At 57.4% G+C, this 227540-nt stretch carries 213 protein-coding genes, 4 tRNA genes, 1 pseudogene and 1 riboswitch (2 of these 219 cut by a window edge); of the genes and pseudogenes, 131 read left to right on the top strand and 87 right to left on the bottom strand.

The window, feature by feature from the left end; genetic code table 11:
- From CFBP5473_RS09220 to dnaE, 20 genes and pseudogenes are all read left to right on the top strand, one after another.
- Window positions 1-286, top strand: the 3' portion of a protein-coding gene (locus tag CFBP5473_RS09220) for an NADH-quinone oxidoreductase subunit D (RefSeq protein WP_027672976.1). 905 nt of this gene lie to the left of the window's left edge; 286 of the gene's 1191 nt are visible here — the last part of the coding sequence; its start codon lies beyond the left edge, outside the window; the stop codon is at window positions 284-286.
- Complete coding sequence (locus tag CFBP5473_RS09215; RefSeq protein ID WP_027672977.1) at window positions 286-540, top strand: hypothetical protein; 255 nt, start codon at window positions 286-288, stop codon at window positions 538-540. Before CFBP5473_RS09220 ends, CFBP5473_RS09215 begins: the two co-directional genes overlap by 1 nt.
- Window positions 541-556: 16 nt before the next feature.
- Window positions 557-1354: pseudogene (gene nuoE / locus CFBP5473_RS09210) on the top strand (NADH-quinone oxidoreductase subunit NuoE); the annotation flags it as partial.
- Between the two features lie 26 nt (window positions 1355-1380).
- A complete protein-coding gene (gene nuoF / locus CFBP5473_RS09205) occupies window positions 1381-2685 on the top strand; it encodes an NADH-quinone oxidoreductase subunit NuoF (RefSeq protein ID WP_027672979.1) in 1305 nt (434 codons plus the stop codon).
- 156 nt (window positions 2686-2841) lie between these two features.
- Entirely contained in the window at window positions 2842-4923 is a 2082-nt protein-coding gene (gene nuoG, locus CFBP5473_RS09200) for an NADH-quinone oxidoreductase subunit NuoG (protein ID WP_027672980.1), read from the top strand.
- 12 nt (window positions 4924-4935) lie between these two features.
- Window positions 4936-5979 carry an NADH-quinone oxidoreductase subunit NuoH gene (nuoH, locus tag CFBP5473_RS09195; protein ID WP_027672981.1) on the top strand — a complete coding sequence of 348 codons (1044 nt, stop codon included), beginning with the start codon at window positions 4936-4938 and terminating at the stop codon, window positions 5977-5979.
- 36 nt (window positions 5980-6015) lie between these two features.
- Window positions 6016-6507 carry an NADH-quinone oxidoreductase subunit NuoI gene (gene nuoI, locus CFBP5473_RS09190; RefSeq protein WP_003502385.1) on the top strand — a complete coding sequence of 164 codons (492 nt, stop codon included), beginning with the start codon at window positions 6016-6018 and terminating at the stop codon, window positions 6505-6507.
- A gap of 137 nt (window positions 6508-6644) precedes the next feature.
- Window positions 6645-7259: an NADH-quinone oxidoreductase subunit J gene (locus tag CFBP5473_RS09185; protein WP_027672982.1), complete on the top strand. Its 615-nt coding sequence runs from the start codon at window positions 6645-6647 to the stop codon at window positions 7257-7259.
- 29 nt (window positions 7260-7288) lie between these two features.
- Window positions 7289-7597: an NADH-quinone oxidoreductase subunit NuoK gene (nuoK, locus tag CFBP5473_RS09180; RefSeq protein WP_027672983.1), complete on the top strand. Its 309-nt coding sequence runs from the start codon at window positions 7289-7291 to the stop codon at window positions 7595-7597.
- A gap of 7 nt (window positions 7598-7604) precedes the next feature.
- The gene (nuoL, locus tag CFBP5473_RS09175; RefSeq protein ID WP_027672984.1) at window positions 7605-9602 is read left to right on the top strand and encodes an NADH-quinone oxidoreductase subunit L; all 1998 of its coding nucleotides are present in this window, start codon (window positions 7605-7607) and stop codon (window positions 9600-9602) included.
- Window positions 9602-11113, top strand: coding sequence for an NADH-quinone oxidoreductase subunit M (locus CFBP5473_RS09170; protein ID WP_027672985.1), 1512 nt, complete (start codon window positions 9602-9604; stop codon window positions 11111-11113). The genes nuoL and CFBP5473_RS09170 overlap by 1 nt, the downstream gene beginning before the upstream one ends.
- Before the next feature lie 18 nt (window positions 11114-11131).
- Entirely contained in the window at window positions 11132-12574 is a 1443-nt protein-coding gene (gene nuoN, locus CFBP5473_RS09165; RefSeq protein WP_027672986.1) for an NADH-quinone oxidoreductase subunit NuoN, read from the top strand.
- An 11-nt stretch (window positions 12575-12585) separates the two neighbouring features.
- The gene (locus CFBP5473_RS09160; protein ID WP_037170603.1) at window positions 12586-13341 is read left to right on the top strand and encodes a biotin--[acetyl-CoA-carboxylase] ligase; all 756 of its coding nucleotides are present in this window, start codon (window positions 12586-12588) and stop codon (window positions 13339-13341) included.
- A gap of 199 nt (window positions 13342-13540) precedes the next feature.
- Window positions 13541-15208: a ribonuclease J gene (locus tag CFBP5473_RS09155; RefSeq protein ID WP_027672988.1), complete on the top strand. Its 1668-nt coding sequence runs from the start codon at window positions 13541-13543 to the stop codon at window positions 15206-15208.
- Window positions 15209-15322: 114 nt separating this feature from the next.
- A complete protein-coding gene (gene mce / locus CFBP5473_RS09150; RefSeq protein WP_027672989.1) occupies window positions 15323-15727 on the top strand; it encodes a methylmalonyl-CoA epimerase in 405 nt (134 codons plus the stop codon).
- Window positions 15728-15842: 115 nt separating this feature from the next.
- Window positions 15843-16112: a DUF1467 family protein gene (locus CFBP5473_RS09145; protein WP_027672990.1), complete on the top strand. Its 270-nt coding sequence runs from the start codon at window positions 15843-15845 to the stop codon at window positions 16110-16112.
- Between the two features lie 599 nt (window positions 16113-16711).
- Complete coding sequence (gene proS, locus CFBP5473_RS09140; RefSeq protein WP_027672991.1) at window positions 16712-18034, top strand: proline--tRNA ligase; 1323 nt, start codon at window positions 16712-16714, stop codon at window positions 18032-18034.
- Between the two features lie 20 nt (window positions 18035-18054).
- Complete coding sequence (locus tag CFBP5473_RS09135) at window positions 18055-19374, top strand: lipoprotein-releasing ABC transporter permease subunit (protein ID WP_027672992.1); 1320 nt, start codon at window positions 18055-18057, stop codon at window positions 19372-19374.
- 15 nt (window positions 19375-19389) lie between these two features.
- Window positions 19390-20073 (top strand): ABC transporter ATP-binding protein, encoded by a 684-nt coding sequence (locus CFBP5473_RS09130; RefSeq protein WP_027672993.1) that lies wholly within the window; start codon window positions 19390-19392, stop codon window positions 20071-20073.
- A 526-nt stretch (window positions 20074-20599) separates the two neighbouring features.
- Window positions 20600-24097 (top strand): DNA polymerase III subunit alpha, encoded by a 3498-nt coding sequence (dnaE, locus tag CFBP5473_RS09125; RefSeq protein WP_027672994.1) that lies wholly within the window; start codon window positions 20600-20602, stop codon window positions 24095-24097.
- A 12-nt stretch (window positions 24098-24109) separates the two neighbouring features.
- Here the strand turns inward: dnaE and CFBP5473_RS09120 are convergent, their stop codons facing one another.
- From CFBP5473_RS09120 to CFBP5473_RS09110, 3 genes are all read right to left on the bottom strand, one after another.
- Window positions 24110-24400, bottom strand: coding sequence for a hypothetical protein (locus CFBP5473_RS09120; protein WP_027672995.1), 291 nt, complete (start codon window positions 24398-24400; stop codon window positions 24110-24112).
- Between the two features lie 86 nt (window positions 24401-24486).
- On the bottom strand, window positions 24487-25716 hold the full coding sequence (locus tag CFBP5473_RS09115) for a L,D-transpeptidase family protein (RefSeq protein ID WP_027672996.1): 1230 nt from the start codon (window positions 25714-25716) through the stop codon (window positions 24487-24489).
- A gap of 151 nt (window positions 25717-25867) precedes the next feature.
- A complete protein-coding gene (locus CFBP5473_RS09110; protein ID WP_027672997.1) occupies window positions 25868-27151 on the bottom strand; it encodes a DNA polymerase IV in 1284 nt (427 codons plus the stop codon).
- Window positions 27152-27310: 159 nt separating this feature from the next.
- Here CFBP5473_RS09110 and CFBP5473_RS09105 point away from each other — a divergent pair, with 159 nt between their 5' ends.
- Entirely contained in the window at window positions 27311-27586 is a 276-nt protein-coding gene (locus tag CFBP5473_RS09105) for a BrnA antitoxin family protein (RefSeq protein WP_027672998.1), read from the top strand.
- 4 nt (window positions 27587-27590) lie between these two features.
- Here CFBP5473_RS09105 and CFBP5473_RS09100 read toward each other — a convergent pair whose 3' ends face one another.
- On the bottom strand, window positions 27591-27899 hold the full coding sequence (locus tag CFBP5473_RS09100) for a DUF3572 domain-containing protein (RefSeq protein ID WP_027672999.1): 309 nt from the start codon (window positions 27897-27899) through the stop codon (window positions 27591-27593).
- Between the two features lie 128 nt (window positions 27900-28027).
- Here CFBP5473_RS09100 and CFBP5473_RS09095 point away from each other — a divergent pair, with 128 nt between their 5' ends.
- On the top strand, window positions 28028-28399 hold the full coding sequence (locus tag CFBP5473_RS09095; RefSeq protein ID WP_003547430.1) for a response regulator: 372 nt from the start codon (window positions 28028-28030) through the stop codon (window positions 28397-28399).
- Between the two features lie 18 nt (window positions 28400-28417).
- Window positions 28418-29785, top strand: a complete 1368-nt coding sequence (locus CFBP5473_RS09090) for a PleD family two-component system response regulator (protein WP_027673000.1) — start codon at window positions 28418-28420, stop codon at window positions 29783-29785.
- Window positions 29786-30522: 737 nt separating this feature from the next.
- Here the strand turns inward: CFBP5473_RS09090 and rpmG are convergent.
- The 6 genes from rpmG to topA form a co-directional block, all read right to left on the bottom strand.
- Window positions 30523-30690, bottom strand: coding sequence for a 50S ribosomal protein L33 (rpmG, locus tag CFBP5473_RS09080; protein ID WP_003496403.1), 168 nt, complete (start codon window positions 30688-30690; stop codon window positions 30523-30525).
- 89 nt (window positions 30691-30779) lie between these two features.
- Entirely contained in the window at window positions 30780-31952 is a 1173-nt protein-coding gene (locus CFBP5473_RS09075; RefSeq protein WP_027673001.1) for an MFS transporter, read from the bottom strand.
- A gap of 9 nt (window positions 31953-31961) precedes the next feature.
- A complete protein-coding gene (locus tag CFBP5473_RS09070; RefSeq protein WP_413228969.1) occupies window positions 31962-32642 on the bottom strand; it encodes an NUDIX hydrolase in 681 nt (226 codons plus the stop codon).
- A 7-nt stretch (window positions 32643-32649) separates the two neighbouring features.
- A complete protein-coding gene (locus tag CFBP5473_RS09065; protein ID WP_027673003.1) occupies window positions 32650-33084 on the bottom strand; it encodes a DUF983 domain-containing protein in 435 nt (144 codons plus the stop codon).
- 26 nt (window positions 33085-33110) lie between these two features.
- Window positions 33111-35465, bottom strand: a complete 2355-nt coding sequence (gene rnr, locus CFBP5473_RS09060; RefSeq protein ID WP_027673004.1) for a ribonuclease R — start codon at window positions 35463-35465, stop codon at window positions 33111-33113.
- Window positions 35462-38143 carry a type I DNA topoisomerase gene (topA, locus tag CFBP5473_RS09055; RefSeq protein ID WP_027673005.1) on the bottom strand — a complete coding sequence of 894 codons (2682 nt, stop codon included), beginning with the start codon at window positions 38141-38143 and terminating at the stop codon, window positions 35462-35464. The genes rnr and topA overlap by 4 nt, the downstream gene beginning before the upstream one ends.
- A 258-nt stretch (window positions 38144-38401) precedes the next feature.
- Here topA and CFBP5473_RS09050 point away from each other — a divergent pair, with 258 nt between their 5' ends.
- Complete coding sequence (locus tag CFBP5473_RS09050) at window positions 38402-38638, top strand: hypothetical protein (protein ID WP_037170584.1); 237 nt, start codon at window positions 38402-38404, stop codon at window positions 38636-38638.
- On the opposite strand, the gene dprA is transcribed toward CFBP5473_RS09050, so the two are convergent.
- From dprA to CFBP5473_RS09030, 4 genes are read right to left on the bottom strand one after another with little or no spacing between them, the layout of a single operon-like run.
- Window positions 38591-39733 carry a DNA-processing protein DprA gene (gene dprA / locus CFBP5473_RS09045; RefSeq protein ID WP_027673007.1) on the bottom strand — a complete coding sequence of 381 codons (1143 nt, stop codon included), beginning with the start codon at window positions 39731-39733 and terminating at the stop codon, window positions 38591-38593. The two genes, CFBP5473_RS09050 and dprA, sit on opposite strands and share 48 nt — an antisense overlap.
- A gap of 34 nt (window positions 39734-39767) precedes the next feature.
- On the bottom strand, window positions 39768-40385 hold the full coding sequence (gene plsY, locus CFBP5473_RS09040; RefSeq protein WP_027673008.1) for a glycerol-3-phosphate 1-O-acyltransferase PlsY: 618 nt from the start codon (window positions 40383-40385) through the stop codon (window positions 39768-39770).
- A gap of 44 nt (window positions 40386-40429) precedes the next feature.
- Window positions 40430-41722 carry a dihydroorotase gene (locus CFBP5473_RS09035; RefSeq protein ID WP_027673009.1) on the bottom strand — a complete coding sequence of 431 codons (1293 nt, stop codon included), beginning with the start codon at window positions 41720-41722 and terminating at the stop codon, window positions 40430-40432.
- A complete protein-coding gene (locus CFBP5473_RS09030; RefSeq protein ID WP_027673010.1) occupies window positions 41719-42660 on the bottom strand; it encodes an aspartate carbamoyltransferase catalytic subunit in 942 nt (313 codons plus the stop codon). The genes CFBP5473_RS09035 and CFBP5473_RS09030 overlap by 4 nt, the downstream gene beginning before the upstream one ends.
- A 129-nt stretch (window positions 42661-42789) precedes the next feature.
- Between CFBP5473_RS09030 and CFBP5473_RS09025 the strand changes: the two genes are divergently transcribed.
- Window positions 42790-44442 carry an acyl-CoA dehydrogenase family protein gene (locus tag CFBP5473_RS09025; RefSeq protein WP_027673011.1) on the top strand — a complete coding sequence of 551 codons (1653 nt, stop codon included), beginning with the start codon at window positions 42790-42792 and terminating at the stop codon, window positions 44440-44442.
- A gap of 8 nt (window positions 44443-44450) precedes the next feature.
- Here CFBP5473_RS09025 and CFBP5473_RS09020 read toward each other — a convergent pair whose 3' ends face one another.
- Window positions 44451-44861, bottom strand: a complete 411-nt coding sequence (locus CFBP5473_RS09020; protein ID WP_027673012.1) for a hypothetical protein — start codon at window positions 44859-44861, stop codon at window positions 44451-44453.
- A complete protein-coding gene (locus tag CFBP5473_RS09015) occupies window positions 44854-45117 on the bottom strand; it encodes a type II toxin-antitoxin system prevent-host-death family antitoxin (protein WP_051441090.1) in 264 nt (87 codons plus the stop codon). Before CFBP5473_RS09015 ends, CFBP5473_RS09020 begins: the two co-directional genes overlap by 8 nt.
- A gap of 181 nt (window positions 45118-45298) precedes the next feature.
- Here CFBP5473_RS09015 and CFBP5473_RS09010 point away from each other — a divergent pair, with 181 nt between their 5' ends.
- From CFBP5473_RS09010 to CFBP5473_RS09005, 3 genes are all read left to right on the top strand, one after another.
- Window positions 45299-45949, top strand: a complete 651-nt coding sequence (locus tag CFBP5473_RS09010; protein ID WP_037170585.1) for a TetR/AcrR family transcriptional regulator — start codon at window positions 45299-45301, stop codon at window positions 45947-45949.
- A 200-nt stretch (window positions 45950-46149) separates the two neighbouring features.
- A complete protein-coding gene (locus CFBP5473_RS25235) occupies window positions 46150-46311 on the top strand; it encodes a hypothetical protein (RefSeq protein WP_210239299.1) in 162 nt (53 codons plus the stop codon).
- Entirely contained in the window at window positions 46308-46634 is a 327-nt protein-coding gene (locus tag CFBP5473_RS09005) for a DUF6105 family protein (protein ID WP_027673015.1), read from the top strand. The genes CFBP5473_RS25235 and CFBP5473_RS09005 overlap by 4 nt, the downstream gene beginning before the upstream one ends.
- Here the strand turns inward: CFBP5473_RS09005 and ruvX are convergent.
- Together ruvX and CFBP5473_RS08995 are read right to left on the bottom strand one after the other, a co-directional pair.
- The gene (gene ruvX, locus CFBP5473_RS09000; protein ID WP_027673016.1) at window positions 46577-47065 is read right to left on the bottom strand and encodes a Holliday junction resolvase RuvX; all 489 of its coding nucleotides are present in this window, start codon (window positions 47063-47065) and stop codon (window positions 46577-46579) included. The genes CFBP5473_RS09005 and ruvX overlap by 58 nt on opposite strands.
- Window positions 47066-47072: 7 nt before the next feature.
- Window positions 47073-47375, bottom strand: coding sequence for an alkylphosphonate utilization protein (locus CFBP5473_RS08995; protein WP_027673017.1), 303 nt, complete (start codon window positions 47373-47375; stop codon window positions 47073-47075).
- Window positions 47376-47458: 83 nt separating this feature from the next.
- On the opposite strand from CFBP5473_RS08995, the gene CFBP5473_RS08990 reads away from it, so the two are divergent.
- The gene (locus tag CFBP5473_RS08990) at window positions 47459-48163 is read left to right on the top strand and encodes a metal-dependent hydrolase (protein WP_027673018.1); all 705 of its coding nucleotides are present in this window, start codon (window positions 47459-47461) and stop codon (window positions 48161-48163) included.
- Between the two features lie 58 nt (window positions 48164-48221).
- Here the strand turns inward: CFBP5473_RS08990 and CFBP5473_RS08985 are convergent, their stop codons facing one another.
- Complete coding sequence (locus CFBP5473_RS08985; protein ID WP_051441091.1) at window positions 48222-49079, bottom strand: M48 family metallopeptidase; 858 nt, start codon at window positions 49077-49079, stop codon at window positions 48222-48224.
- Between the two features lie 251 nt (window positions 49080-49330).
- Here CFBP5473_RS08985 and gatC point away from each other — a divergent pair, with 251 nt between their 5' ends.
- The 5 genes from gatC (at window position 49331) to CFBP5473_RS08960 (ending at window position 52775) form a co-directional block, all read left to right on the top strand.
- Window positions 49331-49618: an Asp-tRNA(Asn)/Glu-tRNA(Gln) amidotransferase subunit GatC gene (gene gatC, locus CFBP5473_RS08980; RefSeq protein ID WP_027673019.1), complete on the top strand. Its 288-nt coding sequence runs from the start codon at window positions 49331-49333 to the stop codon at window positions 49616-49618.
- Between the two features lie 57 nt (window positions 49619-49675).
- On the top strand, window positions 49676-51157 hold the full coding sequence (gene gatA, locus CFBP5473_RS08975; protein WP_027673020.1) for an Asp-tRNA(Asn)/Glu-tRNA(Gln) amidotransferase subunit GatA: 1482 nt from the start codon (window positions 49676-49678) through the stop codon (window positions 51155-51157).
- Window positions 51158-51177: 20 nt separating this feature from the next.
- Entirely contained in the window at window positions 51178-51639 is a 462-nt protein-coding gene (locus CFBP5473_RS08970) for a GNAT family N-acetyltransferase (protein ID WP_027673021.1), read from the top strand.
- Window positions 51640-51707: 68 nt separating this feature from the next.
- Window positions 51708-52178 carry an SRPBCC family protein gene (locus tag CFBP5473_RS08965; protein ID WP_027673022.1) on the top strand — a complete coding sequence of 157 codons (471 nt, stop codon included), beginning with the start codon at window positions 51708-51710 and terminating at the stop codon, window positions 52176-52178.
- A gap of 87 nt (window positions 52179-52265) precedes the next feature.
- Entirely contained in the window at window positions 52266-52775 is a 510-nt protein-coding gene (locus tag CFBP5473_RS08960; protein ID WP_027673023.1) for a GNAT family N-acetyltransferase, read from the top strand.
- On the opposite strand, the gene CFBP5473_RS08955 is transcribed toward CFBP5473_RS08960, so the two are convergent.
- Window positions 52772-53089 (bottom strand): DUF1294 domain-containing protein, encoded by a 318-nt coding sequence (locus tag CFBP5473_RS08955; RefSeq protein WP_027673024.1) that lies wholly within the window; start codon window positions 53087-53089, stop codon window positions 52772-52774. The genes CFBP5473_RS08960 and CFBP5473_RS08955 overlap by 4 nt on opposite strands.
- 152 nt (window positions 53090-53241) lie before the next feature.
- Here CFBP5473_RS08955 and gatB point away from each other — a divergent pair, with 152 nt between their 5' ends.
- From gatB to CFBP5473_RS08930, 5 genes are all read left to right on the top strand, one after another.
- Entirely contained in the window at window positions 53242-54744 is a 1503-nt protein-coding gene (gatB, locus tag CFBP5473_RS08950; RefSeq protein WP_027673025.1) for an Asp-tRNA(Asn)/Glu-tRNA(Gln) amidotransferase subunit GatB, read from the top strand.
- Window positions 54745-54953: 209 nt separating this feature from the next.
- The gene (locus CFBP5473_RS08945) at window positions 54954-55451 is read left to right on the top strand and encodes a GNAT family N-acetyltransferase (RefSeq protein ID WP_027673026.1); all 498 of its coding nucleotides are present in this window, start codon (window positions 54954-54956) and stop codon (window positions 55449-55451) included.
- A complete protein-coding gene (locus CFBP5473_RS08940; RefSeq protein WP_027673027.1) occupies window positions 55448-55921 on the top strand; it encodes a GNAT family N-acetyltransferase in 474 nt (157 codons plus the stop codon). Before CFBP5473_RS08945 ends, CFBP5473_RS08940 begins: the two co-directional genes overlap by 4 nt.
- A 104-nt stretch (window positions 55922-56025) precedes the next feature.
- The gene (locus CFBP5473_RS08935) at window positions 56026-56424 is read left to right on the top strand and encodes an NADH:ubiquinone oxidoreductase subunit NDUFA12 (RefSeq protein WP_027673028.1); all 399 of its coding nucleotides are present in this window, start codon (window positions 56026-56028) and stop codon (window positions 56422-56424) included.
- Window positions 56425-56567: 143 nt separating this feature from the next.
- The gene (locus CFBP5473_RS08930; RefSeq protein ID WP_027673029.1) at window positions 56568-57005 is read left to right on the top strand and encodes a DUF2155 domain-containing protein; all 438 of its coding nucleotides are present in this window, start codon (window positions 56568-56570) and stop codon (window positions 57003-57005) included.
- A 167-nt stretch (window positions 57006-57172) separates the two neighbouring features.
- On the opposite strand, the gene aat is transcribed toward CFBP5473_RS08930, so the two are convergent.
- From aat to CFBP5473_RS08900, 5 genes are all read right to left on the bottom strand, one after another.
- Window positions 57173-57784, bottom strand: a complete 612-nt coding sequence (gene aat / locus CFBP5473_RS08920) for a leucyl/phenylalanyl-tRNA--protein transferase (RefSeq protein WP_027673030.1) — start codon at window positions 57782-57784, stop codon at window positions 57173-57175.
- A 3-nt stretch (window positions 57785-57787) separates the two neighbouring features.
- Entirely contained in the window at window positions 57788-59131 is a 1344-nt protein-coding gene (gene accC / locus CFBP5473_RS08915) for an acetyl-CoA carboxylase biotin carboxylase subunit (protein WP_027673031.1), read from the bottom strand.
- A 10-nt stretch (window positions 59132-59141) separates the two neighbouring features.
- Window positions 59142-59630, bottom strand: a complete 489-nt coding sequence (accB, locus tag CFBP5473_RS08910) for an acetyl-CoA carboxylase biotin carboxyl carrier protein (RefSeq protein WP_027673032.1) — start codon at window positions 59628-59630, stop codon at window positions 59142-59144.
- Window positions 59631-59658: 28 nt separating this feature from the next.
- Complete coding sequence (gene aroQ, locus CFBP5473_RS08905; protein ID WP_027673033.1) at window positions 59659-60096, bottom strand: type II 3-dehydroquinate dehydratase; 438 nt, start codon at window positions 60094-60096, stop codon at window positions 59659-59661.
- A 125-nt stretch (window positions 60097-60221) separates the two neighbouring features.
- Window positions 60222-60989: a DsbA family protein gene (locus tag CFBP5473_RS08900; RefSeq protein ID WP_027673034.1), complete on the bottom strand. Its 768-nt coding sequence runs from the start codon at window positions 60987-60989 to the stop codon at window positions 60222-60224.
- Window positions 60990-61152: 163 nt separating this feature from the next.
- Here CFBP5473_RS08900 and CFBP5473_RS08895 point away from each other — a divergent pair, with 163 nt between their 5' ends.
- From CFBP5473_RS08895 to CFBP5473_RS08875, 5 genes are all read left to right on the top strand, one after another.
- On the top strand, window positions 61153-62310 hold the full coding sequence (locus CFBP5473_RS08895) for a pyridoxal phosphate-dependent aminotransferase (protein ID WP_027673035.1): 1158 nt from the start codon (window positions 61153-61155) through the stop codon (window positions 62308-62310).
- 96 nt (window positions 62311-62406) lie between these two features.
- Entirely contained in the window at window positions 62407-63111 is a 705-nt protein-coding gene (locus CFBP5473_RS08890) for an SDR family oxidoreductase (protein ID WP_027673036.1), read from the top strand.
- Between the two features lie 143 nt (window positions 63112-63254).
- Window positions 63255-65282, top strand: a complete 2028-nt coding sequence (locus CFBP5473_RS08885; RefSeq protein WP_051441092.1) for a GAF domain-containing protein — start codon at window positions 63255-63257, stop codon at window positions 65280-65282.
- A gap of 3 nt (window positions 65283-65285) precedes the next feature.
- A complete protein-coding gene (locus CFBP5473_RS08880; protein WP_027673037.1) occupies window positions 65286-65663 on the top strand; it encodes a response regulator in 378 nt (125 codons plus the stop codon).
- A 119-nt stretch (window positions 65664-65782) separates the two neighbouring features.
- A complete protein-coding gene (locus CFBP5473_RS08875) occupies window positions 65783-66619 on the top strand; it encodes a response regulator (protein ID WP_027673038.1) in 837 nt (278 codons plus the stop codon).
- Window positions 66620-66649: 30 nt separating this feature from the next.
- Here the strand turns inward: CFBP5473_RS08875 and CFBP5473_RS08870 are convergent, their stop codons facing one another.
- The 3 genes from CFBP5473_RS08870 to CFBP5473_RS08860 form a co-directional block, all read right to left on the bottom strand.
- Window positions 66650-67243 (bottom strand): carboxymuconolactone decarboxylase family protein, encoded by a 594-nt coding sequence (locus CFBP5473_RS08870; protein WP_027673039.1) that lies wholly within the window; start codon window positions 67241-67243, stop codon window positions 66650-66652.
- 22 nt (window positions 67244-67265) lie between these two features.
- Window positions 67266-68786, bottom strand: a complete 1521-nt coding sequence (locus CFBP5473_RS08865) for a phospholipase D family protein (RefSeq protein WP_051441118.1) — start codon at window positions 68784-68786, stop codon at window positions 67266-67268.
- Between the two features lie 141 nt (window positions 68787-68927).
- The gene (locus CFBP5473_RS08860; protein WP_027673041.1) at window positions 68928-69164 is read right to left on the bottom strand and encodes a hypothetical protein; all 237 of its coding nucleotides are present in this window, start codon (window positions 69162-69164) and stop codon (window positions 68928-68930) included.
- Between the two features lie 170 nt (window positions 69165-69334).
- Between CFBP5473_RS08860 and CFBP5473_RS08855 the strand changes: the two genes are divergently transcribed.
- From CFBP5473_RS08855 to recJ, 4 genes are all read left to right on the top strand, one after another.
- Window positions 69335-70636 (top strand): glycerate kinase type-2 family protein, encoded by a 1302-nt coding sequence (locus CFBP5473_RS08855; RefSeq protein WP_051441093.1) that lies wholly within the window; start codon window positions 69335-69337, stop codon window positions 70634-70636.
- Window positions 70637-70681: 45 nt separating this feature from the next.
- On the top strand, window positions 70682-71122 hold the full coding sequence (locus CFBP5473_RS08850; protein WP_037170587.1) for a YqaA family protein: 441 nt from the start codon (window positions 70682-70684) through the stop codon (window positions 71120-71122).
- 97 nt (window positions 71123-71219) lie between these two features.
- Window positions 71220-71435 carry a hypothetical protein gene (locus CFBP5473_RS08845; RefSeq protein WP_136954336.1) on the top strand — a complete coding sequence of 72 codons (216 nt, stop codon included), beginning with the start codon at window positions 71220-71222 and terminating at the stop codon, window positions 71433-71435.
- A 91-nt stretch (window positions 71436-71526) separates the two neighbouring features.
- The gene (gene recJ / locus CFBP5473_RS08840; RefSeq protein ID WP_027673045.1) at window positions 71527-73329 is read left to right on the top strand and encodes a single-stranded-DNA-specific exonuclease RecJ; all 1803 of its coding nucleotides are present in this window, start codon (window positions 71527-71529) and stop codon (window positions 73327-73329) included.
- Between the two features lie 93 nt (window positions 73330-73422).
- Here the strand turns inward: recJ and CFBP5473_RS08835 are convergent.
- The 5 genes from CFBP5473_RS08835 to CFBP5473_RS08815 all read right to left on the bottom strand — a co-directional run bounded on the left by CFBP5473_RS08835 (window position 73423) and on the right by CFBP5473_RS08815 (window position 76804).
- A tRNA-Glu gene (locus tag CFBP5473_RS08835) sits at window positions 73423-73497 on the bottom strand.
- A gap of 299 nt (window positions 73498-73796) precedes the next feature.
- On the bottom strand, window positions 73797-74555 hold the full coding sequence (locus tag CFBP5473_RS08830) for an NUDIX hydrolase (protein ID WP_027673046.1): 759 nt from the start codon (window positions 74553-74555) through the stop codon (window positions 73797-73799).
- Window positions 74556-74686: 131 nt separating this feature from the next.
- Complete coding sequence (locus CFBP5473_RS08825; RefSeq protein WP_027673047.1) at window positions 74687-74890, bottom strand: DUF3126 family protein; 204 nt, start codon at window positions 74888-74890, stop codon at window positions 74687-74689.
- Window positions 74891-75055: 165 nt separating this feature from the next.
- Window positions 75056-75880: a serine O-acetyltransferase gene (cysE, locus tag CFBP5473_RS08820; protein ID WP_027673048.1), complete on the bottom strand. Its 825-nt coding sequence runs from the start codon at window positions 75878-75880 to the stop codon at window positions 75056-75058.
- A 141-nt stretch (window positions 75881-76021) separates the two neighbouring features.
- On the bottom strand, window positions 76022-76804 hold the full coding sequence (locus CFBP5473_RS08815) for an alpha/beta fold hydrolase (protein ID WP_027673049.1): 783 nt from the start codon (window positions 76802-76804) through the stop codon (window positions 76022-76024).
- A gap of 153 nt (window positions 76805-76957) precedes the next feature.
- Here CFBP5473_RS08815 and CFBP5473_RS08810 point away from each other — a divergent pair, with 153 nt between their 5' ends.
- The gene (locus tag CFBP5473_RS08810) at window positions 76958-77203 is read left to right on the top strand and encodes a zinc-finger domain-containing protein (RefSeq protein ID WP_027673050.1); all 246 of its coding nucleotides are present in this window, start codon (window positions 76958-76960) and stop codon (window positions 77201-77203) included.
- Between the two features lie 22 nt (window positions 77204-77225).
- Entirely contained in the window at window positions 77226-78395 is a 1170-nt protein-coding gene (locus tag CFBP5473_RS08805) for an FAD-dependent monooxygenase (protein ID WP_027673051.1), read from the top strand.
- Here CFBP5473_RS08805 and CFBP5473_RS08800 read toward each other — a convergent pair.
- On the bottom strand, window positions 78392-79579 hold the full coding sequence (locus CFBP5473_RS08800) for a cystathionine beta-lyase (protein WP_027673052.1): 1188 nt from the start codon (window positions 79577-79579) through the stop codon (window positions 78392-78394). The genes CFBP5473_RS08805 and CFBP5473_RS08800 overlap by 4 nt on opposite strands.
- 342 nt (window positions 79580-79921) lie before the next feature.
- Here CFBP5473_RS08800 and CFBP5473_RS08795 point away from each other — a divergent pair, with 342 nt between their 5' ends.
- From CFBP5473_RS08795 to CFBP5473_RS08780, 4 genes are all read left to right on the top strand, one after another.
- Window positions 79922-80944 carry an amino acid ABC transporter substrate-binding protein gene (locus CFBP5473_RS08795; protein WP_027673053.1) on the top strand — a complete coding sequence of 341 codons (1023 nt, stop codon included), beginning with the start codon at window positions 79922-79924 and terminating at the stop codon, window positions 80942-80944.
- A 106-nt stretch (window positions 80945-81050) separates the two neighbouring features.
- Window positions 81051-82247, top strand: coding sequence for an amino acid ABC transporter permease (locus CFBP5473_RS08790; protein ID WP_027673054.1), 1197 nt, complete (start codon window positions 81051-81053; stop codon window positions 82245-82247).
- A gap of 3 nt (window positions 82248-82250) precedes the next feature.
- Window positions 82251-83408, top strand: a complete 1158-nt coding sequence (locus CFBP5473_RS08785) for an amino acid ABC transporter permease (protein WP_027673055.1) — start codon at window positions 82251-82253, stop codon at window positions 83406-83408.
- An 11-nt stretch (window positions 83409-83419) separates the two neighbouring features.
- Window positions 83420-84193: an amino acid ABC transporter ATP-binding protein gene (locus CFBP5473_RS08780; RefSeq protein ID WP_027673056.1), complete on the top strand. Its 774-nt coding sequence runs from the start codon at window positions 83420-83422 to the stop codon at window positions 84191-84193.
- A 74-nt stretch (window positions 84194-84267) separates the two neighbouring features.
- On the opposite strand, the gene CFBP5473_RS08775 is transcribed toward CFBP5473_RS08780, so the two are convergent.
- The gene (locus CFBP5473_RS08775) at window positions 84268-85113 is read right to left on the bottom strand and encodes a universal stress protein (protein WP_027673057.1); all 846 of its coding nucleotides are present in this window, start codon (window positions 85111-85113) and stop codon (window positions 84268-84270) included.
- A gap of 121 nt (window positions 85114-85234) precedes the next feature.
- A complete protein-coding gene (locus CFBP5473_RS08770; RefSeq protein WP_027673058.1) occupies window positions 85235-86011 on the bottom strand; it encodes a competence/damage-inducible protein A in 777 nt (258 codons plus the stop codon).
- 215 nt (window positions 86012-86226) lie between these two features.
- Here CFBP5473_RS08770 and wrbA point away from each other — a divergent pair, with 215 nt between their 5' ends.
- Window positions 86227-86826: an NAD(P)H:quinone oxidoreductase type IV gene (wrbA, locus tag CFBP5473_RS08765; protein WP_027673059.1), complete on the top strand. Its 600-nt coding sequence runs from the start codon at window positions 86227-86229 to the stop codon at window positions 86824-86826.
- Between the two features lie 482 nt (window positions 86827-87308).
- Here wrbA and CFBP5473_RS08760 read toward each other — a convergent pair whose 3' ends face one another.
- From CFBP5473_RS08760 to CFBP5473_RS08745, 4 genes are all read right to left on the bottom strand, one after another.
- Window positions 87309-87554: a DUF982 domain-containing protein gene (locus CFBP5473_RS08760; protein WP_027673060.1), complete on the bottom strand. Its 246-nt coding sequence runs from the start codon at window positions 87552-87554 to the stop codon at window positions 87309-87311.
- Between the two features lie 76 nt (window positions 87555-87630).
- A complete protein-coding gene (locus tag CFBP5473_RS08755; protein WP_027673061.1) occupies window positions 87631-87927 on the bottom strand; it encodes a hypothetical protein in 297 nt (98 codons plus the stop codon).
- Between the two features lie 195 nt (window positions 87928-88122).
- Window positions 88123-88196 (bottom strand) — tRNA-Cys (locus CFBP5473_RS08750).
- 160 nt (window positions 88197-88356) lie between these two features.
- Complete coding sequence (locus CFBP5473_RS08745; RefSeq protein ID WP_084631335.1) at window positions 88357-88509, bottom strand: DUF3309 family protein; 153 nt, start codon at window positions 88507-88509, stop codon at window positions 88357-88359.
- Between the two features lie 247 nt (window positions 88510-88756).
- Between CFBP5473_RS08745 and CFBP5473_RS08740 the strand changes: the two genes are divergently transcribed.
- On the top strand, window positions 88757-89428 hold the full coding sequence (locus CFBP5473_RS08740) for a protein-L-isoaspartate O-methyltransferase family protein (protein ID WP_027673062.1): 672 nt from the start codon (window positions 88757-88759) through the stop codon (window positions 89426-89428).
- A gap of 200 nt (window positions 89429-89628) precedes the next feature.
- A complete protein-coding gene (locus CFBP5473_RS08735) occupies window positions 89629-90570 on the top strand; it encodes a DUF2497 domain-containing protein (RefSeq protein WP_027673063.1) in 942 nt (313 codons plus the stop codon).
- 800 nt (window positions 90571-91370) lie between these two features.
- On the opposite strand, the gene CFBP5473_RS08730 is transcribed toward CFBP5473_RS08735, so the two are convergent.
- The gene (locus tag CFBP5473_RS08730) at window positions 91371-98126 is read right to left on the bottom strand and encodes an apolipoprotein A-IV repeat region-like domain-containing protein (protein WP_027673064.1); all 6756 of its coding nucleotides are present in this window, start codon (window positions 98124-98126) and stop codon (window positions 91371-91373) included.
- A 469-nt stretch (window positions 98127-98595) separates the two neighbouring features.
- Between CFBP5473_RS08730 and CFBP5473_RS08725 the strand changes: the two genes are divergently transcribed.
- Together CFBP5473_RS08725 and CFBP5473_RS08720 are read left to right on the top strand one after the other, a co-directional pair.
- Window positions 98596-98964 (top strand): Hpt domain-containing protein, encoded by a 369-nt coding sequence (locus CFBP5473_RS08725; RefSeq protein WP_027673065.1) that lies wholly within the window; start codon window positions 98596-98598, stop codon window positions 98962-98964.
- Window positions 98965-99109: 145 nt separating this feature from the next.
- Complete coding sequence (locus CFBP5473_RS08720) at window positions 99110-99430, top strand: 2Fe-2S iron-sulfur cluster-binding protein (protein WP_027673066.1); 321 nt, start codon at window positions 99110-99112, stop codon at window positions 99428-99430.
- Window positions 99431-99721: 291 nt separating this feature from the next.
- On the opposite strand, the gene CFBP5473_RS08715 is transcribed toward CFBP5473_RS08720, so the two are convergent.
- A complete protein-coding gene (locus tag CFBP5473_RS08715; protein WP_027673067.1) occupies window positions 99722-100348 on the bottom strand; it encodes a DUF922 domain-containing Zn-dependent protease in 627 nt (208 codons plus the stop codon).
- A gap of 244 nt (window positions 100349-100592) precedes the next feature.
- On the opposite strand from CFBP5473_RS08715, the gene folP reads away from it, so the two are divergent.
- From folP to folK, 3 genes are read left to right on the top strand one after another with little or no spacing between them, the layout of a single operon-like run.
- On the top strand, window positions 100593-101381 hold the full coding sequence (gene folP, locus CFBP5473_RS08710) for a dihydropteroate synthase (protein ID WP_084631338.1): 789 nt from the start codon (window positions 100593-100595) through the stop codon (window positions 101379-101381).
- Window positions 101378-101743 carry a dihydroneopterin aldolase gene (gene folB, locus CFBP5473_RS08705; protein WP_027673069.1) on the top strand — a complete coding sequence of 122 codons (366 nt, stop codon included), beginning with the start codon at window positions 101378-101380 and terminating at the stop codon, window positions 101741-101743. Before folP ends, folB begins: the two co-directional genes overlap by 4 nt.
- A gap of 4 nt (window positions 101744-101747) precedes the next feature.
- Window positions 101748-102263 carry a 2-amino-4-hydroxy-6-hydroxymethyldihydropteridine diphosphokinase gene (folK, locus tag CFBP5473_RS08700; RefSeq protein ID WP_037170610.1) on the top strand — a complete coding sequence of 172 codons (516 nt, stop codon included), beginning with the start codon at window positions 101748-101750 and terminating at the stop codon, window positions 102261-102263.
- A 522-nt stretch (window positions 102264-102785) separates the two neighbouring features.
- Here folK and CFBP5473_RS08695 read toward each other — a convergent pair.
- The 4 genes from CFBP5473_RS08695 to CFBP5473_RS08680 all read right to left on the bottom strand — a co-directional run bounded on the left by CFBP5473_RS08695 (window position 102786) and on the right by CFBP5473_RS08680 (window position 106635).
- Complete coding sequence (locus CFBP5473_RS08695) at window positions 102786-103340, bottom strand: hypothetical protein (protein WP_027673070.1); 555 nt, start codon at window positions 103338-103340, stop codon at window positions 102786-102788.
- A gap of 114 nt (window positions 103341-103454) precedes the next feature.
- Window positions 103455-104546: a YcjF family protein gene (locus CFBP5473_RS08690; protein ID WP_027673071.1), complete on the bottom strand. Its 1092-nt coding sequence runs from the start codon at window positions 104544-104546 to the stop codon at window positions 103455-103457.
- On the bottom strand, window positions 104543-106018 hold the full coding sequence (locus CFBP5473_RS08685) for a YcjX family GTP-binding protein (RefSeq protein ID WP_027673072.1): 1476 nt from the start codon (window positions 106016-106018) through the stop codon (window positions 104543-104545). Before CFBP5473_RS08685 ends, CFBP5473_RS08690 begins: the two co-directional genes overlap by 4 nt.
- Before the next feature lie 107 nt (window positions 106019-106125).
- A complete protein-coding gene (locus CFBP5473_RS08680; protein ID WP_027673073.1) occupies window positions 106126-106635 on the bottom strand; it encodes a SixA phosphatase family protein in 510 nt (169 codons plus the stop codon).
- A 269-nt stretch (window positions 106636-106904) separates the two neighbouring features.
- On the opposite strand from CFBP5473_RS08680, the gene dksA reads away from it, so the two are divergent.
- Window positions 106905-107324: an RNA polymerase-binding protein DksA gene (gene dksA / locus CFBP5473_RS08675; protein WP_027673074.1), complete on the top strand. Its 420-nt coding sequence runs from the start codon at window positions 106905-106907 to the stop codon at window positions 107322-107324.
- Window positions 107325-107541: 217 nt separating this feature from the next.
- On the opposite strand, the gene CFBP5473_RS08670 is transcribed toward dksA, so the two are convergent.
- Both CFBP5473_RS08670 and CFBP5473_RS08665 read right to left on the bottom strand, forming a co-directional pair.
- The gene (locus CFBP5473_RS08670) at window positions 107542-108441 is read right to left on the bottom strand and encodes a BAR domain-containing protein (RefSeq protein ID WP_051441094.1); all 900 of its coding nucleotides are present in this window, start codon (window positions 108439-108441) and stop codon (window positions 107542-107544) included.
- 179 nt (window positions 108442-108620) lie between these two features.
- On the bottom strand, window positions 108621-109493 hold the full coding sequence (locus tag CFBP5473_RS08665; protein ID WP_027673075.1) for an ATP-binding protein: 873 nt from the start codon (window positions 109491-109493) through the stop codon (window positions 108621-108623).
- 233 nt (window positions 109494-109726) lie between these two features.
- Here CFBP5473_RS08665 and yajC point away from each other — a divergent pair, with 233 nt between their 5' ends.
- The 4 genes from yajC (at window position 109727) to CFBP5473_RS08645 (ending at window position 113987) form a co-directional block, all read left to right on the top strand.
- Complete coding sequence (yajC, locus tag CFBP5473_RS08660) at window positions 109727-110083, top strand: preprotein translocase subunit YajC (RefSeq protein WP_027673076.1); 357 nt, start codon at window positions 109727-109729, stop codon at window positions 110081-110083.
- A 63-nt stretch (window positions 110084-110146) separates the two neighbouring features.
- A complete protein-coding gene (secDF, locus tag CFBP5473_RS08655; RefSeq protein ID WP_027673077.1) occupies window positions 110147-112708 on the top strand; it encodes a protein translocase subunit SecDF in 2562 nt (853 codons plus the stop codon).
- Complete coding sequence (locus CFBP5473_RS08650) at window positions 112708-113100, top strand: Mth938-like domain-containing protein (RefSeq protein WP_027673078.1); 393 nt, start codon at window positions 112708-112710, stop codon at window positions 113098-113100. Before secDF ends, CFBP5473_RS08650 begins: the two co-directional genes overlap by 1 nt.
- Before the next feature lie 14 nt (window positions 113101-113114).
- Window positions 113115-113987 carry a phytoene/squalene synthase family protein gene (locus CFBP5473_RS08645; protein WP_084631342.1) on the top strand — a complete coding sequence of 291 codons (873 nt, stop codon included), beginning with the start codon at window positions 113115-113117 and terminating at the stop codon, window positions 113985-113987.
- Between the two features lie 165 nt (window positions 113988-114152).
- Here CFBP5473_RS08645 and CFBP5473_RS08640 read toward each other — a convergent pair whose 3' ends face one another.
- Both CFBP5473_RS08640 and CFBP5473_RS08635 read right to left on the bottom strand, forming a co-directional pair.
- Window positions 114153-115004 (bottom strand): hypothetical protein, encoded by an 852-nt coding sequence (locus CFBP5473_RS08640; RefSeq protein WP_027673080.1) that lies wholly within the window; start codon window positions 115002-115004, stop codon window positions 114153-114155.
- Between the two features lie 91 nt (window positions 115005-115095).
- Entirely contained in the window at window positions 115096-116001 is a 906-nt protein-coding gene (locus CFBP5473_RS08635; RefSeq protein ID WP_136954335.1) for a hypothetical protein, read from the bottom strand.
- Between the two features lie 400 nt (window positions 116002-116401).
- On the opposite strand from CFBP5473_RS08635, the gene CFBP5473_RS08630 reads away from it, so the two are divergent.
- The gene (locus CFBP5473_RS08630; protein ID WP_234881741.1) at window positions 116402-116896 is read left to right on the top strand and encodes a hypothetical protein; all 495 of its coding nucleotides are present in this window, start codon (window positions 116402-116404) and stop codon (window positions 116894-116896) included.
- Here CFBP5473_RS08630 and trmFO read toward each other — a convergent pair.
- The 3 genes from trmFO to CFBP5473_RS08615 all read right to left on the bottom strand — a co-directional run bounded on the left by trmFO (window position 116842) and on the right by CFBP5473_RS08615 (window position 119201).
- Window positions 116842-118317 (bottom strand): methylenetetrahydrofolate--tRNA-(uracil(54)-C(5))-methyltransferase (FADH(2)-oxidizing) TrmFO, encoded by a 1476-nt coding sequence (trmFO, locus tag CFBP5473_RS08625; RefSeq protein ID WP_027673082.1) that lies wholly within the window; start codon window positions 118315-118317, stop codon window positions 116842-116844. The genes CFBP5473_RS08630 and trmFO overlap by 55 nt on opposite strands.
- Before the next feature lie 276 nt (window positions 118318-118593).
- Entirely contained in the window at window positions 118594-118737 is a 144-nt protein-coding gene (locus CFBP5473_RS08620; protein WP_084631345.1) for a DUF1127 domain-containing protein, read from the bottom strand.
- A 317-nt stretch (window positions 118738-119054) separates the two neighbouring features.
- On the bottom strand, window positions 119055-119201 hold the full coding sequence (locus CFBP5473_RS08615) for a DUF1127 domain-containing protein (RefSeq protein ID WP_084631348.1): 147 nt from the start codon (window positions 119199-119201) through the stop codon (window positions 119055-119057).
- A 554-nt stretch (window positions 119202-119755) separates the two neighbouring features.
- Here CFBP5473_RS08615 and CFBP5473_RS08610 point away from each other — a divergent pair.
- The 4 genes from CFBP5473_RS08610 (at window position 119756) to CFBP5473_RS08595 (ending at window position 123598) form a co-directional block, all read left to right on the top strand.
- A tRNA-Leu gene (locus CFBP5473_RS08610) sits at window positions 119756-119840 on the top strand.
- 187 nt (window positions 119841-120027) lie between these two features.
- Window positions 120028-121503 (top strand): trigger factor, encoded by a 1476-nt coding sequence (tig, locus tag CFBP5473_RS08605; RefSeq protein WP_027673083.1) that lies wholly within the window; start codon window positions 120028-120030, stop codon window positions 121501-121503.
- 1175 nt (window positions 121504-122678) lie between these two features.
- Window positions 122679-122843: a hypothetical protein gene (locus tag CFBP5473_RS25035; protein WP_157835776.1), complete on the top strand. Its 165-nt coding sequence runs from the start codon at window positions 122679-122681 to the stop codon at window positions 122841-122843.
- A 101-nt stretch (window positions 122844-122944) separates the two neighbouring features.
- A complete protein-coding gene (locus CFBP5473_RS08595) occupies window positions 122945-123598 on the top strand; it encodes a hypothetical protein (RefSeq protein ID WP_027673085.1) in 654 nt (217 codons plus the stop codon).
- Window positions 123599-123604: 6 nt separating this feature from the next.
- Here CFBP5473_RS08595 and sthA read toward each other — a convergent pair whose 3' ends face one another.
- The 3 genes from sthA to CFBP5473_RS08580 form a co-directional block, all read right to left on the bottom strand.
- Window positions 123605-125023: a Si-specific NAD(P)(+) transhydrogenase gene (gene sthA / locus CFBP5473_RS08590; RefSeq protein ID WP_027673086.1), complete on the bottom strand. Its 1419-nt coding sequence runs from the start codon at window positions 125021-125023 to the stop codon at window positions 123605-123607.
- Window positions 125024-125281: 258 nt separating this feature from the next.
- A complete protein-coding gene (locus CFBP5473_RS08585; RefSeq protein WP_027673087.1) occupies window positions 125282-125803 on the bottom strand; it encodes a DUF1003 domain-containing protein in 522 nt (173 codons plus the stop codon).
- 81 nt (window positions 125804-125884) lie between these two features.
- Window positions 125885-127780 (bottom strand): LTA synthase family protein, encoded by a 1896-nt coding sequence (locus tag CFBP5473_RS08580; protein ID WP_051441120.1) that lies wholly within the window; start codon window positions 127778-127780, stop codon window positions 125885-125887.
- A gap of 284 nt (window positions 127781-128064) precedes the next feature.
- On the opposite strand from CFBP5473_RS08580, the gene CFBP5473_RS08575 reads away from it, so the two are divergent.
- From CFBP5473_RS08575 to bluB, 3 genes are all read left to right on the top strand, one after another.
- Window positions 128065-129744, top strand: coding sequence for an NAD+ synthase (locus CFBP5473_RS08575; protein ID WP_027673089.1), 1680 nt, complete (start codon window positions 128065-128067; stop codon window positions 129742-129744).
- A gap of 36 nt (window positions 129745-129780) precedes the next feature.
- On the top strand, window positions 129781-130611 hold the full coding sequence (locus CFBP5473_RS08570) for a TolB family protein (RefSeq protein ID WP_027673090.1): 831 nt from the start codon (window positions 129781-129783) through the stop codon (window positions 130609-130611).
- A 32-nt stretch (window positions 130612-130643) separates the two neighbouring features.
- A riboswitch (cobalamin riboswitch) is annotated at window positions 130644-130823 on the top strand.
- Between the two features lie 110 nt (window positions 130824-130933).
- Entirely contained in the window at window positions 130934-131614 is a 681-nt protein-coding gene (bluB, locus tag CFBP5473_RS08565) for a 5,6-dimethylbenzimidazole synthase (protein WP_027673091.1), read from the top strand.
- 1 nt (window position 131615) lies between these two features.
- Here bluB and CFBP5473_RS08560 read toward each other — a convergent pair whose 3' ends face one another.
- Together CFBP5473_RS08560 and CFBP5473_RS08555 are read right to left on the bottom strand one after the other, a co-directional pair.
- Window positions 131616-132740 (bottom strand): DUF2865 domain-containing protein, encoded by a 1125-nt coding sequence (locus CFBP5473_RS08560; RefSeq protein WP_027673092.1) that lies wholly within the window; start codon window positions 132738-132740, stop codon window positions 131616-131618.
- Between the two features lie 181 nt (window positions 132741-132921).
- A complete protein-coding gene (locus CFBP5473_RS08555) occupies window positions 132922-135237 on the bottom strand; it encodes an NADP-dependent malic enzyme (protein WP_027673093.1) in 2316 nt (771 codons plus the stop codon).
- 231 nt (window positions 135238-135468) lie between these two features.
- On the opposite strand from CFBP5473_RS08555, the gene CFBP5473_RS08550 reads away from it, so the two are divergent.
- The gene (locus CFBP5473_RS08550) at window positions 135469-136299 is read left to right on the top strand and encodes a UDP-2,3-diacylglucosamine diphosphatase (protein ID WP_027673094.1); all 831 of its coding nucleotides are present in this window, start codon (window positions 135469-135471) and stop codon (window positions 136297-136299) included.
- 178 nt (window positions 136300-136477) lie between these two features.
- Here the strand turns inward: CFBP5473_RS08550 and dgcA are convergent, their stop codons facing one another.
- Window positions 136478-137461, bottom strand: a complete 984-nt coding sequence (gene dgcA / locus CFBP5473_RS08545) for an N-acetyl-D-Glu racemase DgcA (RefSeq protein ID WP_027673095.1) — start codon at window positions 137459-137461, stop codon at window positions 136478-136480.
- Between the two features lie 145 nt (window positions 137462-137606).
- On the opposite strand from dgcA, the gene CFBP5473_RS08540 reads away from it, so the two are divergent.
- The 4 genes from CFBP5473_RS08540 to CFBP5473_RS08525 are packed head-to-tail and all read left to right on the top strand — an operon-like array spanning window position 137607 to window position 141628.
- Window positions 137607-138767 (top strand): ABC transporter permease, encoded by a 1161-nt coding sequence (locus CFBP5473_RS08540; RefSeq protein ID WP_027673096.1) that lies wholly within the window; start codon window positions 137607-137609, stop codon window positions 138765-138767.
- 10 nt (window positions 138768-138777) lie between these two features.
- Window positions 138778-139617 carry an ABC transporter ATP-binding protein gene (locus CFBP5473_RS08535; protein ID WP_027673097.1) on the top strand — a complete coding sequence of 280 codons (840 nt, stop codon included), beginning with the start codon at window positions 138778-138780 and terminating at the stop codon, window positions 139615-139617.
- 2 nt (window positions 139618-139619) lie between these two features.
- Complete coding sequence (locus tag CFBP5473_RS08530; RefSeq protein ID WP_027673098.1) at window positions 139620-140990, top strand: MCE family protein; 1371 nt, start codon at window positions 139620-139622, stop codon at window positions 140988-140990.
- Between the two features lie 17 nt (window positions 140991-141007).
- Window positions 141008-141628 carry an ABC-type transport auxiliary lipoprotein family protein gene (locus CFBP5473_RS08525; RefSeq protein ID WP_413228954.1) on the top strand — a complete coding sequence of 207 codons (621 nt, stop codon included), beginning with the start codon at window positions 141008-141010 and terminating at the stop codon, window positions 141626-141628.
- A gap of 304 nt (window positions 141629-141932) precedes the next feature.
- On the opposite strand, the gene CFBP5473_RS08520 is transcribed toward CFBP5473_RS08525, so the two are convergent.
- Both CFBP5473_RS08520 and gltA read right to left on the bottom strand, forming a co-directional pair.
- On the bottom strand, window positions 141933-142370 hold the full coding sequence (locus tag CFBP5473_RS08520) for a PACE efflux transporter (RefSeq protein WP_027673100.1): 438 nt from the start codon (window positions 142368-142370) through the stop codon (window positions 141933-141935).
- Window positions 142371-142544: 174 nt separating this feature from the next.
- A complete protein-coding gene (gltA, locus tag CFBP5473_RS08515; protein ID WP_027673101.1) occupies window positions 142545-143834 on the bottom strand; it encodes a citrate synthase in 1290 nt (429 codons plus the stop codon).
- A 258-nt stretch (window positions 143835-144092) separates the two neighbouring features.
- On the opposite strand from gltA, the gene CFBP5473_RS08510 reads away from it, so the two are divergent.
- Window positions 144093-146564 (top strand): ComEC/Rec2 family competence protein, encoded by a 2472-nt coding sequence (locus CFBP5473_RS08510; RefSeq protein ID WP_413228955.1) that lies wholly within the window; start codon window positions 144093-144095, stop codon window positions 146562-146564.
- Here CFBP5473_RS08510 and CFBP5473_RS08505 read toward each other — a convergent pair whose 3' ends face one another.
- The gene (locus CFBP5473_RS08505) at window positions 146565-147251 is read right to left on the bottom strand and encodes a glutathione S-transferase family protein (protein WP_027673102.1); all 687 of its coding nucleotides are present in this window, start codon (window positions 147249-147251) and stop codon (window positions 146565-146567) included. It abuts the gene before it with no gap.
- Window positions 147252-147477: 226 nt separating this feature from the next.
- On the opposite strand from CFBP5473_RS08505, the gene CFBP5473_RS08500 reads away from it, so the two are divergent.
- Window positions 147478-147876, top strand: a complete 399-nt coding sequence (locus CFBP5473_RS08500; protein ID WP_027673103.1) for a GFA family protein — start codon at window positions 147478-147480, stop codon at window positions 147874-147876.
- Between the two features lie 451 nt (window positions 147877-148327).
- Here the strand turns inward: CFBP5473_RS08500 and lexA are convergent, their stop codons facing one another.
- Window positions 148328-149053: a transcriptional repressor LexA gene (gene lexA / locus CFBP5473_RS08495; RefSeq protein WP_027673104.1), complete on the bottom strand. Its 726-nt coding sequence runs from the start codon at window positions 149051-149053 to the stop codon at window positions 148328-148330.
- Window positions 149054-149306: 253 nt separating this feature from the next.
- On the opposite strand from lexA, the gene kdsA reads away from it, so the two are divergent.
- Both kdsA and eno read left to right on the top strand, forming a co-directional pair.
- Window positions 149307-150155: a 3-deoxy-8-phosphooctulonate synthase gene (gene kdsA, locus CFBP5473_RS08490; protein ID WP_027673105.1), complete on the top strand. Its 849-nt coding sequence runs from the start codon at window positions 149307-149309 to the stop codon at window positions 150153-150155.
- 219 nt (window positions 150156-150374) lie between these two features.
- Window positions 150375-151649 (top strand): phosphopyruvate hydratase, encoded by a 1275-nt coding sequence (gene eno, locus CFBP5473_RS08485; protein WP_027673106.1) that lies wholly within the window; start codon window positions 150375-150377, stop codon window positions 151647-151649.
- A 91-nt stretch (window positions 151650-151740) separates the two neighbouring features.
- Here the strand turns inward: eno and CFBP5473_RS08480 are convergent, their stop codons facing one another.
- Window positions 151741-151992 (bottom strand): dynamin, encoded by a 252-nt coding sequence (locus CFBP5473_RS08480; protein WP_106389288.1) that lies wholly within the window; start codon window positions 151990-151992, stop codon window positions 151741-151743.
- Between the two features lie 283 nt (window positions 151993-152275).
- Window positions 152276-152351, bottom strand: a tRNA-Lys gene (locus tag CFBP5473_RS08475).
- 186 nt (window positions 152352-152537) lie between these two features.
- On the opposite strand from CFBP5473_RS08475, the gene CFBP5473_RS08470 reads away from it, so the two are divergent.
- Both CFBP5473_RS08470 and CFBP5473_RS08465 read left to right on the top strand, forming a co-directional pair.
- The gene (locus CFBP5473_RS08470; protein ID WP_027673107.1) at window positions 152538-153284 is read left to right on the top strand and encodes a cytochrome c biogenesis CcdA family protein; all 747 of its coding nucleotides are present in this window, start codon (window positions 152538-152540) and stop codon (window positions 153282-153284) included.
- 33 nt (window positions 153285-153317) lie between these two features.
- The gene (locus CFBP5473_RS08465; protein WP_027673108.1) at window positions 153318-154262 is read left to right on the top strand and encodes an AEC family transporter; all 945 of its coding nucleotides are present in this window, start codon (window positions 153318-153320) and stop codon (window positions 154260-154262) included.
- Here CFBP5473_RS08465 and CFBP5473_RS08460 read toward each other — a convergent pair.
- Window positions 154240-155454 carry a UbiH/UbiF family hydroxylase gene (locus CFBP5473_RS08460; protein WP_027673109.1) on the bottom strand — a complete coding sequence of 405 codons (1215 nt, stop codon included), beginning with the start codon at window positions 155452-155454 and terminating at the stop codon, window positions 154240-154242. The two genes, CFBP5473_RS08465 and CFBP5473_RS08460, sit on opposite strands and share 23 nt — an antisense overlap.
- Before the next feature lie 208 nt (window positions 155455-155662).
- Here CFBP5473_RS08460 and pcsA point away from each other — a divergent pair, with 208 nt between their 5' ends.
- The 5 genes from pcsA to CFBP5473_RS08435 all read left to right on the top strand — a co-directional run bounded on the left by pcsA (window position 155663) and on the right by CFBP5473_RS08435 (window position 161264).
- On the top strand, window positions 155663-156394 hold the full coding sequence (gene pcsA, locus CFBP5473_RS08455) for a phosphatidylcholine synthase (RefSeq protein WP_027673110.1): 732 nt from the start codon (window positions 155663-155665) through the stop codon (window positions 156392-156394).
- Window positions 156395-156582: 188 nt separating this feature from the next.
- A complete protein-coding gene (locus CFBP5473_RS08450; protein ID WP_037170619.1) occupies window positions 156583-158154 on the top strand; it encodes an ABC transporter ATP-binding protein in 1572 nt (523 codons plus the stop codon).
- Window positions 158144-159232, top strand: a complete 1089-nt coding sequence (locus CFBP5473_RS08445; RefSeq protein ID WP_027673112.1) for an ABC transporter permease — start codon at window positions 158144-158146, stop codon at window positions 159230-159232. Before CFBP5473_RS08450 ends, CFBP5473_RS08445 begins: the two co-directional genes overlap by 11 nt.
- Window positions 159229-160152, top strand: a complete 924-nt coding sequence (locus CFBP5473_RS08440) for an ABC transporter permease (RefSeq protein WP_106389289.1) — start codon at window positions 159229-159231, stop codon at window positions 160150-160152. The genes CFBP5473_RS08445 and CFBP5473_RS08440 overlap by 4 nt, the downstream gene beginning before the upstream one ends.
- Before the next feature lie 38 nt (window positions 160153-160190).
- Window positions 160191-161264: a BMP family ABC transporter substrate-binding protein gene (locus CFBP5473_RS08435; protein ID WP_027673114.1), complete on the top strand. Its 1074-nt coding sequence runs from the start codon at window positions 160191-160193 to the stop codon at window positions 161262-161264.
- Between the two features lie 154 nt (window positions 161265-161418).
- Here CFBP5473_RS08435 and CFBP5473_RS08430 read toward each other — a convergent pair whose 3' ends face one another.
- On the bottom strand, window positions 161419-161586 hold the full coding sequence (locus CFBP5473_RS08430; RefSeq protein WP_103088505.1) for a Thivi_2564 family membrane protein: 168 nt from the start codon (window positions 161584-161586) through the stop codon (window positions 161419-161421).
- Window positions 161587-161716: 130 nt separating this feature from the next.
- On the opposite strand from CFBP5473_RS08430, the gene CFBP5473_RS08425 reads away from it, so the two are divergent.
- Window positions 161717-162139: an OsmC family protein gene (locus tag CFBP5473_RS08425; RefSeq protein WP_027673115.1), complete on the top strand. Its 423-nt coding sequence runs from the start codon at window positions 161717-161719 to the stop codon at window positions 162137-162139.
- 11 nt (window positions 162140-162150) lie between these two features.
- On the opposite strand, the gene CFBP5473_RS08420 is transcribed toward CFBP5473_RS08425, so the two are convergent.
- The 3 genes from CFBP5473_RS08420 to CFBP5473_RS08410 are packed head-to-tail and all read right to left on the bottom strand — an operon-like array spanning window position 162151 to window position 165291.
- Window positions 162151-162642 carry a peptide deformylase gene (locus tag CFBP5473_RS08420; protein WP_027673116.1) on the bottom strand — a complete coding sequence of 164 codons (492 nt, stop codon included), beginning with the start codon at window positions 162640-162642 and terminating at the stop codon, window positions 162151-162153.
- Window positions 162643-162655: 13 nt separating this feature from the next.
- Window positions 162656-162985 carry a hypothetical protein gene (locus CFBP5473_RS08415; protein ID WP_027673117.1) on the bottom strand — a complete coding sequence of 110 codons (330 nt, stop codon included), beginning with the start codon at window positions 162983-162985 and terminating at the stop codon, window positions 162656-162658.
- Window positions 162985-165291, bottom strand: a complete 2307-nt coding sequence (locus CFBP5473_RS08410; protein WP_027673118.1) for an FdhF/YdeP family oxidoreductase — start codon at window positions 165289-165291, stop codon at window positions 162985-162987. The genes CFBP5473_RS08415 and CFBP5473_RS08410 overlap by 1 nt, the downstream gene beginning before the upstream one ends.
- A 369-nt stretch (window positions 165292-165660) precedes the next feature.
- On the opposite strand from CFBP5473_RS08410, the gene mgtE reads away from it, so the two are divergent.
- The 4 genes from mgtE to CFBP5473_RS08390 all read left to right on the top strand — a co-directional run bounded on the left by mgtE (window position 165661) and on the right by CFBP5473_RS08390 (window position 170621).
- Window positions 165661-167031, top strand: a complete 1371-nt coding sequence (gene mgtE, locus CFBP5473_RS08405; protein ID WP_106389300.1) for a magnesium transporter — start codon at window positions 165661-165663, stop codon at window positions 167029-167031.
- Window positions 167032-167103: 72 nt separating this feature from the next.
- On the top strand, window positions 167104-167490 hold the full coding sequence (locus tag CFBP5473_RS08400; protein ID WP_027673120.1) for a MerR family transcriptional regulator: 387 nt from the start codon (window positions 167104-167106) through the stop codon (window positions 167488-167490).
- Window positions 167491-167842: 352 nt separating this feature from the next.
- The gene (locus CFBP5473_RS08395; protein ID WP_027673121.1) at window positions 167843-169621 is read left to right on the top strand and encodes a sensor domain-containing phosphodiesterase; all 1779 of its coding nucleotides are present in this window, start codon (window positions 167843-167845) and stop codon (window positions 169619-169621) included.
- Window positions 169622-169655: 34 nt separating this feature from the next.
- The gene (locus tag CFBP5473_RS08390) at window positions 169656-170621 is read left to right on the top strand and encodes a sensor domain-containing diguanylate cyclase (protein WP_051441098.1); all 966 of its coding nucleotides are present in this window, start codon (window positions 169656-169658) and stop codon (window positions 170619-170621) included.
- A gap of 21 nt (window positions 170622-170642) precedes the next feature.
- Here CFBP5473_RS08390 and CFBP5473_RS08385 read toward each other — a convergent pair whose 3' ends face one another.
- Both CFBP5473_RS08385 and CFBP5473_RS08380 read right to left on the bottom strand, forming a co-directional pair.
- Entirely contained in the window at window positions 170643-171611 is a 969-nt protein-coding gene (locus CFBP5473_RS08385; RefSeq protein ID WP_027673122.1) for an acetyltransferase domain-containing protein, read from the bottom strand.
- A 77-nt stretch (window positions 171612-171688) separates the two neighbouring features.
- Window positions 171689-172375 carry a DUF599 domain-containing protein gene (locus CFBP5473_RS08380; protein ID WP_027673123.1) on the bottom strand — a complete coding sequence of 229 codons (687 nt, stop codon included), beginning with the start codon at window positions 172373-172375 and terminating at the stop codon, window positions 171689-171691.
- A gap of 525 nt (window positions 172376-172900) precedes the next feature.
- On the opposite strand from CFBP5473_RS08380, the gene cobU reads away from it, so the two are divergent.
- The 6 genes from cobU (at window position 172901) to ccoP (ending at window position 177796) form a co-directional block, all read left to right on the top strand.
- The gene (gene cobU, locus CFBP5473_RS08375; RefSeq protein WP_027673124.1) at window positions 172901-173425 is read left to right on the top strand and encodes a bifunctional adenosylcobinamide kinase/adenosylcobinamide-phosphate guanylyltransferase; all 525 of its coding nucleotides are present in this window, start codon (window positions 172901-172903) and stop codon (window positions 173423-173425) included.
- A 126-nt stretch (window positions 173426-173551) separates the two neighbouring features.
- Window positions 173552-174229, top strand: coding sequence for a hypothetical protein (locus CFBP5473_RS08370; protein WP_027673125.1), 678 nt, complete (start codon window positions 173552-173554; stop codon window positions 174227-174229).
- A gap of 167 nt (window positions 174230-174396) precedes the next feature.
- A complete protein-coding gene (gene ccoN, locus CFBP5473_RS08365; RefSeq protein WP_027673126.1) occupies window positions 174397-176019 on the top strand; it encodes a cytochrome-c oxidase, cbb3-type subunit I in 1623 nt (540 codons plus the stop codon).
- Window positions 176020-176030: 11 nt separating this feature from the next.
- A complete protein-coding gene (gene ccoO, locus CFBP5473_RS08360; RefSeq protein WP_027673127.1) occupies window positions 176031-176762 on the top strand; it encodes a cytochrome-c oxidase, cbb3-type subunit II in 732 nt (243 codons plus the stop codon).
- Window positions 176763-176775: 13 nt separating this feature from the next.
- Window positions 176776-176928 (top strand): CcoQ/FixQ family Cbb3-type cytochrome c oxidase assembly chaperone, encoded by a 153-nt coding sequence (locus CFBP5473_RS08355; protein WP_027673128.1) that lies wholly within the window; start codon window positions 176776-176778, stop codon window positions 176926-176928.
- A gap of 4 nt (window positions 176929-176932) precedes the next feature.
- Window positions 176933-177796 (top strand): cytochrome-c oxidase, cbb3-type subunit III, encoded by an 864-nt coding sequence (gene ccoP, locus CFBP5473_RS08350; RefSeq protein WP_027673129.1) that lies wholly within the window; start codon window positions 176933-176935, stop codon window positions 177794-177796.
- A gap of 47 nt (window positions 177797-177843) precedes the next feature.
- Here ccoP and CFBP5473_RS08345 read toward each other — a convergent pair whose 3' ends face one another.
- Together CFBP5473_RS08345 and CFBP5473_RS08340 are read right to left on the bottom strand one after the other, a co-directional pair.
- The gene (locus CFBP5473_RS08345) at window positions 177844-178194 is read right to left on the bottom strand and encodes a VOC family protein (protein WP_027673130.1); all 351 of its coding nucleotides are present in this window, start codon (window positions 178192-178194) and stop codon (window positions 177844-177846) included.
- A 10-nt stretch (window positions 178195-178204) separates the two neighbouring features.
- Window positions 178205-178603 carry an SRPBCC family protein gene (locus CFBP5473_RS08340; RefSeq protein ID WP_027673131.1) on the bottom strand — a complete coding sequence of 133 codons (399 nt, stop codon included), beginning with the start codon at window positions 178601-178603 and terminating at the stop codon, window positions 178205-178207.
- Window positions 178604-178716: 113 nt separating this feature from the next.
- On the opposite strand from CFBP5473_RS08340, the gene ccoG reads away from it, so the two are divergent.
- The 5 genes from ccoG (at window position 178717) to gndA (ending at window position 184820) form a co-directional block, all read left to right on the top strand.
- Window positions 178717-180303 carry a cytochrome c oxidase accessory protein CcoG gene (gene ccoG / locus CFBP5473_RS08335; protein WP_027673132.1) on the top strand — a complete coding sequence of 529 codons (1587 nt, stop codon included), beginning with the start codon at window positions 178717-178719 and terminating at the stop codon, window positions 180301-180303.
- On the top strand, window positions 180300-180800 hold the full coding sequence (locus CFBP5473_RS08330) for a FixH family protein (protein ID WP_027673133.1): 501 nt from the start codon (window positions 180300-180302) through the stop codon (window positions 180798-180800). The genes ccoG and CFBP5473_RS08330 overlap by 4 nt, the downstream gene beginning before the upstream one ends.
- The gene (locus CFBP5473_RS08325) at window positions 180797-183097 is read left to right on the top strand and encodes a cation-translocating P-type ATPase (RefSeq protein ID WP_169696882.1); all 2301 of its coding nucleotides are present in this window, start codon (window positions 180797-180799) and stop codon (window positions 183095-183097) included. The genes CFBP5473_RS08330 and CFBP5473_RS08325 overlap by 4 nt, the downstream gene beginning before the upstream one ends.
- Entirely contained in the window at window positions 183094-183249 is a 156-nt protein-coding gene (ccoS, locus tag CFBP5473_RS08320) for a cbb3-type cytochrome oxidase assembly protein CcoS (protein WP_084631351.1), read from the top strand. The genes CFBP5473_RS08325 and ccoS overlap by 4 nt, the downstream gene beginning before the upstream one ends.
- A gap of 134 nt (window positions 183250-183383) precedes the next feature.
- Entirely contained in the window at window positions 183384-184820 is a 1437-nt protein-coding gene (gndA, locus tag CFBP5473_RS08315; protein WP_027673134.1) for an NADP-dependent phosphogluconate dehydrogenase, read from the top strand.
- 39 nt (window positions 184821-184859) lie between these two features.
- Here the strand turns inward: gndA and CFBP5473_RS08310 are convergent, their stop codons facing one another.
- A complete protein-coding gene (locus tag CFBP5473_RS08310; RefSeq protein WP_027673135.1) occupies window positions 184860-185912 on the bottom strand; it encodes a LacI family transcriptional regulator in 1053 nt (350 codons plus the stop codon).
- Between the two features lie 556 nt (window positions 185913-186468).
- On the opposite strand from CFBP5473_RS08310, the gene CFBP5473_RS08305 reads away from it, so the two are divergent.
- From CFBP5473_RS08305 to CFBP5473_RS08295, 3 genes are all read left to right on the top strand, one after another.
- Window positions 186469-188925 (top strand): beta-mannosidase, encoded by a 2457-nt coding sequence (locus CFBP5473_RS08305; protein WP_413228956.1) that lies wholly within the window; start codon window positions 186469-186471, stop codon window positions 188923-188925.
- An 88-nt stretch (window positions 188926-189013) separates the two neighbouring features.
- Window positions 189014-190048: an L-glyceraldehyde 3-phosphate reductase gene (gene mgrA, locus CFBP5473_RS08300; protein WP_027673137.1), complete on the top strand. Its 1035-nt coding sequence runs from the start codon at window positions 189014-189016 to the stop codon at window positions 190046-190048.
- A gap of 201 nt (window positions 190049-190249) precedes the next feature.
- A complete protein-coding gene (locus CFBP5473_RS08295) occupies window positions 190250-190579 on the top strand; it encodes an RcnB family protein (RefSeq protein WP_027673138.1) in 330 nt (109 codons plus the stop codon).
- Between the two features lie 219 nt (window positions 190580-190798).
- Here CFBP5473_RS08295 and pdxY read toward each other — a convergent pair whose 3' ends face one another.
- Together pdxY and parE are read right to left on the bottom strand one after the other, a co-directional pair.
- A complete protein-coding gene (pdxY, locus tag CFBP5473_RS08290; protein WP_027673139.1) occupies window positions 190799-191647 on the bottom strand; it encodes a pyridoxal kinase PdxY in 849 nt (282 codons plus the stop codon).
- 64 nt (window positions 191648-191711) lie between these two features.
- Window positions 191712-193796: a DNA topoisomerase IV subunit B gene (gene parE, locus CFBP5473_RS08285; protein ID WP_027673140.1), complete on the bottom strand. Its 2085-nt coding sequence runs from the start codon at window positions 193794-193796 to the stop codon at window positions 191712-191714.
- Between the two features lie 182 nt (window positions 193797-193978).
- Between parE and CFBP5473_RS08280 the strand changes: the two genes are divergently transcribed.
- The 5 genes from CFBP5473_RS08280 to CFBP5473_RS08260 all read left to right on the top strand — a co-directional run bounded on the left by CFBP5473_RS08280 (window position 193979) and on the right by CFBP5473_RS08260 (window position 198887).
- Window positions 193979-194860: a phospholipase gene (locus CFBP5473_RS08280; RefSeq protein WP_027673141.1), complete on the top strand. Its 882-nt coding sequence runs from the start codon at window positions 193979-193981 to the stop codon at window positions 194858-194860.
- 169 nt (window positions 194861-195029) lie between these two features.
- A complete protein-coding gene (tpiA, locus tag CFBP5473_RS08275; RefSeq protein ID WP_027673142.1) occupies window positions 195030-195800 on the top strand; it encodes a triose-phosphate isomerase in 771 nt (256 codons plus the stop codon).
- 102 nt (window positions 195801-195902) lie between these two features.
- Window positions 195903-196388 carry a preprotein translocase subunit SecG gene (gene secG / locus CFBP5473_RS08270; protein ID WP_027673143.1) on the top strand — a complete coding sequence of 162 codons (486 nt, stop codon included), beginning with the start codon at window positions 195903-195905 and terminating at the stop codon, window positions 196386-196388.
- 159 nt (window positions 196389-196547) lie between these two features.
- Window positions 196548-198176: a CTP synthase gene (locus CFBP5473_RS08265; protein ID WP_027673144.1), complete on the top strand. Its 1629-nt coding sequence runs from the start codon at window positions 196548-196550 to the stop codon at window positions 198174-198176.
- A gap of 72 nt (window positions 198177-198248) precedes the next feature.
- Window positions 198249-198887, top strand: coding sequence for a VOC family protein (locus CFBP5473_RS08260; RefSeq protein WP_027673145.1), 639 nt, complete (start codon window positions 198249-198251; stop codon window positions 198885-198887).
- 61 nt (window positions 198888-198948) lie between these two features.
- Here the strand turns inward: CFBP5473_RS08260 and CFBP5473_RS08255 are convergent, their stop codons facing one another.
- Window positions 198949-200172, bottom strand: a complete 1224-nt coding sequence (locus CFBP5473_RS08255) for a flagellar biosynthetic protein FliO (protein WP_037170590.1) — start codon at window positions 200170-200172, stop codon at window positions 198949-198951.
- A 358-nt stretch (window positions 200173-200530) separates the two neighbouring features.
- On the opposite strand from CFBP5473_RS08255, the gene cckA reads away from it, so the two are divergent.
- From cckA to CFBP5473_RS08220, 7 genes are all read left to right on the top strand, one after another.
- Window positions 200531-203134 carry a cell cycle histidine kinase CckA gene (gene cckA / locus CFBP5473_RS08250; protein ID WP_027673148.1) on the top strand — a complete coding sequence of 868 codons (2604 nt, stop codon included), beginning with the start codon at window positions 200531-200533 and terminating at the stop codon, window positions 203132-203134.
- 216 nt (window positions 203135-203350) lie between these two features.
- Window positions 203351-203938, top strand: coding sequence for a helix-turn-helix transcriptional regulator (locus tag CFBP5473_RS08245; protein ID WP_027673149.1), 588 nt, complete (start codon window positions 203351-203353; stop codon window positions 203936-203938).
- 217 nt (window positions 203939-204155) lie between these two features.
- Window positions 204156-204509, top strand: a complete 354-nt coding sequence (gene clpS / locus CFBP5473_RS08240) for an ATP-dependent Clp protease adapter ClpS (RefSeq protein WP_027673150.1) — start codon at window positions 204156-204158, stop codon at window positions 204507-204509.
- 10 nt (window positions 204510-204519) lie between these two features.
- On the top strand, window positions 204520-207024 hold the full coding sequence (clpA, locus tag CFBP5473_RS08235) for an ATP-dependent Clp protease ATP-binding subunit ClpA (RefSeq protein ID WP_027673151.1): 2505 nt from the start codon (window positions 204520-204522) through the stop codon (window positions 207022-207024).
- A 232-nt stretch (window positions 207025-207256) separates the two neighbouring features.
- A complete protein-coding gene (locus CFBP5473_RS08230) occupies window positions 207257-208012 on the top strand; it encodes an AzlC family ABC transporter permease (RefSeq protein WP_106389292.1) in 756 nt (251 codons plus the stop codon).
- Window positions 208009-208350, top strand: a complete 342-nt coding sequence (locus CFBP5473_RS08225) for an AzlD domain-containing protein (protein WP_027673153.1) — start codon at window positions 208009-208011, stop codon at window positions 208348-208350. The genes CFBP5473_RS08230 and CFBP5473_RS08225 overlap by 4 nt, the downstream gene beginning before the upstream one ends.
- 28 nt (window positions 208351-208378) lie before the next feature.
- On the top strand, window positions 208379-209317 hold the full coding sequence (locus tag CFBP5473_RS08220) for a phosphatase PAP2 family protein (protein ID WP_027673154.1): 939 nt from the start codon (window positions 208379-208381) through the stop codon (window positions 209315-209317).
- An 86-nt stretch (window positions 209318-209403) separates the two neighbouring features.
- On the opposite strand, the gene CFBP5473_RS08215 is transcribed toward CFBP5473_RS08220, so the two are convergent.
- Window positions 209404-209673 carry a DUF982 domain-containing protein gene (locus tag CFBP5473_RS08215; RefSeq protein ID WP_027673155.1) on the bottom strand — a complete coding sequence of 90 codons (270 nt, stop codon included), beginning with the start codon at window positions 209671-209673 and terminating at the stop codon, window positions 209404-209406.
- Window positions 209674-209864: 191 nt separating this feature from the next.
- Between CFBP5473_RS08215 and CFBP5473_RS08210 the strand changes: the two genes are divergently transcribed.
- Window positions 209865-210113 carry a BON domain-containing protein gene (locus tag CFBP5473_RS08210; protein WP_027673156.1) on the top strand — a complete coding sequence of 83 codons (249 nt, stop codon included), beginning with the start codon at window positions 209865-209867 and terminating at the stop codon, window positions 210111-210113.
- Between the two features lie 39 nt (window positions 210114-210152).
- On the opposite strand, the gene CFBP5473_RS08205 is transcribed toward CFBP5473_RS08210, so the two are convergent.
- Window positions 210153-210635 carry a DUF192 domain-containing protein gene (locus CFBP5473_RS08205; RefSeq protein ID WP_027673157.1) on the bottom strand — a complete coding sequence of 161 codons (483 nt, stop codon included), beginning with the start codon at window positions 210633-210635 and terminating at the stop codon, window positions 210153-210155.
- On the bottom strand, window positions 210635-211213 hold the full coding sequence (locus CFBP5473_RS08200) for a cold-shock protein (RefSeq protein WP_027673158.1): 579 nt from the start codon (window positions 211211-211213) through the stop codon (window positions 210635-210637). The genes CFBP5473_RS08205 and CFBP5473_RS08200 overlap by 1 nt, the downstream gene beginning before the upstream one ends.
- 188 nt (window positions 211214-211401) lie before the next feature.
- Between CFBP5473_RS08200 and gloA the strand changes: the two genes are divergently transcribed.
- Together gloA and CFBP5473_RS08190 are read left to right on the top strand one after the other, a co-directional pair.
- Window positions 211402-211842 (top strand): lactoylglutathione lyase, encoded by a 441-nt coding sequence (gloA, locus tag CFBP5473_RS08195; RefSeq protein WP_027673159.1) that lies wholly within the window; start codon window positions 211402-211404, stop codon window positions 211840-211842.
- Between the two features lie 149 nt (window positions 211843-211991).
- The gene (locus CFBP5473_RS08190; RefSeq protein ID WP_051441099.1) at window positions 211992-213212 is read left to right on the top strand and encodes a YcbK family protein; all 1221 of its coding nucleotides are present in this window, start codon (window positions 211992-211994) and stop codon (window positions 213210-213212) included.
- A gap of 58 nt (window positions 213213-213270) precedes the next feature.
- On the opposite strand, the gene CFBP5473_RS08185 is transcribed toward CFBP5473_RS08190, so the two are convergent.
- A complete protein-coding gene (locus CFBP5473_RS08185) occupies window positions 213271-214419 on the bottom strand; it encodes an HPP family protein (RefSeq protein WP_027673161.1) in 1149 nt (382 codons plus the stop codon).
- 78 nt (window positions 214420-214497) lie between these two features.
- Window positions 214498-215127, bottom strand: a complete 630-nt coding sequence (locus CFBP5473_RS08180; RefSeq protein ID WP_027673162.1) for a MarC family protein — start codon at window positions 215125-215127, stop codon at window positions 214498-214500.
- A gap of 253 nt (window positions 215128-215380) precedes the next feature.
- Here CFBP5473_RS08180 and gyrA point away from each other — a divergent pair, with 253 nt between their 5' ends.
- Complete coding sequence (gene gyrA / locus CFBP5473_RS08175; protein WP_027673163.1) at window positions 215381-218203, top strand: DNA gyrase subunit A; 2823 nt, start codon at window positions 215381-215383, stop codon at window positions 218201-218203.
- A gap of 122 nt (window positions 218204-218325) precedes the next feature.
- Here gyrA and CFBP5473_RS08170 read toward each other — a convergent pair whose 3' ends face one another.
- Window positions 218326-218589: a hypothetical protein gene (locus tag CFBP5473_RS08170; protein ID WP_027673164.1), complete on the bottom strand. Its 264-nt coding sequence runs from the start codon at window positions 218587-218589 to the stop codon at window positions 218326-218328.
- 92 nt (window positions 218590-218681) lie between these two features.
- A complete protein-coding gene (locus tag CFBP5473_RS08165) occupies window positions 218682-220136 on the bottom strand; it encodes a D-alanyl-D-alanine carboxypeptidase family protein (RefSeq protein WP_027673165.1) in 1455 nt (484 codons plus the stop codon).
- Between the two features lie 299 nt (window positions 220137-220435).
- Here CFBP5473_RS08165 and CFBP5473_RS08160 point away from each other — a divergent pair, with 299 nt between their 5' ends.
- The 5 genes from CFBP5473_RS08160 (at window position 220436) to CFBP5473_RS08140 (ending at window position 223447) form a co-directional block, all read left to right on the top strand.
- Window positions 220436-220699 carry a hypothetical protein gene (locus tag CFBP5473_RS08160; RefSeq protein ID WP_027673166.1) on the top strand — a complete coding sequence of 88 codons (264 nt, stop codon included), beginning with the start codon at window positions 220436-220438 and terminating at the stop codon, window positions 220697-220699.
- Between the two features lie 24 nt (window positions 220700-220723).
- Entirely contained in the window at window positions 220724-220975 is a 252-nt protein-coding gene (locus tag CFBP5473_RS08155; RefSeq protein ID WP_027673167.1) for a hypothetical protein, read from the top strand.
- 602 nt (window positions 220976-221577) lie between these two features.
- The gene (locus CFBP5473_RS08150) at window positions 221578-221946 is read left to right on the top strand and encodes a hypothetical protein (protein WP_027673168.1); all 369 of its coding nucleotides are present in this window, start codon (window positions 221578-221580) and stop codon (window positions 221944-221946) included.
- A gap of 143 nt (window positions 221947-222089) precedes the next feature.
- Window positions 222090-223070 carry a zinc-binding dehydrogenase gene (locus CFBP5473_RS08145; RefSeq protein WP_027673169.1) on the top strand — a complete coding sequence of 327 codons (981 nt, stop codon included), beginning with the start codon at window positions 222090-222092 and terminating at the stop codon, window positions 223068-223070.
- A gap of 23 nt (window positions 223071-223093) precedes the next feature.
- Entirely contained in the window at window positions 223094-223447 is a 354-nt protein-coding gene (locus tag CFBP5473_RS08140) for a DUF1304 domain-containing protein (RefSeq protein WP_027673170.1), read from the top strand.
- A gap of 338 nt (window positions 223448-223785) precedes the next feature.
- On the opposite strand, the gene CFBP5473_RS08135 is transcribed toward CFBP5473_RS08140, so the two are convergent.
- On the bottom strand, window positions 223786-224151 hold the full coding sequence (locus CFBP5473_RS08135; RefSeq protein WP_027673172.1) for a response regulator: 366 nt from the start codon (window positions 224149-224151) through the stop codon (window positions 223786-223788).
- Window positions 224123-227540 carry the 3' portion of a chemotaxis protein CheB gene (locus CFBP5473_RS08130; protein ID WP_027673173.1) on the bottom strand. Its footprint extends 11 nt past the window's final position, so the window shows 3418 of its 3429 coding nt (coding positions 12-3429); the start codon falls outside the window, past its right edge; the stop codon is at window positions 224123-224125. Before CFBP5473_RS08130 ends, CFBP5473_RS08135 begins: the two co-directional genes overlap by 29 nt.

The following is a 227540-nucleotide window of genomic DNA, read 5'->3' as shown; positions in this document are numbered from 1 at the left end:
CGAGATGAAGCGGTCGATGGAAGCGCTGATCCACCACTTCAAACTCTACACTGAAGGATACCACGTTCCGGCTGGCGAAGTTTATGCTGCCGTCGAAGCGCCCAAGGGTGAGTTTGGCGTCTATGTTGTGGCGGATGGCACCAACAAGCCATATCGCTGCAAGATCCGCGCTCCTGGTTTCGCGCATTTGGCTGCCATGGACTTTCTCTGCAAAGGCCATCAGCTTGCCGACGTTACCGCTGTTCTCGGCTCTCTCGACATCGTGTTCGGGGAGGTCGATCGCTGATGCGTCTGCCGCTGGCCATATCGGCACTTCTTGCCACGAGCGCACCGCTCTTCGCCCAGACGGCGACGAGCGACGTGCCTTCGGGTGCAAGCGGCGGCAGTTCCACCATCAAGCAGCTGCTTGATCTGGGATACGAGATCAAATCCTCGCTCCCAAATGGCAGCAAATTCATTGTGTTCATGCAAAAAGACAAAGCGGCTTATGCTTGCGAATTCGTCACGGTGGCGAGATCGCGGTGTGAATCGTTAAATTGATGAGGCGTGAGGAAGTATGTCCGTTCGTCGACTAGCCGAAGATCAGTTCCAGCCCGCGGATTTCGCGTTTAACGCGGAGAATACTGCGTGGGCGGAAAAAACGATCAAGAAATATCCCGAAGGTCGCCAGCAGTCCGCGGTCATTCCGCTGCTGATGCGCGCTCAGGAGCAGGACGGCTGGGTGACCCGCGCCGCCATCGAGAAGATCGCAAACATGCTGGACATGGCTTACATCCGTGTTCTTGAAGTGGCGACCTTCTATACGCAGTTCCAGATCAAGCCGGTTGGTACCAAGGCGCATATTCAGGTGTGCGGCACCACGCCGTGCATGCTGCGTGGTTCCGAAGCGCTGATGGATGTCTGCCGTCACAAGATTCACCATGACCCGCTTCATACCAACGAAAGCGGCACGCTTTCCTGGGAAGAAGTGGAATGTCAGGGTGCCTGCGTGAACGCGCCGATGGTCATCATCTTCAAGGATGCCTATGAGGATCTGACGCCAGAGCGTCTGGAAGAGATCATCGATGCTTTCGAAGCAGGCAAGGGCGACACCGTGAAGACGGGCCCGCAGATCGACCGCCATCAGTCGGTTCCGGTTGGCGGCTTGACCACGCTGACGGAAGAAACCAAGCCGGATCGCTCCAATCTCGACAAAAAGGAAGAGCCTGCCGCAGATGCTGCGCAGACGCCGCCTTCCAATGCTGCAAAGCCGAAGACGGATACGCCAGAGACCGATCCGAAGCTGAAGACGCCTGCAACGGAGCCGAAGGCTGCCGCTGAAAACGTCAAGGTTTCCGAGAAGGAAAACTCCGGCAAGAAGCCAGAGTGAGAGGTTGAACCATGTTAAAAGATCAAGATCGCATCTTTACCAATCTCTACGGCCTCAAGGATCAGTCCCTGAAGGGCAATCTCGCGCGCGGCCACTGGGACGGCACCAAGCAGATCATCGAAAAGGGCCGTGACTGGATCATCAACGAGATGAAGGCCTCCGGCCTTCGCGGGCGTGGCGGCGCTGGCTTCCCGACGGGTCTCAAGTGGTCCTTCATGCCGAAGGAAAGCGATGGTCGTCCGCATTACCTCGTGGTCAATGCCGATGAATCCGAGCCCGGCACCTGCAAGGACCGCGAAATCCTGCGCAACGATCCGCATACGCTGATCGAAGGCTGCGTGATTGCCGGTTTCGCCATGGGCGCCCACACGGCTTACATCTATGTTCGTGGCGAATATATGCGTGAGCGCGAAGCGCTTCAGGCGGCCATCGACGAGTGCTACGATGCAGGTCTGCTCGGCGTAAACAACAAGAACGGTTGGGATTTCGATATCTACGTTCACCACGGCGCAGGTGCTTATATCTGTGGCGAGGAAACGGCACTTCTCGAAAGCCTTGAAGGCAAGAAGGGCCAGCCGCGCCTTAAGCCTCCATTCCCGGCAAACATGGGCCTTTATGGCTGCCCGACCACGGTCAACAACGTCGAATCCATCGCCGTTGCTCCGACCATTCTGCGTCGCGGTGCCTCCTGGTTCTCTGCCATCGGTCGTCCGAACAATGTCGGCACCAAGCTGTTCATGGTCTCCGGCCATGTCGAGCGTCCGTGCACCTTCGAAGACGCACTCGGCCTGTCCTTCAAGGAACTGATCGAGCGTCATTGCGGCGGCATTCGTGGCGGCTGGGATAATCTTCTCGGCGTCATTCCCGGCGGCGCATCCTGCCCCATCGTACGCGGTGAGGACATGAAGGACGCCATCATGGACTTCGACGGCATGCGCGAAGTGAAGTCTTCCTTCGGCACCGGCGGCATGATCGTCATGGACAAGTCCACCGACGTCATCAAGGCAATTGCCCGTATCGCGGCCTTCTTCAAGCACGAGAGCTGCGGCCAGTGCACGCCTTGCCGTGAAGGCACGGGCTGGATGTGGCGCGTTCTGGAGCGCATGGTCAAGGGCAACGCGCAGAAGCGCGAAATCGATATGCTGTTCGAAGTGACGAAGCAGATCGAAGGCCACACCATCTGCGCGCTTGGCGATGCTGCTGCATGGCCGGTTCAAGCGCTGATCCGCAATTTCCGTCCGGAAATCGAAAAGCGGATCGATCAATATACCTACAGGGCCATGGATGATGGCGCTGTGCTGGAAGCTGCCGAGTAACACACCTCAGGTGTTGCGAGGCGCTGGGAACGGGTGTAACCGTCCCCGCAATCGTTTAAGCATCTGGCATATGAGTCTTTGCCGGATGTGATCAGGATTTGTCAGGAACCGCGTGATAAGAGCGGTTCGGACAGGCAACAGGACGTAAGCAGAACCATGACAAAGCTCAAGGTTGACGGTAAAGAGATCGAAGTTCCGGATCATTTCACGCTGTTGCAGGCGTGCGAGGAGGCTGGTGCCGAAGTTCCGCGCTTTTGTTTTCATGAGCGTTTGTCGGTCGCAGGTAACTGCCGTATGTGTCTCATCGAGGTAAAGGGCGGACCACCGAAGCCTGCTGCCTCCTGCGCCATGGGCGTGCGCGATATTCGCGGCGGTCCGAATGGCGAACTGCCGGAAGTTTTCACCAACACGCCGATGGTCAAGAAGGCCCGCGAAGGCGTGATGGAATTCCTGCTCATCAACCACCCGCTCGATTGTCCCATCTGCGACCAGGGCGGCGAATGCGACCTGCAGGACCAGGCCATGGCCTTCGGTATTGCCGGTTCTCGCTACTCCGAAAACAAGCGCGCGGTTGAAGACAAGTATATCGGCCCGCTCGTCAAGACGGTGATGAACCGCTGCATTCACTGCACGCGCTGCGTCCGCTTCACGACGGAAGTCGCGGGCATTTCCGAGCTAGGCCTGATCGGTCGCGGCGAAGATGCCGAAATCACAACCTATCTCGAGCAGGCCATGACCTCCGAGTTGCAGGGCAACGTCGTTGACCTCTGCCCGGTCGGCGCGCTCACCTCCAAGCCTTTCGCCTTTACGGCGCGTCCATGGGAACTCGGCAAGACCGAAACCATCGACGTGATGGATGCTCTTGGCTCGGCAATCCGTGTCGATACGCGTGGCCGCGAAGTTATGCGCGTCATGCCGCGCGTCAATGAAGCCATCAATGAAGAGTGGATTTCCGACAAGAGCCGCTTCATCTGGGATGGCCTCAAGACCCAGCGTCTCGACAAACCATACGTCCGCAAGGATGGCCGCCTTCAGCCCGCAACATGGGGTGAAGCATTCGGTGCTATCAAGGCCGCCGTTTCCGCGACTTCGGGCGAGAAGATCGGCGCAATCGCTGGCGATCTCGCTTCCGTTGAAGAAATGTTCGCGCTGAAGTCGCTGCTCGCATCGCTCGGCTCGACCAATGTCGATTGCCGTCAGGATGGCGCAGCGCTCGATCCGTCGCTCGGTCGTGCAAGCTACATCTTCAACACGACGATCGAAGGCATCGAACATGCCGACGCGCTGCTGATCATCGGCTCCAACCCACGCTTCGAAGCGGCTGTTCTCAACGCCCGCATCCGCAAGCGCTGGCGCCGTGGCGGCTTCCCGATCGGTGTGATCGGTGAGGCAGGCGAGCTGCGTTACGACTACGAATATCTCGGTGCCGGCACCGACACGCTGACCGACCTGGTCAACGGCTCCGGCAGCTTCCTCGACAAGCTGAAGTCCGCCAAGAACCCGATGATTATCGTAGGGCAGGGGGCTCTGGCCCGCGAAGACGGCGCAGCCGTACTCGCCGCTGCTGCGAAGCTCGCTGGTGTTGTCGGTGCTACCTCCGAAGAGTGGAACGGCTTCTCCGTTCTGCACACGGCAGCATCGCGCGTCGGCGGTCTCGATCTCGGCTTCGTCCCTGCGGACAAGTCGGCAAATGCTGCGTCCATCGTCGCTTCTTCCGAGGTGCTCTTCCTTCTCGGTGCGGATGAGATCGATCTGTCGGCCAAGGCTGCGCAGCTTACCGTCTATATCGGTTCGCATGGCGACAATGGCGCAATGAATGCCGATGTCATCCTGCCGGGTGCGGCCTATACCGAAAAATCCGGTATCTGGGTCAACACCGAAGGCCGCGTTCAGTTCGGTAACCGCGCAGGCTTTGCTCCGGGCGAAGCGCGCGAAGACTGGGCAATCCTGCGTGCGCTTTCCGATGTTCTCGGCAAGAAGCTGCCATTCGACAGCCTGTCCGGCCTGCGTGCACAGCTCTACCTCGCCCACCCGCATTTCGCGGATGCCGATGAGATTGCCGTTGGCAACGCCCGGGATATCGAAACACTCGCTGGCAAGACCGGCACTCTTAACAAGGCAGGTTTCGCTTCGCCGGTTAAGGATTTCTATTTGACGAACCCGATTGCGAGAGCGTCCGCCGTGATGGCCGAATGCTCCGCATTGGCCCGCAACAACTTCAAAGCTGCGGCAGAGTAAGGGTAGGGGATTATGGACTCGTTTTTCTGGAGCTATGTCTGGCCAGCGCTGATTATGGTCGGCCAGTCTCTGCTGCTTCTCGTTATACTTCTGGTCGCGATTGCGTTCCTACTTCTGGCAGACCGCAAGATTTGGGCTGCCGTTCAGCTGCGCCGCGGCCCGAACGTCGTCGGTCCTTTCGGCTTGTTCCAGTCCTTCGCCGATCTTCTGAAGTTCATCCTCAAGGAACCCGTCATTCCGTCGGGTGCGAACAAGGCCGTCTTCCTCCTGGCGCCGCTGGTTGCCGTAACGCTGGCGCTCGCCACCTACGCCGTCATCCCCTTCAACCAGGGCTGGGTCGTTGCCAACATCAATGTCGGCATTCTCTATATCTTCGCGATTTCTTCGCTCGAAGTATACGGCATCATCATGGGTGGCTGGGCTTCCAACTCGAAGTACCCGTTCCTCGGCGCGCTTCGTTCTGCTGCGCAGATGGTGTCCTATGAAGTGTCCATCGGTCTCGTCATCGTCACCGTTCTGCTCTGCGTCGGTTCGCTGAACCTGACCGATATCGTCAATGCCCAGCATTCCGGCATCGGCACGTCGCTCGGCCTGCCTGCGTCGTTCCTCGACTGGCACTGGCTGCCGCTCTTCCCGATGTTCATCGTGTTCTTCATTTCGGCGCTTGCCGAAACGAACCGTCCACCCTTCGATCTGCCTGAAGCGGAATCGGAACTTGTGGCCGGTCACATGGTGGAGTATGGCTCCACCCCGTACATGATGTTCATGCTGGGCGAATATGCCGCCATCGTTCTGATGTGCTGCCTGACGACCATTCTCTTCCTTGGCGGCTGGCTGCCAATCGTGGATGTATGGTTCCTGAACTGGGTTCCGGGCATCGTCTGGTTCGCACTGAAGGGCGTCATGGTGTTCTTCATGTTCGGTCTGGTGAAGGCATTCGTCCCGCGTTACCGCTATGACCAGCTGATGCGTCTCGGCTGGAAGGTCTTCCTTCCCCTGTCGCTCGCCATGGTCGTGATTGTTGCATTCGTACTCAAGCTGACGGCAGGCGCATGATGTCTATAGTCCTCGCTTGCAGATTTGGAGGTTGAGATGGCCAGTCTTTCCCAAGCCGTCAATTCGCTGTTCCTCAAGGAATTCGTTGGCGCCATCTTCTTGACGATGCGCCACTTCTTCAAACAGAAGGCAACGGTGAACTATCCCTTCGAAAAGGGTCCGGTTTCCCCGCGATTCCGTGGTGAGCACGCGCTGCGTCGCTACCCGAACGGCGAAGAACGCTGCATTGCCTGCAAGCTGTGCGAAGCGATCTGTCCTGCTCAGGCCATCACCATCGAAGCTGGCCCGCGCCGCAACGATGGTACGCGCCGCACGGTTCGTTACGATATCGACATGGTCAAGTGCATCTATTGCGGCTTCTGCCAGGAAGCCTGCCCGGTGGATGCAATCGTCGAAGGCCCGAATTTCGAATTTGCGACGGAAACCCGCGAAGAACTCTATTTCGACAAGCAGAAGCTTCTCGACAATGGCGACCGCTGGGAGCGTGAAATCGCTCGCAACCTCGCTCTGGATGCGCCTTACCGCTAAGGCCGCGTCAGTGTCTTCGGAGCATCGTTCCGGAGAGGATATTGAGTAAAATGCCCGTCGGCGTTCGCTGGCGGGAACGAAACGGGCAGGGCGGTCCAAGGGCCGCTTTTGTCCGGTGAGGACAAAAAGGCACCAACATGGGTCTGCACGCTGTATTCTTTTACATTTTCGCTTTCGTCGCCGTGGCGTCTGCGTTTCTGGTCATCGCATCGAAGAACCCGGTTCACTCGGTTCTTTTCCTGATCCTGACCTTCTTCAACGCGGCGGCACTCTTCCTCCTGACGGGTGCTGAATTCCTCGGCATGATCCTGCTGGTCGTTTATGTCGGCGCTGTGGCGGTGTTGTTCCTCTTCGTCGTGATGATGCTCGACGTCGATTTCGCCGAGTTGCGCTCCGGCGTGCTGCAATATGCACCCATGGGCGCATTGATCGGCGTGATCCTGGCTGCGGAACTCATCGTCGTCATCGGTGGCAGCGTGCTGAACCCGCAAGCGGCAAAGTCCATCACCATGCCGATCCCGAACCCGGCAGAGCGCACCAATACCGCGGCGCTGGGTGACGTTCTCTATACGAATTACGTCTACTTCTTCCAGCTGGCCGGTCTCGTGCTGCTGGTGGCCATGATCGGCGCCATCGTGCTGACGCTTCGTCACCGCACGGACATCAAGCGTCAGGATATTTCAACGCAGGTTGCTCGCGATCCGAAGACTGCCGTCACGACGGTTAAGGTCAAGCCGGGTCAGGGCATCTGAGGCGCGAACGGATCCAAGGAATTTAGAATATGGAAATCGGTCTTTCCCATTACCTGACGGTCAGCGCGATCCTCTTCACGATCGGCATCTTCGGTATCTTCCTCAACCGGAAGAACGTCATCGTCATCCTTATGTCGATCGAACTCATCCTTCTGGCGGTCAACCTCAACATGGTTGCGTTCTCGTCCTACCTGAACGACATCGTGGGCCAGGTCTTCGCCCTGTTCATTTTGACTGTCGCTGCTGCCGAAGCCGCTATCGGTCTTGCAATACTCGTAGTCTTCTATCGCAACCGCGGATCGATCGCCGTGGAAGACGTCAATATGATGAAGGGCTGATAAGGCTATGATCTATAAAGCTATCGTCTTTCTTCCGCTGATCGGCTTCCTGATCGCAGGCCTTTTTGGCCGCTCGATTGGCGCCAAGGCCTCGGAATACGTCACCACCGGTCTGATGATCGTCGTCGCGATCCTGTCATGGATCGTCTTCTTCGACGTCGCGCTCTTCACCCATGAAGCAGGCGAAGTCATCAAGGTGACCGTGCTGCGCTGGATCCAGTCCGGCGGCATCGACGTCGAATGGGCGTTCCGCATCGACACGCTGACGGCTGTCATGTTCGTGGTGGTCAACACGGTGTCGTGCCTCGTGCACCTGTACTCCATCGGGTACATGCATCACGATCCGCATCGTCCGCGTTTCTTTGCCTATCTCTCGCTCTTTACCTTCGCCATGCTCATGCTGGTGACCTCCGACAACCTGCTGCAGATGTTCTTCGGCTGGGAAGGCGTTGGTCTTGCGTCCTATCTGCTGATCGGCTTCTGGTTCAAGAAGCCATCCGCTTCGGCTGCCGCCATGAAGGCCTTCATCGTCAACCGCGTCGGTGACTTCGGCTTCATCCTCGGCATTTCCGGCCTCTTCGTGCTGTTCGGCTCGATCAATTTCGAAACCATCTTCGCAGCCGCTGGCACCTACCTGCCTGCCGATGGCTCGGCGTCGGCTGATGTCGTCATCAACCTGTTCGGCATGCAGCTGGACAAGGCCCACGCCATCACCGGCGTCTGCCTGCTGCTGTTCATGGGCTCCATGGGTAAGTCGGCGCAGTTCCTGCTGCACACATGGTTGCCGGACGCGATGGAAGGCCCGACACCTGTGTCGGCGCTCATTCACGCCGCGACCATGGTCACGGCTGGCGTCTTCCTCGTTGCCCGCATGTCGCCGATTTTCGAATTGTCGCAGGATGCCTTGACTTTCGTCATGCTCATCGGCGCGATCACCGCCTTCTTCGCGGCAACGGTCGGCCTTGTGCAGAACGATATCAAGCGCGTCATCGCCTATTCCACCTGTTCGCAGCTCGGCTACATGTTCGTGGCTCTGGGTGCAGGCGCTTACGGTGCTGCGGTATTCCACCTCTTCACGCACGCCTTCTTCAAGGCTCTCCTGTTCTTGTGCGCCGGTTCGGTCATCCACGCTGTGGATGGTGAGCAGGACATGCGCTACATGGGTGGCCTGCGCAAGCACATCCCCATCACCTTCTGGACGATGACGGTTGGTACGCTGGCGCTGACCGGCGTTGGTATCCCTGGCACGATGATCGGCTTTGCCGGCTTCTTCTCCAAGGACGTCATCATCGAATCCGCTTATGCATCTCACAATGCAGTCGCCGGTTTCGCCTTCGTTCTTCTCGTGGTTGCCGCGCTCTTCACCAGCTTCTATTCCTGGCGTCTGGCGTTCATGACCTTCTTCGGCAAGCCGCGCGCTTCCGCAGATGTCATGCACCACGTCCATGAATCGCCGATGGTGATGCTGATCCCGCTCTTCGTCTTGACGGTTGGCGCTGTTTTCGCTGGCGTTGTCTTCGAAGGCTATTTCTTCGGCCATGAATATGCGGAATTCTGGAAGGGTGCGCTCTTTACGCTTCCATCCAACGAGATCCTCGAAGAGTTCCACCACGTTCCTCTGTGGGTCAAGTGGAGCCCCTTCGTCGCCATGGCTCTCGGTTTCATCACCGCGTGGGTGTTCTACATCAAGTCGCCGGAAACGCCGAAGCGTCTGGCAGAGACCCATCGCGGCCTCTACCAGTTCCTCTTGAACAAGTGGTACTTCGACGAACTCTACGACTTCCTCTTCGTTCGTTCCGCAAAGGCGCTTGGCCGCTTCCTGTGGAAGAAGGGCGACGTGGCCGTCATCGACGCCTATGGACCCAATGGCATTGCAGCGCGCGTGGTTGATGTGACCAATCGCGTAGTCCGCCTGCAATCCGGTTACCTTTATCACTATGCTTTCGCGATGCTGATCGGCATCGCAGCACTTGTCACCTGGATGATGCTCGGGAGTGCCCTCTGATGACCGATTGGCCCATTCTTTCAACGGTCACCTTCCTGCCGCTCGTCGGCGTGGTGCTCCTGCTTTTGACGAATGAGAGCGGCCCCTATGGACGCCGCAACATTCTTAATGTCTCGCTGCTGACGACGGTATTCACCTTCATCGTCTCGCTGTTCATCTGGATCGGTTTCGACAATTCGAACCCGGGCTTCCAGATGGTCGAGAAGCACAACTGGTTCGGCAACATCGCAGCCTACCATCTCGGCGTCGATGGCATTTCCATGCTCTTCGTCATCCTCACGACGTTCCTCATGCCGTTTTGCGTTCTCGCAAGCTGGGATTCCATCGAGAAGCGCCTGAAGGAATACATGATCGCCTTCCTTCTTCTGGAAGTCGTCATGATCGGCGTTTTCGTCGCGCTGGATACGGTTCTCTTCTACGTCTTCTTCGAAGCAACGCTGATCCCGATGTTCATCATCATCGGCGTGTGGGGCGGCAAGGATCGCGTTTATGCATCCTACAAGTTCTTCCTTTACACGCTGCTCGGCTCGGTTCTGACCATGCTCGCCATCATGGCGATGTACTGGCAGGCTGGCACGACGGATATGACGGAACTGCTGAAGCACGGCTTCCCGGCTGGCATGCAGACATGGCTCTGGCTCGCATGCTTTGCAGCCTTTGCCGTCAAGATGCCGATGTGGCCGGTTCACACATGGTTGCCGGATGCCCACGTTCAGGCGCCCACCGCAGGCTCGGTCATTCTGGCTGGCGTCATGCTGAAGCTTGGCGGTTACGGTTTCATCCGTTTCTCGCTCTCCATGTTCCCGCTGGCGTCCGAGCATTTCGCGCCCTTCGTCTTCACGCTGTCGGTCCTCGCCATCATCTACACCTCGCTGGTGGCCATGATGCAGGATGACATCAAGAAGCTCATCGCCTATTCGTCCGTCGCTCACATGGGCTACGTTACCATGGGTATCTTCGCCGCCAACGTTCAGGGTGTGCAGGGTGCAATCTTCCAGATGCTGTCGCACGGCATCGTCTCCGGCGCGCTCTTCCTCTGCGTCGGCGTGATCTATGATCGCCTCCATACCCGCGAGATTTCGGCCTATGGCGGTCTCGTCAACAACATGCCGAAATATGCCGTCGCCTTCATGGTCTTCACCATGGCGAATGTCGGTCTGCCCGGCACCTCCGGTTTCGTCGGTGAATTCCTGACGATCGTCGGTGTCTTCCGCGCCAACACCTGGGTTGCGCTGTTTGCTGCAACGGGCGTCATCCTCTCTGCTTCCTACGCGCTGTGGCTCTATCGCCGCGTTATTTTCGGTGCGCTGGAAAAGGAAAGCCTGAAAGGCCTGCTGGACCTCAACACCCGCGAAAAGGTCATCCTTTATCCGCTGGTGGTGCTGACGATCTTCTTCGGTGTCTACCCGGCACCGGTCTTCGATGCGACGGCCGCATCTGTCGACCTTCTGATCAATAATTATACCGCCGCATTGCAGGCAGCGCAGAATGTTGCGCTTACTCTGAACTGACGACAGGACCCGTTGGACATGACCGCTGAAATTCTTCTTGCCAGTCTGCGCATCGCGACGCCCGAACTGATCCTTGCGGTCGGTGCGCTGGCACTGCTCATGATTGGCGTCTTCTCCGGCGACAAGTCGACCAACACGGTGACGGGCCTTTCCGTCGCTCTTCTGGTCGTCGTCGGCCTGTGGATCATCTTCGCTCCTGCAAGCGGACTAGCCTTCGGCGGCGTTTACGTCGCCGATGCCTTCGGTAACTTCATGAAGATACTGGCGCTGATCGGCTCCATCGTCGCCATGATCCTGTCGGTCGGCCACAGCCGCGTCGAGCCGATTGGCCGTTTCGAATATCCGGTGCTTCTGGTTCTGGCGACCCTCGGCATCCTGCTGATGATCTCCGCCAACAACCTGATCTCGCTCTACATGGCGCTGGAACTCCAGTCGCTGGCGCTCTACGTCATCTGCGCCATCAACCGCGAAAGCCTGCGTTCGACGGAAGCCGGTCTGAAGTACTTCGTTCTCGGTGCGCTCTCCTCCGGTATGCTGCTCTACGGCATGTCGCTGGTTTACGGCTTTACCGGCAACACCGGCTTTCAGGAAATTGCAGCCGTTCTTTCGGCTGAAACCCGCTCGCTCGGTCTGGTTTTCGGTCTGGTCTTCGTGCTGGCCGGTCTCGCATTCAAGATTTCCGCCGTTCCGTTCCACATGTGGACGCCGGATGTTTATGAAGGCGCGCCGACCCCGGTCACGGCCTTCCTCGCAGCCGCTCCGAAGATCGGCGCCATGGCAATCTTCGTTCGCATCGTGGTAGATGCCTTCCAGCCCGTCTTCACCGACTGGCAGCAGATCGTCGTCTTCGTGTCGATTGCCTCCATGCTGCTTGGCTCCTTTGCTGCCATCGGCCAGAAGAACATCAAGCGCCTGATGGCCTATTCCTCCATCGGTCACATGGGTTACGCGCTGGTCGGTCTTGCCGCCGGTTCGGAAGCGGGTGTCGCTGGCGTTCTGATTTACATGGCAGTCTATATGGGCATGACGCTCGGCACCTTCGCCTGCATTCTCGCAATGCGTCGCAAGGATGTCGGCAATGTCGAGAATGTCGACGATCTCTCGGGCATCGCGTCCAGCAATCCGTTCATGGCGCTCGTTCTGACAGCGCTGATGTTCTCGCTGGCAGGCATTCCGCCACTCGCAGGCTTCTTCGGCAAGTACTACGTCTTCCTTGCTGCCATCGAAGCGAAGCTTTATGCGCTGGCCGTTATCGGTGTGATCGCATCCGTTATCGGTGCCTACTACTACCTGCGCATCGTCAAGGTCATGTGGTTCGATGAAGCCAAGGGTGGCTTTGAAAAGGCTGCGGGCGAACTGCGTATCGTCTACGCGCTCTCCGGTCTCTTTGTCATTGCCTTCATCTTCTTCGGCGGCATGCTGGGCAACGCGGTGACTGCCGCTGCGAAGACCTTCTTTTGATCGATAGCGTCATGAAAATGGGCCGGGTGTCGCTTGACGACTTCCGGCACGAAGCTCTGGGGGAGACAGCCTCCACCAACCTGGAATGTTTCGCCCGTGCACGCGCGGGTAATAGTGGCAATCTCTGGGTTACCGCAACCCGCCAGACCGGCGGCAAGGGCCGCCGCGGCAGGCCATGGGTTTCCGAACCTGGCAATCTTTATGCATCCCTGCTTTTGATCGACCCGGCCCCGGTGGAGCGCATTGGCTCCCTGCCGCTTGCCTTTGCGCTGGCCGTTTACCGGGCCGTCGGTGCGGTGCTGCCATTCGGCGGTGCATCGCTCGAGATCAAGTGGCCCAACGATATTCTGATTGGCCGGATGAAGACCTGCGGCATTCTGATGGAAGCCGAGATGCTGGCTGACGGTCGTCGCGCCATCGTCATCGGCATCGGCATCAATATTGCGCATAAGCCTGAAAACCCGCTCTATCCCGTCACCATGCTGTCTGAGCACGGCGCGTCCTGCTCGCCGGATGAGCTATTTGCCCATCTCTATCGTGAAACGGCGGAGGTTCTCTCTGTCTGGAACGAGGGCAGGGGCGTGGCGGAGGTCATGCGCGACTGGCGCACAGCGGCCTGCGGGATCGGCGAACATATCACCGTCAATTTCCCGGATCGCTCCATCGGCGGGCGCTTTGCGGGGATCGATGATCATGGTTTCCTGTTGCTGGATGAGGATGATGGCCCAAGACGCGCCATCGCCGCTGGCGACGTTTTCTTCGGCTGAAGGGTCTTGGCGCGACAATGTTGCACAGCCTTCGCCACTTGAGTTTGGAGCATCCCTGCTGCTCGTAAAAGCAGGGCGTCAATGCGGTCCGCGTCGGCCCGGCATCCCGATGTTTCGATAAGTCCGACGTGTTTAGGTGAAAAGCGATGGCTGGCCGGAAGGGCTTAAGCCATCGGGCTTTCGCAGATTGGATTATGACATGTCTCAACAAGACGAACTGGTTTTCCTGCCGCTTGGCGGCGTTGGTGAAATCGGTATGAATTTGGCGCTTTATGGTTATGGCCCCAAGGCCAAGCGGCAGTGGATAATGGTGGATTGCGGCGTCACCTTCGCCGGGCTCGATCTGCCGGGCGTCGATCTCGTGCTGCCCGATATCCGCTTCATCGAAGAGCAGCGGCAGAACCTGAAGGGCATCATCATCACTCACGCCCATGAGGATCATTACGGCGCGCTGAACGATTTGTGGCCGGGCCTCAACGTGCCGGTCTACGCCTCCGGCTTCACCGCAGGCATGCTGGAAGCCAAGCGCGATTATGAGGGCACGCGCGCCGAAATTCCGATCACGCCGTTCAAGGCAGGCGACCGTATCAATGTCGGCCCGTTCGAAATCGAGGCCATCGGCGTCAACCACTCCATTCCGGAACCCATGTCGCTGGTCATCCGCACGCCGCTCGGCAATGTTGTCCACACGGGCGACTGGAAGATCGATGATGCGCCATCGCTCGGTCCCATCACCGATGAGGCACGCTTCCGCGCCATTGGCGAAGAGGGCGTTCTGGCGCTGCTTTGCGACAGCACCAATGCCGTGCGCGACGGCGTTTCTCCTTCGGAGGAACAGGTGTCCGAAGGTCTGCGCCAGATCATCGAAAATGCCGAGGGCCGTGTGGCCATCACCACCTTCTCCTCTAATGTGGGCCGTATCAGGTCCATCGCGCAAGCCGCAGATCGTGCCGGTCGTGAAGTCCTGCTGCTCGGTTCCTCGCTGAAGCGCGTCGTCAACGTGTCGCATGATCTCGGCATCATGGAAGGTATCAAGCCGTTTCTGGCCGAAGATGAGTATGGTTATATCCCGCGCGATAAGGTCGTGGTCATCCTCACCGGTTCGCAGGGCGAGCCGCGCGCAGCACTGGCGAAACTCTCGCGGGACGAGATGCGCAACGTCGCGCTGGCAAAGGGCGATACGGTCGTCTTCTCCTCACGCGCCATTCCCGGCAATGAAAAGGCCATTCTCGATATCAAGAACGGCCTGATCGAGCAGGGTATCAACATCATCACCGATAATGAGGCGCTCGTTCACGTTTCTGGCCACCCGCGTCGTAACGAGCTGCTCAGAATGTATGAGTGGACCAAGCCACAGATCGTCGTTCCGGTTCACGGTGAAGCGGCGCATCTGGTGGCGCAGAAGGAGCTGGCCGAACAGGCTGGCATCAAGCAGGTGCCGAAGGTTCGTAACGGTAACATCCTGCGGCTTGCTCCTGGCCCCGCCGAAGTCATCGATGATGCGCCGCATGGCCGCGTCTTCAAGGATGGCCGTCTGGTCGGTGATTTCGAGGAAATGGGCATTGGCGACCGCCGCAAGCTGTCCTTCGCCGGTCACGTCTCGGTCAACGTCGTTCTGGACAGCCGCTACGATTTCGTCGGCGATCCAGATGTCGTGCCGTTCGGCCTGCCGGAATTCGATGACGAAGGCGAGGACATGGAAGACACGCTTTATGACGCCGTTCTCGGCGCTGTCGAAAGCATTCCGCGCGCCCGCCGCAAGGATCTCGGCGTCGTCAAGGAATCCGTGCGCCGCTCCGTGCGTGCCGCCGCCAACCAGAGTTGGGGCAAAAAGCCCATCGTGACGGTATTCGTCACCAAGGTTTGAGGTTAAGCTTGGAAAGCATTGCGCGTCTTGCTCGCGCGGTGCCTTCCAAGCGCAGCAACTGCGTTTTCCGAAGATCGCGCGTGATTTTCGCAAGGCGTCTCGGGAGGAGACATTATGCTGGGCCGCATCAACCACATTGCCATCGCCGTGCCTGATCTGGCTGCGGCAAGCGCCACCTACCGCGATATGCTGGGCGCCGCCGTTTCCCAGCCACAGGCCTTGCCCGATCACGGGGTGCGGGTGGTTTTCGTCTCGCTTCCGAACAGCAAGGTTGAATTGCTGGAGCCGATGGGCGAAGCGTCACCGGTTGCGTCCTTCCTCGAAAAGAACCCGTCAGGCGGCATGCACCACATCTGCTATGAGGTGGAAGACATCATCGCCGCGCGGGAGCGGCTGAAGGCTGGCGGCGCGCGGGTGCTGGGGGATGGCGAGCCGAAGATCGGCGCGCACGGAAAACCTGTTCTTTTCCTCCACCCCAAGGACTTTTTCGGCACATTGATTGAGCTGGAAGAGATTTGATCGGACGCGGCTTTCGCGGCTCGCCATCGTATAAACGGGTTAGAATGTGTCGAGCGAAAATGCTAAGCGTTTTTGGAAACGCTCTAAGAGCAGGCATGGGAATGGGAGGTTTTAGATGCAATGGCTTTCGGTCGCCGCCGTATTTTTCATCGTTTGGTGGACGGTTCTGTTCATCGTGCTGCCAATCGGCCTGCGCACGCAGCTGGATGATGGCGATGTGGCTCTAGGAACGGTGGCCAGCGCGCCAACCCGCTTCCGGGGGGCGATGATCGTGCTGATGACGACGGTGATTTCCATATTGCTCTGCGCCACATGGTATGCCGCAACGTGGTATTTTGGCTTCAGCCTGGATGATCTGCCACGCATCATTCCCGTCTACGACTGAGTCTGTCATACAGGTGTCATTGAAAGCGTCCAAACAGGCCTAAGTGTTGAAAGTAGGTCGGAAGCGCGCTTTCGCACTGGATTTGGCAAAAGCGGCTCCGTTGACGATCACAGATTTGACCAAATTTGCGGGACGATGGCGTCTGCGTCGCGAAAAAGCAAAAAAAAACAAGGCTTTTCAGCCTTGTTTCTTAGTTTCGCGTGATCTGTAACCGTTGCCGGGGCAGCGAACTAGCGCGCCTAAGATCTAATCCTCCCAAGACTGACCGCGAAAACGACAAGAATTTAAACTTCCTGCCTCTTTTGTAAGCTGAAGCTAGCCCAAAGATTCCACCTTGTCACCACGTTTTTTGCATTTTTGTTACAGTCGGGAAAAAATTCCCCCTGACGCAATTTGTCGCAGGTTGCTCGCAAAATTATTTCTCCTGAAACCGTTCAGCGGCGAATGTCCTCTCCTCAAAATGCTGTTTATCGACAGTTTAGTAGGGTTTACGGGCGGGTTTCCTTCCGTTGCAGAAACAGCTATGTACGGCGCCAATATCCCTTAATTCTGGCGATTCCCATGAGATCGGCGAGTCGTCTTAAGTCATGGAAATAGTCATGCGTCTCAGCCGTTACTTTTTGCCCATCCTGAAGGAAAATCCCAAGGAAGCGGAAATCGTGTCTCACCGCCTCATGCTGCGCGCAGGCATGATCCGCCAGCAGAGCCAGGGCATCTATTCTTGGCTGCCGCTGGGCAAGCGCGTGATGGACAAAGTCAACAAGATCATTCGCGAAGAGCAGGATCGCTCCGGCGCAATCGAGCTTCTGATGCCGACTTTGCAGTCTGCCGAACTCTGGCAGGAAAGCGGTCGTTACGATGACTACGGCAAGGAAATGCTGCGCATCAAGGACCGTCAGGACCGTAACATGCTGTATGGCCCGACCAATGAGGAGATGATCACCGACATCTTCCGGTCCTATGTGAAGTCCTATAAGGGCCTGCCGCTGAACCTTTATCACATCCAGCTGAAGTTCCGTGACGAGGTTCGCCCGCGCTTCGGCACGATGCGTTCGCGCGAATTCCTGATGAAGGATGCCTATTCCTTCGACCTTACGAAGGAAGGCGCGATCCACTCCTATAACAAGATGTTTACCGCTTACCTGCGCACCTTCTCGCGCCTTGGTCTGCGCGCTATTCCAATGCGCGCCGATACGGGCCCGATCGGTGGCAATCACAGCCATGAATTCATCATTCTGGCGGATACGGGTGAGTCCGAAGTCTTCTGCCACAAGAGCTTCCTTGAAAAGGATATTCCGTCCGACGACACCAATTTCGATGATGTTGCCGGTCTTCAGGGTGTTTTCGACGAGTGGACGGCCGATTACGCCGCGACATCCGAAATGCATGACGAAGCTGCTTTCGATGCGATTCCCGAAGGCGAGCGCGTTTCCGCACGCGGTATCGAAGTTGGCCACATCTTCTATTTCGGTACGAAATATTCCGAGCCGATGGGTGCGAAGGTTCAGGGGCCGGATGGCAAGGAACACCTTGTCCACATGGGATCCTATGGTATCGGGCCGACACGCCTTGTTCCCGCCATCATTGAAGCATCGCATGATGAGAACGGAATCATCTGGCCTGCTTCGGTCGCTCCTTTCGATGTCGTCATCATCAACATGAAGGCGGGTGATGCGGCCTGCGACGCGGCCTGCGAGAAGCTCTATTACTCGCTCTCCAACGCGGGCAAGGATGTTCTGTACGACGACACGGATGACCGTGCTGGCCAGAAGTTCGCAACAGCCGATCTCATCGGCGTTCCGTTGCAGATCATCGTCGGCCCGCGCGGCATTGCCGGCGGTGAGGTCGAGGTCAAGGATCGCAAGACCGGCGCCCGCGAGAGCGTGACCGTCGAAGCTGCAATGAACAGGGTTCTCGGCTGAAAAGCCGACAAGGAGAAGACATGGTAAAAGCCGGCGCAAAGGCCGAGGCTGACAACGGTGCGGTTGCATCCGTCAAGGATGGGGCGGCACGGCCGTTTTCGGCTTTCGAGCGCATGGTGGCCTGGCGCTACCTGCGCTCGCGCCGCAAGGAAGCGTTCATCTCCGTCATTGCCGGTTTCTCTTTCGTCGGCATCATGCTGGGCGTGGCAACGCTCATCATCGTCATGGCGGTGATGAATGGTTTCCGCACGGAGCTGATCTCGCGCATTCTCGGCATCAACGGTCACATGATCGTCCAGCCGATCGATGAGCCCTTCAACAATTACGACGACCTTGCCAAGAAGTTCGCAGGCGTGCCGGGCGTCAACATGGCCCTGCCGCTGGTGGAGGGCCAGACGCTGGCATCCGGTCGCGGTGGTGCTGGCAGCGGTGCGCTGGTGCGCGGCGTTCGCCCGGAGGACATCGAAAAGATCAAGGAAGTCTCGGGCAATGTGAAGACCGGCGATCTCGTCGGCTTCATGTCGGGGCAGGGCGTGCTCGTCGGCTCACGGCTTGCAGCACAGCTGGGCGTGAGCGCGGGGGACCAGATCACGCTGATATCACCGGAGGGTGACGTGACGCCGATGGGCGTCAATCCGCGCGTCAAATCCTACACGATTTCCGGTATCTTCGAGATCGGCATGTCGGAATATGATGCGTCGATGATCTATATGCCGCTTTCGGAAGCGCAGCTTTATTTCAATTCGGAAGGCATCGTTCAGTCCATCGAACTCTTCGTCAGCCACCCTGATAATGTCGACGGAATAAGGCCTCTGGTGGAGGCCGCGGCAGGGCGTCAAGTCTATATCACCGACTGGCGACAGCGTAACCAGACCTTCTTCTCCGCCCTTCAGGTGGAGCGAAACGTCATGTTCATGATCCTGACGCTGATCGTGCTCGTGGCCGCGCTCAATATCATTTCCGGCCTCATAATGCTGGTGAAGGACAAGGGTAGCGATATCGCCATTCTGCGCACCATGGGTGCGAGTTCCGGCGCAGTCATGCGTATCTTCTTCATGACGGGTGCCGCCATCGGCATCGTTGGCACCTTTGCCGGTGTTGCGCTCGGCGTGCTCGTCTGTCTGAACGTGGAGTCCATCCGTCAGTTCTTCTCGTGGATAACCGGAACGGTTCTGTTCGATCCGCAGCTTTATTTCCTCAGCCAGCTTCCTGCGGAAATGGACGTTAGCGAAACGATCACCGTCGTCATCATGGCACTGACCCTGTCCTTTCTGGCAACGATCTTCCCAGCCTGGCGTGCTTCGAAGCTCGATCCTGTCCAGGCCCTGCGATACGAATAAGGACTGCTTCACACCATGGCAAAGAAAATGGCTTTACAGCTTTCCGGCGTGGAACGGACCTATGGGCAGGGCGAGACCAGCCTTTCCATTCTGAAACAGGCGAATTTCGAGCTTAGAAGCGGCGAAATCGTCGCGCTCGTTGCACCTTCCGGCACGGGCAAATCGACCCTGCTGCATCTGGCCGGTTTGCTGGAGCATCCGGATGCGGGCGAAGTCTTCATCAACGGCAAGCCTTGCGGAACGCTGTCGGATGAAGAGCGCACGGCCATTCGCCGCAGCGATATCGGTTTCGTCTACCAGTTCCACCATCTGCTGCCCGAGTTTTCCGCACTGGAAAACATCATGATGCCGCAGCTTATTGCGGGCCTTCCACACAAGGAAGCGCAGCAACGCGCCAAGGCGCTTCTCGATTATATGCGCATCGGCCATCGCGGCGAACATCGCCCGGCAGAGCTTTCCGGCGGTGAGCAGCAGCGCGTGGCGATTGCCAGAGCGGTGGCCAACGCGCCCTTCCTGCTTCTGGCCGATGAACCGACGGGCAACCTCGATCCCGAAACCGCATCCTATGTGTTCGACGCACTGGAAGCCCTCGTGCGCCAATCCGGCCTTGCAGCGCTGATCGCCACGCACAACCACGATCTTGCCGCCCGCATGGATCGCCGGGTTACGCTAAGCGAAGGCAAGATCGTCGAATTCTAGGCGCCTGCGACGGCCCTTGGGCAGTCGGGAGGCTCCTTGGATAGAGAGATCCAGCAGCGTGACCGTGCTTATCTGGCATGCATGGCTTCCTGTTCTGATGAGGCTGTTCCTCTAACTCTACAATCAAAAAAGTCTTCTGAAACCCGCATGAGCTTTCATGCGGGTTTTTCGTTTTGAGTCAAACACTTGCAGAAACATGTCGCAGATGCGCGGGTGCAGGTCAGGTGGCGCTTCAAAAGAACAGACTAAAAAAGCTGTTGACACGGAAACAAAATGAGAACAAATTTAGAACATAACGAGTAAGGAGAGACAAATGACCGACATCTTCCGTGACATTGCCGCCTTCGCTTCCATAGCTGTCTTTGTTGCCAGCTTCTCGGTGATCCTCACCTCCATGTGACTATTCTGGCGGAAATCACGTCGCCGCCGCAAGGATTGATAGACGTGCATAGCCTCCTTTGGCGGTGGACTTTGCCGCCGGAAAGCCCCAAAATCAGCCCGATTCAGAATGACGGGAATGCGGGAAATGAGTGACACTTTGGCGGGACAGGACGTTTCGGGCACCATCATGAAATCGCCCGGCTTCGTCCATCTGCGGGTTCACTCCGCTTATTCCCTGCTCGAGGGCGCGCTGCCCTTGAAGAAGATCATGGCCAAGGCTGTCAGCGATGCACAGCCCGCCATAGCGATTACCGATACGAATAATCTTTTCGTCGCGCTGGAATTTTCCGAAAAGGCGCGGGATGAAGGCTTGCAGCCCATCATCGGCTGCCAGGTCTCCATCGACATGCAGGATGCCACCGACGATAAGCGGGGGCATAACAACCTGTCCAAGTTGCCTGCCATCGTGCTTCTGGCTGCGGATGCTGCCGGGTATGAGCGGCTGGTCGATCTTATAAGCCGTGCTTATCTCGACGGAGAAGGCAGCGGCCATTCGGTCAATATTTCCAAATCCTGGCTTGAAGAGGCTAGCAATGAAGGACTGATCGCACTCACCGGCGCATCCGGTGGCCCTGTCGATATGGCCATCAGGGAAGGCCATGCGGCGCAGGCAACCGCACGGCTGCTCGCCCTCAGGAACCTTTTCGGCGACAGGCTTTACATAGAGCTACAGCGGCAGGGCAATTATGACCGCGCGCATGAGCGCCGGATGATTGCGCTTGCCTACGAGCACGACATTCCGCTTGTCGCCACCAACGAAGCCTTCTTTCCCTCGAAGGCGGATTATGAGGCACATGACGCCCTGATGGCCGTGGCGCATAATGCCATCGTGTCCGATGACAGCCGGTTCCGCTTGACGCCCGACCACTATCTGAAAAGCCGCGATGAGATGATATCGCTGTTCAAGGATATTCCCGAGGCCATCGAAAATACGATCGAGATTGCGCAGCGCTGCTCCTATGTGCTGAAGAAGCGCGGGCCGATCCTGCCGCGCTTCACCGGCGCCAGCGATGATCCGGAGGAAGCGGAACGCGCCGAGTCGCTGGAGCTTCGGCGACAGGCCGTGGAAGGTCTCGATCAACGCCTTGCCGCACTCGGCATGGCACCGGGCTATACGGAACAGGAATATCGCGAGCGGCTGGATTTCGAACTCAGCGTTATCGAGCGCATGAAGTTTCCGGGCTACTTCCTCATCGTTGCCGACTTCATCAAATGGGCCAAGCAGCACGATATTCCGGTCGGCCCCGGTCGTGGTTCCGGTGCAGGCTCGCTGGTTGCCTATGCCCTGACGATTACCGACGTCGATCCGCTGCGCTTCTCGCTTCTCTTCGAACGCTTCCTCAACCCGGAACGCGTTTCGATGCCGGATTTCGATATCGATTTCTGTCAGGACCGCCGCGAAGAGGTCATTCGCTACGTGCAGCGGAAATACGGGCGCGAGCAGGTGGCGCAGATCATCACCTTCGGTTCGCTGCAGGCGCGTGCGGCTCTTCGTGACGTGGGTCGCGTGCTGGAAATGCCCTACGGGCAGGTGGACCGCATCTGTAAGCTCGTCCCGAATAATCCGGCCAACCCGACGCCGCTTTCGAAAGCCATCGAAGAAGAGCCGCGTTTTCAGGAAGAGATAGACAAGGAGCCGGTCGTTGCCCGGCTTCTGGATATCGCCCAGAAGATCGAGGGGCTCTACCGTCACGCCTCCACGCACGCCGCCGGTATCGTCATCGGCGACCGACCGCTATCGAAGCTCGTGCCGATGTATCGCGATCCGCGTTCGGACATGCCGGTTACGCAGTTCAACATGAAATGGGTGGAAAGCGCCGGTCTCGTAAAGTTCGACTTTCTCGGTCTGAAGACGCTGACGGTGCTTAAGGTCGCCGTCGATTTCGTTGCCAAGCGCAACATCCATGTCGATCTCGCCTCCATCCCGCTGGACGATCCGAAGACCTACGAGATGCTCTCGCGCGGTGAAACCATCGGCGTGTTCCAGGTGGAAAGTGCGGGCATGCGCAAGGCGCTGATCGGCATGCGCCCGGACTGTATCGAGGACATCATCGCGCTTGTTGCGCTTTATCGTCCGGGCCCGATGGAGAACATCCCGGTCTATAATGCCCGCAAGCATGGCGACGAAGAAATCGAATCCATTCATCCGACGATCGACTACCTGCTGAAGGAGACGCAGGGCGTTATCGTTTATCAGGAACAGGTGATGCAGATCGCCCAGGTCCTGTCCGGTTATTCGCTTGGTGAAGCCGATCTTCTGCGCCGCGCCATGGGTAAGAAGATCAAGGAGGAGATGGACCAGCAGCGTGAACGTTTCGTTGACGGTGCGATGAAGAACGGCGTGTCCAAGGCCCAGTCGGACATGATTTTCGATCTGCTGGCCAAGTTCGCTAATTACGGCTTCAACAAGTCGCATGCCGCCGCCTACGCTATTGTGTCCTACCAGACCGCCTATATGAAGGCGCATTATCCGGTCGAATTCCTCGCCGCGTCCATGACGCTGGATATGGCGAATACGGAAAAGGTGAACGACTTCCGGCAGGATGCGGCGCGCCTCGGCATCGAGATCGTGGCACCTTCGGTGCAGACGTCCTTCCGCCGCTTCGAGACGGGCGAGAACCGCATCTATTATTCGCTCGCCGCTTTAAAGGGCGTTGGCGAAGGGGCGGTGGACCACATCGTGGACGTGCGCGGCGATAAGCCGTTTTCGAGCCTTGAAGATTTCTGCCTGCGGATCGATCCCAAGCAGATCAACCGCCGTGTTCTGGAAAGCCTTATCAATGCCGGAGCCTTCGATTGCTTCTGCAAGGATCGCGCGGAACTGATCGGTGGTCTGGACCGGATCATCGGCTATTCGCAACGCGCGCAGGAAAGCCGCGTTACCGGGCAGCATGATATGTTCGGTTCCGGTGCCGCAACCGGCCCGGAAAAGCTGGTGCTGCCTGCCTACCAGCCGTGGCTCGCCTCGGAAAAGCTGTTGCGGGAATATCAGGTGCTCGGCTTCTATCTAACGGCCCACCCGCTCGACACTTATCGCAACGTGCTCGACAAGCTGCGCGTCCAGAATATCTCGGATTTCTCAGCGGCAGTGAAACAGGGCGCCACTGCCGGTCGTCTGGCGGGGACCGTAACGGGTAAACAGGAGCGCAAGACCCGCACCGGCAACAAGATGGGCATCGTCACCTTCTCGGACGCATCCGGTCAGTATGAAGCCGTGCTGTTTTCGGAAGGTCTGGGGCAGTATCGTGATCTGCTGGAAGTCGGCAAATCGCTCGTCATTACCGTTCAGGCGGAAGAGCGACCGGAGGGTATCGGACTTCGCATCCAGACAGCGCAATCTCTGGAGGAGAAGTCGGTGCAGATGCAGAAGGCTCTGCGGGTTTATGTTCGCGATTCCGGGCCTCTCAAAACCGTTGCCCGGCATCTCAACACCAGAGGTGATGGCTCGGTTTACTTCGTTGTCATAAAGGATGAGGGGCAACGCGAAATCGAGGTCGAACTGACGGAGAAATACAGGATTTCGCCGGAAATAGCAGCGGCGCTGCGCTCTGCTCCCGGCGTTATCGATGTCGAACTGGTCTGATACTGGCGACCGTTAAAACAGGCTGTTCGTCGGATAGGCAAATGCGCCGTTATCGATGAAGCCGTGACGGGACAGACAGGCGCGTAGCGCGGCATTATAGTAGTAAGAACCGGTGAACTCGGTGCCGCGTGGCGGCGTGCTGGCTTCTGCCGTGCATTTTGCCAGGGCGTTGTCATAAACGTTCAGGATGATGGGATCGCTGACCACGGCGGGTCCGCCATAGACGCTGTAATTCTCTGGTGCTTCGGCGGCGGAAACGCAGGCCAGGCCAAGAACAGCTGCTGCGACATATTTCACGTTCATTGCAGGCTCCCCAACGCGAGTGGATGAGCCTTTAAACGTCATGGCTGCGCAGTTGTTCCGTTAGAGCGTGTCTCCCGGTGAAGCGGTCAGATCGGCCTTTCGCGGGTGACGGTCACGAAATCCGTGCCCTGACCCGTCTCCAGCCCGTGGCTCAAGTCGGAAACGGTGATGGAGCTGCCGACAGAAAGCTGCTCTTCGAGCTTTTCGCGGACATCTGCCGGAATTTCGATGCGATCCAGCACTGCGCTCAACTGGTCATAGCCGCCCGGCGCATCGGCCACGTCGATGCCGAGGCGTTTGCGTGCGGCGAGCGGAATGTGGTTTTCCAGCGTCAGGCCATTCCATTCGGCCCTGTCGCCATCAATGTCGATGACTTCGAAGAAATGGGTGCCGAGAGCGATATTCGGCTGCTTGATATGGATCGGGGCTTCGAACAGAGGTTTGAAGTTCTGGCGCACCATCAACTGGCCATTCGGTGCTGCATCTTCTCCGGCGGAGGCGTAGAGGGCGTCGACGAATTCGTCCGTCAATAATGGGCCGGTTGTCTTCAGGTTCTTCCAGCGCTTGTAGCCGTTGGCGGCATTGACGGTCATTTCGCCCGCATAACCATCCGCAACACCGGCATCGAAACCGAGACTGGTGAGAAGGCGCTGAACGTCCATGATTTTTTCACGGTCGCCCCGCCGTGTGATGAGAATGCGCAACGGGGCGCCCGTTGCGCGCGGTGAGGCCTTGGTGGGAACGGAACTCGTCTTCTCGTTCACGGCCACTTCCACCAGCTTCAGCGACGCATCGAATGTTGCCGGGCGCATTTCCACATCGGAAAGCAGCCGCCCCTCATCGGCATCTTTCGGCTGAAGCAGGGCAGGGTGATCGATCCGTTGCAACGAGACATCCGCGCCCGAAACGATGACGTGGACGCCGCGCGCGGTTATGCCATAGAGCGATTTGGCGAACTTGCTGGGCAGACGGATACAGCCGTGAGAGGCCGGATAGTTCGGCACATTGCCTTCATGCAGCGCGATGCCGGACCATGTCAGCCGCTGCATGAATGGCATGGGAGCGGCGGAATAGATGTTGGATTCGTGATATTTGCGCTTGTCCAGAATGGAGAAGATGCCGCTCGGCGTATCATGCCCCGCCTTGCCGGTGGACACTCTGGAAGTGGCGACGATCTCTCCATCTTCATAGAGGGAAAGCGTCTGCTCGTTCTTCGAGACGACGACCTGCAGGCTGCGCGCATCCCTGGCGGTGGCCGCTTGCACAAAAACGGAAGTGGATAGGAGGCAGGCTCCTACAAAGGCACGCAACATCATGTCTGCTCCAACGCGGTACAAAGCATGCCGCCAAAAATCGAGGCGGCAAGGGAGGCTCATGGCGCGAAAAACTGCGCCGCTTCAACGGTGGAGCATATGCGTGCTCATTTAATGAAGTTTTTAAATACCCTTCACGAAGGCGTGTTTATCGTTACTTTTTAGCGCCGAACGTATAGCCGGTTTCGACGGTGCCCTTGCCGAATTTTTCCCGCAGCTTGTCCATGGCTGCCTCCGCCGCGGCGCGTCGGCCTGCGGATTTATCGACCAGATCGGGAGGGTCGGCGAGAGCGGGATCGCACAGGTCGGTCACGCCGATGCCGATCAGGCGGAACTTGGTGCCATCAGTCTCTTTTTCCAAAAGCGAAAGGCCGGTGCGGAATATTCTATCGGCAAGCTGGGTCGGGTCCTCCAGCCTGCGGTTGCGCGTGCGGGATTTGAAGTCGGATGTCTTCATCTTGAGGACGACAGTGTGCCCGGCCGTCGCATTCTTCTTCAACCGCCAGGCGACCTTTTCCGAAAGCGAACGCAGGATCGGCACAAGATCGTCATGGCGCGAAATGTCATTGAAGAATGTGGTTTCGGAAGAAACGCTCTTGGCCGGATCATTGGTATGGACCTCGCGGTCATCAATGCCGCGTGCAAGGCGGAACAGGCGCTGGCCCATGGAGCCATATTTGCGCATCAGTTCCGTCTCTTCCATCTCCTGCAACTGCGAGATCATGCGAATGCCATCCGCCTCGAGCGTTGCGGCAAAAGCTTTGCCGACACCCCAAATCGTGGTGACCGGACGCGTGGCCAAAAAGGCCGTCGCCTCCTTTTCGCCAATCACCGAAAAACCGCGCGGCTTCTGAAGATCGGAGGCCACCTTTGCCAGAAACTTGCAGTAGGACAGGCCGACGGAAACGCTGATCCCGATTTCCTTTTCCACCCGCCGGGCAAAATTGGCAAGAACGCGGGCAGGGGGATCGTGGTGCAAACGCTCGGTGCCGGAGAGATCGAGAAACGCTTCATCGATCGACAGCGGCTGCACGAGCGGCGTCAAATCCTGCATCATCGCGCGGATCTGCCTTCCGACGAGGCTGTATTTCTCCATGTTCGGCTTTATCACCACCGCATCCGGGCAGGCTTCGAGCGCCTTGAACATCGGCATGGCGGAACGCACGCCGTGGATGCGGGCGATGTAACAGGCAGTCGAAACCACACCCCGCTTGCCGCCGCCGATGATCAAGGGCTTGTCGGCGAGGTCCGGGTTGTCGCGCTTCTCGACGGAAGCATAAAAGGCATCGCAGTCGATATGCGCGATGGTGAGATCATAAAGCTCGGCGTGATAGAGCAGGCGCGGACTGCCACATTTCCGACAACGCCTAAACGCCTCCGGCTGGCCAGCCAGACAATCACGACAGAAACCGGGATCGTAGTTCAAAATCGCGGGCATGGCCAAGAAACAAAAAGAGAACGGTCTTGACCATAATCCTTTGCCAATGCCACCTCAAGTGGATAAGCTTCTTGTACAATATTTGATGACGTTTTCAAAAAGCCTGACTGATAGGCATTATTTCGGCGCGTCCAGCGAACCGTCGGGAAAGGAAACGGTATGACGAAGAAATACGAAAAAGAGTTGAGTCTTGAAGCGCTTGCCGCAATGCCGGATGAGGAACTCGATTATTCAGACATCCCCGAACTGGATGAGAACTTCTGGGCGAACGCAAAGTATGTGGAGCCTGAGGGAACACAGCAGATCACGCTTCGGGTGAAGAAGTCGGTTGTCGAGGCTTACAAGTCGACGGGCAAGGGCTATCAAACGCGCATGAACAGTGTGCTCGAATCCTACGCAACAACCGTATTGAAGCAGCGTTCGCGCCAGTCTTGAAGCTTCAATAGACCCCGGAATCCAGCCCGGGTCCAGAATAACGATGCCATGCCGCCTGTACGTCTTCCGGCTTGCAGCCGGTGGCTTCGCAGAAAGCCAGGAGGTCCGGTTCGTGGCTCATGATGAAATCCGTCAGGCCCGCGAGAAAGCCGGGGTCGCTGAAAGCCTGGCGCAGCATGTTGGGTTGCAGGCCGCTCAGCGCGAGGAAACGGGCAAGCATATCCGGCTCGTTCGCAAGCCAGCCAAGTATGGCGGTTACCGTTTCCTCGGGGTCTCTGGTGGTCAACTTGCCGCTTTTTGTATCACGCAACATTTCTTTACCCGAGTTACCTATTTCTCAACCAAATCGCCCTAGCATACTGCGCGGGGGATAATGGAATCGGTTCTGCGACAACTTATATGTCCAGAGGAAGGTTTCAAAGCGGAACAAGGACTGCCACCATGCCCAAGCAGGTCATGATAGTTGAAGACAACGAGCTGAACATGAAGCTCTTTCGCGATCTGATCGAGGCATCCGGCTATACCACGATCCAGACCCGCAATGGCATGGAAGCGCTTGACCTTGCGCGCAAGCACCGGCCCGATCTTATTCTCATGGATATTCAGCTGCCTGAAGTCTCCGGCCTTGAAGTCACCAAATGGCTCAAGGAAGATGACGAACTGCATGTGATTCCAGTGATTGCGGTTACGGCTTTTGCGATGAAGGGGGATGAGGAGCGTATTCGCCAAGGCGGATGCGAGGCCTATGTTTCCAAGCCAATTTCCGTTCCGAAATTCATAGAGACGATAAAAACATATCTCGGCGATGCATAAGGCGACAGGGGCGAGCCAATGACTGCTAGAATTCTGGTCGTCGACGACATTCCAGCTAATGTGAAATTTCTGGAAGCGCGTCTGCTCGCTGAATATTTTGATGTCGTCTGCGCCGAAAATGGCCGCAGGGCATTGGAAATCTGTAACCGGGAGCAGGTGGATGTCATTCTGCTCGACATCATGATGCCGGATATGGATGGCTTCGAGGTGTGCGAGCGTCTCAAAGCCAATCCCAAGACAGCGCATATCCCGGTCGTGATGGTGACGGCGCTCGACCAGCCTTCGGACCGCGTGCGCGGCTTGAAAGCCGGTGCCGATGATTTTTTGACGAAGCCGGTCAATGACCTGCAACTCATATCCCGCGTGAAAAGCCTAGCGCGCCTGAAAACGATGAGCGACGAGATGCGTGGCCGCGCCGCAACCGCGAAGACCATCGGCCTCGAAGACGCCATTGGTGAAGATGGTCACATCGAAAAGCCCGGCAAGGTGTTGCTGGTCGATGGCCGCGCGAGTTCTCAGGAACGCATCATCAAGGCTTTGAAACCTGCGGCGGAAGTCGTGGCGATCACCGATCCCGGCAATGCCCTGTTCGAGGCAGCCGAGAACCCGTACGAGCTGGTGATCATCAACTCGAATTTCGATAATTTCGATCCGCTGCGCCTGTGTTCGCAGCTGCGCTCGCTGGACCGAACGCGTTTCCTGCCGCTACTGCTCGTAACGGAGCAGGGGGATGACAATATGGTCATCCGCTCGCTGGAACTCGGGGTCAATGATTACATCGTGCGCCCGGTCGATCCGAACGAGTTGGTGGCGCGCACGCTGACGCAGGTTAAGCGCAAGCGCTTCAACGACCGTCTGCGCGAGAGCCTGAACCACACGATGGAACTGGCGGTCATCGATGGCCTGACAGGCCTCAACAACCGCCGTTACCTCGATACCCATCTCAAGACGCTGTTCAACCGTGCTGCCACCCGTGGCCGCCCGCTTTCCGTCTGCATTACCGATATCGACCGCTTCAAGCAGGTGAACGATACCTATGGGCATGATGCCGGTGATGAAGTTCTGCGCGAATTCGCTGCCCGCCTTCGCTCCACCGTGCGTGGTGCGGATCTGGCCTGCCGCTATGGCGGCGAAGAGTTCGTGGTGGTCATGCCCGATACGCCTGTTGAGATGGCTGCGATGGTCGCGGAGCGCCTGCGCTCCATCATCGAAGACCGTGCTTTCGTGCTGCGTTCCGGTCGGGAACTGCACATCACGGCCTCTCTTGGTATCGCTTCCAACGCTGTTTCCGTTGAAACGCCCGAGCAGCTTCTGCGTCAGGCAGACCGCGCGCTGTATGAGGCGAAGAATGGCGGGCGTAACCGGGTCGTGGCGTCTGCCGCCTGATCTTTTTCGATGGCGAGACCCAGTAATATAGCTCCCCTCGCAGGTTTTTGAACAGCTTGTTTGCAGCAACTATTCCCAGTGTCCAGGCATGGTGCTGAACTGACGACTATAGAAAAGTCGGTTCTCGATTGCTTTTGCATAGACGCAAGCGAAAATGGACGCGAACAAGAGCGCGTAACGATTACTTCTTTATCTCTTGTGTCTCCATCAACGAAACGCAGATTATCCAAGTCAAACTTTAAAACTCCTTAGTTTTAAAGGCTGAAGCCTGTGCCATAACTTGCGTAGCAGGTAGACCAAAGCTGTGCCAAAGCGGGAGATTTAACCATATCCGCAAAGCAGGCTGCCGGCGGATTAATAATTTGTTGATTTTCTTGATTTCTTACGCGACTATTAGTTCAAGAACATAACCTTCGGCAAGCAGGCGAAAACAAAAATAGCGCCTGGGGAACTTGAAGGAATGATGTGACGGTCTCTCCCAGAGGAGGGGCTGTAGAGATACCCCTTGATGCTCAGGTCCGCCGCATCTCCTGGGTCTTGGGGTCGGTCGACCGGCGACGCTATTGAACGGTTCCTCGTGCTGTCTTTGCTGTCCCGGTCGACCCCACTTCTCCAAGCAGAACAATCCAGTCGAGCATGGCTCTTCAAACAGCGTTACTTTGCCGTGCGCAGCTTTGCGGGCAGAAACAAAAAACGCGCCTCAAGGGCGCGTTCTTTAGGACTAAGACCAAGTGGAATTACTTGATCTTGGTTTCCTTGAATTCAACGTGCTTGCGAACGACCGGGTCGTACTTGGTCTTCGTCATCTTGTCCGTGAAGGTACGGCTGTTCTTAGTGGTGACGTAGAAAGTACCGGTGTCGGCTGTCGACAGCAGCTTGATCTTGATTGTTGTAGCTTTCGCCATGGTCGTCCTGCCTTTAACAAGTAAGTGAGCCGCGGACCTGTTCGACCCCGGCTAAATCTGGCGCGAAACTACGGATCGCGCCTGAAAAGTCAAGTCCGTTTTGATCTGAAAACCGAACGGGCAATGGAAAGAACGACATAGAGCCCGAAAAACAGGGCAAGAGCCCATGCAAAGCCGTTGGTTCCGAAGATGTCCATGGCAATTCCCACCGTCTGTGGGCCTGCAATGGTGCCGGTCGCGTAGCAGAAAATGAAGGCGGCATTTGCGGCAGCAAGATCCGAGCCGCTGAGTCGCGAGCCGAGATGCGTCAGGCCGACCGTGTACATGCCGGAGACGCAGCCACCCCACAGCAGAAGCAGAACCGCGACCATAATCCAGTTGGACACGAGAAAGGGCAGGGCAAGGGTGCCGCACACGCCGATGAAGGCCATCAGCCCCAGCAGGTGGCGGCGGTCCCTCATTCTGTCGGAGAGGAGGCCGATGGGTATCTGGAACGTCATGTTTCCGATGGCCATGGCCGTGAGAAACAGCGCCGCCTGAGCGCCGTTGAAGCCCTCTCGTGTGGCATAGATGGGAAACAGCGCCAGTCCGCCAGCCTGAACGGCCCCGAAGACGAATGCGGCGGCAGAGGCCATGGGCACCAGCCAGATGTAGCGGGCGAAATGGTGGTTCGGCTTCTCATCCAGTGCCGGGCTTTCGCCGCGTGCAAGAAAGATGGGGATGGATGCAAGAAGAATGATGCTGCAGCCAACGAGGAAGGGCGTGATGCCTTCGCTTCCGACCGTGGAAAACAGAATTGGCCCGACGGCGAAGCCAACGGCAAGCCCCGTTCCGTAGAGACCGAGCACGAAGCCGCGTTTTCGCGGTGGCGCTGCGGCGTTGATCCAGAATTCCGAAAGAATGAAGAGCGTTGCGGTGGCACCGTGGAAGGCAATTCTCAGCGGAAACCACATCCAGAAATCGGGCGCGAAGTAAAATCCCATGGCGCTGATTGCGGAGATGACGACCGCCGTCAGCATGGTGCGCGCCACGCCGTAATCATGTGCCAGCTTGCTCGTCAGTGGCGCTGCGATCATGGCAGCGACACCGGCCATGGCCGTGTTCAGGCCGATCATAGAGGAGGAAATGCCGCGCCGCTCGAGGATCAGGCTTAGAAGCGGCAGCCCGAGGCCGATGGCGATACCAACGGCGCTGATGGCGGAAGTTGCGGCAATGAGCGATGGCCAGTGAATATTATCGGCGTCGCAATTGGGATGGGACATGGAGACCTTTTATAGAAAGCCACGAATGAATTTGCCGCGACGCTCGAAATATTGTCGCACCGGGCTTTCGAATTGCAATGTCTGATCACCTATCATGAACTTTGTGACATCTTCGAGAACCATGCGCGTTATCGGCGCCATGTTCAGACTGGAATTGTCCCTAATGTCAAGCCAATGAAGGCTTTCCAGCTCATGAGAGTCCTGAATTGTCTCCGGGTCGATACCCACTTCATCGGTAAAACAGCAGAAGAATCGGGTGTCGAATCGCCTTACTCTTCCCGGCGGCGTGATCGCACGGGCGACATAACGCAGCTTCGAAAGATCGGGATTATTCCGCTGTTCGGGAGTGCTGCCGAAGCTCAATCCGGTTTCCTCATGAAGTTCGCGGAGGGCGGCCAGCGCCAATGCGCGGGCACCGGAAATCGTCATCGGGCGCGAGGCGGAGCGCAGCAGGTTATGGGCGACTGCGGGGTGCAGATCGCCGCTGAAGGGCAGGGCGTGATCTCGTGGATCACGCCGACCGCCGGGAAACACATAGACGTCAGGCATGAAGACATGCCCGCTGCTGCGTTTGCCGACCAGAATGCGTGGATTGCCGGTCGAACGATCGACAAGGATGAGGGATGCGGCATCTTTGGGCCGCAGACAGGCTGGTTTTTCAGCGATGGTTTCGGGAGGCAAGGGGATCAGGCCTCGGTCAGTGCGAAGAGCCGTCTATCTGCTTCTTCTCCGGCTCACCGCCAAAGCCGTGCATCTTCAACGCCCATTGCAGGCCGATGACGCCGCCCTTGATCGGCTGGATCGTCAACAGCGCGACGAGAACGGTGATTGGAACCCAGATGGCGAGATGCACCCACATGGGGACGATGAAGATCGTGTCCGTCATCATGAAGCCGCCCACGGCAACGTGGCCGAGGATCATGATGGAGATGTAAGGGGGAAGGTCGTCTGAACGCTGGTGGTGCAGATCCTCACCGCAAGCGGCGCACTGATCCACCGGCTTCAGCCATGCCCGAAAAAGGCGACCACTGCCGCAGGCAGGGCACCTGCTCAAGATTCCCCGCATGATGGAACGCCCGAGTGGCCGTTCTTCCTTTGCGCCGCCATATTGCACTGTCTGTGAATCGCTCATGCTCTTTCCTCAAAAGAAATGCAGCGCTACCGTCTCTTGCGTGGAGGCCTTGTCCCCGGTTTCGCCGTGTTGCGCCCGCCCTTGCGCGTTGCCTTGTGGAACGACCTCGTGGCTGCCGGCATCTTGCGGCCTTCGCTCAATATCTCGAAGCGAAGTGCGCCTGCCAGCGGCACGGCTTCCGCCAAGCGAACCTGAACCGTGTCGCCGAGCTGATAACCGAGGCCGGTCTTTTCACCCGTCAAAGCCTGATGGGCCTCGTCATAGATGAAGTAATCCATTCCAAGCGTAGATATAGGAACGAAACCGTCCGCGCCAAACTGCGGAAGCGCGACAAATAGTCCCGCCTTGGTGACACCGCCGACTCGGCCTTCGAATTCCTCGCCCACACGCTCGGAGAGATGGTGGGCGATCAGGCGGTTGATCGTGTCACGCTCCGCCGCCATTGCGCGACGCTCGAAAGTCGAGATTTCAGCGGCGATATCGTCCAGCGTCGCTTCTTCCTGCGGCGTGATGCCGCCTTCGCCCAGACCCAGCGAACCAACGAGCGCACGGTGCACGATCAAATCGGCATAGCGACGGATCGGAGAGGTGAAGTGGGCGTATTTCAACAGGTTCAGGCCGAAATGGCCGATATTTTCCGGGCTGTAGATCGCCTGGCTTTGCGAGCGCAGCACCATCTCGTTGACCATGATCTGGTGCGGCGTATCGACGGCGCGGGCCAGAATACCATTGAAGGAGTTGGCGCGAACCTGCCCACCCTTGGCCATGGAAATGCTGAGCGTTGCCAGAAACTCGCGCAGCGTTTCTTGCTTGGCAAGCGTCGGCGCATCGTGGATGCGATAGATCAGCGGCTGCTTCTTCTTTTCCAGCGTTTCCGCCGCAGCAACGTTCGCCTGAATCATCATTTCTTCGATGAGCTTATGCGCATCGAGACGTTCGGGAATGATGACCTGATCCACCGTGCCATCGGAACGCAGTAGAATCTTTCGCTCCGGCATGTCGAGTTCAAGCGGCTGGCGACGATCCCGCCCGCGCTTCATGATCTCATAAGCATGCCACAGGGGCTTCAGGATCGGCTCCAGCAATGGTCCGGTCTTGTCATCCGGCTTGCCGTCGATGGCGGCCTGCGCCTGCTGGTAGGAGAGCTTTGCGGCGCTCTTCATCATGATGCGGTGGAAGGTGTGGGAGGCCTTGCGACCTTCCTTGGAAAACACCATGCGAACGGCAATGGCAGGGCGGTCCACGCCTTCTTTCAACGAGCAGAGATCGTTGGAGATGCGCTCGGGCAGCATGGGCACGACGCGATCCGGGAAATAGACCGAGTTGCCACGCTTCAGCGCTTCGCGATCCAGCGGCGAACCGGATCGGACATAATAAGACACATCGGCAATGGCGACGGTGACGATCACGCCATCCGGGTTATCCGGCGACGGGTCGGGTTCGGCATAAACCGCATCGTCATGGTCCTTGGCGTCCGCCGGATCGATGGTGATCAGCGGCAGGTCGCGCCAGTCTTCACGGTGCGACATGCTTGCAGGCTTTGCGTCATCCGCTTCCGCCAGAACATTCTGCGGGAAGATATGCGGAATGCCGTGCGCATAGATGGCGATCATCGAGATCGCCTTTTCCGAGGCCACGGAGCCGATGACGGAAAGCACGCTTGCGCGCTTCAGGCCGTAGCGTCCGCTGTTGCGCGATACGTCGACCTCGATCAGGTCTCCGTCCTTCGCATCATTGACGCCTTCCGGATCGATGACCAGTTCCTCGCCGCGCCGATCGATCGGCATCAGACGGCCACCGCCGCCGGGCGAAAGTCTGAACACGCCGAGAAGCGCGTTCTGGCGACGGTCGATGATCTTGATGACGCGGGCCGTATAGGCCGGTCCGACGCGGTCCTTGGACGGAAAGATCTTTGCCAGAATGCGGTCGTTGAGGCCGACGGCAGGCGCCTTCTTGCCGCGATCCTGCGAGGTCTGGCGGATGAGAACGGCGGGTGCGGCACCCTGATCATCCGGCCATTCCGCAGGCCGACCGATCAGTTCGCCATCCTTGTCACGGGTTGTGATATCGAGAACCGTGACAGGCGGCAGACCGCCCGGGCGCATCAGCGACTTGCGGTTCTTCTGCACCATGCCATCGGTTTCGAGTTCCTTCAGCAGTGCTTTAAGCACCACGCGATCATCGCCCTTGAGGCCGAAAGCCTTGGCAATTTCGCGCTTGGATGCCTGCTGCGGGTGTTCGGCAATGAACTTCAAAAGCACTTCGCGGGGAGGCACCTCGCCATGGATAATGCCTTCGCCCTCGTTCACACGCTTCGAGCGGGCGGTGCGTCCGAAACCGTCATTTGCGGAATTCTGTTTCTGACGCGGCGCTTTACTCACGATGCTGCTTTCTTGGTTTTTGCTGCTGTCTTCGGCTTGGCGGCTGCCTTGGTTTTGGTAGCGGCCTTTGCCTTGGTTGCCTTCGGCTTTGCTTCGCCGTCAGCCGTCGCCTTCTTGGCTGGAGCCTTTTTCGCCTTGGTGGGCTTGCCGCCGGTGCCGGTTTTGGCAATGCGCTCTGCGATCAGCACCAAAGCCTCATCCAGCGTTACCGTATCTGGGGCCTGAGCCTTGGGGATGGTGGCGTTGACCTTGCCCCAATTCACGTAAGGCCCGAAACGGCCATCGCGAACGGTGATCGCGCCGCCATCGGGGTGATCGCCAAGCGATTTCAGCGCCGCTGGTGTAGAGCCGCGACCGCGACCCGGTGCCGCTTTCTTTTCCGCAATGACGGTGACGGCGCGGTTGAGGCCGATGGAGAACACGTCCTCCACGCTCTCGAGATTGGCATAGCCGCCATCATGCATCAGGAACGGCCCATAGCGACCGATACCAGCAGAAATCATCTTGCCGCTTTCGGGATGCTTGCCGATATCGCGAGGCAGGTTGATGAGCGCCAGTGCCTTTTCGTGATCGATCTCTTCCGGCTTCCACCCCTTTGGCAGGGAAGAACGCTTGGCATCCTTGCCTTCGCCGCGCTGGATATAAGGCCCGAAACGGCCAGAGCGGAGCGTCAGCTCTTCGCCCGTCATCGGGTCCGCGCCAAGCGCCTTCGGCTCGTTGAGGGCGGCGGCTTCTGCCTCCGCACCATCCGAGGTCAGCTGGCGGGTGTAGTTGCACTCCGGGTAGTTGGAGCAGCCGACGAAAGCGCCGTATTTGCCGAGCTTCAGCGAGAGATTGCCCGTGCCGCAAACCTGGCAGATGCGCGGATCGGAACCGTCTTCGCGCTTGGGGAAGACCAGCGGTGCCAAAACTTCGTTCAGCGCGTCCAGAACGTTGGTGACGCGCAGTTCCTTGGTGTCTTCGATCTGGGCGAAGAAGTCCTTCCAGAAATCGCGGAGAACCTGCTTCCAGTCCAGTTCGCCTGCGGAAATACGGTCCAGCTTTTCTTCCAGATCGGCGGTGAAATCATACTCCACATATTTGGTGAAGAAGCTTTCGAGGAACGCCGTCACCAGCCTTCCGCGCGAATGCGGGATCAGCTTGCGCTTGTCGACTATGATATATTCGCGGTCGCTCAGCGTCTTCAGCGTCGCGGCATAGGTGGAAGGACGACCGATGCCGAGCTCTTCCATCTTCTTGATCAGCGATGCTTCCGAGTAACGCGGTGGCGGCTCGGTGAAGTGCTGGCTGGCGTTGATCTTCTGCTTGGCGACATTCTCGCGCGCATTGATCTGCGGCAGGCGGCCACCGTCTTCGCCATCGTCTTCCTGTTCGCCATCTTCCTTCTGGTCCGTATAGGCGGCAATGAAGCCATCGAAACGGATGACGGAGCCAACGGCGCGAAGGCCAGCCTTATCGCCCTTGTTTTCCGCAAGGATTTCGACCGTCGTGCGCTCGATTTCGGCAGACGCCATTTGGCTGGCAATGCCGCGCTTCCAGATCAGGTCGTAAAGACGGAACTGGTCCGGATCGAGGAAGCGCTTGATACTGTCTGGCGTGCGGGTGAAATCCGTGGGGCGGATCGCTTCGTGCGCTTCCTGGGCATTCTTCGCCTTGGTCGAATAGAAGCGTGCTTTTTCCGGCACGTAGCGCGCACCGAACTGATCGCCGATTGCACGACGGGCAGCGTCGATGGCTTCCGGCGCGATCTGCACACCGTCGGTACGCATATAGGTGATCAGACCGGCGGTTTCGCCACCGATTTCGATGCCTTCATAAAGCTTCTGCGCCACCTGCATGGTGCGTGAAGCGCCGAAGCCGAGGCGCGAGGATGCGGCCTGCTGAAGCGTGGACGTGGTGAAGGGAGGGCCGGGGTTGCGCTTGACGGGCTTTGCCTCGACCGTATCGACCACGTAAGTCGCGCCTTCCAGCAGCGTCTTCAGGCGAGTCGCATCGTCGCCGGTCTTGATGGACTTGCTCTGCAGGCGCTTGCCATCGGCCATGACCAGCTTGGCTTCGAAGTCGTCACCGCGCGGTGTCTTCAGAAGTGCGGAGATATTCCAGTATTCTTCCGAAACGAAACGCTCGATTTCGGATTCACGGTCGCAGACGAGGCGAAGTGCCACGGACTGTACGCGGCCAGCCGAACGGGCGCCCGGCAGCTTGCGCCACAGAACCGGAGAAAGATTGAAGCCGACGAGGTAATCCAGCGCGCGGCGGGCGAGATAAGCGTCCACCAGCGGCACGTCGATGCTGCGCGGCTGCGCCATCGCATCCAGCACGGCCTTCTTGGTGATGGCGTTGAACACCACACGCTCAACGGTCTTGTCGCCAAGCACCTTCTTCTTTTTCAGAATATCGAGCACGTGCCATGAAATGGCTTCGCCTTCGCGATCCGGGTCGGTTGCGAGAACGAGGCCATCGGCGCTTTTCACGGCGTCGGCAATATCCTTGATGCGTTTCTGCGAAGCGCTATCCACTTCCCAGGACATTTCGAAATCCTGATCCGGCAGCACGGAGCCGTCCTTGGCTGGCAGATCGCGGACGTGGCCGAACGATGCCATGACCTTATAGCCAGAGCCAAGATACTTGTTGATGCTCTTAATCTTGCCGGGGGATTCGACTACGACAACCTTCATATTTCTTCTCTCGGAACTTGCCCGTTAACCCGCCTTGCCGCTTTTAAACCCGCAACAACGCCACCCTTTTATTTCGACATGGACAGGTAATGCGTTCGGGTCAAGAGGGAGAGGCCGTTTTTCTGCCTTTGCAACGATATACAACCTGAAAGAGATATCGTTATTTCTTGCAATTTATAATAAACAAGCTATGGTTGCCTGGACGCATTGAGGTGCCCGCAGGCAAGCACAGCCTGTCTATGAGAATGAAGGATACATATGGCGGCCGAACTGAAAAAATCCAGTCCGACGGAAAAGACGGACACGAAAGAGAGCTTGGCTTACATTCGGCAAATGCTGGCGGAGCTGCGTGGCGTAGCACAGCGCGAGGGCGCGGAAATGCTCTGCTACCTCATCGAGATGGCCTATGTGGAGGCAGGCGATATCCAGAGTGGACGGCGCAAACTCTCAGTCGGCCATGATCAGCGAAACCCGACCACCGGAATGCCGGTTTAAACGACCGGCAATATCCAGCTCCAGAAGCACGAGATAAACCGTCGCTGCTGGAAGGCCGGTATGGCGGATGATATCGTCGGTTTCGACAGGCGAGGGGCCGAGTGCCTGAGCGATGATTGTGCGCTCATCATCTCCGGGTGGAGACATGTCTCCCTCCTCGATGCGTTCCTTGGCGACATGTTGTAGCGGAAGCCGCGGTTCGATGAGCGGCGAGAGCGCATCGAGAATATCGGCTGCTTCCGTAACCAGCATCGCGCCATCCTTGATCAGCCGGTTGGTGCCATGGCACCGGGAATCCAGCGGTGAGCCCGGCACGGCAAAGACCAGACGCCCGAACTCGCCCGCAAGCCGCGCGGTGATCAAGGAGCCGGAGCGTTCCGCTGCCTCCACGATCAGGACGCCCAGTGAGACACCTGCAATCAACCGGTTACGGCGTGGAAAATCCCGCGCGCGTGGCTCCCAGCCGAATGGCATCTCGCTGATGGTGGCGCCGCCATTGGCATAGATTTCATCCAGCAGCCGAAAGTTTTCAGGCGGGTAGGGCTTGTCCAGCCCGCCTGCCAGCATGGCAACCGTTCCGGTCGAGAGACTGGCGGAATGTGCTGCCGCATCTATGCCGCGCGCAAGGCCGGAGGCGATGGTATAACCCGCCTGTCCGCATTGGCGCGCCAGCATGGCGGCGAATTTCGCGCCGTTGATGGAGGCGTTGCGCGAGCCGACAATACCGAACGAGTGGCGAACGACCGTCTGCCCGGATCCCTTCATGGCAATCAGAGGAGGGGCGCCATCGATTTCTCGAAGGGCAGGCGGATAATCCGGCTCGCCTATACCGACAAAACGCGCGCCGAAACGATCCGCCGTTTCAAGCTCTCGTTCCACATCTGCTGCTGCCGCAATGCGCGGACTGCGCGCACCGCCGCCGCGCCGCGCCAGATCGGGCAAGGCTTCCAGCGCTTTTTCCGCGCTACCGAAATGATTGATGAGTTCCCGGAAGGTGACCGGGCCGATATTGTCGCTACGGATCAGCCGCAACCAGGCAAATTTCTGCCGTTCCGTCAGCGCGATGCCGCGCCTCGTCTCGCCGTCATGCGGCATGTCTCGCCCCTAACCGGGCGAGACGATCAATGCCTCAACCCTTCTTACCGATCTTGCTTTCCGTGCCCGCCAGCAGCCGCTTGATGTTTTCCCGGTGCATGAACCAGGAAATCACACTCAGCAGCGTCACCAGAAGCGCCGTTTTCTCCGGACCTAATATCCACAATGCAACCGGAATGACAAGCATTGCAACCAGCGCGGATAGAGAAGAATATTTCGTAACGAAAGCCGTGATCAGCCAGATGGCCGCGAATGCCAGCATCATCAGCGGTGCAGCACCCAGCAGAACGCCGATATAAACGGCCACGCCCTTGCCGCCTTTGAACCCCAGCCAGACTGGAAACAGATGGCCGAGAAAAGCAAAGAAGCCCGCAACCAGCGAAGCCTCAAAGCCCCAGAGCGAATGCGCAATCAGCACCGCCGCCGTACCCTTCAAGGCATCGCAAAGAAGCGTCGCTGCCGCCAGCTTCTTGTTGCCGGTACGCAAGACATTTGTCGCCCCAATGTTACCGGAACCGATCTTGCGAACATCCCCAAGCCCCGCCGCGCGCGTCAGCAGCAAGCCGAATGGGATGGAGCCGAGCAAATAACCAATGATGGCGGCAAGCGCCAAGAGTGCTGGCGCGGTCTGCCAGACGGTCAAAGCAGTCATCTACATGTCCCCTCTTTTCGTGCATCTTTGCGCACGAACATGAATTACTGCAATGAATGAACCAGCTTGCCAGCAACATATGTCGCAACTGCGCGGCCACTGAAGCGGGCGTCTTCGAACGGTGTGTTCTTGGACTTCGATACCAGATTCTTTTCCGAAACCAGCCATGGTTCGTCGAGATCGATCAGGGTGATGTCCGCTTTTGCGCCGGGCTTCAGGGTTCCGGCATCCAGGCCGAAGATTTGGGCGGGGCGGGTGGAGAGCGCGTCGATGAGGCGCATTAGCGGAACCTGTTCGCTGTGGTGCAGGCGAAGGGCCGCTGCGAGCATGGTTTCGAGGCCGATGGCGCCGCTTGCCGCATCCGAGAAGGGTAGGCGCTTGGTGTCGACATCCTGCGGATCGTGCGATGAGACGATGATGTCGATCGTGCCGTTCTTCAGCGCCTCCACCATGGCAACGCGGTCGTCTTCCGAGCGCAGCGGTGGGGAGAGCTTGAAGAAGGTGCGGTATTCGCCGATGTCGTTTTCGTTCAGTGTCAGATGGTTGATCGAGATGCCGCAGGTCGCTTTCGCCCCGCGCGACTTGGCCAGCTTGATGGCTTCTGCCGATTCCGGCACGGAAATCTTGGCGGCGTGGTAGTTGGCCCGCGTCAGTGCGGCAATGCGCAGATCACGTTCCAACGGAATGATTTCCGCCTCCTTGGGAATACCCGGAAGACCGAGCCAGCTTGCCAGCAGCCCCTCATTCATATCGCCATTGCCGATATATTTGTCGCGCGTTTCGAGCGAGATGACCGCGCCCAGTTCGCGTGCATAGGTCATGGCGCGGCGCAGGACGAGCGTGTCGGACAGGGCCTTGCGGCCATTGGTGAAAGCAACGGCACCAGCTTCCTTCAACATGCCGAATTCGGTCATCTCTTCGCCCAGAAGCCCCTTGGTGAGGGCCGCTGCCGGGTGGACGTTGACGATGGCCTTGTCGCGCGCCGTCTTCTTTACATATTCCACAAGCGCAATGTCATCGATCACCGGATCCGTATCCGGCATGACGATGATGCTGGTGACGCCACCGGCGGCGGCTGCGCGGGAGGCGGACTCGATGGTTTCGCGATGTTCGGCGCCGGGTTCGCCGACAAAAACGCGGGCATCCACGAGGCCGGGCGCGGCGATCAAACCCTTGCAATCGCGGACCGTCGCACCTTCCGGCGTGCCCTGGTTTTGGGCCTCCTTGCCGGACGCGATTATGTTGCCATCCGCTCCAATGATGATTGTACCTGTCTCATCCAGATTGCAGGAGGGATCGATGATGCGGACATTTTTGAGAACGGTGGCAGTGCTCATGCGCGCTCTCCGTTGTTTTGCGAAAGGAGAAGAGTTTCCATAACGGCCATGCGAACGGCGACACCCATTTCCACCTGACTTTCGATGACGCTCTGCGGGCCATCGGCCACTTCGGAGGCGATTTCCACGCCGCGGTTCATCGGGCCGGGATGCATGACGAGCGCATCTTCTTTTGCCGCCTTCAGCTTTTCCGCATCGAGACCATAGTAATGGAAATATTCGCGCACCGAAGGCACGAAGGAGCCCGCCATGCGCTCTCGCTGGAGACGAAGCATCATGACGACATCCGCGCCCTTCAGGCCTTCCTTCATGTCGTGAAAGACTTCGACGCTCATATCTCCAATGCCGGAAGGCAGAAGCGTGGGCGGGGATACTACACGAACGCGCGCGCCCATCTGGTTCAAAAGAATGATGTTGGAGCGCGCGACGCGCGAATGCAGCACATCGCCGCATATGGCGACGGTAATGCCGGAGAGCCTGCCCTTGGCACGGCGGATGGTCAGCGCATCGAGCAGGGCCTGTGTCGGGTGCTCATGCTGGCCATCACCGGCATTGACCACGGAGCAGGCGACCTTCTGCGCCAGAAGTGCTGCCGCACCTGCGGAAGAGTGGCGCACCACCAACACGTCCGGACGCATGGCGTTCAGCGTCATGGCCGTATCGATCAGCGTCTCGCCCTTTTTCACGGAAGAATTGCCGACGGACATATTCATAACGTCTGCGCCGAGGCGTTTCCCGGCCAGCTCGAAAGAAGATTGGGTGCGGGTGGAGGCTTCGAAAAACAGGTTTATCTGCGTCAGGCCACGCAGAGTCGATGTCTTCTTCTCTCGCTGGCGGCTGATCTTCACGGCCTCGTCGGCCTTGTCTAGAAGGGTGGTTATATCCTGATGGGAAAGCCCCTTTATGCCTAGAAGATGGCGGTGGGGAAAATAGACCATGGAACTGTCCTCCGGGCCGGAATAGTCAATCGCGGTCTATAAAGACAGGTGGCTTTGTCGGCAAGCATGGGATAAGCCGGGAATGAGCCTATATAGGCAATTAATTGCGAATCCCCATAAAAGCACACGATGACAGAGATGAACCGGACCGAAGAACAGCTCGCAGAACTGAACCAGCCTAGCCTCTGGTCCGGAATCAACGCCTATCGTTCCGATCCTTTGATCGTGGATCTGACCTCCAGTCTTTCGCGCCCCGTTCGGGATGAAATGGACCAGATCGGTCGCTACGTCACCTCTGCGGAAGCGCAGGAACTGGCGCGCATGGCCAACCGCAGCACGCCACAACTGCATACGCACGGACCGCGCGGCGAGCGTCTGGATCAGGTGGAGTTTCACCCGGCCTGGCACGCGCTGATGCGCCGCTCCATGTCATCCGGCCTTCACAGCGCTGCATGGGAAAACACTGCCGATACGCGCGGGAACGAGCATAAGGCCCGTGCAACCAAGTTCTATCTGACTGCGCAGCTGGAAGCCGGCCATCTTTGCCCGCTTACCATGACCCATGCCTCCGTTGCAGCCCTTATGGCGTCACCGCGCGTGCAGAAGGAGTGGGCGCCGAAAATCCTGTCGCGCAAATATGATTCCGCGCAAAAGCCCGCACTCCAGAAAACCGCCGTGACCATCGGCATGGGCATGACGGAAAAGCAGGGCGGCACGGATGTTCGGGCCAACCGCACGACGGCGGAGCGGGTGGGTGAGGGTATCTATCGGCTCTCCGGCCACAAATGGTTTCTTTCCGCGCCCATGAGCGATGGCTTCGTGATGCTGGCGCAGATGGGCGACGGCATGGGCTGCTTCCTTGTGCCGCGCTTTCTGGAAGACGGTTCGGCCAACGGTCTGCATTTCCAGCGCTTGAAAGATAAGCTCGGCAACCGCTCCAACGCGTCTGCCGAAGTCGAGTTTACCGATGCCTTCGGTTATCTGCTCGGGGAACCCGGTGCCGGTATCCGCACAATTCTCGACATGGTGACATTGACCCGGCTGGACTGCGCGCTGGCATCTTCCGGCATGATGCGCGCCTCGCTGGCGGAAGCGGTTCATTTCGCGCGTGGACGCAACGTGTTCGGCAAGCCTCTGGTCAGTCAGCCGATCATGACGCGCGTGCTTGCCGATATGGCGCTGGACGTCGCAGCATCGACGGCTCTTTCCTTCCGCCTTGCGACTGCTTTCGATAGCGCACGCAACAATCCAGCAGAAGCGGCCTATGCCCGCGTCATGACGCCAATCGTTAAATACTGGTGCTGCAAAATTGCGCCCGCGCTGATCTACGAGGCAATGGAAAGCCTCGGCGGCAACGGTTATGTCGAAGATCGTCCGATTGCCCGCCATTACCGGGAAGCACCGGTCAACGCCATCTGGGAAGGTTCCGGCAACGTCATGGCGCTGGACGTGCTGCGAGTGCTTCAGCGCGGCAAGGACCTGTTCGATCTCGTCTTCGAAACGCTTGAGCGCGATCTAGGTCACTCGGGCAAGAAGACGACGGATGTCCTGCGCGCAGCAATCGCGCTGTGCGAACGCGATGAGGGGGCAGCCCGCCTGCTGGTGGAACAATTCGCCCTCGCCGCCGCCGCCGCCGAACTCTGCCGCATCGGCGCAGGCCGCATAGCCGACGCCTTCCTGGAGACCCGCCTCGCTGGCGGCTGGCGCCATACATACGGCATGCTGGATAGCAGGTTCGACCCGACTTATATTATTGATCTGCTGTATCCGCCGGTGTCTTGAACAGGAATTCAGGTGCGGCTGATTCTTGCTGAACCTTTGGCCAGAAAAGGCTTGAAAGCCATACGGATTTCTTCGAGAAAAGCGTCGCTAAACCGGCCTACTGGCTCTTGGCGTGTGTCGAAATAATAAGATCGTTCGAGAATATCGTAATTACATTCGCTGACCGTAATCCAGCCTCGTTCGTATCGCGCAAGCTTAGCGCGCCGAAGTTCGAGTGGCGGAATTTCCAAAGCAGTCTGATCCGCATGTGGCGGTCGTGACGATATTGGCAGCAGCAGAGTATGTGTCAGTCCTTGTTTATCAATGATCGTGAGGATCATACAGACAGGCCTGTCTTTTTCACCATGCTCGCGATCATCCTGCCAGCGCCAGAGGTAAGGGTAAGTTACAATATCCCCTCGACGGAATTTTTCACTCATCCGGCGAGTCCCGATATTCTTTTGAATCCTTATCGAGTTGTTCGAGGAAGAGAGAATTAAGCTCTTCCGGCATTTCCCCGCGAGCGTAAGCCTTACGGGGGTCCTGATTGCCAGCCAGTTTCTCAAATAAATCTACAGGCAAAACGACTACCGAAGGACGTCCGTGTTTAGTCAGCGTTATCGGCTCTTTTTGTGCTTCATCGTGGTACTTTCCAAAATGACGCATGAACTCTGCTGTGGTTATCGACTTAGGCATGGCATTCTCCATTTTTCTGAATAATACAGAAAATACAGAATTCAGCAATCTGCCGCTCTAGTAGCCTATTTATATTCATCATCCACAGTTACTTCTTGAGCAGGAAGCTGGCCTCATTGCCCCCACCTTAACCCTTTGCTAACTCCATAATCGAAGTCACCACACGGAGATTCGTGGAGCCATGCTGGCAATCGACGGCGCTGCCGCCCTTAATTCGTCTGCGCCTGAAAAGCGTATCAAGGATCGCGCTGCGACGGAGAAGGCGATTTTTACTGCCGCCAAGGCATTGCTGGCGCAGGAGGGGTTTCAGGGCTTCGGTATCAACGCCGTCGCACGGCGTGCGGGCTGCGACAAGCAGTTGATCTATCGCTATTTCGGCGGGCTGGAAGGGCTGGTCGATGCCATCGGGCAGGACCTCGGCTCCTGGGTGCAGGATAGAATTCCGGAAGATACGGGCGGCATGTTTCTGCTGACCTATGGCGACCTGATGGAAAAACTGGCGCTTTATTATCTCGATGCGCTTCGCTCCGATCCGCTGGTCTGCAAGATCGTGGCTTGGGAGATTTCCGAGAGTACGCCGCAGGTAAAGCAACTTGCGGAAGCGCGTGCAAAGGCCTTGTCGAAATGGATCGAACGCATGCGCGGCTCGCTCGAGCCGCCGAAAGGTGTGGATCCGGCGGCGCTGAACGCCGTGCTTTTCGCTGCTATTCAGCACCTCGTGATTGCCGGTGCCACAAATGGTCAGTTTGCTGGTGTTTCCCTGAAAACCGCCAGGGATTGGGACAAGATCGGTTCTGCCGTAAAGCGTCTCGTTCGCGGCGTTTACGGCTGATTCATTAATATTATTATTTACTAATGTATTGCGGAGCCTCGCGCCCGGTTGCCCGTTGCTGCCTTCAGAGCAGAGACTTATCCACAAGCTAAACCCTGCGTTAACCATATTCGCAAGTTTTGTTTGCCCTGAGTTTCTGCTCGGATCATTGTGTTAATGATTTATTAACCATGCGTCTGTGGGCGCATAAAGGAAGCGCTGTGAGCCGCTGGATATCCTTGAGCGTCATGATGACGTTTTTTACTTTTCTGCCGTTGGACCTCGATGCTCCGACGCTTAATCTCTGCATCATGGCAGCGCTGCGCCGGGGCGTTCTTGCCGCAATTCCGGATGCGTATTTCGCGCGGGAGCAGATGGCATGAAGTGGTTTCTGATCCTGTGGGCCGGACCGGTGATGCTGCTCGGAAGCTGGTACAGCCTGTCCTATTACGACATGAGCTTCGGGGTTTTCATGCTGACCCGGCAGGCGCATGATCTGGTTTTCCAGATTTACGGAAATGTTCTCGGCATTCCGCCTGAGACGATCCCGCCGCTGGTCGCAAGGGCTATCGCCGTCGACAGCCTCATCGTTTTTGCCATCATTGCGTTTCGCAAGCGCGCAGCCATTGTTGCTTGGTGGCGAAAGCGTCAGTCGTCTGAGGCAGTTTCTCTGGCGAGTGCCGAGAGCCTGTCCAAAGCGCCCTGAAGGATGAAGCTCGCCGCAGCGGAATCGATGCGCTCGGCGCGCTTTGCGCGGGAAACATCCATTTCCAGCAAGGCGCGCTCGGCGGCAACTGTCGAAAGCCGCTCATCCCAGAAGACGAACGGAATTTCGGTCTTCTCGCTCATGGCGCGCACGAAGGCGCGGGTGGCCTGAACGCGGGGGCCTGCGGAGCCATCCATATTCATCGGCAGGCCGATGACGAAGGCGGCGACTTTTTCCTTTGCGGCAAAATCCAGCAGAACCTGTGCATCCTGCGTGAACTTGATGCGCTTCAAAACCGGGCGAGGGGTGGCGAAACGACGCGAAAGATCGGACATGGCAAGGCCGATTGTCTTGGTGCCGAGGTCCAGCCCGGCAATGGCCTGTCCGGTTTGAAGAAAGCCCGGAAGTTCCTCGATAGTCAGCGTCGCCATATGTCTCTCACCGTTTACGAACGAATTCCGTGCGCAGGACCAAGCCCTTCACGGTCTCATGCTTGCAATCGATTTCTTCCGGATTTCCGGTCAGGCGAATGGAGCGTATCACAGTGCCCTGCTTCAGCGTCGTGCTGGTGCCCTTGACCTTCAAATCCTTGATAAGCGTGACGGAATCTCCATCCGTCAGCAGATTTCCAGCCGCATCGCGAACTTCATTGGCCTTGGCTGCGGCAGCCGCCACTTCCGATGCCGGGCGCCATTCACCGCTCGCTTCGTCATACACATATTCGTCATCATCTGCGGCCATGGTCAAATTCCTAAAATTATCGGCGTCCCGTTGTCTGACCCGTCCTATGTCACAATATACCTGCAATACAAAGGAGAACTTCCATGAAACTCACCTGGCTTGGCCACTCCGCATTCCGCATCGAAACGGGACATGCCAAAATTCTCATCGACCCGTTCTTCACCGGCAATCCGGGCTTTGCCGGGCAGGACGCAAAGGATGCAGCGAGCGGCATCACCCATATCCTGCTGACCCACGGCCATGGAGACCATGTGGGCGATACCATCAGGCTGGCCGAAGAAACGGGAGCGACAGTGTTTGCCAACGCAGATCTGGCAAGCTGGATGGGACACCGCGGCGTCAAGAAACTGGAAATGGGCGGAACAGGCGGAACCGTGACATTTGACGGCTTCTCCGTGACACTCACCAACGCATTGCATTCCTCCGCGCAGATTACGGAAGACGGTGTCTCTCATTCTCTCGGAAGCGCAAACGGCCTGATGCTGCATTTCGAAGACGGCCCGACGGTGTACCACATGGGCGATACGGACATCTTCTCCGACATGGCCCTGATCAACGAGCTGCACGAACCCGAAGTCGGCCTCGTGCCGGTAGGGGATCGCTTCACGATGGGCGGCGCGGTCGCGGCACTTGCCTGCCAGCGCTTCTTCAAATTCCGCCACGCCATTCCCTGCCACTATGGCTCGTTCCCCATCATCGACCAGACCCCGGAAAAATTCGTGACTGGTATGGAAGGCTCGCAGACGCGTGTTGATGTGCCTAAGGTTGGGCAGACGCTGACGTTCTGACATCAAATAAGCCCGGCGCGATATTTCGCCCCGGGCTCACGCCTTGGGAGGCATTTTTTTAAGCGAGTTGCGGCTCCACGCGGCCCGGCTGTGGCTGTCTTGCTGGAGCCTCGGAAACGCCGCCTACGGCGTTTCTCCATTCGCTCAAAGCGGCCACGCGTCTCGTGTGGCGAGGGTAGAGCGAGAAGATGGTGAGGAAGAAGCCTGCAATCGAAGGCACCATCTTGTCTTGCGCTTCGAAAGCGGCGGGATTCATCTGGGCATTCAGCTTTGCACTGCCGCACGCCAGCATCTGAAGTGCGGTGTGCGATGCCTTCAAATTTCCCGACACCACGAGCCCGACGCGGTCACAGGTGAGTTCGCGGGCTCGCGAGTAGGCCTGACCAAGAAACGGCACGATCAAACCGGGAAGGCGCAGGAAGCTCCAAGGCTCATCCAGATGGCCTGCAACGTGGTGGCCGAGTTCATGTCCGATCACGAATTTGACCTGTTCCTCATCGTCCGCATCGATCAGGGTAGATGTCAGCCAGATATAACGCGTGCGTCCGACGAGCGTCAGCGCCATGGCGTTCATCACGCCATGAGAGTTGTAAACGAACGCCGTTGGAGCTTCCTTCAGGCCCAGAGCCCGGGCACCATCCACGACCATTTTGTGAAGATGTGGAAACTGCGTTTCGCTGACCATGACGTAATGGCCCATCATATAGGCGCGGACCAACGCCCTTGCCACATAAGAGAAGAACCATATGATGAGGATGTAGAACAGCGCGACAAAGAGGATTGCCAGGCTTTCGGATGTGGCAGCGTACAGAATTGAGGCGGCAACCGTCATCCAGACAAGCACCCCGATCAATGAGACAAGGAAGCCATACAGTTTCTCTTTCGAATGGCGCACTTTCGACATTTGGAAATTCATGGAAATCCCCCGGTTAAATGGCTGCAAGTATGCGAACGGTAAAGAATACGATCCTGCGCACTCACAACGGTTTCAAAAAGGCAATGCATCTATAAATTGAGCGGTGAAGCCCGCGCGAAAACTCGCGTGATGAATAAAAGTTCCCGCATAAGGAGAATATTGTTTTCGTGGTTGTTTATGGCTGTGATGAAGGTTGCGAACTGCGAGCGCGGTCATTATAGCGGGTAGGAAAATTCTACCGGAGTCACACCATGTCCGTCGATCTTGCCACCGTGAAGCGCGTTGCGCGTCTTTCCCGTATTGCCGTCAGCGAAGAAGAGGCCAATATCATGCTTGGCCAGCTGAATGGCATTCTCGGTTTCGTGGAGCAGTTGTCGGAAGTGAATGTGGATGGCGTCGAGCCGATGACCTCCGTTACGCCGGTGGCCATGAAGAAGCGGGTTGACGACGTGAATGACGGCGACAAGGCTGATGACATCGTCGCCAATGCGCCTGCCACAGACCGTAATTTCTTCATGGTTCCGAAGGTGGTCGAGTAAGCGATTTCGCTTGCTCCCGCTCCAAGATTTCAAAAGTTTTCGAAAGCCGTTGCCGATATGACCGAACTGACCAGCCTCACCATTGCCGAAGCACGTGATAAGCTGAAGGCCAAGGAATTCACCGCCGTTGAACTGACGGACGCCTATCTGAAGTCCATCGATGCTGCCAATGAGAAGCTGAACGCCTATGTCGTGACGACGCCGGAAAAGGCGCGCGAGATGGCCAGGGCTTCGGATGAGCGACTGGCGGCAGGCAAGGGCGGCGCGCTGGAAGGTATTCCGGTTGGCGTGAAGGACCTTTTCGCCACGCGCGATATCCATACGCAGGCATGCTCGCACGTTCTGGATGGCTTCAAGCCGAAATACGAATCGACCGTTACGCAGAACCTGTGGGACGACGGCGCCGTGCTTCTGGGCAAGCTTAACATGGACGAATTCGCAATGGGCTCGTCCAACGAAAGCTCCTATTACGGCCCGGCCATCAACCCCTGGCGCGCCAACGGTTCCGACAAGAACCTCGTTCCCGGCGGCTCCTCCGGTGGGTCCGCCGCAGCCGTTGCCGCGCATCTTTGCGCAGGCGCGACAGCCACCGATACCGGCGGCTCCATTCGCCAGCCTGCAGCCTTTACCGGCACGGTCGGCATCAAGCCGACCTATGGCCGCGTTTCGCGCTGGGGCGTGGTCGCCTATGCATCCTCGCTCGATCAGGCCGGTCCGATTGCCCGCGACGTGCGCGATGCCGCAATCCTTCTGAAATCCATGGCCAGCGTCGATGCGAAGGATACGACCTCCGTCGATCTGCCGGTGCCGGATTACGAAAAGGCCATCGGCCAGTCGCTGAAGGGGCTGAAGATTGGTATTCCGAAGGAGTATCGCGTCGATGGCATGCCGGAAGAGATTGAAAAGCTGTGGGCGCAGGGCGTTCAGTGGCTGAAGGATGCTGGCGCGGAAGTTGTCGATATTTCTCTGCCGCATACGAAATACGCGCTGCCAGCCTATTACATCGTGGCCCCTGCGGAAGCATCGTCCAACCTCGCGCGTTACGATGGCGTTCGCTACGGCCTGCGCGTCGATGGCAAGGACATTGCCGATATGTACGAGAAGAGCCGCGCTGCCGGTTTCGGCTCGGAAGTGAAGCGCCGTATCATGGTCGGTACCTATGTGCTTTCCGCTGGCTATTACGACGCCTATTACCTCAAGGCGCAGAAGGTTCGCACGCTGATCAAGCGCGACTTCGAAAACGTCTTCCATGAGGGTGTGGACGCCGTTCTGGCACCGATTACGCCATCCTCCGCCTTCGAAATCGGCGACAAGGAACTGGCAGCCGATCCGGTGAAGATGTACCTGCAGGACGTGTTCACCATCACTGTCAACATGGCCGGTCTGCCGGGTCTGTCCGTTCCTGCCGGTCTTGACGGCAAGGGCCTGCCGCTTGGTCTTCAGCTTATCGGCAAGCCATTCGAGGAAGAAACCCTGTTCAAGACGGCACACGCCATCGAGCAGGCCGCGGGCAAATTCACGCCCGCCAAATGGTGGTAAGCGGTCTTACAATTCGAGCCATGACAGAGGCCGATCGCGATGCGGTCGGCCTTGTTGGTATTCGCGCCTGGCAATCGAGCAGCGCATTTGAAGATAGCTATCTCGACCCTGCCGTGATCGAGCGCGTGGGCGGCGAATTCGCCAAGTTCGCTCAAGAGACCAGTTGCGACGTTGTGGTTGCCGAGATGGACGGCGCCACCGTTGGGTGGGGTGCGCGGGCCGGAGAGCCGGACTATATTTCGGACATATGGATCGATCCGGATTATCAGGGCAGGGGCATTGGCCGCGCTCTCGTTGATCATCTCCTTGAAAAGATGCGCAGTTCCGGCATTGCCATCGCAAAGATCGCCACGCATGCAAAGAACGTCAATGCCATCCGCGCTTATGAGCGCTGCGGCTTCAGCATCGTGTGGCAAGGCACGCAATGGTCGGAGAGTATGCAGGTCGATCTTGAAAAAGTAAGGCTGGAAAAGCTGCTCTGAAAATGCGCCCTTTTTAACCCTTCATCCTCTGCTATTCTGCCGCTCAATCAAGACAGCGGGAGGCGATCATGACGACTGATACGGCAAGGCATGAACTGGTTTTGATGCGCGAAATCGACGCGCCGCGTGAGAAAATCTTCCGCGCATGGACCGATCCTGAACTGATGAAGGAGTGGTTCTGTCCCAAGCCCTGGGCGGTTTCCCATGCCGAGCTTGATCTGCGCGCAGGTGGCTCTAGCTTCATCGTCATGAACGGGCCGAATGGCGAAGTGGTGGAGAATCGCGGCGTCTATCTGGAAGTCGTACCGAATGAAAAGCTGGTCTTTACCGACGCCTTTACCAGCGCTTGGGTGCCCTCCGAAAAGCCATTCATGACAGGCATCGTTCTGCTTGATGATATGGGTGGCGGGCGCACCAAATACACGGCCATTGCGCGCCACTGGAACGAAGAGGACAAGAAAACGCATGAGGCGATGGGTTTTCATGAAGGCTGGGGCGCTGCGGCGGATCAGCTAACGGCGCTGGTGGCGAAGATTTAACGCTTTGATTAGCTATCACTTGACGAGGACAGGCTTGCCGAATCACAACAGCGTCACGAGTTTCGAAATAGAACACGGGGACGTGGTTTGATAACCATTCGGCAAGCACGGCAGGATGACGCGGCGATACTTGCGGCAATTGGCTTCCGTGCCTGGGAAGATGCCACCCGATCCATCCAGACGAATGACGAGATTCGCGAGAATGCCCGCTCGGCCTTTGCCCATTTCACGCTAGGCGCATGGCATTGCATTCTTGTTGCGGAGAGTGACGGCACTCTTGCAGGTTGGGCCGCACGGGAAAATTCCGATGACATGATCTCCGATTTCTGGATCGATCCGTTCTATCAACGGCAGGGAATCGGAGAAATGCTGCTCGATGAACTCGAGGCGCAAGTTCTCGCGGCGGGGTTCCCCTCGGTCAAACTGGAGAGCCATGCCGATAATGAAAAGGCGCTCTCCTTCTTCCGCAAGCATGGATATGAGGTCAGCTGGCTATCGATGAAATATGCGCGAAAGCTGGATCGCGAGGTGCAATCCATCGGTCTGCGCAAGCAGTTGAAGGAATTCGAGATGGTAACCTACGGGCCGTCCTTTTAAGCCGGAAGATCGAAAAACTTCAAAGCCCGCAACGGCCAGTCGGGCATGATTGCCAGCGATAAAATAAGCCCTAAGTGAAGCACGACGATTGCCATAAGCAGGCTGCGGAAGGGCTCCTTGCGCGTCTTGTGACGAAGCAGGCGCTGCGCTGTCACCGCGCCGAGACTTCCGCCCAGAAAGGCGAGCCAGAGCAGGGTGCTCTCGGGGACGCGCCTTTCCCTGTTTTTTGCAGCTTCCTTGTCCCACCAATAGATGAGGAAAACGAAGAGATTGAAGGTGAGATAGGTCGCGGCTGCGATGAGAATGGTTGTCATATTGCTCGATGTAATCCTGAATTGTAGACAGGTAGCATCATGCCTGCCTAAAAATCCAGAGCTTTCGCGCTTCCTCCTCTTGAAGTCTTGCACCATCAAGCCATTTGCTCTACCTCACCACAGATAGAAATTCCGTATCTTAAGAGCTTGATATGACCCTTGTAGACGTGCGCACACCCGATCCGAAACGCTTCATTCCCGGCGCCACCGGCGACTGGGAAATCGTCATCGGCATGGAGGTTCACGCACAGGTTCTGTCCAACTCCAAGCTGTTCTCCGGCGCCTCCACCACATTCGGCAATGCGCCGAATACCAACGTCTCGCTGGTGGATGCCGCGATGCCCGGCATGCTGCCCGTCATCAACGAGGAATGCGTGGCGCAGGCCGTGCGCACCGGCCTTGGTTTGAAGGCGAAGATCAACAACCGTTCGATCTTCGACCGCAAGAACTATTTCTACCCGGACCTTCCGCAGGGCTACCAGATTTCGCAGTTCAAGGACCCTATCGTGGGTGAGGGCACCATCACAATTTCGCTGGGGCCGGATCGTCAGGGCAATTTCGAAGACATCGAAATCGGCATCGAGCGTCTGCATCTGGAGCAGGACGCGGGCAAGTTGATGCACGACCAGCACCCCACAATGTCCTTCGTGGACCTGAACCGCTCCGGTGTGGCGCTGATGGAAATCGTGTCCAAGCCGGATATGCGTTCTTCCGACGAGGCGAAGGCCTACATGACCAAGCTGCGCTCTATCGTGCGCTACCTCGGGACCTGCGATGGCAATATGGACGAAGGCTCCATGCGTGCGGACGTCAACGTTTCCGTTCGTCGTCCGGGTGAAGGTTTCGGCACGCGTTGCGAAATCAAGAACGTCAACTCGATCCGCTTTATCGGCCAGGCCATCGAATACGAAGCCCGTCGCCAGATCGCAATTCTGGAAGATGGCGGCGCCATCGATCAGGAAACCCGCCTGTTCGATCCCGGCAAGGGCGAGACGCGCTCCATGCGCTCCAAGGAAGATGCGCATGACTACCGCTATTTCCCCGACCCGGACCTGCTGCCGCTGGAATTCGACGATGCTTTCGTAGAAAGCCTCAAGGTCGATCTGCCGGAACTGCCGGATGACAAGAAAGCGCGTTTCGTTTCCGAGCTTGGCCTGTCGGTCTATGACGCTTCCATTCTCGTCTCGGAAAAAGCGATTGCGGATTATTACGAGGCGGTTGCCGCTGGCCGTGACCCGAAGTCTGCTGCCAACTGGGTGATCAATGACCTGCTCGGCGCGCTGAACAAGTCCAGCAAATCCATCGAGGAAACCCCGGTTTCGCCAGAGCAGCTCGGCGGCATCATCGACCTCATCAAGGCGAACACGATCTCCGGCAAGATTGCCAAGGACCTGTTCGAAATCGTCTGGAACGAGGGCGGTAACCCGGCGGACATCGTGGAAAGCCGCGGCATGAAGCAGGTGACGGATACGGGCGCCATCGAAAAGGCCGTGGACGACATCATCGCCGCCAACCCGGATCAGGTCGAGAAGGTAAAGGCCAAGCCCACACTCGCGGGCTGGTTCGTCGGCCAGGTCATGAAGGCCACCGGCGGCAAGGCAAACCCGCAGGCGGTACAGGAACTGGTGAAGGCCAAGTTGGGGATCGAGGAGTAGGCGCTCCTATTTCCCGTCATTCCGGCCTTGAGCCGGAATCCAGTGCCGCGCGTCTGCGCGGCGAGAGACTCTTCTGCCATCAAGGACTTGATGGCGCTGGACCCCGGATCAAGTCCGGGGTGACGAGGAGGAGGCTTCCTCACTCTCTACGGTGCGCCCTTACTTGCCGGGATTCTTCCCGGCTTTTCTATTTCGACGGAGGAAAAATGGTGTTCTTCATTCGCACCGCCAGTGAACGCGATATCGAGCCGGTCCGGTCTTTGCTGATGAAGACGTGGCACGCCACCTATGACGCGATCTATGGCACGGACAAGGTGAACGACATGATTGCGCTGTGGCACACACCGCAGGCACTGAAGGAGCGCGTCGAGAAAAAGGGTGGCGAGTTTCTGGTGGCCGATGATGGCAAGCGCATCGGCGGCATGGCCTATGCGGTCATGTCCACCCAGATGGCGAAGACGGCGCTGCTCTATCAGCTTTACGTCGATCCGCAGTTTCAGCGTCAGGGCGTGGGGCGCGATCTTTTTGCCGAGGTCGAGACCTGTTTCCTGGATGCGGAAATCATGCGGCTGGAAGTGGAGCCTAAAAATACTGTCGCAATCGCCTTCTATGAAGGCGTGGGTTTTACCGAGGTGGACCGAATCGAACGCATGGCGGGCGTAGAAGGAATGCCGGGTATCGTGATGGAAAAGAGCCTCAAGAGATGACTACCACGCTGGATAATCTGGTCATTCGTGAAGCGCGCGAAGAGGATGTTCCGGCACTGGCCGCGCTGTTTGCAGCCGATGAAATCGGCGGGCATGGCGACACGACGGACGAGGCGGCCCTGCCGGATTATCTCGCAGCGTTCCGCGCAATCGCCATGTCACCCAACGAGACGCTCTACGTGGCGGAGCTCGATGGAACGGTGGTCGGCACCTTCCAGACGGCAGTTCTGACGAAGCTTGTCGGGCGCGGTGCGGTCTCCATGGTCATCGAGGCGGTGCAGACGCGTGAAGACATGCGCGGGCGTGGCATTGGCGCGATCATGATCCGCTACTGCATCGAAGAGGCCCGGAAACGCGGACTTTCGACAGTTCAGCTCACCTCCAACGCGGCTCGAATCGATGCTCATCGTTTCTATGAGCGGCTTGGTTTCGAGAAGCGTCATTTCGGCTTTCGAGTGAAGCTGAAATAGTGTTTCCGCTCATGGAAATGCTGGACAATTCACGCCGGTAACGGCATAAGCTGTTGCTGTGCGGGTGCGAAAGCGCCGCACCTGAAAAGCCCGAGGAACGGATAATGAAGACTCTTCTGACGCAAATCTTCACCTGGTGGAACGGCCAGACGATCGGAACGCGCTTCCACACATGGCGCTTCGGCAAGAAGGTGGGCACGGACGAGTTGGGCAACACCTACTACGAGGGTGGCACCACCTCCTGGGGCATGCCGCGCCGTTGGGTCATCTATAATGGTTATGCTGAAGCCTCTGCCATTCCTCCGGGCTGGCACGGCTGGATGCACTACCGCACCGATACGCCGCCGAGCCAGGAAAACTATGTGGCTCGCGATTGGCAGAAGGCGCATCAGCCAAACCTGACCGGCTCTTCCAAGGCCTATCGCCCGCAGGGTTCTCTGGCGGTTTCCGGCGAGCGTCCTCGCGTAACCGGCGATTACGATGCGTGGACGCCCGGCGGCTGATATCGCGTGACGGACACTCTGTTCTGAACGGAGTGAAACTGGCGGACATTTGATCATGACCGCCACCCGCTTTTGCCACATTCGGCCCTTAGGCGTGGTCTGGCTCTTGGATGAGCGGGGCAGTTTTCTGGAGACGATTCGATATGAGAACATTCACGCGGGATATGTCTTTGCGTGCGCTGGTAATGTCGCTTTTGGCGCTGGTGCCAGCAGTCGGTCTCGTCTCCCCAGTCTCCGCAGCCCGCCTTGAAAACAAGGTCGCGGTTTTTTCCGGCATCGACAAGATCACCGGCCGCATCACCTCCTTCGATGTCTATATCGATGAAACCGTGCAGTTCGGCGCGCTTCAGGTGACACCGAAGGTCTGCTATTCGCGCGACGATACCGAGGCGCAGAAGATCGATTCCTTCGTGGAAGTCGATGAAATCACCCTGGACCGCAAAATCCGCCGCATCTTCACCGGCTGGATGTTCGCCGACAGCCCCGGCCTCAACGCCGTGGAACACCCGATTTATGACGTGTGGCTGACTGGCTGCAAACAGGAATCGGACGTTCCTGCGCCTTCGACGGCGAAGAACTAACATCGCACTCCCTCATTCCTGTGTTCGTCACAGGAATTCAGTCGACTCGCGTCTGCGTGGAGGGAGGGTCTTTCAGCCCAAAGACTTGGGCTGGCTGGATTCCTGTCACAAGGACAGGAATGAGGAGAGGTCTGTGATTGCCGCCAATTGGCAGAGCGACGAACTCACTAAAATTCCAAATCCGCCGAATTCACTGCCCGTTGCAGCATCTTCGCGTATTCTGCTTTAGGCACGTCGATAGCTCCAAACGTCTTGAGATGTTCCGTCGTGAACTGTGTGTCGAGCAGAGTGAAGCCGTTTTCACGCAGCCTCTCTACCAGATGCACGAGACAAATCTTCGAGGCGTTGGTGCGTCTGGAGAACATGCTTTCGCCGAAGAAGGCGGAGCCGAGGGAGACGCCGTAGAGGCCTCCGACGAGTTGGTCTTCTTCCCAGGCTTCGACGCTGTGGGCGTGGCCGATCTGGTGAAGTTCGACGTAAAGTTTGCGGATGGTCTCGTTGATCCAGGTGCTGGGGCGATCCGGCGCTTCTTCGGCGCACCCGGCCATCACGGCATCGAAGGCCGTGTCGAAGCGGATATCGAAAGGCGTCTTTCGAATGGTCTTGGTAAGGCTTTTCGAGACGTGGAAATCATTGAGCGGTATGATGCCCCGTAATTCCGGCTCGACCCAGAAAAGCTCGGGATCGTCAGCCGATTCGGCCATGGGAAACAGGCCGATAGAGTAGGCGCGCAGCAGCATATCGACGGTGATATCGCTATCTCTGCTGCGCCGCCCCATCTCTTAGTGAGCGTCGCCGGCCAGATATTTCTCCAGCCAGTGAATGTCGTAATTGCCCGCCAGAATGTCTTCGTTCTGAAGCAGGTCCTGGAACAGCGGAAGCGTCGTCTTGATGCCGTCAACGACGAACTCGTCCAGTGCGCGGCGCAGGCGACGAATGCATTCGTCACGGTCGCGACCATGTACGATCAGCTTGCCGATCATGCTGTCGTAGTAAGGCGGGATCTTGTAACCCTGATAAGCACCAGAATCCACGCGCACGCCGAGACCGCCGGGCGTGTGGAAATAGGTCAGCGTACCCGGAGACGGAACGAAAGTGCGCGGATCTTCCGCATTGATACGGCATTCGATGGCGTGACCATGGAATTCGATATCAGCCTGCGTAACCGAAAGGCCCTGGCCGGAAGCGACGCGAATCTGCTCCTGCACCAGGTCCATGCCGGTGATGGCTTCGGTGACCGGATGCTCCACCTGAAGACGGGTGTTCATTTCGATGAAATAGAACTCGCCGTTTTCGTAGAGGAACTCGATGGTGCCAGCACCGCGATACTTCAGCTTGCGCATGGCGCTCGCGCAAATCTCGCCGATTTCCATGCGCTGCTCGACGGTGAGAGCAGGGGAGTTGGCTTCTTCCAGAACCTTCTGGTGGCGGCGCTGCAGAGAGCAGTCGCGTTCACCCAGATGGACGGCATTGCCTTCGCCATCGCCGAAAACCTGCACCTCGATGTGGCGCGGCTTGCCGAGATATTTTTCCATGTAGACGGCGTCGTTGCCGAAAGCAGCCAGCGCTTCGGAACGGGCGGTCGAAACGGCTTCGTCCAGATCGGCTTCGGTCTTGGCGACCTTCATGCCGCGTCCGCCGCCGCCTGCCGTGGCCTTGATGAGTACGGGGAAGCCGATCTGCCTGGCGATTTCCATCGCGTTCTCAGGCTTCACTTCGCCGTCGGAGCCGGGAACGACGGGAATACCCAGTTCCTGAGCCGTCTGCTTGGCAGTGATCTTGTCACCCATGATGCGGATATGATCGGCGGTCGGCCCGATGAAGGTGATGCCGTGCGCGTCGAGAATATCTGCGAACTTGGCGTTTTCCGAAAGGAAACCATAGCCGGGGTGAACGGCGTCCGCACCGGTGATTTCGCAGGCCGCAACGATCTGGTGGATGTTGAGGTAGCTGTCACGCGAAGGGGGCGGGCCAATACACACGCTTTCGTCCGCCAGGCGCACATGCATGGCATCCGCGTCTGCCGTGGAGTGAACGGCGACCGTTGGGATGCCGAGTTCCTTGGCGGCGCGAAGAACGCGAAGAGCAATTTCGCCGCGATTGGCAATGAGGATCTTGGAAACCATGAGAGCCCCCTTATTCGATGACCACGAGGGCTTCACCATACTCCACGGGCTGAGCGTCGTTGACGATGATTTCCGTGACCTTGCCGGACTTCGGAGCCGGGATCTGGTTCATGGTCTTCATGGCTTCAACGATGAGAAGCGTCTGACCTTCCTTGACCGTCGCGCCGACTTCGACGAAGGGGCGGGCGCCTGGAGCGGAAGACAGGTAAACCGTGCCAACCATCGGTGAAGTCACGGTGTTTGCAGGGTTGCGTGCAGGGGCTGCGGATGCAGCCGGAGCGGCAGGGCCAGCAACGGCAGCGGGCGCTGCTGGAGCGGCAACCGGAGCAGGGGCATATTGCGGGGCTGCGGCATAAACCGTTGCAGGCGGAGCGGAACGCGAAACGCGAATGCGCAGATCGTCCTGTTCCACTTCGATCTCGGAAAGGTCGGTGTCGTTGAGGATGTTCGCGAGATCGCGGATCAGTTCCTTGTCGATACCGTTTTTCTTTTCAGACATGACAAACCCTATTTCTGATTGTTTCTTTTTATGCCGTGATATTTTTCAAGGCGTTGAGCGCCATGATGTAGCCGTAAGGCCCAAAGCCGCAGACCATACCTTTTGCAGCGGGCGCTATCATCGATTTGTGGCGGAATTCCTCGCGTGCGTGGATGTTGGAAATATGGACTTCCACGACAGGAACGGAGATGGAGCGAATGGCATCGTGCAGAGCAATCGACGTATGGCCATAGGCGCCGGGATTGATGACGACACCGGCGGCGCGGTCGCCTGCCTCGTGCAGCAGATCCACCAGAACGCCCTCGTGGTTGGACTGGTGGCACTCGACAGCAAAGCCAAGCTCTTCACCAGCCTTCACGCAGTCGTTCTCGATGTCCTTCAGCGTCTTGCCGCCGTAAATGCCCGGCTCGCGCTTTCCCAACATGTTGAGATTGGGGCCGTTCAGGACGAAGATCGTGTTGCTCATTCGCGGTTCCGTCAAAAAATCAGCGACACCTATAGACCGCGCAACCGCCAAGGAAAAGCCCCCGGGCACTCGAAAGCGCTCCGGGATGCGGCTAAGGTAAAGTTATTCAGTGGCTTTTTGGAATATTAAGAGCAGCTTGCCTTGCCGCAGTTGCGCATATTGGCAATCTTCTCCTTCAGCGGCCCGGCACCCACGGCGCCAAAAACGGCCTCGTCTCCCACGATGTAGGACGGTGTGCCGGAAATGCCGAGATTGGTTGCCAGCGTATAGGCTTCCTGAACCTGCTCGTCATTGGGGTTTTCAGCCATGGACTTGCGGATGTCCGCTTCCTTCAGGCCAAGCGACGTTGCGACTTCGATGGCGCTTGCCTCGTTGGCGCGACCGCGTCCGCCAAGCAGCGTGCGCTGGAACTCGGGATATTTTGCAGGCGCCAGAAGCTTCACGGCGTTGGAAACCTTGTGCGCTTCCACGGATTCCGGTCCAAGGATCGGGAATTCCTTCAGCACGACGCGCACGTTCTTGTCGGTCTTCAGAATGTTGTCCATATCGGCCATGGCGCGCTTGCAGTAACCGCAATTGTAATCGAAAAACTCGACCAGCGTCACATCGCCATTCGGGTTGCCCAGCGAGAGGTCGTATTTCGATTCGAAGATGGCCTTCCTGTTTTCGGAGACTGCATCTGCCGCCTTGGCGTTTCTCGCCGCATATTGCTTTTTCTCAAGCGCATCCTGAACCTCGAGCATGATTTCGGGGTTCTCGATCAGATATTCCTTGATGAACTCGCCCATTTCCTTCTTCTGCTGGGCATCCAGCGCATGAGCGGGCAGGGTGGCGGCAAGCGTGGAAAGGGCCGTAACACAGGCAAGTGCCGCTGATCTGATGGAAAGTGCCATTTCGGTCCTCATTGGTTATGGGCAGTGATTCATAGTCAGGCAATTACCCTAATTTAATTCAATTGCCATACCGCAAATAAATCTCGGTCGTTGCGATCTCGCCATTGTGAAGAGCGCAACAATGCGGCAAATCTCCGTCGCCTCACTAAGAAAGAACATGCCTTTGATCACACTGTCCAAGCGAAGCGCCGTCGAGCCCTTTCATGCCATGGATATTCTGGCGGAAGCCAATCGGCGCAGACAGCTGGGGCGTCCCGTCATTTCCATGGCCGTCGGGCAGCCTTCCCATCCGGCACCAAAGGCATCGCTGGAAGCCGCCGAAACGGCGCTGAAACATGGGCGCATTGGATATACGGACGCGCTTGGCCTTCGCGAGCTGCGTGAGGCGATTGCGGCGCATTACCGCCTTCGGCATCAGGCAATCATCGATCCGGCGCGTATCGCCGTCACGACAGGGTCTTCCGCAGCTTTCAACCTCGCCTTCCTCGCGCTTTTCGATGCGGGCGATGCGGTGGCAATCGCACGGCCCGGCTATCCCGCCTATCGCAACATTCTGAAGGCGCTTGGGCTTAACGTCGTGGAAGTGCCGGTTACGGCGGAGACGGGTTATACGCTGACCCCTGCAAGTCTGGAGCGGGCCGAAACGAAGGCTGGCTGCAAGCTGAAGGGCGTGCTTCTGGCAAGCCCGGCCAACCCCACGGGCACGGTGACGGGAAGGGACGCGCTGAAGCGCCTTTCGAGCTATTGCGACAGCCGCGACATCGCCTTCATATCCGACGAAATCTATCATGGGCTGACTTTCGTGGGCGAGGAGACGAGCGCGGTCGAAATCACCGACAATGCCGTCGTCATCAATTCTTTCTCCAAATATTATTGCATGACCGGCTGGCGCATCGGCTGGATGGTGCTGCCCGAGAACCTCATTCGACCGGTCGAATGTCTGGCGCAGAGCATGTACATCTCCGCGCCCGAACTATCCCAGCTGGCCGCAGCAGCGGCGTTTTCTGCCGAGGAAGAGCTGGACGTCTACAAGGAAAGCTACCGTACCAACCGCGATTTTCTTATGACGCGCCTGCCGGAGCTCGGCCTGCCGCTGGCATCGCCCATGGACGGCGCCTTCTACGCTTATGTGGATACGAGCCGCTATTCGAACGATAGCATGGAATTTGCCAAGCGCATGCTGGCGGAAATCGATGTTGCGGCAACGCCGGGTCTCGATTTCGATCCGCTGGAAGGCCACCGTGCCATGCGTTTCTCCTATGCCGGCTCCGTTTCGGATATTGCCGAAGCCGTGGGGCGCATCGCAGGCTGGTTGAAGTAAAGCTCCTTGCAGCTTTTCTGTACCGCTCATCAGTCCTTTTGGTTCGACTTGCTGCGGTAATCGGCTAAGTTCCTCCAAGCAAATTGGAGGAACGAGATGTCGGCAGAAAAAGTAGCGGTGGTAACGGCGGGTGGCAGCGGCATGGGTGCGGCTGTCGCGAAACGTTTCGCGGAAGACGGTTACAAGGTTGCCATCCTGTCCTCTTCCGGCAAGGGCGAGGCCTTGGCGAAGGAGCTCGGCGGCCTCGGTGTCACCGGCTCCAATCAGTCCAACGAAGACATCCAGAAACTTGCCGATCTGACGCTGGAAAAGTTCGGTCGCATCGACGTTCTGGTCAATAGCGCCGGTCATGGACCCCGCGCGCCGATCCTCGATATTACCGATGAGCAGTGGCATACGGGCCTTGATGTTTACCTCATGAACGTCATCCGCCCGACACGCATCATCGCGCCAACCATGGTGGCGCAGAAGAGCGGTGTCATCATCAACATTTCGACCGCCTGGGCGTTCGAACCAAGCGACATGTTCCCGACATCTGCCGTATTCCGCGCAGGTCTCGCCGCCTATACCAAGATTTTCGCGGATAAATATGCCGCCGATAATGTGCGGATGAACAATGTTCTGCCGGGCTGGATAGACAGTCTGCCAGCCACCGAACAGCGGCGCGAAATGGTGCCCATGCAGCGTTATGGCAAAAGCGAAGAGATTGCAGCGACCGTTGCGTTTCTCGCATCCGAAGGCGCCGGCTACATCACCGGACAAAATCTGCGGGTCGATGGAGGGCTCACGCGCTCGGTGTAGTATTTTTCTACCACACTGGAACCAGTATGGGCGTTATGCCGTTGCTAGGGCGCGGCGGAGCATCCATACTGGTAACAGATGTCAAGGGAAGGCCATCTTACCCCGGATCGTGACGTCTTCGATTTTGTTGAAGGGCATGCGATTTGGTTGATATTACTGGCGATCCCCAGCCTGAAGTTTCCGTATTATCCGCAGCGGATATCGAACGTCTGGAAGCCCTCGAAGAACTGCATATCATGGATACCGCGCCCGAACCGGTATTCGACGATATTGTTTCCATCGCCAGCACGGTTTGCAAAACGCCGGTGTCCCTCATAAGCCTGGTGGAGCAGGATCGGCAGTGGTTCAAGGCGCGAACCGGGTTCGAGCCTTGCGAGACCCCGATCGATCAATCGGTATGCCAGCACTCGCTTTATTCGACCGATATTCTCGTCATTCCCGATCTGACCAAGGATTCCCGCACCTATAAGAACACGCTGGTAACGAAGGACCCGTTTATCCGGTTTTATGCAGGTGCGCCGCTGGTCCTGTCCGATGGTGTGATTATCGGCACGCTCTGCGTTATCGATACGGTGCCGCGCCCCGAGGGGCTGACTTGCGATCAGCGCTCGGTTTTAAAGGCACTTGCAGGGCAGGTTGCCGCGCATCTAGAAGTTCGCCGTGCGTCCAGCCGCAAGGACGAACTGTTCCGGCGTCAGAAACAGATCAACGCCATGATCCGGGAAAGCGTGAAGACGGCGCTGACGGCGCAGGAGGCCGGGCGCATCGGCACGTTCGAGCTCGATATCGAAACCGGCAACATCAAGGTATCCGCCGAGTTTTGCCGCATCTTCGATGTGCCGCAAACAGGGCAATATCATGCTCGTCAGTTCGAACAGATGCTCCACCCGGAAGATCGCGGTATCCAATCTACGGAAGATACTCGCAAGAGCGGTACTTCCGTTGCCGTTGTGGAATATCGCATCATCACGCCTTCACGCGGCATCCGTTGGATTTGCCGCCATGCCACCTTCGAGCACAGCGCGGATGGCAAGCCGCGCAAGCTGCTGGGGACGGTGCAGGACATCACCGCTCAGAGACGTTCGACGGAACGGGTAAAAACGCTTCTCGAACTTGGCGACAGACTGCGGGATTTGACCGACGTGGAGGAAATTGCCTTCACCGCTGCCGAATTGATGGCGCGCGCGCTCGATGCGACACGCGCAGGTTTTGGCGTTGTCGATCCTGCACAGGAAACGGTTTTGATGCAGCCGGAATGGCGCGCGCCGGGCGTAAGTTCGGTGGCGGGCAAACATCATTTCCGCAACTACGGCTCCTACATTGATGACCTGAAGAGTGGCGGCAGCGTCGTGATTTCCGACTGCATGACCGATCCGCGAACCCGCGATAGCGCCGAAGCGCTTCTGGCGCTGGGCATCAGGCAGCTGGTCAACGTCCCCATCTTCGACCAAGGCAAATTCGCGCTGGTGGTCTTTGTCCATCACGATGGCGTTTTCGAGTGGACGGATGACGATCTTGCCTTCGTGCGCAGCTTCGGCGACCGCATTCAGAGCGCCATTGGAAGATTGCGGGCCGAGACCGAGCAGAACCTGTTGAACCGCGAGATCGGCCACCGCCTGAAGAATGCTTTCGCCATGGTGCAGGCTCTGGCAAAGCAGACCCTGCGCCCGGTGAAAGAGAGAGGTCCGGTTCTCAACTTCGAGCAGAGATTGCAGGCGCTGAGTTCCGCGCATGACATTCTCTTGGTTAACAACTGGGCAAGCGCCGATGTTCGCGCCGTGCTTCTCAGAGTGGTCGAAACCCTGGGCATGGTCGAGCGGATGGACATCCGTGGCGAAGATATTTCGGTCAATCCGAAAGGTGCGCTCTCGCTTTCGCTGCTGCTTCATGAACTGACCACCAACGCCGTCAAATATGGCAGTTTGTCTTCCACGCAGGGCAGGGTCGTCGTTTCCTGGAGCACGGAAAAACAAGGTGATGAAACGGTTTTCCGACTACTCTGGAGAGAAGTGGATGGTCCGCCTGTCCTGCAACCTGAAACCAAGGGTTTTGGATCGCGTCTTATTTCCATGGGATTGCTAGGAACCGGCGGTGTGGCAATGCGTTACTTAGACCAAGGGTTGGAGGTGGAAATGACTGCACCACTGACTCAATTGCAACAGGTAGCGTGAACGATGGGACAGAAGAAACCATTCGCCAAACAGGTCGTACTCGTAGTGGAAGATGATCCGCTGCTGCGCATGATGGCCGTTGACATGGTCGAGGATGCGGGTTTCGACGCCATCGAAGCAGGTGGCGCCGACGAAGCGTTGGAGATATTGGAGGCACGGACGGATGTGGACGTGCTTTTCACCGATATCGACATGCCCGGCAGCATGGACGGCGTAGAGTTGGCGAAGTGCGCCTGCCGCATCGACCGCCCGATCAGCATCGTCCTGACCTCTGGAAATCACGTTCTGGAAAGCGAAACGCTGCCACCCCGCAGTGTGTTTTTTCCCAAGCCCTACGACTTCAATCAGGTGACGGCAATCCTGAAGCGTTTCGCCGCGTAACAGTAGTCAGTCGCGATTTTACCTTTAGTAACCATAGTCTACAGGCGCATTTGCGCATTAATTTTTCAGAAAATAAAATTTTCTATTGTCTTACCAATACTTGATATTCGGGGGATTAAATGAATTTTCTTGGTATTACAGGCATGCAGTATTCCGGCCTGCCATTTGATGACACGCGTATTTTGCTGGCAGAAGATTCCAACGTTTTCACACAAATGATCGGCGCCAGGCTGAAAGAGTTGCTTGGCCTTACTGTCGAAGTTTGCCGCAATTTCGAAGAGCTTCAGGAATGCTATGAGCATTCGCAGGACAAGGTGACGCTCGCGATTTCCAACATCAACCTACCCGGTGCGGAAAATGGCGAAGCGCTGGAATATCTGATCGATCTTTCCATCCCGACCATCGTTTTCACCAGCACGTTCCATGAGGATACGCGCGAGAAGCTGATCACCAAGGACATTGTCGACTACATTTTGAAAGACAACGTCTTTGCCGTGGATATGCTGACGGAATCCGTCTGCCGCTTCCTCACCAACCATCGCCACCACGTTCTGATCGTGGACGACAGCCCCACCGCCCGCGCGCTGCTTTCCAGCCGCCTGAAGCGTTATAATTTCCGCGTCAGCCTTGCTGAAAGCGGTGCCAAGGCGCTTGATATTCTGCGCAACAACCCGGATATCGGCCTCGTCGTGACGGATTACAACATGCCGGATATTGACGGTTTCGAACTGACGCGCCGCATCCGCACCATGCGTGGCTCGCATGAGCTTCGCATCATCGGCGTCTCGTCGTCCACCAACCGGCTGCTCTCTGCGCGCTTCCTGAAGGCTGGCGGCAACGACTTCATGCTGCGCCCCTTCATCGAAGAAGAATTCTACTGCCGCGTGAACCAGAACCTGGATACGCTGGTACAGATCAAGTCCGCGCGCCAGGGCGGACGCAAGGCGGCGGCCTGACGATCAAATCTAGCGGCATCAAAGGTGCCGCTATTCCGCCTCTTCAATAGGACGGCCAAGAGCCAGTGCGTCCGCAAGCGGCGCACCCAGCTTCTCCACATAGACCTGATCCGGCTGAGTACCCATGGCATCCAGTGTCTTGGAGTAGAAGCACCGAGCTGCGGCTGCTGCCGCGATATCGAATATTTCCGCATCCGTCAGAGCAAAAGTTTTCAACGCGTCGATATCGTCCTGCGTGACGGAGGTCGCATCGCGCACCACTTTCGTTGCGAAGAACATGATGGCGCGCTCTTCCTCGTTCAAAGGCGCTTCGGGCGCATCCGCCACGATCTCGGTCAACTCCTCCTTCGACATTCCCTGTTGCAGAAGCACGGTGCCATGCGCCAGCATGCAGTAGGAAGATTTCAACGCTCGCGCCGCTGCAAGCGTCACCAGCTCATATCGGCGCGCTTCCATGTTTCCCCGCAGGCTGACCAGAAGCGCGCTCCAGCTTTCCATCACATCGGGCCGATGGCCGAACGTGCGATACATGTTGGGAAGATAGCCGTAACTCTCTTCCGCCTTGCGGTACATCTCCGCCGTCTTGCGGCTGACGGAAGGGGCGGGCGTTTCTATGAATGTCATTTTCTTGGTCCTCCTCTGCGCGTCAAAGCTGGGATTCCAGGGGCAGGATGCCCATGATGAGGGCGATCCCCCGTCTGCTCAGGCTTGCATATGGCTCCTTGCCGTAAAGGCGCGGCTTGCCTTTGACCAAACCTGTCCATCTAAGCCGTTTTTTCTCGTTCAGGGTCAGTTCGAAACTCATTTCGCGTGCGGTTTCCTGCCCGAAAATCTCATCCATCGCCGCGACCATGTCCGGCGAATTGAACAGCACGCCCATCTCCGTATTGAGCGACATGGAGCGCGGATCGAAATTGAGGGAGCCGATGAAGCCGAGCTGGCTATCGCGGGTGAAAGCCTTGGTGTGAAGGCTGGCTTGCCCGGAGCCTCGCAGCGAAAACGTTTTGTGCTGATCTGCCAGTGAACGAAGCTCGTGTATTCTGACGCCGTTCATCAATAGAGGCTTGCGATAGCGCGCATAGCCCGCGTGAACAGCGGCAACATCTGTCGCGGCCAGCGAGTTGGTCAGAACCGAGACGGAGACACCACCTGCGGAAAGGCGAGAGAAAATTTCGACACCCTTCTGCCCGGGAATGAAGTAAGGGGATGTAATTTTGAGCTTCTGCTTCGCCTCTTCCAAAACAGGCAGCAGATTCTCCATAAGATAATTATGCCCGCTGCGGCGCTTGCCTGCGGCCTTTTCGGGTGGATCGGCTAGAACGGTCGCTGTCTCCACCCAGTGAAGTTCATCGGACATCAGGAACTGCCCGTCATGGTGGAGGCTATCGACCTTTGCCAGATAGGGACCCGCGGCCTCTCTTGCGGCCAGAATATCGAGCTTGCGTCTCAGCCTCGTCAGCTTGCTCGGACGTCTGGCAAGCAGTGAGCGCACGGGAATGGCAACGGCGCTGTTCCAGTAATCATCGAAAATTTCCTCGGCATCGGCCACCGCCTTGCCAAGCGCCAGCACATCGAAATCGCGGAAGTTGGCAATCTCTGCCGCCCCGAAATACGCATCGCCAATATTGCGACCGCCGACGATCAGCGCGCGGCCATCGGCAATCCACGCCTTGTTATGCATGCGACGATTGACGCTTCGAAAGCGCAGCAGCACCTCGATGCCGCGCCGGAACATATTCTCGCGCGCCTTGGTGGGATTGAACAGGCGAAGCTCGATATTGGGGTGGCTGTCGATGGCGTGGAAAATCCTGTCGGACATGGTGACACCGAGATCATCCAGCAGCAGGCGAACGCGCACGCCGCGATCCGCCGCTGCAAGCACCTCCCGCATCATCAGGCGGCCCGTCAGATCGGCATTCCACATATAATACATAAGGTCGAGGCTGCGGCCCGCAGCTCTGGCCGAGGCGACACGCAGGGCAAAGGCATCAATGTTGGATTGCACCAGCGCGAGCGCCGTGCACTCATCTGCCCTGTCCCGACTGATATCGGCCCAATGGCGGTCCAGCGGTGTGGCGTCCGATGCGGTGGGCAGGGCGGTGGAGGCGATTTTCGTGATTGCGCGTTCCTGATGGCGCGAAAACAGCACGAGCGCAGCCACGACCATAAGGACGATGATGATTGCTGCAATGATGATGCCTGTCACGATGCGCCTTGTCCCCCATATCTGTGCACCTTACTAACGCCCGACGCCGAAAATCGTTCGGTTCCCGGATACCTGTCCACCCGAAAATACAGGTCGTTCGCCTCAGCGCGCCGCTTGCGTTTCGATGCCCGGGTTAGGCTCCGGCATGCCGGGATGCGATGTGACGAGATATGTCACCGCGATTACCCCAGCCGCGATAATCAGCGTACCGATCACCGCAAGCGTCAGACCCCACGGCTTCGATTTGCGGCGTGACCAGATGAACCGCCGTCCGCGCAGCCGGTTCTTATTGTCGTGATGGTGATATTCCGGTCCGAGGTTTTCCGTATTGGACATCATTGCTCTCCCAAAATCATATGGAGGTTCATGCGCAACGAACGCTTCAATCGGCGCATGGGTTTCATTGTTCACGCGATGATGTTTGAACCGGACTGCTTGTCGTGCAGCAGTCCCCCTTGCTCCTGTCCGCGTGGGTGTTACTTTCGATTCTTGCCCGTGCTTGACGCGGGATGGCGCGGAGGAGTGCCAACAATGTTTCCGGGGAGGAATATGTGACTGTTCAATCGCGCGCGTTTCTGGAGGAACTCTTTCACGCCGCCGTTAAAGCTGCATATCCGTTCGAGGCGATCCGGAGCCATCTTCCCGAAAAGCCCAAGGGGCGGACGCTGGTGATTGGTGCAGGCAAGGCCGCAAGCCAGATGGCGCAAGCATTCGAGCGCGCCTGGCCGCATCCTTTCGAAGGGTTGGTCGTGGCTCGCCACGGGCCGATTGCGGAATGCGAACGCATAAAGGTGTTACAGTCGGCACATCCTGTGCCGGATGGGGCAGGGCTTGCCGCTTCCGCCGCTCTGATGGGAGCCGTTCAGGGGCTGACGGCAGACGATCTGGTGATCGCGCTCATATCGGGCGGCGGCTCCGCACTGCTTCCCGCACCGCCCGAAGGCTTCTCGCTGGCCGATGAGATCGCGCTCAATCAGGCCCTGCTGGCCTCCGGCGCGCCGATTTCCGGCATGAATGTCGTGCGCAAGCATTTCTCGCTGATCAAAGGCGGCAGGCTGGCAGCACTTGCCCATCCGGCGCGGGTCATCAGCCTCATCGTTTCCGATGTGCCGGGCGATAACCCGGCTTTCGTCGCCTCCGGCCCGACTGTACCGGATGAGAGCGACGCGGAAGAAGCGCTGCGGATTATCCGCGACTATCGGATATCGCTTCCGCAAAATGTGGTCGATTTCATCGCCGGTGAAAAGGCTCCCGCGTCTTCTGATGCTGCCTTGGCCAATAACGAGGTCCATGTCATCGCCTCCGCCCGCGTCTCGCTGGAGGCTGTGGCAAAGCTTGCCCGAGAAAAAGGCGTCGAACCCTTAATTCTCTCCGACTGTATCGAGGGAGAGGCGAAGGATATCGGCAGAATGCATGCCGCTCTCGCGAAGGAGTTCACGGGCAGGGCGAGCGTGGCAAAGCCGATGGTCCTTCTTTCCGGTGGGGAAACGACGGTAACGATCGGGAGTGGAGCCTATGGCAAAGGTGGACGAAATTCGGAATTTCTGTTGTCCGCCGCGCTCGACTTGCAGGGCACACAGCGTATAACCGCGCTGGCGGCAGATACGGATGGCATCGATGGATCGGAAAACAATGCGGGCGCTTTTTGCGATGGGCAGACGGTGGCTCGCATTCGCGCTGCCGGTGGCGATGCGCGCTCCTATCTTGCCGGGCACGACGCATGGTCTGCTTTCGATCTGGCAGGAGATCTGTTCGTTCCCGGCCCGACCGGCACCAACGTCAATGACTTCCGTGCCTTTCTGCTTGAATAGTTCCGGGCACACGCGCGCTTTGACCGTTGCTCGCGAGGCTCGATAGTGAGCGGAGAGATCGGCGCCTATCTCGGGCTCTTCGCCTCGGCATTTCTTGCCGCAACACTTATCCCCGCCCAGTCGGAATCCGTGCTCGTCTACCTGACGGTCACGGGCAAATACTCCGTCGTCCTGCTCGTCGCCTTCGCAAGCCTTGGAAATATTCTGGGCTCCATCGTCAACTGGTATCTTGGCAGGGGCGTCGAGCATTACCGCAACCGGCGCTGGTTTCCGCTTACGCCGGAGAAGCTGGAGAAGGCGCAAGGGTGGTACGCGCGCTATGGCCGCTGGTCGCTTCTGGCAAGCTGGGTGCCGATCATCGGCGATCCGCTGACGGTTGTCGCAGGTGTGATGCGTGAGCCGCTTGCCTCTTTCATTGCCATCGTCGCCATCGCCAAGATCGGGCGATATGCGGTGCTTGCCCTGGCGACTATCGGACTTTTTTAGCGCTTAAATTTGCGTTCCGAAGCTTGCGAAATCTTTGCAAAAGCCGGGGCGCTGATGGTATCATCGTGACATTCACCATGCGAAGGGAGGCGCGGCCGTGAAATCAACGATCATGTTCAAGGATGACCATCCGAAAGGCCTTGTATCTGGCAGGCCGAATGCCAGAGCAGGCGCGCACAGGCCGGGCGCGAACGACAATTTCCGCAGCCTGGAATTTGAAACCGAAGGTCAGGAACGGGACTGGCGTCTGCTCTGTCTCGTCAGCGCAATCGTCTGCGGGCTGACCGCATTCATCTTTCTGCCTCTGTGGTGAAAGAGGTCAGCTTTCGTTTTTGCTTGAAAAAGCCCGGCTCCGCCTTTAGCCGATAATCATGACTGAGACGGAAGCAGGCTGACCTATGGCAATGATTGAAACGGTCGATGCTGTGCCGAGAGCATTCCTCGGCGTAGAACGATCGGCAACAGAACAGCGATGGATGTCACGGCTGGATCAGGCCGGGCAGAACCGTGCGCTTGCCATGTCTCAGGTCCACGGCATTCCAGAGCTCATTGCCCGTGTTCTGGCAGGCCGCAATGTCGGTGTAGATGATGCGCTGGCATTTCTGGATCCCACCATTCGCTCCCTTATGCCTGACCCGCATACCTTGACCGACTGCGAGAAGGCGGCTCTGCGCATTGCCGATGCTGTGGAAAAGCAGGAGAAGATCGCGATCTTCGGTGACTATGACGTCGATGGCGCGGCTTCCTCGGCGCTGATGTATCGCTTTCTCCACCACTTTGGCCTCCAGCCTGAAATCTACATTCCCGACCGCATTTTTGAAGGCTATGGCCCGAACCCCGCTGCCATGCAGCAGCTTGCCGCCAATGGCGCAACGCTGATTATTACCGTGGACTGCGGTTCCACCAGCCATGAATCGCTTGAAGCTGCGCGCGATGCCGGAACGGATGTCGTTGTCATCGACCATCACCAGGTGGGGACAGAGCTTCCGCCAGCGGTGGCGCTGGTCAATCCAAACCGGGAGGATGATCTTTCGGGGCAGGGACATCTCTGCGCGGCGGGCGTGGTGTTTCTGGTTCTGGTGGCGACGCTGCGCGTGCTGAAGGACCGCCGCAATCGACAGGCCTTCATGCTGGACCTGCTGACCTATCTCGACATCGTGGCGCTGGCGACGGTCTGCGACGTGGTGCCTCTGAAGGGTCTGAACCGCGCTTACGTGGTGAAGGGTCTCGTGGCCGCGCGCCACATGAACAATGCCGGACTTGCCGCACTCTTCAAGAAGGCGGGTCTCGGTGGTCCGGTCACGCCTTATCATTTCGGCTTCCTCATCGGCCCACGTATCAATGCGGGCGGGCGTATCGGAGATGCCGCGCTCGGCAGCCGCCTGCTGACGCTGGATGACACTACGCAGGCGGATGTCATTGCCGAGAAGCTGGACGAGTTGAACCGCGAGCGTCAGGCGATGGAAGCGGCCATGCTGGCAGAGGCTGAGGCGGAGGCGCTGTTCGAATATGGCGATGGTTCCGGTGCCGGTGTCATCGTGACGGCGCGGGAAAACTGGCATCCCGGCATCGTCGGTCTGCTTGCGTCCCGCCTGAAGGACCGTTTCCGGCGGCCCGCCTTCGCCATCGCCTTTGATTCTCAAGGCAAAGGCACCGGCTCCGGTCGCTCCATCAATGGCTTCGATATGGGCCGCATGGTGCGAAATGCCGTAGAGGAGGGTCTGCTGGTCAAGGGCGGCGGGCACGCCATGGCGGCTGGCCTGACGGTGGAGCGCGCCAATCTCGGCCGCCTTCGAGCCTTCTTTGAAGAGGCCGCACAGAAGACGGTATCCCAACTCGTTGAAAATAGCGTGTTGAAAATCGACGGCGCCATCGGTGCCTCCGGCGCCACGCTTGCGCTTATCGATCAACTTGAGCAGGCGGGCCCTTACGGCTCCGGCCACGCCCAGCCAATCTTTGCCGTGCCTGCTCACCGTCTGCGAGATGTGCGCGTTGTTGGCACATCGCACGTCAAGATTACGCTTGAAGCGCTGGATGGCTCCCGCCTTGACGGTATCGCCTTCCGCGCGGCAGACGCGCCGCTGGGGCAGATGCTGATGAACGCCCGAGGCCGCCAAATTCACGTCGCGGGTACGCTTGGCGCGGAACAATGGCAGGGCCAGAAGAGGGTGCAGCTACGCGTTCTGGACGCTGCTTTCGCGCCCTGACAACTCTGTCTGCAGGCCATTTTTCGGATGAGAAAACAACATCGCGAGTTAGTTTAACTAACTCGTGCACAATTATGAATTTATTGAGGAAAGTGGTACGCCCTAGGGGAGTCGAACCCCTCTTTTCAGAATGAAAATCTGACGTCCTAACCGATAGACGAAGGGCGCGTACGCGTTGTTGGGGGCCTTATAATCAGGCATCGGATTCTCCGCAAGCACCTATTCTGATTTTTTTTCATTTGGACGACATTTTTTCCAAAGCACCGTTGAGGATGTGGAAAAACGTGACGTTTAAGCAAAATCAGATGTGATGGAAGAAGGGGGGAAGCGTGAGGATGCGTGGGATCAGGGGCTTCCCGTTTATCGCATCCTCACGCTTCATCGGGGGGACAGGGAAGAAACGAGCGGATGAATATTTGGTTCCTCACGCTCATCGGGGAAGGGCATAAAAAATCGGAAGCTCTATTTTACGCAGGAATTCGAGCCATCTGTTCGAGATGGTTGGAAAGAAGTGGCGCGAGATAATCGACCATTCTTCCTGCGTGCTCGACGCAGACGGAATCGAGTTCTGGCTGCTTCAGCGCGACGAAGTGGAGTTGCGATAGTTCCGGCTCTTCACCCCGCTGCCGTGTTGCCTCCTGATGAAGGTCGAAGGCATTCTGTGCTTCGGTTGCCGTTAGCGAAATATGAGCGAGATAAAACAGGCCCACACTTTGAGAAGGGCCGCCTGTCTTTATGCAAAAGGGCACATTCATTTCGATTGCCGAGGCGAAGCTGTCTCCTACTTCTTCTGAGATTTCTCGAATACAGCATTCCCGAGCGTCGATTTCTCCACTCGGCGACAGTTCGACATTACCTCCAACGAGTTGAAGCTTTCCCGGCGCTGCCGTTCTGGAAGCCATCTGGCCGATGACGAGCCGGTTGTCTTTGGTGACGATCAAGGCCGCGCAATAGACGTTCTTGCATGGCGTGGACGAGCCTGGGTTCGAGGCCGCGTAGAGATAATGAGCATAGTCTGTCAGGCCGACTTCGAGTCGGGGTGAGGCGGGCGAAGTGTTGATATTTGTGGCCGCAAGAACCGGGCCGTTGAAAAAGCGTCCATCCAGATTGACCGAATTCCAGTGTGAATCGATGGCTGTGCGCTCTTCGGATGAAAGCAAAAATGGCGGGATGTTTTTGTTGAACGATGGATCATTGTCTACGAAGTGAAATTCGATTTCGGTCAAAGTCTTATCCAATCAAACCGGCTGAAATAACGGAATCATATTCCGACTTTTTGGCTATAAAATAATGACAAAAAAGCCGCCCGAAACTCTGGTCTCGGGCGGCTCGCGATTGTTCTGTCACCGGCTGGTGATTACAGATCGACGTCGAGGATCGCCATCGAGAAATTGTAGGAGCGGTCGCCGTCTTCGTCGTCGATGTAGACGACGCCGAGGAACTCTTCGCCCATGTAGACTTCAGCCGAGTCGTCCTTGCGCGGGCGGGCCTTTACAGCCATCTTCTCGTTGAAGGTGCGCTTGAAATAGGCTTCGAGCTTTTTGATTTCGTCGGCTTTCACCAGTCTTCTCCTGTGCGGTTCCCACGGCGACACGCGTCTTGCAAAGGCGCGTCGTGATGACACCGTGGCTCTGATAATGTGCGCCGCTTGTGCCATGGGTTAAAGGCGAAAGTAAAGTCAAAGAGGCAAATCGTCCGCGTGATCCACACGGACGATCAGGGTCGGTCAGATATCTGCACCGATGATCTGGTCCATGATGCGCGATGGCTCGCTGCACCCGGCCTCACCAACGATCTTGGCGGGAACGCCTGCGACTGTGGCCTTCGGCGGAACGGGTTTCAGCACGACGGAACCGGCTGCAATGCGCGAGCAGCTGCCGATTTCGATGTTGCCGAGAATTTTGGCGCCAGCGCCAATCAGCACGCCGCTGCGAATCTTCGGATGACGATCCGCGCCTTCCTTGCCCGTGCCACCCAGCGTGACGCCATGAAGGATAGAGACATTATCTCCGATGACCGCAGTTTCACCGACGACCAATCCCGTGGCGTGGTCAAGGAACACGCCCTTGCCGATACGGGCAGCAGGGTTGATATCCGTCTGGAACACGCTGGAGGAACGGCTCTGAAGATAAAGCGCAAAATCACGCCGTCCCTTCATCCACAGCCAGTGCGCAAGGCGATGAGTCTGGATGGCGTGGAAACCCTTGAAGTAGAGCAGCGGCTCCATGAAACGCGTGCAGGCGGGATCGCGGTCGTAAACCGCCTGAATGTCCACGCGCAGGATCGTGCCCCATTCCGGCCAGTCATCCAGCATGTCCGCGAAGGTCTGGCGCAGCAGAACCGCCTGCATATCCGGGTGATCGAGCAGCTCGCAGATGCGATAGATCACGCAGTCTTCCAGCGAATGATGATTGAGAATCGTGGAATAGAAGAAGGCGGAAAGCAGCGGGTCCTGAGCCGCCGCCGCGCGCGCTTCATTCAGCAGACTGCCCCAGATCGGATCAACGATGGAAAGCTGATCCTGCTGGCGGGCCTCGATGCGTGCGACCATGGAGGGTCTCCTTAAACCGGGTAGTACGTCAGTTATACAGAAAAACCTGTCGTATAGAAATGGGTATGCGCCAACTGGGTTAAAGATGAGAAACCATGAGTTTTTCTGACAGCTTTGTGGAACAGGATTTCTTCATGTCGCCTACTTGTCGAGATCGGCATAGAACTCCAGCACGGCTGCCTTGAAGACACGGTCGCCCACTGCAAGCATGTGATCCCGGTTCGGAATATCGATGGCCCTTGCGTTCGGCATCAGGTCTGCCAGTTCTTGTCCAAAGCCCGCAATATCGTCCTTCGTTCCAACCGCGATAAGCGTCGGAGCATCGATTTTCGCGGCTTCTTCTCTGGTCACGAGAACGCGGGAGGTCTCGATGCAGGCGGCAAGCGCCACGCGGTCGCTCTTCGTCTGTTCGGCAAAAGCGCGGAACATGCGCCCACGTTCATGTGTCACCACATCGAGAGACGGCGCGCGCAGGGCCTCCGCAATCGGATCCCAATCGCCGACGCCATCCACCATTCCGACGCCGAGACCGCCGAAAACCAGCGAGCGGACGCGCTCTGGATGCGCCATGGCAGCGAAGGCGGAAATGCGCGCACCCATTGAGTAACCCATGACATGCGCTTCCGAAATACCGAGATGGTTGAGCAGGCCAATCGCGTCCTCTGCCATCACGGCGGGATAATAAGCGTCCGGATCATGCGGCTTGTCGCTTGCGCCATGGCCGCGATTATCGAGTGCGATCACGCGGTAGCCCGCATCGCCCAGCGTCTTCAGCCAGCCAGGATGAATCCAGTTGACGGCGGCACTGGAGGCGAAGCCGTGGATCAACAGCACTGGCAGACCGGAGGGATTGCCCTCATCGAAATAGGCCAGTTGCACACCATCGCGGGTGAAGGACGAAAATTGCGGCATGTTGAGATTCATCAAAGACATCCTTTTTTGCCGACCATATGTCAGGAAATCGAAGCGTTGAAAATATTCGGCGTTATTTTCTGTGGAGGTCGGACCGATTTAAGGCTACATACTCGAAAAATACGAGCGTTGGCTCTCAAGACGAAGTGGCATTTGGAGACGAACATGGCCGGGCACACAATTCCTCATTTCCAGAACGACGGCGGACATCGCATGATCGAAATCGGCGTCAAGGAATTCATGTGCACGGGTGCATCCGTTCCTTTCGATCATCCGCATATCTTCATCGATATGGGCGAAGACAACGAAAAGGTCTGTTCCTACTGCTCGACCCTCTATCGCTATAACCCGTCGCTGAAGGCCACGCAGACCAATCCTCCCGGCTGCGTCTTCCATGTGAAGGCAGCGTAACTCCTTATTTTCGGGGCTTTCCATGCCCATAAAAACAGTGGCAATCGTCGGTGCCGGTATTGCCGGTCTCACCGCAGCCCTTTCTTTTGCCAGCCGCGGCATTGGCTGCGAGATCATCGAACAGGCGTCGGCACTCGCAGAGGTCGGCGCCGGTCTACAGATTTCTCCCAACGCCGCGCGCATTCTTGCTGCGCTGGATGTGCTGCCAGCCATCGAAAAACGCTGGCTGGAACCTGAAACGGTGGATCTTGCATCCGGCCTGTCGCTCAAGACGCTGGTCTCCCTGCCGATGAAAAGCGCTGCGAGAGAGCGCTGGAACGCACCTTACGGCGTGCTGCATCGCTCCACCTTACAGCATGCACTTCTGACGGCAGTGACGGAAAATCCGCTTTGCCGCCTCCACCTCGGCAAGAGGCTGGAAAATGCCAGCAAGCAGGAAATTGCCAGCACAATCTTTGTCGAGCCGGACCTGATCGTGGGGGCGGACGGTGTCTGGTCCAGCGCCCGTTATGCCGTGCCGGATAGCCCCGCGGCGACTTTTTCCGGCAATGTCGCATGGCGTTTTATGTTGGCCGCAGACGATGTGCCAAAATTTCTGGATAGCAACAGGGTCACGGCCTTTCTCGGCCCATCCGCCCATCTCGTGGCATATCCTCTGGCTGAAACAGGCGGCTTCAACATCGTTGCCATAGCGGCCGGAGCTAATCCGGGGGATACATGGAAAGCCGAAGCGCAAGGCCGCCAGAAGGAATTGCTGATGCAGCAGTTTCGCAAATGGAATTCCGCATTTTCCCAGATACTGGATTGCCCGACGGAGCCAACCTTCTGGCCACTATTTGAAGCAGGGCAGGGAAGATGGCATAACGGTAGAGACACCGTTCTCATTGGCGATGCGGCTCACGCCATGATGCCTTTCGCGGCGCAGGGGGCTGCGATGGCCATTGAGGATGCCTTCGAGCTGGCGAGCTTCGCGGCGGAAGAGAAAGACCTCCGCACTGCATTGGCCGCCTTCGAGGCACATCGTGTTCCGCGAATAGAGAAGGCGCGCAAGCGCGCCGCGCTCAACAAATTTGCCTATCACGCCCGCGGGCCCATGCGCGTCGGGCGTGATGTTCTCTTGTCGCTCCGTCCGTCAGAAAAATTCCTGACGGATTTCGATTGGCTGTACGGCTATCGCGCGAAAGGGCTTTAACCCTTCGCTGCCGCCGCAAAACCCGCTTCAAGATCGCGCTTGATGTCTGCCACGTCCTCAAGCCCGATCTGAAGGCGGATGATCGGACCTTCGGTCGGGCCTTTGGCAACGGTTCTGTCGCGAAGATTGACGAGAACGGCCAGCGATTCGTATCCGCCCCATGAAAAGCCGAGGCCGAAAATGGAGAGCGCGTCGAGGAAGGCGTGGGACTTTTCTTTGAACTTGCCTTCCTCCGCCTTCAGCACGAAGGAGAAAACGCCGCTCGATCCCTTGAAGTCACGCTTCCAAATCTCGTGCGTAGGAAAGCTTGGCAGGGCGGGGTGCAGAACCTGCAACACGTCATCACGCCCATCCAGCCATTCTGCGATTTCCAGCGCACTTTTGCGGTGATGTTCCAGACGGATACCCATGGTGCGCATTCCGCGCAGCACTTGGTAGGCATCGTCCGATGTGACGCACAGACCCAGATTGCGGTTGGCTTCCTCCAGCTTCTTCCAGTGTTTCTCATTGGCCGAGACGAAGCCCATCAACACGTCCGAATGGCCAGCCGGATATTTGGTTGCGGCGTGCATGGATATGTCCACGCCGTGGTCCAGTGGGCGGAAGTAGAGCGGCGTCGCCCATGTATTATCCATCGTCACCACGCAATCATATTTATGCGCGATGGAGGAAATCAGCGCTACATCCTGTATCTCGAAAGTATTGGAGCCCGGTGCTTCAAGATGAACGAGGCGGGTGTTGGGCCGGATCAAAGCTTCTATTCCCGCGCCGATGGCCGGATCGTAAAACTCGACTTCTACACCGAACTGCTTGAGCATCGTGTTGCAGAACCGGCGCGTCGGGTAATAGACCGAATCGACGATCAGGGCGTGGTCGCCTGACTTGAGGTAGGCAAGGAAAGGAATCGTCACGGCCGCAAGGCCGGAAGACAGGAGAATCGTTCCAGCAGCACCTTCCAGCTCGTTGATCATGTCGCACAGCGCATCCGTGGTGGGCGTGCCGTGGGTGCCGTAAGTGTAGCGCTGACGCTCGGTCACAAGTGTTTCAGCATCCGGGAACAGCACGGTGGAGCCGCGCACGATGGGTGGATTGACGAAGCCCATATAGCTGGCAGGATCGTTTCCAAGATGCGCCAGACGCGTGTTCGGACCGGCTTCGCTCATGATCCCGTTTTTATCTTTCATGCTGAAATTCTCTCTGTGATTGGATGTCGGAAGATGGTGGGGAAATGTATCGCCGGTCAAGAGTTCGTTATCTTAGCGCGTGGAAAACCAGTCTACCTGCCTGACAGGATGATCAGTTTTTGACCTAAATTAGCGTAATTATTAGCCAATTGCCCATTAAAAGGCCGGGTTTTTGAAAATTCCGTTTTTTAGACACAATTGCGTCGCGAAAGTCTTGACCGTGACGACAATTGCGATTGTGATAGGGACGCACACCGGGAGGTGAAGCGGGGAGACTATCGCAGACGCGGTGCGGGTGCCGAAGTCTCTCCAATCTACAAAAAGATACAAAGGTTGGGAAAAATGAAAAAGGCACTTCTGTCAGCCGCTATTGGCGCAGCAGTATTGGGAGCTGCAACGGCTGCATCTGCCGGTACTCTTCAGGACGTTAAGGCAAAGGGTTTCGTCACCTGCGGCGTGAGCTCGGGTATCCCCGGCTTCTCGAACCCGGACGACAAGGGCGAATGGTCCGGTATCGACGTTGATTACTGCCGCGGCATCGCTGCTGCCGTTTTCGGTGATCCTTCCAAGTCCAAGTTCGTCGCTCTCACATCCAAGGACCGTTTCCCGGCTCTCCAGTCTGGCGAAATCGACGTTCTGACGCGTAACACCACATGGACGATCAGCCGCGACACGTCGCTGGGCTTCAACTTCCGCACCGTCAACTATTACGATGGCCAGGGCTTCATCGTTAAGAACGCTCTTAACGTGAAATCCGCTCTTGAGCTTTCCGGCGCGTCTGTCTGCGTTCAGCAGGGCACGACGACGGAACTCAACCTCGCCGACTACTTCAAGACGAACAACCTGCAGTACAACCCGGTTGTCTTCGAAAAGGAATCCGACGCGACGGGCGCTTACGACTCCGGTCGTTGCGATGTGTACACCACGGACAAGTCCGGCCTGTATGCTATCCGCCTCAAGATGAAGAACCCGGACGAAAACGTCGTTCTGCCGGAAACCATTTCGAAGGAGCCGCTTGGACCGGCCGTTCGTCAGGGTGACGATCAGTGGTTCGACGTCGTCAGCTGGGTTCACTACGCGATGGTGAACGCTGAAGAATTCGGCATCACCTCCAAGAACGTCGATGAGCAGAAGGCTTCTGCCAACCCGGACATCAAGCGTCTGCTGGGCACCGAAGAAGGCACCAAGATCGGTACCGATCTCGGCCTGACCAACGAGTGGGCCTACAACATCATCAAGCAGGTCGGTAACTACGGCGAAGTCTTCGACCGTAACGTTGGTGCCGGTTCTCCGCTGAAGATCGAGCGTGGCCAGAACGCATTGTGGACGAAGGGCGGCCTGCAGTACGCTCCTCCGGTCCGCTAACAAGCTTTTCCATTTTAAAGCTGATGCGGGAGGCGGGGAGATCATCCCTGCCTCCTTCAAATTATTAGAATAAGCTCGCAAAGAGCATATAGAGGGAAAGGTGCCTATGGCAGGCAAGACGATCCAAACTGGACCGTCCAGCGCATCCGGCGCGACGTCCATAATCTATGACCCCAAAGCGCGGTCCATTTTCTATCAGGTTGTAACGGTCGTACTCTTGGGACTGTTCATCTGGATCATCGCAAGCAATACGATCCACAACCTTCAAAGAGCAAATATTTCAACGGGATTTGGCTTCCTTAACGGACGCGCAGGGTTCGATATCGGCCAGTCGCTGATCGCGTATAACAACGATAACACCTTTGCGCGCGCGCTTCTCGTCGGCTTCCTCAACACGCTTCAGGTCGCGGTGCTTGGTATCATCACGGCTTCGATCATCGGCTTCATCGTCGGTATCGCAAGGCTGTCGCGGAACTGGCTGATCTCGAAGCTGGCTCAGGCCTATGTGGAAATTTTCCGTAACCTGCCGCCGCTGCTCGTCATCTTCTTCTGGTACAAGGGCGTCATCACGATCCTGCCTCAGGCAAGAGAATCGCTCGAGATGCCGCTGGGCACCTATCTCAACAATCGCGGCTTCTTCTACCCGAAGTTCCTTTGGGGCGAGGGTATCTGGATGGTGCCGCTGGCGTTTCTCGTTGGCGTCATCATCACCGTCTTCGTCTATCGCTGGGCCAAGGCGCGGCAGATGCGCACCGGACAGCCTTTCCGCACCGGTATTGTCGGAACCGCGATCATCATCGGTCTGCCAGTCCTGACATTCCTCGCCATCGGTTCGCCGCTGACCTTTGATATGCCTGTTGCCGGCAAGTTCAACCTGACTGGCGGCGCCGTTATCGGCCCGGAATTCATGTCGATCTATCTGGCGCTGTCTTTCTACACCGCGTCCTTCATCGCCGAAATCGTTCGTGGCGGTATCAAGGCCGTGCCGAAGGGCCAGACCGAGGCTGCCGATGCTCTGGGCCTGCGCTCCAGCACGACCACACGTCTGGTCGTCGTTCCGCAGGCAATGCGCATCATCATCCCGCCGCTCACGAGCCAGTATCTCAACCTCACGAAGAACTCGTCGCTGGCTGTTGCCGTCGGCTTCTCGGAACTCGTCAGCGTTGGCAACACGGTTCTCAACCAGAGCGGACAGGCAATCGAGATCGTTGCGATCTGGCTTGTGGTCTACCTTTCATTGTCGCTCACCACTGCGTTGCTGATGAACTGGTTCAACGCGAAAATGGCGCTGGTGGAGAGATAAGCAATGACATCCAACACCCTCACTTACGTTCGCGGTGAAATGGTGCCTCAGGCACCTGCGCCATCCAGCCAGGTGGGCGTCGTCCACTGGCTGCGCACCAAGCTCTTCGCTACGGCGAAGGACACGGTGCTGACGATAGCGGCCATCGCGTTTCTCTACTACATCATTCCGCATCTGGTGGAGTGGCTGTTCGTTCATGCCACATGGACGGGTACCGACCGCACGGCGTGCCTGACAGTTGCTCAGGGCGGTGCGATACCGGATGGACAGGCAGGAGCCTGCTGGGCATTCGTCAATGCCAAGTTCGAACAGTTCATGTTCGGCCGCTATCCGCTCGAAGAACGCTGGCGTCCGCTTCTAGTCGCCGCGGCATTCGTCGTGCTTCTGATCCCGATGCTGATCCCGAAGGCGCCGCACAAGGGGCTGAACGCGCTATTGCTGTTCATAGTCCTGCCGTTCGTCTCCTTCTTCCTGCTCGTCGGCGGCTATTTCGGCCTGCCGCGCGTGGAAACCCAGCTCTGGGGCGGCCTGATGGTGACGCTGATCCTGTCTTTCTTCGGGATCACCGTGTCACTGCCATTCGGCATTCTGCTGGCGCTTGGCCGCCGGTCCAGCATGCCGGTGATTAAGACGCTATGCGTGACCTTCATCGAAGTCATTCGCGGTATTCCGCTGATTACGGTTCTGTTCTTCGCCTCGATCATGCTGCCGCTGTTTCTGCCGGATGGCTGGACCTTCGACAAGTTCCTGCGTGCGCTCGTCGGTGTCTCGCTGTTTGCCTCTGCCTATATGGCGGAAGTCATTCGCGGCGGTCTTCAGGCCATTCCGAAGGGACAGTATGAAGGTGCGGATTCGCTCGGCCTGAATTACTGGCAGAAAACACGCCTGATCGTGCTTCCGCAGGCGCTGAAGCTCGTCATTCCCGGTATCGTGAACACCTTCATCGGCCTTTTCAAGGATACGTCGCTTGTGTCGATCATCGGTATGTTCGACCTTCTGGGTATCGTAAACCTCAACCAGTCGGATGCGAATTGGGCGACACCGGTGACGCCAGTCACGGGTTATGTTTTCGCCGGGTTCATATTCTGGATATTCTGCTTCGGCATGTCGCGCTATTCATTGTTCATGGAGCGCCATCTCGATACCGGACATAAGAAATAAGGGGAAATCTCATGGCAGAAGCCCAAGCAAAAAAGCTGGAAGTCTCGAAGACGGACGTCGCAATCGAAATCACCGGCATGAACAAGTGGTACGGCGATTTTCACGTGCTGCGTGACATCAACCTCAAGGTCATGAAGGGCGAGCGCATCGTCATCGCCGGTCCTTCCGGTTCCGGCAAGTCCACCATGATCCGCTGCATCAACCGTCTGGAGGAACACCAGTCGGGCAGCATTCAGGTGGATGGCATCGAGCTGACCAACGACCTGAAGAAGATCGATGAAGTGCGCCGCGAAGTGGGTATGGTTTTCCAGCACTTCAACCTCTTCCCGCACCTGACGATCCTTGAGAACTGCACACTGGCGCCGATCTGGGTTCGCAAGATGCCCAAGAAGGATGCCGAAGAAATCGCGATGCACTACCTCAAGCGCGTCAAGATTCCAGAGCAGGCGCATAAGTATCCGGGCCAGCTTTCCGGCGGTCAGCAGCAGCGCGTGGCCATTGCCCGCTCGCTGTGCATGAAGCCCAAGATCATGCTGTTCGATGAGCCGACCTCGGCGCTCGACCCGGAAATGGTCAAGGAAGTTCTGGATACGATGGTAAGCCTTGCCGAAGACGGCATGACCATGCTGTGCGTGACCCACGAAATGGGCTTCGCCCGCCAGGTCGCCAACCGCGTGATCTTCATGGATCAGGGCCAGATAGTGGAGCAGAACGCCCCGCAGGAGTTCTTCGACAATCCGCAGCATGAGCGCACCAGGCTCTTCCTTAGCCAGATTCTTCATTAGGATTTGGTGATTCTTGAAACAAAAAACCCGCCGGGCGACCGGCGGGTTTTCTTTTGGTTCGATTGTGCGGGCTCTTAGCGAGACATCAGCGTCATCGCCTTCATCGAATCCAACAGCGTGCGTGTCACGCCGCCGAACAGCATTTCCCACCAACGCGAATGGCCGTAAGCGCCCATTACCAACAGGTCGATGCTGTTTTCGGCAAGATGGTTTTCAATAGCCTTGTGAGGCGCTACGCCTTCGATCTTCTCCTGCGATGTGACCGTAACGTTCACACCATGCCGGGCAAGAGTGGCGGCGATTTCCGAGCCAGCAAGTGCCGCCGTCCGGGAATCATTATCTTCCATATCCACCGAGAAGACTTCCACGCTTTCCGCTGCCTGCAGGAAGGGCAGGGCGTCGAATGTGGCGCGCGTCACCTCGCGTGAGCCGTTCCACGCGATCAGCACGCGGCGGATTGGTTTCGGCTCCGTCAGAATATGCGGAACCAGCAAAACGGGGCGACCGCTCTCGTAGAGGAAGTTATCAAGATCCGCGCGGCTGTCCGAAAGTGCCGAGGATTCATGCTGTCGCGCCACGATCAGATCGGCGCAGCGGGCGCTCTGGATCGAGGATTTGGAGGAGTAACCGACAGAGGAGGTGAAGCTGCGCCATTCGCTGGAAATGCCGTTTGCCGACATGCTATCGGCGAAAATCTTTCCGGCTTCGGTCGTTTCCTTGTGCGCCACATCCTGCACGGCCTGAACCGTGGCCGGGTCCGGCATCTCCATGGGTGCCACAAGCGGCACGGCGGCCAGTGTCTCCATGTGGAGACCGACGACATGAGAGGAGAACTGGTTGGCAAGCGCGACCACGAATTTATCCAGCCTGCGTGTGTTTTCAGCTGTGTCGATAACCGCGAGAATTGTTCTGTAGCCCATGGTCATTCTCCTTATGACGCATCATTGATACGGGCAGCATGGGGTTGCCTGCCACCCATTGCCTTGATCCTTATCAAGACAGGCATCTGCATCTGCTAAAACGTATTGCGCGCAAAGGAGTTCACGCAATCTTTGAAGAAGCCTTCTCCCGTGCGATATTTTCGATCATGGCAGTCACGTCCTTTGCCGCCGCGTTCAGCAATTCGCCATCGCGCGCCCGCACCACGATCTCGGTGGAAAAGCGCTGTCCGTCATATTTGGGGTAGGAGCCAATGCTCGTCTGCGGATGCGCTTTCTGGATCTCGCTGAGCGGCGTTCCGATGTCTCCCTCACCATAGGGCGAACGGACGGACTGGGACATCATTTTGGTGCCGGTGCGCAGGGTCGGGACAACATTATCCAGCATCGCCTGAAACACCTGCGGCACGCCTGCCATTACATAGACGTTCTCCACGATGAAGCCCGGCGCGACCGACACCGGATTGACGATGTGTTTCGCACCGCGGGGCATGCGTGCCATGCGCTTGCGGGCCTCGGTGAACTCCATTTCACGCGTGCGATACATGTCGCCCAGAATGCGCAGGGCATCCGCATCATGCTCGCAGGGCAAGCCGAAGGCGACAGAGACGGCATCCGCCGTGATATCGTCATGGGTAGGCCCAATACCACCGGAGGTGAAGACATAGTCGTAACGCGCGCGAAGAGCGTTCAAAGCCTCCACGATTGCCGGTTCGTCATCCGCAACGATCCGAACCTCCTTCAGGTCGATGCCCGACATGGTCATCACATCGGCCAGATGCCCGATGTTCTTATCCTTGGTGCGGCCAGACAAAAGCTCATCGCCGATGGCAAGCATGGCGGCGGTAACGGGAGCGGAGGAAAAGGAGGGCGTGGACATGGGCAAAACTCACTGTCGATTTGCCCCGACGTTAGAGCGTTTCAATATGAAAGGGAAGCGCTCTACCCGGCATCGTTCGCTAATCGAGAACGGAGCGTGCTGGGCCTATATGCTCGCATTTCCGCAACTCCTTTGTTAGGTTTTCGTTACATGGTGGGTGCATAGTCCCGCCCGCAACCTGCAACTCGAAAACAAACCATGAGGAAAAATCTAAAATGGCAAAAGTTCTGGTGCTCTATTACTCGTCTTACGGTCATGTAGAAACAATGGCTTACGCCGTTGCGGAAGGCGCCAAATCCGCAGGCGCGGATGTGGTGGTGAAGAGAGTTCCCGAACTCGTGCCGGAAGAGGTGGCGAAATCCTCGCACTTCAAGGTGGATCAGCCCGCGCCGATTGCGACCATTGACGAGCTTTCCGAATATGACGCGATCATCGTCGGTGCAGGCACGCGCTTCGGCACGATGGCATCGCAGATGCGCAATTTCTGGGATCAGACCGGCGGGCACTGGTTCAATGGCAAGCTGGTCGGCAAGGTGGGCTCTGCCTTCACCTCTACGGCCACGCAGCACGGCGGCCAGGAATCGACCATCCTAAGCTTCATCCCGACTTTCCTTCACCACGGCATGGTCGTTGCTGGCCTGCCTTACGCGTTTCAGGGTCAGATGGGTGTGGATGAAATCAAGGGCGGCTCGCCTTATGGCGCATCCACGATCACCGATGGCGATGGCTCGCGCCAGCCTTCTGCGGTCGAGCTTGAGGGTGCGAAATATCAGGGCGCTCATGTTGCCAAGCTCGCAGCAAAGCTGTCTGCTTAAAGTTGAGTGTTGCCAGAAACGCAAATGCGGCCCGAATAGGCCGCATTTTTGCATCCGCCAATCGAGAGCGGCGTTAATGTCAATTGATGCAGTAGCGCCTCAAACCGGCGGGTTGACCATCATAAGGCAGGTCACAACCACGAAGCCCAGAAGCGAAATTTCCAGCAAGCTGTTCAGGCCATCACGCATGTCTTTACCCTCCAAGTTTCCGTGCATTAGAAACGTGGATAGCCTAACGTGGTTCCGCGACATGCATATGAATCTTAATGCAAGGTAAAGCCGACGTTCGAGGCCTCCGGGCGAGCTCATCCGGTGATGACGAACGCAATCACCAGATGGCCGATGATGCCGATGCAAAGGCACGTCATCAAAAACAGGAGGAGGGGCTTTTTCATGGAGATTTCTAACTCTCTGCTCAGCATATAAGCGGTCGTCTTACACCCGCTTGCCCGCGTCGTTAAGCCATAATGTCCGCTGCGTCATTATGCCTTGAAATCGAGGCCCGCTTCCAGTGCCGCAGCGACAAAGGCTTTGCGCGCATCTTCCGGCTTCTTTTTGCCCGAACCGACAGCGGCACAGACCAGCAAAGCCTGGTCAAGCGCATCGCCATCTTCCACCGGCCAGTCTTCGATCATCGCCCAGGAGGCGGCCTGAGTCGTGTCGATGCTCGTGTAATTGCCGGGCTCCTCAAAGGCGACGAGTACCGGCTTGCTCCATTTCGTATGCATCAGGTCTTCCAACTGCTCAATTCGTTGAGCAGCCTCTAAACCGATTGGCTTCAGCATTCAACGACTGGATTTTCGATCAGTCGTCCCGACCGAAAAACATCCAGTCACGGATGATCCGGCGGTCGATGATCTTCACCGAACGATCCGGCTGGATCTGGTAAGTCTCGATCACCCGGTCGCCGTTCCATGTGCGGAAATTATGCGTGTAAGTGCTGCCGATCGGCGACTTGGTCAACTTCGTGCGCGGCTGCCCGTTATAGGTGATGCTCCCCGGAATGGGCTCGAGGCTGCGTGACGAAATTTCATTTCCGGTGGTGCAGCCCGCAAGCGCCAGCGCCAGAATGGAAGCGGTAACGGGTAGGGTGGCTTTCATGATACTCTCCAATAACCTCGGCATATCGCGCCGGGCAAGAGTTATTTTGAGTATTAACTGAAAGCGGAAGCGCAGGTTCCTGACAAGTAGAACCGTCCACAAAATTACACGTGTTAAATGAGAGACGTCGCAAATCTACCCATCGAAATGGGTCGATCAAGGCGCGTAACGCTGCATCCATGTGGTTGATTTATTTGGAGGCCTCGCCCGGAATTGAACCGGGGTACAAGGATTTGCAGTCCTCTGCGTCACCACTCCGCCACGAGGCCTCACACGCTCTTGAAACTAAGCGATGGCGGGCATTTAGAACGAATCCATTTTGGGCGCAATAGGCAGGGATCGAAAAATCCGTGATTAAATGTGCGTTGACGAAAACGTTCTTTGAAAAAGCCTCACCGGCCATCAGAGGCACGGTGAGGCTTTCAGGCGTTAAATTCGTCCAAGCAGGACGAGGACGAGTACGATCACGAGAACGAGGCCCAGGCCGCCCGATGGGCCGTAGCCGTAATTGTGGTAGCCCCAGCTCGGAAGGGCGCCAATAAGAAACAAAATCAGGAGAATTACGAGGATTGTGCCGAGCATGTTTGCCTCCAGCCGTTGATGATGATTTCTGTTTTGCTTCAATGATTAGGCGGGTAAAAAGGTTCCCGTTTCTGTAGAATATGAGGTACAGCAGAACCCCAGCGGGGCGGGCGCGCAACGCGGCCTCTTTTTCTTGGGCCAAGACGACGCTTGTGCTTGAAAGCGGGGACAGAGCCAATTAAGACGATTGGTAAAAAGCGGGCATATCCTGTTTCCGCTTGGGCTTTTAGTTGAAGGCGAAGACGACATGATGGATTTCGAAAACGCACGCGCGAAAATGGTGGATGGCCAGTTGCGCACGACCGATGTGACATCGCATTCGGTGCTCAAGGCATTTATCGCCGTGCCGCGTGAAGCTTTCGTTCCAGAAGGCGTCAAGCAGGTGGCCTATGTGGATGAAGATCTGCAGATCTGTCCCGCCAAGGATGGCCGCCCGGCGCGTTACCTTTTGAAGGCTTCTCCGATTGCCAAGATGCTGCAGCTGGTCGCCATCACCAAGGACGATCTCGTTCTCGAAGTGGGTGGCGCAACCGGTTACGTTTCGGCGGTCCTGTCACATCTCGCCGGTTCCGTCGTTTCACTCGAAAGCGATGAGGAGCTTTCCGCAAAGGCAAGCGAAACGCTTGCATCGCTTGGCTACGACAATATCGTGACCGTGGTGGGCGAACTCGACAAGGGCCATGCCGCACAGGCGCCTTACGACGTTATCTTCGTCAATGGCGCGGTTGAGGAAGTGCCTGCGGCTCTCCTCGACCAGCTTGTCGATGGCGGCCGCCTGATCGCCGTCGTTGGCTATGGCAACGCGGCGAAAGTTACGGTTTACCGTCGCGACGGTAAGGGCGTTTCTGCTGCCACTTCCTTCAATGCATCGCTGAAGCCGCTGCCCGGTTTTGCCAAGGCAAAAGAATTCGTTTTCTGATCAAGCGGTTATTTCGCATGATTTCAATGGCCCGGCTTCGACCGGGCCATTTGTCTTTTGGCTGAAATAAAGCTGTGTATCGCGCCAATGAGCCCGCCCTGAGGATTCATTTATCCTGACGGCTGCCCTACACTGAAGGTGATTCGGGGCATGCGTATTTTTGCTCCGTTCCGTCTTGAACGTGAAAATCGGGGAAAAAAATGGCTCAGCCGAGTGTAGCGCGTGAACCATCCATGGAAGAAATTCTGGCATCGATCCGCAGGATCATTGAAAGCAACGAACCTGCGACATCTGACGCCTTTTCCGGTCATTTGCCTCCGGTCTATGACGATGAGGACGCAATCGAAGACGCAGCTTACGCCGCCGAGGCCGCAAGCCCGCCAGCTCACGTTCCGCCTGCTGCAAATCAGGGATACGGCGCGCGCCAGCAAAATGAATTCGCGCCTTTCCCGGAAAGAAGCGAGCCTGCATCTGTAGATCGTGGCGCAGAAAAGAGCATGTCGCTTGCCGATGTCGCCGCCCGCGTTCGCGCAGCCGCAGACCGGAATGCATCGCTCGGCCCTCAGGGCTTTGCCGCACAGCGCCATGTCGAATCTGCCCCGGCACCCGCGCCAGTATCGTCTTTCCAGCCGGAGCGAGCCGCTCCGGTACAGCGTCCGACGGATGTTCGTCCTCTGATGACGGCAACCGCGCCACAGCCGCGCGAAATGCCGACCTTCAATCCTCCGGCTCAAGCCATCCAGCCCACCGCACCAGTGCCTGCCCCTCAGCCTATTCCCGTTTGGGAAAATCTGGAACTGCGTGGTTCTGTTGAGGAGGAGAGCCCCGCGCCTCGCACTGAAGACCTGAAGATCGAGCCGGTGCAGAGCGCGCCAGCACCTGTTGCCGTGGCTGAAAAGATCGAGCAGGAAAGCGCCCTGTCGCTGAACCTGATCTCCGCCGCAGCCGGTGCCCAGATCGCCCGATCCTTCGGAGAACTTGCAGACGTATTCGACGGCGTGAAGCGCCCCACCATCGAAGAAATGGCGCAGGACATGTTGCGCCCCATGCTTCAGGACTGGCTGGAAGACAATCTGCCGACACTGGTTGAGCGTCTGGTACGCGAAGAAATCGAGCGCGTCGCGCGCGGTCCCCGTCGCTGAGTAAACGGCGCTACATAAAAGCCGCCGCGGAGATGATCTCCCCGGCGGCTTTTGCTTTTCAGGTTGTTTGGGACTGGTGCTTTCACTCGCGGTCAACCCAATCCGCGACCGTCGTTTTCGGCCTGATCCCCCTGCTGTCCAGTTTGAGTTTTTAAGCATTCATGCAAAGCCTGAGACTTGAGAGGAAACGGCGAGTTCACTTTCGACCATTATCCTCGGCCTTGTTCGACTGCTGTCCGGTTTAAATGTGAGGATGCGAGGCAAGGCTTTGAATGCATTGCAGTTCCATCCTTAAGATCCGGTTGGAACACGCTTTGACCGCGTTCGCTGCAGGGTGGCGACGGGTGCAACCCCACCTCCGTCATACCGGGCTTGACCCGGTATCCAGCCAGACCAAGTCCTTGGTCTGAACGACTCTTTCGACGCGCAGACGCACGTCTGCTGGACCCCGCATCAAGTGCGGGGTGACGGGTGCGGGAGTTGTTCTCGCCTTAAACTACCCTCTCAGTTTAAACCGGACAGCAGTCGTCAAGCCCGAGGATGATGTCGAGGGAGTGAAGCCGTTGAGCTACCCCGACTTGAACGTTGCAGGAACGCTAGTCAATTTAACCGGGCAGCTGTTGCTCGGAGTATAATGATAAACATCGTGTACACGTTTGACTGAACGCGATACCTCCACCAGGGCTGTAGTAAGAGCATGTTGCAGAACGGCTTTCGGCTCTTCACGCTCGACCCTTAAACGAAAAACGCCCTCACATTTCTGCAAGGGCGTAATCCTAGTAACTCACGTTCAAGTCAAATCAGCTGAATCGTCCCGCGGCGTGGGCGAGCATGGTGTAGACCTTGCCTGTGTCCGAGGTGAGGTAGGACTGGGTTACCGTGCGGTCGCGGTCGGTGCGGGCAACGTCGGCCAGGAGCTTTTCGAAGTCCGCGATGTAGCGATCGACGGCGGTGCGGAATTCGGACTCGCGCTCGTATTTGCGCTTGATCTCATCGAATGTCTGCTGGCCCTTCAGCGTGTAGAGGCGGCGAGTGAAGACGTCGCGCTCGCCGCGCTGGTAGCGGCGCCACAGTTCCACGGAGGCATCGTGATCGATGGCGCGGGCGATATCGACAGAGAGCGAGTTCAGCGACTCGACCATGTGGCGCGGGTTGCGGGTGTCGCCAGCGCGGGTCTGCGGTTCGGCTGCCTGACGCGGAGCGGGGGCTGCCTGTGCAGGTGCTTCAGATGCACCGCGCAGCAGATCGCTGATCCAGCCACCGCCTTCTTCCCGGCGCTGGACAGGCGCGGACAAACCGGCCTGCGGCGGAACAGCACGGTTCTCAAACGACGGGTTGTTGCGAATGACCGGAGCTGTTGGTTGCTGCGAGGCAGCAGGCCGTGGAGCCGCGACGGAGGGCGGCGCGGATGCAGCCACGGCGGGCGGAACAGCGGCTGTCACCGGCTGTGCTCTCGTCTCGACACGCGGCTGCTGCGGGGCAACCGGAGGCTTGGTGGCCGCGATGGCGCGTGCTGCCGGTTCGGAAATTTCCAGCTGCTGCGTGGAGCGACCGACCAGCTGCGAGATGTCCTGCAAGGCCTTGATCTGTTCGGAAACGGCGCGGCGCATGGCTGCGGCACTTTCCTTGGCTTCTTCAGGCAGGTCGAAGGCGCCACGCTTCAGTTCGGCGCGGGTTGAATCCAGTTCCTTGCGGATATCGTGGCTGGAGCGGCGGATTTCGTCCGTGGCACCGGCAAAGCGGGCAACGGCCTCTTCCACGGCATCGCGAAGTGTCTCACGCATCACGGCTGCTGCCGCGTTCGACTTATCCGTCGCGGAGCCGATGAGGTTATCGACATCCGAGAGCGAGGAGGCGACGCCGCCGCGCAGGCGATTGACCAGCTCGTCGGAGTATTTCTGCGCATCCGCCATGGTGCCTTCAATGGCGCGTGTCGCATCCTGACCAGCGGAAAGCAGCGAGCCACGCATATTCTGGGCGGCAGACTTGGCGCGCTGCTCGGTTTCATCCAGCGAGCGACCGATATCTTCGAAGGAAGAGTTGAGGTTCTGGCGCAGATTGCCGGCGACCGCTGCGGAACGCTGTTCCGCTTCGCCAAGCGTCTGCTCCACGACGCTCATCACGCCGCGCATCGAACCTTCGATTTCTTCCGAACGCTTCAGCAGACCGACGGAGAGGGTACGGAGCGCTTCCTGGCGTTCTTCCAAAGTGCCGACCAGCGTGTTCTGGGCGGCGCTCAGAAGCTCGGATGCCTGAGACAGGACCGTGGAATGCTCGTCGAAGCGGCTGACGATACCAGCGACCTGAGACAGCGTCTGGCCGGAAATATTCGCAAGACGGTCGATCTTGTTTTCCAGCAGGCGGCTGGAGCTGGAAACCATGTCGGAAGCGCGCGACGCGGATTCGGAGAAGGTGGTAGCAGCCGTATTGAGGGATGCGTCCGCCTGCTTGAATTCCTGCGTGGCACGGGCAACGGCAACGTTGAGGTTGTCCGTGGCGCCGGTAACGACGTCAGCAATGTTGGCATGCGTCTGCGAGAGCATGTCGGTGCTCTGGCGTGTTGCGGCAACCAGCTTGTTGGCGGCATCGCTGCCTGCTCTGGCGTAATCGCCAATGGCCTGCTCCACCATTTCCACCATGCCGCTGTTGCTTTCGGCCAGCAGGCTTGCGCTCTGCTGCGCGGCGGTGACGATCTTTTCCGCAGCATTCTGGCCGATCGTCGCATATTCGTTGACGATTGGCTTGGCCTTCTCTTCGATGAGGCGGGACAGTTCCGCAGAGCGGCTTGCGAGCATCGAGTTGAGTTCGCGGGTGCGGGTGTCGAGGGTGGAGCGGATGGATTCGCCGCGTGCATCGAGCGCGCTTTCGACGCCCGTCAGCGTTTCCGAAATCACGCCGACCTGCGAGCGAACGACGGCTTCCGCCTCCGCCACCTTGTTGACGATGGCGTTTCCTGCTTCCGAGAAGGTCTGCGCCACGGCGGCAGCCTGGCCGGAGAGACGGTTCTGCGCATCGGAAATGCGACCAACGATCTCGTCCGAACGCTGCTCGATGGAGCGGGTGAACTCTTCGTTGCGGGATTTGACCTGCTCGGCAAAATCGGAACCGGTCTTGGCCAGAAGCTCGGTAGAGCGAAGCGCTTCGCTGTCCATGCTCTGTGTGGCGTTGACCACGGCATCGCGCAGGCTGAGAGCGAGGCCGGTGGCCTTGCCTTCGATCGTGCGGTTGACGTTTTCAAGGCCGATATTGAGGGCGCGGTCCATGGTGCCGAGACGCTCATCGATGCGCGCCGTGCCGCTGTCGAACACGCCTGCGATCTTCTGGGTCGCGTCATCGCTGGAGCGAACGAAATCGGCTGTCCGGCCATCCAGCGTATCGGCGATCTTGCGCGTCGCATCATCGATGGAAGCGTTGACATTGCCGAGGTCGGACTGGATGCGGCCATGCAGTGCGTCGATATTGGTTTCCAAACGTGCGCCGGTCTCGTCGAGACGCGTGGATACGGCGCTGACCGAAAGCTCGACGCGGGAGGAGAGGGCGTCTGCCGCGCCGCCGATTTCGCGAGCGGCATCGCCAATCTTGTTGGCAATTTCGCCAGCGCTGCTTCGCAGACGTTCCTCGAGCGTGGAACCGCTGGTGTCGATGGCGCGCTGCAACGCTTCCTGCTGGGTTTCCAGCGACATTTCCAGCATGCTGGCGCTGGACGCGATTGTCGTGCCGATGGACATTGCCTGTTCGGAAAGAAGATCGCCCAGACGCTCCTGCGCGGAGCCGAGAGTTTCCGAGAAAGCGCCGTGATGCTGATCCAGCGTGTTGCGCAGCGTCTCATGCGAGGAGACCAGATTGGTTTCGATGCGCGAAACGCCGCTTTCCATCGTTTCCGAGAAGCGACCTGCGCCACCTTCGATTGCTGTTTCGATGCGGTTGGCGGCCGTCGTTACCGTCTGCTCGATAAGGTCGCCGTTGCGCTCTACCGTGCGGGTGATGGCATCTGCCTGTACACCAAGCATCGTATCGAGACGCAGGTGGCCGACGGAAAGAGCTTCCTGAATGGTGTTTGCGGTGGAGGCCAGACGTTCTTCGGCACCGGCAACCGTCTGCGCGATGGTGGACGTGCGGCCATCCAGTGTTTCGACAAGACGCTCTTCCGCCGAGGAAATTGCCATGTCGATGGCCATGGTGCGGCTGTCGAGCGTATCGGCCAGGCGTTCTTCGACGCCCGAAACTGCGCCGGTGAGGGCGGTCGTGCGGCTGTCCAGCGTTTCCGCCAGACGCTCTTCGGCACTGGAGAAAGCAATGTTGATCGCCATGGTGCGGCTGTCCAACGCATCGGCAATGCGTTCTTCTACGCCGTTGACGGCATCGGTCAGCGCGTGCGCGCGGCTGTCGATGGTGTCTGCAATGCGGCTTTCGACGCCGGAAATGGCAGTGCTGAGCGCAGCGGTGCGGGCATCGAGGGTTTCTGCGATCCGCTCTTCTACGCCGGATACCACGCTGCTGAGAGCGCTGGTGCGGCTATCGAGCGTTTCGGCCAAGCGGTTCTCTACACCGGACACCGCATTGGTGATGGCGGAGGCACGGGTATCGAGCGTCTCGGCGATCCGCTCTTCAGCGGTGGACAGCGCCATATCAATGGCCATTGCGCGGCTGTCGAGTGTGTCCGCAATACGTTCTTCCACGCCGGAAACGGCGCTGGTAAGAGCAGACGTGCGGCTTTCCAGCGTCTCGGACAGACGCTCTTCAGCAGACGAAAACGCCATATCGATGGCCATGGTGCGGCTATCGAGCGTGTCGGCGATCCGTTCTTCCACGCCGGATACGACGTTCGACAGAGCAGCCGTGCGGCTCTCCAGCGTCTCGGCGATGCGGTCTTCGACGCCTGAAACAACCGTGCCCAGCGCAGCGGTGCGGGTATCCAGGGTTTCGGCAATACGCTCTTCCGCGCCGGAGAAGGCCATATCGATGGCCATGGTGCGGCTATCGAGCGTGTCTGCGATGCGTTCTTCAACGCCGGAAACGACACTGTTGAGTGCGGCGGTGCGGCTATCCAGCGTTTCTGCAATACGTTCTTCCGCACCGGAGAACGCCATATCGATGGCCATAGTGCGACTGTCGAGTGTGTCCGCGATGCGTTCTTCGACGCCGGAAACGACGCTGTTGAGTGCGGCTGTGCGGCTGTCCAACGTTTCTGCAATGCGCTCTTCTGCGCCGGAGAATGCCATGTCGATGGCCATGGTGCGGCTGTCGAGAGTATCTGCGATGCGTTCTTCGATACCTGAAACGGCGCCGGTCAACGCGCTTGTGCGGCTGTCCAGCGTTTCGGAAAGGCGCTCTTCGGCTGTCGAGAATGCCATGTCGATAGCCATGGTGCGGCTGTCGAGCGTATCCGCGATGCGCTCTTCGACACCGGAGACGACGCCTGCGAGAGCCGCAGTGCGGCTTTCCAGCGTATCGGCAATCCGGTCTTCAACGCCGGACACGACATTGCTGAGAGCAGCGGTACGGCTGTCCAGCGTGTCTGCAATCCGGTCTTCCACACCAGCAACGGCACCGGTAATCGCGGCTGCGCGGGTTTCGAGTGTTTCGGCCAGACGACGTTCTACATCGGCAACGACGCTGTTGATCGCTGCGGCGCGCTCGTCCAGCAGTTCCGCCAGACGCTCAGCCGTGCCGGAAACGGAGCCTGCAATGGCCTCGGAGCGGCTTGCAAGTGCTGTATCGAAACGTTCCTGGCTGTCGGAAAGCGCGCCGAACAGGGCAGCGCTACGTTCAGTCATAACAGCATCGATCTTCTCATGCGTATTGCTGATAGCGCTGGTGATTTCGTTCGTGCGGGCACCCAGCGCGTCGGTCAGTTCGCGTGTGCGTGTTTCGAGCGAGCTTTCCAGCATTTCCTGACCGGTACCGAGTGCCGTCGCAAGCGCGAAGGACTGGTCGGTGAGGGCGGTGCTGAGGCGGTCGATGTTGGAATTCAGAATGCCGTTCAGGGAATCCGTGCCGCCTGCAACGGTCTCGTTGATGCGGGCAAGGCTTTCCATGAGCTTGCTGTCGAGCGAACCGGCGCGCTGATCGAAGGCGCTGGCAAATTCCGCCACTCGCTCATCGAACGCCGTGTTGACGACGCCGACGGTTGCCTGGAGCTTCTCTTCGAACAGGCCGGAGCGCAGATCGAGATCCATGATCGCGTCATCTGCCGTGCTCTGCAGGCTCTGGCGGAAGGAAAGACCTTTTTCTTCCAGCGTGGCGGACAGCTGGTCGAGAACCGTATCCAGCGAGCCGCCGATGACTTCCTGACCGCGGTCGATATTCTGCGAAAGCTCAAGGGTACGCTTGGACAGCGTGTCGTTGAGAAGACGCGTGCGCTCGTCCATCGACTTATTGAGGTTTTCAGCGCCGCTGCTCAGCGTATCGGCGTGAACTGCGAACTGTTCAAGAAGCAGACGACCGCGCTCGCCGAATGTGTTGCTCAGATCATGCAGGCGAATATCGAATTCGTTATTAAGCGCAGCACCTGAACTATTGAGGGCGCTCAAGAGATTTTCGGTCTTGGCCGCAATCAGCGTGCCCATGGCTTCGGTCGAAGCACGGGACTTTTCGAGCAGAGCGGCAGAGCGCGTGTCGATCATCGAAGCGAAAGCTTCGCCGCTGGTCGCCAGACGCATGGAGATTTCTTCGCCGACGATGGAAAGCTCTTCCTTGAGCTGCTCCTGCGCGCCGAAGATGGAAGAACGAATGCGCTCCGCATGGCTGACGATCGCATCGCGCTCCGCACTCAGTTCCTGCACGAGGCTGCGGACGCGAAGTTCGTTGTCCGCATAGCTGCGCTCCAGCGCATTCACTTCGGAATGCACGAGCGTTTCCAGCTCGGTGGCACGCGCAATGGTGCGCTCGATGCCGTCATTCATTGCAGACACTTCGCGACGAACCGCCTGTCCAACGGACATGATGCGTTCGGAAGCAATCGTTTCCGGCTCTGCAAGACGCAGCGCGACTTCGGCCATGGAGCGGGCAGCGTTGCGCAGGTCCTTGGCGCGCGCCATCATGATTGCGAAGGCAAAGAAGAGCATGATCGGGACGATGACGCCGATCATGATGGCCATCAGGCCGGGAATGGCGAAGAGTTCTGCCAGCGAACCGACGTTCCAGATCTGGCTACCATAGATAACGTGTGCGAGGCCCGCACCGGCAACGGCCCAGAGAACCGAAACGATGGAGGCATTGCGAAGCGCGCCCGTCATCGAGCCAGCTTCCAGCGAACGCAAGATCATGGCCGGGCTGCGCTTGTTGCCGTCATTGGCGGCTTCCAGCGCTGCGGCTCTGGATTGCTGATCGGCCGTGGCACGGGGGGGCTGCTGCGCCGCAGGCTGAGATTGAGGCTGTGGCTGCTGTTCGCTCTGACGCGGTCTGTTCTTTTCTGGCACTCTTGCCTCCGAGGGCTTGGGAGTGGACCTTTTGCGAGGCTCCGGCTGATTTTCGTACGCGCCGAGCTGCAAGGCATCTTCAAGTGCCTGAAACGCAGTCTCGTCGATCGAGTCGCTAATCTTGTTGTTCGCCATGCGGTTACGCCTCGTTACATATACGCCCGGCCTCATGCCGTTCATCCGCCCGCCGCCTGCAACCGGATATCCGCCACCATGCCTACAAGGCACGATACCTTTCGGTATATAGTGCCCCGTTTCTTACTAAATCCTGAGAGCGGTCGCCCAGCTTTCAGGCAAAAATACATCTGCTTGCCGAAATCGCAAAACCGTACTTCAGTCTATGCGACACGGAAGTACCGTAGTGACACATCTGAGACTTTTAAACAATTAACGCCACTTTCGGCAGTGCTCCAAGTGGCGGTTTGTTAACAGTTTTTAAACCCCGGTTGCGGGCGGAAACCCTTGTTTCCTAGAAGTTTAACATAAATTAACCATAGCGAAAGATTTTCGCGTTTTCCCCGCCGCATTTTCAGCCGAATGCAGCAATAGCCTGCGTAGAAGTGAAACACATATGACACAAAACAAAACGTAGAGGATAACCATGATGGCCGCGCTCAGTATTGCGTTTGAAGCGCCAGACAACCACGGCAGCGCCGCACCAGCAGGCCGCAAGCCGATAGACTTTACACATCTTGCGCGCCAGACCATGGGTGACAAGGAGCTGGAGATCGAAGTTCTACAGCTTTTCTCGCGCAATGCACGCACGCTGCTGCATGAACTTTCCGCCGCCGACGACGCTGGAATGAAGGCCATTTCCCACCGCCTGAAAGGCTCCGCGGACGCCGTCGGCGCCTTCAATGTTTCGGCTGCCGCAGAAGCGGTCGAAAACGGAAGCCGCGACAGCGCAGCTCTGGCCAAGGTGGCTGCCTCCATTGTGGAAGCCGAGAATTTCATTCTGAAGCTCTGCCGTTAAGCCAATTCTTTCGCTTCCGAGAGGCGAATTGACTGTATTCCTGTCAGGCCGGTTTTGATTGCACCCGCAGTGAAGGGTTGCCAATCGGAACCGGCCTTTCTATTTGTTTAGAAAAATTCTCAAACACGTTCCTGGATCTTCCGAAATGACCAAACTGACCATCGTTGCTTTCGACGGCACGCAACACGAACTCGACGTGAGCAACGGCTCCACCGTAATGGAGAATGCCGTGCGCAATTCCATTCCCGGCATCGATGCCGAATGCGGCGGCGCCTGTGCCTGTGCCACCTGTCATGTCTATGTCGATGACCAGTGGACAGAACGCGTCGGCCCGCCCGAACCGATGGAAGAGGACATGCTGGATTTCGCCTTCGATGTGCGCCCCACATCGCGTCTTTCCTGTCAGATCAAAATGACGGATGCGCTCGACGGTCTCGTCGTGCATGTGCCGGAACGCCAAGGCTGAGTTAAAGCTGACTGCAGAAAAAGATTGAGCGGCAGTGGGTAATTATCCACCTGCCGCTCCAGTTGGGCACGTCACCAGCAGGCGGGGGAGGAAGGCACCTGCGGCTTGAGACGCACCGGGAGAACCCGTGCGAGAAAACTCAAACTCATCGACTAACTGGTGATCACTATTCACGGTAACTAATACGTGAGTCTCTCGCCGGAGGCCACGACAAGAAGTCAACGATCATTATCCGGCAAAGGCGCAAGCCTCGCGCAAGCTCTGGATGTTTAGGGCAGGGTGATTGCGCTCTTAGTCTGCGGACTTGCGTTGTTGAATGCGATTTTTCAGCAGCCGCGTCATTCTGGCGTCGAAGTTTTTGGATTCCACCACGTCGAACCGCATCTGGTCTTTGTCATGTGCATCCATCACGTCCTGCGTGACCTCCGCCACCATTTTCTGCATTTTCTCGCAGTTTGCCTGCGGACGTAAGGCGCGAAGGCGCCTGTCCAGTGTGCGGGCGTAGGTGCGGGCAATTTCGGCGTGGCGTTCTTCGTGCCGCTTGATGTCTGCCGACAACGTGTCCCAGATCAGGGCGAGATCGGCATTGGTGCGCCGACGGTTGGACCAGCGCGGAAGCAGGATTTTGGTGTTCAGCGTTACTTTCACCGTGCCGACACCACACTTGCCGCCCTGTTCCACATAGGTAAGTTCACCGCCGAATTTGATTTCGGTTGCGCCCGGATGCCGCGATCCGGTGGATTTGGTGATAGGGCCGTGCTGGGAAAGCTCCCGGTCCAGATCTTCCGCCGTCTTGCCGCCAATGGTGAAGTAGGCGAAGGTCTTGTTACTGATCGCTTCCGCCGCCGCGAAATGCGGTGCGGAAAGCAATAAAACACCAGCGATGAACGCTCTACGCAAAGGGGATAGCTGGCTCATTTCCCGGCCTTCCGGTTGAACTTGCCGGATGATTGCGGCATAGAGCGCGAAAGCTCCGCACTGTTGCGGAAACCGTTTTTCGGTCTTGATTTCGTTGCTGATAATGCATTCGGAGTGGGAACGATAATAATGGCAAGGCACTCCGTAATTTCGGAAAGGCGTGTGTTACTTGATAACAGCCAGTACCAATGTGTGGCAAGCGGCCCATGGGCGCTCCCTGAAACTTGATGGGGATGGCCTTATTATGGCCATCGTAAATGCGACGCCGGATTCCTTTTCCGATGGCGGCAGGTTTCTGGGCGTAGATCAGGCCGTTGTCCATGCGCTGAACTGTGTTCGCGATGGCGCTCACATCATCGATATCGGTGGCGAATCGACAAGACCGGGTGCCGCCAGCGTAACGGATGCCGAAGAGCAGGATCGTGTGCTTCCTGTCATCGAACGGCTGTCGAAGGAAACCGATGCGCTGATTTCAATCGATACCTATCGGGCATCCACCGCGAAGCTGGCAATCGAGGCAGGCGCGCACATCGTCAATGATGTCTTCGGTCTTCAGAAAGATTACGATATGGCGGGCACCGTGGCCCGCAGTGGTGCGGGCATCTGCATCATGCACACGGGTCGCGAGCGGGAGAAACTGGCGGATGTGATTGCCGACCAATATGCTTTTCTGAACCGCTCTCTGGAGATTGCAGGTTCCGAAGGTATCGCCAGAGACTGCATCGTGCTCGATCCCGGTTTTGGCTTTGCCAAGGATGTGGATGAAAATGTCGCGCTGATGTCGCGTTTCGATGAGCTTGGGGGCTTCGGCCTGCCTATTCTGGCTGGCACATCGCGCAAGCGGTTCATCGGTTCGCTGACGGGGCACGAGGCGGTGGAAGACCGCGATGTGGGCACAGCGGCGACAACAGCAATATTGCGGCTTGCGGGCGCGGTTGTTTTTCGTGTTCATAATGTTGCGATGACGAGAGATGCACTGGCCATTGCAGACGCCGTTCTGAAACAGAAAAAACAAGGGGAGGAACGTTCATGAGCCGCTACACTATCCTTTTGAAGAACTGCTCCTTCTTCGCCCGCCACGGGCTGCTGGAACAGGAGGAGGCACTCGGCCAGCGTTTCTTCGTCGATGCAGAAATGGAAGTCGAAGCCGGGGATGCGCTGGAGACAGACCAGATCGGCAACACTGTCGATTACGGCGTGGCCTTCGCCGTCATCGAAAAGATTGTGGTCGGGCAGCGGCGTTATCTGATCGAGGCGCTGGCGAACGATATCGCGACCGCTCTGCGCAAGCGTTACCCGCAAATCACATGGGTAAAGATCACCGTTCGCAAACCATCGGCGCCGGTTCCCGGCATTCTCGATTACGCACAGGTGAGTGTCGAACAGCATGGCTGATGAGATGATAGCGGCGACGCTGGGCCTCGGCGGCAACATCGGCGATCCACCGGCGGCTATGGCGCAGGCGTTGACTGCTCTGGATGCTCACGAAGCATGCCGCCTCGTTGCGGTCTCACACCTCTATAAGACGCCGCCTTGGGGAAAGACGGATCAGGCCGACTTTTTCAACTGCTGCACCATGATCGAAACATCGCTCTCCGCAGAAGCACTGCTCGATCTCTGTCTCGATATCGAACGCGGCATGAAGCGCGTGCGCATCGAACGCTGGGGACCGCGCACCATCGATATCGATGTGCTCACCTATGGCGACCAGACTATCACCACCACCCGCGTCGAAATTCCCCACCCACGAATGACGGAACGCGCCTTCGTGCTAATGCCACTTGCCGATATCGCACCGGATTTGGTGGTGAAGGGCAGGCGGGTTGGCGAGTGGCTGGCGGATGCTGATAAGGCGGGGATTGTTCGGGTAGATGCTTGGCCAGAGTCGCTTTCGGTGCAGTTACCCCGCAGTTGATGCGGGGCTGTCCGGCTTAGGATTCCGAGCACCTACCAGCGACAAAAGAGACTTGAGGAGAAGCGGCGAATCCAATCTCGACCGTCATCCTCGGCATCGAGCCACTGCTGTCCGGTTTAAACTGAGATGGTGGTTTGGGGCGAGAACAGCTCCCCCAGCCGTCACCCCGCACTTGATGCGGGGTCCAGCAGACGCGCGTCTGCGCGTCAAAAGGGTTTTTCAGACCAAGGACTTGGTCTGACTGGATGCCGGATCAAGTCCGGTATGACGGAAGTGGGTATTGGCGTTGCCACGTTCACAGCCAGCGTTGCACTGGCGAGTCCGAATTCGTACAGAGTACAAAAAACGAAATGCAATCAAAACCCTATATCAAGTCGATAAATCTCAACCGGACGGTAGCGGGCTTGGGTCGAGCATAACGCAAGTGGGCTTTGATATCCTCATCGGTCCCAGTACGACGGAAAGAGAACGTACTAGGACAGACCGCAAAGCTGCAGCCAACCTCTAAGCTCTTCAGAATACTTAAGGCTTGATAGATCCAACCGGCAGATTATCGATGCCGCGAGCGAGTGTCAGGCCGATGACCGGGATCATCTGGTCGGCCACCTTCACGGAGATGGTGATGTTCATGGAGTTGTCGTTGGCAACGCGGGCAACCATCACGCCATTCAGCTTGGCGCGGTTGATGCCCACGACAACCTTGTCGCCGCTGACCTGGCCGGAGACGATGTCCAGACCTTTGCCATCGGAGCCGTCGAGGAACTTGCCTTCGTAGCTGCTGCCCTTTTTGGATATGACTGCGGACATGGGCTGCTTGAACACGCCGACGCGGCAGGTGCCGCCGAGCTTGATGCCGGTTTCCTTGTCGCCCAGCGATTCGCCGGTCAGATCACAGGTGAATTTCGTGCCCTTGTATTTGCCCGCGACGATCTCGCCGGGGCCGGACCATGCGCCTGCAACGGAGCCGAAAAATACGTCGTCACGCGAAGCCGCCTGCACGTCGGAAACTGCAAGCCCGCCGCTAACGGACATAACGGCGGCAAGTCCGCCCAGAAGCGAAAAGAAGCGCGAATACATGATACTTTCCCTGGCGAATAAGCCGCTTTGTGTGGGAGCAATCTATGTCGCGAATGGTTAATGGATGGTTTATTTGAGCAAAATAAGGATAATGAATTGTAACCTTTTGGGGCCTCAGGCCCCTTGAATCCAAGGCTTTTCGCTGTTCTTTCCACCCTTCAGATCGGGCGTCAGATCCGACATGAAATCGCTGATGCCCGGCCGCTTGAGCGCCCGGAAGGGTAGCGGGCGGCAGAGGTCCATCGCCGCGATTCCTATGCGTGCCGTCATCAGGCCATTGATGACACCTTCGCCCAAACGCGCTGAAAGCCGCGAGGCAAGGCCGTGTCCCAGCACCTGCTGAGCGAGGCCATCGCCCACGGCAATAGAGCCGGTCACGGCAAGATGGGCAATCACGTCCCGCAAGAGGCGGATCATGCCGAGCGTACCGGGACGGCCGCCGTAAAGCTCGGCCATGGAGCGGACGAGCCTCGTCACTTCGAACAGGACATAGGCAAGGTCCACGATCGCACGCGGGCTGACGGCTGTGACAACGGAAACCCGTTTTGAGGAGTTGAGAATGAGCGCGCGCGCCTGCCGGTCCAGCGGGCTCAAAAGCTCGCGTTCGGCAAGTTCGATCAGATGTGGCCCGTCGATGACATCGTTTTCCGTGTCCTTCAAGGCTGCTCGTCCGCGTGCTGTCTCCGCCCGGTGAGACAAAACGGCTGTCAGGCGGCTGATCACGGCGCGTGCGGCAGTCGGCTTCTTCTGTGCAGCAGCTTCTTCCGCATCCGTCTTCAGTGATTGTACGGCATTCAGCCGCATGATGCCGAACACCTCGCGCGCAACAAGCGCAAGAACTGCGCCTAAAGCGACGATAAGAGCCACCGTCGCTGTGTACCCAAGCCAGTCCGAGTGTGAGAACAGGTCACGGATCAGTTGGTCCGCCCAAAGCCCGAAGGCGAGGGACAGAAGAACGCCGAAAGCGCTCATGGCAAGCTTACCGAAGGAAAAGCGGTGCTTGCGCGGTTCAGCGACGGGAAGTGGTGCGGCGTCGATTTCTTCAGGGGCAAGAAACGGGTCTTCTGCCTCCGGCACCATGGAAACTTCCGCATCGAAGCTGCGCGGCGGACGTTTCATGGCGGATGCGCGATGATCCGTGGTCGCTTCGTTTTCCAGCGTGAATGCGGTGGGGCGGCGGGAGGAACCGTTGTTATCGTCTTTCATGCGAGCTTGTCTCCAAACAGGAACTGCATGGCGCGATCCAGCCTGATATGCGGAACCGAAAGCTTCACGCCGCCAGAGGTCTCTTCAAGCTTCGGCGGGCGAAAGCGGATGACATTGACATCCGGCAGGTCGGCGCTTGCACCCTCAGTATCGATCTGGCGAAACAGCGGTTCCGGGTCTTCCGGTAAATCGCCGGGGAAAATGGCGGTCGAGCGGTTGCCGTCGAACATTTCGCCATTGATGGTTTCGCCAGCAATCGGCGTACCGACGATCACCGGCAGTGCATGGCCATCCTGCCGTACGCTCGCTTCCTTTGTCGCGCGCACCGAAGCCAGCGCCATCACCTCGATGCCAGCTCCCGTCATTCCAATGGTCGTGATTGCGCGGTCGACCAGACGCCGTGTCAGGCTCTCAAGCCTGTCATGGCTTTCATGATGCAGATGGTCTGCCTTGGTTGCGGCGACCAGAACCTTGTCGATGCGCCGCCCGACCAGAGATGAAAGCAGGCTGTTCTTGCCGGGCCGGAAACAGGTCAGCACATCGCCCAAGGCGCGCTCTAGATCCTGCACGGCCTCCGGCCCTCGATTGACCGCCTGAAGCGCATCGATCAGCACGATCTGTCGATCCAGCCGGGCAAAATGCTCGCGAAAGAACGGCTTCACGACGATGGATTTATAAGCCTCATAGCGCCGCTCCATCATGGCGCGGAGCGAGCCTTTCGGCGCTTTCTCATCAGTCAGTCCGGGCAGCGGCGAGAAGGTGAGGGCAGGCGAGCCTTCCAGATCACCGGGCATCAGAAACCGCCCCGGCGGCAGAGTGGAAAGCGAGCGCTCGTCGGATTTGCAGGCCTTGAGATAGGCGGCAAAGCTTTCCGCCAAACGCCGCGCGGTCATCTCATCAGCGGGAGCATCGATATCGATGGAAGAGGCGATCTGCAGCCACTCACGCGCAAGTTCCGCCCGAATGCCAGTCTTCGCAAGTGCAACGGTGCTATCGCTAAAAGTCTTGTAGTCCTGCGTTAAAAGTGGCAGGTCCAGCAGCCACTCACCCGGATAATCCACGATATCGATTGACAGGCGGCCCGGCGAAAACCAGCGGCCCCAGCCGCTTGCGCTCTGGTAATCCAGCGTGATGCGAAGCTCTGAGATAGCGCGGGTGGAATCCGGCCAGATACGATCACGCACCAGCGCCTGAATATGGTCCTCATACTGGAAGCGGGGGATGGCATCGTCCGGCTGCGGCTCCAGTCGCACATTGGAAACGCGACCCGAACGAATTGCCTCGAACAGCGGCAAACGCCCACCATTCAAGAGGTTATGCACCAGCGAGGAGATGAACACGGTCTTGCCAGCGCGCGATAGCCCGGTAACGCCAAGCCTCAATGTCGGGTTTGTCAAGGCGCTCGCGCGATCCGCGAGGTTATCGATTGCGATCAGCGCGCTGTCGGTGATGGACGTTAGGGATGGCGGCAATGACGGTTTCCCACAAAAATATTCGGCTTTCGAAAAATATATAGGGAAGTCGCATGCTCAAAAAAGAAGCGAAGGCCGGAAAGTTTTGGTTGGATGCCGCTGGCGCGTTACGGGGACAGGAATTCAACGAAACGCCATTCCAGCGTTTCACCGTCGCTTCCCGCTGATGCATCCAGCATGGCAAGGCCCGCCGTGGGGAAGCCATCGGGCAGGGCAGCCTCCAATGCTTCGTGCCCGATCAGCGCTTCCACCGTGCCTTCCATCGTCGGATTGTGACCTACGAGCATGAGGGAGCCGATATCCTGCTGGCCGAGAATGAGAGCCAGATAGGTTTCCGGCTGCGCATTATACATCTCATCCACATAGGAGATTTCCACGGACTCGTTGAAAGCCCGTCTCAGCGCATCCGTCGTTTCGCGGCAGCGCGTGGCGGTGGAGCTGAGGATAAGATCTGGCTTGTAGCCCTTGTCGGCGGCGCGGTCGGCAATCAACTCCGCCTGGGAGTAACCCTTGTCGTCCAGCTTCCGGTCGAAGTCTCGCTCACCCGGATTAGCCCATGCGGCTTGCGCATGGCGCAGCAGATAAAGCCGGAAAGGTTGTGGTTGCAGCACTGGCATTTCCGGAGCATCCCATGCGGTTGTGAAGATCGGAGCTCAGCTTTACAGGACTAGACTGGGATGCCGCAAGTGCCTCTCTGTATAGGCAAGTCCAGATAATGTGATTGAAGAAATAATTCGTGTTTTGCCAATAAAGCATAAAAAATAATCGTTTAGCTGATTTTTGTGACAGATTTAAAAATGCATGAAAATCGTTCTGCAGACTTGAACGGCCACACGGCATTGGAGTATACCCGCGCCATGTGAGATGTTCTTCGAGGAGAATCGCGTTGAGTGAGAAGATCGATCTTAGCAATTATGTGCTCTCGGAAAGCGACGAGTTCATGAACACCAATCAGCGAGCCTACTTTCGGGCGAAGCTGGTCGGCTGGAAAAACGACATATTAAGAGAAGCGCGCGAGACCTTAGGTCATCTCGCAGAGGAAAGCGCCAATCATCCCGATCTCGCAGACCGGGCATCTTCTGAGACAGACAGAGCAATCGAACTTCGTGCCCGCGACCGCCAGCGCAAATTGATCTCCAAGATCGATGCAGCACTTCAGCGTATCGAAGATGGAACATACGGCTACTGCGAAGAAACCGGCGAGCCCATCGGCATCAAGCGCCTAGACGCCCGCCCCATCGCCACGCTCTCCATCGAAGCCCAGGAACGCCACGAACGCCGCGAAAAAGTCTATCGCGACGAGTGAGTGACTTCTACATTCTTATGGTTTGCAGGCCGTGTCGGAAACGACGCGGCCTGTTTTCTTTTTACATCTAAGGGCTACATGTCGCCTTTATGATCCGAGGGCGCTGACGTCTCGTGGCGGCGTGCGCTGACTGTAACCGATCTCATTCTCATTGAATTAAGAAAACCCGCCGCTTGGTGCGACGGGTCTATAAGCAGTCGAGTGAAATCCCTATCTGTTACTCGATAACCACTTCACGCTCGCGTTCAGCGCGTGCAGCACCGATGCTGCCGCCGAAGAGGGCGGCGACGGCGCCGATGATGAGGGCGCCGAAGGCGACGTAGGAGGCGGCGGAGACGGCGGTTGCCGTTGCCTGTGCGGCTTCCGTCGCGCGGGTCTTGGCCTGTTCTACGGCCTGGCGATACTGGTTTTCATAGTCCGTTACCTGCTGGCGGGCCTGATCGACCGGGATGCCTTGAGCGCGGGCCAGTGCATCGGCGGCGCGGTTGCGGGCGTCTTCGGCCTGGGCCTGATCGCCGGTCAGAACCGCACGAACGGCGCTGACGGCAGCATCGCGCAGCGCCTGCGGATCGTTGCCGCCGCTTGCTTCACGAATGCGCTGTTCGATGGTCGATACAGGGTCCGTGGCGTTGGCGATGGAAGGGGCCGCTGCCGTTGCCGCTGTCGCGATGGTGGAGCCTGCGCCGGAGAAAACGCTGGTGACGCCGGTAAACGCGCCGCCGACGAGGGCGCCGACAGATGTCGTCAGCATATAGAAGACGACGAGGGTCGTGACTGCCCATGTGGTCAAGCCATGCAGCGCGCCGGTGGAGCGGGACGCACGACCGGACATGCGGCTTGCGACATAACCGCCGATGAAGGCTGCGATAATGCCGCTTGCGATGACCCAGATGACGGACCCGGTGGAAAGCGACATTGCCGATGGCGTGTCATTTTGCGCTGGATCGATGACACCCGCGCCAATGGCGACGCCTAATAGGTTGAGAAGCAAGTGCAAGGTCAATGCAACTGCAACGCCGGCAAAAACGCCGCCCCAGGAAATGCGAGTAGTAGGTTGCGGCAATAACGCGCCGCGTACGCCAGCCGGGGCTGCTGCATATCTTACTTCTTCAGCCATTGAAGACTCTCCTGTTCGTAACGCGGTAGTCGCGTATGCGAGCAACGGGCTTTCAATGTCTTTGTTCCAAAGCAAAAACGAAAATACTAATCAAGCAGCAGTGGATGCTAAGCAACTGAAACAATAAGGTTTCGACTGTAACGATGCGGGCTCTGCTTAAAGAGACTTTCGGTACGAATTTACCGGTTCAACGGCTTTCTCAATCTGCCTGCCGCATCCTGAATATATTGCCATGCCACGCGCCCTGAGCGACCGCCACGGGTGGTGGCCCATTCCAGCGCCTCATGGTGCAGAACCTCACGGCTTAGCCCCAGATCGAAATGCTCGGCGTAACCGTCGATCATGGTCAGATAATCATCCTGGCTGCATTTGTGGAAGCCGAGCCAGAGGCCAAAGCGATCCGACAACGACACTTTCTCTTCCACGGCTTCCGACGGGTTGATTGCGGTGGACTGCTCGTTCTCCATCATATGGCGCGGCAAAAGGTGACGGCGGTTGGAGGTGGCATAGAAAAGCACATTGTCCGGGCGGCCTTCAATGCCGCCATCGAGAGCCGCCTTCAGCGATTTATAAGCGGTATCGTCATGGTCGAAGGAGAGGTCGTCGCAGAAGAGAATGATTCTGTGTTCTGTGGACTTCAGTATGTCGAGAAGTGCGGGGAGGGTGTGGATATCCTCCCGGTGAACCTCCACAAGCTTCAGCGAAACACCGCTTGCCGCTCGCACGTCTTCGTGAACGGCTTTGACCAGCGAGGATTTTCCCATGCCGCGCGCGCCCCACAACAAAACATTGTTGGCAGCGAAGCCTTCGGCAAAACGAAGCGTGTTTTCATGCAGAATGTCGCGCACATGGTCGACACCCCGGATCAGCTTCAATGCTATCCTGTTCGGCCGTTTCACGGGCTGCAGCCAGGCGTTTGCGGGAACCCAGACGAAGCAATCGGCGCTATTCCAGTCGTTTGCCGCAGGTGCCGGGCCTGCGAGCCGCTCCACCGCATCCGCAAGACGGCGAAGTTCTGAAAGCACGAGCGCATTGGTTTCTTCAGGCGTCATGGTCAAGGCTCCTTGCGGGCTGTCACCTCCCGGCGGCTGGCCGGTATAGAGGCTGTATAGGCATAGAATTTGGGCGGGGTAGCATGGTGTTTCCGTTGCCGAAAGGTTATGAGGCGTGGAAACGGTACGCGGGGCAGTCTCTTTCTGTTGCATTCTAGGGGATCGCAACTATATTCCGGCGGCTTGAAAGCTGGCCGTGGCTGAGACTGCGTCCGAAATCTGAGGAGTTTTTTATGTTCATTAGCCAAGCCTTTGCTCAGGATGCAGCAGGCGCACCGTCAGCTCTTGGGTCTGGCCTTGAGATGCTTTTCCTTTTTGCGCCTCTCATGGTGGTATGGTATTTTTTCCTTATCCGCCCGCAGCGCGCGCAGATGAAGAAGCGTCAGGAAACGCTTTCCTCGGTTCGTCGTGGTGATCAGGTCGTCCTGGGTGGCGGCATCGTCGGCAAGGTGACCAAGGTCATCGACGACAATGAACTCGAAGTGGAAATCGCCGAAGGCGTCAAGGTCCGCGCATCGCGCTCCTACATTGCCGAAGTGCGCGTAAAGGGTGAGCCGGTTAAGACCGAAGCTCCTGCAAACGCGAAATAATAATAAGCAGGCTGCGGAATAACGCAGCCTGGGTTTTCACACCCAAACAAGACCGAGACCGAAATGCTTCATTTTTCCCGCTGGAAAACAGCCTTTATCTGGCTGGCCGTGCTGATAAGCGTCGTCATCGCTTCGCCAAACCTGTTCACCGACAAGCAGTTGGAGAGCATGCCGAACTGGTACAAGCATAATAAGGTGACGCTCGGTCTCGACCTTCAGGGTGGCTCCCACATCATGCTCAAGATCGAGCGTTCCGATATCGTCAAGGAACGTCTCGAAACCATCGTCGGCGATGTGCGTGCGCAGCTGCGTGATGCCAACATCCGTTACTCCGGCCTAGCCGGCAACGGCCAGCAGATTCAGGTGCGCATCAGCGATCCCGCGCAATATGAAGCGGCCAAGAACGCGCTTCGCGATCTGACGCAGCCGGTTTCCGCCGGTACGCTTGTTGGCCATTCGGTAACGGAAGTCTCGATGAGCGATGGCGGAGACAATCTGCTTCGCCTCAACCTGACGGATGAGGGTATCGATTACCGCCTGTCTTCGGCCGTTTCCCAGTCCATCGAAGTCGTTCGCCGCCGCGTGGACGAACTCGGCACCACCGAGCCTTTGATCCAGCGTCAGGGCAATGACCGCATCATCGTTCAGGTTCCGGGTCTTCAGGATCCTCAGCGTCTGAAGTCGCTGTTGAACCAGACTGCGAAGCTGTCCTTCCGCATGGTCGATACGACGATGCCAGCGCAGGAAGCCATCAATGGCCGTCCTCCGGCTACGTCGGAAGTTCTCTATTCGCAGGATGATCCGCCGGTTCCTTATCTCGTTGAGCGCCGTGCGCTCGTATCGGGTGACAACCTCGTTGACGCGCAGGCAAGCTTCAACCAGCAGAACAACGAGCCGGTCGTTACTTTCCGCTTCGATAGCCGCGGTGCCCAGCGCTTTGCGCAGGCCACGCAGCAGAATGTCGGTAAGCCTTTCGCCATCGTTCTCGATAATCAGGTCATTTCCGCGCCCGTCATTCGCGAACCCATCATCGGCGGTTCCGGCCAGATTTCGGGTAACTTCACCGTTCAGGGTGCAAACGATCTGGCCGTGCTTCTGCGCGCTGGTGCGCTTCCGGCTACTCTGACGGTGGTTGAAGAACGCACCGTTGGCCCGAGCCTCGGTAACGATTCGATCACTGCCGGTCTGACTGCATCCGCCATCGGCGCGGTCGGCGTCGTCATCTTCATGTTCGTCTTCTACGGCTTCTTCGGCCTGCTGGCGAACATCGCCCTTATCGTCAACATCGTGATGCTGCTGGCGGTGCTCAGTATCATCGGATCGACGCTGACCCTGCCGGGTATTGCCGGTATCGTCTTGACCATCGGTATGGCAGTCGACTCGAACGTTCTGATTTATGAACGCATACGTGAAGAAGTGCGAAGCGGAAAACCGCTGATCTCATCGCTGGAAAACGGCTTTACCCGAGCCTTCGCGACGATTATCGACGCCAACCTGACGACCTTCATCGTTGCCAGCGTGCTGTTCTACATGGGCACGGGCCCGGTCAAGGGCTTTGCGGTAACACTCGCAATCGGTATTCTGACCACCGTCTTTACCGCCTATACGCTGACTGCCTGGCTGTTCGGCGTCTGGGTTCGTCGCAGCCGTCCGAAGCATCTGCCTAAGGGTGTTCGCACCGGCATTTTCGACGCCAAGGACATTCCGTTCATGCGGTATCGCCGCATCGTGTTCGGCATCACCGGCGTCATCATGGCGGTCTGCATCGGCGGCTTCGTTACCAAGGGTCTGAACCTCGGCATCGACTTCCAGGGTGGCTCGATCATTGAAGTACAGTCCAAGAGCGGCCCTGCCGATCTGGCGGATATTCGCGAAAAGCTGAGCGGCCTCAATCTTGGTGAAGTGCAGGCGCAGAGCTTCGGTTCTCCGCAGGATGCGCTGATCCGCATTCAGGCGCAGGAAGGCGGCGAAAATGCCGAGCAGTCTGCGATCACCATGGTCCGTGGCGAGCTGGAGGACAAATACGACTTCCGTCGCGTTGAAGTTGTCGGTCCCGCGGTTTCCGGCGATCTGACCTTCACGTCCACCATCGGTATCGCGCTCGCCATGGTCGCGATCATGGCCTACATCTGGGTCCGGTTCGAGTGGCAGTTCGCGCTCGGCGCGATCATCTCCATGGTACACGACGTGGTGTTTACCATCGGCCTGTTCGTGTTCCTGGGGATCGAATTCAACCTCACCAGCATCGCGGCAATCCTGACGATCATCGGTTACTCGCTCAACGACACGGTCGTCATCTATGACCGTGTCCGAGAAAACCTGCGGCGATACAAGAAGATGCCGCTGTCCATGATCATCGACGTATCGCTGAACCAGACGCTCTCGCGCACGATCCTGACGGGTCTGACCGTCATGCTCGCGCTGCTGTCGCTCTATCTGTTCGGCGGTGAAGTCATTCGTTCCTTCACCTTCGCCATGCTCTTCGGTGTCGGTATCGGCGTGTTCTCGTCCATCTACATCGCAGCGCCTGTGCTGATCGCCTTCAAGCTTCGTCCTAGCGGCGATGATACTGAGGACGAAAAGTCCAATACCAAGCCCGCCCTCAACGGCAAACCGGCGGTCTGATGGCTGGCGGAATTGAGATACGCCCGGCCCATTTTCCCGGCCGGGCGCCCATCGATGCCTATGGTAATGGCGGGTTTCGCTTTGCGGATATGTCGCACAGAGGCTCTCTCCTGTGCCTGCCATCCGGCATTCACGGCTGGGACGCGACCCAGGACGCCAAGCTTACCGTAGAAGATTTTGCCAAGGTTCTGGAACAGGCCGCCGACATCGAGTTTCTGTTGATCGGGATGGGTGACTCGATGCGGGTCGTTCCGAAAGAGCTGAAAGCGGCCCTGAAGGACGCAGGCATCTCGGTCGACCCGATGAGCACGGGTGCTGCGGTAAGAACATACAACATCATGCTTTCGGAATCACGGGCGGTTGCCGCTGCGCTGATTGCCGTCGAAGGCTGAAAGAACGGTTATCCATGACGGAGCAAGTCGCTGGCGGCGAGGCTGACAAAAGCGCTGATGCGGGCACATGCCTGAACATGCTGCGCGACATGGATCGCGACAGATATCTGGCCTGCCTGCTTGCACCGGAAGAGTATCGTGCCTCGCTTGCAGCGCTTTACGCTTTCAATGCCGAAATTGCCCGTATTCGCGATACGGTGCGGGAGCCGCTACCCGGCGAAGTTCGCATGCAGTGGTGGCGGGATTTGCTCGAAGGCAACGCCCATGGCGACAGCCATCGCCATCCGATAGCCGCCGCACTTCGGGATACCATCGCCAAACATAATCTACCGCGCCAGACGCTGATCAATATGATCGAGGCGCGGATATTCGATCTCTACGACGACATGTTCGAAAATCGCAACGCGCTGGAAGGTTACGCGGGCGAAACCGCCTCCGCCCTGATCCAGCTGGCCAGCATCGTCCTTTCGCCGCAAGACGCGGCGCGTAACGCGGAAACGGCCGGCCATGCCGGTGTGGCGCAGGCCATGGCAGGCATGCTGCTTCTCATGCCCCTTCATCGCCGCCGCGGTCAGGTCTATGTTCCGCAAGACATGCTGGCAGCAACCGGGCTAGATCGAGAGAGCTTCCTTGAAGGTGCGGACAAGGACAGGATCAAGGCCGTCATAGAGATTTTCTGCGCCCACGCGCAGGATCATCTGAACAAGGCAAGACAGTCACCATTTCCCACTTCTCTGGCACCCGCATTCACACCCGTCGCGCTCGTCGGCCCCGTGCTGAGCAAAGCCCGTAACGCAGGCGCCGGGCTTCTGGACCGCGATATCCAGCTCCCACTTTTACGCCGCCACTGGCTGTTGGCTAAAGCGGCTTATCTAAAGCGTTTTTAAATTTTGAGATCGGTTTCGAATTAGTCGATCTCGTACTGAATTTAGAGCGTTTCCATTTAACAGGGAAACGCTCCAACCCCGCAGTCACAAGCGCAACTTGTATCGCAAATGCGCCGCCACCAATGCAGTAGCTCCATCAAGCGATTCCGCCACGCGATTGGCGTATCAGATCATGAGGCTCTTCACATACCGGCGTAACTCGCAATCCTTTCGCGGTATACGCTTTACGCTGAATACGCTATCGAGAACGGACAGGTTCACATGCGGCGAGCGCATGGACCTTGGAACTTTACGAGCATAGAGCGAGCCGCGCCCCTGCCGAACCTGATCGATCAGCTCGGGCGTAATAAGCGCGCTTGTGCAATAATCGCATAAGGTGATTGGAAGCGCGAAATCGATCCCACTCGCGGCGAGACTGGCCGCCACCGTTGGCGGTATGACTTCTTCGGTGTTGAACCCACACGGAGTCATCGGGAAGTGGGAAATGTAGAGGCGGACAATTCTGGAGAATATCCGGGTGCTGTAGAACTGGCCCTCTGCCTGACCGGCAAAAAAGCATGGCAAGTTCACGCTGTTAAGAAAACTTCTGACGCGATGATCGCTTGCTACGTCTGTGCGGAAGCCTCCCCAATCTGCGGTCATATCATACATCTGAGTATGGCATCCCATCACATATCGCGAAACATGGTCCGCCAGACCCTTTTTAACGAGGAGTTCATTGGACGAGATCATGACAATCTTGTCGAACACCGCACCTCTTTCCAATGCGTGGAGAAAGTTGCTGACATGAGTATGCATCAGTCCTTCGTTCCACCGAGTTTCATATGAGCTGGGATTAATGAACACGTTCTCGAAATTGCATTCCCGACGGAAATCATCAAGCAGGTCTACGGACCCCGCTGAGACGTGAATGCAGATATAAGAGCCGGGGCAGAAGTAATTGATATTCTCAATCTGATCCCGAACGATTTCGGGCATTTCATGTACAGGCAAAGAAAATAGAATTTTAGCAGCCATTGAAGAAGTTCGATTCAGTAACAGGAAAATGGATCATGCTGATGAAGTTTACGGAACGGCATAGCCGCAAGGCTCTGCATCGATACTCGAGCTAACTTATGGCCTCGCGGCCTTCTGATGCCTGCTTGTGAAGCTTTTCCCAGGGATCGTAACCGCCCGAGTCAGTGCAGCTAATCGCGAAGATGTCCTTCAAAACGCCGGAGCCAATATGGATGGGGCGAAGCGACTTAGCTTTTCCAGGCGCGTAAATCGCGCCTTTTCCTGTCTGAATCATAGAGACGATCTCGTCAGAAACCTGGACGTGAGAGCTATGATCGATGAATGTAATCGGCATAGCCACATCGCCGCCGTTCATGCCATAACACATAGCGATCGTTGCGGGAACGATCTGCTCGCTTGGAAAGCCGCAGGGTGCGAGCGGAAAATTATCCAAAAAAATGCGTTCCAGCGACTGAAAAATCGTCTTCTTGAAGAATTGACCTTCGGCCTGTCCTCCAGCGAATACCGGAAGCCCAAGCGTTGAAAGGAATTTCTCGATCTCTGGGAAAGCCAGCGTTTCTTCGCGGAATATCGACCAGCTTTCGAACGTCTCGACTGCATCGAAAAGCTCGATCTGAGTTCCCAAGGCGTGTTTCGCGAGATGTTCGGAAAGACCGTGACGTAAGAGCAGTTCATTAGGCGAGCAGAGCAGGATTTTGTCGAAATCGACACCTTGCTCGATTGCGTAACGAAAATTGCTCACATGCGCATGCAGGCACCCTTTTTTCGGCAATACCTCGTAAGAAAGCGGATTGACGATGATGTTGTCTAAATTGACATAGGTGGACAACTCATGACGAGTAAACTGCGCATTGGCTGCTAAGTGAACGCACACGAACGAATTGGGGCAAAAATGATTCAGATTCTCAATCTGTCGCCGCAGTAAATCCGGGCGATCATCTACTGTAATAGAGAATAATATATTTCCCATTTTTTCCATTTTTACTTTAAAAACCAATTGGCAAATTCTTTAATGCCAATTGAAGTTGTTTTCTTAGTTATTACAATATTACACTTATCATTGCAGCGCAAGCGTGGATGCAACTATGTTTGATAGCGTGCATTCTCACGTTTCCTGCGTAAGTACTGAATATAATGAGATATTAGCGCAGTGTTTTTATAACAAATCGAAATATTATTTTGATCTGCAAACGCACCGGGAACTGCCTATCTTCTCGATAGATTCCTGATTTCCTGATCGTCTGCGACGCGGATGGGCGTGAAGCCAAGCCTTGGTTTCCAACCGTCGGCGAAATCGTATCGCTCCACGCTCACGCAAGCCTTGGCCCTTAAGAATCGGGATTAGCTTTGGTGCAATCTGCGCCGTGACCTAACTTGCCGCCCATGGAGCGACATCGATGAATCTGACGGTCTGGATCATCATCCTCATCCCGCTATGCGTATTTGCCTATTACGTATGGCGCATGAGGCGCGACTCGGATGACGATAGTCGTCACGATACGGGGCAGGCGATTCTTGATTTTGCCCGGGCGTTTCCGATTGAGGCGATCCGAAGCCTGCATATGACGGCGGATGGAAATGCCGTGTTCGTGCGCTTGCACGACAATAAGGCGGGCTTCATGCGCAACATGGGGTCGCATTATGTCTGCATGCTGCTGGATCCCGAGTGCATTCGCGTCGAGCATCTGGAAACGGGTGACGGTTTCGTCGTCACCTTTGCGGATAGTCCGAAATATAGCGGTTCATATCGCTTCAGAACCGTGGGCGAGGCTGCGGAAGTGTCGCTCTGGTTGCTCGGTAGCTTTCTGGAAGCAGCCGAGCCGGAGCCCCGGGCAGATCAGGCAGCGGAGCCCGAAACGACGCTTTCGCCTTCGTCTTCCCCATCGACCTGATTGAAGACAGGCGGTTCGACGCCGAGCCATGCCGCGCAATCGTTGAGTGCGCGCATGGCCATCAACTGCCGCTTCATGATGGTCTTGTCCTTGCCGCGAAAGCGCTTAACGCCTTCCGGCTTGACGATGGAGCCTGGCGCGAGCTCCGGGAACAGGCCGAAATTGATGTTCATCGGCTGGAACGAGCGCTTACCCGCCTCTTCATCGGTGGAGAGATGGCCGCCGGTGATGTGGTTCAAAAGTGAGCCCAATGCGCTCGTGGCTGGCGGGAGGCTGACAGCTTCTCCCTTCTGCTCCGCGCTGGCGAAGCGGCCCGTCAGAAGCCCGATGGATGCGCTTTCCACATAGCCTTCGCAGCCGGTGATCTGCCCGGCAAAGCGTATATCTGGACGAGACTTCAGCTTCAGCGAAGGATCGAGCAGGCGTGGCGAATCGATATAGGTGTTGCGGTGCAGGCCGCCGAGGCGCGCAAATTCCGCATTTTCGAGGCCCGGAATCATACGGAAGACTTCCGCCTGCGCGCCATATTTCAGCTTCGTCTGGAAGCCGACCATGTTGTAAAGCGTGCCCAGAGCATTGTCCTGGCGCAGTTGAACCACGGCATAAGCCTTCACTGTCGGGTTATGCGCGTTGGTCAGGCCCATCGGCTTCATGGGGCCGTGGCGCAGCGTTTCGCGACCGCGCTCGGCCATGATCTCGATTGGCAGGCAGCCATCGAAATAGGGCGTGCCTTCCCACTCCTTGAAGCCGACCGTATCCCCGGCGATCAATGCGTCGATGAAGGCGTAATACTGCTCCTGCGTCATCGGGCAATTGATGTAATCCTTGCCGTTTCCGCCGGGGCCAACCTTGTCGTAGCGCGATTGATACCAGCAGATATCCATGTTGATGCTGTCGCGATGAACGATCGGCGCGATGGCATCGAAAAAGGCGAGGGCATCTTCGCCCGTCTCTGCCTGAATTGCGGAAGCGAGATCCGGCGAGGTAAGAGGCCCCGTCGCGATGATGGTGTTGCCCCACTCCTTAGGCGGCAGGCCGGAAACTTCCTCGCGGACGATGGTGACGAGCGGATGCGCTTCGAGTTCTGCCGTAACAGCATCGGAAAAGCCATCGCGGTCCACGGCAAGCGCACCGCCAGCCGGAACCTGATGCTTATCCGCGCAGGCCATGATCAGTGAGCCGGCAAGGCGCATTTCCGCATGGATGACGCCCACGGCATTGGCGGTCGCATCATCGGAACGGAAAGAATTGGAGCAAACGAGTTCGGCAAGTCCATCGCCCTTGTGAGCATCCGTACCGCGCACGCCGCGCATTTCATGCAGAATAACGGGAACACCGGCCTGCGCTATCTGCCATGCAGCTTCCGAACCGGCGAGACCGCCGCCGATGACGTGAATGGGAGAATTCTTCTTGTCTTGCATCGCACGCTCGCATCGCCAACCGGCACTAGTATGTGCAACGGGTCGACCATCTGTGTTGGATTGGCTTGAGCCTCACATCAGGAGGCGTTTTGCGGGATGCAGTATCACGAGCGGTGCCGACCGCCAAACATTTTCCACCCGGTCTCGACAAGCCTATAGCCAATGGAGGTGCAGTGAGAATCGAAAACGGCGCCAATGGCGCCGTTTCAATTGCCTATCGCTCAGTTACCCGATGTCCGTGGGAGGTCAGCCTGTCGGGTAACGTCTTGACGCTGATTAGCGGAACGAACGGGCAGCAACGTTACGGATGTCGTAACGGGTCAGGCCGATATCGCTGAGGGCCTGGTTGGAGAGGCTGCCGAGTTCGTTAAGGGTACGACGGTAGCTGATCCAGTTCTTTGCAATGCGGAGCGGGTTCATGGGTGTTTCCTCAATCTTTGACTTGTTTTGATCTTTGAATTCTGCCTGCCGGGCCGCTGGTCATCTGCGCTCTCGGCTGTTGATGTGTATATACATATCGACAGCCCTGATTTGGAGTGCAGATTTTGAGCGACTGCCATGCATTTGTGCAATGTGTCGGCTAATTTTGCATCTTCTAAGATTGATTGCGCATTTTTTGAGCGATTGAGAGCGGACGAAAAGCGCTTGAAAAGCAGACAAAAGAAAAGGCCCAGAGCGAGAGCTCAAGGCCTTTTGGGAGGTATCTCAACCCGGCGGCATTTGCCGCCAGTCAGATATTAGATGCCGACGGCGGTGCGGGCAACGCGACGGATGTCGTTGCGGCCAATGCCGAGGTCGTTCAGTTCGCGGTCGCTCATGCGGCCAAGTTCAGTTACGGTCTGACGATACTTGCGCCAGTTGTTCAGCGAGCGTGCAATGTTCATGGTCTTCATCCTTGGTTCGGTCTGTCAGCGCCGCTTGGGATCGGCTCTGAACTTGTTTGCTGAGCCCGAATATAATCGTTTTAGCGGGAACAAAAACAGACAAAGAAAGATGCCACCTATGCGCTGTACGCAGGTCAAGCGATGAATCCTGTGTAATTTCGTTAATGAATGCATAATTCGACGCCATTTTAGCAGGATTTGTGAGTATTCTTATATCGATTGATGCATGGAATGCCGTTGATGCACGTAATGCTTGTGCCGTCGCTCCAGGTTTAATGCGCCTGCATATTTAAAGACGTTGCGATATTTCTCCGGCTAAGTTGGCACCTGTTGAGCCAAAGGCGATTCTCGGTCGCTTCGCGAGTTGGGCAGGGGAGGTTGGCGAATTTCCAGCTTCGGCATTCGCATTATTGTCATGTATGCGTCTGGAAGCCATGGAAATAGGCCGTGTATGGCTTCATTTTTCCTTTGCGCTGCTGAAAACGGATGATATAGAGACGCCGCGCTCCGGAAGGCCTCATGTGCCAGATGTTGTTTATGTGGATTTAAAGAGCGCGGGTATGGCGGAATTGGTAGACGCACCAGATTTAGGTTCTGGCGACGAGAGTTGTGGGGGTTCGAGTCCCTCTACCCGCACCATAAATCGCCGGGAAACAGGGTGAAGTGTTTTGCTTTACGGTTTCCCTGGCTCAGGCACAATTGCACCGCAACGCGCCTGTGCATGCAAGTTTTATAGCCACGGCCGGTGAATTTAGGTTCCGGCGCTGTGCTCGAAAGTAAACCAACGGCTGTCTGAGCACCGCCGCCATGATGTGAAGGTATGAAAATGCAGGTTATCGAAACGCTCGCTGAAGGGCTGAAGCGCGAAATCAAGGTCGTCATTCCGGCCGCTGACATGAAGGCTCGCCTGGACGAGCGCCTCGCTGACGCCAAGGACAAGGTCCGCATTAACGGCTTCCGCCCCGGCAAGGTGCCCGCTGCTCATCTGAAGAAGATGTATGGCAAGTCCATCATGGCAGATCTCGTCAACGAACTCGTTCGCGACAAGCCTTCGGAAATCATCTCCAGCCGTGGCGAAAAGTCTGCAACGCAGCCTGCAATCTCCATGACGGAAGACGAAAAAGAAGCTGAAAAGATTCTGTCTGCCGAAGCCGATTTCGAATTCAACCTCGCTTACGAAATCATCCCGGCAATCGAACTGAAGTCGAATGACGGTATCAAGGTAACGCGCGAAGTCGTTGAAGTTTCGGAAGACGAAATCAACGAGCAGATCCTCAAGATCGCTGAAAGCGCCCGCACCTACGAGACCAAGAAGGGCAAGGCCGCTGAAGGCGACCGCGTCACCATGAACTATCTCGGCAAGGTCGATGGCGTTGCATTCGATGGCGGTGCTGCTGAAGATGCAGAGCTGGTTATCGGCTCCGGTCGCTTCATTCCGGGCTTCGAAGACCAACTGGTCGGCGTCAAGGCTGGCGACGAGAAGCAGATCACCGTTACCTTCCCGACTGAATATCCGGCTGCTGAACTGGCAGGCAAGGAAGCCACCTTCGACATCACCGTCAAGGAAGTGGCTGCCGCTGCCGACGTTGAAATCAACGACGAACTGGCAACCAAGCTCGGCCTCGAATCCGCTGAAAAGCTCAAGGAAATCGTTCGCGGCCAGATCGAAAGCCAGTATGGCAACATCACCCGCCAGAAGGTAAAGCGTCAGATTCTCGACCAGCTCGACGAACTCTACAAGTTCGAAACGCCTACTGGCCTCGTAGACGCAGAGTTCGACAACATCTGGCGTCAGATCAACACCGATCTGGAACAGTCCGGCAAGACTTTTGCTGACGAAGACACCACGGAAGAAGAAGCACGCGAAGAGTATCGCAAGCTTGCTGAGCGCCGCGTTCGTCTCGGCCTCGTTCTCTCCGAAATCGGCGAGAAGGCTGGCGTTGAAGTTACCGAAGAAGAAATGCAGCGCGCGCTGTTCCAGCAGTTGCAGCAGTTCCCTGGCCAGCAGAAGGAAATCCTCGATTTCTTCCGCAACACGCCCGGCGCTTCCGCTTCGCTCCGCGCTCCAATCTTCGAAGAAAAGGTCATCGACAAGCTGCTGACCGAAATCTCCGTTACGGACAAGACCGTTTCCAAGGAAGAGCTTCTGGCTGACGACGCTGAAGAAGGCGCCGACACCAAGAAGAAGGCCCCCGCCAAGAAGAAGGCCGCTGCCAAGGTAGACGCCGCTGAAGGCGAAGAAGCCGCTCCGAAGAAGAAGGCCCCTGCCAAGAAGAAGGCAGCAGAAGGCGACGCAGAGTAATCTGCTCTTCTCATTGATGTTTCTGAAAGGCCGTGGCGAAAGCTGCGGCCTTTTTTGTTGTTGGGGTTATTATTTGCCCAAAGTTCTAACTGATTAACGGCTCTTCACTGCCGTCATTCTGGGGTTTATCTCACTGCTGTTCGGTTTAGATTTTCGGAGTAGCCTTAATCTACTTATGCTGCTTCATTTTGGATATTTTTGCGATCTGGACGTCGATGAGAGAACGATATTTGCCGGGGGAGATGAGCGTCGCAAAATCCACCTCCGTCATCCTCGGGCTTGTCCCGAGGATCTGCAACCGATTGATTTTGTTGACGTTGGTAGATCCTCGGCACAAGGCCGAGGATGACGGAGGTGGGTGGATTTAACATCTCTCCTTAAACCTCTGGCTTTGTATAAAGGGCTCAACAATCTAAACCGGACAGCAGTGGGTTTGTCGCTGAGGTCTAAATCCCCCTCTGCAGATGCAGCGTGGTAGATTCCCGGGACGGGCATTCTTGCCTGGTTTGACTGAGGTACGTTTTGGGCGAAAACGTTTCCTCCCCCCGTCACCCCGGCCTCGAGCTGGGGTCCAGCAGGCGCGCGTCTGCGCGTCGAAAGAGTTTTTCAGACCAAGGACTTGGTCTGGCTGGATCCCGGATCAAGTCCGGGATGACGGGAGTGGGAGTGCCGTTGCTACATTCGCAGCTGGCGTTGCACTGGCCGGTCCGAATTGCGGATTACAAAAGGCGAAATGCACTCAATACCCTATGCCAAGCCCATAAGTCTCAACCGGACAGCAGTGGACATGATCCGGTATCCAGTCAGACCAAGTTCTTGGTCTGGAAGGCTCTTTTGACACGCAGACGCGCGTCGGCTGGACCCCGGCTTGAGGGCAGGGTGACGAGCGGAGAAACCGCTTTCGGCCAAAACCACCCTCTCAACTTGAGCAAAACAGTGGTGGCATCACGCAGACATGAAGGTTTCGGCGCCGCCTCTCCTGGGCCTGTGATTCTGGCAGTCGTGCAGACATCTAAGTCGGAAAGCGATAGGGCAACTCCTGCATCACGAGATCAGGTCTGGGCTTTCCCTACCTGTTGCCTCCCGATCACAATGCAGTGCACAATGACATTTTGCTGCATCTGCTCTTGTTCATCTCCCGTTCATCTGGCACCCTTTGGTCAGTGATTTGCCCGATGCCTTTGCGCATCGTGGGCAATGTGTCGCCTCTGGTGGCCCGGCTTTATGCCCTCAGTTTCATCTCTTTTTCAGGCGTGTCTGGTGATGCGGTTGCGCCTGTCGGTTCGCTGTTGCCTATGGGCGAGCAGCGGGAAGGCTGGCGTGCAGGCGCTGGCAGGTAAATGATTCCGGGTGATCTCCGAATTTCAGGATCGCCCAAGCCAAGACGAGGCTTGCTGTTTCTCCCAAGGGCGGCTCTCCTCTTAAAGCTTGAGGAAATGACATGCTTATTAGAACTCTCGGTGCGCTTGTTGCCGCCGTCCTCATTCTGTTTTTGCCGGTTCAGGTGAAGGCGCAGGAGCGGGGGCTGATCTGGGCTCCGGCGAAGAATTCCGACCGTTCCTATTCTGCGAGGATCGGTGCGAAGCTGCCGATTGAGACGCCGCTGCGGGCGGGGCTTGAGATGGGGATGAACGCTTCCGAAGGCGGGGCGCTGGTGGATACGCCGGTCAAGCTGTGGGGCAACATGACGTTGCTCTCCACCAATCTGCCGGGCGTCAAGATCGCGGGTGATATCGGCGTGCTGATGAACGCGATTACCGGTTCCAGCGCTTGGACGATGACGACATCGCAGAAACGCATCGCAACGCCTGATTTCGATATCGAGGCGAACCGCAATATGACGCTGCGCTATGATGGCACGGCGCAGCAGTGGAGCGGGCTAGATGTTTCGCAGTCCCTGCGGTTGACGCGGTCCGCGACCAGCACGGCGTTTATTCTAACGGGTGCCAGCCGTGATACATTCGACGAGTTCAGCTCAAGCGTGGCCCTCGAGCAGAAACTTGGCGAGAACCTGACCGTGACGGGCAGCTTCAATCAGGGCTATGAAGATCGCTTCCGGCCGTCGGTCAACGCCAGATATAATATCAGATGGTAAAGCGGCTCATTCAGCCGCTTCCTGTCTGCTCTTGATGTCGCCCATGCGGTTCCAGGCGTCGAGGCCAGCAATCTTGTAAGCCTCGGCGAGCGTGGGGTAGTTGAAGGTATTTTCAACGAAATACTCCACCGTGCCCTTCAGGTTCAGCACCGCCTGACCGATATGCACCAGTTCCGTCGCACCTTCGCCGACAATGTGGACGCCCAGCAGGCGGCGCGTTTTCAGCGAGAAGATCAGCTTCAGCAGACCGCTGTCGAGGCCCATGATATGGCCGCGCGATGTTTCGCGGAAACGCGCGATGCCGCATTCATAGGGAATGCCGCGTTCCTTCATTTCCTCTTCTGTTAGGCCGCAGGTGGAAATTTCCGGGACGGCATAGATGCCGTAAGGAAAATATTTCTGCGGCTCCATGCCGATTGCGCCAACGGCGACACGCGCCGCGATACGCCCCTGTTCCATGGAGGTAGAGGCAAGGCTTGGAAAACCAATGACATCACCTGCTGCGAAAATGCCCGGAACCGATGTCTCGAAGGTTTCAGGATTTACGGAGAGGCGACCACGGCTGTCTGCTTCCAAGCCCGCTGCGGCAAGATTCAGTGTATCCGTCGCGCCCATGCGGCCAGCGGCAAACATCACCATTTCGGTTACGATGGTGCGGCCATTGTCGAGCGTGATGGACACCTTGCCCTCTGGCGTGCGCTCGACTTTCTCCGCCTTCTGGCCAAGCAGAAGCTTCATGTTGCGGTCGCGCAGCTGGTAGGTGAAGTCTTCGACGATTTCCTTGTCGATGAAGTCCAGCATTGTCGGCTTGGGGTCGATGAGCGTGACGGCTGTATCCAGCGCGCTGAAGATCGTCGCATATTCTATGCCGATGACGCCTGCGCCGATGACGACCATGGAGCGCGGCAGCTTCTGGATTTCGAGCAACTCGTCGCTATCGATCACCGTCTTGCCATCGAAAGGCATGTAGTCCGGGCGGAAGGGGCGCGTGCCGACGGCAAGCAGAATGCTCTTGCCGACAACATGAATGATTTCCCCGTCATCCTTGGTAATGGATAGCGTATCCGGCGTAATGAAGCTGGCCTTGCCGCGAATGTGTTGCACGCGGTTGCGGGCGAACTGATGCTCCAGCACTTCCACTTCGTGGTTGAGGGTGATCAGCAAACGGCGGCGCAGGTCTTCCGCGCTGATTTCCTGCTTTACCCGGTAGGAGCGACCATAAAAGCCGCGCTCGCGCCAGCCGGAAAGATTGAGCGCGGTTTCGCGCATGGTCTTGGACGGGATGGTGCCGGTGTGAACCGAGACGCCGCCGACACGACTGCCTTTTTCAATAACCAGAACCGTCTTGTCCAGCTTTGCAGCCTGAATTGCGGCGCGTCTGCCTGCGGGGCCACTGCCGACAACGATGAGATCATACTGGTTCATGGAAAAAGCCTCTGAACTGAATTGCAATTGTGCACCGAACCACAAATGGTCTGGTTGGCTGCCTTTGCTACGAAAAGCGTGATGCCCTCGTGATGCGGAATTGATTCCCGCATTCGCACCATCCATCGCGACAGCGACCTAGAGTGCAATGCAACAAATGCCTGCGTCAATCTGTAGCGAAGAATTCTGACGGATTCGTAACCAGCACAGGAAAAGCCGCAAAATGACTACCGCTTATTTGCGGCGTGCATCGCTTTTCTATTCAGACCGGTGATGAAGCCTGGCTATCTCCTGTCGCAAAGCAGCAAGTTCGGCCAGAACCTTGACGTCTATCTTTTCGTGCAGCGATAAAACTTCCAGTTCCGACTTCAGATTGACCTCATAATCTTTCTCCGCTTCGAACCTGTCACGCGCGGCCTGACGGTTCTGGGACATCATGATGATGGGCGCCTGGATGGCGGCGAGCATGGAGAGGATGAGGTTGAGGAAGACGAATGGGTAGGGGTCGAAGGCATTCGTCGTCAGAACGATGGTATTGATGACGGCCCAGACCAGCAGGAAGAGCATGAATCCGATGATGAAGCCCCAGGAGCCACCGATGCGGGCGATGCTATCCGCCAGCCTCTCGCCTACGCTGGCATGTTTGGAAAATGCGGCATTGGTATCCGTGGAGATCAACTGCCTCTGATGGGCGACGTGCAGAATTTTCTTTTCGATTTCGCCAATGTCTCTGGATGAGCGCTTGAAGTGGGACACGATGTAATCGGGAATGGCAGACATGACTTATCTCCGGCGTCGCATAAGCGGAGATAAGCGCACGATACCGCCAAGTTCAAATGAATTCGGCGGTATCGCATTTCTTCAACTGGATGGTTCGCCCTCATGCAGCCAGCTGAAGCCGGGGAAGAAGCGTTCCTTGCCGAACTGGCTACCGAACATCATGTCGAATTGCAGTTGGCGATACTCCGAAAGCGTTGTCGGCAAAGCCGCAGGAGAGATGGACCAGTCCGGCACGGCGGAGCCATCGCGTTCCATCAGCATATGGCGGTCTATGACGGAGAAGGATTTCTGCACGTTGCCGAGCACGCCCGTATAGAAGGGGTCATCGAAGCCTGCGGTTTTCAGCACATGGTAGGGCAGAAGCGCAGGGCTGATGGTGCCGATTCGGTTCTGCAACCCCGTTCTGGACGACCAGACGACGAGCGGCGTTTCATGCTCCTGCTTCATCGTCGTCAGCGGCGCGCGGCGCGTTGCGACCATGCCCGGCATATAGCCGCTTTCGACATAGGTTGCCCCAAGCGGCGGCAGGTGATCGCCAAAGAGAACGATCACGGTTTCCCGCTCGCGGTTCTTTGCCCAGTCGATCAGGCGGGCGAAACTCTCATCCGCCTCGGTCACGCCTTGCGCGTAAGTTGCCAGCGCATCGCGGGCATGATCGGAAAGGTCGCCGCGGACTGAGATGCTGTTTTCTGTGTAGCGGTTCGGCTCATAGGGTCCGTGTCCCTGCAGGGTGACGGCAAAGAGGAACTGCGGCTTTTCCGCTGCATCCACCGTCTGGATGATTTCGTTGGTCAGCGACGCATCCGAGGCGAAGGTGCCGCGCTTTTCCATGGGCGGCATGTTTTCTTCCGAGCGGAATTCCTCGAAGCCGAAATGCTTATAGACTTCCTTGCGATTCCAGAACCACTCCTGAAACGGATGCATGGCAATGGCGGAGTAACCTTCGCCACGAAAGAATGTGGCCAAGGAAGGTACCGGTCTGCGGATATATTGCTGATAGGGGATGCTGCCATAGGGCAGGAAAGCATTGCTGAAACCGGTTAGCGCTTCGAATTCCACATTGGCCGTCATGCCGCCGAACTCCGGCGAAAAAACGTGGCCGGACTGCTTGCTGCGGATCGTAGGCATCGGATCACGCGACAGGGAGACAGTCTTGAGGCGCGTTGGATCCCACAGCGACTCGCTCATGATCATGATCACATCCGGCAGTTTGCTGTGGTTCACGGCATAGGCCGATCCATCGGATGAGATGTCCGTGATGGCGTTCTCGCCGTAACCTTCCGGCGCGCTTACGTTTGCCATCGGAATGTTGAAGGCAAAGGCCATGATGAAGCCGTTGTGGCGATAATTTTCCTTCTGATCCCACATCATCGGAATGATGTTCAGCCGGTCCCTGACCCAGGAATAATGCGAATATTCCATCAGCGAACCGAGACCCGCCAGCAGCGGAACCGCCAGCGCCACCCGCCACACGCGCGAGCCCGTGGACATGATCGGCGCATGCTGGCGGCAGAAACGCCACAGCCAAACAGCGCCAACAGTTGCCGCAACGAGAACCAGCGAAAGCAGCAGGGCCGTGAAGGGCTGCGCCTTCAACATGGCCGGAAGCAGCTGGATGATCTGGCGGCCGAACAGCAGATCGGACGGATAAAGCGGATCCGACAGATAAAGCTGCTTCTGGCTGGAGATGAATGCAGGCATTATCAACAGCGGAACGGCAAGCAGAAGCGACTGATAATAACGCCCGAAGAGCGCATCGAGCGCCATCAGCCCCAGCACGAGGGCGGCGATGGTCGTCAGGCCCGGACGGGTGGGCGAGGTCAGGAAAGCGCCGACATCATGCAGCGTGCCGCGCGCAATCCATTCCATGCAGACGATGAGCAGTATGGCGGCCAGAGTGAGGTTGACGAAGGGATAAAGATCATTCGCAAGCTGGTTGGGGGACCATGTCCACGGTTTTGAAAGGACGAGCTTCATCCTTTCGGCAACCGTTGTTTTGGGCACCGAATTCGTCACTGTATTACTCCGGCAGTCTGGGAACGGGCGGTGAATCGCCTGTCATGAATGTGTCATCTAACTGTCACATAAGCGCGGTGAACGCGACATGAACTAGGCAAAATTCACAAGCCTTCACGATAACCATCGCGTGAGCGGCATAATCGCCATTGGCTTGTTCGAAATTTTCTTGACTAGACGTTGTTTCAGAACAGTTTTTGTCCTGCGCGTTGCGCAGCGTGGCGCGGCGCTATAATGAGGAAGGCATGAGCACAGCAGACACCATTCCCCAGATCTTGCGGATTGCCATTGGGCAATTCAACCCAACCGTTGGCGATGTTGCAGGCAACCTTGCCAAGGCGCGAGAGGCGAGAGCGGACGCGGCATCTCAGGGTGCCGATCTGCTTCTTCTGACCGAACTTTTCATCTCCGGCTACCCGCCGGAAGATCTGGTTCTGAAACCCGCTTTCCTCAAATCCTGCCTGAAAGCGGTCGAGGATCTGGCCGCCGACACGGTGGATGGCGGGCCGGGCGTAATCATCGGGTTCCCGCGACAGGGAGAGGTGGGGCGTCACAACTCGGTGGCTTTGCTGGATGGCGGCAAGATCATCGCGCTGCGCGATAAGGTGGATCTGCCAAATTACGGCGAGTTCGATGAGAAGCGTGTTTTCAGCGAAGGCTCCATCTCAGGCCCCTATAATTTCAGGGGTGTTCGCATCGGTATTCCGATCTGCGAAGAAATCTGGAACGATCTCGGCGTGTGCGAGACGCTTGCCGAAGCCGGTGCCGAAATGCTGCTGGTGCCGAATGGTTCGCCCTACTATCGCGGCAAGGTCGATGTTCGCCATCAGGTAGCTCTGCGTCAGGTGATCGAAAGCGGACTGCCACTGATTTTCGCAAACCAGCTTGGCGGGCAGGATGAGCTCGTCTTCGATGGCGCAAGCTTCGGCTTCAATGCGGACAAGACATTGGCTTTCCAGATGAGCCAGTTCGAACCGACGCTGGCCGTGACCGACTGGAAACGCACAGAGCGCGGATGGCACTGCGCGCAAGGCCCGGTTTCGCACATACCGGAAGGGGAAGAGGCCGATTATCGCGCCTGCGTTCTGGGTTTCCGCGATTACGTCAACAAAAACGGCTTCAAGAGCGTTGTGCTCGGTCTTTCCGGCGGTATCGATTCGGCCATCTGCGCTGCGATTGCGGTGGATGCGCTGGGCGAGGAGCGTGTGCGCTGCATCATGCTGCCGTATCGCTATACTTCGGAGGAATCGCTGAAAGACGCGGCAGATTGCGCCAAGGCGCTGGGTTGCCGCTACGATATCGTGCCGATTGCCGAACCCGTGGACGGTTTCATGTCAGCGCTGGCCGATCTGTTCGAGGGGACGGAAGAAGGCATCACCGAGGAAAATCTTCAGAGCCGCGCGCGCGGCACGATCCTCATGGCCGTTTCCAACAAGTTCGGCTCCATGGTGGTTACGACCGGCAACAAGTCCGAGATGTCGGTAGGTTACGCCACGCTTTATGGCGACATGAATGGCGGCTTCAATCCGATCAAAGACCTCTACAAGATGCAGGTCTACGCCATTTCCAGATGGCGCAACGCGCATGTGCCGCCGGATACTTTGGGACCTTCCGGTGAGGTCATTCCCGAAAACATCCTCTCCAAGGCACCTTCGGCAGAACTGCGTCCGAACCAGACCGACCAGGATTCGCTACCGCCTTATCCGGTGCTGGACGATATTCTGGAATGCCTCGTGGAGCAGGAAATGTCGGTGGATGAGATCGTTGCCCGCGGCCACGATGTCGCGACGGTCCACCGTATCGAGCATCTGCTTTATCTTGCGGAATACAAGCGCCGCCAGTCCGCGCCGGGCGTGAAGATCACCAAGAAGAATTTCGGTCGCGACCGGCGCTACCCGATCACCAATCGCTTCCGCGACAGGTGATCGCGGGTATTCGACTGGCGTGTGCAGGGAGGAAGAATGCGCAGTTCCATCGAGATCTATGACATCCGCACGCGCCAGAACCGGGTCGTTTGGCAAACGAGTGCACTGTTCGAAGCGCCCAATTGGTCGCCGGATGGGCGATATCTGTTGTTGAACAGCGGTGGCCTGCTTTATCGGCTGTCGCTGGATGGAGACACGAAAGCCGAGAAAGTCGATACCGGCTTTGCGACCGAGTGCAACAATGATCACGGTATTTCGCCGGATGGTTCGCTCTATGCGATTTCGGATAAGGTTGAGTTCGGCAAAAGCGCGATTTATCTTCTGCCGTCGTCCGGCGGCGCTCCACGATTGATGACGAAAAACCTGCCATCCTATTGGCATGGCTGGGCGCCGGATGGCAAAAGCTTTGCCTATTGCGGTATCCGCGATCAGGTTTTCGATATCTACGCCATGGATGTCGAGACCGGCACCGAGACGCTGCTCACGCATGGCGAAGGCCGGAATGACGGGCCGGATTATTCGCCGGATGGCGCGTGGATCTATTTCAATTCCAGCCGCACGGGGCAGATGCAGATTTGGCGGGTCAGGCCGGACGGCTCCGACGTAGAGCGGATCACCGACAGTGCGTATGGTGACTGGTTTCCTCATCCGTCTCCGAAAGGAGACAAGGTGGTCTTCATTTCCTATGACAGCGACGTTTTCGATCACCCTCGCGATCTCGATGTGCGTGTGCGGTTGATGGACCCGGATGGGAGCAATGTTGAAACGCTGTTCGATCTGTTCGGCGGGCAGGGCACGATGAATTCTCCCAACTGGTCACCGTATGGTGATGAGTTTGCTTATGTCCGGTATTTCCCTGCCGAATGATGCAGCGGCGCTTGCGCCATTGCGTAAATTTCCCCATAGCTTCCCCGTCAGGTGCCTGCTTCTAGCGGGAGAATCGGGAATGCGGTGAGAGACCGCGACGTGCCCAACGCTGTGAGGCGGATGCCTGTTGCCATGAGCCACTGAGTTTTCGGGAAGGCGGCAGCGGGCAGATGAAGCCAAGTCAGAAGACCGGCCTGACGAGATAGACCGACCCGCGTGGACGGCGGAAGGTTTTGAGAAATGCTGTTTGCCTGGTGCTCTTACGAGGCATGGCAAGGAGCTTTCTCGGCATTGTTGGGGATTGACGATGCGGTCTGATGCTATGCGGCACAAGCTGGTGCCGGTTTGTGAATTTTCCGATGACGACAAGGCTGCGGTTTACCACGCCATCGAGACGCGACGCGATGTAAGGGACCAGTTTTTGCCCGATCCTTTGCCGGATGTGTTGGTTCGCAGGCTGCTCGAAGCTGCGCACGCAGCACCCTCGGTTGGCTTCATGCAGCCGTGGAATTTCACACTGGTCAGCGATGCGGCAACGAAAGAGGAGGTCTGGCGTGCCTTCTCTCGTGCCAATGACGAGGCCAGCGCCATGTTTTCCGATGAAAAACAGGCGCTTTATCGAAGCCTGAAGCTGGAAGGCATTCGCAAGGCGCCGCTGTCGATTTGCGTGACCTGTGATCCCACGCGCGGTGGTGACGTGGTGCTGGGGCGAACCCATAATCCGCGCATGGATGTTTATTCCACCGTCTGTGCCGTGCAAAATCTTTGGCTCGCCGCGCGGGCGGAGGGCATCGGCGTGGGCTGGGTCAGCATTTTTCACGATGCGGATATTCGCAGAATACTCGGCATTCCGCAGCACATCGAAATCGTTGCATGGCTTTGCATCGGGCGCGTCGAGCAGCTTTATGCCGAGCCGGAGCTGGCGGTAAAAGGCTGGCGACAGCGTCTGCCGCTGGACGAGCTGCTTTTCAATGGTCGCTGGGGCGAAACAGGGTGTCGCTAGATTACTGCGCCTGATCCTGCTGCGGCTGCGTGCCTTTCAAAGCCGGATTCTTAAGATCGATCCGGCTGGTCTCTTCAGGCAGGAATTGCGGCCCGACAACGCGGACGTGGCTGCTCTTCGGGTCGTATTCCCGGTCAGGCACCGGCTCCGCCTTGGCTTCCGTCTTCGTTTCCGGCGGCTTGGAAGCCTTGTCACCTTGCGGTGATGGAATTTGCGTGATGCCGGAATAGGGCGTGGATTGCGGTGCGCTGGCCTGCTGTTCCTGCGTCTTCATTTCATCATGGTAAGCGGCCATGTTGCAGCTGCATGAGGAGGACCGGTTGGTGGCAGAGCCATTGCGATAGGCGAAAGCCGTCGGCATGGACGTGTAGGGCTTGCCGGTTTTTGCCGAAACCATGTCCGAACTCTCCTGTCCCTCCATGGCGTGGTAGAAGAGTTCCGTTTCGGTACCCGGACACATGCGCGCGCATTGCGCTGCCTGCGCGCGGAAATCCAGCGGTGTGGCATTGGAAGAAATCGGGAAGAAAGCGCCGTCGCAGGTTCGCACGCACAGCGTTCTCAAACCGCCCTGCATCGGCATATCCGGTGTCGGTGAATAATCGCCCCGTTCTTCTGGTCTCGGGTCGTTGAATGGGTCGGTGTAGCCGCGCGTTTCCGGGTTTCGATAAGGATCGGCGGATGCATAATCCGGGGAGCCTTCATCGAAGCAGCCTTCGGCATCCAGCGCCGCCATGATCCTTTCCCGGTGATCGTCCGACTGGTTGTTGCGCTGCATGGCCAGCATCCGGTCACGGTCTTCGGCGATCATGTCACGCTCTGCCTCGGCCTGCGCCAGTGCATCACCGATTTCGCCGCAGAGCTGCGCATTGGGATTGCCGTAAACGACGATACTGCCTGAGGAGCAGCCATAGCGGCGAAGATCGTTCTTGATCCGGCGCACGATGATATTCTGCTGCGTAAGCGCACTGGCGAACTGGCGAACCTGCGCCGTGTTGCCGATGACGGTGCTGGGCTGGCGAAGCTCGGCCCGGAGGGAATCGCAAATATTGTTGGCCTGCGCGGAAATCGGCGCAGCCAGAAGAACAGCGATTATCGAACCGATCATTAGGCTGCGGCGCGGGGTCAATGGTCCGATCCGTTTCTGCAAGCCTGCCACATGCGGCTCTATCCTCTGAGTGAACATTAATCACAAACGCGAATGGCGTTTATAAGTTCAGGATAGCATAGGGCCGTGCCGCATTGCGGCAACAGCCAGTTCAAAATTGCGTTAATCCGAAATTACGCAAGCGCCGAACACGGCGATGGGCTTATTCGGAAGGCTGGGACGCCTGCACCACGGCCAGCGCCGCCATGTTGACCACGCCACGCGAGGTGACGGTGGGCGACAGGATGTGCGCGGGCAGAGCCGTACCGAGCAGGATCGGGCCGACATGCAGACCTTCCGTCATGGTGCGAACGACGCCGAGCGAGATATTGGCCGCATCGAGGTTCGGGAAGACCAGAAGGTTGGCTTCACCAGACAGCGCGCTGTTCGGCATGGCGCGCTTGCGCAGAATTTCCGACAGCGCAGAACCACCCTGCATTTCACCATCGATTTCGAGTTCCGGCGCGGCATTACGCACGATTTGAAGCGCCCGGCGCATCTTGCGAGCGCTTTCGGAATCGCGCGAGCCGAAATTCGAATGGCTGGCCAGCGCAATCTTCGGCGTGATGCCGAAGCGCTTGATTTCCTTGGCAGCAAGGATCGCCATTTCGGCAACTTCTTCCGAGGTCGGCTCGTAATTGACGAATGTATCGGTCAGGAACAGCGCGCCGCGCTGCGTGATGAGCAGGCTGAGGCCCGCAAACGACTGCGAGCCTTCGCGCTTGCCGATGATCTGGTTTACATCGCGCAGGTGGCGGTCGAAACGTCCTTCCAGACCGCAGATCAGCGCATCCGCTTCTCCGCGCTTGACGGAAAGCGCACCGATGACGGTGGTGTTGGTACGAACGATTGTACGGGCGGCTTCCGGGTTGATACCGGCACGGCCAACCAGCGCGAAGTAATCGTCCACATATTCACGGTAACGCGGATCGTCTTCCGGGTTCACCACGGCAAAATCCGTATGCGGGCGAATGCGCAGGCCGAAGCGCTTCAGGCGCGTTTCGATGATCTGCGGACGACCGATGAGGATCGGGATGCCGGTGCCTTCTTCCAGCAGAACCTGTGCTGCGCGCAGCACGCGCTCGTCTTCGCCTTCTGCAAAGATGATCCGCTTCTTTTCAGCCGTCTTCGCCATGTTGAAGATCGGCTTCATGATGAAGCCGGAGCGCCAGACGAAGCGGTTCAGCTGGTCGAGATAGGCATCGAAATCCGTGATCGGACGCGCGGCCACACCGCTTGCCGCAGCAGCACGGGCAACGGCTGGCGCGATGCGCAGAATGAGGCGCGGATCGAAGGGCGAGGGGATGAGGTAATTCGGGCCGAAGACCGGGGTATCGCCGCTATAGGCTCTGGCCGCGACTTCGGACACTTCTTCGCGCGCCAGTTCCGCAATCGCCTGAACGGCAGCCATCTTCATTTCTTCGTTGATGCTGGTTGCGCCGCAATCCAGCGCACCGCGGAAGATATAAGGGAAGCAGAGAACGTTGTTCACCTGGTTCGGGAAGTCCGAACGACCGGTGCAGATCATCGCATCCGGGCGGGCGGCGCGGGCCACTTCCGGCATGATCTCAGGCGTTGGGTTGGCAAGCGCCAGAATGAGCGGCTTTTCGGCCATCTGCGCCAGAAGCTCAGGCTTCAGAACGCCAGCGGCGGACAGGCCAAGGAAAACATCTGCGCCATCGATGGATTCGGCAAGCGTGCGCTTGTCCGTCTTCTGCGCGTAGATTTCCTTCCACTCGTCCATCAGCGTATTGCGGCCATCATAGACGAGGCCTTCAATATCATGGACCCAGATGTTCTCGCGCTTTGCGCCCATTTCCACCAGCAAGTTAAGGCAGGCGAGGGCAGCTGCACCGGCACCGGAGGTAACGATCTTGACGCTGGAAAGCGATTTTCCGGCAAGCTCCAGCGCGTTGGTAACGGCAGCGGCAACGATGATGGCTGTGCCGTGCTGATCGTCATGGAACACCGGAATGTTCATCTTTTCGCGTAGCTGGCGCTCCACCTCGAAACATTCGGGCGCCTTGATATCTTCAAGGTTGATGCCGCCGAAGGTTGGTTCGAGCGCGGAAATGGTGGACACCATATCATTGATGCCGGGGGCGTCGATTTCGATGTCAAAGACATCGATACCGGCGAATTTCTTGAAGAGAACGGCCTTGCCTTCCATTACCGGCTTGGAAGCGAGTGGGCCGATATTGCCGAGACCGAGAACGGCGGTACCGTTAGAAATGACCGCGACGAGGTTGGCGCGCGCCGTATATTCGGCGGCTGTCTCCGGGTTTTCGTGGATCGCGAGGCAAGGAGCTGCGACGCCGGGTGAATAGGCAAGCGCCAGATCGCGCTGGTTTCCGAGCGGCTTGGAGGCCTGGATTTCGAGCTTACCGGGGCGCGGATAGCGGTGATAGAAAAGCGCCTGTTCTTCCAGATCCGCATTGGCGTTTTTGTTTTGTGGATTGCCCTTGTCCTGAGAACTCATCTTATCACCGCTTTATTTCAAGTTTCTTCGAGGCCTTTGCATACAACAAACGGCCAAGGCGTACAGCCGTTTATTTCGCTCTCGCCATGCAAAAGCGGTACATTCGCTATACCGGAAAAACGAAGCTTGCGTCACCGAAAAGGCGCTTTGTCATCTTGCTGAAACACGAGTCTGGTTTTGCAAGCAGTGAAAAGTTTCTAAACGCCTTTCTTGAGACGAGGGGACGAATCCATGGCCGGGCAAATCGAAACCAAACACTTCAGAACCCTGTTCATCTCCGATGTGCATCTTGGCTCCAAGGCGGCCAAGACGGATTTCCTGCTGGATTTCCTCAAGCATCACGAAGCGGACACCATCATTCTCGTTGGCGATATCATCGATGGCTGGCGCCTGCGCCGCAGCTGGTACTGGCCGCAGGGCTGCAATGATGTGGTGCAGAAGCTTTTGCGCAAGGCGCGCAAGGGCACTCGTATCGTCTATATACCAGGCAATCACGACGAATTCCTTCGGGAATTCCCCGGCACGCATTTCGGCGGCATCGAAGTGGCCGAGCGGATGATCCATGAAGCGGCTGACGGCAAGAAATACCTGGTGCTGCATGGCGATGAATTCGATGTCGTTGTCCGTAATGCCCGTCTTCTCGCCTATCTGGGGGATTGGGCCTATGATGCAGCGATCGCCATCAATGTCGCCATCGCCGCCGTGCGCCGCCGCATCGGCCTGCCTTACTGGTCGTTCTCGGCCTGGGCCAAGCTTCAGGTGAAGCACGCGGTCAACTTCATCGGCGAGTTCCAGCGCGTGGTGGCCGACGAAGCCCGTCGCAACAAGGTCGATGGTGTCATATGCGGCCACATCCACCATGCGGTGATGGAGGATATCGACGGCATCCGCTACATCAACACGGGTGACTGGGTTGAAAGCTGCACGGCCATCGTTGAAAACATGGACGGCAGCTTCGAACTGATCACTTGGATGCAGACGAGCGAGCCTGTGGAAGAGCCGACTGTTCGTCAGCTGGAGCCGGTGGCGTTTCCGAAGTTGATTGGTTCTGAGGCGGCTTAACGGGCTTTTCTGCTTTTTTCCGTCATTCTGGCCTTGAGCCGGAATCCAGCCGATGCGAGTCTGCGAGTCGAAATGGCTCGTCCCGGTACTCGCGAAAATACAAGAGTCCTTTCGCCTTGCGGACGCAAGGCGGCTGGATCCCGCATCAAGTGCGGGATGACGGGGGATGGAAGGTCAGTCACCCCCACAGCCCCCGCTCCGGCGGACGCACCCACGATCCGTCATAAACCAGCCCCGGCTCCCGATCTCTCGCCAGCAACAGCGGACCGTCCAGATCTGCAAAAGTCGCATCTTGCGCCAGCAGAACGGCAGGCGCCATTGCGAGCGACGTGCCGAGCATGCAGCCCACCATGATCGTATAACCTAGGCGTTCCGCTTCGGCTTTCATGATGAGCGCTTCCGTCAATCCGCCTGTTTTGTCGAGCTTGATGTTGATGGCGTCGTAGCGGTCTCGCAGCGATGCGAGGTCGGCGGTGAGGTGGACGCTTTCATCTGCGCAGATGGGGACGGGCCTCTTTATCTTAGCAAGCACGCCGTCCTTACCGGCGGGCAGGGGCTGCTCGATCAGCGCAACGCCCAGCTCCGCTGCAATAGCCAGATGATGCTCTATATTGTCGTCGCTCCAGCCTTCATTGGCATCCACGATGATCTTTGCCTCTGGAGCAGCCGCGCGAAGGGCCCTCAGCCTTGCCTCGTCATCCTCCGTCCCGGTCTTGATCTTGAGCAATGGGCGATGCGCGTTTTCTGCCGCTTTTGCGGCCATCGTCTGCGCATCGCCAAGCGAGATTGTGTAGGCGGTGAGGATCGGTTTGGATGACGCTGAAAGAAAAACAGACGCGGCACGGTTTCCCGATAGCTTTGCTTCCAGATCCCACAGAGCGCAATCCACGGCATTGCGTGCGGCGCCCGGTTTCATCAACTGTTGCAGTTGCGATCTGTCCAGACCGTTTGCAATGGCATCGGCGGCTGCTGTGATATCGGCGATAACGCCCTCGATGGTTTCGCCGTAGCGCGCATAAGGCACGCATTCGCCTGTGCCCTTCACGTCGCCTTCAGAGATGCTGCACGTTACCACATGAATTTCCGTGCGGCTTCCGCGCGAAATGGTGAAGCTGCCTGCAACTGGAAAGGTTTCTGTTGTGGCTTCGAGGTAACGGCGCATCAAAATTGCCTTTTAGTTGGGGGTAAATAAGTGGAACTGGCGATATTTCTATCCATTTTGTGTGGACCGCTGTGGCTTGCTGGTCCGGCAAACGATATGAATCGTTAAGAGAATCTTTCAGTAAGCTGCATTCGCTTGGAGCAAGATGCAAGAACAGGAACTACGGCAACAGGCGCAATCGGCGGCTATCTCGGCGGATGACAACGCAGAGCGTGGCGGTGCGCGCTATGTTTTGAGCGGTTCCTGGCGCAATGCAAACATCTCTTCCGTTCTGCCGGATATCGAAAAACTGGAAAAGGCCGGAACATCGGGCCCGATTACCATAGACCTGTCCAGCGTCGATAATATCGACACGACCGGCGCATGGATTCTTCATCGCCTGCGCAGCAGCCTTGAGAAAAACGGTGCCGAGGTTCGGTTCGAGGGCAATGAGCGCGTGGAAGGGATTGTCACCTCGCTTCCACAGGAAGCGCCACTGCCGCCCAAGGACTCACATAAAAAGGGCATATTGCAGACCATTTTCGAGCCAGTCGGCCGGAATGTGGTGCAGGCAGGCGCGGATTTTCTCGCGGGCATGTATATTCTGGGTTCCGCCGTGCGCGGCGCGCAGATGAAGCTGGGGCGCGGGCGCGGTGTTTCACCTGCTGCCATCGTCAATCAGATCGACCATATGGGCGTGCGCGCTGTTCCTATCATCATGCTGATGTCGTTCCTGATCGGCGCGATCATTGCCCAGCAGGGCGCTTTCCAGCTGCGGTATTTCGGCGCTGAAGTTTTCGTGGTCGATCTTGTCGGCATTCTTCAGCTGCGCGAAATCGGTGTGCTTCTGACGGCAATCATGATTGCAGGTCGTTCGGGCAGCGCGATCACGGCTGAAATCGGGTCCATGAAGATGCGCGAGGAAATCGATGCGCTGAAGGTCATCGGTCTTAATCCTGTTGGCGTTCTGGTGTTTCCGCGTCTCGTGGCGCTGACCATCGCGCTGCCGCTGCTGACGATCATCGCGAACTTTGCTGCTCTTCTGGGCGCCGCCGTCGTGTCGCTGCTCTATTCCGGCATCACTTTCGAGGTGTTCCTCTCGCGCCTGCACGCAGCTGTCGAAAGCTCCACCATTGCTTCGGGCATGATCAAGGCGCCGTTCATGGCGTTGATCATCGGTATCGTGGCTGCGGTGGAGGGCATGAAGGTTGGTGGTAGCGCGGAGTCTCTCGGCCAGCACGTCACCTCGTCGGTGGTCAAATCGATCTTCGTCGTGATCCTCGTGGATGGCGTTTTCGCCATCTTCTATGCAGCCATCGATTTTTAAGGAGAAGGCTGTGGAGCAACAGGAAGCCGTCAGAGAGAAAGAGAACAGCAACAAGGACCGCGAAGTGGTTCTAGCCGTAGAAGGCGTGACAGTTGCCTTTGGCGATAAGGTCGTTCTCGATAATCTCGATCTGGACGTCTATCGCGGCGAGATTCTCGGCTTCATCGGTCCGTCCGGCGCCGGAAAATCGGTTTTGATGCGCTCCGTCTTGCGGCTTCTGCCGCGCCAGGGCGGTACGATCAAGATCCTTGGGGTCGATTACGATAAGGCCTCCGAAGAGGAGCGCATGGCGCTGGATACGCGCCTTGGCGTTCTCTTCCAGCAGGGTGCATTGTTCTCCGGCCTAACAGTCAAAGAAAATATCCAGCTGCCGATGCGCGAATATCTCGATTTGCCGCAGAAGCTGATGGACGAGCTTGCGGCACTGAAAATCGAAATGGTTGGCCTGAAGCCGGATGCGGGCGACAAGTTCCCCTCCGAGCTTTCCGGCGGCATGATCAAGCGCGCGGCACTGGCGCGCGCGCTGGCGCTCGATCCGGACCTTGTCTTTCTCGATGAGCCGACATCCGGTCTCGATCCGATTGGTGCTGCAGAATTTGATATGCTGATCGCGCGCCTGCGTGATTCGATGGGTCTGACCGTCTACATGGTGACCCACGATCTCGACAGCCTGTTTTCGGTCTGCGACCGCATTGCCGTTCTGGGCAACAAGAAGGTCGCAGTAGAAGGTACGCTCGAGGATATGTTCGAAAACGACGATCCTTGGGTTCAATCATATTTCCGCGGAAAGCGGGCTCGCGCCGTCGTCCTACCGGATGGCACGCAACACATTCCGGGGAGTAACGGATAGGCATGGAAACCAAGGCAAATTACACCATTGTCGGAATTTTCACGCTGATCGTGGTCGCGGCTGCATTCGGCTTCGTTTACTGGATGGCGGAATTTGGTCGCGGCGGGCCAACGGCGCAGTTGACGATCCGTATTCCGGGCTCGGCAAACGGTCTTTCGGTCGGCTCGCCGGTGCGCTTCAACGGCATTCCCGTTGGCACGGTGCGCGGGCTTTCCATCGACCGCGACGACCCGGCTTACTCTATCGCCTTCACTGAAGTTCAGGCGGATGCACCGGTTTTCCCCTCCACGCGCGCGGTTCTTGAAATTCAGGGCCTGACAGGCGCGGCCTATATCGAGCTTTCCGGCGGTCGCAGCAATGAAGAGCGCATTCTTCAGAAGTCGTTCGAAACCGGCGTTCCGGCGGAACTGACCGCAGATCTTTCGAGCGTGACGAACCTTCTCGCCACTGCCGACAAGATTTTGAAACGTGCCGATGGCGCGATTGGCGAGCTTCAGGGCTTTGTCGAGGATGCGCGCGGACCGCTCACGCAGACGGTTCGCAATGCCGAAAAATTCTCCAACGCGCTTGCGGCGAATTCCGATGGGATTCAGAATTTCATCGAAAGCCTGAGCTCGCTTTCCACCACCGTCCAATCGGTCTCCGTGCGTCTGGATAGCACGCTGACTGCGGTGGAAGATCTGGTCAAGGCAGTGGATTCGCAGAAAATCGACTCCATTCTGACCAATGTCGACAAGGTCACGTCCGATGTTGCAGCTTCTTCCAGCGGCATTCAGGACGTGATGGAGACCGTGCAGCGCACCTCGCGCAACTTCGAGCAGGCAAGCGCCGAGGTCCAAGTCGTCGTCAAGCGCGCCGACGAACTGCTGGCGTCGGTCGATGCCGCCAAGGTTGGCAATGTGGTGGAAGATGTTTCTGCTGCGACGGCAGATGCCCGTCAGGCAATCTCGACCTTCCGCCAAATCGCGGATGATGTGGGTACGCGTCGCCCGGATATCGATCAGGCCATCGCCGATTTCACCGACATGTCCCGCAAGCTGAATGCCGCATCCAGCCGCGTGGATGGAATTCTGGCGAAAGTTGACGGCATGCTTGGAACCGATGACGCCAATTCGCTTTTTGCCAAGGCGCGTGAGACGCTCGCTTCGTTCAAGGCGGTCGCCGACAATCTCAACGCACGCATCGGTCCGATTGCCGACAATCTGGCGAAGTTCTCAAGCTCGGGCCTGAAGGATTTCCAGGCGCTGATCGGCAGCACGCGTCAGACCGTGGACAATCTGAACAATACGATCACGAATTTCGACCGCGATCCGCAGCGTCTGATTTTCGGGGGCGAAAACGTAAAACAATATGACGGCCGGACACGGCGTTGATGGGGGAAAGTGGTTCTATGGTTTCGCTTATGCGCTGGCGGGGAGTTGCCCCGGCCCCGACGAAGTTTGTTGTAATGATGCCGTTGTTGGGCGCGCTTCTGGCCGGATGTGGCGGCAGCGCCAAGAACGACACGTTCGATCTTTCCGTCTCCGCACCGCCGGTCTCGCAGGCGCCATCGCTTCGCTCTCGCCAGTTGCTGATTGCCGAGCCAACCGCACTGAAGGCGCTGGACAGCGAAAACATCGTCGTTCGCCTGTCCGGTTCCGAGGTGCAGTATCTGGCGAATTCGCAGTGGAGCGACAGCCTGCCGAAGATGGTCCAATCCAAGCTGGTCGAGGCCTTCGAAGACACAGGCAAGCTGGGTGGCGTGGGACGTCCGGGGCAGGGGCTTGCCATCGACTATCAGGTCGTAAGCGACATCCGCACCTTTGAAATCGATACCAAGGGTAACGTCGCCAATATCGAAATTTCGGTAAAGCTTCTCAATGACCGGAACGGCACGGTCCGCGCCCAGGAAGTCTTTCGCTCCAGCGCCCGCGTCAACGGTTCAGGCAACGCGAATTTCGTGAAGGCCATGGATACGGCTTTTGCGGCGGTATCGCGCGAGATCGTCGCCTGGACGCTGAAGTCGCTTTGATTTGAAGCCGCCGCCACACAACAGGCTGGCGGCTTCTCAATTTTAATGCCTCAGCATTCCAGGTGTAGGCGCAATCTCCACGTTTCCCTCATTCCTGTGCTTGTCACAGGAATCCAGCCAGCCCAGTCTTGGGCTGAAAGACCTTCCCGCCGCGCAGACGCGCATCTGCTGGATTCCTGTGACGAGCACAGGAATGAGGGAGTTTGTCTTAGCCGATGGATGCCCTGATCGGCGAATGAAGCTTAGATTTGTCCAGCGCGGACTACCGGTCAACCGACATTCTTAAACAAGATGACTTAGCAGTTCATTCCGCGGCCACTTCCTGCTTCCACTCGGGCAGTGGAAAGACCGCATCATATGCCCAGTTGAAGACGAAGGCGTAGACGACGTAGAACAGGGCGAAGGATACGTCCATCACAAGCGCATGAAGAATGCTTATCTCCAGATACCACGCGATGAACGGCATGAGGACCAGCAGCAGGCCGAGTTCGAACAGCACGGCGTGAGCGACACGGATTGGTGTCGTCTTGAGTGTGGTACCGCGGGTGCGCTGCATGATGTGGTCGAAGATCAGATTATAGACGTAGTTCCACGAGGTCGCGATCGTCGCGCTGACAATGCCGACGACGCCGATGGCCTCCAACGGCATATGGAATATGAGGGCGCCTAGAGGCACCACGAGAATAAGGCCGATGATTTCGAAGCTGAGGGCGTGGCGAATTCTATCGCGTAAAGTGCGCATGGGATGCTCCCGAACAATATATCGGGTCGTCCCGAATGCTACAGCCAGACCGGCAGAGGTCGTCCTCTGATGCCTATATAAGCCGAGCCGGTTTTCGCTTCAAGTTTTTGCTCAACAAAAAGGCAGGGCGCTGTAAAAATAAACAGCGCCCTGCCTTGAATTTATCCAGCGAGATTAGCGCTTGGAAACCGGTACGTAGTCACGCTTTGCAGCGCCGGTGTAGAGCTGGCGCGGACGACCGATGCGCTGCTGCGGATCTTCGATCATTTCGTTCCACTGCGCGATCCAGCCCACGGTACGTGCGAGAGCGAAGAGAACGGTGAACATGGTCGTGGGGAAGCCGAGCGCCTTCAACGTGATGCCGGAATAGAAGTCGACATTCGGATAGAGCTTCTTTTCGACGAAGTAAGTATCCGAAAGAGCGATCTTTTCCAGTTCCAGAGCAACCTGCATGATTGGATCGTCCTGGTTGCCAGTGGCTTCCAGCACTTCATACATCGTCTTCTGCATGATCTTGGCGCGCGGATCGTAATTCTTGTACACGCGGTGACCGAAGCCCATCAGACGGAACGGATCGTTCTTGTCCTTGGCGCGGGCGATGTATTCGGGAATGCGATCAACGGAGCCGATTTCGTTCAGCATGTTGAGGGCAGCTTCGTTTGCGCCGCCGTGGGCAGGGCCCCAGAGGCAGGCAATGCCAGCTGCGATACATGCGAACGGGTTGGCGCCCGAAGAGCCGGCCAGACGAACGGTCGAGGTCGAGGCGTTCTGTTCGTGGTCTGCGTGGAGGATGAAGATGCGGTCCATGGCGCGTGCCAGAACCGGATCGACCTTGTAGTCCTCGCAAGGAACGGCGAAGCACATGTTGAGGAAGTTGGATGCGTAATCCAGATCGTTCTTCGGATAAACGAAGGGCTGGCCGATATGGTACTTGTAAGCCATCGCCGCAATCGTCGGCATTTTTGCGATCATGCGCAGAGAAGCCACCATGCGCTGATGCGGATCGGTGATGTCGGTCGAGTCGTGGTAGAAAGCCGAGAGAGCGCCGACCGTGCCGCACATGACGGCCATCGGGTGGGCATCGCGGCGGTAGCCGGTGAAGAAGCGGCTCATCTGCTCATGCACCATGGTATGGCGCGTGACGCGGGTGTCGAAATCCTTCTTCTGCGCGGTCGTCGGCAGTTCGCCGTAAAGCAGCAGATAGCAGGTTTCGAGGAAATCGCCCTGTTCGGCCAGCTGCTCGATCGGGTATCCACGATGCAGCAGAACGCCTTCGTCACCATCGATATAGGTGATCTTGGATTCGCAAGATGCGGTGGAGGTAAAGCCCGGATCGTAGGTAAAGGAGCCGGTGTTCTTGTACAGCGCGCCGATGTCAACGACGTTCGGCCCAATCGTGCCTTCTCGTACAGGAAGATCGACCTTTTTATCGCCGAGGGTCACTGTAGCGTTTGTTTCCGTCATACTATACCTCCGAAATATGCAGGCGATGCGCGGTGACGCATCAGCCAGTTATAAGCGTCTCGGATTAGCTATATGATCCGCGCGAAGATGCCAAGCTATCCAAAAGGCAAATTGTGCATCGCGGCATGGGAATATCCCGATATGGGCCACTTTTGGGCCCGGCTGTTTCATTCTAGGTCAATGCTTCCTTAAAACCCAAGACGGTTGCAATCCGGATTTCGAGGTTGCAAACTAAGGCCGGGGGACAGGGGCAGACGGTTGAACGATCACGGAGAAAGGCGGCAATTCCGCGTGGGCGAGAAGGGCTCTGTCATGGAGACGGAGCTCGACCATATGCTGCTGCCCATCCATGGCTCGCGAAGCGTCGTGGCTATCCCCGATGAAGACCATGGTCCTGTCTTTAGCCGTTCCCAGCGCTTCAGGCAGCGTGTTGCCGCCTGCATTATCGAGGAGCTGGATTACCGCCAGAGTTTTCTGTTCATTCCGGTTTTTATCGGGGCAGGGGCTGCTTTCTGGTTTTCTCTTTCGGTCGATCCATCGCCCATCATGCTGGCGCTGATCAGCGTCTGCGTTCTCCCCGCCGCTGTGGTTCTTCGCCACCGGCAAAACGTGGCATCTTCTCTTCTGGCCGCCGCGAGCCTGATGCTGGTCGGAATGCTGCTTGCCGCCTGGGAAACGCACCGCGCAGACACGATCATTCTCGATACGGCGGTGACCACGACTATCGTCGGCAAGGTGGAACGTCGGGAAATCGATGCGCGCGGGTACTGGCGGTACATCGTCGCGTTGAAGTCCACGGCAAATCCCGTCCTTGCCCGGCAACCGAACAGGGTTTCCGTCCTCTCTCGCAGCCGCCATGAACCGATTGCGATTGGCGGCATGCTTTCTGGCAAAGCCAGATTGTCGCCACCTTCAGGGCCCGCGCTTGCGGGCCTCAATGATTTCGCCTTTGGCGCTTTTTTCAATGGCGTTGGCGCGACCGGGTTCTTTTATTCTCCGCCTCAATCACTGCCCTCGGAAAGCGATAACGACGCCGTTGTGACGTGGCTGGAGCGCGCAGATTCATGGCTTTACAGGCTGCGGACAGCCATCGCGGACAGAATAAGAAGCATCATCGGCGGCGATGCGGGGGCTTTTGCGGCTTCCATCGTCACCGATGAGAGACGTGCGATTTCTGGCGAGACGATGGAGGCGCTGCGCGTTTCCGGTCTGGCGCATATCGTTGCCATTTCCGGGCTCAACATGGCGCTTGCCTCTGGCATTTTCTTCGTCGGCATGCGTCTGGCCTTCGGTCTGTTTCCGGGTTTTTCCCAGCGCTGGCCGGTCAAGAAAATCTCCGCTTTTGCGGCACTTTTGATGACGCTGGCCTATTACCTCATTTCCGGTTTTGCGGTATCGGCGGAGCGCGCCTGGCTTATGATGTCGATCATGCTGATTGCGGTGCTGGTGGATCGTCCTTCCATCAGCCTTCGCAACGTCGCGCTCGCCGCCATCATTATCATTGCGCTTTCGCCGCATGAGGTGATGGGGCCGAGCTTCCAGATGTCGTTTGCGGCGACACTTGCGCTCGTATCCGGCTTTGCTTTCTGGACGAGATGGCGCGGTAACCGGGAGCGACTGTTCATCTCGCGCCCGCCTTTGTGGCTGGTGGCGGCGTCCAAAACCGGGACGATTATTGGTGGTATCGTCATCACTTCGCTGATCGGCGGTATCTCGACAACGATCTATTCTGTCGAACATTTCCACCGCGTCACCAGCTATGGGCTGGCGGCAAATCTGGCGGCAACACCGGTCATGTCGATCATTGTCATGCCGTTCGCACTTATTGCCATGCTGCTGATGCCGTTCGGTCTCGATGCACCATTTCTGAAGGTGATGGGATATGGCATGGCGCTGGTGATCGATATTGCCAAAACCGTTGCCGCCTGGGGCGGCGATGCCACGATTGGGCGGCAGAGCCAGTGGTTTTTGGCCATCTCCACAGCGGGATTTCTGTTGTTGACTTTGCTGCGAAGCAGGCTCGCGCTCTTGGGAGTGCCGCTTATTCTTGTGGGCCTTGCGATGGTGTTTACCGAACAGCTACGCCCCAAGCCGGATTTGCTGATTTTCGAGGACGGCGCACTTGTGGCGCTGGTGACGGCGGATGCCGTTGCAACCACCAAGTCGCGCGCGACGGGCTTTGTCTACGAGCAGTGGGAGAGGGCGCTGCCTCTGCCGGAGCGGCATGTTCCACCAATCACGCGGGATAAGCCTGATGATAACGGGGAGCAGACCATGTCAACGCAGCGGTCCTATGCATTGACGGACAGGCAGCGCCAGGAGGCTCGTCGCCAGATGCTTTCAGCTTTTGAAAAGGACAATATCTTTACCTGCCAGAAGAATGCCTGGTGCGCAGCCAGGCATGGAAGCGGCGTGAAAATTGCCGTTCTGTCCAATAGCGCTCTCGCTGGCACGGCCTGTGATGTGGCGGACATTGTCGTCAGCTCGCGCTTCGTGCCTTTTTCGCAGTGTAAATCAGGCGCGATCTTGATTACCAACAACACGCTGCGCCGCACAGGTTCGCTCGAGCTTTGGCTCAACGCGAACGTTTCTCCAGTTGGACGTGCGAGGGCGGCGATGGATGGTGCTGGCAGACCTTGGTCTCTGCATCGCAGCTATGATTGGCGCGCCAAGAGTTTCGATAATTCTCTGCCGCCGCACATCGAAAATATGCTGGCGGCAGGCGGCTGATCAAGATCCGATGCGGAAGTCCTCGATGATTTCGCCGGTCGATGCGGCTTCCTGCTCATGTTCGGGGTCTCGCCATGGTTCCAGCAGCGCTGCTTTTTCCCACTCCCGCATTGCGGACAGGTTCAGAAGCCGGTTTTTGTATGCTTCGGAAGCGGGCGACAGGCTGGTTCCGTAAGTCCTGAAGCGGAAGGCAACCGGGCAAAAGAATGCGTCTACAGCGGTAAAACGCTCTCCCGCCAGAAACGGGCCGCCGAAGGTTTGCAGGCCCTGCTGCCACAAGGCGTCGATACGGGCGATATCACTGCTAAGGGACGGCGAGGGTGCGTGCGGGCGAATGCGCAAGCCGACGCTCATGGGATGCAGGTTGCGCAGAGATTGAAAGCCGGAATGCATCTCCGCGGTAACGGACCGCGACCACGCGCGCGCCGTCTTATCCTGCGCCCAAACGCCTTCGTGGCTTTCGGCAAGATATTCAGCAATGGCCAGCGTGTCCCAAACCGTAACGTCGCCATCGATCAGGCACGGAACTTTGCCGGTGGGCGAGAACCAAGTGAAGTCGTTCTTAGGGTCGGGATCGTTGAAGGGAGCCAGCTTTTCGTTGAATGGAATATTCAAGGTCTGCATCAGCGCCCAGGGCCGAAGCGACCATGACGAATAGTTCTTGTTGGCTATATAAAGATCGTACATCGCGGGACCCCTCTAGTATCGATTACAGATAGCATGTCTTGAGCTTCGTAACGCACCAGCGACAGGCAATACAGGCGTCTTTAGCGATGAGTGTCTTCAAACTATTTGATGATTGAGTTTTCTTGTCAGCAAGACCCATAGGCCTGGTCAGGCTAAATTAATTATCGAACCTCTTTGCCTGAAAATTGTTTGGTTTGGCTGTGTAACCGAACAAGGAGGACCACGCATGGAAACCAGAACCGGAGGCTGCTTCTGCGGCAAAGTAAAATTCTCCGTATCGGGCGAACCATATCGTGTTGGAATCTGCCATTGCATGGATTGCCGCAAACATCACGGCGCACTCTTTCACGCATCGGCGATTTTTCCGGAAGACGCGGTACGGATCGAAGGCGAAACTGGCAGCTATAACGGACGCTTCTTTTGCCAGAATTGCGGCTCTCCCGTTTTCGGCAAAAGCGATGATGAAATCGAACTCAATATTGGCTCTTTCGATTCCACCAATCAGTTCGAACCGACATATGAGTTATGGACAATCCGTCGCGAGGCGTGGTTGCCGGATTTTCCGATGATGAAGCAATATGACCGGAATCGTGAAGCAGAAAGCCGGGAAGAGCAGGGGCGCTGAAAGAAGGCGCGTCCCAGCGGGGCGCGATGCACTTAACTAACGATACGTCGCTCGGGCTGATTTTATCAATCATGCTCGGCGCTTCACCAAAACTTTCTGCACCCCTTCTCGACTCGCTAACAAGCAGATGAGCTTCGAGGACAATATTTGGCTGGTACCAAGCGCTCTGGAAGCGACCCTCTTACCATTCGTTCCATCAACACTGCGCCAATCTCAACGGCGAATTCTTTGGTGCCAAGTATGTCGCAGATCGCCCTCGAAAGCTAAAACGCACTCTCAGGAATCTCCGAACATCTGTAACCAATGTGTCCGGTCTTTCCAGCGCCGTGAAGAACGCACAACCACCACGCCCGGAAATATCTCACAGCGTCGCCGGAATATAGGGCTTACTGAAGAAGCAACTACGCACCTTCAGTTAGATGTTCCAAGCACAAGCCTGTCGCGCCTCAACTCAATGATAGCGCCGGATGAGACCAACCAGCTTGCCCTGAATCTTCACCCGGTCAGGTCCGAAAATTCTGGTTTCGTAAGCCGGGTTGGCCGCCTCGAGAGCGATCGACGCGCCTTTGCGGCGGAAGCGCTTGAGGGTTGCTTCTTCGTCATCCACGAGCGCAACGATAATATCACCGGGGCTTGCGGTGCTGCCATTGCGGATAATGACGGTGTCGCCGTCGAAAATCCCTGCCTCGATCATCGAGTCACCCTTGACCTCGAGGGCGTAATGCTCGCCGCTGCCTAGCATGTCCATCGGTACGGCAACGTCATGCGTATTGTTCTGAATTGCGGAAATCGGCACACCTGCGGCAATCCGGCCCATGACGGGAACTGTTACGGCACCGGAAAGCGCATCATTTGCGGGTTTGGGCGCAGGCGCTGGCTCTGGCGCTTTCGGCTTGCCGAGACTGCCTTCGATAACGCTTGGCGAAAAGCCGCGCTGGGGTTTCTGCGAAGGAGGCGTATAAGCCTCCGGCAGCTTGATGACTTCCAGCGCTCTGGCGCGATTGGGAAGCCGGCGGATGAAACCGCGTTCTTCCAAAGCAGTGATCAGCCGGTGGATGCCGGATTTTGAAGCCAGGTCGAGTGCATCCTTCATCTCATCGAAAGATGGAGGCACGCCGGATTCCTTCATTCGCTCATGAATGAAGAGAAGCAGTTCCTGCTGTTTGCGCGTGAGCATGAAGAAACACCCTTGGACTGTGTGGCGAAGATTCGCGAAACAAATACAGAACGAACACTATATGTTCCATATGTGTTCTGCAATCCCTTAAAATTTCGCTAAGTCTCAGGTTGTGAAATTTTCTTCGTGAAAAGCAACCAGGCGCATTGGCTGATGACACCGAAGGCCCTTGCTGATATGGCGTGCGCACAACGAACCGGCCTCGCCGGATGCTCTTAAAAACGGGCGCTACTCTGGAATTGTGAGGAAGACGATGACTGCGAAGAACAATCTTAAAGTGGTGGCCGGTGAAGGTGCGGGCGCCGTATCGTTTTGCAATACCGAGCGCTTTTCGCTGATTGCCGGGCCTTGCCAGATGGAGAGCCGGGATCATGCCTTCATGATTGCGGGAACGTTGAAAGAGCTTTGCGCGAAGCTCGGCGTCGGCCTTGTGTACAAGTCCTCGTTCGATAAGGCCAACAGGACATCCCTGTCCGGCAAGCGCGGCATCGGTCTCGATAACGCCATGGAGATTTTTGCCGATCTGAAAAAGGAATTCGGCTTTCCTGTTTTGACGGATATCCACACCGAAGAACAGTGCGCCGTCGTTGCGCAGACGGTCGATATTCTCCAGATTCCCGCGTTCCTCAGCCGCCAGACGGACCTTCTTGTTGCTGCCGCCAAGACTGGTCGCGTAATCAACGTCAAGAAGGGCCAGTTTCTTGCGCCCTGGGACATGAAGAATGTGCTGGCCAAGCTGAATGAAAGCGGCAACCCGAATGTGCTGTTATGCGAACGCGGCGCTTCCTTCGGCTATAACACACTGGTTTCCGACATGCGTTCGCTTCCGATCATGGCATCGCTCGGCGCACCTGTGGTGTTCGATGCAACGCATTCCGTTCAGCAGCCGGGTGGGCAGGGTGGTTCCACAGGCGGGCAGCGTGAGTTCGTTGAAACGCTTTCGCGCGCCGCTGTTGCAGTTGGCATCGCGGGGCTGTTCGTCGAGACGCATGAAGATCCCGACAATGCGCCTTCCGATGGCCCGAACATGGTTCACCTTAAGGACATGCCGAAGCTTCTGGAAAAACTTTTGGCCTTCGATGCGATTTCCAAGGCGGCCTGATTTCGTCCTAATCGATTTTTATAAGGTGGCGGACGCCTCGCATGGGGCGTCGTCATTGTAATTTCTTACGCTTCGTCTACAGCGAAAAGGCAATTACATCCGAGTCGTCGTTAAGTATCGTTCTACTGCGCATCTTCGCTGAAAACGGCTTCACAGCCTTGCCGATGCGCTCTAAGACAAGCGACTGAAACCATCTGTTCCAGTCCCAAGGGAGAGACCATGACAGCCATTACCGATATCATCGCACGCGAAATCCTCGACAGCCGCGGCAACCCCACCGTTGAAGTGGACGTGTACCTCGAAGACGGTTCCTTCGGCCGCGCCGCCGTTCCATCGGGCGCTTCCACCGGTGCCCACGAGGCAGTCGAGCTGCGCGATGGCGGCAAGCGCTATCTCGGTAAGGGCGTTGAAAAGGCCGTTGAAGCCGTCAACACGGAAATCTTCGATGCGCTCGGCGGTTTCGATGCCGAAAGCCAAATCCATATCGACCAGACGCTGATCGCGCTCGATGGTACGCCGAACAAGTCTCGCCTCGGCGCGAACGCCATTCTCGGCGTTTCGCTCGCTGTTGCCAAGGCTGCTGCCGAAACGACAGGCCTGCCGCTTTACCGCTACGTCGGCGGCCCGAACGCGCATCTGCTGCCCGTTCCGATGATGAACATCATCAATGGCGGCGCGCATGCCGATAACCCGATCGACTTCCAGGAATTCATGATCATGCCGGTTGGCGCGGAAAGCATCCGTGACGCCGTGCGTATCGGTGCGGAAATTTTCCACGTTCTGAAAAAGGAACTGGCAGCACAGGGCCACAACACCAATGTTGGTGACGAAGGCGGCTTCGCGCCTGGCCTGAAGAGCGCGCCGGACGCACTCGATTTCGTGATGCGGTCAATCGAAAAGGCTGGCTACAAGCCGGGTGAAGATATTGCACTCGCTCTCGACTGCGCATCCACCGAGTTCTTCAAGAACGGCAAGTACGAGATGGAAGGCGAAGGCCGCACGCTGGAGCCGGAAGCAATGGCCGATTACCTTGCTGAACTCGCGGGCAAGTACCCGATCATCTCCATCGAAGACGGCATGGCCGAAGACGATTGGGAAGGTTGGAAGTACCTGACGGACAAGATCGGCTCCAAGGTCCAACTCGTCGGCGACGATCTGTTCGTGACGAACTCCGCGCGCCTGCGCGATGGCATCAAGATGGGCGTTGCAAACTCCATCCTCGTCAAGGTCAACCAGATCGGCTCGCTGACCGAGACACTCGACGCTGTCGAAACCGCTCACAAGGCACGCTACACCGCCGTCATGTCTCACCGCTCCGGTGAAACGGAAGACTCCACTATTGCGGATCTCGCCGTTGCGACGAACTGCGGTCAGATCAAGACCGGTTCGCTGTCGCGTTCGGACCGTCTGGCGAAGTACAACCAGCTGATCCGTATCGAAGAAATGCTCGGCCCACAGGCTGCATACGCCGGTCGTTCGATCCTGCGCGGCTGATTTTCGTCAGTATGCAGATATGAAGTAAGGCCCGCGAAAGCGGGCCTTATGCTTTTGTAAGTCCAATTTTTCTGCCGAAGAGACGATTCGATTACGGATTCGTCTGGTTCTGCGCCGGGGCATTCGGAGATGCAGGCGCCGTTGTATCAGGCGCAGGCGTTGCTGGCGCCGGAGGTGGCGTGGACGGGGCAGGCGGCGGCGCGCTTGGCGCCGTAGACGTCGCTGGCGGCGTCGTGGATGTCGAGCCTGTCGTGCTGGACGTATTCGAACCGGTCATAAAATAAGCGAGCGCCAGAATGACGACGATCGCCGCAATCACGATAGTCACTGTACGATTGTTCATGGTGCTTCCTCCCAAATCACCCCATGCCGAACATCGGCAATGTCGATGACCACATAAGAATGTGGTATTGGCGTGATTTGTTTCAACTGGAAGATTGTTCGCCTCTAAAAACCACTATCGGACCTCAACTGCAGGGAGAAATCGCTTGCCAGATATCTGGTTGAGGAACGGGGTTGGGAGTATCGCTGGAATAGGAAAATTTTGGCGATATGAACTGCAAAAAATAACTGCGGCAGATCGCTAATGCTCTACCTTAGGAAAATCTCACAACTAATTGAAAAGGTGGTGAGAGCGCAGGGATTCGAACCCTGGACCTACTGATTAAAAGTCAGTTGCTCTACCGGCTGAGCTACGCTCTCCCGTGTGTCGGGCGAAGCGCCCTGCGGAAGTGGGCGGAACATATGTAGAGGGGGCTTTGCGGTCAACCCATAAAAAGAGGATAATTTCATCTTTCCGCGTTTTTTTGTCGCGACTGCAAAAAGGTGATTGGTCGTAAGGGGTTGGTGGCGTTACAAGGCTGCGTGTGACCCGCGCGGAGTGCCTCATTGTCCATCGCAGATATCTCTCTTCTCACTGCACTTTTTGCCGGAGCCCTGTCTTTTCTTTCGCCTTGCGTGCTGCCGCTCGTGCCGCCTTATCTTTGCTATATGGCCGGGATTTCGGTTGAGCAGTTCAAGGATGAGCGGTTTGAGGCAAAGCCGCAGGTTCGCAAGGCGGTCATGCTGGCTGCGCTGTTTTTCACGCTGGGTTTTGCCACCGTTTTCGTTGCGCTGGGTGCGGGGGCATCCACGATTGGTATGGTGCTGCGGCAAAATCTCGATATCCTCGCCAAGATCGGTGGCTTCATCATTATCCTGATGGGCCTCAACTTCCTTGGGGTATTTCGCGTCGGCCTGTTTTCGCGCGAGGCGCGTTTCCAAAGCGGTGGAAAACCAGCGACGCTGTCCGGTGCCTATGTCATGGGGCTCGCTTTTGCTTTCGGCTGGACACCATGCATCGGGCCGGTGCTGGGTGCTATTCTTGGTGTTGCGGCGTCACGAGAAACGGTGGGTGACGGTGCCATGCTGCTGGCCGTCTATTCTGCCGGTCTTGCTATCCCGTTCTGGATTGCCGCGGCCTTTTCCGGCAGCTTCATGCGCTTTCTTGCCCGGTTTCGGCGGCATCTCGGTGTTGTGGAAAAACTCATGGGTGCGCTTCTGGTGCTTACTGGCATAGCTTTTATGTCGGGTTTCATCACCAACGTCGCGATCTGGTTCCAGGAGAGCTTTCCAATCCTGATGCAAATCGGCTAAGCGAATCTCATCCACCATCACGGCGAGGGAGCCATGGCCGAAATCGCCGGATTGCTGTTTCCGTTCTTCGGACTGATTTTCATCGGCTATCTTGCCGCGCGCATCACCAAGCAGCCTGCGGAAGCGCTTGGCTGGCTGAATACCTTCATCATTTATGCCGCGCTGCCCGCGCTTTTCTTCAAGCTGGTTGCCAAAACGCCCGTGGATCAGCTGGCGCGGATGGATTTCGTCGCACTCAGTCTGATGGCGACCTATAGCATTTTCGTTGCCCTGTTCCTAATTGGCTATTTCGTGAGGCGCAACAGCTTTGCCGATTGCACGATCCAGAGCTTTGCCGGAAGCTATGGAAATATTGGCTATATGGGGCCGGGACTGGCGTTGCTGGCGCTGGGTGAGCGCGCGGCGGTTCCCGTGGCGCTGATTGTCTGCCTTGAGAATGCTGCGCATTTCATTACCGCACCGGCCTTGATGGCCGTTGCTGGGGGCGACAAGCGCTCTCCCTTGAAGCTCGCGGGCGATGTTGCGCGCAAGGTCATCACCCACCCGTTCATTTTATCGGTGATCTTCGGTTTCTTCGCTGCGGTTGCCGCGTGGCATCCGCCGCAGCCTGTACAGCAACTGGTGGATTATCTGGCGCAATCCGCAGCGCCCTGTGCGCTTTTCGCTATGGGCGTTACGCTTGCGCTGAGGCCGCTTAAGCGGGTGCCGGTGGAGATCAGCTATATCGTGCCAGCCAAGCTTATATTGCATCCGCTTCTGGCCTATCTGGTTCTCTCCACCTTCGGCTCTTTCGATCCGATCTGGGTGTTGACCGCGGTTCTGCTTGCAGCACTACCAACCGCCACGAATGTCTTCGTCATCGGTCAGCAATATCGGATCTGGCAGGAGAGGGCGTCTGCGACGATCCTCGTTTCGACGGTGCTTTCCGTCTTCACCGTAACGCTGGTGCTCTATTTCATTCGCTCCATGAGCGTCTGAGGCTGCCTGCCAAAAGCGAGGGCAGGGCCTTGATGCCGCGCCCGGGCTCGATGCCTTCGCGCATGACAAGACCGCGCAGCGGGCCGACGCTTCCCAGAACATGCAGACCTGCGGCGCGCGCCATCTGCATCGGCAGGAAACCGGAGAGGAGCGAGCGGTTGAGAAGATCGACGCTCACCGTGCGGCTGACGACATCCGCGCGGCGGCGGCGGTCGAATTTCGAGCCGGCATCGGCAGGGATCGGCCCGCCCGTCAGCGTTCCCAGCAATTCTGTAAGCACGATGATATCGCGAAGGCTGAGGTTTAGGCCCTGCGCACCGATGGGCGGAAAGCCGTGAGCCGCTTCGCCCACCAGCGCCACGCGGCCCTTGCTGAAACGATGCGCCGTCATGCTGGAAAGTGGCCATGTCTGCACGTTTTCTTCCACACTGACGGTGCCCAGCATGGATTGCATGCGCTCTTCAACGCGCTTGCTCAGTTCTTGAAGCGGCAGCGATGAAAGCTCTGCGGCCTGCTCCGGCTTCACCACCCAGACAAGGCTGGAGCGATCACCCGGGAGCGGAACCTGCGTGAAAGGTCCGGTCGGCGTGTGGAATTCCGTCGAGACATTGCTGTGTGAACGGCTGTGCGAAAAGTTGAGAACCAGCGCCGTTTGCGGATAGGACCAGCTTTTGACATCGATCCCGGCGGTTTGCCGAACCTTCGAGCCCCGTCCGTCCGCGCCGATGATGAAGCTTGTCGACACCTGCTCGCCATTGGACAACGTCAGGGAGACATCGTGTTTGCCGATTTCGATTGTCTCGGCCACGGCGTCGATGAGGGTTATGTTGTTTTCCTGCGAGACTGCCTGCGAAAGAACATCCAGAAGCGCTGCGTTGGGCATGTTCCAGCCAAACGCGGCAAGGCCGATTTCCGATGAGCGGAACGCGACGGTCGGCGCGCGGAGCAGCCGGTCAGTGCCATCGATGATCTGCATTGTGGACAGGCGCGCGGCGGATGGTTCGATTTTGGACCAAAGCCCAAGCCGGTCCATGAAGCGGATCGACTGGTCCATCAGCGCCGTCGTGCGGTGGTCGATCCTGTCGGATTGGGGAGCGATGAGCGCGACATTGCGACCCGAACGTGCAAGCGCAATGGCCGCGATCTGTCCAGCAAGTCCAGCGCCTACAACGGCAATCTCGAAGTTTCTCATCGTCCTGTTCCAATCATGCTTTCAGGCTTTGAAACATAGTGGCTTTACCGCGCCAAATCCAGAAGTCATCTGTGTCGCAAGCGCCATCCGTTTGAAGCAAAATCCATATTAGTCCTAGGATAAGCTTTCGCGGATGGTTGCAAAGAGCGGTGAATGGTCGCATATCGGAAGGGACGTAACGGATAGAAACGGGGCGCGTGCGCTGATCATGAAGATTTTCAATTACAAGCGCGTGCCCTATGCCGAAATCCGCGCTTTCTCCGTTCACATCCTTACGGCCTCAGGTTCCTTCCTTGCCTTCCTTGGCGTGGTTGCCGCTGCGGAGCATCGCTTCGTGGATATGTTCTGGTGGCTGGGGCTTGCCCTTCTGGTGGATGGCATCGATGGACCGATTGCGCGCAAGGTGCGCGTGAAAGAGGTTTTGCCCAACTGGTCTGGCGATACGCTGGATAATATCATCGATTACGTAACGTATGTGCTGCTTCCCGCCTTTGCGCTTTATCAAAAGGGCATGATCGGCGAGCCATGGTCCTTCGTTGCGGCGGGCATGATCGTTGTTTCGAGCGCTATCTATTACGCCGATATGGGCATGAAGACGGATGAGTACTTCTTCTCCGGCTTCCCTGTGGTCTGGAACATGGTGGTCTTTACGCTTTTCGTCATAGATGCCAGCGCCACCACGGCCATGATCGTGGTTACGGTATCGGTGGTGCTGACCTTCCTGCCGATCAACTTCCTGCATCCCGTTCGGGTGAAGAGGTTGAGGTGGTTGAACATGGCGGTGTTCCTGCTTTGGTGCGCTCTTGGCGGTTACTCGCTGCTCATGCACTTCCAGTCTCCGGACTGGGTTGTCGCAGGCGTGGTCCTCACCGGAATCTATCTCTATTGCATCGGCGGCATCATGCAGTTTCTGCCTGCGCTGGGCGCGAATGCGCGATAACGGATACAGTCGTTCAAAACCTTTGTTTTGAGTGTCTTTTTCAGTTGTGCGGCGGGATAAAACCGGTATTTAGTATCGATAAAGGGCAGTGCCCAAATTTAGTGCAATAGCAGATTGACGATCCGGCCGTTCAACGCTTCGCAGAAAGTGCGGCGGCTGGTGGAAAAGGGGAACAGGTGACGGGATCGGTGACGTCTGAGGCCTTGCCTCTCTTGTCCGTTCGCCAGCTGACCAAGCTGTTTGGAACATTTGCGGCGTGCAACGCCATAGATCTGGATATCGCGCCCGGCGAGATACACGCTCTTCTGGGTGAAAACGGCGCGGGAAAATCCACGCTGGTAAAAATGCTGTTCGGCGTGCTGGAGCCTTCCAGCGGCGAAATCCTGTGGAATGGAAAGCCGGTCAGCATTTCCTCTCCCGGCGAGGCGCGCAGGCTTGGCATCGGCATGGTCTTCCAGCATTTTTCGCTGTTCGAAGCTCTGACGGTTGCTGAAAATATTGCGCTCTCCCTCGATCCGAAAATTTCCCTGAAGGAAATCGCGCGCGAGGCGGAAGCGCTTTCCAAGGCTTATGGACTGCCGCTAGATCCTTACGCCCATGTGGCCGATCTTTCGGTTGGAGAGCGCCAGCGCATCGAAATCGTGCGTGCGCTGTTGCAGAACCCGCAGCTTATCATTCTCGATGAGCCAACCTCGGTGCTGACGCCGCAGGAGGCGGACCGCCTGTTCGAAACGCTGGAAAAGCTGAAGGCCGAAGGCCGTTCCGTGCTTTACATCAGCCACCGTCTGGAAGAGGTGCAGCGCATCTGCGACCGCGCAACCGTGCTGCGCCACGGCAAGGTTACGGGCGCTTGCGACCCCCGGAAAGAAACGCCCGCATCGCTGGCGCGCATGATGGTCGGTTCCGATGTCGCTGGCATAGAGCGCGATGATTATTGCACCATTGGCGACATAGCGGTGGAAATTGCCGGGCTTTCGGTTGCCGCGCGCACGCCTTTTGCCGTTTCGCTGAAAAACATCGGCATGACGGTTCGTTCCGGCGAGGTGCTGGCAATTGCAGGTGTTGCGGGTAACGGGCAGGGAGAGCTTTTCGATGCGCTTTCCGGCGAGTATCCCGTTGCGAAGAACGATGCGATCATGCTGCGTGGAAAGCCGGTCGGGCGCACGGGCATCAATGGCCGCCGTCTTCTGGGTGCAGGCTTCGTGCCGGAAGAGCGTCATGGGCACGCCGCCGTGCCGAATATGAGCCTCTCGGACAATCTTCTTTTGGCCCGCTGTCGCTCCGACAAAAGGGCGTTTCTGAGCGGTGGCTTCCTCGGCGTTATTCGCCATTCCGTCATCAAGAAGGCGGCAAAACGCATTTCCGAAGCCATGGATGTGCGCAAAAGCGGGGACGATCCGCTGGCCGGCTCGCTTTCCGGCGGCAATCTGCAGAAATTCATTGTCGGTAGAGAGTTGGATCGTCAACCCTCGGTTCTCGTGGTCAACCAGCCGACCTGGGGCGTGGATGCAGGCGCTGCAAGCCGTATTCGCCAAGCGCTGGTGGATCTCGCAAAGGCTGGATCCGCCGTCATAGTCATCAGCCAGGATCTGGACGAAATTTTCGAAGTGGCATCCAGCATCGCGGTCATTTCCGATGGCAGGCTTTCAGAGGCCTACCCTGCAAAAGAGATGACGCGCGAGAGAATCGGCCTGCTGATGGGCGGCATTCACACGGGTCATACGGCAGGGCATACGGAGCAGGTCGCTCATGCGCATTGAACTTGAAAAACGCGCTGGGGTCTCGAAGCTCTTCGCAATTCTGTCTCCGCTTCTGGCGCTGGTGCTGACGCTTCTCGTCGGCGCAATCATGTTCGCTTTTCTCGGCAAGGAGCCGGTCGGCGCGCTTTACAGCTTCTTCGTGGAGCCGCTGCTGGAAGTCTGGTCGCTGCACGAACTGGCCATCAAGGCTGCGCCCTTGATCCTGATCGCGGTTGGTCTTGCAATCTGCTATCGCTCGAACAACTGGAATATCGGCGCAGAGGGTCAATTCACCATCGGTGCGATTACGGGCTCGATCCTGCCGGTGCTTTATCCCGACTGGCAGTCGCCTATGATTCTGCCGTTGATGCTGATTATGGGTGCGCTCGGCGGCGCGCTTTATGCCAGTATTCCGGCGTTGTTGAAGACGCGCTTTAACACCAATGAAATTCTGACCAGCCTCATGCTCGTCTATGTGGCGCAGCTTTTTCTCGATTGGCTGGTGCGCGGCATCTGGCGCGATCCACAGGGCTATAATTTTCCGCAGACGAAGCCTTTCAACGAGAGTGCCGTTCTGCCGGAAATGCTGGCATCGGGCCGCGCCCATTGGGGCGTCGTTTTCGCCATTATCGCAGCGGTCGCGCTGTGGTTCATGATGCGCTACATGCTGAAAGGCTTTCAGGTTACGGTACTTGGCCAGTCCGCCCGGGCAGGGCGCTTTGCTGGCTTCTCATCGCGCGGAATGGTTTGGTTCTCCCTGCTGCTTTCGGGCGGTTTAGCCGGGCTTGCGGGCATCTCCGAGGTCTCCGGTTCCATCGGCCATCTTCAGCCGTCGATCTCGCCGGGCTATGGTTTTACCGCCATCATCGTCGCCTTCCTTGGCAGGCTCAACCCGCTCGGCATCATCGCTTCGGGTCTGGTGCTTTCGCTGACCTATCTTGGCGGCGAAGCAGTGCAGATGTCGCTACAGATTTCCGATAAGGTCGTTCGCGTCTTTCAGGGGCTGCTTCTGTTCTTCGTCCTGTCCTGCGACACCCTGATCCTCTACCGAATCCGCATTCGTTTCGGACGCAATACCAGCAGCGAAGGAGCCGCATGATGGATATGGCTCAAGCGATCATCCTGACGGTTATCACGGCGGCAACACCGCTCGTCATTGCTGCCTTGGGCGAGCTGGTGACGGAGCGCGCGGGCGTCCTCAATCTCGGTGTCGAGGGAATGATGATCATCGGCGCGGTCTGCGCTTTCGCTGCCTCGCATCTCAGCGGATCGCCCTATATCGGCATTCTGGCGGGCATTGCCGCAGGCGCGATCTTCTCTCTTCTCTTCGGTTTTCTCACGCTGACGCTCGTCACCAATCAGGTCGCGACCGGCCTTGCGCTGACGATCCTCGGGCTTGGCGTATCGGGCATGCTGGGCGAAACTTTCGTCGGCATTCCCGGCGTGAAGCTTCCCAACATCGTCTTCCCGGTCCTGTCGGATATCCCATTCATCGGGCCTATCCTGTTCCGGCAGGACCTGATCTTCTACATGTCGATTGCGCTCGTCATCGGCATCAGCTGGTTTCTGTTCAAAAGCCGCACGGGCCTGAAAATCCGCGCTATCGGGGATAATCACGGCTCCGCCCATGCGCTTGGCATCAACGTCATTCGCACGCGCTATCTCGCCGTGATGTTCGGTGGCGCCTGCGCTGGTCTTGCTGGCGCGCAGCTTTCGCTGGTCTATACGCCGCAATGGGTGGAAAACATGTCTGCCGGGCGCGGCTGGATCGCGCTTGCACTGGTGGTCTTTGCATCCTGGCGTCCATGGCGCGTTCTGGCGGGCGGTTATCTCTTCGGCGCGGTCACCGTTGGCCAGCTGCATGCGCAGGCCTTCGGCATCGGCGTGCCATCGCAACTTCTTTCAGCGCTTCCTTATATTGCGACTATTGTCGTCCTCATCATCATCTCCCATAATCGGCGCACAACGCTGATCAATACACCGGCATCGCTCGGCAAGCCGTTCGTGCCGGATCGCTAAAAAAACCAAAGATCATGCCTAACCAAGCAGGGGTAAAAATGAAGAAACTCATCATCGCACTTGCAGCTTCGGCTGCCGCAATTGTCGGCGTGGTTCCAGCCGCGCAGGCCGCAGACGCAAAGAAGGTCTGCTTCGTTTACGTCGGCACACGCACCGATGGCGGCTGGACGCAGGCGCATGATATCGGTCGTCAGGAACTGCAGAAGCATTTCGGTGACAAGATCGAAACGCCATTCCTGGAAAGCGTTCCGGAAGGCCCAGATGCAGAACGCGCAATCGAGCGCATGGCCCGTTCCGGCTGCGAACTCATCTTCACGACGTCTTTCGGCTTCATGGATGCGACCGTCAAGGTTGCCCAGAAATTCCCGAAGGTGAAGTTCGAGCACGCAACCGGCTTCAAGGCTGCTGAAAACCTCGCGACCTATAACTCCCGCTTCTATGAAGGCCGTTACATTCAGGGCCAGATCGCTGCGAAGATGTCGCAGAAGGGTCTTGCTGGCTACATCGCGTCCTTCCCGATCCCGGAAGTGGTGATGGGTATCGATGCTTTCGTTCTGGGCGCGCAGTCCGTAAACCCTGACTTCAAGGTCAAGGTCGTATGGGCCAACACTTGGTTCGACCCCGGCAAGGAAGCCGATGCAGCCAAGGCTCTGATCGACCAGGGCGTCGATATTCTGACGCAGCACACGGACACGACGGCTCCAATGCAGGTTGCTGCCGAGCGTGGGATCAAGGCTTTCGGTCAGGCTTCCGATATGATCAAGGCTGGTCCAAACACGCAGATGACGGCGATTATCGACAGCTGGGGCGCTTACTACATCAAGCGCACGCAGGCTCTTCTCGATGGTACGTGGAAGTCCGAGCAGATCTGGGACGGTCTGAAGGACGGCATTCTGACCATGGCGCCTTACACCAATATGCCTGACGACGTGAAGAAAATGGCTGAGGAAACCGAAGCCAAGATCAAGTCTGGCGAACTGCATCCATTCACCGGCCCTGTGAAGAAGCAGGACGGTTCCGAGTGGCTGAAGGCTGGCGAGAAAGCTGAGGACAAGGTTCTTCTCGGCCTGAACTTCTACGTACAGGGCGTGGACGACAAGCTGCCGCAGTAATCCACTTTGAAATGAGAAGGGCGCGCGACGGGTTCGCGCGCCCTTTTTCGTGCGCAAGTGGTTACGCTAGAAAAGCAAAAACCCGCCGATGGAGCGGCGGGCTTTCACATATCTCTTCCGCGCATTCACCATGCTGCGGAATTGACCGGAATTATCAAAATACTGCGAGGTACTTCAGCAGAGAGATAATGCCGATAATGATGACGATCACCTGAGCGATCTGCTTTGCACTGCCGCCAACCGGCAGACGATTGATCAGCCAAAGAATGAGTACGATGACCAGAAATGTGATCAGAATACTAACGAGTGCGCCTGTAGCCATATGTCCCAGCTCCTGTTTTCAGTAAATCCGTAACGGTCGATCACCGTTGCGTGAGTAAAAGCGCAAGCTTATATTTTGGTTCCATTGTGCAAAATGAATTTGCGAAAAACATAAAAAGCGGATGGATGTCATGAACGAGATACGCGTGAAAAAACGGGATGTTGGCGCCACAGCAAGGCTGGGTCGCAACAGCCACCCTCAACTGGAAACCCCCACGGGCGGCAGTCTCTCTGTCGTTACCGCAGCCTCCGAGCCGGGTTTCAATCCGCTCGATCTGCTCTTTTCCTCGCTCGCTGCTTGCCTGGTTTTAAGCGCGCGTATAGCCGCGAGCCGCATGGGCGTGCTGGACAGGTTCGCGTCTGTGGAGGCGAAGGTCACGGGTGATAAGTCGGAAGGCGAACCGGCCCGCATTCTGCGCTTCCACATGACCTTGAAAATCAGTGGTGATTTCGATGAGGAGACAAAACAGGCCATCGCGCATCAGGCAGAGGAGATTTGCACGGTCAGCAACACGCTGCGCGGCGATGCGGAGTTCCGGCTTGATGTGAGTTGAGCGTGACTGGGTCAGCGCTGCGCTTTTTCCCACTTTCGCACCAGGCGGTCACGCTTGAGTTTCGAAAGTCGTTTGATCCAGAACATTCCATCCAGCTGATCGACCTCATGCTGAATGCAGATCGCGTGGAAGCCTTCTGCCGTGTCCTCGCGCCATTCGCCGGCAATATCCTGAAAGCGCAAGGTCACCTTGCGGGGACGTTCCAGTTCTTCGGTAAAGCCGGGCATAGACACGCTGCCTTCGACGTGGCGCATCGTTTCCGAGGATGTCGTCAATATCTCCGGGTTGACGTAAGTCAGCACCTTGCCGGGTGAAAGCTCCAGCACGAAGATTCGCTGGACGACGCCAATATGGGCTGCGGTTATGCCGACGCCTGGGGCGGCCCGCATGGTGTCTACGAGGTCTTGCTGGAGTGTGGCGAGGCCTGCATCGAATTCCGTCACGGGCTTGCAGACGGTCGCGAGGGCAGCATCCGGGTAGGCGATTATTTGGCGGATGGTCATGGCGTTTCCCGGATCATGAGTTCGAAAGCGAAGGCTTCAGCCAGATTTCCGAGGCGGAGAGCGCCAGTGCCTGAGCATCGTCTGTCAACTCCACGAAGGTTCTCTGCGTTCGGGCATCGCGCTTGACGATGGTCAGCATCTTTCCCGATAGCGCGTTGATTTCGCGCAAGACCAGTGCATGCGCAATGCCGAGCTTGTTGGAAAGGCTGCGGCTATCGCTGCCGATACCAAGGTGGATGGCCGCAATGATTGCGGCCCCGGTCGCGTCAATCGCAACCGGGGCCGTTTTGCTGATCTGTTCCACCACGGCCATGAAGCGCGCGGCGGATTGATCTTCATCCATCAGGCGGCCTCTGCCTCGCTGCGCAGGCGAACGGACACCAGCACCGACTTGGATGTCGGCGTGAAGCTGCCTTCGCCATAGCTGTGCAGCGGCACGAGAACGTTCAGCTCAGGGTAATAGCCGCCGACGCTGCCTTCCGGGATGTTGTAGGGCACTAGACGGAAGTTCTGCGCAATACGCTCGATACCATCGCCATATTCGCCGATGACATCGACGCGCTGCTTGGAGTGTGCGCCGAGCTTTTCCATGTCCTTCGGGTTCATGAAGATTACCTGACGCTCGCCATAAACGCCGCGATAACGGTCATCCATGCCGTAGATCGTGGTGTTGTACTGGTCGTGGCTGCGGAAGGTTTGCAGAACGAAAATGCCTTCCTTGGCAAGCGCTTCCTGATGCTCTGTCTTTTCCGGCAGTGCGCCGGTGAAGAAAGTGGCCTTCTTGGTTGGCGTGTTCCACTCGCGCTCTGCTGCTGCGTTGCGCAGATGGAAACCGCGCGGCACGCGAACTCGCTCGTTGAAATCCTGGAAGCCGGGAATGACGCGCGAGATCATGTCGCGGATCAGGTCGTAATCATCGGCAAGGTTCTTCCAGTTCACGCGTTCATTGCCGAGCGTCGCTTCCGCAATACCGGCGATGATGGCGACTTCGGAACGCAGCTCCGGCGATGCTGGCTCGTTGATGCCGCCAGAGCCGTGAACCATGCTCATGGAATCTTCCACGGTCACGATCTGCGATGCGCCCTTGGAGTTGCGGTCGATTTCCGTGCGGCCAAGGCAAGGCAGGATAAACGAAGTTTCACCCGGAACCAAATGCGAATGGTTCAGCTTGGTGGCGATATTGACCGTCAGCTTCTGCTTCTTGAAAGCTTCGATGATCAGCGGGCTATCCGGCGTTGCGCGCAAGAAGTTGCCGCCAAGCGCGATGAAGGCTTCGGCCTTGCCGTCCAGCATGGCGCTGATGGCTTCCACCGTGTTGTGGCCGCGGTTGCGCGGCATCGAAACACCGAGTTCCTTTTCCAGCGCATCAAGCAGGGCAGGCGGGGCCTTCTCATCGATGCCGACGGTGCGGTCACCCTGCACGTTGGAGTGGCCGCGAACCGGGCAGAGACCCGCGCCCGGACGACCGATATTGCCGCGCAGCAGCATGAAGTTGGTGATTTCGCGGATGGTGATGACGGAATGCTTGTGCTGGGTGATGCCCATGGCCCAGGTCGTGATGACCGAACCTGCACTCATGTAGATGCCAGCGGCTTCCTCGATCTGCTCGCGGGTCAGGCCGGATTGATCGAGAATGGTTTCCCAGCTGGTGGCTTCCACGACAGCGCGGTAGGCTTCGAATTCGACCGCGTGTTCGGCAAGGAAATCGTAGTCGATGATCGCAGGGTTGCCAGCAGCGCGCGCAGCCTCATCAGCCGCAAACACCACCTTGCTCATGCCGCGAATGGCAGCCATGTCGCCGCCCTGGCGTGGCTGGTAATAATTGGTGGCGATCTTGGTGTTGCCGCCGGTGATCATTTCCAGCTTGTCCTGCGGATCGCTGAAGCGCTCCAGACCCTTTTCGCGGATGGGGTTGAACACGGCGATGCGTGCGCCGCGAAGCGCTGCACGGCGCAGATCACCCAGCATGCGCGGATGGTTGGTGCCCGGGTTCTGGCCGATGACGAAAATCGCATCCGCCTTCTCGAAATCTTCCAGAAGAACCGTGCCCTTGCCGACGCCGACGGAAGCCTTCAGGCCAACGCCGCTGGCTTCATGGCACATGTTCGAACAGTCGGGGAAATTGTTGGTACCGTAAAGGCGGACCATCAGCTGATAGAGGAAGGCGGCTTCGTTGGAGGCACGACCGGATGTGTAGAACTCGGCACGATCAGGGTTGTCGAGGCTGCGCAGAACCTTGCCGATTTCGGCAAAGGCGGCATCCCAGGAAACGGGCAGATACTTGTCCGTTGCGCGGTCGTAGCGCAGCGGGTCGGTCAGACGGCCCTGCTTTTCCAGATCGTAATCGGTCCATTTGCTCAGCGCGGAAACCGTGTGGGTGGAGAAGAATTCAGGCGGAACGCGCGCTTCTGTCGCTTCCCACGCAACGGCCTTCACGCCGTTTTCACAGAACTCGAAGGAGGAGCCATGCTCCGGGTCACCCCAAGCGCAGCCGGGGCAATCGAAGCCATCGGGTTGGTTTGCCTTGAGAAGCGTTCTTGCGCCGGAAATCGGTGCGCCGGATTCAAGCAACCGCTTGCCCACGCTCTTGAGTGCGCCCCAACCGCCCGCGGCGGAGGAGGCCTTACCGATGAAATCCATCTTGCCCATGTTACAGGTCTCTTTCTGATATTTTCTTTTGTTTGTCCGCCGCTCGTTCCGGGTGCCATCCCATTCGATTTTTGCTGCGACGCCTTAACTTCCAGATTCCCCCATAAGTACCATATGTCAACTCGTATCTTAGCATCTGCGCGCGGTTCGTTTTCACATTGGCGACACCGTAAACGCTTTCCTTCACTTGCGGCGAGGTTATGAAGAGGATGAAACCACTTCTCGCCTAACCGGTTGTTGACAATGTAACTTTAAAAGCCATTCTCCAGCCCGTTCGCGAGCTAAGCATTCAACCGGAAAAAGGGGCGCAAGTTGACACAAGCCGACAACGATCATCCCGTGCCGGAAGACGCCAAGAGACCGGAAGTTATGGCCGACATCTATGCCGAAGACGGGTCCATTCGATCCGATTTTCTGGCCATGGTGGGTGCGGCAATTGCGGACCGCGACGTGCTTTTCCTGCGCGAGAACGTTGCGCGGCTGCATGACTCGGAACTTGGCGACCTGCTCGAATCGATCCAGCCGGAGCAGCGCCACGCGCTTGTGAGATTGCTTGGCACCGATTTCGACATGACGGCGCTGACCGAGGTGGATGAAGCAATCCGCCTGGATATCGTCGAGCAGATGCCCAACGAGCAGATTGCCGCCGGTATCAGCGAGCTCGATTCGGACGACGCCGTCTACATTCTGGAAGACCTCGACCAGGAAGATCGCGAAGATATTCTCTCGCAAATGCCGTTCACCGAACGTGTGAGGCTGATGCGGGCTCTGGATTATCCGGAAAGCTCCGCCGGTCGCCGTATGCAGACGGAATTCGTGGCCGTGCCGCCATTCTGGACGGTTGGGCAGACCATCGACTACATGCGCGAAGAGGAAGAGCTGCCGGAATCCTTTTCGCAAATCTTCGTCATCGATCCGACCTTCAAGCTCGTCGGAGCGCTGGATCTCGACCGCTTGCTGCGCTCCAAGCGGCAGGTGAAGATCGAAACCATCATGCACGAGACGAACCATCCCATTCCAGCGGAGATGGATCAGGAAGAAGCGGCGCAGCTCTTCGAACAGTACGACCTTCTCTCCGCCGCCGTGGTGGACAATAACGGACGCCTCGTCGGCGTGCTGACCATCGATGACGTGGTCGACGTTATTCAGGAAGAGGCCGAGGAAGACCTGCTGCGCCTTGGCGGTGTGGGTGACGAAGAACTGTCGGACTCCATCGCGATCACGTCACGCTCGCGCGTGCCTTGGCTCGGTATCAACCTGATGACCGCGTTCCTTGCTGCTTCCGTTATCGAATTGTTCGATGCAACCATTCAGCAGGTCGTGGCGCTCGCCATTCTCATGCCAATCGTTGCGGGCATGGGCGGCAATGCCGGGTCTCAGACGATGACGGTTTCCGTGCGCGCACTTGCCACCAAGAACCTTGATATTCACAACGCCGCCCGCATCATCCGTCGCGAGGCGGGGGTGGGGTTGCTGAACGGCGCGCTCTTCGGCTGCGCCATCGGTATCATTGCGGGTCTGTGGTTTCACGACGCGAATATAGGCGGCATCATTGCCACTGCGATGTTGATCAACATGCTGGCTGCTGCCTTGGCCGGTATTCTCATTCCGCTGTTTCTGGACCGGTTCGGAGCCGACCCTGCCGTATCTTCTGCTGTCTTCGTTACGGCGGTCACCGATATCGTCGGCTTCTTCTCGTTTCTCGGGCTCGCGACATGGTGGTTCGGCATATCAGGCTGAGCTGATGCAAAAAATTGACTTTTACGTGAAGGTCAAACATAATGTCCGGAAGCCCAAGAATCGGACAATGCCTTGAACAAGTACTATAGCATAACGGAACTGACGCGTGAATTTGGGGTATCCACCCGTACTCTTCGTTTTTACGAGGATGAAGGTCTTATTCATCCTGAGCGTCGGGGTCGCACAAGGCTGTTCCGCGCTGCCGATCGCAGGCTTATTCAGGAAATTCTGCGCGGCCGCCGCATAGGCTTCACCATAGCGGAAATCCGTGAAATCATTCAGGTTTATAAAGAGCCGCCGGGTGAATCCGGCCAGCTTGAGCTTCTGATGAAGAAGGTCGATGAAAAGCGTGCCGACCTGCGCCAGAAGCGCAAGGACATCGAAGAAACTCTGGCTGAACTGGACAATGTCGAAGAGGCCTGCCTGACGCGCCTTGCCGAAATCGGCGTTGGCACCTGATCCTTCGCTCAGTCCCAATTGATGTAAGGTTCATCCTGACTGTTGGCAGCCGACTTGTGCTGCCGACGTGCCGGTGTTCACCCTTCTATTCCGCTCTCAATGACAGCGCCTGAAAAGTTTAACGTGCGGATAACCACGTTACGATAAGCCGTGGAACCATTTACTCTTAAAATTATTTTGCCGCATAAGAATATTGCAAAGTATTTCTTGAGCTGCAGGCATGAAGCCTGAATGTCGCCATCGTGAGGAACTCACGACTCCAGGGCGAAGACGGCACGGCTACTACAGATGTTTTTTCCCTTATTTGCGCGTGCTGCCATGTCGACTATGCAGGCACGTCTGGAAGAATACTATGCATAATGAAGCCGCACGTATTTCCGCACTTAAAAACCTTCGTCTTCTCGATACGCTCCCGAGTGAAAACTTCGATCGTATCACCCGACTGGTCGCCAATTACTTCGGCCTGCCAATCGCCGCGATATCGCTGACCGATACGGACCGGCAATGGTTCAAGTCCAAGGTCGGCGTCGAGCACAACGAAATTCCGCGTGTGAAAGCACCTTGCGCGCAGGTCGCGGAGACGAGAGCGCCGGTCGTTATTCGTGATTTTCAGACTGACGAGTTTTACGCCAAGAGCACGCTTGGAGATGCGGGTATCCGTTTTTATTGCGGCGTTCCGCTGATCACACCGAGTGGGCATGGCATCGGAGCGCTCTGCGTGCTCGGCGTCGAACCCTTCGAGGTGACCGAGGAGCAGCTTTCGACGCTCAGCGATCTCGCGGCGATGGTCATGGATCAGATCGAGTTGCAACATGCCTTCGGTCGCATCGAGCCATCCACTGGCCTGCCGAACCGCTATCAACTGGTCAACGATCTATCCGATCTCGCCAATCAGACGCACAGGCGCGAGCAGGTCATCAGCCTGCTCGATCTCGCGCAGACATCGCAGTTCGACCGCATGATCCGGGTCGTCGGCATGTCGCATCTCGATGACTTGATCGGCAAGGTGACCCACATTCTCAGCGAGTGTCTGAACGGAAGCCTCGCCGCCTATCACGTCGGGCCAACGCAATTCGCTTTTCTTTCTCCGCCGGACTTTTCGGCCGATGACTATAAGGACTTCCTCCAGCACATCATGACTACGGTGCAGAACGAGCTGGAATTCCAGATTACGATGACGCCGTCCATTGGCTCCATGGTCTTTACGCCGGGAGACTATGCGCCGGAAGAGATATTGCGCTCGCTTCAAAGTGCAGTTCAGGATGCCCGCGAAAACACCTCGAAGATTGCGTTCTTCTGCCCCGATATGGACATCCGGCATCAGCGAAACTTCATCATTCAACGCGATTTTCCGAAGGCTCTCGAGGGGGATGGGCAGTTGTCCGTCGTCTTCCAACCGCGTGTCGATGCTGCAAACGGTGTCTATAAAAGCGCGGAAGTGCTGCTGCGTTGGCAGCACCCGACACTTGGCAACATCTCGCCAGCGGAATTCATTCCCGTTATCGAAGTCTCGGCCTATGCGCGGCAATTGACGGATTGGGTCGTGACGGCAGCTCTGCGCCAGCTTTCCTACTGGAATTCACTTGGTATGCGGCTGAAGATCTCCATCAATCTCTCCGCCATCAATCTTCAGGAAACCGATTTTCTCGAGCGCCTCAACTGCGCTATGGCGCAGTTTGGAGTTGAAGGCCAGCAGATCGAATTCGAGTTGACGGAAACGGCTGTGATGATGGAGGCGGGCGCGGGCTTAAGTCTTCTCAACGAGATGACGGCATCAGGCATCCGCCTGTCGATAGACGATTTCGGCACCGGCTATAGCAGCCTTGCCTACCTTCAGAAGCTGCCCGCAAATGTCGTCAAGATCGACCGTTCCTTTATCAACGACATGAAGGAAGGGAACCGTGAGCGCGTGCTGGTTCAATCCATGATCACACTGTCTCACAGCCTTGGTTATGAAGTTGTTGCGGAAGGCGTGGAAACGCAGGAGGCAGCCGAGTTGCTGAGCGCCATGGGCTGCGATGAAATTCAGGGCTACTGGATCAGCCGACCTTTGGGCAGCGATGCCTTGCTGGGCTGGCTCTCGGAAAGAAGCCTGACGGAATTCCGCTACCGCGAACCGGCTTGCGCCTGAGCCTCGAAACGTTCACGAACCAAAGAGCAATGCGATGAAAAATTTTCTGGCCATGGCAAAAAGCGGCGGATTGAAATCGCCGGATGAACTGCATTCCATTCTGGACGTGCTGCCCGTGCCGGTTTCATGGGCGACGCTTGGAAGTGGCGATATCCTGTTTATGAACCAGACGTTCAAGAAGACCTTCGGTTATTGCGAAGCCGATTTCGCCAAGGTCTCGGACTGGATAGACCGGGTCTATGTCGGTCCCGGAAACAAGGAGCGGGCAAAGGAGGCTTGGCTGCATTCCTGGACTGCGGGCGGCGAGGGCATCGAGGAAGTCGACACGCTTGAGATAGACATACGCTGTGCTGACGGCAGAACCGTCATCGTCTCCCATCGCGGCATTCTTCTTCGTGATTACGGGATTGGCGTTGCCACCTTCGAAGACATTACCGAACGAATGCTTGCGGAGCGGGAGCTTCGGGCAAGCCTGCTTCTCGATCCGCTGACACAGATCGGCAATCGTCGTGCACTGCATGAGCGCTGGCATGATGACATGGTCTTGAGTGACGATGGCAACAGAAATCTTGCCGCCGTGCTGATGGTCGATCTCGATCACTTCAAGCCGGTCAATGATAATCTCGGCCATAAGGCGGGCGATGAGGTTTTGCGGATGGTGGCGAAACGCCTCAGCCAGTCCGTGCGTGAAAGCGATCTCGTGGTGCGCATGGGCGGCGATGAATTCGTCATTCTGCTGACCAACATCTCGGATCAGAATGTTGCGGAAAAAATCTGTCATAGGCTGGAGGCGGCGTTTCAAGCGCCGTTCACCGTCAACGGAACACTGGTGAACCTCGGCGTTTCCGTTGGCGCGAGCCTCTACCCACGCGATGGCAGAGAGCTGAGCATGCTGCTGCAAAAGGCGGATGAAGCGCTTTATGATATTAAGCGCAACGGCAAGGGCGGTTGGAACTGGTGCTCACCGAGCGAAATCACGGTACCCAACTTCGTGATCTAAGCCAGTAAGCTCCAGAGCAGCTCACTGAATTTCAGCCGAGCACTGCTGGGCGATTTCGGCAATCTTCGTCTGTTGATCCGGCGTTGATGCGTTGGACATCATCGGATCGAAGACGTTTTCCGCCTGCAGCTTCTCCAGCGTGCACCCGCAGAAACTCTGGCATAGTTCCAGTCCGTTCTGCTGCTGCATGCAGCTTGCCTCGCAGCTTTTCTTATAAGCCTCGACCTGATCGACAGGCGGTGGAGGAAAGGTAATTGAAGCAAGATAGACGAGGCCGATCAGCACCGGTTGGTGGATCAGGTAAAAGGACAGGCTGTGGCGGCCAAAGAAGGCGAGGACATTGCGCTGGCCGCTTGGCTTTCTGAACCGGTCAAGCCAGCCGCGCGGTACTACGAATTTCGAAACGGCGATCCCCAGAAGAAACGGTGCAAGAAACGGCAGCAGCGGCACGTAGTCGTTCGAACGGGGAGGGACTGTCGAAAAGCCGATCCATGACAGCCAGATCGTGTTGAACGAATCGGATGCGAGATAATGCGGTGCAGCCAGAGCACCTGCTGCAAAGATGAGCGTCACCAGCGGTGGCAGTCGCAAGAAGAGAAGACCGAGCAGGCTTGCCGCTGCGATATTGTGCAGGATGCCGAAGAATATCCAGCCATCCGGCACGGCAAAATATGTTGCAACGGAAATCAGCAGTGCGGCACCCGCCACCATGGCGAAGCGCTTGCCGAAGGATGGCCAGTCGATACCCCGGCGATGCGCGAGGAAAAGGCTGAAACCCGCCAGAAACAGGAAGGTGCTGGCGATTGCCCGGGCATAGATGCGCCACCAGCCTTGTACGGCGGTGCCGGGATCGATGTATCCGAACATCTCCAGATCCCAGGTGAAGTGGTAGCTTGCCATCGCCAGCAGCGCGATACCGCGCCAGGTATCGAGAAAGCCGATGCGACCACCAGACTTGGGTGCAGTAGATGTTACCGTTGCGTCATTCATTCAGCCGTTCCTTCGCAACGGTTATGGAGCATGCCAGCGCTTCGCCTATAAAGTGGGGCTATTTCATGGCAGTTGTTTTACAGGTCATCCATGATGGCGAGGCGGGCTTCGGAAAAGAACTGCCGCCTCAAGAGAGCGATGATGATGACGACCGTGGTAAACATGAACACATAGGCGTTTATGAACCAGCCGAGATATCCGATGGACAAAAAGAATGTCCGTAGGCCGTCGTTGAAGTTCTTCGCGGCGATGATGTTCATGCGGATGACGTTCTCTGCCGCGCGTTCCGCCGCTTTCCGATCCGAATTCGTCTCATGCATCATCGGCATAGCGCCGAAGAGAATGGTGCAATAGTTGAACAGGCGGTAGGACCAGCCGAATTTAAAGAAGGCATAGCCGAATAGGCAGGTAAGGCCGATGACCTTCATTTCGAAGGCGGTGCGCCCGCCGTAATACACAAATGGCATGTCGCGGAACACCGATTCCACCCGGTCCGTTGCGCCCAGCAGCGCAAAGCAGCCACCAATCGCGAAGATGGAGGTGGAAGCGAAAAACGCCGTGCCGTTTTGAAGGCCCGCCATGATCTGCGTATCGATCATCTTCAAATCACGGGTCAGCGAATTGTAAATCCACTTCCTGCGCCGTTCGCCCATGGCCTGATTGAGGCTCGTGCGGGGAAATGGAGAGCGGGATGTCGTGACATAACTGTAGAGATACCAGAGGGCCACAAATACCAAAAGCGCGATGTAATCGATGGTAGTCATGTCGTGCTCGCCCGTCGCCCGTTCTCTTGCGAATCTCTGTCTCTTTATTTCTTCGATTTCGATCTAACGCAATCGCCGTATGAAAATCGTCAAAGCCGTTGTTTTTATTATGCGCGCTAACCATCCGGTAAGATTATACCGCTAGGAATTTCTGCGTGGCGCCGGATTTGGTTTTGCGTACCGGTTCCCATTTATCACCCCTTGTGTTTCAAGGGGTCCAAGACCGCGTTTGCAGCCGCTGCGACGCGGTTTTTGTTTGGGCGAAATTGACAAAACCAGCTTCTCCTCCTACCTTTAAACAACGATCCGGCGCTTTCGTCTTCGAAGCTTTTTGCCGACATGTCCGCATTGGGCGGACGGGCATCTCAGCCTCAGAACGATACTGTGCAGGTGAAGCATGATCGACCGGGAGAACGCCTCCATATCTACGAATCGTTCTCTTTTCATGCTTTGCACCCCACAGCTTGTGGCAACCGCTGCATTGGCGACCGGATCGCTTCAATTTTCCTTATCCGCAGGCTTTGAATGACCGCACTGTTCCGTTCCGTATTGGTACTCGGCGGTGCGCGCTCGGGCAAATCCGCTTTCGCAGAAAAGCTGGTCCTCGAATCCAACGGCGTGCCGCATTACATCGCAACGGGCCGTGCCTGGGATGACGAGATGAAAGCGCGCATTGCGCAGCATCGCATCCAGCGTGGGGATATTTGGATCACACATGAGGAGCCGCTTGAGCTGGCGGAGACGCTTAGTCGGCTGGACGTTGCCTCAAACACCATTCTCGTGGATTGCCTGACACTTTGGGTAACGAACCTGATGATGGACGAGGGCAGGGACGTAGAGGCCGCGTTCGAGCCGCTTATTCGGCACGCCGCGACCGCGAAGGCGCGGATCGTTTTTGTGTCCAATGAGGTCGGGCTCGGCATCGTGCCGGAGAACCGTATGGCGCGGGAGTTTCGCGATCACGCTGGCAGGCTGCACCAGAAGATTGCCTCTGTTGCCAGCGAAGTCTATTTCATTGCCGCTGGCTTACCCCTAAAAATGAAGGGGTAAAACGCGGCAGCGTTTCCCACAAATCCGCCACAGATGAATTGTGATTTGCAGCGCCTGCATCGAACAGGTGCTGCGCAAGCATGATCTAATTTATTGAAAATGAACATCATCTGGAGCGAGAAGCGCATGTCCCCGTCCGCTTTGAAGTATGTCGCCTGCAGCATTTTGTTTTCACTGTCCGGCACGGCCTATGCTGCCGAAATCAAATGGCCGGATACCCCCGTCGGTCGGCTTGCTGCGCTGGCAGTTATTCAGGATTTGAACGTCCAACTGCTCAGCCATGATAGTGCGACGCTGACGCTGGAGCGCTGGTGCGATGATCACCGGCTCGCCGATCCGGCCAAGATTTCCGCCACGCGCCTCAAGGATGAAAAGCAGGCGCCGGAGAATGTTCGCAAACAGTTGAATGCCTCTGCAGATGAGAAACTGGGCTATCGCCACGTCCTCCTCAAATGCGGAAACCTCGTGCTGTCGGAAGCGGACAACTGGTATGTGCCGCGCCAGCTAACCGCGGAGATGAACGAAACGCTGAACACCACGGATGCGCCATTCGGAAAGGTCGTGCTGCCGCTTCATTTCCAGCGTCATACGATATCGTCGCAGATGCTGTGGCAACCTTTGCCAGAAAACTGGGCGGTGGGCGGCGCGATACCGGTTAAAGCTGGCGAAACGCTCGAAATTCCGGATACGTTGATCAGCAATCAGGCCCTGCTCAGCAAGCCGGATGGCACGCCGATCAGCTTTGTGATCGAAAACTACAAAAGCGGCCTCCTGCGGTTTCCGCCTCCCTCTATTTCACATTAGGCCAGTGCTTCCGACACGTCACTTTTGAGGCGGCGGTCTTGATTTGGATCAAGGCCGTCTGGTGCCGCCGGTGGCAAAGCTGCAAACGACGCGAAAGCATGTTTGCCGCTTAAAGCCGGTCCGTTCGCTCCGCGTCATATCCGCTGTGACGTTGGGGGAAGCCAACAATGAATTCGACTTTAGGAATAGCGATGGTGGCCGTGGGGGCCTTCCTCGCTCTGCTCGGGGCGGCCTTCGCCCACGATAATCTCTTTGCCGCCCATATGTGGGTGCTGTTCTCCGTTCTCCTCATCGGAACGGTCGTGATGCTGCGCCGCGTATCCTTCGCGCCCATCGACCCAGCCGTACTGGAACGCAGGAAAACGGAATATTTCGATGACGTGATCCGCTACGGCGTGATCGCCACGGTTTTCTGGGGCGTCGTCGGCTTTCTGGTCGGAGTGGTCATCGCGCTCCAGCTTGCCTATCCAGACCTCAACATCCAGCCCTGGTTCAACTTTGGCCGTGTACGCCCGCTGCACACCTCCGCGGTCATCTTCGCCTTCGGCGGTAATGCGCTGATCGCGACCTCTTTCTATGTGGTGCAGCGCACCTGTCGTGCACGCCTGTTCGGTGGCGATCTCGGCTGGTTCGTGTTCTGGGGCTATAATCTCTTCATCATCATGGCCGCCACGGGTTATCTGCTCGGCATTACGCAGGGCAAGGAATATGCGGAGCCGGAATGGTATGTCGATATCTGGCTTACCATCGTCTGGGTTGCCTATCTTGTCGCGTTTCTCGGCACGATCTTCATGCGCAAGGAGCCGCATATCTATGTGGCCAACTGGTTCTATCTCGGCTTCATCGTGACCATTGCCATGCTGCATATCGTCAACAATCTGGCGGTTCCGGTCTCGTTTCTCGGCGTGAAAAGCTACTCTGCTTTCTCGGGCGTGCAGGATGCGCTGACGCAGTGGTGGTATGGCCATAATGCCGTCGGCTTCTTCCTCACCGCGGGCTTTCTGGGCATGATGTATTACTTCATTCCCAAGCAGGTGAACCGCCCGGTCTATTCCTACCGCCTGTCGATCATCCACTTCTGGGCGCTGATCTTCATGTATATCTGGGCTGGTCCGCACCACTTGCATTACACCGCTCTGCCGGACTGGGCGCAAACGCTTGGCATGGTGTTTTCGATCATGCTGTGGATGCCCTCGTGGGGTGGCATGATCAATGGTCTGATGACGCTTTCGGGCGCATGGGACAAGCTTCGCACGGACCCAATCCTGCGCATGATGATTATGGCCGTTGCCTTCTACGGCATGGCCACGTTCGAAGGCCCGATGATGTCGATCAAGGCCGTCAACTCGCTCAGCCACTATACAGACTGGACAATCGGCCACGTTCATTCCGGCGCACTTGGCTGGAACGGCATGATCACCTTTGGTGCAATCTATTTCCTCGTCCCCAAGCTTTGGCACCGCGAGCGGCTTTACAGCCTGGCGCTGGTCAACTGGCACTTCTGGCTCGCCACGCTCGGTATCGTCGTCTACGCCGCCGCCATGTGGGTCGCGGGCATCCAGCAGGGCCTGATGTGGCGTGAGTATGATAGCCAAGGCTTCCTCGTCTACTCGTTTGCGGAAACCGTGGCGGCCATGTTCCCCTATTACCTTCTGCGCGCAATGGGCGGCGTCATGTATCTCAGCGGCGCTCTGATCATGGCCTACAATGTAACAAGAACCATTCTCGGCCACATGCGCGAAGAGAACACCGGCACGGCTGCAGCGCCCAAGCTGCAACCTGCCGAGTAAGGAGGTCGATCATGTCTCTTCTTGATAAACACGGTATCATCGAACGTAACGCGACATTACTTCTGGTAGGCTCGCTGGCGGTGGTCTCGATTGGCGGCATCGTGGAAATCGCACCGCTCTTCTATCTCGAAAACACCATCGAGAAGGTGGAGGGCATGCGGCCCTACACGCCACTCGAGCTGGCTGGCCGCAACATCTACATCCGCGAGGGCTGCTACCTCTGCCACAGCCAGATGATCCGCCCATTCCGCGATGAAGTGGAACGTTACGGTCACTACAGTCTTGCGGCTGAAAGCATGTACGACCATCCATTCCAGTGGGGTTCGAAGAGAACCGGGCCGGATCTGGCGCGCGTCGGGGACAGATATTCGAACGAGTGGCACGTCCAGCATCTTATGGAGCCACGCTCCGTCGTGCCGGAATCCGTTATGCCCCGCTACGCCTTCCTGAAGACGACACCGCTTCAGATCACCAACGTCTCGATGGAGCTCAAGGCCAACCGTGCTGTTGGTGTTCCTTACAGCGACGAGATGCTGGAAAACGCCGATGCCGATCTGAAGGCGCAAGCCGATCCCAATGCCGATACGGCCGGGCTGGAGGCTCGCTATCCGAAGGCGAAGATCGGAGATTTCGACGGCGATCCTACAAAGCTGACGGAGATGGATGCGCTCGTAGCCTATCTCCAGATGTTGGGTACGCTGGTCGATTTCTCGACCTATGACGACGCTGCTGGTTATCGATAGGAGGAGCAAAGCGATGGAAACCTACACTGCCATGCGCCACTTTGCAGATAGCTGGGGCCTGCTCGTCATGACGCTTTTCTTCCTCGGCGTCGTTCTCTTCACCTTGCGTCCCGGCGGCGGTAAGGCCGCCAAAGACGCCGCAAGTATTCCTCTCAAGGAGGATTGATATCATGTCGGACAAACACATAGACCAGGTCAGCGGCGTCGAAACCACCGGCCATGAATGGGATGGCATTCGAGAACTGAACAACCCCATGCCCCGCTGGTGGGTGTGGACCTTCTACGCCACCATCCTCTGGGCCATCGGTTACACCATCTTCTTTCCCGCATGGCCGCTGATCAACGGTGCTACACAGGGCGTTCTGGGCTGGAGCAGCCGCGCCAATGTCGCAACCGAAATGGCGGACGCCAAGTCCGCACAAAACACCTATTTGGAAAAAATCGCCTCTTCCTCGCTGGAGGATATTCAGGCGGATGGGGAACTGATGCAATTTGCCGTCGCAGGCGGTGCCGCAGCTTTCAAGGTGAATTGCGTCCAGTGCCACGGCTCGGGCGCGGAAGGCGGCAATGGCTATCCAAACCTCAATGACGACGATTGGCTGTGGGGCGGCCAGGCGGAAGATATCTACACCACCATCACCCACGGCATTCGCTTCAACGAAGATGCGGAAACCCGCATCTCCGAAATGCCAGCCTTCGGCGATATCCTCAAAAGCGACGAAATTCGCCAGGTGGCGGCTTATGTCGTGAGCCTCACCGGCAAGCCGCATGATCCAGCCATGATCGAACCCGGCAAACAGCTATTCGCCGACAACTGCGCCTCCTGCCACGGCGAAGACGCCAGAGGCAACCGCGACATGGGCGCCCCGAACCTTGCCGATGCCATCTGGCTGAAAGCACACGGCGAAGAAGGCATCATCGCCCAGATTCGCACGCCCAAGCACGGCGTCATGCCAGCATGGGGCGAGCGCCTCGGGGATACGACGGTGAAGCAGCTGGCGCTGTTTGTTCATTCTCTGGGCGGTGGGGAATAGGGGCATCGTCCAAAACAGGAGAGGGCCGCTCGATGCGGCCCTTTTTATTACTGGTCCGACCAGACGGCGAGTTCATAGCCATCGGGGTCTGCGAAGTGAAAACGCCGCCCGCCGGGAAACTCGAAAATAGGCAGTGTGATCTTGCCACCCGCATTCTCCACTCGGTCCTGCGTCACCGAAATGTCGGATGCAAACAGAATAACCAATGGTCCGCCCTTGGCATTGACCTCGGCAGTGGTGGTAAATCCGCCGGTCAGTCTGCCATCCGAAAACTCGCAATATTGCGGGCCGTAGTCCTTGAATGTCCAGCCGAAGACGTTGCCGTAAAACGCTTTGCTGCGTTCGATATCGGTCACGTTGAATTCGATGTAGTCGATCTTTTGATCGCGGCTGGTCATGCAAAACGTCCTATTCTTCAAGTATGCGTTTCAGTGTCTCTAAATCCGCGAGCACCGCATCGGCATCACGTTGAAACTCTTCATCACTCATAGCCGCTTGACGAAGCAGTGTGAAAGCGACCTCTGCTCCGTCACCGTTCGGTGTCACCCGCAAAGCATTAAAGACCCTGAGGCCGTTGGGAAGGGTAACAACGTGATCTATCACGCCCAACGCATTCGCGGCAGTGAATTTCACTCTGGCGCCACCCAGCGGGCCGGAAGCGATCCAGTCTTCACCATCTTGCGTCAATCCGCTGGCCAGGCCTGCCGCCCAGAGGGGCATTTTCGCAGGGTCCGAGGCGAAGGCGTAAACCTCACGCCATGGCCGATTGATCGTTACATGCACGATCCGCGAAAGCATTGTGGTCATGCTGCCCTCCCATACTTCGCCAAGCTGCGCCACTTTGTCTCGACTTGACCTAAGTCAAGGATGATTGCCGGTGCAAATGTCAAAACGCAAGGACAGAAACGGACCTTGCGATCATGAATCTCTATACCGCCGGACAACAGGGGAACGGCTCCGGGTCAGTCGAAAGACTGAATGCCGAGCCGGTCAATTCCGCCAGTAACAGGAAGCCGCTTTACGAAGCGCGCAAGAAAATCTTTCCGAAGCGGGCAGAGGGGCGGTTTCGCCGGTTCAAATGGATCGTGATGCTCATCACGCTCGGCATCTACTATCTGACACCGTGGATACGCTGGGATCGCGGGCCTTATGCGCCGGATCAGGCGGTGCTGGTCGATATTGCCAGCAGACGCTTCTACTTCTTCTTCATCGAGATTTGGCCGCAGGAATTCTACTACGTTGCCGGGCTTTTGGTGATGGCGGGTTTTGGCCTGTTTCTGCTGACATCGGCTGTCGGGCGCGCATGGTGTGGCTATGCCTGTCCGCAAACCGTCTGGGTCGATCTCTTTCTCGTCGTGGAGCGCGCCATCGAAGGCGACCGCAATGCGCGGATGAAGCTGGATGCCGCGCCATGGAGTTTCGACAAGCTGCGCAAGCGCGTTGCCAAGCATGTCATCTGGCTGGTCATCGGTGTGCTGACGGGCGGCGCATGGATATTCTACTTTGCCGATGCGCCGACGCTTTTGATGCAGTTTCTGACCGGGCAGGCGGCAATGATCGCCTATTACACGGTCGCGACGCTGACTGCCACGACCTATGTTCTGGGCGGCCTCATGCGTGAGCAGGTCTGCACCTACATGTGTCCATGGCCCCGCATTCAGGGCGCGATGCTGGACGAGCATTCGCTGGTCGTCACCTATAATGACTGGCGCGGCGAGCCGCGTTCGCGCCATGCCAAGAAAGCCGCTGCCGCTGGTGAATCCGTTGGGGATTGCGTGGATTGCAACGCCTGCGTTGCGGTCTGTCCCATGGGGATCGATATTCGTGACGGCCAGCAGATGGAGTGCATTACCTGCGCGCTCTGCATCGATGCCTGCGATGGCGTGATGGACAAGGTCGGCAAGCCGCGCGGCCTCATCGCCTATGCCACGCTTCAGGAATATGATGCGAACATGGCGCTGGCGACGGGCAATGGAGCCCACTCCATCCGCCCTTCTGTCGTGCGCGACCCAGATGGCGGCCTCGTGGATGCCGTTCGTCACTTCGACTGGCGCATCATTTTCCGACCGCGCACGATCTTCTACATGACCGTCTGGTGTCTCGTCGGTGTCGTGATGCTGGTAACGCTTGCAACGCGTGAACGCCTCTCAGTCAACGTCATCCATGATCGCAACCCGCAATATGTGCTGGAATCGGATGGGTCGATCCGCAACGGATATACGGTCCGGCTTCTCAACATGATTGCCCAGCCGCGGACGATAACGCTGTCGCTCAAGGGGCTGCCGGATGCGGTGATGAAGATCAATGGCATCTCGGAAACTCCGTCGAGGGTCTTCGATATTCAGGTGAAGCCGGATGAGGTCACTAGTCTGAAGGTCTTCGTTACCTTGCCCGATAGTCACGACAAGGCTTCCGCCAAAGACTTCCAATTCATTGCTGCAGATGCCGAAAACGCGGAATCCGCACATTACAAGGCCGTGTTCAACGGGCCGGGAGCAAAGAAATGACTACCGAGAACCACACCAAAGCAGGCTTCGTTTTCACCGGCTGGCATATGCTGACAATCATGGTGCTGTTCTTCGGCACGGTGATTGCCGTCAACATCACCATGGCCTGGAACGCCGTGACCAGCTGGAGCGGGCTTGTGGTGCAGAACACCTATGTCGCCAGCCAGCAATTCAACGGCAAGGCGGAAGCGGCTAAGGCCCGTGCGGCAAGTGGAATCGTGGGAGCGCTCAAGCTTGATGGCGATACTATCGCTTACGAGGTGACGCATCCGCAAAAGGGTGCGGTGGAAACGGATGCGGTCACGCTCAATTTCCGCCGCCCGGTGGGCGAGAAGCAGGATTTCTCGCTGGTGCTTGATAAGCAGTCTCCGAACACATTCTCTACGCACCACGAACTTGCGCCGGGCGACTGGATCGTGGAGGCCATTGCCGTGAAGGATGGCAAGATCATCGTGCATGAGGGCAAGAGAACCGACATTGCCGGAGGTGTAAGATGAGTTGCTGCGCACCCGGAACGGAAAGCGCTCTGGAACAGGCAAGCCTTCGAAAGGCCTTGCCATCATCGGAAGAGCTGATGCTGGCAAGCCGCGATCTGGGGCAGGGGCTGCGCCAAGTCGATCTGGCAGTGCCCGGCGTCCATTGCGGCACATGCATCACCACGATAGAGGGCGTGCTGGCCAAGCTGCCGGAGGTTGCCCGTGCGCGCGTCAACCTGTCTTCGAAACGCGTTTCCATCGTCTGGCGAGAGCAGATGGACGGGATTCCGACCGACCCCGGCAATCTCGCTAGAGCCGTGTCCTCCACGGGTTACGAGACACATCTTTTCGCCAACGGGCAGGATGCCTCGGATGACCTCAGAAACCAGTTGATCCGCGCGGTCGGCCTCACGGGCTTTGCCGCCGCAAACATCATGCTGCTATCCGTTTCCGTCTGGTCAGGTGCGGATGCATCCACGCGCGATATGTTTCATTGGCTTTCGGCCCTGATCGCGGCTCCGGCGCTCATCTATGGAGGGCGGTTCTTTTACCAGTCCGCCTTCAACGCCCTGCGCCATGGGCGCACGAATATGGATGTGCCGATTGCTCTCGCAATCACGCTTTCCTATGTCGTCTCGCTCTGGGAAACCATGCACAGCGGCAGCCATGCGTGGTTCGATGCGACAGTTTCGCTGTTGTTCTTCCTTCTGATCGGGCGCACGCTCGATCACGTCATGCGGGACCGGGCGCGCTCGGCTGTTGCGGGACTGGCGCGCCTGTCACCGCGTGGCGCCACCGTGCTTTTGCCGGATGGAAAGCGGGAATACAGGCCCGTTTCGGAAATCACGCCCGGAGAGTCCATCGCCATCGCCGCAGGTGAAAGGGTGCCCGTGGATGGGCTGATCGTGACCGGCAGCAGCGATCTCGATGTCTCCATCGTCAACGGCGAAAGCGCGCCGAAGATCGTGCGGGCTGGCGATGCGGTGCAGGCGGGTACGCTGAACCTCACCGGGCCACTGACGATACAGGCGACGGCGCTTGCGCGGGATTCCTTCCTGTCGGAAATCATCGGCCTGATGGAAGCCGCGGAAGGGGGCAGGGCGCGGTATCGTCGTCTGGCAGATCGCGCCGCGCAATATTACTCGCCGGTCGTCCATCTTCTGGCGCTGATATCCTTCTTTGCCTGGGGCATCTTCGGTGGAGACTGGAAGCATGCCATGCTGGTCGCTATCGCCGTTCTCATCATCACCTGCCCCTGCGCTCTCGGCCTTGCGGTTCCCGTCGTGCAGGTGGTCGCGGCGGGGCGCCTGTTCAAAAACGGCATCATGGTGAAGGAAGGTTCCGCAATGGAACGTCTTGCCGAAGCCGATACCGTGCTTTTCGACAAGACCGGCACGCTGACGCTGGGGCAGCCACGTCTGATGAACGGTGCTGATATCTCCGACGAGGCAATGCGGATCGCAGCCGGGCTCGCCGCCAATTCCCGACACCCGCTCTCGCAGGCCCTTTATGCCTCGGTTGGTGGCGCGGTGCCATTTTTTGATGAGGTGAAGGAAATACCCGGTTCGGGTATCGAGGCTCAGGCCGAGGCTGGGATTTATCGGCTGGGAAACAGGCAGTTCGCCTGCCTTGCCACAGTTACCGACGATGCTGCGCATTCCGCTTCGGAAGTGGTGCTCTCGCTGAACGGAGTGGAGGTTGCGTGCTTCCATTTCGAAGACACTGTCAGACCCGGAGCCGCGCAGACGATCAATACTCTTGAAAGTAACGGCTTCACCACGGAGATCGTCTCCGGCGATAGAGACCCGGCGGTGAAAGCGCTGGCGCTCAAGCTCGGTGTCGATGCCTGGCGTGGCGCTTTGGCACCTGTGGACAAGGCGGGTCGCTGTGAGGAGCTTGCGACAGAGGGCCGGAAGGTTTTGATGATTGGCGATGGCATCAATGACGCGCCTGCATTATCTGCCGCTCACGTATCGATTGCTCCTGCCTCTGCGGCGGATATCGGACGGCAGGCTGCGGACTTCGTGTTCCTGCGTGATGATCTGCGTTCGGTTGCTTTCGCGGTAGATATATCGCGGCAGGCGGGGCGGCTGATCCGGCAGAACTTTGCGCTCGCCATCGGCTACAACATCATCGCCGTGCCGATTGCCCTTGCGGGCCTCGCAACGCCCATGATTGCATCCATCGCGATGTCGACTTCATCCATCATCGTCGTTGCCAACGCGCTGCGCCTCAATAGTTTTGGAAGCAGGGCGGCTGGCCGCAAAGCGAGTCCGAAATCGGATGTCATTTTGAACAATGAGGGCCGCTTCGCATGAACATGCTTGCCTATCTCATTCCCGTGGCTTTGTTTCTCGGTGGGCTCGGACTTTTCGGCTTTCTCTGGTCGCTAAAGAGCGGCCAGTACGAGGACATGGATGGTTCCGCATGGCGCGCGCTGGAAGATGGTGATGACAGGCCGGCCAAGTAACTGGCTGTGCATGCGCTTTCCGCAAAGCTGACCTGCGTCATCAAAATTTAATCGATTCAGCAGCCTCTTGCCTTGCCGTTTGAAACCGAGAGTGCCAAAACAGGCGCCATCAAATGCAATATGGAGGCAAATCCGTGGAACAGGCAGAAATCGGTTTGATCGGTCTTGGCGTTATGGGGTCCAACCTCGCGCTCAATATCGCGGAAAAAGGCAACAAGATTGCCGTTTTCAACCGTACCCCGGAAGCAACGAAGAAGTTCTACGCCGACGCTGGCGAATTGCAGGGCCAGATCATCCCTTGCGAAACCATCGAGGAATTCGTTGCCGCCATCCGCCCGCCGCGCCCGATCATCATCATGATCAAGGCCGGTGAACCGGTCGATCAGCAGATGGAGATCCTGAAGCCGTATCTCGAAAACGGCGACATCATGATCGATGCGGGCAATGCCAATTTCCGCGACACGATCCGCCGTTTCGACAACCTCAAGGATAGCGGCCTTACCTTTATCGGCATGGGTGTTTCCGGCGGTGAAGAAGGCGCGCGCCATGGTCCGTCCATCATGGTCGGCGGCACGGAAGAAAGCTGGAAGCGCGTCGAGAAGGTTCTGACCTCCATTTCCGCCAAGTACAATGACGATCCATGCGTGGCATGGCTCGGCAATGATGGCGCGGGCCACTTCGTCAAGACGATCCACAACGGCATCGAATATGCCGACATGCAGATGATTGCCGAAATCTACGGCATACTGCGCGATGGCCTGAACCTCAGCGCTGCCGAGATTGCCGATGTATTCGGCGAGTGGAACAAGGGCCGCCTCAACTCCTACCTCATCGAAATCACGGAGAAGGTGCTGCGCGCCGCAGACCCGATCACCGGCAAGCCGATGGTCGATCTGATCCTCGATAAGGCTGGCCAGAAGGGCACCGGCAAGTGGTCGGTCATCGAAGCCCAGAATATGGGCGTCGCCGCGACCGCCATCGAAGCCGCCGTCGCTGCCCGTATCCTTTCTTCCCAGAAGGATGAGCGCGAAGCAGCCGAGAAAATCTTCGGCGTTCCGCAGGCATTGGCCGCGCCATCCGACAAAAAAGCCTTCATTGACGATCTGGAAAGCGCACTGCTCGCCGCCAAGATCGGCGCCTACGCGCAGGGCTTCGCCGTCATGGCCGCTGCATCGAAGGAGTTCGACTGGGATCTGCCGATGCCGACCATCGCCCGCATCTGGCGCGCTGGCTGCATCATCCGCTCGCAGTTCCTCGATGAAATCACTTCGGCTTTCACCAAGGATCCGCATGTGGCGAACCTGATCGTCACGCCAGCCTTCTCGAAGATGGTGCAGGACACCGACGCACCGCTGCGCCGCGTCGTCTCCCACGCCGTCCTCTCCGGCCTGCCGGTCCCGGCACTTGCCTCAGCACTCGGCTACTTCGACGCCTACCGCCGAGGCCGCGGCACCGCAAACCTCATCCAGGCCCAACGCGACTTCTTCGGCGCCCACGGCTTCGAGCGCACCGACGGCGTGGACAAGCCCCACGGCCCATGGGGCAGTGGTCTGGACACTTTCGGAAAGTAAAAGATTGAGGCCCGCGAAAGCGGGCCTTTTCTTTTCGATTTAAAATTTCGGCGCGTGGCTGGACCAGACCGGCTTGCTTACAGTCTGCAAGGTGCCCGGTGCCTTGCCGTCGATGCGGGCCAGCACTGCGCGGGCGAGTTCTCGGCCTGCGAGTTTGATATCCTCGTTCATCGTATGGATTTCCGGGCGTAGCCAGTTGAGGAAATCGGCGGATTGTTTCGAGACGACGTCGATGTCCTTGCCGATTTTCTTGCCGCTTGCTTCGATGCCCGCGACGAAAGCAATCGTGGAACTGCCGCTGATGGAGATAAGGCCATCGGGGCAGTCCGTGCCGCTCATCAATGCGCTGCTTTGATATTTGACGTCATCGAGCGGCGTGTCATTGCTGATGCTGGTCATCTTGATTTCATTCAGCCCAAAATCCTTCAGGCCGCGTTCGAAGCCCCGGCGTGCGGCATCGTGATACGAGAACTGGCTTGGGGGCAGCAGCACCGCGATGCGTTTGCGCCCGCACTGCGCCAGCCGCTTCACCGCTTCATAGGTATAAGTCTCGTTGTCGAAATCATGGTAGGGATGCTCGATACCCATATTGGTTCGTCCATGGGTCGCAAACGGCATGTTTCGTTCGGTCATGAAACGCACACGCGGGTCGTCCGGCCTTATTTTCGAAATGATGACGCCATCGGCGGATCCCGTATCGATGATATAACGGATTGGGATCATCGGATCCTTGGCATGGGTATGGGGTGTCATCACGAGGTGATACGGCGTGTTGGCCAGAACCTCGGTAATGCCGAACACCATCTGCGTGGTAAAGCCCATCAACTCTTCATCTACGCTCAGCACCAGTGCAATGACGTTGGTTTTGCCGGTGCGCAGGCGCACACCAGCGCGGTTGGGCTGATATCCGATCTGCTGGGCGACTTTGCGAACGCGCTGCTTCGTCTCCGCCCCAATATCCGGTGCATCTTTAAGCGCGCGGGAAACGGTGGTAATGCCGAGGCCGGTCATATAGGCGATGGTCTTGAGGGTGGGGCGTTCATTTCCCGGAAGGGCGTGTTCGCCGTTTTCAGGTATCATGCTGTCATTCATTCGCCACACCCCTCCAGAAGCGCCTGCATGTATAATGGCTCAAGGACGTTGTTGTTTCGCTAAGACGCTGCTCAACGAAATCACATCAAAGTCCAGCGCCGACGCGCTTACAGAATTCATGGTAGATTGCTTTTATTCCATTGCAAAGCATACGAGAACGCGAGCCAATCAAGCAATCTTCTTCCCAAGCTGCAACGATACAGCATAATGGCGAGATTTTGCCAGCTTCGGCTTCGAAGTTCCCGAATTTTGCTCCGATGAAGATTTGATTTAGGCAACGATAAGATGAAGAAAGTTCAGTAAAATATTGAAAAATAATATTTTGAAGCTAGTGAGGTGGAAAGACACTTGTCGCTGAAATTGCGGCGCCAGCCAATGCGCTTTACAGCGTGACGCCCAAAAGATTTTACGATAACGTTTCCGCCCGGAGGAGTATTTCACGATTCATAAATCCAGGCGCAAGGTTCGCTTTTCTCTGGATTCCGTTTCCCGTCGCTCCTCCGCAGCAACAGATTCGCAACCTTCGACAAGGTTGCGCCAGTAAACGCGACAGGGCATGGACATGACATCATCTTACGCTGCCGACGCTGTTCTCGATCTTTCCGGTGAATGGAAACTTTTCTCAGCCGAAGGCGAGCATGCCACCGTCATGGCAGTTCCGGGGGATGTGCACACGGCGCTGCGTAAAGCGTCCATCATTCCCGACCCCTATTTCGGGCGGAATGAGGAGGACGTGCAGTGGGTGGCGCACCGGGACTGGGTCATCGAACGCAGCTTTACTGTGGATGATATCGATGCCGATTGGTATCTGGATATCGATTACCTCGATACTGTCGCCGTCGTGTTTCTCAATGATGTTCCCGTGCTCTCGGCTGATAACTGCTTCCGTCGATACAGGCCGGATGTATCGTCGGCACTTCAGCCGGGTGAGAACATCATCCGCATCCATTTCCATTCCAGCATCGAGGCGGGCGCCGATCGGCAGGCGGCGCAGCCATTTTATGTACCTTATCATCCGGGCAATTCGCCCATTCCCAACGGCAATCTGCTGCGCAAACCGCAATGCCATTTCGGCTGGGACTGGAATATCGCGATTGCGCCTCTGGGGCTTTACGGGAACATTTTGCTGCGTCGCCTCGATACTGCTCGCATCGAGCATGTGACGACCACGCAGCACCACATGGATGGCGGTGTGGAGCTTCATGTGGAGATTGCGCTTCATGCCGCGCAGGCCGCCAGCGTTCCTGTGCATCTCTCGCTTGGCGATGAGAAGCTGCGGCTGGATTGCGGCGTAAACGCTGGAGAAACTGTCATCCGCCATGTCTTCTTCGTTGAGAACCCCAGGCTCTGGTGGCCTGCAGGCAGCGGCGAGCAAGCGCTGTACACGCTGACCGTCGAACTTCCTGATGAAACACTCACCCGCCAGATCGGTTTCCGCACCGTCGAATTGCTGACTGACAAGGATGAGGCGGGCAGCCGCTTTGCCTTCCGCATCAACGGTCGCGAAATCTTCTGCCGTGGTGCCAACTGGATTCCGCAGGATGCGCTGCATTCTCTCTCAAGCCCCGAGAAGACCGAGGATCTGCTGACCTCCGCTGTCGATGCAAACATGAACATGATCCGCGTCTGGGGCGGCGGATTTTATGAGCCGGACTGGTTTTATGATCTCTGCGACAGGCTTGGCCTCATGGTCTGGCAGGATTTCATGTTCGCCTGCAACCTTTACCCCTGCACGGATGACTTCCTAGACAACGTGGAACACGAGGTGGATTATCAGGTGAAGCGTCTCGCCTCCCACCCCTCCATCGCGCTCTGGTGCGGCGATAACGAGTTGGTCGGCGCGCTGAACTGGTTCGAGGAATCACGCAACAACCGTGACCGCTATCTCGTGGCTTATGACCGCCTGAACCGCACGATTGAAAAGTCGCTGAAGAAGGCGGCACCAACTGCCCTCTGGTGGCCATCGAGCCCGGCCTCTGGCTATCTGGACTACGGCGATGCCTGGCATGCTGATGGCTCCGGCGACATGCATTACTGGTCGGTCTGGCACGAGAACAAGTCCTTCGATAATTACCGCAGCGTCAAACCTCGCTTCTGCTCGGAGTTCGGCTTCCAGTCCTACACGTCCATGCCTGTCATCCGCACTTATGCGGATGAGAAGGACATGAATATCGCTTCGCCGGTCATCGAGCTTCACCAGAAAAACGCCGGCGGAAACGAGCGGATTGCCGGGACCATGTTCCGCTATTTCCGCTTCCCGAAGGATTTCGCCAATTTCGTTTACGTCAGCCAGGTGCAGCAGGCGCTCGCCATCAAGACGGCGGTGGAATACTGGCGTTCTCTCAAGCCCCATTGCATGGGCACGCTTTATTGGCAGCTCAACGATACCTGGCCGGTCGCATCATGGTCCAGCCTGGATTATGGCGGCAGCTGGAAGGCCTTGCATTACGCCGCACGGCGCTTCTTCCAGCCAGTGGCCGTCTCAGCCGTTCCTTCGAACGACGGAAAATCCGTCAGCTTCTCCATGGTCAACGACACGATGGAAGATGTCGAAATCGACATGAACATCTTCGCACTGACCATGGACGGCACGCGTATTCCGCTGAAATCCGGGAGTGGCACCTGTGGACCGGATGCGGCAGCGGTTCTGACAGGCATCGATCTCGACCAGCTTCCGCAAGGTGCGCTGCTATCCTGGAACTTCATCGCATCCAACGGCATGACGGGTGAGGGGCACCACGTTCGCGATACTTATAAGGCGCTCGACCTTCAGCCGTCCGGTTTGCATCACTCGGTGAACACGCTGGATGATGGCCGGTTCGAGGTCGAAGTTCAGGCAGATGGCCTCGCACTTTTCGTCATGATCGAGGCTGATGTCGCTGGCCGGTATTCCGATAATCTCTTCGATCTGGCAGCGGGGGAGACGCGCCGCATCGTCTTTTCTCCCGATTCCAATTCCGGCAAGCCTGCATTCCGAGTGTTCGATCTTTACACGTCGCAATCCCAAGGTTGAAAGCGAAGGCTTATCTTTTTACGTTTTACACCATCTTCGATCTGCCGCTGTCACGGCAGGTCTCAATTCCACATGAGGGAGGAAATCCATGGCCTGGCAACCGGCTGAAAACCGTTACGAATCCATGAAGTATAATCACTGCGGCAGAACAGGCCTGAAGCTACCGGCCCTCTCGCTCGGCCTGTGGCATAATTTCGGCAATGATTTTTCGCACAAGACCAAGCAGGATATTTGCCGCAAAGCGTTCGATCTCGGTATCACCCATTTCGATCTCGCCAACAATTACGGCCCGCCGCCCGGCAGCGCCGAAACGGCATTCGGCGAAATCCTCCGTACCGATTTCGCCGGTTATCGTGACGAACTGATCATTTCGTCCAAGGCCGGCTACAATATGTGGCACGGTCCCTATGGCGAATGGGGCAGCCGCAAGTATCTGATTTCCTCCTGCGACCAGAGCCTGAAGCGCATGGGGCTGGATTATGTGGATATCTTCTATTCCCACCGTTTCGACCCGGACACGCCTTTGGAAGAAACCTGCGGCGCGCTGGATCATATCGTCCGTTCCGGCAGGGCGCTTTACGTGGGCATCTCCTCCTACAATTCGCAGCGCACGCGGGAAGCCGCCGCTATCCTCAAGGATCTGGGCACGCCCTGCATCATCCATCAGCCTAGCTATTCCATGATCAATCGCTGGATCGAGGAAGACGGTCTCGTGGATACGCTGGAAGACCTCGGCATCGGCTCCATCGTCTTCTCGCCGCTGGCGCAAGGCATGCTGACGGCAAAGTATCTGGGCGGCGTGCCGGATGCGAGCCGCGCCAGCCAGGGCAAATCCCTCAACCCGGCCTTCCTCAACGAACGCAATATCGAAAACATTCGCGGCCTGAATTCCATCGCCGAAAAGCGCGGCCAGACCTTGGCCCAAATGGCAATCGCCTGGGTCCTGCGAGGCGGCCGCATCACCTCCGCCCTCATCGGCGCAAGCCGCCCCGAACAGGTGGAAGATTGCGTCAAGGCACTTGAGAAGCCAGACTTCACGGCTGAAGAACTTGCCCAGATCGACCGCTACGCCAAGGATGCCGATATTAATCTGTGGGCCAAGTCGGCTGAGTTGAAGAAGTAGAGGAGTAAGGCTTTTCCCTGTCATTCCAGCCAGTGCGGGTCTGACAGGGAGAGCCGCCGAGTGTAATTTTAGCGAGACGTCAACTTTAACATCCACTCGTAAGCATCAATAACCATTACAGTTTTGTAATTTAATGGTTCAGTTTCCATTCACTTTTCGAGGGATAGGATCACCTCATCGAAACAGGAAAGGAACCCACCCATGAAGAAGTTCGTCACCGTTTTTCTGGCCGCTACCATTCTCGCCGCTCCATTGGCTCAGGCACAGAGCCGTTACGATAACGGGCATGATCGCCGTGGTGTTCACGAGAGAACCGTCACCACAAAGAAGGTGATTATCAAGAAGCATAGCTGGAAGCGCGGACAGCGACTGACGCCTGCCGAACGTCGTCACTTTGTCGACCGCCGTGAGTATCGTCGCTATCACCTCAAGGAACCGCGCCGCAATGAGCGCTGGGTACGCGTTGATAACCAGTTCCTGCTGATCAACGCCGTTAGCGGCCTCATCATCGGTCTTTCTGCGGCGAGATAATAATAAAAGTCAAAGCGGGCGCAGTGAGCGCCCGCTTTTTTGACTCGTTCACTTGAGTTTCAGGCGGAATTGCTATCCGAGCGGTTCTCTCGCTCAATTCTGTTGAGTTGCCAGAGAATTGAGCTGCGCGGTTTGCTGGCGCGGTGATTAGTCGGCGCAATGGTCAGTGTCGATCTACATGCATCGAAAACAGGGATGCGCAAAGCGACCGCGAGAATGTCAAAGCTTCACCACATCCTTAGGGGCAGGCTTCACGAAATGATCCTGCGCAGCAATAATGTGTAGTTCCCGGCGTCCGACGGCCAGCGTTTCCTGAAATAGCGCGAAGATGCTGGAAGCGGTTTTGGAGAGCGCGTTGCCCAGCGTTTCGCCTGCAAGAATGTGGCCGAGGAAGAGGGCTGAGGTGCAATCGCCCGCGCCATTCGGTGCAGGATCCAAAGGTAGGCGGGGCGTGGTGACGAGGAATTGTTCGCCGGATTTGGAGGAGGCGAGCATCTGGATTTCTTCGTTGCGCGTATTTTCATGAATAAGCGATGTCAGAAGAACGATGTCCGGGCCCATCTCATGGGCGGCGCGGCAGGCGTTACGCGCGTCTTCCAGCGAGGCAATCTGCCGCCCGGTCAGATATTCGAGTTCGAACTGGTTCGGCGTGATGATATCAGCGCGAGGCAGTGCCTTGTCCTTGAAGAATTCCGGTATGCCTGGACGCACGAAAAAGCCGCGTCCGACATCGCCCATGACGGGATCGCAAAGCCAGCGCACACCAGCGGGCAGGCGATCACGCAGCGCAAGGATCGCGTTGCCGACTTCGGGATCACCGAGATAGCCGGTGAGCAGGCCATCGATTTGCTCCAGCACGCCGAGATCGGAAAGCCCGTTGATCAGGTCATCGATATGCTTTGCGGAAAAAACGTCGCCCGTCCATTTTCCGTAACCGGTATGGTTGGAGAACTGCACAGTGTTGATGACAGTGACTTCGTGGCCGAGGCGCTGCAACGGGAAAGTGGCCGCGCGGTTGCCGACATAGCCGAAGGCGACATGGGACTGGATCGAAAGAACGTGTTTCATGAGGTCATGCCGTTGTAAGGCTCTCCATCAGCGGATGTGCCGGAGAGCTTGGGATCGGAAAAGATCAGATATCGAGATTTTCAGCAAAGGCCGCGCGGTCCTGAATAAAGCGGAAGCGGGCATCGGCCTTCGTGCCCATCAGGTTATCAACGGCCTCACGCGTTCCTTCGAAATCCACGTCATCGATTTCCACGCGCAGCAGCGTGCGCTTGGATGGCTCCATGGTGGTTTCCTTCAGCTGCGCAGGCAGCATTTCGCCAAGGCCTTTGAAGCGACTGATTTCGATCTTACCGCGACCCTTGAACTCGCTCTCCATTAGTTCAGCTCGGTGCGCATCGTCACGCGCATAGGCGGATTTCGATCCCTGAGTGATCTTGTAGAGCGGCGGGACGGCCAGATAGAGGTGGCTACCGCGGATGAGTTCGGGCATTTCCTGATAGAAGAAGGTGATGAGCAGCGATGCGATATGCGCGCCGTCCACGTCGGCATCGGTCATGATGATGATGCGTTCGTAACGCAGGTCTTCGTCACGATATTTCGTGCGCGTGCCGCAGCCGAGCGCCTGAATGAGATCCGCGATCTGCTGGTTGGCGGAAAGCTTTTCGCGGCTGGCACTGCCGACGTTCAGGATTTTACCGCGTAGCGGCAGGATGGCCTGATTGGCGCGGTTGCGCGCCTGCTTGGCGGAACCACCAGCCGAATCACCCTCGACGATGAAAAGCTCGGCACCCTCAGCCGTGTTCTGAGAACAATCCGCCAGCTTGCCGGGAAGGCGTAGCTTGCGAACGGCAGTCTTGCGGTTGACTTCCTTTTCCTTGCGGCGGCGAAGGCGTTCCTCGCAGCGCTCGATAACCCAATCCAGAAGCTTGGCCGCTTCATTGGGATTGCCTGCAAGATAATGATCGAACGGATCGCGAAGCGCGTTCTCAACGATGCGCTGAGCCTCGACGGTTGCCAGCTTGTCCTTGGTCTGGCCGACGAATTCCGGCTCGCGAATGAAGACGGACAGCATGCCGACCGCCGAAATCATCACGTCGTCCGTGGTAATCTCCCGGGCGCGCTTGTTCTGAGTCAACTCGGCGTAATTTTTCAAACCCTTGGTCAGCGCAATACGCAGACCGGCCTCATGCGTGCCGCCTTCGGGGGTCGGGATGGTATTACAATAGGAATGCAGCTGGGCATCGCCGCCATACCACGTCACCGCCCATTCCAGCGCACCGTGTCCACCGGTCTTTTCGGTGCGACCAGAGAAGATTTCGCGGGTGACGGTGAAATCCTTGCCGAGCGTGGCCGACAGATAGTCCTTCAGGCCGCCGGGGAAGTGGAACACCGCCTTTTCAGGGATTTCTCCACCAGCAGGCACGACGCCGGGATCGCAGCTCCAGCGAATTTCAACGCCGCCGAAGAGATAGGCTTTCGAGCGCGCCATGCGGAAAATGCGCGCGGCTTCGAACTTGGCGTGCTCACCGAAAATCTGTGCATCCGGGTGGAAGCGCACGCGCGTTCCGCGGCGATTGTGCACATCGCCTAGTTCTTCCAGCGGTCCTTGCGGAATGCCGCGAGAGAAGCGCTGGCGGTAAAGCTTGCGGTTACGAGCAACTTCCACTTCCAGAACATCCGAAAGCGCGTTGACGACCGACACCCCGACGCCGTGCAGACCGCCCGATGTCTCATACGCCTTGCCATCGAACTTGCCGCCCGCATGCAGCTTGGTCATGATGACTTCGAGCGTGGATTTGCCCGGCACCTGGGGGTGGTTTTCCACAGGAATACCGCGCCCGTTATCGCTCACCGTCAGGAAGCCTTCGGTATCCAGATGCACTTCGATGAAGTTGGCGTGGCCCGCAACGGCCTCGTCCATGGAGTTATCGATGACTTCGGCAAAGAGGTGGTGCAGCGCCTTCTCATCCGTGCCGCCAATATACATGCCGGGACGCATGCGCACCGGCTCCAGCCCTTCGAGAACGCGAATGGAGGACGCGCCATATTCTTCACCGGACGCAGCAACAGGCGCGGGAGCCGGTTTTGGCTGCGCGTTCACATTTGCGGCTGGCGCTGCGGGCTTGGCAGCGGGTGCGGCTTCTCGTGGCTCCGCTTCAGCGCGGGCAGCTGCGGGAATGCCAGAGAAAAGATCGTTGCTATCGTCCATTGTGTCCAGTTCAATCAGATTATCGCCCAGATTTTGTCCATGCGAGCAGGCATGATGGGACGCCGGTACAGGTGTCAGCTTACTCGAGCAGGCATAATCGGCTTACGCTTTACCTTCAAGGATTGCGTCGCAGCGGCCCGGATGGCAAGACTTGTGGCGCAAATGAAACGGTTCCTCAAGGCATGTCCACAGCTATCTTCACCTTTTGTACTCTTTTCTGTCTCTCTGTTGCAACGCTGCCCGCCTCCGCGCAAAGCGCAGGCGGCCCGTTGAAGCCATTCAAGGACGATCTGTTTTCCAGTCAAACCGTGCTTTCCACTGGTGATGGCGGTGCTTCGCAGGTCATCGATTACCAGGAAATGCGCGACATCAATGGTCGCGACGAGACACCAGAGCGGCGCGTGAAACGGGGATATGTCGATCTAGCGTCGAAGAAATTTCAGGCCATGGAGACGATTTCAGCCGAGGGCAGGGCGATCGAGGTGGCGCGCGTCGGCGCTGCATCCGGTCAGGCTTTCACCGTCATTTTTATTCATGGCCGGGGTGGGGACCGCAGGCTTGGTGTGAATGACTACACCTTCGGCGGCAATTTCAACCGGCTAAAGAACCTCGCCGTCAACAATGGCGGCACCTACTATGCGCCGAGCGTGCGCAGTTTCGACCGGAACGGCGTGGCGGATGTTGCCGCGCTGATCGCCGATGCGAAGGCGAAATCCGGCGGGCGTCCCGTCATTCTCACCTGCGCCTCCATGGGCAGCTTTATCTGCTATGGCATCAGCCGCGATGCGCAGGCCGTCGCCAACCTCAAGGGCATGGCGATCCTTGGCGGTGCGGTCGATCCGGATTTTCCGAAGAGCGCTTTCATCAAGGCGAAAAAGCCGGTGTGGTTCACCCATGGCAGTGTGGACAAGGTGTATTCGGCGGATCAGCAGGCGGCGATGTTTCGAGGACTGCTGAAGGCGGGAGTGCCCACGCGCTTTACGCTCTATGAGACCGGCACCCACGGAACGCCGGTTCGCATGACGGACTGGCGGGCGGCTTTGAACTGGATTTTGTCTCGCTGAGCAATAAACTTGCTTCGCTCTTACCGAAACTCAGCGAAATGACGCGAATTTAACCAAAGTTTTGAACCAAAACCTTGCTTTTAAGTACCAATTCATTTCGCTGTCTATTATGACATGCATGAACTGCCGTGACAGGCACTTTTACACGCCAAGAGGAATGGAATAGCAGATGACCCCTGATGTACGCCCGCTCGTCGCTGGAAACTGGAAGATGAACGGAACGCGCGCCTCGCTTGATCAGATCAAGGCGATGGCCGAAGGGGTGAAGGGACCGCTTGCGGACAAGGTGGAAACGCTGATCTGCCCGCCCTCGACGCTGCTTTATGTTGCGACGGCTCTTTGCGAAGACAGCCCGCTGAAGATCGGCGCGCAGGATTGCCACCAGAACGCATCTGGCGCGCATACCGGCGATATCTCGGCTGAAATGATCGCGGATTGCTTTGGCACCCACGTCATCGTTGGCCACTCCGAACGCCGCACGGACCATGCCGAAACGGATCATCTGGTAAAGGCGAAGGCGACTGCTGCCTATGCCGCCGATCTCGTTGCCATCATCTGCATCGGCGAGACTGCGGATGAGCGCAAGTCCGGCCAGACGCTGGATATTCTCAAGCGCCAGCTTGCCGGTTCCGTGCCGGATGAGGCGACTGCTGCAAACACCGTGATTGCCTATGAGCCTGTCTGGGCCATCGGGACCGGCCTGACGCCGACCGTCGAAGACGTGAAGGAAGCCCACGCTTTCATGCGCGAGGAGCTCGTCAAGCGCTTCGGTACGGAAGGCAAGGGCATGCGCATTCTCTATGGCGGCTCGGTGAAGCCATCCAACGCGCTGGAGCTGATGGGCGTAGAAAATGTGGACGGCGCACTGATCGGCGGCGCGAGCTTGAAAGCAGCCGACTTCCTTTCCATCTATGCGGCATATGAGCAATTGACGGCCTGATATCGTCTTTCGTCTTTCAGGGGCTTGGAATACGCTTTCGCCTCATGTAAAGAGCCGCAAACTTCTTCATTGTGCTCCTGATGGGGCATGGAATGGATTGTCATGCAGAACGTACTGATTGTTATTCACCTCATGATCGTGCTGGCGCTTGTCGGCGTGGTGCTGATCCAGCGTTCCGAAGGCGGTGGCCTCGGTATTGGCGGCGGTTCGGGCTTCATGTCCGCACGCGGTACGGCCAATGCGCTGACCCGCACGACGGCTATCCTCGCGGCCCTGTTCTTCGCGACATCCCTCGGCCTCGGTCTTCTGACCCGTTACGAATCGCGCCCGACCGATATTCTGGACCGCATTCCGGCAACGCAGGGTCAGGGTAACGGCATTCTGGATACGCTCGGACCATCTTCTACGACGCCAGCTGCTCCGGCAGGCCAGGCGCCTGCTCAGAACGGCGCTGCCAACGAAGCACCTGCGACGCAGGCTCCGGCAACGACGACGCCAGCAGCACCGGCTGAAGGTGGCGCTGCAACGCCAGCACCGGCCCAGCCACAGGCTCCGGCCAACTCGACTGGCGTCCCGACCGGACAGTAAGTCAGTCAAACGCATAAATCTCCGGCAGGCCAAAAGCCTGCCGGTTTTCTTTTGTTCGCATTCCAGTCAGCCGCTCTTCAGGTTCGCCAACAACGAATTTGGGGAAAGGCAAAGTTTTGGCTGGCGGAATCAATCGTAAAAAGGTAACCGGTGAATCCCATGGCGCGATATGTATTCATCACAGGCGGCGTGGTCTCTTCCCTTGGGAAGGGCATTGCGGCCGCAGCACTCGGAGCGTTGTTGCAGTCCCGTGGATATCGGGTGCGGCTTCGCAAACTTGACCCCTATCTCAATGTCGACCCCGGCACGATGAGCCCCACCCAGCACGGTGAGGTTTTCGTAACCGATGATGGCGCAGAGACGGACCTCGATCTCGGTCACTACGAACGCTTTACGGGGCGTTCCGCGACTAAGACGGACAACATCACCACGGGTCGCATTTACAAGAACATCATCGATAAGGAACGCCGCGGCGATTATCTCGGCGCGACGGTTCAGGTCATTCCGCACGTCACGAACGAAATCAAGAATTTCGTGACTGAAGGCAATGAAGACTATGATTTCGTTATCTGCGAAATCGGCGGCACCGTGGGCGACATCGAGGCGATGCCCTTCATGGAAGCCATCCGTCAGGCCAAGAACGACCTGCCACGCGGCACGGCCATCTTCGTTCATCTGACACTGATGCCATACATTCCGGCAGCGGGCGAACTCAAGACCAAGCCGACCCAGCATTCCGTCAAGGAATTGCAGGCGCTGGGTATCCACCCTGATATCCTGTTGGTGCGCGCAGACCGGGAAATCCCGGATGCGGAACGCCGCAAGCTTTCGCTGTTCTGCAACGTGCGCGAATCCGCCGTCATTCAGGCTCTGGATGTCGCGAATATCTACGATGTTCCGATGGCATACCACAAGGAAGGTCTGGACAACGAGGTTTTGGCAGCATTCGGCATCGAGCCTGCGCCAAAGCCACGTCTGGAGCAGTGGGAAGAGGTTTGCGATCGTATCCACACGCCGGAAGGCGAAGTTACGATCGCAATCGTTGGCAAATATACCGGCCTCAAGGATGCATATAAGTCTCTCATCGAAGCGCTTCATCACGGTGGCATTGCCAACCGCGTGAAGGTCAAGCTTGAATGGATTGAGTCGGAAGTCTTCGAAAAGGAAGATCCAGCGCCGTATCTCGAAAAGGTCAACGCCATTCTGGTTCCTGGCGGCTTCGGCGAGCGCGGTTCGGAAGGCAAGATCCGTGCGGCACAGTTCGCGCGCGAACGTCAGGTTCCGTATTTCGGCATCTGCTTCGGCATGCAGATGGCGGTCGTGGAAGCGGCGCGTCATCTTGCTGGCATCGAGAAGGCATCCTCCACCGAATTCGGCCCGACGCAGGAACCTGTCGTTGGCCTGATGACCGAATGGGTGAAAGGCAACGAGCTCGAGAAGCGCAACTCCAAGGGCGACCTCGGCGGCACGATGCGCCTTGGCGCTTACAAGGCCGCGCTCAAGAAAGACACCAAGATTGCCGAAATCTACGGCTCGACGGATATCTCCGAACGCCACCGCCACCGCTATGAAGTGAACGTGGAATACAAGGACCGTCTGGAAAACTGCGGCCTCGTCTTCTCCGGCATGTCCCCGGATGGCCTTCTGCCGGAAACGGTGGAATACCCGGATCACCCATGGTTCATCGGCGTTCAGTACCACCCGGAACTCAAGAGCCGCCCGCTCGACCCCCACCCACTCTTCGCCAGCTTCATTGAAGCTGCGCTTGAGCGGAGCCGGTTGGTTTGATCTGTGCTTACGTGAATTAAAGAGAAGGTCGCAGCGATGCGGCCTTTTTTGCTACTGGAGTTGCGGGTTGAAATGCTGAAGCTGGACCACGTTGCCCTCATCGCCCCATCTCTGGAAGCTGGTGCTGCCTATGTCAAAGAGACGTTGGGTATAGACATGCCCTACGGCGGCAAGCATCCGCAGATGGGAACCCATAACCTTCTCCTGCGCCTTGGAACTGACGTTTTCCTGGAAGTGATTGCGGTTGATCCTGAAGCCGATCCGCCGGGCAGGCCTCGCTGGTTTGGTCTGGATGATCGTGCCACTGTTCAATCGGAATGGGATGCTGGACGACGCCTCAGAGGCTGGGTCACGCGGACGGACGACCTTGCTGGGGTGCTGACCCAGCATGCCGATAAGTTCGGGCGGCAGCAGCGCGTTTCCAGAGGGGATCCTCAGTGGCTTTTCGCCGTCACGGAGGATGGCTCGCTTCCCTGTGGTGGAGCGGCACCATGTGTGATGGATTGGGGTCCGAGGGGAAATCCAGCACATTCTATGCCCGACCATGGAATGTCTTTGATGAGCTTGGAAGTACAGCATCCAGATGTGCCGTGGGTTGAGAAACTGTATAAGGAAATCGGCATCATTGATCCGCCCAAAGTCACTTGGGGAGAACGCCTCCGGTATAGCGCCGTGATTGAAACACCTGCGGGTCTCGCGACAATCTGTTAGGCTACGTATTATTGAGATCGCTGTAAAAAGCCGCCTGAAAGACGGCCTTTTTTGTTTTCATTCACCGATCCCGCGTGACCGACATTTCGCCGAAGATACGCGCCATTTCCCTTTGCACATCCTGATCGGCTGTCTTGCCGGGCGCGTCAGAGAGTTTCGGCTCTGGCTGGCCGTCCTGAGGAGCAGGGTCAAGATCAATGGCAGGGGCGTCGGCATTGTTATTTTTGGCAATCTCGGCTTCCAGAAAGCTTTCGAAATCGCTGGTCAACTGGTCACCGAAAACAGGGCCGTTATCGCTTGGGGCGAGTGGCTCCGATTTGGGTGTGGCGGTGGCTGTAACCGGGGGCGTTGCGCGGTAGGTCGGTAGAACACGCTCGCGGGCGGCGTCTAAGAAATCGACAGCGCTTTCCTGACTGATGACGGGCTCCGACGTTTCCACCGGCTCAGGCTTCACGATGGAGAGCGGTGCTGGGGTAGGCTTGATTTCAACTGGCGGGGGTGTCTGTAAGACCGTCGGCTTTGCGACGTTTTCCGTCGGTGTTGCTGCAAGCGCGGCAGCTGCGGCGGGCGTGATTGCCGGGACGATAGGTGCTACGGGCTCACGGGCGGTGACGCGGGGAGGTGCTGCTTCAAGGTTTTCCCGCGCGGGAGCTACTGGCGCGGGCGGAACGATAGCGACTGCGGGCGCTGTTGGTGCAGGCTGAGGTCTTGCTGGTGCTGCTTGCGCAGCGTTGGTCGGCTGGGCAATCGGCGCTGGCTGCCTTTGTGGAGGCGTTGCTGCGACCGGTCGTGGCGCAGGTGGCACGACGGGAGGTTGCTTTGGTTCGGGCTGTGGTGGAGCGGTTGTTGCCACCGGGGTTGCTGGAACTGCCACCGGCCTGATCTCCTCTTGCGGCACTTGGGGCAGGCTCTTCGTTCGCTCACTGGTCAGAGCGCGTTCCGATGCAAGGGAGGGTAGGGCGTCATCCTGCGGATCGCGCACGTCCTTGAGAAAGGGAATGGCACCGATACCGCTTTCGATGACGATATCCGTCGGACCGCCGATCATGACGAGATGCTCGACATTATCGCGACGCACGAGGACGAGGCGACGGCGGGCATCGACAGCGGTTGCATCCAGCACCTGAAGACGGGGCTGCCTGTTCTTGCCGCCGCGAATGAAAGGAGCGGAGCCGCCGCGCCTGCGAATGAACCAGAGGACGATTGCCAGAAGCAGCAGAGCTACTCCGACGCCCACTACCGCCAGAATGAGGCGGTTTCCGTAAGTGCCGATAAAATCTTCCATAGCAGAGCCAGTCCCTTTAGCCTTTTGCAGCGGAAACGTTCACTGCATTACACTTGTTCACATATCGTGACAGGAAAAGACGATTTTTTTTCGCCAAGTACAAGATTTTATCCCGTTCCTCCACGAATTTGCTGCAAGTTTGGCGAAGGCAACGGCTGTTACATGTGCTTGTTGACGGCAAGTTTCACGGTCTGAGAAGAAATGACATCTATTGGCTGTGCATTCTCAACGGTTATATCACGACGGAGCTTTTTGATATTTCTGCAAGTTGCTACAAGGAAATAGAAGCGATTCCGTTCGAAGCGATTGCTTTTCGCATGTCGCAAGAGCCGGCAAAACTGCAAGGGTTAAAGCCTCGATGACCAAGGTGCGTCAAACCACTGATAACGACTTCCCCTTGGTGGACAGGCGCGCTCGTTCAGGAACGGTGCTGCGCATACTGCTGCTGGCCCTGGTTCTCGTCGCCGCGGCGGTTGCTTTCGTCTATTTCAAGGACTCGCTCGAAAACGAGATCGTGCTCGGCATTCTGGGCGTTCTCGCCATGCTCGGCATCTTCTTTCTCGTCTCGTCCGCCATCGGCTTTATCGAGGTCATGCCACAGTCCCAGTCGGATGGAATGGCCAGGCGCTTTCTGTCGTCGCATCCCGATGGCACGCTGATTACCGATCCCAAGGGGCGGCTGGTCTATGCCAACGCCACCTATTGCCAGATGACGGGTGCCACCAGAGCGACCGAAATCCAGAGCCTCGAAAACCTGCTTTCACGCGATCGCGAATCGACGGAGGCGCTTTATCGGCTGATCAACGGTCTTCGCGAAGGCCGCGATGGTTACGAGGAATTCCGGCTTCTGAAGCCTCTGAGCCAAAATGCATCTCAGGCCGGTCCGCACTGGTACCGTCTGAAGGCGCGTCTTCTGAAAGATGCCAATGGGCAGGATCTGCATGTCTTCCAGATAGCGGATATCACCACTGAGCGTGAAGATCAGGAGCGATTTTTCCGCGAGCTGCAAAACGCCATCGATTATCTCGACCACGCGCCCGCCGGGTTCTTCTCGGCAGGCCGCAAGGGCGAAATTGTCTACCTCAACGCAACGCTCTCCGAGTGGCTGGGCATCGATCTGGCGCAGTTTTCGCCCGGTTCGCTTACGGTCTCGGACATCGTTGCGGGCGAGGGCATGGCGCTGATCCATTCCGTGCAGCCGCAGGCCGGTGGCAACCGCACCGAGATGCTCGATCTCGATATGCGACGCGTCAACGGCCAGAGCATGCCCGCGCGCCTTGTTCATCAGGTAACGGCAGCGCGCGACGGAGCGCCGGGTGAAAGCCGCACGCTTGTTCTCATGCGCCCGAAGGGTCAGGAAAACGCCGAATCCTCGTCGGCCATGCGCTTCACGCGCTTCTTCAATAATACACCGATGGCAATTGCGTCTCTGGATGGAGAGGGGCGCATTCTGCGCACCAATGCGCCATTCCTGAAGCTGTTTTCAGGCGTCGTCAGCCGCGATGATATCGATAATGCAATGCCGTTCGAAGCGGTGCTGCATGATAATGAGAAGTCGAAGCTGGCAAATGCAATGAGTGCGGCCAAGGATCGGCAGGGAGATATTCCACCATTCGATTCGCGCCACCCGACGGATGAGACGCGCCATTTCCGCTTTTACGTCAACGCTGTCATCGACCAGAACGACGAGGCACCGGAAGAGGTCGCGATTGTCTATGCAATCGAGGTGACCGAGCAGAAGGCGCTCGAAACGCAGATGGCGCAGACGCAGAAGATGAACGCCGTGGGTACGCTGGCTGGCGGCATCGCGCACGATTTCAACAACGTGCTGACGGCGATCCTGCTTTCGTCGGACCACCTTCTGCTGCAAGCGCGCCCGGCGGATGCGAGTTTCGCCGACCTTATGGAAATCAAGCGCAACGCCAACCGCGCCGCCGTGCTTGTTCGCCAATTGCTCGCCTTCTCCCGCAAGCAGACGATGCGCCCGGCGGTGCTTAATCTGACCGATGTGATCGGCGATCTGCGCATGTTGGTGGATCGTCTGATTTCCGGGACCAATGTGAAGCTGGAAGTGGATTACGGGCGCGATCTCTGGCCGGTGAAGACCGATCTTTCGCAGTTCGAACAGGTGCTTATCAATCTTTGCGTCAACGCCCGCGATGCCATGCCGGATGGCGGCAAGATCAAGGTCACGACCCGCAACATGACGGCTGCCGAAGTTGCCGAACTCGGCAAATCCGATATTCCGTCGGAAGACCTCGTTATGGTCGAAGTTGCCGATACCGGCACGGGTATCCCGCCGGAAATCATGGACAAAATTTTCGAGCCCTTCTTCACCACCAAGGAAGTTGGCAAAGGCACGGGTCTCGGCCTTTCTATGGTCTATGGCATAGTCAAGCAGTCGGGCGGTTACATCTATCCGGAATCCGAAGTCGGCAAGGGCACGGCGTTCCGCATTTTCCTGCCACGCCATATTGTCGAGCAGGTTCAGCAAGCGCCTTCCGCTGCTGGCGGTAATGCCGAGCAGATCAGTGATGCAGTCGCCGCCAAGCCGGAAACCAAGGAGGAGCCTGTCGATCTGACCGGCAAGTCCGCCGTGGTTCTTCTGGTGGAAGACGAAGAGGCCGTTCGCCGTGGCGGAAAGCGCATGCTCGAAACGCGTGGATACACCGTTTATGAAGCGGGGTCGGGTACCGAGGCGCTCGATGTGATGGAGGAACTGGAAGGCAAGGTCGATATCGTCGTCTCAGACGTCGTGATGCCTGAAATGGACGGCCCTTCGCTGCTGCGAGAATTGCGCAAGTCCTATCCGGACCTCAAGTTCATTTTCGTGTCCGGTTACGCGGAAGATGCTTTTGCCAAGAACCTTCCGGCAGAAGCGAAGTTCGGTTTCCTGCCAAAACCATTCTCCCTCAAGCAGCTTGCCGTCGCCGTGCGGGAAATGCTGGATGGAGAAAACTGAAAACCCGCTCGCCGTCCGTCTGGACGAAGGGCGGTAGCCACCCCGAAAGAATGAACGGTCGCCGGGTGTCGGTACCTGCTTCATCGTCATAAGGATAAAGAAATCTATCAGCACCTGATCGACAGGATTCAAAGGATCAATACGCTGGATGAAGCTGGCGGTATTCTCGCCGATATCCAGTCTTCATTTGGGTTCCAGAGCTATTTCGTACTTGATATGGCGCGGTTGGCAGAGCCGGAGCCGATTGCTTTTCTCTATCCGTCCAACATTCCGGCGGCACTATTCCAGAACTTGGACGAATGCCTGACCGATGTCGCCACACAGCTCTTCATGCAACCTCCGGGCAACTTTGGTCCTGTACGTTGGGATTTGGAAGAAACCGTTGCGGCTGGCAATGTGGGTGACGATCTGGCGGAACGTCTTCGCGCTTACGGCAACATCATGGGTGCGAGTTTTCCGGCTATCGGGAGTTCAGGCTCTCCAAGACTTATCGGCTTTTCTGGCAGGAGAGCTCATCTCGAACTGGAGGAAATCGAGAAACTGAACCTGCTCATGATCCACATGCATGAGCGGCTGAACATTATCGGCAGGATGCAAGGCGGGCAGCGAGAGCCGCTTTCCGATCTGGAGCGGCAGGTTTTGTTCCTGACGGCAGACGGTGAGAGCTTCGAAACCATCTCCGCAAGAATGTCGCTTTCGCCGCGCACGATACAGTATCTGGTGGACTCGATCTGTCGCAAGATGGAAGTGGCGACCATGGAACATGCGGTGGCAATCGCGCTTCGGCGGTCGCTGATCGTGTGAGGCACGTTGAACGGGAAAGCGAAGTGGAGCCTACCTCTCTACGCTTTTGACAGGGACTTCCGTAATCCTTCGAACTTTCGTCGAGAAGAAACGGATTAGTGATTGCAGTGCAGCGCAAGGGGCTTAAAATCGCCGGCTGAAGACCTAAATAAGAAGAGGCGAAATTCTTACTCGCACCCTTCAGCGCTTGCGGGTTTGATTTGGAGAATGATGAAAGATGATCGTTAAGTCGATCTATATGCAGGGCGAGGGCGAAGGGGAAGACGGCGGAACGAACCGCGGCACGTCTGTTATCACCCGCACCAAGCCAAAAACGAAACGGCCGAATTTGTACCGTGTCCTTCTTCTGAACGACGATTACACTCCTATGGAGTTCGTCATTCACATTCTGGAGCGTTTTTTCCAGAAGGACAGGGAAGCCGCCACACGGATCATGCTGCATGTCCATCAGCATGGTGTGGGTGAATGCGGGGTCTTTACTTATGAGGTCGCAGAGACAAAAGTAAGCCAGGTCATGGATTTCGCCCGACAGCACCAGCACCCGCTGCAGTGCGTCATGGAAAAGAAATGAGGATCGCAACGTGCCAACTTTTTCCCCGAGTCTCGAGAAGGCGCTGCACCAGGCACTGACCTTTGCAAATGAGCGTCACCATGAATATGCGACGCTTGAACATCTGCTACTTGCGCTGATCGATGACGTCGACGCCGCCGCCGTTATGGGCGCCTGCAACGTCGATATTCCCGCGTTGCGCAAGACAGTGGTCGATTATGTCGACAACGAACTTTCCAACCTCGTCACAGGATATGACGAGGATTCAAAGCCCACATCCGGCTTCCAGCGCGTCATTCAGCGCGCAGTCATTCACGTTCAGTCATCCGGTCGCGAAGAAGTGACGGGGGCGAATGTGCTTGTGGCAATTTTCGCAGAGCGCGAAAGCCACGCTGCATACTTCCTGCAGGAGCAGGAGATGACCCGCTACGATGCGGTCAACTACATTTCGCATGGCATCGGCAAGCGCCCCGGCTCCTCCCAGACCCGCACTCCACGCGGCGCCGACGAGAGCGAGAATGAAGCAAAACCTGCCCGTAATAGTGGCTCCGAGGACGATGGTTCCGGCGCAAAGAAGCAGCAGGACGCACTCAAGGCTTACTGCGTCAACCTCAATGACAAGGCCCGCAACGGCAAGATCGATCCTCTGATCGGTCGTCATGAAGAGGTGAACCGCACGATCCAGGTTCTGTGCCGTCGTTCCAAGAATAACCCGCTTTATGTGGGTGATCCGGGCGTTGGCAAAACTGCGATTGCAGAAGGTCTCGCCAAGCGCATCGTGGAAGGCAAGGTCCCGGAAGCGTTGAAGAACGACACGATCTTCTCGCTGGATATGGGTACGCTGCTTGCGGGCACGCGGTATCGCGGTGATTTCGAGGAGCGTCTGAAGCAGGTCGTCAAGGAACTCGAGGAGTTTCCGGGCGCCGTGCTGTTCATCGATGAAATCCACACTGTCATTGGCGCCGGTGCCACTTCCGGCGGCGCTATGGATGCGTCCAACCTTCTGAAGCCTGCGCTCTCTTCCGGTGCGATCCGTTGCATCGGCTCGACGACCTATAAGGAATACCGCCAGTTCTTCGAGAAGGACCGCGCGCTGGTTCGTCGCTTCCAGAAGATCGACGTCAACGAACCGTCCATCGATGATGCTATCGAAATCATGAAAGGCTTGAAGCCTTACTTCGAGGACTACCATCACCTTCGTTACACCAACGAGGCGATCAAGGCTGCGGTGGAGCTTTCCGCTCGCTATATTTCCGATCGCAAGCTGCCGGATAAGGCCATCGATGTGATTGATGAAACGGGTGCGGCACAGATGCTGCTTCCGGCATCCAAGCGCCGCAAGCTGATCACCGAGAAGGAAATCGAAGTCACCATCGCGACCATGGCACGCATTCCGCCAAAGACGGTCTCGAAGGATGACGAGATGGTTCTGGCCAATCTCGAGCAGGAACTTCGCTCGGTGGTTTATGGTCAGGATACGGCCATCGAGGCTCTTTCGACTGCCATCAAGCTGGCGAGAGCTGGCCTGCGCGAGCCGAACAAGCCGATTGGTTCCTACGTCTTCTCAGGCCCGACGGGCGTTGGTAAGACGGAAGTTGCCAAGCAACTGGCCTCGTCTCTGGGCGTGGAAATGCTGCGCTTCGATATGTCGGAATATATGGAGCGGCATACGGTTTCCCGTCTGCTCGGTGCGCCTCCCGGCTATGTCGGCTTCGATCAGGGCGGTCTTCTGACCGATGGCGTCGACCAGCATCCGCATTCCGTGGTGCTGCTGGACGAAATCGAGAAGGCGCATCCAGACATCTACAACATTCTGTTGCAGGTCATGGACCACGGCTCGCTGACCGATCACAACGGCAAGAAGATCGACTTCCGCAACGTCATCCTCATCATGACGACGAATGCGGGCGCTTCGGAGATGGCGAAATCCGCCATCGGCTTCGGGTCGTCCAAGCGCTCGGGCGAGGATGAAGAGGCGCTGAACCGCCTGTTCACGCCGGAATTCCGCAACCGTCTGGATGCGATCATTCCGTTCTCGCCACTGCCGACAGCCGTCATCCACAAGGTGGTACAGAAGTTCGTCATGCAGCTTGAAACGCAGCTGTCCGAACGCAACGTCACCTTCGATCTGCATGAGGATGCAATCGCCTGGCTCGCAGAGAAGGGCTATGATGAGAAAATGGGTGCTCGTCCACTTGGGCGTGTCATTCAGGAGCACATCAAGAAGCCGCTCGCCAATGAGATTCTCTTCGGCAAGCTCAAGAAGGGCGGTGTTGTCAGCGTCAGCCTGGACAAGAGTGCCGACGGCAAGGATGGCCTGAAGCTGGATGTTCTGCCAGAGACGGCTCCGGTAAAGCCGAAGCCAGAAGCGGAACTCAAGGCAGCCAAGTCTCCGGGCAAGGCGAAGTCCAAGAGCAAGGCTGCCAAGGTTGAGGAACAGACCGAGGTGCTGTTAGCCGAAGACGAAAAGAAGAACGATGAAGCCAAGCCACGTCGCAAAGGCAACACCGTTCCGAAAGTGCCGAAGAAGAAGTAAGACGGCCTGAAAATATTGCTGGTTTGAAAGCGGCGGGGAGAAATCTCCGCCGCTTCTGTTTTGACAGAACCAAAATGGACGCTGCGTAACCGAACTTTATACCGGATTAGCGGGGCGGCCATTTTTCAACGCGCATCAGCGGAAAAGCATGGTAGAGGAGAGGTGAGCATTCGGCCTTTATGAACGGCCATGCCAGCTTTTTTTTGACTATCGATTGCTTCCGGAAATTCTGATGTCTGCATACGGTGATACCGACTCGCTTCTTCTCTGGTTTGCCAGGGGAATGCGAGGAATCTTCTCGCTTCCCGCCCTCATTCTCATGACATCCTTCGTCGGCTTCAGCGCCTTTGCGCTGGAGTCCGGCGTCACCCGGGGCGAGGCGGTGTTCATGACGCTGACGATCTGGGCTCTTCCGGCAAAAATGATCCTGATCGGATCTATGGTCAGCGGGGCAGGGCTTGCTGCCTGTTTTCTGGCAGTCACTCTGTCTTCCATTCGCATGATGCCCATGGTGGCGTCGATCATCCCGGAAATGCGAACGGCCAGAACACCAACATGGCTTTTGCTTTTCCTGTCGCATTTCGTGGCGATCACCGCTTGGGTCTATGCCACCCAAAACCTGTCCAAAGTCCCGCGCGAAGCACGGCTTGCTTGGTTTGCGGGCTTCGGAATGACGTTGACGCTGGTCAACGCGGCCATCGTCGCCATTTGTTACGGCGTCGTCGCTGCCTTCCCACCGCTCGTCGCGGGCGTGCTGTTCTTCCTGACGCCGGTCTATTTCATCTCTTCGATCTGGGCGTCGGCGCGACACTCGGTCGTCAAGGTCGCCTTCGTCATTGGTGTGATTGGCGGGCCGCTTTTTGCGGTCATCGAACCAGAATTCGACATTCTTTATGCGGGCATCGGCGGCGGAACGCTGGCCTATCTGATCGACCGTTTCTGGCTGCGCCGCCGAATTGAGCCAACTTCCGTGGAGGGCGAGCCATGACCGACGCTTGGTGGGCGCCCTATCTTTTCATCGCCATCGCAGGCTGGATCGCGACGGATTTCTGGCGCTGGCTTGGCGTTCTTGCGGGCAACAAGCTGAGGGAAGATTCCGAAGCCTTGCACTGGGTGAGGGCGGTTGCGACGGCGCTTGTCATGGCCGTCACGGCAAAGCTGGTGGTTTTACCAACGGGAACATTGGAGCATACGCCGATGTGGCTGCGAATTGGCGCGGCGGCACTTGGTTTTGGCGCATTTCTTTTAAGCGGTCAGCGCGTGTTTGTCGGCGTCGCTGTTCCGGTGCTGCTGCTTGCGGCAGGTCTCATGTTTATCGGTATTTAGCTCTTTATGATTTTTTCGGACTATTCATATGCATCTATTTATTGCCGAGCGCTTCGTTCTCGCTGTCACCTCTATATTATATCTGATCGACATCACCCTGATCATTCATAAGGGCGTAAAGGTAGACCTTATCGGCTACGGCTTTTCTATGATGACAGGCGTTGCTCTATTGCTGATGGGTCAACTCTATCGCGGACTGAAGCGAAGCCCGAATCTTGCAACGGCGTTGATTTCCGCTGGCCTTTTCATCCTCTTTTCCATCAGTGCCTCCGGCTTCAATTACATGTTTTTGCCGGTGCAATATGCGACGATTGATCATGCTTTGATGCAGGTGGATGCCTGGGTGGGATATGAGTGGAGCAGCTTTGTAAGCTGGGCTGCGATGTATCCGCTCATTGGAAAGGCGCTGTTCATCGTTTATGCCACTTCGCTGCCTCAACTGCTGGCAATCGTCATCACACTCGGCTTCACAGGCAAAAGCCGGAAACTACATCATTTTCTGGTGACGGGGATATTGGGCGCGCTCGCTTCCATTGCGGTTTGGATATTCTTTCCCACCCATGGCGCAAAGGCCTACCAGTATCTGCCTGTGTGGGTCATGCAAGCCATCCCCCTCGCAGTCGATCCCGCTTACGGGCAGGAGCTCATAAGATTAGGGCGCGAGGGTGTGAGCTATCTTTCGCCAGCAAATGTGCTTGGCCTCATCGGCTTCCCCTCGTTTCACATATTCATGGCGGCAATGTCGGTCTGGTTCGTGCCGCGCTATACGTTTGCCCTCGTTGCGGCTTGGGGGCTCAACCTCATGATGGTCCCCGCGACTCTCGTTCAGGGTGGACATCATCTTTCCGATGTATTCGGAGGATTGATCCTTTTTGCGATCATCTGCCCCTTATCCTCAAAGCTGCTTGACTGGATGGCGAGGGTGGAGGAAGAGCAGTCCACGCCAGCTCCCAATCCAGCTGTGTGAGATTTGTAGAAAAAGCAAAGGGCTGATCGATTACCGTCAGCCCTCTGGTTTTCGAATTTCGCGTCATTAGCCCCGACGCCAAATCCTCAATGAATGTTCAGAATATGCGCGTGGCTGCTTGCAGCCATGAACGCTTCTCTGGCCGATTCGATGTCGCATCTGCCTGAAATCGCTTCCAGACATTGTCGCTTGGCTTCCTCATATTCCATGCCGTGGTCGTTCGGCCAACGATACATCAGCATGTCGAGAGCGACCAACGGACTATAGATTTCCACCGCAGCGCACCGGGGCAAATGAACTGCTACCGGCTTTATCCACTGTGCGTGGTGGCATGGATCAGTTTTATGAATAAGCATGTGATCCTCCTTCCCTACCGCCAGCGGGTGAACCTTAGAAATCACTAAATAGTTCCCCTTCACGAAAAATGTGAACGGATTAGGGGTTTCTTTTTTGCAAGATGAATGGAAAATGAACAAACACATGAACCGGAGATGAACGATTCATTCATCCGCGCGTTAACAATGCTCATAATGAACGAGGTCCGATTATGTTCAATCTGTCTGGAATTCAGGAAAGCTTTTTTGGAGATCGTATGGCCGGTGTGTGCCAGGCGATCACATCGGCACTGGCATTTGAATCCGGTCTGGAAAAATCCAGCATCTCGGCAATGGCCGAAAACGATGTCATTTATCTGGAAGGTACTGCCGATTCCGTCGAGGCAATCGACATCGCTATCAATCTGGCGTCGTCCATTTCGAACTGCCGTATCCTGAGCCACGTAGAGCCCGTATATTGATAATGGAATGCCGGGCGGAAATCGCCCGGCCGTTTGGCCTTAACGCGCCTTTTCGATCTGCTGGCTTTTCACCGTGTCACCGGCTGCAATGCCGAGCTTTTTTGCGGTGCTAGCATTCAGTTCCAGAACAAAACGTACCGGTCCGCGAGAGCTGATGATCGCTTCCGAGTGCGGTACGGCGTTCGGACTGATATGAGTTATCTTTCCAGCCTTGGAAATGAACAGCATGTCGAGTGGGATGAAGGTGTTTTTCATCCACATGGCGACATCGCGATCCATACCGAAATCGAAGATCATTCCCTGATCCGCGGCCATGGACTTGCGGAACATAAGGCCCTGCTGCCTTTGCCCATCCGTATTCGCAAGCTCCACCGTAAAGCTGTGGGTCGCGCCAGACGCTGTTACGATTTCCAGCTTTTCCGTTGAAAAGGTTTCTTGAGCCAAGCTGCTCATCGGCGAAGCCACAAAAAAGAGAAGCGCCAGAAAGGCGCTTGTCAGTATGCTGAAACGAAAACCGTTCATCAGTGAGCCATTCCAATTCTGGCCGGGTTATCCGGATGCACTTCGGCAGCCATCAGCCCCTTGTCGCCATCGCCATACCGTACCAGAACGACCTGACCGGGGCGAAGTTCCGCCAGGCCGAAGCGGCGCAGCGTTTCCATGTGAATGAAGATGTCTTCCGTGCCTTCACCGCGCGTCAGGAAGCCGAAGCCCTTGGTGCGGTTGAACCACTTGACGATGGCGCGCTCCAGCCCGCTATGCGGCGTTACCTGAACATGGGTGCGCACCGGCGGCATCTGCGAAGGATGAACAGCCGTGGACTGATCCATGGAAAGAATGCGGAACGCCTGATAACCGCGATCCCGACGCTGAATGAGCGCGACGATGCGCGTACCTTCCAGAATAGTCTGATAACCATCGCGACGCAGGCAGGAGACGTGCAGAAGAACATCCTGCATGCCATTGTCCGGCACCATGAAACCGAAGCCCTTGGCAACGTCGAACCATTTTACGACGCCGGTGATCTCAATCAGGTCAACGGCATCACCCGAAAGGTCTTCGAAATCGACTAAATCTTTCGATGACATTCTATCAGTCATTTTTGCCCAGCCCCTCGATTACGCACCACTACCGGTCAACTGATTCCCTAATGTGAGATTAACATCTTGGTAACGGTTTCGCGCAAGTCCTAGTTTGTGATTTTCCATTTGCTTTTTATCGATGCGGGCTTGCTCAAGGCTGACTAACATGACCTAAAGTGAGGCCAGACGTATGGAAGGAGAATGCAATGCGTTATCTACACACGATGGTTCGCGTCAAAGACCTGAAGAAGTCGCTGGAATTCTACTGCGATATCTTCGGTTTGCAGGAAGTGCGCCGCATCGAAAACGAGAAGGGACGCTTCACTCTCGTATTTCTGGCAGCCCGTGATGACGTGCCTGCCGCCACGGAGAATAAGGCGCCAACGCTGGAACTGACCTTCAACTGGGATACGGAAGATTATACGGGCGGACGCAATTTCGGCCATCTGGCCTATGAAGTTGACGACATCTACGAGACCTGCGCCAAGCTTCAGGCTGCGGGCGTTACCATCAACCGTCCGCCGCGCGATGGTCACATGGCTTTCGTTCGTTCCCCCGATGGTATCTCAATCGAGATATTGCAGAAAGGCGCAAGCCTGGCACCAGCCGAGCCGTGGATATCTATGGAGAACACCGGCTCCTGGTAAGGACGTAACCTAAGCGAGTTTCCTCCGCTTTGCTGCTTTGCCCGCTTGGGCCGGACGACTTCTGACAGGCGCGTTCGGCGTCGATAACGATCGACCACACCGTTTCGGTGCATTCAAAGCGCAAGACGCGGAGGTTTCTCTCTTTGGGCATGATGACTGGCAAGCAACCGCCAAAACGAGTGCATGGAATATTGGCGGCTGCTTTTGCCGCGCTGATGCTTTCAGGCTGCGTTTCCGCAGTGCCGGAGGGGCAGGAGGCTGCCGAGCTCAAGCCATCGGTAACCGCACCTGATCAGGCTGCTGCGGATGCCGCTCAGCAGCAACACGTCAATGGGCAGACTGGCTATGTCGACCCTGCGCTCGTTTCCGCTGCGTCCGCGCGAACGGCAAATCATGCTACGCAGACCGTAAATCCTGCTGCACAGGGCATGCAGGCTCAGGTCGCGGCGCAATCTGGTCAGCCGGGCTACGGCGCAACCCCGCAAATCGGCGGCCTTGCAACGCAGCCAACAGGCATTTCCGCTGGCTCTCAAAGCATTTTTTCAAGCGCGGCAGCTCCGGTCGGTGCTGAAGGGCAAATGGGACTGGATACGGTTCCAGCTTACGCGCCCGCACAGAAAATCGCTCCGGCGCTGAACAGCGTTTATTCCGCACCTGCGATGCATGCGCCAGCGCAGGCTCAACCTGTATCGCTTCAGGAACAATCATCCGCAGTGCCCGCGCAGCAGGCTCCCAACGCGATTGCTTCGGCAGTTCCTGCCAAAGAGCACCCTTCCAGCATTCCGCAGAACATGCCGATTGCGGCGGCCCTGTTTGCGGGAGCGCCGAAAAAGCGCAGCACCAATGCCGCAGGCTTAACACAGCTGGCCGCACTTCCGCGCACGGCATTACAACAGCAGGGCAATGGACTTGCGGGCAGGACGACGATGAGCGACGCCTTCGACGAATCTCACATCGATGAGGACGATAATAAGCCAACGGGTCTGATGAAGCTTGCCTCCATCTCCGGCATGACGCGCGTTGCGCCAAACGGGCTCGTGCTTCAGACGAACCAAGTCAATGTCGGCTGCTTCAAGCCGGAACTCATCCGCCGCATCAAGGAAGTGGAAGCGCATTACAAGCGCCCGGCAATCGTAACCTCAGGCTACCGCCCGCCAAAGGGCGTCACACAGGGCTCGAAGCATTATACATGTGAAGCGGCAGACATTCAGATAAAGGGTGTCACCAAGTGGGAACTTGCGGACTATCTGCGGTCTCTGCCAGACCGTGGTGGCGTCGGCACCTATTGCCATACCGAGTCCGTCCACATGGATATTGGCGAGCCGCGCGACTGGAACTGGCGTTGCCGCCGCACAGGCACGAGCAGCTGATTCTCATGAGCTTTTCGTCATTGCATCCCTGTCAAATCCGGGTGCAATGACGCTTTCATCAGCTCGCTGCCTTGTCCGCCAGCATTCCCACCAGAACATCGGATTGCGAAATAATGCCCGTCAGCTTGTTGTTCGCATCGATGACAGGCAGGTAATGCAGCCCTTGCTCGGCAAAGATCACGATGGCATCTTCAATCGGTGTCATGGGCGACACGGTCTTGACGGGCGATGTCATGATGTCTTTGACGGTATCGTTGGGCGCTGGTCTGCCACCCATGATCAGCCGCAGGCGCTGGAGAAAGCCGATGCTTGGGCGGCCATTCGTCCAGTTTGCCTTGTCGAGAAAATCCGTCTGCGTCACGATGCCAACCACTTCCGCATTGTCATTCGTCACCGGCAGCGCCTTGAAGTGGTGGCCGCGCATCAACGCATGGGCGTTTCGCAGTGAATCGTCCGGGGCGACGCCCACCACGTCGCGCGACATGATGCTGGCGCAATCCAGATGCGTCGCGCGCCGCCGGTAGGAGCGAAGCTCGGTGCGCCGCAGGATCGTCTCGAGATCGTCGCGGTCGATATCGAGAACCTGGTCATATTCTTTCAGCACATCGTCCAGATCGGCAGAGGAAAAGCCGATGCGCTCGATTGGCGCCGGGTCTTTGGTGCCGTGGCCCGACGGTTGCGGGCGAATGGAGTGCGGGTAGGGGCGTCCGGTGAAGTTGTTGAACAGGACAGCGACCGTCAGAAGAATGATTGAATTTCCAGCCACCGGCCATAGCACGAAGCCATAGCCGAGATCGTGGATGGCCGATCCACCCAGAACAGCGGTGAGCGCGACCGCGCCGCTTGGTGGATGAAGGCAGCGAAGGCTGATCATGGCCGCAATGGCGATGCTGATCGCTAGTGCGGCGGCGGTGAAAACATGGGGCACGAGTGCCGCAACAGTGACCCCGATCAGGGCCGATACGATATTGCCGCCGAGGATCGACCATGGCTGCGCAAGCGGACTGGATGGAACGGCAAAGAGAAGTACCGCAGAAGCCCCCATTGGCGCGATGAGCGCGGGCAGGGCAGGCGTGGTACCGACTGTGAGATAGCCCAGCATTCCAGTCAGCAATATGCCGATCAAGGCGCCCACTGCGGCGCGCATGCGCTCCTTGTAGCTGACGGGCATCGTTTCCGGCACGATGAGCCGCAACAGAGTCTTCATGTCTGTGAGTCCAGTTCTTTTTGAGAACGGCTTTTATCCAGAAATGAAAATTCTGTCTTGGTTTTATCGGCTCATGAATTAGCCGTTCATGGCAGATTTTACTCCGTCCACCACGAACTGTACCGAAAGCGCCGCCAGCAGCACACCGAGCAGGCGTGTAAGGATCGCTCTTCCCGTGTTGCCCAGGAACCTGTCCAGACGATCTGCGGCCAGAAGCGCAGCGAAAACGAGAAGCATGCTGAAGGCAAGCAGAAGGATAAAGAGCACCTTGTCCAGCGTCGTTGCCATGGTGCCGGAAATCAGAACGGTGGCAGAGATCGCCCCCGGCCCGGCGATCAATGGAAGCGCCAGTGGAAACACTGCGATGTTTTGAATGTGGTCCAGCGTAATTGCCACTTCGGAGGTTTTCTCCTTACGCTCTTGCCGCTTCTCGAAAATCATCTCGAAGGAAATCCAGAACAGAAGAAGTCCCCCGGAAATGCGGAAGGCACCGAGCGAAATGCCCAGCAGTTCCAGAATTGAGGAACCGAAGAGAGCGAACATGGCAAGGATGCCGAAGCCGATGAGCGAGCCTCGCAACGCGACCTCGCCGCGCTGTGCCCGCGTCATGCCTGCTGTCAGCGCCAGAAAGACAGGCGCCAGCCCGGGCGGATCCAGCGTGACGAGCATCGTCGTCAGGGCGTTGATGAAGACTTCTGCGCTTGCCATGATTTTCCCGATTATGGCCTCTGATGCGCGCTGAACGGCTGGCACATCATGGCTCGTTTTTTAGCGATGTTAGGCAAGAGGACGCCCGATTGGAACCCCGGCGCCCGCGTTTTGCCGCAGACCCGGCAGAAAACTGTGTATCGTCTTGTAAATGACGCAAAAGACTGTTCAAAACTGCGCTGGAAATTGGCGCGCTCACGCTGTTTCCGCTATAAAAATCCATCCGATTCTTAAACAAAGAATGTGATCCGTTTTGACTGACCAGAGCCCCCCCGGCGGCGGAAAGCTTCCGCCAGGCATCGAACCAATTTCCATCATGGAGGAAATGCAGCGGTCGTATCTCGATTACGCGATGAGCGTTATCGTGTCCCGCGCGCTTCCGGATGTCCGTGACGGTCTGAAGCCCGTTCATCGCCGTATTCTTTATGGCATGTCCGAACTCGGCATCGACTGGAACAAGAAATACGTCAAGTGCGCCCGCGTAACCGGTGACGTGATGGGTAAATACCATCCGCACGGCAACTCGGCTATTTACGATGCGCTGGCCCGTATGGCGCAGGACTGGTCGTTGCGCCTGCCGCTTATCGATGGACAGGGCAATTTCGGCTCCATCGATGGGGACCCGCCGGCGGCCGAGCGTTACACCGAATGCCGTCTGGAAAAGGCTGCGCATTCGCTGCTGGACGATCTGGACAAGGAAACCGTCGATTTTCGCGATAACTATGACGGCACCTTGCAGGAGCCGGTCGTCGTTCCCGCCAAATTCCCGAACCTTTTGGTCAACGGGGCAGGCGGCATTGCCGTCGGCATGGCCACGAACATTCCGCCGCATAACCTCTCCGAAGTCATCGATGGCTGCATCGCGCTCATCGATACGCCGGAGATCGAACTGCCGGAACTGATGCAGATCATTCCGGGCCCGGATTTCCCCACAGGCGCGCTCATCATGGGCCGCTCCGGTATCCGCTCGGCCTATGAGACGGGCCGCGGCTCCGTCATCATGCGCGGTCGCGCCACCATCGAACCGATGCGCGGCGACCGCGAGCAGATCATCATCACGGAAGTTCCCTATCAGGTGAACAAGGCGTCGATGATCGAAAAGATGGCTGAGCTGGTCAAGGAAAAGCGTATCGAGGGTATTTCCGACCTTCGTGACGAGTCCGACCGTCAGGGCTACCGCGTCGTCGTGGAACTGAAGCGCGATGCGAATGCCGATGTCATTCTCAACCAGCTTTACCGCTACACGCCTTTGCAGACCTCTTTCGGCTGCAACATGGTGGCGCTGAATGGCGGCAAGCCGGAGCAGATGACGCTTCTCGACATGCTGCGTGCCTTCGTCTCGTTCCGCGAAGACGTTGTCAGCCGCCGCACCAAGTACCTGCTGCGCAAGGCGCGCGAACGTGCGCATGTGTTGGTCGGTCTCGCAATTGCCGTTGCCAATATCGATGAAGTTATTCGCGTCATCCGCCAGGCACCGGATCCGGCAACCGCGCGCGAACAGTTGATGACGCGTCGCTGGCCCGCGGCGGACGTGGAAAGCCTGATCCTGCTGATCGACGATCCGCGCCACCGCATCAATGAGGACGGCACCTATAACCTGTCCGAAGAGCAGGCGCGTGCGATCCTCGAACTCCGTCTGGCCCGCCTGACGGCTCTGGGTCGTGACGAAATCGGCGATGAACTGAACAAGATCGGCGCCGAAATCAGCGAATATCTCGACATTCTGTCTTCGCGCATCCGCATCCAGCAAATCGTCAAGGATGAGCTTGCTGCCATCCGTGATGAATTCGGCACGCCGCGTCGCTCCGAAATCATCGAAGGCGGCCCGGATATGGACGATGAGGACCTCATCGCCCGCGAAGACATGGTCGTGACGGTTTCTCACCTCGGCTACATCAAGCGTGTTCCGCTGACGACCTACCGTGCACAGCGTCGCGGCGGCAAGGGCCGCTCCGGCATGGCAACGCGGGATGAGGATTTCGTATCGCGGCTGTTCGTGGTCAACACGCATACGCCGGTTCTGTTCTTCTCTTCGCGTGGCATCGTCTACAAGGAAAAGGTCTGGCGCCTGCCGATTGGCACGCCTCAGTCCAAGGGCAAGGCGCTCATCAATATGCTGCCGCTGGAGCCCGGCGAGCGCATCACCACGATCATGCCGCTGCCCGAGGATGAAACTTCCTGGGAAAACCTCGACGTCATGTTCGCGACGACGCGCGGTACGGTCCGCCGTAACAAGCTGTCCGATTTCGTTCAGGTCAACCGTAACGGCAAGATTGCGATGAAGCTCGAAGAAGAGGGCGATGAAATCCTCTCCGTCGAAACCTGCACCGCGCCGAACCAGGACCTGAACATTCCGGGTGACGACGTTCTTCTGACGACGGCTCTCGGCCAGGCGATCCGCTTCCCGATTGATGAAGTCCGTGTCTTTGCGGGCCGTAACTCGATTGGTGTTCGTGGTATCTCGCTTGCCGATGGCGACCGCATCATCTCCATGACGATTGTCGGCCATGTCGATGCCGAGCCTTGGGAGCGTGCCGCCTATCTGAAGCGCTCTGCGAGCGAGCGTCGCGCTGCTGGTGTCGATGAGGAAGATATTGCACTGGTTGGCGAGGAAGTGGCGGAAGAAGGACAGCTGTCCGACGAACGCTATGCATACCTCAAGGAACATGAGCAGTTCGTTCTCACCGTTTCCGAAAAGGGTTACGGCAAGCGCTCGTCCTCTTACGACTTCCGTACATCGGGTCGTGGCGGCAAGGGCATCCGCGCCACCGATACCTCGAAAACCGGGGAAATCGGCGAGCAGATTGCAGTCTTCCCGGTCGAAGACAAGGACCAGATCATGCTCGTCACCAATGGCGGCGTCCTAATCCGCGTACCGGTGGACGGCATCCGCATCGCAAGCCGCGCCACCAAGGGCGTGACCATCTTCTCTACCGCCAAGGATGAGAAGGTCGTATCCGTGGAGCGCATCAACGAGCCGGAAGGTGATGAGGAAGTCGAGGCTTTGGAGGGCGCTGAAGGCGTTGTCGAAGGCGAGGCTGGCGTTGCACCGGAGAGCGATAGCTCAGCGGAATAATCCGAAGGTGGCGGGCAACCGCCACTGTTCCTCCTGCGGTTCGAAGCGCCAACTACCATTCAAAAGAAAAACCCTGCGAGACTTGCGTTTCGCAGGGTTTATTTTTGGGCGTATCCAGTCGATCAGCGAAGGCGCATATGCACCGGTGCGCGGCCAGAGCGACCGCCGATATGGAGGTGGATTTTTGCTTCCGGCTGGTTGCTGCGCCATGCGCGGGCGCCGTGGCACAGCAGGAGATTGACGAGATCGCGCGTTTTGTGGCGAGATCTGTTCAGGCCAATATCGGCAATTTTCATCGCCGCTTCATGGATCGGATGGAGCACGGACAGGGACTGGTTCCTGCCTTTGCTGGCTGCAAAGTCCGAATAGTTCTCGTTGATTGCCATCTGGAAAGCCTCGTTACTCAATACAATTCGAGGAGTGGAACCGGTAATCTGCATTCTCATAATCATCACCGGTTCCGGAACAGTCTTGCGGCCTACTGGAGCGATGCCCAGCAGCTGACACCTTTCTTCTTGAGAGCGTTGCAAGCGTTTACCGCATCATTCTGTCCGTCAAAGCCGCCGAAGCGTGCGCGGTACATCTGTGCGCCGTCCTTGGTGAAGGCAACGGTGAATGGCTTGGCGGTACGCAATACATTGCCGCCCTTGTCCTGCGCCGTCTGAAGCAGATTGCGCGCGGAATTCTCATCAGGAGATGCACCGATCTGGATGACCCAGCCCGTGCCGGAAGAGGCAGAGGGGGATACAGGTGCGGTGGACGCCGTGACGATGTTGTCGACCTTTGTGGAGTTGGTGACGACCGAACGATCTGGCTTCATCTCGACAGGAGGAACAGGTCTTGCCGGTGCCTTCGGACGCGTTGCCACATCCATGGCTGCAACGGCAGCATTGGCGGGAGCCGGAGCGAAGGCGGAAACCGGGGTTTCATCCGCATAGCGCGCCTGCGGAACAGGGCCAGCGTGAGGAAGACCGGAAGAAGGAGCGGCAGCGACAACTGCTACAGGCTCTTCGATAGGTGCGGACGGCGTTGCAGCAATGAGGTTGCTGTTGCCGCCACGCGATGCCTTCGGCAGATACTCTGCAACAAGCTTGCGCATGGTCGCGTCGCGAGCAGCACTCGAGCGACCGCCGAGAACGACGGCGACGATGGAGCGACCATCGAGTTGCGCAGATGTGGCAAGGTTGCTGCCAGCGGCGCGCGTGTAGCCGGTCTTGATACCGTCCACACCCTTAACCGTACCGACGAGGCGGTTATGATTGCCGATCACCTGCTTGCCGAAAGTAAAGGTGCGGGTGTTGAAGTAGCCGTAATATTGCGGGAAGTGCTGACGAAGCGCGATGCCGAGGCGTGCCTGGTCGCGTGCAGTCGTCATCTGTGCCGTGTTCGGCAGGCCGTTCGCGTTGCGATAGGTGGTGCGCGTCATGCCCAGCGCACGAGCCTTCGCAGTCATCATCCGAGCGAAACGATCTTCAGAGCCGCCGATATATTCGCCGAGAGCCGTCGCCATGTCGTTTGCAGAACGAGTGACCAGCGCAAGAATAGCTTGCTCGACAGTAATGGAGCCGCCAGCGCGAACGCCGAGCTTGGATGGAGGTTCCTTCGCGGCATTTGCCGAAACGGGAACCTTGGAATCAAGAGTGAAACGACCGGCATTGAGAGCTTCGAAGGTGAGGTAAAGGGTCATCATCTTCGTCAGAGAAGCCGGATAGCGCAAACCATCCGGATCCTCGCCGTAAAGCACCTTGCCGGTCTTCGCATCGATAACGATACCGGCATATTTCGGGTCGGCTTTTGCCACCTGAACAGTGGAGACGGTCGTCGTCGTCACCGCTGCTACAAACAACAGAGCCTTTACAAAAGAGGTCGCGACCGCCGCGCGCCCTAGTGCCTCAGATATTTTTTTCAACACAGTTGAACTCTTTAATCGCATGCCACAGTTCCGTCCGACACGCCCCGCCAGACTTTTCACGCAGCAGACTTTAGAGGGATGGCGTTACCAAGTGGTTTATGAATGGTATCCAGACCCGATAAAATGCGGCATTTGACCCTGTCCGGCACAGCTTTTGCCACGCCGGGGCACTCATGGTGTTTCTGTCTCTTCTAAAGTAGATGGGGCGAATGCTCGTTCGCTTTGTTTTCTGGCGGGATTAAGGCCGAAACATCGCGTGGCCGAAACTATTGAAACGTCGGGACGCCGCTGCTACCTGAGGCGAAACTAAAGGATATGTTATGGTCTCTCGCGATCGATATTCCCGTAAACTCGAATGCTCTCGCTGTGGGCATAGCGGCTTTGCGGAAGCCTCTGAAAAGGATGAAAAGGGCGCGCCGGATGTCGATTTTCGTATCGATGAAATGCCGCGCGGTTTCAGGGCGGAGCGTCCTTCGGTCAATCCGGCGGAATTTATGATTCGATGCGCCCAGTGCGGCAACATCTTCCGCTTTCTGCAGAAAACGGCTTATGCGCCGGGCGGCGAGCCTCGCGCGCGTCGTTAGCGAAATCCTGTTTGCGAGGGCAATATGAGTCTCGATCCGCAGCATCCAAAGCCAGCACCGCCGCGAAAGCCCCTTTGGCCATGGCTTTTATTGCTGGTGCTCACGCTTCTTGCGATTTACTCCTACAATCGCATCTCCGAAATCACCGAGGATGTCATGCGGGACATGCCGCCTGCGGTCATCGATCTGTTTCGTGATCTCTTGAATGGCGACCACCATCGGCAACCCAGCGGCCCGGGCCTTGATGTACGCGTCGAGCCATCAAGAGCATTGTAAGCTGAAACAAAAAAGCCCCGCGAAATGGGCGGGGCAGGTTGGTCGCTCGGGGAAAAGTTGGGCTGAGCCCTTGAGCGATGTGAAATTGATACTCGAATAATGGCGGCACCGGATAGTGCAGAACACGCCGGATCGGTACGGTTGGCGCAGAAAATACGTCAGCAATCACGACATATTTTGAATATGTGCAAAAAGAAACCCGCGCTTGGCGGGTTTGTCAGTCGAGAGGGGAACTTGAGACTGGGAGTCTCGCTTGCATAACGAATTACCACCTCGCTGGTTCCGCTCGGTCTCTCATTTTATTCTGCGGAAGAAAAAAGGCCCCACCAAAAGGCGGGGCAAGTAAATGCCTGATTGGCTTTCAGGACTTGGGAGCTCCTCCCATGGAGGAAGCCTTTGCTGCTTATCTTCGAATGCCGTCTTACGAAAGGTCACTGACCTGCTGAACGGTACTCCGCCCAAAAAAGAACAGAATGGCGGTGGCAAAGCAGGGAAGATGAATAGGCATCGACATTCACCAGCCATTCATAACCTCTGTGCCATTTTAGAAGCATCTTGAGCCGCCACCTCTCTCTGGTTCGGCTCACATGGAGAAGCCCGTAATGAAGAAAATTCTTCTCTCAGCTCTTGCCGCAGTCATCGCTGGCGGCGCAGTTTTCGCAAGCGCACAGACCGCATCTGCGCAATATTACGATGGACCTTATCGGTATGATCGCCGCGGCCCACCGCCGCCGCCATATCGCGATCCTCCGCGCAGGCACAAGCACCACGATAATGGCGCGACCATTGCCGGTGGCGTTGCTGCTGGTCTTCTGGGTGGCATCGTGGCCGGCGCTCTCATCAATGACAACGGCCCGCGCTACGTAGAGCCCCCACCGCCTCCGCCACCGCGTTGCTGGTTCGAAGACCGCCGCGTGCCGAATTCCTATGACGGCGGATGGCATACGGAAAGCTTCCGCGTCTGCCAGTAAAGTCGAATTATCCTAAAATCCTGAGCCGGCCGAAAGGCCGGCTTTATTTTTGCGCGGTTGTAATTGCCGTGGGTGGCTCCACAGCTTTGCCTCATTGATCGTAAAGCCTTGGGCGATCTTTTATCGATTTCAGGAGTGATGATATGCGAAGCGCCATGCACGATGTCTTTGGTGAACCGGAGAAGGTTCTCAAACTTGCCGATGCGCCAGTGCCAGAACCGGGCGAGGGGCAGTTGCGCATCCGAACCATCCTTTCGCCAATTCATAATCACGACCTTTGGACCGTTCGCGGCAATTACGGCTACAAACCGCCTCTGCCGGGGGCAATCGGCGGCAGCGAAGCGGTTGGCGTTGTCGATGCAATCGGGCAGGGTGCCGATGAAGCGCTTCTGGGCAAACGCGTTGCTGTCGCTGGCGTCCATGGCAGCTGGGCGGAATATTTTCTGGCACCTGCTGCAGCAGTCGTGCCGGTTCCCGACAGCATAAAGGATGAGGCAGCAGCGCAGCTGATCGCGATGCCATTCAGCGCCATAACTCTGCTGGAGTTCCTCGGTGTCGAGGAGGGCGACTGGATTATCCAGAACACTGCCAATGGTGCCGTCGGCAAGGCGGTGGCGATGCTCGCGCAGGCGCGCGGTATCAACGCCATCAACCTCGTTCGCCGGGATGCGGGCGTTCAGGAACTGGCGGAGCTCAACATCAAAAACGGCATCTCGACTGCGGAAGCTGGCTGGCAGGATAAGGTGAAGGGGATGACAGGCGGCGCACCCATCCGTGCGGGCGTTGATTCGATTGGCGGCTCCTCGGCCAACGATATCGCAGAATTGCTGGGCGACGACGCGCTGCTCGTATCCTTCGGATCGATGACCGGCGAACCCATGCAGATTTCCTCAGGGCCGGTCATCTTCAAGCAACTGACGATCAAAGGCTTTTGGGGCAGCAAGGTCATCGGATCGCTGAGCGCTGAAGATCGGCGCAGATTGATGGGCGAGCTCATAGAACTGGTGGCGAAGGGCAAGATTCTGCTTCCAGTCGAAAGCACGTTCGAGCTCGCAGAAATTTCCGACGCCGTGAAAGCTTCGCTAGCCGCAGGCAAGGCAGGCAAGGTATTGCTACGTCCTTGATCCGTTTGGGATAGGAGGACGTTTTGATTGCAAATATTCTGGCGGCGCTGATTGCGGCGCTTCACATCTATATTCTTGTCCTGGAAATGTTTCTCTGGGACAAGCCAGCAGGCCGACGCGCATTCGGTCTGTCACCGGATTTTGCCAAGGCCACAAAGGCGCTTGCGGCCAATCAGGGGCTTTATAACGGTTTTTTGGCCGCGGGCCTGATTTTCGGATTGATCCACGGCGACGAAGGCCGGACTTTCGTGATCTTCTTCCTCACCTGCGTTCTGGTGGCGGGGATATTCGGCGGGCTGACGGCCAGCCGCAAGATCATCTTCATTCAGGCACTGCCAGCACTTCTGGCGCTCATCGCAGCTTTTATAGGGGTATGAAGAAATGGCGGCTCATCGCTTGAGCCGCTTTTCCTACTTGGCCACCGCTGCGTGAAGCCGTGCGACGATATAGTCGTAGCTTTCCATAACCTGAATACGGTCTGTGGCACTTCTTAAGATAAGCGTGCCTTGGGGAAGGGGAGAGATTTGCAAGACATGATCAAAATTGATGGCGAATTTCTGGTTGTTGCCAACGGAAGTTACTTCAATCCACATAAGTATTAGCCTCGACGAGAATCGGTATCGTGTGAAGCTTATAGATTGTAATATGTCGTTGTGAAAACCGTTTTGAGCAACATACACACCCTGTTCGCGATCACATTCAGGCTAGAATGAGCTCACGATTCCACGAGCTCCGAGAGCTTCTCCAACTCCGTCACGAGCTTGTTGGGAAGGCACGGTTTTTGACAGAAGGCAGATCCCTGATATTGCTGAGTGAGCTTCCGACCATCGGCATGGCCGGAATGGAAGACGAACGGGATCTTGCGGGACGCCAGCAAATCCGCCACGGGAAAAACCTCGCCGTCGATAAGGCGGACATCCAGTATAGCGCAGGTCGGGCTGTTGTTTTTCAAGTAAAGCAAAGACTGCTCGATGCTCGCAAATGGGCCCGCGACGTCCCACCCTGCCTCTTCGAATGTCATCTGCAGGTCAAGGGCGACGAAGATTTCATCTTCAATGATAAGAACCGATTTGCGTGTCATTTATAACCAAACGTGGCAGAGTTAGTACATGCTGTAGAGCGGGGCCTTCAAATTTGGTCTCTATCGTACCACCTAATTGCTTGGCAGCGCTCGCTAGCAAAACCGTCCCAAAACCCTTTTCCCCGGTCGGCTTAACGGGCTTGTCCAGGGTTTCGTTCCATCTCAGCAGGATATTTTCTCCATCTTTCTGCCAGTCAACAGAGAGACGGCCTCCGCTCTGTCCCAAAGCACCATATTTCACCGCATTCGTGGACCATTCATGCAGAATAAGCGTCAAAGGCGTGATGCAAATTGCGGGCACGGGAAACGCTTCGGAGGAAATCTCGATATCGCCCTGCTGCTCGTAAGGAGCAAGAATGGTCTTCACCAGCTCACTCATTTCGACAGGCCGGGTGCGCTTCTGGTTGGAGGCCAGAGAATGCGCACTGCCAAGAGCGAGAATGCGCCCCTCCACGTCGTGCACCAGATCTTCTGCCGTCTCGTGCTTGCGGCCAGCCATCCGCAAAATACCGCCGATCATGGCGAAAAGGTTCTTCACCCGATGGTTCATCTCGTTCAGCATCAGGTCGCGCGTTTCCGCAAGCTGGTACTCTGCGGTCACGTCCACGGTTACGCCGATGATGCGCGGTGTCTCAGAATCGCCGACATAACGCCCGAAGACCTTGATCCAGCGCGAACTGTTGCCTGAGTCAAGTTCAGTGGTGAGGTTGAAGCCGCCACGCTCTTCCTGCGCCTGAAGGATTGCTTGCGAGACCTGCTCGCGGTCGCTTTCGGTAATTCGCGCAAGAAACTCTTCCAGGCTCAAATGATCGTTTTCGGATTGCAGCAATTCCTTCGTGGAACCACCGAGGATGAATTTCTGCTGGTCTGGCAGATATTCCCAAACGCCGATCCCCGCTGCCTCGATGGCCAGTTCGTGCCGGTTCTGCTCCCGCTGCAACTGGCTTTCCACACTGACCGCATGGGAAATATCCGTCATGACGATGGTCGCGCCGGTTATCGTGCCATCGGATGTGCGATAGGGCAGGATTCTCAGCGTGAAAGTCTTGCCGCTATCCTCGTCCCATACCGTATCCTGATAATCGACGCCATCTTCCATCACACTGCGCACGCGCGCGGCATAATCGAAGGTCAGCAAACGGCTGGCGACGTCCGAAATGGGCCGTCCCCGGTCGCTTGGCTGCAGCGGAAATATGTCGGTCGCCGCGCGGGTGAAGGAACGGACGCGCAGCTTACGATCCAGAACGATGACGGCGAGATTGGTGGAATCGAAGAAGTTCCTCAGATCCGTATTCGCCACCGTCAGCTGCTCGATCTTGTTCTTCAGTTCGTCATTGACGGTGGTCAGTTCCTCGTTTGTCGATTGAAGCTCTTCGTTCATCGACATCATTTCTTCGTTGGAGCTTTTCAGCTCCTCATTCGCGGTCTCCAACTCCTCGGTCGCAGAGCGCAGGCGGTGTTTGGCGGAACGCAATTCCCGCTCCAGCGCATCCACATGCCCGTTGCTGGGCTCCAGATTAATGAGCTCGCTTTCGGCCAGCGGCGTGAACTGCCCTGTCTCCTGAAACACCAACAGGAACCGGTTTTCATCGACCGGATCGCAGATGATGTCCGTCGTCAGCGCGCCGAATTCGGTGATGACGTTCACCTTGCTGGCAATGACACGCTTCTGGGCACCTGCGGCCTGTCGCAACAGCGGCCCGATCTGTTCCTTCACACCGGGGCGCGCAAGGGAGGCGGCGCTGGTTTCATTCGAACGGGACACGGGAAACTCGAAGAAACGGCTCAACTTGCCGAAGGCAGCGAGGATTTGCCCCTCCTGATCGAGCAACATGCTGGCCGGCACATAGCGTTCGAGCAGGCGCGAAATCACCGTTTCATCGCCGCCGCGGCTTGGGCCTTCAGGCACGTCCATACCGGTGCTTCTGCGGCCAGTTTCCTGGCGTCCACCCGGCAGCGGAATAGGGTAGCTCGGCAAGCCCGGCTTGCGCTCAAACAGGCGCGCCTTCTGGTCCAGCGTGGAGAAAACGCTTTCGAACCTGCCGACGCTTTCCGAGGGCCCGAGAAACAGATAGCCGCCGGGACGCAGCGCATAATGAAAGAGCGGCATGATCGTCTTTTGCAGCTTGTCATCGAAATAGATGAGCAGGTTGCGGCAGGAAACCAGGTCGATCTTCGAGAAGGGCGGGTCTTTGACGAGGCTATGGCCTGAGAAACGGATCATATCGCGGATTTGACCGACGAAATTGAACCGGTCCTTATGCGGCACGACATAGCGTTCCTGAAGTGGCAACGGAATATCGGCGAGCGCTGCATTCGGGTATGAGCCGACGCGCGCGATCTGCAACATGCTTTCATCGATATCGGTCGCAAATATCTGGACATCGCAGGGAAGGTCCAGCTCTCGGGAAACTTCCGCGAAAAGCATGGCGATGGAGTAGGCTTCCTCGCCGCTGGAGCAGCCCGGCACCCAAACGCGCACGCCGCCGTCACGCGCTTCCTGACTTTCCAGCAGGGGGCGGATGGCGCGATCACGAACGACGTCGAAGAATTCCTTGTCGCGGAAAAAGCGGGTGACGTTGATGAGGAGATCACGAAACAGCGCCTCGCATTCGTCCTGATCCGACTTCAGCCGCGCGAGATAGGCCTCGGCGCGGTCGATATCCAGAACATGCATGCGCCGTTCGATACGGCGAATAAATGTGGTCTTCTTGTAGCCTGAAAAATCGTGCCCGACCGAGTTGCGCAGCGTCTTGCACAGATCATCGATGTGATCTTCGACAAGCGATACCTCGGCACTATCCGCGCCTTTGGTGCGCCGGAAGAAGAAGCCGGAAATGCAGGAAAGAATCTTGTCCGGCGGCTGAATGAAATCCACCAGTCCGGTTCCGGCAGCGGCCATGGGCATGCCGTCATATTTTGCGCTTTGCGGATCCTGCACAACGCAGAGGCCGCCATTTTCCTTCACGGCGCGCAAGCCCGTGGAGCCATCGGCACCCGTACCGGAGAGGATGACGCAGGCGGCATTGCCGTTCTGGTCGTTGGCAAGCGAAATGAAGAAATCATCGATGGGGCGACGAAGGCCGCGAGGCTGGGCGAAATTTGTCAGCTCTAGGCGACCGTTCGAAATGGAAAGCCCGTGCCCTGGCGGAATGATGAAGACCGTATCCGGCTGAATGCGCTCGCCACCCTGACACTGTTTCACGGTCAGCTGCGTATGACGCCCGATGAGCTCGGCCAGCATGCTTTCATGGTGCGGATCGAGATGCTGCACCACCACGAAGGCAAGGCCCGTGGGTACTTCTGCGGCGCTGAACATTTCGCGGAGCGCCTCCAGTCCGCCAGCCGATGATCCGATACCGACGACAGGGACATCCGTGGCTTGTGCT

The organism is Agrobacterium larrymoorei, from assembly GCF_005145045.1.
GTDB classification, from domain to species: Bacteria; Pseudomonadota; Alphaproteobacteria; order Rhizobiales; family Rhizobiaceae; genus Agrobacterium; species Agrobacterium larrymoorei.
The sequence above is the reverse complement of the archived record's forward strand: the minus strand, read 5'-3'. Positions and strand labels throughout refer to the sequence as shown.

Coding starts and splice junctions, on each gene's coding strand:
- CFBP5473_RS09215 (WP_027672977.1), top strand. CDS start 286: ATGCGTCTGCCGCTGGCCATATCGGCACTTCTTGCCACGAGCGCACCG.
- nuoF (WP_027672979.1), top strand. CDS start 1,381: ATGTTAAAAGATCAAGATCGCATCTTTACCAATCTCTACGGCCTCAAG.
- nuoG (WP_027672980.1), top strand. CDS start 2,842: ATGACAAAGCTCAAGGTTGACGGTAAAGAGATCGAAGTTCCGGATCAT.
- nuoH (WP_027672981.1), top strand. CDS start 4,936: ATGGACTCGTTTTTCTGGAGCTATGTCTGGCCAGCGCTGATTATGGTC.
- nuoI (WP_003502385.1), top strand. CDS start 6,016: ATGGCCAGTCTTTCCCAAGCCGTCAATTCGCTGTTCCTCAAGGAATTC.
- CFBP5473_RS09185 (WP_027672982.1), top strand. CDS start 6,645: ATGGGTCTGCACGCTGTATTCTTTTACATTTTCGCTTTCGTCGCCGTG.
- nuoK (WP_027672983.1), top strand. CDS start 7,289: ATGGAAATCGGTCTTTCCCATTACCTGACGGTCAGCGCGATCCTCTTC.
- nuoL (WP_027672984.1), top strand. CDS start 7,605: ATGATCTATAAAGCTATCGTCTTTCTTCCGCTGATCGGCTTCCTGATC.
- CFBP5473_RS09170 (WP_027672985.1), top strand. CDS start 9,602: ATGACCGATTGGCCCATTCTTTCAACGGTCACCTTCCTGCCGCTCGTC.
- nuoN (WP_027672986.1), top strand. CDS start 11,132: ATGACCGCTGAAATTCTTCTTGCCAGTCTGCGCATCGCGACGCCCGAA.
- CFBP5473_RS09160 (WP_037170603.1), top strand. CDS start 12,586: ATGAAAATGGGCCGGGTGTCGCTTGACGACTTCCGGCACGAAGCTCTG.
- CFBP5473_RS09155 (WP_027672988.1), top strand. CDS start 13,541: ATGTCTCAACAAGACGAACTGGTTTTCCTGCCGCTTGGCGGCGTTGGT.
- mce (WP_027672989.1), top strand. CDS start 15,323: ATGCTGGGCCGCATCAACCACATTGCCATCGCCGTGCCTGATCTGGCT.
- CFBP5473_RS09145 (WP_027672990.1), top strand. CDS start 15,843: ATGCAATGGCTTTCGGTCGCCGCCGTATTTTTCATCGTTTGGTGGACG.
- proS (WP_027672991.1), top strand. CDS start 16,712: ATGCGTCTCAGCCGTTACTTTTTGCCCATCCTGAAGGAAAATCCCAAG.
- CFBP5473_RS09135 (WP_027672992.1), top strand. CDS start 18,055: ATGGTAAAAGCCGGCGCAAAGGCCGAGGCTGACAACGGTGCGGTTGCA.
- CFBP5473_RS09130 (WP_027672993.1), top strand. CDS start 19,390: ATGGCAAAGAAAATGGCTTTACAGCTTTCCGGCGTGGAACGGACCTAT.
- dnaE (WP_027672994.1), top strand. CDS start 20,600: ATGAGTGACACTTTGGCGGGACAGGACGTTTCGGGCACCATCATGAAA.
- CFBP5473_RS09120 (WP_027672995.1), bottom strand. CDS start 24,400: ATGAACGTGAAATATGTCGCAGCAGCTGTTCTTGGCCTGGCCTGCGTT.
- CFBP5473_RS09115 (WP_027672996.1), bottom strand. CDS start 25,716: ATGATGTTGCGTGCCTTTGTAGGAGCCTGCCTCCTATCCACTTCCGTT.
- CFBP5473_RS09110 (WP_027672997.1), bottom strand. CDS start 27,151: ATGCCCGCGATTTTGAACTACGATCCCGGTTTCTGTCGTGATTGTCTG.
- CFBP5473_RS09105 (WP_027672998.1), top strand. CDS start 27,311: ATGACGAAGAAATACGAAAAAGAGTTGAGTCTTGAAGCGCTTGCCGCA.
- CFBP5473_RS09100 (WP_027672999.1), bottom strand. CDS start 27,899: ATGTTGCGTGATACAAAAAGCGGCAAGTTGACCACCAGAGACCCCGAG.
- CFBP5473_RS09095 (WP_003547430.1), top strand. CDS start 28,028: ATGCCCAAGCAGGTCATGATAGTTGAAGACAACGAGCTGAACATGAAG.
- CFBP5473_RS09090 (WP_027673000.1), top strand. CDS start 28,418: ATGACTGCTAGAATTCTGGTCGTCGACGACATTCCAGCTAATGTGAAA.
- rpmG (WP_003496403.1), bottom strand. CDS start 30,690: ATGGCGAAAGCTACAACAATCAAGATCAAGCTGCTGTCGACAGCCGAC.
- CFBP5473_RS09075 (WP_027673001.1), bottom strand. CDS start 31,952: ATGTCCCATCCCAATTGCGACGCCGATAATATTCACTGGCCATCGCTC.
- CFBP5473_RS09065 (WP_027673003.1), bottom strand. CDS start 33,084: ATGAGCGATTCACAGACAGTGCAATATGGCGGCGCAAAGGAAGAACGG.
- topA (WP_027673005.1), bottom strand. CDS start 38,143: ATGAAGGTTGTCGTAGTCGAATCCCCCGGCAAGATTAAGAGCATCAAC.
- CFBP5473_RS09050 (WP_037170584.1), top strand. CDS start 38,402: ATGGCGGCCGAACTGAAAAAATCCAGTCCGACGGAAAAGACGGACACG.
- dprA (WP_027673007.1), bottom strand. CDS start 39,733: ATGCCGCATGACGGCGAGACGAGGCGCGGCATCGCGCTGACGGAACGG.
- plsY (WP_027673008.1), bottom strand. CDS start 40,385: ATGACTGCTTTGACCGTCTGGCAGACCGCGCCAGCACTCTTGGCGCTT.
- CFBP5473_RS09035 (WP_027673009.1), bottom strand. CDS start 41,722: ATGAGCACTGCCACCGTTCTCAAAAATGTCCGCATCATCGATCCCTCC.
- CFBP5473_RS09030 (WP_027673010.1), bottom strand. CDS start 42,660: ATGGTCTATTTTCCCCACCGCCATCTTCTAGGCATAAAGGGGCTTTCC.
- CFBP5473_RS09025 (WP_027673011.1), top strand. CDS start 42,790: ATGACAGAGATGAACCGGACCGAAGAACAGCTCGCAGAACTGAACCAG.
- CFBP5473_RS09020 (WP_027673012.1), bottom strand. CDS start 44,861: ATGAGTGAAAAATTCCGTCGAGGGGATATTGTAACTTACCCTTACCTC.
- CFBP5473_RS09015 (WP_051441090.1), bottom strand. CDS start 45,117: ATGCCTAAGTCGATAACCACAGCAGAGTTCATGCGTCATTTTGGAAAG.
- CFBP5473_RS09010 (WP_037170585.1), top strand. CDS start 45,299: ATGCTGGCAATCGACGGCGCTGCCGCCCTTAATTCGTCTGCGCCTGAA.
- CFBP5473_RS09005 (WP_027673015.1), top strand. CDS start 46,308: ATGAAGTGGTTTCTGATCCTGTGGGCCGGACCGGTGATGCTGCTCGGA.
- ruvX (WP_027673016.1), bottom strand. CDS start 47,065: ATGGCGACGCTGACTATCGAGGAACTTCCGGGCTTTCTTCAAACCGGA.
- CFBP5473_RS08995 (WP_027673017.1), bottom strand. CDS start 47,375: ATGGCCGCAGATGATGACGAATATGTGTATGACGAAGCGAGCGGTGAA.
- CFBP5473_RS08990 (WP_027673018.1), top strand. CDS start 47,459: ATGAAACTCACCTGGCTTGGCCACTCCGCATTCCGCATCGAAACGGGA.
- CFBP5473_RS08985 (WP_051441091.1), bottom strand. CDS start 49,079: ATGAATTTCCAAATGTCGAAAGTGCGCCATTCGAAAGAGAAACTGTAT.
- gatC (WP_027673019.1), top strand. CDS start 49,331: ATGTCCGTCGATCTTGCCACCGTGAAGCGCGTTGCGCGTCTTTCCCGT.
- gatA (WP_027673020.1), top strand. CDS start 49,676: ATGACCGAACTGACCAGCCTCACCATTGCCGAAGCACGTGATAAGCTG.
- CFBP5473_RS08970 (WP_027673021.1), top strand. CDS start 51,178: ATGACAGAGGCCGATCGCGATGCGGTCGGCCTTGTTGGTATTCGCGCC.
- CFBP5473_RS08965 (WP_027673022.1), top strand. CDS start 51,708: ATGACGACTGATACGGCAAGGCATGAACTGGTTTTGATGCGCGAAATC.
- CFBP5473_RS08955 (WP_027673024.1), bottom strand. CDS start 53,089: ATGACAACCATTCTCATCGCAGCCGCGACCTATCTCACCTTCAATCTC.
- gatB (WP_027673025.1), top strand. CDS start 53,242: ATGACCCTTGTAGACGTGCGCACACCCGATCCGAAACGCTTCATTCCC.
- CFBP5473_RS08940 (WP_027673027.1), top strand. CDS start 55,448: ATGACTACCACGCTGGATAATCTGGTCATTCGTGAAGCGCGCGAAGAG.
- CFBP5473_RS08935 (WP_027673028.1), top strand. CDS start 56,026: ATGAAGACTCTTCTGACGCAAATCTTCACCTGGTGGAACGGCCAGACG.
- CFBP5473_RS08930 (WP_027673029.1), top strand. CDS start 56,568: ATGAGAACATTCACGCGGGATATGTCTTTGCGTGCGCTGGTAATGTCG.
- aat (WP_027673030.1), bottom strand. CDS start 57,784: ATGGGGCGGCGCAGCAGAGATAGCGATATCACCGTCGATATGCTGCTG.
- accC (WP_027673031.1), bottom strand. CDS start 59,131: ATGGTTTCCAAGATCCTCATTGCCAATCGCGGCGAAATTGCTCTTCGC.
- accB (WP_027673032.1), bottom strand. CDS start 59,630: ATGTCTGAAAAGAAAAACGGTATCGACAAGGAACTGATCCGCGATCTC.
- aroQ (WP_027673033.1), bottom strand. CDS start 60,096: ATGAGCAACACGATCTTCGTCCTGAACGGCCCCAATCTCAACATGTTG.
- CFBP5473_RS08900 (WP_027673034.1), bottom strand. CDS start 60,989: ATGGCACTTTCCATCAGATCAGCGGCACTTGCCTGTGTTACGGCCCTT.
- CFBP5473_RS08890 (WP_027673036.1), top strand. CDS start 62,407: ATGTCGGCAGAAAAAGTAGCGGTGGTAACGGCGGGTGGCAGCGGCATG.
- CFBP5473_RS08880 (WP_027673037.1), top strand. CDS start 65,286: ATGGGACAGAAGAAACCATTCGCCAAACAGGTCGTACTCGTAGTGGAA.
- CFBP5473_RS08875 (WP_027673038.1), top strand. CDS start 65,783: ATGAATTTTCTTGGTATTACAGGCATGCAGTATTCCGGCCTGCCATTT.
- CFBP5473_RS08870 (WP_027673039.1), bottom strand. CDS start 67,243: ATGACATTCATAGAAACGCCCGCCCCTTCCGTCAGCCGCAAGACGGCG.
- CFBP5473_RS08865 (WP_051441118.1), bottom strand. CDS start 68,786: ATGGTCGTGGCTGCGCTCGTGCTGTTTTCGCGCCATCAGGAACGCGCA.
- CFBP5473_RS08860 (WP_027673041.1), bottom strand. CDS start 69,164: ATGATGTCCAATACGGAAAACCTCGGACCGGAATATCACCATCACGAC.
- CFBP5473_RS08855 (WP_051441093.1), top strand. CDS start 69,335: ATGGCGCGGAGGAGTGCCAACAATGTTTCCGGGGAGGAATATGTGACT.
- recJ (WP_027673045.1), top strand. CDS start 71,527: ATGATTGAAACGGTCGATGCTGTGCCGAGAGCATTCCTCGGCGTAGAA.
- cysE (WP_027673048.1), bottom strand. CDS start 75,880: ATGGTCGCACGCATCGAGGCCCGCCAGCAGGATCAGCTTTCCATCGTT.
- CFBP5473_RS08815 (WP_027673049.1), bottom strand. CDS start 76,804: ATGAATCTCAACATGCCGCAATTTTCGTCCTTCACCCGCGATGGTGTG.
- CFBP5473_RS08810 (WP_027673050.1), top strand. CDS start 76,958: ATGGCCGGGCACACAATTCCTCATTTCCAGAACGACGGCGGACATCGC.
- CFBP5473_RS08805 (WP_027673051.1), top strand. CDS start 77,226: ATGCCCATAAAAACAGTGGCAATCGTCGGTGCCGGTATTGCCGGTCTC.
- CFBP5473_RS08800 (WP_027673052.1), bottom strand. CDS start 79,579: ATGAAAGATAAAAACGGGATCATGAGCGAAGCCGGTCCGAACACGCGT.
- CFBP5473_RS08795 (WP_027673053.1), top strand. CDS start 79,922: ATGAAAAAGGCACTTCTGTCAGCCGCTATTGGCGCAGCAGTATTGGGA.
- CFBP5473_RS08790 (WP_027673054.1), top strand. CDS start 81,051: ATGGCAGGCAAGACGATCCAAACTGGACCGTCCAGCGCATCCGGCGCG.
- CFBP5473_RS08785 (WP_027673055.1), top strand. CDS start 82,251: ATGACATCCAACACCCTCACTTACGTTCGCGGTGAAATGGTGCCTCAG.
- CFBP5473_RS08780 (WP_027673056.1), top strand. CDS start 83,420: ATGGCAGAAGCCCAAGCAAAAAAGCTGGAAGTCTCGAAGACGGACGTC.
- CFBP5473_RS08775 (WP_027673057.1), bottom strand. CDS start 85,113: ATGGGCTACAGAACAATTCTCGCGGTTATCGACACAGCTGAAAACACA.
- CFBP5473_RS08770 (WP_027673058.1), bottom strand. CDS start 86,011: ATGTCCACGCCCTCCTTTTCCTCCGCTCCCGTTACCGCCGCCATGCTT.
- wrbA (WP_027673059.1), top strand. CDS start 86,227: ATGGCAAAAGTTCTGGTGCTCTATTACTCGTCTTACGGTCATGTAGAA.
- CFBP5473_RS08760 (WP_027673060.1), bottom strand. CDS start 87,554: ATGCATACGAAATGGAGCAAGCCGGTACTCGTCGCCTTTGAGGAGCCC.
- CFBP5473_RS08755 (WP_027673061.1), bottom strand. CDS start 87,927: ATGAAAGCCACCCTACCCGTTACCGCTTCCATTCTGGCGCTGGCGCTT.
- CFBP5473_RS08745 (WP_084631335.1), bottom strand. CDS start 88,509: ATGCTCGGCACAATCCTCGTAATTCTCCTGATTTTGTTTCTTATTGGC.
- CFBP5473_RS08740 (WP_027673062.1), top strand. CDS start 88,757: ATGATGGATTTCGAAAACGCACGCGCGAAAATGGTGGATGGCCAGTTG.
- CFBP5473_RS08735 (WP_027673063.1), top strand. CDS start 89,629: ATGGCTCAGCCGAGTGTAGCGCGTGAACCATCCATGGAAGAAATTCTG.
- CFBP5473_RS08730 (WP_027673064.1), bottom strand. CDS start 98,126: ATGGCGAACAACAAGATTAGCGACTCGATCGACGAGACTGCGTTTCAG.
- CFBP5473_RS08725 (WP_027673065.1), top strand. CDS start 98,596: ATGGCCGCGCTCAGTATTGCGTTTGAAGCGCCAGACAACCACGGCAGC.
- CFBP5473_RS08720 (WP_027673066.1), top strand. CDS start 99,110: ATGACCAAACTGACCATCGTTGCTTTCGACGGCACGCAACACGAACTC.
- CFBP5473_RS08715 (WP_027673067.1), bottom strand. CDS start 100,348: ATGAGCCAGCTATCCCCTTTGCGTAGAGCGTTCATCGCTGGTGTTTTA.
- folP (WP_084631338.1), top strand. CDS start 100,593: ATGGCCATCGTAAATGCGACGCCGGATTCCTTTTCCGATGGCGGCAGG.
- folB (WP_027673069.1), top strand. CDS start 101,378: ATGAGCCGCTACACTATCCTTTTGAAGAACTGCTCCTTCTTCGCCCGC.
- folK (WP_037170610.1), top strand. CDS start 101,748: ATGATAGCGGCGACGCTGGGCCTCGGCGGCAACATCGGCGATCCACCG.
- CFBP5473_RS08695 (WP_027673070.1), bottom strand. CDS start 103,340: ATGTATTCGCGCTTCTTTTCGCTTCTGGGCGGACTTGCCGCCGTTATG.
- CFBP5473_RS08690 (WP_027673071.1), bottom strand. CDS start 104,546: ATGAAAGACGATAACAACGGTTCCTCCCGCCGCCCCACCGCATTCACG.
- CFBP5473_RS08680 (WP_027673073.1), bottom strand. CDS start 106,635: ATGCCAGTGCTGCAACCACAACCTTTCCGGCTTTATCTGCTGCGCCAT.
- CFBP5473_RS08670 (WP_051441094.1), bottom strand. CDS start 108,441: ATGGCTGAAGAAGTAAGATATGCAGCAGCCCCGGCTGGCGTACGCGGC.
- CFBP5473_RS08665 (WP_027673075.1), bottom strand. CDS start 109,493: ATGACGCCTGAAGAAACCAATGCGCTCGTGCTTTCAGAACTTCGCCGT.
- yajC (WP_027673076.1), top strand. CDS start 109,727: ATGTTCATTAGCCAAGCCTTTGCTCAGGATGCAGCAGGCGCACCGTCA.
- secDF (WP_027673077.1), top strand. CDS start 110,147: ATGCTTCATTTTTCCCGCTGGAAAACAGCCTTTATCTGGCTGGCCGTG.
- CFBP5473_RS08650 (WP_027673078.1), top strand. CDS start 112,708: ATGGCTGGCGGAATTGAGATACGCCCGGCCCATTTTCCCGGCCGGGCG.
- CFBP5473_RS08645 (WP_084631342.1), top strand. CDS start 113,115: ATGACGGAGCAAGTCGCTGGCGGCGAGGCTGACAAAAGCGCTGATGCG.
- CFBP5473_RS08640 (WP_027673080.1), bottom strand. CDS start 115,004: ATGGCTGCTAAAATTCTATTTTCTTTGCCTGTACATGAAATGCCCGAA.
- CFBP5473_RS08630 (WP_234881741.1), top strand. CDS start 116,402: ATGAATCTGACGGTCTGGATCATCATCCTCATCCCGCTATGCGTATTT.
- trmFO (WP_027673082.1), bottom strand. CDS start 118,317: ATGCAAGACAAGAAGAATTCTCCCATTCACGTCATCGGCGGCGGTCTC.
- CFBP5473_RS08620 (WP_084631345.1), bottom strand. CDS start 118,737: ATGAACCCGCTCCGCATTGCAAAGAACTGGATCAGCTACCGTCGTACC.
- CFBP5473_RS08615 (WP_084631348.1), bottom strand. CDS start 119,201: ATGAACATTGCACGCTCGCTGAACAACTGGCGCAAGTATCGTCAGACC.
- tig (WP_027673083.1), top strand. CDS start 120,028: ATGCAGGTTATCGAAACGCTCGCTGAAGGGCTGAAGCGCGAAATCAAG.
- CFBP5473_RS25035 (WP_157835776.1), top strand. CDS start 122,679: ATGCCTTTGCGCATCGTGGGCAATGTGTCGCCTCTGGTGGCCCGGCTT.
- CFBP5473_RS08595 (WP_027673085.1), top strand. CDS start 122,945: ATGCTTATTAGAACTCTCGGTGCGCTTGTTGCCGCCGTCCTCATTCTG.
- sthA (WP_027673086.1), bottom strand. CDS start 125,023: ATGAACCAGTATGATCTCATCGTTGTCGGCAGTGGCCCCGCAGGCAGA.
- CFBP5473_RS08585 (WP_027673087.1), bottom strand. CDS start 125,803: ATGTCTGCCATTCCCGATTACATCGTGTCCCACTTCAAGCGCTCATCC.
- CFBP5473_RS08580 (WP_051441120.1), bottom strand. CDS start 127,780: ATGAAGCTCGTCCTTTCAAAACCGTGGACATGGTCCCCCAACCAGCTT.
- CFBP5473_RS08575 (WP_027673089.1), top strand. CDS start 128,065: ATGAGCACAGCAGACACCATTCCCCAGATCTTGCGGATTGCCATTGGG.
- CFBP5473_RS08570 (WP_027673090.1), top strand. CDS start 129,781: ATGCGCAGTTCCATCGAGATCTATGACATCCGCACGCGCCAGAACCGG.
- bluB (WP_027673091.1), top strand. CDS start 130,934: ATGCGGCACAAGCTGGTGCCGGTTTGTGAATTTTCCGATGACGACAAG.
- CFBP5473_RS08555 (WP_027673093.1), bottom strand. CDS start 135,237: ATGAGTTCTCAGGACAAGGGCAATCCACAAAACAAAAACGCCAATGCG.
- CFBP5473_RS08550 (WP_027673094.1), top strand. CDS start 135,469: ATGGCCGGGCAAATCGAAACCAAACACTTCAGAACCCTGTTCATCTCC.
- dgcA (WP_027673095.1), bottom strand. CDS start 137,461: ATGCGCCGTTACCTCGAAGCCACAACAGAAACCTTTCCAGTTGCAGGC.
- CFBP5473_RS08540 (WP_027673096.1), top strand. CDS start 137,607: ATGCAAGAACAGGAACTACGGCAACAGGCGCAATCGGCGGCTATCTCG.
- CFBP5473_RS08530 (WP_027673098.1), top strand. CDS start 139,620: ATGGAAACCAAGGCAAATTACACCATTGTCGGAATTTTCACGCTGATC.
- CFBP5473_RS08525 (WP_413228954.1), top strand. CDS start 141,008: ATGGTTTCGCTTATGCGCTGGCGGGGAGTTGCCCCGGCCCCGACGAAG.
- CFBP5473_RS08520 (WP_027673100.1), bottom strand. CDS start 142,370: ATGCGCACTTTACGCGATAGAATTCGCCACGCCCTCAGCTTCGAAATC.
- gltA (WP_027673101.1), bottom strand. CDS start 143,834: ATGACGGAAACAAACGCTACAGTGACCCTCGGCGATAAAAAGGTCGAT.
- CFBP5473_RS08505 (WP_027673102.1), bottom strand. CDS start 147,251: ATGTACGATCTTTATATAGCCAACAAGAACTATTCGTCATGGTCGCTT.
- CFBP5473_RS08500 (WP_027673103.1), top strand. CDS start 147,478: ATGGAAACCAGAACCGGAGGCTGCTTCTGCGGCAAAGTAAAATTCTCC.
- lexA (WP_027673104.1), bottom strand. CDS start 149,053: ATGCTCACGCGCAAACAGCAGGAACTGCTTCTCTTCATTCATGAGCGA.
- kdsA (WP_027673105.1), top strand. CDS start 149,307: ATGACTGCGAAGAACAATCTTAAAGTGGTGGCCGGTGAAGGTGCGGGC.
- eno (WP_027673106.1), top strand. CDS start 150,375: ATGACAGCCATTACCGATATCATCGCACGCGAAATCCTCGACAGCCGC.
- CFBP5473_RS08480 (WP_106389288.1), bottom strand. CDS start 151,992: ATGAACAATCGTACAGTGACTATCGTGATTGCGGCGATCGTCGTCATT.
- CFBP5473_RS08465 (WP_027673108.1), top strand. CDS start 153,318: ATGGCCGAAATCGCCGGATTGCTGTTTCCGTTCTTCGGACTGATTTTC.
- CFBP5473_RS08460 (WP_027673109.1), bottom strand. CDS start 155,454: ATGAGAAACTTCGAGATTGCCGTTGTAGGCGCTGGACTTGCTGGACAG.
- pcsA (WP_027673110.1), top strand. CDS start 155,663: ATGAAGATTTTCAATTACAAGCGCGTGCCCTATGCCGAAATCCGCGCT.
- CFBP5473_RS08445 (WP_027673112.1), top strand. CDS start 158,144: ATGCGCATTGAACTTGAAAAACGCGCTGGGGTCTCGAAGCTCTTCGCA.
- CFBP5473_RS08440 (WP_106389289.1), top strand. CDS start 159,229: ATGATGGATATGGCTCAAGCGATCATCCTGACGGTTATCACGGCGGCA.
- CFBP5473_RS08435 (WP_027673114.1), top strand. CDS start 160,191: ATGAAGAAACTCATCATCGCACTTGCAGCTTCGGCTGCCGCAATTGTC.
- CFBP5473_RS08430 (WP_103088505.1), bottom strand. CDS start 161,586: ATGGCTACAGGCGCACTCGTTAGTATTCTGATCACATTTCTGGTCATC.
- CFBP5473_RS08425 (WP_027673115.1), top strand. CDS start 161,717: ATGAACGAGATACGCGTGAAAAAACGGGATGTTGGCGCCACAGCAAGG.
- CFBP5473_RS08420 (WP_027673116.1), bottom strand. CDS start 162,642: ATGACCATCCGCCAAATAATCGCCTACCCGGATGCTGCCCTCGCGACC.
- CFBP5473_RS08415 (WP_027673117.1), bottom strand. CDS start 162,985: ATGGATGAAGATCAATCCGCCGCGCGCTTCATGGCCGTGGTGGAACAG.
- CFBP5473_RS08410 (WP_027673118.1), bottom strand. CDS start 165,291: ATGGGCAAGATGGATTTCATCGGTAAGGCCTCCTCCGCCGCGGGCGGT.
- mgtE (WP_106389300.1), top strand. CDS start 165,661: ATGGCCGACATCTATGCCGAAGACGGGTCCATTCGATCCGATTTTCTG.
- CFBP5473_RS08395 (WP_027673121.1), top strand. CDS start 167,843: ATGCATAATGAAGCCGCACGTATTTCCGCACTTAAAAACCTTCGTCTT.
- CFBP5473_RS08390 (WP_051441098.1), top strand. CDS start 169,656: ATGAAAAATTTTCTGGCCATGGCAAAAAGCGGCGGATTGAAATCGCCG.
- CFBP5473_RS08385 (WP_027673122.1), bottom strand. CDS start 171,611: ATGAATGACGCAACGGTAACATCTACTGCACCCAAGTCTGGTGGTCGC.
- CFBP5473_RS08380 (WP_027673123.1), bottom strand. CDS start 172,375: ATGACTACCATCGATTACATCGCGCTTTTGGTATTTGTGGCCCTCTGG.
- cobU (WP_027673124.1), top strand. CDS start 172,901: ATGACCGCACTGTTCCGTTCCGTATTGGTACTCGGCGGTGCGCGCTCG.
- CFBP5473_RS08370 (WP_027673125.1), top strand. CDS start 173,552: ATGTCCCCGTCCGCTTTGAAGTATGTCGCCTGCAGCATTTTGTTTTCA.
- ccoN (WP_027673126.1), top strand. CDS start 174,397: ATGAATTCGACTTTAGGAATAGCGATGGTGGCCGTGGGGGCCTTCCTC.
- ccoO (WP_027673127.1), top strand. CDS start 176,031: ATGTCTCTTCTTGATAAACACGGTATCATCGAACGTAACGCGACATTA.
- CFBP5473_RS08355 (WP_027673128.1), top strand. CDS start 176,776: ATGGAAACCTACACTGCCATGCGCCACTTTGCAGATAGCTGGGGCCTG.
- ccoP (WP_027673129.1), top strand. CDS start 176,933: ATGTCGGACAAACACATAGACCAGGTCAGCGGCGTCGAAACCACCGGC.
- CFBP5473_RS08345 (WP_027673130.1), bottom strand. CDS start 178,194: ATGACCAGCCGCGATCAAAAGATCGACTACATCGAATTCAACGTGACC.
- CFBP5473_RS08340 (WP_027673131.1), bottom strand. CDS start 178,603: ATGACCACAATGCTTTCGCGGATCGTGCATGTAACGATCAATCGGCCA.
- ccoG (WP_027673132.1), top strand. CDS start 178,717: ATGAATCTCTATACCGCCGGACAACAGGGGAACGGCTCCGGGTCAGTC.
- CFBP5473_RS08330 (WP_027673133.1), top strand. CDS start 180,300: ATGACTACCGAGAACCACACCAAAGCAGGCTTCGTTTTCACCGGCTGG.
- CFBP5473_RS08325 (WP_169696882.1), top strand. CDS start 180,797: ATGAGTTGCTGCGCACCCGGAACGGAAAGCGCTCTGGAACAGGCAAGC.
- ccoS (WP_084631351.1), top strand. CDS start 183,094: ATGAACATGCTTGCCTATCTCATTCCCGTGGCTTTGTTTCTCGGTGGG.
- CFBP5473_RS08310 (WP_027673135.1), bottom strand. CDS start 185,912: ATGAATGACAGCATGATACCTGAAAACGGCGAACACGCCCTTCCGGGA.
- CFBP5473_RS08305 (WP_413228956.1), top strand. CDS start 186,469: ATGGACATGACATCATCTTACGCTGCCGACGCTGTTCTCGATCTTTCC.
- mgrA (WP_027673137.1), top strand. CDS start 189,014: ATGGCCTGGCAACCGGCTGAAAACCGTTACGAATCCATGAAGTATAAT.
- CFBP5473_RS08295 (WP_027673138.1), top strand. CDS start 190,250: ATGAAGAAGTTCGTCACCGTTTTTCTGGCCGCTACCATTCTCGCCGCT.
- pdxY (WP_027673139.1), bottom strand. CDS start 191,647: ATGAAACACGTTCTTTCGATCCAGTCCCATGTCGCCTTCGGCTATGTC.
- parE (WP_027673140.1), bottom strand. CDS start 193,796: ATGGACGATAGCAACGATCTTTTCTCTGGCATTCCCGCAGCTGCCCGC.
- CFBP5473_RS08280 (WP_027673141.1), top strand. CDS start 193,979: ATGTCCACAGCTATCTTCACCTTTTGTACTCTTTTCTGTCTCTCTGTT.
- tpiA (WP_027673142.1), top strand. CDS start 195,030: ATGACCCCTGATGTACGCCCGCTCGTCGCTGGAAACTGGAAGATGAAC.
- secG (WP_027673143.1), top strand. CDS start 195,903: ATGCAGAACGTACTGATTGTTATTCACCTCATGATCGTGCTGGCGCTT.
- CFBP5473_RS08265 (WP_027673144.1), top strand. CDS start 196,548: ATGGCGCGATATGTATTCATCACAGGCGGCGTGGTCTCTTCCCTTGGG.
- CFBP5473_RS08260 (WP_027673145.1), top strand. CDS start 198,249: ATGCTGAAGCTGGACCACGTTGCCCTCATCGCCCCATCTCTGGAAGCT.
- CFBP5473_RS08255 (WP_037170590.1), bottom strand. CDS start 200,172: ATGGAAGATTTTATCGGCACTTACGGAAACCGCCTCATTCTGGCGGTA.
- cckA (WP_027673148.1), top strand. CDS start 200,531: ATGACCAAGGTGCGTCAAACCACTGATAACGACTTCCCCTTGGTGGAC.
- CFBP5473_RS08245 (WP_027673149.1), top strand. CDS start 203,351: ATGGCGCGGTTGGCAGAGCCGGAGCCGATTGCTTTTCTCTATCCGTCC.
- clpS (WP_027673150.1), top strand. CDS start 204,156: ATGATCGTTAAGTCGATCTATATGCAGGGCGAGGGCGAAGGGGAAGAC.
- CFBP5473_RS08230 (WP_106389292.1), top strand. CDS start 207,257: ATGTCTGCATACGGTGATACCGACTCGCTTCTTCTCTGGTTTGCCAGG.
- CFBP5473_RS08225 (WP_027673153.1), top strand. CDS start 208,009: ATGACCGACGCTTGGTGGGCGCCCTATCTTTTCATCGCCATCGCAGGC.
- CFBP5473_RS08220 (WP_027673154.1), top strand. CDS start 208,379: ATGCATCTATTTATTGCCGAGCGCTTCGTTCTCGCTGTCACCTCTATA.
- CFBP5473_RS08215 (WP_027673155.1), bottom strand. CDS start 209,673: ATGCTTATTCATAAAACTGATCCATGCCACCACGCACAGTGGATAAAG.
- CFBP5473_RS08210 (WP_027673156.1), top strand. CDS start 209,865: ATGTTCAATCTGTCTGGAATTCAGGAAAGCTTTTTTGGAGATCGTATG.
- CFBP5473_RS08205 (WP_027673157.1), bottom strand. CDS start 210,635: ATGAACGGTTTTCGTTTCAGCATACTGACAAGCGCCTTTCTGGCGCTT.
- CFBP5473_RS08200 (WP_027673158.1), bottom strand. CDS start 211,213: ATGACTGATAGAATGTCATCGAAAGATTTAGTCGATTTCGAAGACCTT.
- gloA (WP_027673159.1), top strand. CDS start 211,402: ATGCGTTATCTACACACGATGGTTCGCGTCAAAGACCTGAAGAAGTCG.
- CFBP5473_RS08190 (WP_051441099.1), top strand. CDS start 211,992: ATGATGACTGGCAAGCAACCGCCAAAACGAGTGCATGGAATATTGGCG.
- CFBP5473_RS08185 (WP_027673161.1), bottom strand. CDS start 214,419: ATGAAGACTCTGTTGCGGCTCATCGTGCCGGAAACGATGCCCGTCAGC.
- CFBP5473_RS08180 (WP_027673162.1), bottom strand. CDS start 215,127: ATGGCAAGCGCAGAAGTCTTCATCAACGCCCTGACGACGATGCTCGTC.
- CFBP5473_RS08170 (WP_027673164.1), bottom strand. CDS start 218,589: ATGGCAATCAACGAGAACTATTCGGACTTTGCAGCCAGCAAAGGCAGG.
- CFBP5473_RS08165 (WP_027673165.1), bottom strand. CDS start 220,136: ATGCGATTAAAGAGTTCAACTGTGTTGAAAAAAATATCTGAGGCACTA.
- CFBP5473_RS08160 (WP_027673166.1), top strand. CDS start 220,436: ATGGTCTCTCGCGATCGATATTCCCGTAAACTCGAATGCTCTCGCTGT.
- CFBP5473_RS08155 (WP_027673167.1), top strand. CDS start 220,724: ATGAGTCTCGATCCGCAGCATCCAAAGCCAGCACCGCCGCGAAAGCCC.
- CFBP5473_RS08150 (WP_027673168.1), top strand. CDS start 221,578: ATGAAGAAAATTCTTCTCTCAGCTCTTGCCGCAGTCATCGCTGGCGGC.
- CFBP5473_RS08145 (WP_027673169.1), top strand. CDS start 222,090: ATGCGAAGCGCCATGCACGATGTCTTTGGTGAACCGGAGAAGGTTCTC.
- CFBP5473_RS08135 (WP_027673172.1), bottom strand. CDS start 224,151: ATGACACGCAAATCGGTTCTTATCATTGAAGATGAAATCTTCGTCGCC.